This is a genomic window from Desulfomonile tiedjei DSM 6799 (assembly GCF_000266945.1).
GTDB classification, from domain to species: Bacteria; Desulfobacterota; Desulfomonilia; order Desulfomonilales; family Desulfomonilaceae; genus Desulfomonile; species Desulfomonile tiedjei.
On the sequence record NC_018025.1, the window covers coordinates 403,701 to 634,386 of the forward strand.

The window sequence follows — 230,686 nt, forward strand, 5'->3', positions numbered from 1 at the left end:
TCCTCGAATGGCCTGATGATGAAGATGACGACATGTGACGTGCTTCTCTCGTGCAGGTTCAGGGAATGTCTTTAAGATTTCCCCGGACCTGTTTTGAGCTGAGTAATTCTTCTCATCTCTCCAATTACAATAGTCGTTTCCGAATAGGGTGTTTTCGACACCCTATTTTCCGTTCTGTCCTTTCTCCATCTCTCCACGGGAAAAATACAACTAGTCGATTTGATGAAAATGTGCCGGCACGGAGACACGGCACCCACCAATTTTTCAAGAAGCGCTTTCCGCAATCGGATAAAGATTCTGACATTCCTGCCCGAGATTGACTGATACCAACTCCCATGGCGCAAAACGCCACAACAAACAATAAAAGACCTGATGCAGCATATGGTCTTTCATAGGATTTCGCTTTCAGGCGTGTAACATTGAAATGAAGGAGCACTGACCTGCGTTTCGCAGGTCAGTGGCACCCAGGACACAGAAACGTCAAAATCAAACGGGTGCCATTGACCTGGGAACCAGGTCAATGCGGAAAAGAAATTTCAATCCGGTATTTTATTTTGTGGGAAGCGAATTCGTAGGAGGCTGATTCTTCGAGCAGTTTTCTGGCCAGCTAACTACATATAATCAAGTATTAGATTAATGTTTAGAATGAACATCTGGAATTCATTTTACATTTTTTGCTTGCAATTGTACGATTCTGTGATATGACTCCCTTTCAATATGAGAGGCCCTCAGGTCTCGAACACTTGGAAAGGGAGTGAAACTATGAAGAAAATCTCAATGTTGATGATGCTTTCGATCTTTATCGCTGCACTTTGCGCGACTGCTTTTGCCCAGGATTTGTCGTCTCAGGTTACGGCGTTGGAGCAGAAAGCCGAGCGCATTCAGGCTCAGATCAACCTTGCGAAGCAGCAGGCGGAAGCTCAAGTCGATCAGCAGGTAAAGGCGATCACCGCTTCAGTGGATAGCTTGATGAAGCAGAGAGTGCAACTCGATGCTCACATCGCCAAATTCGAATCGCAGATGCAGGACATCAAAAAGAGCGCGCAATCCAATCTTTCTCGCCAGATCAACCAATATGACGAAGAGCTGAGCACAGTTAAGCAGCAGATCAGCAGTCTGGTGGCAAAACAGTCTGCCGCGCAGAAACAGGCTGAAACTCCTCAGCCCGCGGCTGTCGCCCCCGCCCCTGCTGCTCCTGCCGCGCAGTAATGTAAATATCTCCTGAAGAAGTGGGTCCTTGCATGAAGATGCTGAAAGCTCACTTCACAGGAGTAAAAATGCCGGAGTCACAGAGGCTCAGAATAGAATGTAATTTCACCTTGTTTGCCTCTGTGGCTCAGGCATCGACCAAAATACCATATTTAATAAAGTTTCGAGAAATTCAAGATAGTAATTGAAAATAATTGATTTTTAGATAGAACTTTGATATATTCACGCTGTGCAATCCGTAGCTGTTATGACCTGGAGTTGGTATGGATCTCAGATTCACATGGATCTCTTTCCTTCTACTGCCGCTCATTGTGTCCTGTTCGGCTCCGATCGGGATGACAAAAAAATGTGCGAATGTAGAATCGAAACTTGAGCCCCAAACTGAATCCAGGCTGGTCATTGCGGAACACAATTTTCCCGTAATTCCGCCTGAGCAAGACGGCGCGTTTCATATAGTCGGACCGAAAGAGAGCCTTCAGCACATCTGTAGTGTTTACGGGTTGAACCTGGAGAAAGTTGCTCGAATCAACCGGCTACTCCCCCCTTACAAGCTTGAGGAAGGGGAGACGCTTTTTCTGCCTGCCCAAGCTCTCCTTGCCGAGGAAAAGAACAGCACCTCTAACAATGGCAAAGCCATCATCTCACTCACCGAACATTCTGCGAAATCCACTGTGGCACGAGCTATGATTGGGAAGAAAGATCCGCTTGTTCCTGACCTCGGGTTTCCGGTGCCTGGAGGTGTTCTCACTTCGCCATTCGGATATCGATGGGGAAGATTGCACAAAGGATTGGATATCGCGGCTCCGATAGGCAAACCCGTGCTTGCCTGTGCGGACGGACGAGTCATTTTTGTGGGAACCAGGAAGAAGTTTCGCCGATACGGGAATACGGTGCTCGTCGATCATGGAAAAGGCGCATACACGTACTATGCTCATCTGAGTCAGATTTTCGTGAAAAAGAACCAGGCAGTGAAGAAAGGCCAAAAAATCGCTTCTGTCGGAAACACGGGCAGATCGACAGGGCCTCATCTCCATTTGGAAGTTCGTGTTGCCAATAGAATGTACAACCCCCTCGCATACTTTTCTCCCAAAGAGTTGTCCGGAACCCTCATGGCCAAACGGTTCATGGAAGCCCCCATGGGTCCGGTTCGAGCAGGATGGGAGATTCCCGATCTGTTGACCGCCAGTCGATAAACCTGCCATTCACAAAACAGTGGATCTGTTGCCCTAATTTTTGACTCTACCAAAGCCTGTTTACCAGTTTTCCGTAGAATGAACAGGTGTCGATTTTCTTTACATGTTGTAAAAATCTTCGACAGGGGGATAGGGCTTACGACCCAAATTCACCCTCATCCGCGTTATTCTCAAAACCCGGTTTTCTGTCTGGACGCGCTTCTGAAGAACTGGCACATCAATTGCCAGTATAGAATGGCAAAGGTTTTCCGCAGCAGAGAGGCGGGAAGATGTCCAGTAGCGTTCTCTTAAGCAAAACCCTTGAAAAGCCCAAATCCAGCCTCACTGCACACATGAAGAATAGATGTTAAACCATACGATATTGAAACCGCCCGGGGATTTCTTCCCCGGGAAAAAAAAGGAGGTCTAATAGGAAGTTACAAGGAAGAAACGGTGCGATTTCCCAAAGCCTGCGCAACGCGCGGCTTTTTTTTTTGCCGCTGCCCTGTTCTCTTGAAATGACCCCTCCGATACCATTTCGCAGTCATGCACATACGATGGAAACGGTAGGGCGGCGTCTCTGCCCGGTCAAACTGGCCGATTTGTCATAAAGAATGTGCCGGCACGGAGGCACGGCACCCACCGATTTTCGAGAAGCGCTTTTCGCAATCGGACATTTGCCATAAAAGTCTTTGGAGGGTTGGGAAACCTTTCTTACAGATCGATTGTGTCGTTAGTTCAGTTCCGTCATTGAAAGCATTGGCTTGTCGACTAGATGTGTGACTATCGCATTTGCAGCCGCTGTAGAGGTAGGTCTCGTGCTTGCCCTTCCTGTAAATGACGGGCACGCGTCGGAATATTCTATCCAAAGAATTCGGCCTGACCAAAAGGGCCGCAAGAGAGCCAAGATGCGGAAAACCGAGTCCCGGAAATAAACCGGAGACTCGGTACCTTTACATCGTGTTACCCGTGTGTGGAGATTACCTCTGGAAGCCGCTCAGTACTCCACCGAGCCGAGCGGGTTGTCTGCACTTCGTCTTCACTGCACTTCGTCCAGTACAGCTCCCTCATGGTTTAGTAATCGAATTTTCAAGGGCATGCGCCCGATTGCATGTGTCGAGCAGCTCAAGCATGGATCGAAAGCTCGAATGACGGCTTCCACACGATTGAGCGCACCATCGGAAATTTTCTCGCCGTTTACAAATCGTTTGGCGACCTGCAACACGCCTCGGTTCATTGCCAGGTTATTGTGGCCGGTTGCCACAATAAGATTCACCCAGGTTATGAGTCCTTGCTCATCCACTTTATAGTGGTGAATCAGCGTTCCTCGCGGTGCTTCAACAACTCCCACGCCGAAGAAATGGTTCGGCTGAGCGAAGGCTCGTATGTGGTGACTCAGGATATCGGGATCCTTGAGTATTTTCTCGGCGGTCTCTATGGAATAGAGGATTTCTACCAGCCGAGCCAAATGATTGTGAAACGCACTCATCACAGGTCCGCGGTCGAGTCTTATAAACTCGGCCCATTCCTGGTCGGCACGAGGTGTTCCGCATCCGGTACACACATTCAATCGGGCAGCGGGTCCCACTTTGTAGATTCCATCGGGATACCCGAGCGCCTTGTAGTAGGGTGATTTGAGGTAAGAATTGGGTTCTACGGCCTCGCCGATGTAATCCATATAGAGCGAGGGATCCACAGAATCCACGAGGAATTTTCCTTTAGAATCGATAAACCGAAGCCTACCGTCTACATGTTCAAGGTTTCCCTGGTCATTGACGAGCCCCAGGAAGCTACTGGGAAAATTGGCGAAAGTTCTGATCTCTTCCTGACATTTTTCCAGCAGGTTTTTGAACCAGACCAAGGTCCGATCCAGGATTTCATACGCTTCCGGCAGCATGGCAAGCATGCTATCACGATTTTCTTCCGATAAGGCTTCGTTCACCCCTCCGGGGACTACCCACGCCGGGTGAATCCGTTTTCCTGAAATTAACTGAATAATCTGCTGGCCGATTTGCCTGAGTCGAATGCCATCCAGAGCCACCTGTGGATACTTCTCCGCTATCCCGAGAATATTCCTCTGAGTCGACGGGGCATCCATTCCCAGCAAGAAGTCAGGCGACGAAAGATGAAAGAAACTCAATGCATGCGACTGGATGTATTCGCCACAGTTCAAGAGACGTCTGAGCATGTCGGCAGTCCGGGAAATGCGAACCCCCAGGATTGCATCGCATGCTTTTGCCGAAGCCAGGGAATGACTGATAGGACAGATCCCGCAGATTCTTTCCACCAGAGACGGCATTTCGTAAAATGGCCGGCCTTCGCAGAATTTTTCAAATCCGCGGAACTGAGTTACCTGAAAAGAGGCATCTGCAACATTCCCCTTATCGTCCAAGAAAATCGATATACTGCCATGGCCTTCGATTCTGGTTATCGGCTCGATTACGACTTTATGCTCCATCGGCATGCCTCCCGTTCAGGTTATGCTCCGAACCGGGTTTTTCCTTTTAAATTAGGGACCCGTCCTTCCAGGAGTTCACCTAACACGAAATGGATTGCATCAGTCGGAGGTGGACATCCGGGTAAGAACAAATCAACGTTCACGATTTCGTGTACCGGCCGTGCTTTTTTCAAGAGTCGCGGCAGCCCGACATGTGGAATCTGCGGATTCAATGTGGCATTTTCCAAGTAAGCACGTTTGAACACTTCTTCAACCTTGTACTGATTGCGCATCGCAGGGACATTGGCGGTCACTGCACAATCTCCGAAGGAAACGAGCAGCTTTGTGGCGAGTCTGATTGCATGGACTTTTTCCTCATCCTCATCACTACTCACTGCTCCTTCAATCAGAGTGAGGTCTACCGCTCCAGGAAACTTCTTGGCGTCAACGATGGGGCTGTAGACGATATCCACCAGTTCCGCAATCGCTACAATCTGTTGATCGATGTCCAGAAAAGACATGTGACATCCGGAGCATCCGTCCAGCCACACGGTGGCTACCCTTACTTTGCCCGATTCATTGGTCGCGGCTGTTTCCTGAGGCCTACCATTGTGGCCGTTTGTGAAATGACCGTTGGGCTTGATTTCTGTCATTTCTGTCCCTCCTTCCGCATGAGTTGCAGATAGGGCAGGAACTGTCTTCGTTTAATCATTTCCGCAACGGACTTGCCCTTTTCCGACAAAGCCCCCGTGGGGCACACCTGTATGCATTTTCCGCAACCAGTGCACGTTTCCGATTCACCCCAGGGCTGGTTGAGATCGGTGATTACTCGTGCGGTGATTCCGCGTCCCGTCAAATCCCAGGCATGAGCGCCTTCGACCTCATCGCAGACGCGAATGCAGCGTGCACACAGTACACATCGATTATGGTCGACGGAGAAACGTTCGTGAGTAGCGTCAATGTTGTGTCGAGGATAAAGATAGTTAAAGTGGACGTGAGTCATCCCTAATTCCACTGAAAGGTTTTGAAGCTCGCAATGGCCGTTGGAAACACATACGGAACACACATGGTTTCGCTCGGTGAACAGAAGTTCAAGAATTTTTCTGCGATACGAAACCACTCGATCGGAGTTTGTTACGATTTCCATATCCTGTCTCACGAGAGTGACACAGGACGGCATCAACCTGGGAGAGCCCTTTACTTCCACTATACAGAGTCTGCATGCGCCGCGTTCGGTAAGGCCGTCCAGGTGACACAATGTTGGAATATTGATTCCATTCTGCCGGGCGACGGACAATATGGTTTCATCCTCACGAGCCGTTACGTCTTTGTCATCGATCTTGAGCATCAACAAGCGCGTGGGGTTCACGTCCGTGCGCGAGGTCTTACCAGGCAAAAAAGGTTTCTCCGTCATCTTGCCGCCTCCTTGATATCCGCGATATGGCAAGCTCCAGCCGGGCATATCTTGTCGTGAATATGCGCCGTATACTCATCCCGGAAGTAACGCAGCGTGCTCATGACCGGGTTGGGGGCGGTTTGGCCCAGTCCGCACAAACTGGTACTCTTAACAAGATCGGCAAGTTCTTCTAATGCCGGGATATCGGCTGCGCAGCCTGCACCGCTTGAGATTTTGGTCAGAAGGTTATGGATTTGAGTGGTGCCGACCCTGCAAGGGATACACTTGCCACATGATTCACTCATACAGAATTCCATGAAGAATTTGGCGACGTCTACCATGCAGGAGGTCTCGTCCATAATGATGAGGCCGCCGGAACCCATGATTGAACCTGCTTGAGCTAAGGACTCATAATCGACTGGCATGTCGAGGAATTGTTCCGGAATACAGCCTCCGGATGGTCCACCTGTCTGAACTGCTTTGAATCGCCGGTTTTCAGGGATGCCACCGCCGATTTCAAATACAATGTCTCGCAGAGGAGTTCCCATAGGTATTTCGATCAGACCGGTATTATTGACCCTCCCGGCCAAAGCGAAAACCTTTGTTCCTTTGCTCTTTTCCGTACCGATATCGGAAAACCACTGTCCTCCGTTTCGAACGATTGGAGGAATGTTTGCAAATGTTTCGACGTTGTTAATGAGTGTAGGATAACCCCATAAACCCATTTCCGCGGGGAAGGGAGGTCGCGGACGAGGTGTCCCTCGCCGGCCTTCGATGGAGCTTATGAGTGCAGTTTCTTCTCCACACACGAATGCTCCTGCCCCCAGCCTGATTTTGATGTCAAATTCGAAAGTCGTGTTAAAGATGTTCTTTCCGATGACACCGAGTCTTTCCGCCTGGGCTATGGCTGTGCGCAATCTCTTGACTGCAAGCGGGTACTCGGCTCGTACATAGATAAAGCCATGACTCGCTCCGACAGCGCTGGCGGCAATTGCCATGCCTTCAATCACACGGTGAGGATCGCTTTCAAGAACGCTTCGATCCATGAACGCTCCCGGATCGCCTTCATCAGCGTTGCACACGATGAATTTCGTCCGGTTCATTGCTTTTGAAACGGCTGTCCACTTCAGTCCTGTGGGGAAGCCTGCACCACCACGACCGCGCAATCCGCTGGTGGTTATCTCCTGAATAACTTCCGAAGGGGTCATTGCTCTCAAAGCGGTATAAAGCGCTTCATATCCCCCTTCAGCAATGTAGTCTTCGATGCTTTCAGGGTCTACTTTTCCGCAGTTTTCCAGGACAATCTTCCGCTGTCGCTTGAAAAAGGGAAGTTGATCGGATAGGGCAAGACGACTGACCGGTGAACCTCCCAGTGAATCCAGAATGTCCGATACGTCAGATACGGAAACTGCCTGGTAATAGACCCCATCAGGCTCCAGATAGATGAGCGGACCTGCTGCGCATAATCCGAGGCATCCCACTCCCTTTACCTTGATCCAGTTTTCCAGACCCCTCCTGTTCACTTCTTTTTCGAGACTATCCTTGACCAGACCGGATTGGCAGGAGAGACATCCGGCAGCGACGCACACGTTTATCTTGTGCCTTATCCCCTCCTGCATATCCCTTTCAATTTTTGCGATTTGTTGGAGGTCTTCAAACGTCAGTGTCATGGTTCGTCCACCTCCGAATCCTGTCCAGTACTTCATGAGAGGCCATACGGCCTTTCACTTCACCATCGAACACCACCGCAGGCGCGAGACCGCACGATCCGAGACATCTTGCGGTGACGAGCGATATTTTTCCGTCAGGGGTAGTCTCTCCAGGTGCTATACCGTACTCATCTCCGATGCTGTTGAGTATGGCAGCAGCGCCGCCGATATAACATGCCGTCCCCTTACAAACCACGCAGGTATGTTCGCCGGGCGGTTTCATAGTAAAATAATGGTAGAACGTTGCGACTCCATACACTTGACTGAGGGGTACATGGAGCGCACCTGCCACGTACTTCAGAGCTTCGAGATCGAGGAATCCGAAATGCTCCTGAACTGCGTGGAGCGTCTCAATAAGCGCATGAGGAGCGTGTCCGTGAACACGCATTGTCCTGTTTACGAATCGCCATCTGCTGTCCTGAGCCTCTTTTGTTTTTGCTCCCTGTTTGGCCTCCATTGCGGCCTCCTGTTTCTGAGGTTGACACGGACGATTTTGGGCTTTCTTTCGTCTTCTTCGAAGAAACGTTACGACAAAAAAAGATGGAACCTGAGGGTCGCAGGTCCGCACTTGTGCGCATGCATCCCGCCAAAAAATAGAGCAATTCCTATGCCACCCGGCGGATTCCAAACCCCATTGTAAATATTTGATTATTAACTAGTTTCGGTTAGCGGTCTGCGAATTCCCGATTCAGGACCGACAGGAGGTGTTCGATCTGCTGACATGCCGTATTTATCGGCATCAGATGCGTCATTTTCCAAGAATGGCGGAACATATGGGGGCGATGAGGGAAGAAGCATCGCAGGTGAAACATTACGAGATCGCGGGAGAATCAAACCAGGACTTAGAGACGTCACTGCAACAATCACAACCAGCAGACTATGAACGCTGCCCTCCTTGGAATCAGACGCTCCAATCTAAATATTGCCTGCGTGATTTCACAAAGACTCGTTGCTTCATTCACCGCGAGGCCGAGAGCAATGCTGTTCGTATCATGTTCTCGGGAGGCACCCCCGACGCCTCATACCTGCGTCAAGTGAATCCAAATGCAGTGCTTTCACGGGCTGAAGGCTCAATGTCTAATCCATTGATTTGAACTGTGGGACTTCCTAAGAAACGCAGTTTCTCCGCTTGTTCCAGCGTAGTGACCAGAATCGTTTCGATCTTAATCGAAAGATTAAGAATTCTAGCAATATCTGTAACTAACTGGACCGTTGGACGGGTGTTCACACATCCTTCTGAACCGAGTATCCTGACATGAATGGATTCAGGACTGACTTCAGATCGCAGTAAGTCAGCCATTTTTGTTACCTTTCTGCTTTTCTGTCTGATTCCATGCAGGTTGGATGAATTCTGGCTCCTACCAGCATATCGGCGATATCCTTCATACATCTTGCCAAGAACCAGAGCGGATTATATCATAATTCAACCGTGTCCGTTCTCTCTTATCCATCCCCCTGAAGAAAAACGTCTATCAAAGATTATACTATCTTAATGACATGAGTCATATGACAGGCACACGGAGAGGAGTTATGAAATTGAACTCTCGCAATTTCCAAAGATTATGTAATTTGGTATAATTAACGAAAAACCGCCGGAACGGCCATTATGCTCCCGAGATTCAATACCCTGGGTTATACGAGGATATCGTTCAAATTCCTGGTGATCACTTCCGTAATTACTGCGATCACGTTCGGACTTCTCCTCTTCTGGTTTTCCTGTCGGCAGGAAGAGCACATTATGGAGCAGGTTCGGAAGCAAGCAGCGATACTCCATAAACAAATAGTGCTTACGAGACAGTGGGTTGCGGAGCACGGGTCCCTTTTGCTTCCCAAATCGGCGGAAATAAGGCCGAATCCGTTTCTTCCGGACCCTGAAGTGCTCGGTTCCGACGGGGTGACGTACGTCCGGATTAGTCCTTCAATTCTTACCAAAAGCCTATCCGAAAAAGCCATGAAGAACGACCTCTATTCTTTCAAGATCACAAACACGGACCAGATGAATCCTTCAAACAAGCCGGATGATTTTGAGACGGAAGCGCTCAACATCTTTCGGACCTCTGCAAATGAGGGCATCTTCAGAATAGAAGAAAACAAAGGGAAGACTGTCTTCCGCTATGTGGCCCCACTTAAAACAAACGAGCAATGTCTTCAGTGTCATATGGCCCAAGGATACAAAGCAGGCGATGTTGGTGGATGTCTGAGCATTTACATTCCCATGGACGAAGCCCGGGCTGTAATAGATCGGAACCGGTTGATTCTCTTGACAGGCGGCATGGGATTTGCCGGTTTTCTCGTAGTTCTTCTGTTTGTTCCCGCGAGAGCACTCTTCTTCAAGCCCATAGGACAAATCAGAACAGCCATGAGCAGACTTACCTCGGAGAAGGAATCCCTTGAAAACACGCTCAATCGGGGAGACGAGTTAAAAGAGATTACCGAATTCTGTTATCTGCTCGACAAGAAATTGAAAGATCATCATGAAGAATTGGAGCGGAACATAGCAGAAGCTACCCGGGATCTGTCGGAAACCAACCAAAACCTTGCAGACGCAAACAGAGAGCTGGAAAGACTGAACAGGGCTAAATCCGACTTCTTTTCCGATATTTCGCATGAGTTGCGAACACCGCTTACCAGCATAAAGGGAGCCACTGATATTCTCCTGAGAAAGTCCTCATGTGAAAGCCCCGAGTATCTGGATATCATCAAGAGAAACACCGATCATCTGATCAAAATTGTCGCTGATTTTCTGGAATATTCCAGAATAGAAGCAGGGGAACTGGAGCTCGAAATATCTGAAGCTTCGTTGAAAGAGGTTGCTGAAGATGCCATCATTTCACAGAAAGCTTCGGCTCAGAAACGTTCGGTAAATCTGGTGTTGATTTCTCCTGAAGATAGAATCTTTACATTCGATACAAAATCTCTATACCAGGTGATGAGCAATCTCCTTTCCAATGCAATCAAGTTCTCCCCACCGAACGGAACGGTCACCGTGGAAATCGTTTTTTCCTCTACGGGCACCGAAGTGTCGGTAAAGGATGAAGGACCTGGTATAGAACGCGCGTATCACGAGACTATTTTTAGGAAGTTCTATCAAATAAAAGATCAAAACCGAGTTCGTTTGAACCAGGGCTCTTCCGGCATAGGACTTGCTATCTGCAAAGGACTGGTGGAGGCTCATGATGGCAGGATTTGGGTACATAGCCGTCCCGGCCGTGGAAGTTGCTTTTCCTTTTTCATTCCCTATCGTGTGAAGGGTCGCGAGGAGCGGAAATGAGCACCATACTTCTCGTAGATGACGACCCGGACATTCTCAGGATATTAAAAGACAATCTGGAATTCGACAATTACAGAGTATTGCTGGCAACCAACGGCAAGGAAGCATTGGATTTATTCGATACAAGTCGAGTGAATCTGGTAATCCTGGATTTGTCACTGCCGGATATCGATGGTATTCAGGTCTGCAGGCGCATGCGAGACATGTCCTCGATTCCGATTATTATGCTTACAGCTCGGGACAGGGTCCCTGATAAGGTGCTCGGCCTGGACAGCGGTGCTGACGACTATGTTTCCAAACCTTTCGATTATCTGGAGCTTGCCGCCCGTATTAAAGCATGCTTGAGAAGATCGGGATTGATCGAAGACCCTCTCGTGATCGAAATTGCCGATTTAAAAATTGACACCGGGCAGAATGCGGTCTGGAAAAACGGCGCACGGGTTCCGCTCACGCAACGTGAATACGCACTGCTTGTGCTTCTCGTCAAGAATTCCGGCAGAGCCTTGAGCCGTTCGGTCATAAAAGAGAGTATCTGGGCAGATCGGGAGCTTTATCGAGACAGCCGAACCATTGACGTGCACGTCCAGCATCTCAGAGCCAAAATAGAAGACGATCCCACTGATCCAAAACATATCGTCACTATTCCCGGGACAGGGTATATTTTTTACGAGTGATACCGATTGGCTTTTCTTCTCATCATAATCCGGGAGGCTGAAGGTATCCTTCGCTCCGGACGACGCAAAGCCGTCTGGTCACTCCGCTCATACCGATTTGCTTTCAAAGTTAGACGAAAAATCCCCTCTTACCCCCCTTTATTAAAGGGGGGAATGGGGGGGATTTTGAACGCAAATTGGTATCAGGACGCCCCAGCCTTCGCTATGTTATGTGCATCCTCTTGAGGAGGAGCCGAGGAATCCCGCTGGAAGACGGGATTAGAGGAAGTTGTTCCCCGATCTTCCTTATCCTACGACATGGTCTCGTATCTCTATAATTTCGGATGCTGCGCGGACCTTGTCGGGTGCTCCAAAAATAGCAGAGCCCACGATTGCCGCAGATCTGGGCCCCACTATTTGAGCCCAGTTCCTGAATTGCTCTTCAAGGTTTCGCCCTTGCCGATCTTGACGTCCGAAACCGGGACACCATATAGGTTTGCGGGTTATTGTCCGATATCGCTGGAGATCGAGCGGCCTGGTAGCCGGCCCTATGTACCCGTCTGCCTGCAAAGCCTCCCCGAGAAGCAGGATTCCTTCCGTAACGTCAGTGCACTCCGATTCCTGCGGTATATACGTTTCTACGTCGACTTTTACTGCTGCATAGACAAGGTCCGACTTCTGAAGAGGTCTCGAGAAGAAAAGTGCAGCTCCCGCATGACTCATGAGAGGCAGAAGCAAGACGCGGATTCCCGCGTGGTGAGCAACATCAACCGCTTCAGCTATTGAAACCGGCCCGGGGAAACCGTGCACGGTTACGTGAGTGGCTCCCGTATCGCGGATGGACTCGATGATTTTGGCGTTTGTTCCTTGCCAGGAATCATTCCCCTTGAACCCGATATCGGCGATTTTGATATCGACAAGCAGAGGTCGGTCCTCGATAAGATCTTTCACTTTTTTCAGAATGTCGGTACCAGCTTGAAACAAAGTTGCTACGCCTATCTTCACCCCATCCACAATCCGCCCCACTTGTGCGGTGACAGAGAGCACCTCTTCCGGGGTGGGAAGATCTGCGGCAAGAATTACTGCATAATCCTTCATGGTGTTTCATTCCTTGCGAAAAGAAGATCGGGCAGCCAGCGTGGACTTATGCAATCAAAGAAGGAAAATTCGGGGAAACCCTTCTTGTAAGAAGTGTTTCCCCGAATCTTACTTCTTTGATTGCGAATCGGTCTTATTGAACCATTTCTTCCGATTCCATGCCGAGCTTGACCAATCTGTAACGAAGCGATCGGAAAGAAATCCCCAACAGTCTCGCCGCTCGGGATCGATTTCCGCCGGTTATTTCCAAAGCCCTGTTAATGAGCTTTCGTTCGAGATTCTCAAGGGTTCGGTCCAATTCGATACCATCAGACGGAATATCCAATTCTGCGATTTCGCATGGCACTCCTTCGCTTTGCGTCAATTTGGGAGGAAGATGTTGAGCAGTCAACTGATCGGATTGTTCCAGCGTGACGCATCGCTCGATAATATTCTCCAATTCCCTGACATTTCCGGGATATTGATAATTGCAGAGCACCCTGAGCGCGAGTGAGGATACCTTTGTGATATCCTTGCCTTGTTCGGTGCAGAATTTCCTGAGGAAATGGTTGATCAGTAACGGAATATCCTTTTCCCTTTCGCGAAGCGGCGGGACACGTATACGTATCACATTGAGCCGGTAATACAGGTCTTCACGAAAATTTCCTTTTTCCATTTCATATTCGAGCTTCTTATTGGTGGCTGCAATTATTCTCACGTCTATTTTCTTTTCATCCGTGCCACCCACCCGTCGGAATTCGTGCTCTTGAAGAAAGCGCAATAATTTCGCTTGTATCGAGATAGGAATTTCTCCCACTTCATCGAGGAAGAGAGTCCCTGTATGAGCGAGTTCGACGAGGCCGGGCTTGTTTGTGAGCGCACCGGTGAAAGATCCGCGCTGATGTCCGAACATTTCGGATTCGAGGAGATTTTCCGGAATTGCCGTGCAGTTGATTGCAACGAAAGGTTTGTCGCATCTCGGAGAATTTTTATGGATTGCTTTGGCAATGAGCTCTTTACCGGTACCGGATTCGCCGATAATGAGAACACTCGCCTTGGAGGGCGCCACTTTTTCTATGAATTGGAAAATCTCCTGCATTTGAGGGGATATACCAACCATATGGCTGAAATTGTCAAAACCCTGTATAGACTTTTTTAATTCCTGGTTTTCGATCCTGAGACGACGAGCTTCAAGCGCATTTCTGATGATTATTCTGAGATCTTCAATTTGGAACGGTTTGGAAAGATAGTCGTATGCACCTTCACGAACCGCTCTCAATGCGTCATCTGCGCTTGCATATGCAGTCACTGCGATGACAGGCATGGCAGGATCCTGTGAATGGATGTGCTTTATAAGATCCAGGCCGCTCATGCCGGGCATCTTGACATCGGTGAGGATGAGATCGGGTTCTTCCGACTTGTACAACTTCAGGCCTTCTTCTCCAGATGCTGCTGTTCGAACTTCGTACCCGTCCTGAGACAACATTATTTCGAGAAATTCCCGCATGCTCGGTTCGTCGTCTACGACGATAAGGCGTTCAGGCATTCTCCTCTTCTCCTTCTCGAACAGGCATATCTAAAGCGAGAGGCAACCTGATCGAGAATTTTGTCCCTCCTGATGGAGTGCTTTCACAATCGATCAGTCCGTCATGCGATTCAACCACACTCAATGCCAGAGAGAGCCCCAGGCCTGAACCCCTTTCTTTCGTCGTCGTAAAAGGCTCGAAAACCTGATCCCGGATTTCCAGGGGAATTCCACAGCCATCATCCTTCACGATCAATGTCGCACAGCCGGTTTCAGGGGAAGATTCAAGCACCACTTGAATAGTCCCGAATTCGTGAACCGCATCCAACGCATTGCCCAGGACATTCCAAATGGCCTGCTTCAGTCGCACCGGGTCACCTTCCACTTCAACGCCCTTATTTATGAGAGTTTCCAGAGAAACGCCACCTTGAATTTTCGGTTCACGGGAAAACAGGTCCAGAATTTCTTCCATGACAGTCGAAAGCATAACTCGTGTTTTTCCCAACTGCTGCGCCCTGACGGTCAGGAGAAAATCCCCCAGCAGCCGGTTCAATCGGTCCGATTCTCTCAGAACGATTTCCAGGAGCTTTCTTTCATTAGCCGCAACCGAACGGTTGTTCGACAGCAATTCCGTTGCTCCCCGGAGTGCGGCTAACGGATTCCTGATTTCGTGGGCCATCCCGGCGGCTATGCGCACAAATGCAGCTTGCTTTTCACTGAGACGTACGCGCTCCTCCATTCTTCTGAATTCCGTCACATCCTGAAATAACACCAATCGTCCCCTCGGCAGAGAGTCAACCCCCTTCAGATCGGAAACGGTTACTTCAAAATGCTTCTTGACGGCATTTACTTCCTTCACGGTAAAGAAGGTTTCTCGTCTGACGGACGAACTATCGACAAAATCGCGAATCATTGGAAATACATTCCGCAGACTCATACCCACAAGTTCCGAGGAAGGCGTCTCGACCAAAGCGGCACCCGCACTATTCACAAAGGTGATTTTGTCGAGATCGTCGGTGGTGATCATTCCGCTCGATATTGAGCGTACGATATTCGTATGGAGTTCAGAAAGCTTTTGGTAATCGATTTCTTTGAGGTCCAGAGATGCTATCGTCCGCTGCAACTGCTCGGCCAGAGCACTCGATAGAAATGCAACCAGAAAGAAAAACGTCAGGTGGACGACAAAAATCCACAAGAGATATCCCGGAGTGTTCTTACTCCATGTGCTTATCCACGGCCAGTTACTCGGCGGAATGATGTGATAGAATTGCAGTGTTATCAGAAGACCGAATAAGATACATGCCGTAGCGGCAGTCACAAATGCTCCCCGCCTCAGATGCAAAATGCCCGAAGTGATAATCGGAAAGATGTACAGGAGCGTAAAAACGCTTGATGCTCCACCTGTGAAATGAATCAGCACGGTTGCATAGAGCACGTCCACCATCACCTGAAAAAATGAAAACAGCCACAAATCGGGAATAAGCGGTAACGCAAATGCATAAATGAGGCTGAGCAGAAAAGTGGTGCCGATCAGAATGTACAGTGGGATGGCTGGATCGATGAAAAGAGTTCCGGCACCTCTGAACTGGAAAAAGATCGTCGCGGCCAGAAGGAGCGTCATCACCAAAAGCCTGAGCAGCATAAGCCACACGACTCTTCGTGTGAACTCCGGCCGATCGATGTACTCCTCCTGCCGGATCAGTTTGGTTATGTTCCTGAAAGGAAACACAATGCACTCTGATGTGTAATTTCTCTCGGCACTCGCGAAAGAGTGGCGGAAAACCCATCCAATGCGAAAAGGATTGAAAATCTGCGGCAGAGACCGACTTGTACCAGCATGCCGCATGGTTATTGCCGATTTGTATTCAAAAAAGAGAAATGGGGGCCGTTTCTGTAATCCTGCTTTGGCATTGCTTTGGCAGGACTCCCCAATCTTATCTTTGGTTACAACTCACCAAATGTCGGATCAACTCCATTCCGAGGGCTTGCCATGTACATCCCTGCGGATTTCTTTCACGATTATAACTTTGCGAGGGCACTTGTATCTGGATAAATATTCTTTGCAGAAACGTATTATGTCGCGCTCGTCAGGTTTTACTCCGGGTTCCGGAACTACAAGCGCTTCAATGACCTGACCTCTCATGAGGTCATCCACCCCAACCAGAGCAACGTCCGCAACATGGGGGTGACGAATGAGGATTTCTTCCACTTCCTGGCAGTACACATTGAATCCGGAAGTAATGATCAGGTCTTTCTTCAATCCCACAAGAGTCAAATAGCCGTCGCTATCGAGGCTTCCCAGATCGCCCGTGTACAACCAGCCGTTGCGTATGACGGTCTCAGTCTCTTTTGGTTTGCCGATATATCCAAGCATTACGTTGGGCCCATTAACCACAACCTCCCCGACAGTACCCACAGGAAGCGGGTTACCATTGTCATCGTGGATTTGTACAGTCACATCCGGAATAGGTGTTCCCACGGTGGAAGGCTTATTGGGAATATTCACGTTATTCCATGAGACAACAGGAGATGATTCGGTCAACCCGTATCCCTGATATATGTCAATCTTGTAACGCTCACAAAATCGCTCATAAATTTCCATGGAAAGCGGTGCACCGCCACTGATGCCAATTTGAAAGCTGGAGAGATCCAGGTCCTTGCAAGAGGGGTGGTACAAAAGACCGTAATAAACCATTGGAACTAAACCGGAATACGTAATCCGAGCCTTCTTCAACCAGGGTACCAGTCTCGGAAAATCAACCCGCTCGACCAAATACACGGTGCCTCCGACCTTTACTGTTCCAAGCAGGTTGACCGCTGCACCGAATGCATGAAACAAGGGGATCAAGGCGAGCCCGTGGTGTTCGGGACCTCCCCCGCACGTATCCCGAAGCATATTGGAATTGCTGTCCAGGTTCCTGTGGCTGAGGGTCGCACCCAGGGCTTTGCCCAGGAGACCTGCAGTAAAGATGATGACCCCCGGATGGTTCGGATCGACGTCTACAGCCTGAAAACGATCCGAATAGCTATCTTGTATCTGTTGAAACGAAATGGCTCCATCCGTTGGTTCGACGGTAATGATGAATTTCAAGTACTCGTCACGATTGGGAATGTTCTCTATTTTAGGAATCTGCTCGCTTTTGCAGAACAATCCCACAGGGCGGCTGTCGGCAAAATAATGGCTCAGTTCATATGCGGTAGAGAGAGGATTGAGCGTTACAGCAACGGCTCCTATTCTAAGGCAGGCGAAATATCCTATCACGAATTCCGGCCTGTTTCCCATAAGTATGACTATTCTATCACCTTTTTGCACACCGGCTTTGGTCAGCGCATGACAGAGTTTGTTAATGGAACTCATAAGTTCCGCGTATGAGATCGTGAGGTCCTCGAAGACCACTGCCGGATGATCGGGCATGTCCTGGGCAAAACGATCCACCATCTCGCTGAGATTCATATATGTCTCCATGATCAGTTGGTTGGATTTGATGCAACACTATCATGCACGGGTGCAGAATTCAAATCATTACTTTATAATGCCCCTCGGGGTTCAATTTCTCTCTATCTGCTTGACTGTCCAATCGTTATACCGATTCGCTTTTCTTATCATGATCCGGAAAGCTGGAGGTATCCTTCGCTCTGGACGACGCAAAGCCGTCTCATCACTCCGCTCAGGACACTCCAGCTTCGCTATCTTATGTGCATAACTGCGAAATGGTATTAGACTCATTGAACCGCAGATGAGTCCGGGCTTGATGAATGCTTCCGTTGCAATAACAGGTCATGCTGAAGACAAGACCTGGTGAGAACAATTCTTGCCAGGTGACGAAGAACAATAAAAAAGGCGGACATTTCTGCACCGCCTCTTTTCATGAAAAGCTTAAATTACTGCGATTTCTTTTCTGATTTTGCCTTTGCTTTGGCTTTTTTTGCTTTGGCCTTGTCTACTTGCTTCTTCTCTACTGCTGCAACAACCTCTTTCTCTTTTGCTGCTGCTGTTTTTTGCGCCGCTACCCGCTCTTTCCACATCTGTGCAAGAGTATCGCGACTTCCATCACGTGCGAAAGCACCCAACGGAAGTGTCAACAAGAAGGCTGCTGCCACTACCGAAAGAAGTATTTTTTTCATCCTGACTCCTCTTAGATTTGAAATGTTCGGTCTGGATACGGTGGGACAAGCACACCAATCCCCTACGCTTTCTTTTTGCTCTGGAAAAAGAAGACTACCCTGCCGCCCACAAAAGGTAATGATAATGTTAGGTTGCGATTCCCTCAAGAATGTTAATTGTGGCTCTACCAAATGTCAAGTGTTTTTTAGCGTTACTTATGCCAAGAAGTGTCTATTGTGCAGACTTGACCGAACAGGGATGCACCTGAAGCCGCAGGTCCGTATCAGTGGCCGTTTCACATTTTCTTCTCTGCAATCGAATCGCAATCGCACACAGAGCAATGTAACTCGAATACGACACGAGTTGAGCCACGCCGTAGCTCAGAGCCACAGAAAATGGAGAAAGCTCCAAGTAATAGGCACTTGCGAATGCGAATATGACAAGAGCCGGCAGTCCTGCATCCCAGGCAAGCTGCCAACTCTGGCGTTCGAGAGAAAGAAGCTTAATTACCGTAAAAATAGAAGCGAATAGATTTCAGAACACATATCGTTAGCACCACGGCCGACCCCATGTGGGGCATCACACCGTACATGGCAGTAGAAAATCTCTCGTGGCTCCCGCGACCGAGTTTATACATGATCATCAGACTCCATAGGAGCCCGAGCCATACGAGGAGTTGCTGGAAGAAATGCGTCAACCACGGAGGAACCGTTATGATGAGCGTTCGAAAAATCTCGAAATCAAAGTTCTTGCTCACCAGGATAGGCAATTGTACGCCGAGATTGATCAAATAATAAAGATGAAAAGCCATGAAACCGGTCAAGGCTATGGGAAGCAATGCAAGTCCATACCTGGAATAGTTTTCCTGAAAGTCTTCATCGAATACTCGATGAGAAAAGACCGTGGCAATCGCAAGCATCAAATTTGCCGTCAAGACTACAACGAAGAAAATTATCGTGAATTTCAACATGTCAGGAAGTGGAAGGTACGAGGTCAATTCTTTGTACAATGGCATTTTTATTGCCATTTCGCTCAGAAGACCGCCGATCATACCGATGATAAGGAAGGCGGTACCCGTATTGGTATGTCTCATTTCCCAGATTTCGTTCCCGGGTAAACGAAGGTTCAGGTTCACGGCTCCATGAGGACAATTCTTGACGCATATACCACACAATTTGCAGAATCGATTGCTGTGGAGCTTCGGAGCTACCTGTCCGAAGGGACAGCCTTCCCGTTGCGGAGTCCCCAGGTAACACTCGTTGGAGGAACACTGGGAAATGCACACGTTACGATCCGCGCGAAGTTCCAGGAACGATCCTTTGGAGAGAACGCTGATCATGCCGCCCAGACCACACAAGTAACGGCACCACGACTGCCGTTCGTAAATCACTGCAACAATGACTGCCGAGAACAACATGGTGAGTAAAAGTAATCCCACATTGAATGGTGAATTACGTATTCCCGTTGCCGTTTCAAACCAGATGATGCAAAGCACCGCGCCGGCAATCAGGAGATCGCTCCTGTTTTTCAAAGCAGTAGGAAAGGGCCTCTCCAGGGCAATGATTTTCTTGGCAAGTTTGCTCAACGTTCCAATAGGACACAGAGAACACCAGAATCGCGACCAGATGAACGCTCCCACAATCAGTACCGGCCAGCCTACTGCCCAACTGAACAGTGCAGCCGGGTTATTGAGCGGATCCTGAGGACCGAGAAAAAGGAGTACGAGTAAAATGAAGAAGAAGGGCGTGACCGCGCTTTGGAAAATTGCAGGGAAGAGAGGACTGAGCATAGCCTGCCGCACGGCCTGAAACCGCAGTAGATTGAATTTTCCTGTTCCCTCAACCCTTTTGAGGTCGAAATAGATGTCCTGGGGACGCAGCACCTCGCCCTCGGATACAAGGACGGCCCTTTTCAGCGTGGTGGAAAGCTCGATATCGTTTCCGGGCCAGGAATAGTTCACGAGCGTCTTCAACGTCTCTTTCGGCGTCTCGACGATCTGCTTTCTCAATTCCTGGCAATACTGGCTTATATAATGTGATACCAGGCCGGGTATTTCTCGGCGACGTCTTCTCAGTGGAGGTATTACGATAGACCGCTGGAGCAGTGAATGGAGCAGAGGATGATCCGCTCGGGTGATCTCGTCCGGATGCAATTCCGTCGTAGCCAGCAGTCGTAACCTTGCGGGATGAGGTTCCTCGCCATTCACTCTCATGTACGTGCCGCTGCCGCAGACTACTTCCAGAAGCTCTTCTTGAACGTCGGGTTCGAGTTGCTCCACTCCTCGAACGAGGAGCGTCCCGTCTTCCGTTAATTCTACATATCCCGGTTGTACCTTAGGGCGACCGTTGAGACCAGGCTCTTCTATCCCGAAGAAGAGTTGCATTTGCTCCTGGACGACGTCTCGTTCCTTACCAAGCTCTTCATTTCGCATAACCTGGAAAGTCTGCTCGTAGCGAGTCCTCAGTAGATCCAAAAGCAAAAACACTGACTTATAATGATGCCCTAACCTGAATATCGCGTGTGCGAGGACTTCTTTACCTACTCCTGTTTCTCCGATAATCAGCACCGGACCATCCGAGTGTGCCAATTCTTCAATTCTCGTCGCAAGTTGGCTCCTGACATAATCCCCGATGACGTAGTCCGGGAATATGTGCTCTTCACGGCTAATCAGCGATTGCAGAGCGCGTTTCTTTTGTCTGCTCCTCAGGACCATGCGATCGAGCCGCATAATTTTGCGGGCAAGATTCTTCACGAGAGAAATGGTAAATTCCGGATTCTGTTGTAGAATGATCTCGAATTCGGCGGCCGGGACTTCCAGAACACTGCAGGGTTCGTCCGCTACCAGTTCCGCATTCTCCGGAGAAGGACGACCGGTAAGAAAACTGATCTCTCCAAAAATATCACCGGATTTCATAATATCGACGGACAATGCCGGCTCATCGCCGTCCTTCAGCATGACACTGGCTTCTCCGGACATAATGAACCGGATGTACGCACCATCGTCACCTGAAGCCATGAGAACATCTCCCGGGCTGTACTCTTTCAGTCTTCCTTTCTCTCGGACCGTATGACGTACTGCTTCTGGTAGCCTTTCCAGGGGATCGAATCGGTACTCGCTGGGATGAGGAATTTTTAACATGAGGGAATTACACCGTTGCGTTACAGCTCGGGACGACCTTTGCGAAAACCGATCGATTTACGCAGCAACAGTGTTGAGCCGCTTCACAGACATGTCCATCCGATTGCAGCTCTATCCAGTCCCGCTTTACAGGGATGCTGTCATGAAACACACAAAAATATAAGGTCAAGGCAACGCCGTTCGCAAACTGATTGATTTTATTTTCTTATGATTGCAGGTCGCTTGTGCTGATACCAATTGCATTCAAAATCCTCCCATTCCCCCCTTTATAAAGAGGGGTTAGAGGGGTTAGGGGATTCTTGTCCACCTTTGAAAGCAAATTGGTATGACATGTTGAGCACAAAAGAAGCTTCCGAATCGAGGGACGACAAAAAGCTGGATAATGCTCAAAAGTGGGCTCTTTTTGTCGTCCTCGGTGGATAATTCGTGCCAACGCGTCCCACAATTCCCCAAGATAATAGCTCAATGGGATTGCTTTCGCAACGTAGGCGAGGGGTTCAGCTTGTCACGAACTAATCGTTATTGGAAATCTTACGCCTTTCTTGGTTGAGGATGTGCTTCAGACGATGGAGTTCGTCCCACAGCCCCTGAGGCATCCGAGTCCCAAATGTTTCGAAATGCTGCTTGATAAGAGGCACTTCGCTCACCCAATCCAAAATGTCAACTTTGAGTAATTCCTCCAGAGCAGCGGGATCGAGGTCTAGACCGGAAGTGTCCAGAGCCCCCGGGGCGGGAATCCTTCCGATGGGCGTGTCGATTGCTTCTGAGGAACCATTGCTTCTCTCGAAAATCCATTTCAACACGCGGCTGTTTTCACCATACCCCGGCCAAAGGAATTTTCCGGACGCATCTCTCCTGAACCAGTTTACGTAGTAGATTTTCGGTAGCTTTTCCGGATCGGCGTTTGCACCGGTTCTGAGCCAATGAGCAAAATAATCACCCATATGGTACCCGCAGAAGGGGAGCATTGCCATAGGATCTCTGCGGAGCTGTCCAACCCTGCCTGCTGCAGCGAAGGTCGTTTCACTGCTGGTAATGGATCCGAGAAAAGTTCCGTGCTGCCAGTTATAAGCTTCTGTTACCAGAGGAATTACCGTCCCGCGACGCCCGCCGAAGAGAATTGCATCAATGGGTACTCCGTTGGGGTCTTCCCATTCAGGCGCAATAACCGGGCATTGCTTTGCTGGGGTGGTAAATCGAGCATTAGGGTGAGCTGCAAGGCGTCCTGATTGTGGATTCCAGGGTCTGCGCAACCAGTCCATGAGTTCAGGCGGAGCCTCTTCCGTCATTCCTTCCCACCAGACGTCTCCATCAGGGGTTATCGCGCAATTGGTGAAGATGGAATTCGCTCGGGCTGTCAGCATTGCGTTTGCATTGGATTGCATGCTCGTTCCCGGCGCCACTCCAAAGAAACCCGCTTCGGGGTTAATTGCGTACAGTCGGCCGTCAGGTCCGAATTTCATCCATGCAATGTCATCGCCTATGGTCTCCACTTTCCAGCCGGGAATTGTCGGAATCAGCATAGCTAGATTCGTCTTTCCACATGCCGAGGGAAAAGCTCCTGTGAAGTATTTGGATTGACCTTCCGGGTTGGTCATCTTCAGGATGAGCATGTGTTCAGCGAGCCAGCCTTCATCGCGTGCCTGAACCGAGGCAATCCGCAAGGCGTGACATTTCTTGCCGAGTAGAGCATTGCCGCCATATCCTGAACCGAATGACCATATTTCGCGTGTTTCAGGGAAATGGCAAATATATTTGTGGTCGCGATTGCAGGGCCATGGAGAATCCGGATCTGCAGGGTCCACGAGTGGATCGCCCACAGAATGAAGTCCCACCACAAAATCATCATCAGACCCCAATGCTTCAAGGACCGCGGAACCGACTCTTGTCATGATATGCATGTTTGCAACAACGTACGGAGAGTCGGTTAATTCTATTCCAATCTTAGCAATACGTGAACCTGTCGGCCCCATGCTGTAGGGAATCACGTACATTGTTCTTCCGATCATGGAACCGGTAAACAATTTCGTAAGAGTAGCTTTTATCTCTCGAGGGTCTGCCCAGTTGTTTGTTGGACCGGCATCTTCTTGCTTATCCGAGCAAATAAAAGTACGATCCTCGACACGGGCTACGTCCGCAGGGCTGGATCTGACGAATATACTATTCGGGCGCTTGGCTTCGTTCATCTGAATAGCCGTTCCCGCATGGATCATCATACGGACCATGAGGTCGTATTCCTCCCGGGAGCCGTTGCACCAGTAAATGTCGTCAGGCCGACACATTTCGGCCATTTTTTCAACGATACTCAGTAGCTTTGCATTCCGTGTCATTCCAACTCCTTGATCTCCTATATTGTCGCGTCGTGAGATGAAGGCAGCGAGCCATACCAATTTGCATTCAAAATCCCCCCATGCCCCCCTTTATAAAGGGGGGCTAGAGGAGATTTCCGTCCAACTTTGAAAGCAAATTTGTATCACGCAGGGCTCTCGGTTCTTTGCTTTACCCCGTTGCTCTTGCTTCAAATCGGTGCTCATCTCTTCGGTCATCGAGCGAGCCGTAAAATTTTCATTGTAGCTGCAATCGTACTTCTTTGCAAAGATCTTTCGAGAATTTTTCGCGTACACCCTGTTTTTCAAAGACGTTTACCGTTCAATCTCCCGAATGCGGAACGCACGGAAGCAGCCCCGAAAATCTCTTATTTTGTACAGGAACTTCACAATAATGTTTTCTAGTACAACCCGAACGAAAAACAAACGATCAAGTTAAATGATTCTACCTCTAAAGCCACTCTTCCATATACATTTTTGTTGAACTGTGGTAAATAGAAGTGTCACAGAGAAAATGGTCCCGGATCGTCGTGCGCCGGTCTAATGCCGGTGGAGACTTCACGGGGGGGTTGGTTCAAAATCCGGGTGTCAATCCTCCATGTGGAGTGAACTTTATCATGCATTCCAAAACGGCAAATGTATGTTCACGTACTAATGAAAGCTGCGAAAAACACGAAATTGTCACTGTCGTGATGAGAGTCGGGGAGTATCGTAAACTCAAGCAACTCGGGGGGCCGCGGCCCGACCAGATACATATGGCATTGCATCACTATCTGGGAATTGTGAGAGAACTCGGCTGGCAATCCAACATCAAATCTATGGCCAGAATGTACGAAAATGTAACGTCATATCAGTGCAGGTTAAGAAAATCGATATGTGATGAAATCCGACATTTAAAAGGAAGATTTGACGATCACACTATCGAAGCACTCAGGTTATATCTCAGATAGCTTTCATGCTCCACTGACAGTCTGGTCTGAATACGGTTATTCGCCTGATCCCCCACGCGAGTTTATGGGATAATTTCCGGGTTTACCTCCGAACGGCAACCACAATATCCCGAGAAGAGTGAGACGGGACGGGTCTCGGAACTGATTGAGACCGATGGTCATGTCAATATGGCCGAGTCTCGGCTGGGGCTTGTACGTTCCCATGAGCCTATCCCACCAGGGAAGGTTGAATCCATAATTGCTATTGGTTTCCGTGGGGAAAACAGAATGATGTACTCGATGCATATCCGGGGTAACTACGAATAGCCGCAAAATTTTGTCCAATCCAAGGGGGACGGAGATATTGCTGTGATTGAACATTGCCGTTCCGTTCAAAAGCACTTCGAAAATGATAACTGCTAAAGCCGGCGCGCCTATGAGAGTCACCATGGAAATCTTGATTACCATGGACAGGACGATTTCGATCGGATGGAAACGCGTACCGGTGGTAACATCAAAATCCAGGTCTGCATGATGCATCATATGCAATCGCCAGAAAACAGGAACCGCGTGAAACATCACATGTTGCAGATAAATGACAAAATCGAGGAAAACTACCGAACTCGCCACTGCAATCCAGTAGGGAACATTTGCATTATTGAAAAAACCCCAACCCCGTTCGGATGCCAGAAGAGCCGATCCCACAGCGGCCGCCGGGAACAATAACCGCAAAACCAGGGCATCGATAATGACGATCCCCACGTTTGCAAACCACCGGTGTTTCTTGGATTGAGTGAGCTGACGTCGCGGTAAGATAATCTCTCCGATGGCAACTGCCCCAAAGATTCCCAAAAAAAAGGCGAGTCGTATAATGGGCTCGTGCTGTAAAATAAACGCTTCCATTTCCTTCCTGGCAAAACACAGGTTACCGACGAGATAATACGTACACGATATTGCACACCGAAATAGGCGTCAAGTTTTGAGTCCGCATGGGGACGATTCGGAATCTATCACTTCATGCTGCTCGTACTATTCGCGGCAAAGTTATGGAAGGCAGGTTCTGTTCGATCGATGATCGATGAGCTTCGAGATCTTCGGGAAGCATCAATCGCGTCCCCAGAGTTTTGCGGGATTCGTCAACTGCAAATCCAGGAGGATCGGTGGCCACTTCCATCAGGATTCCCCCTGGTTCTCGGAAATAAATCGATTTGAAATATTTCCTATCTATGATCGGGGTAATGGAAACGGAACCGGCAAGGTACTTGTGCCACGCTCGTTGTGACGCGTTGTCCGGAACCCTCACTGCGACGTGATGAACCGTCCCGACTGCTACCAGTCCTCTTTCTTGCGAATGATGGGCGACTACGTGAATTCGTTGTCCAAGGCCCACATCGAAACTCAAGTCGCTTCCCTGTGATTCGATTTCCGGAAACCCGAGGAGATCCGAGATAAAACATCCTGTCCTGTCGGGGTCCTTCTCGACAAACGTGACACTATGCAGTCCAAGAATTGCATTGTCATCGCGTTCCGAGTGATCGCTGCTTACAAGGTTTAAGATCAACCCGTCCGGATCGTGAAATCGCAATGTTTCGCGCCCGAAATGGTCAAACGGTCCTTCTACCGGAACATTCTTCTTTCTGAGGCGATCTATCCAGTACTCTGTTGCTGTGTAGTCGATCGAAAACGCAATCTCACCGATCTGTCCCGGTCCGATTCTTCCCCGGGTGCCCAATGGCCAGGGAAAGAACGTAAGAAGCGTCCCGGGTCGGCCCTCATCATCTCCAAAATAAAAGTGATACGTTCCGGGGTCGTCGAAGTTCACGGTGAGCTTTACAAGGCGCAATCCGAGGACTGTAGCATAAAAGTCCAAATTTCTTTGAGGATCCCCCGCTATTGCGGTGACATGATGCAGTCCCTTCAACGGAGTTTCCATGATTGTTCCTCCACACGCGGATCAAATTACGATCCGAGATTTTAAAACGACGGCTCGTATCGTCTTTCAAGTCGGAGGAGAAATCACTCTCAGGATCTCAGTGCTGCAAGAGCAGCGGTCTCCTCTTAAGCTACGATGCGAACCGTCGAAGGGGATACCGGATCTAATGTTATCCCTTTATGTTAGATGCGGAAGAGCACCGTTGGGTTCAGAAGAGAGTCGAAGAAATGCGACACGATCCAAAATGATTACCGATAGGTTACCATGATGTTAAATTTAGCTTGACAGAACCTTGACTCCCCGCTATCAGAATTGCTTATACTGCATATCAATTTACTACCGGAAAGGGGGGTATGAGATGACAAAGACAGAACTGGTTACACGCGTGGCAGGAGAAGCAGGGCTTCCCAAGAAGACGGCGGATTCTGTTCTCAAGGCGTTTGTGGCCGCGATTCACCAGTCACTCAAGGGCAAAGACGGACAGATCAGAATTCCGGATCTCGGTACATTCCTGGTCGCCCAAAGAAAGGCTCGAAAAGGCGTTAATCCTCAAACAAAAAAGAAGATAAAGATTCCCGCTTCTAAAGTCCCCCGGTTTAGAGCCGCGAAGGCCCTAAGAGAAGCGGCAAAACAGGCCGTATAGGGATACGTTTTCGATTCCTATCGAGTCTTTTCTTCTTTTTGCAGTGTTTCGGCATCAGGTGTAGGATTTTGTACGCTCGCCGCTCAGGAGAATTGCAGCCTCTGTCGGCGCAGACCAAAACCGGCCACGCCTTGATCTCCACGTCCACTTGCATTATTGATGTATGAGTAGGTTCACTCATATCGTCATAAGAATGCAATCGGACACAACTATGGCCGTACACGACAACAATACTCACCTCGTATTAGCTTCCGGTTCACCGAGAAGAAAAGATCTCCTCGCAGGTTTGAAGCTCCGTTTCAAAGTTGTTCCCTCGAAGATCGACGAGTCACTTATGAATGGAGAACAGCCTGTGGATCACGTTCGGAGGCTTGCTCTGGAGAAGGCGTCAGAAGTCTCCGCGCTTTTCCCTGACACGTGGACGCTTGGAGCGGACACGATTGTGGTGATCGATGGAGAAATCCTGGGAAAACCGGCGGATGAGGATGAAGCGCGGTGCATGCTGTCAAAATTGGCAGGACGAACGCACGAGGTTTATACCGGTTACGCACTGGTGCACAGCGGCCATCCTGAGTTGCGGAGGATCCGGAGTGTTGTCTCCCAGGTATATATTCGTGAACTTTCACCGACTGAGATAGCGGATTACGTAAAAACAGGCGAACCCATGGACAAGGCCGGAGCCTATGCGATACAGGGAATCGGCTCGGGCATTGTGCAACGCATACAGGGTTCCTATACAAATGTGGTGGGATTACCTCTCTGCGAAGTCGCCAAAGATCTGCAGGAGCTTGGCATATACGACTTCCTCCAGAACGGCTCGAAGAACGCATGATAGCGGATAACCTCAGATCGATCAACGAAAGAATAGTAAGAGCAGCGTGCCGCGTCGGTCGCGATCCGAACGAAATTCGTATTGTAGCCGCAGCCAAAGGTCAGAATCCGCAAGCAATACGAGAAGCTGTTCAGGCAGGGATTACGATTATCGGGCACAACTATTTACAGGAAGCTTTGCAGGTAAAAGACGCATTGGCAAACGAGACTGTGGAGCACCACATGATCGGGCACCTGCAACGGAACAAGGCGGGAAAAGCGGCGGATATCTTTGAAACGGTACAAACGGTGGATAATGAAAGGGTCGCTGCTGCTCTTAACACGAGATGTCAGGATAACGGCCGGCGCATGGGGGTTCTCATCCAGGTCAATTTAGCCCGGGAACCACAAAAATCAGGATTACCTGAAGAACAAGTTGCCCCACTTGCAGACTACATTCTTAAGCTCCCGCGTTTGGAGCTGAAGGGCCTCATGACCATGCCCCCTTTTTTCGACGACCCTGAACGTGCACGACCCTATTTCGCGGGATTGAGAGAATTGAGAGAACGATTGGAGCGGGACGGCGTGTTGTCTCCGGACATGAAAGAGCTTTCCATGGGGATGACTGGAGACTTCGAGACTGCAGTTGAAGAAGGCGCTACCCTGGTGCGAATCGGCACAGCCATCTTCGGCGAGAGGCAATAGGGTTTTTTTCACTCCTGTGCAGGAGGTAATTATGATCTGCGTTCTGACTGGTGAAAAGATAGCATCCCTGACGCAAGGCCTTATTTCAGCGAAAAAACAGAAGGGGGAATGCTCCCTTGATTTGACAGTACGCAGCATCAGCCAGATCGAAACTGCCGGTACCCTCGATTTTGGCGGAAGCGAATATACTGAAGCAAGCGTTCAGGAACTTATTCCCGAAAAACGCGATCCCCAGGAACCGTACGGTTGGTGGAAACTGAAACCGGGAAAATACTTGATCGCCTACAATGAATCGATAATACCGCCCTCAAACACCGTAATAATGATATTCCCCCATCAACGGCTTGTGGCCGCTGGTATCTCCCATGAGAGTACGGCCGTCGATAAGCTCGATACCAGCATACGCATATTGATGAACATAGGACCGGAAGGTGGAGCAATTAAGGAAAATGCCAGGATTTCCAGAGCACTGGTTGTGGTCTCAGAGCCCGAATAAACAAGCTCGTTAGCTGATTGCGATTCACGATCAAAGACATCAAGATCAGGGAACCTTTTTTGTAAAAAAGGTTCCCAAACCCTCCAAAAACTTTTAACACTCGTCTATCTTGCTGGTTTTTTGCCAAAAAACCAGCAAGATAGACGAATATTAGAAGTTCTTGGGAAGGGGTTCGGGGAAACACTTCTTACAAGAAGGGTTTCCCTGGTCTTGCTTGCTTTGATTGAGAAACTGCAATTAGCTAACAAGCTTGAGGTATAAGGCTGTACACGTGCACGCTAGACGTAATGTTTTTGAAGTTCATGATTCCCCGATCGAAGATCGTTGTTCTTCCTGATATTCGTTGTGCTGTTTCAGGTCCGATAAGGATGTCTCCTTCGGTTGCGGCTGCAGCTATGCGTGCGGCAAGGTTTGTGGCCGATCCTGATGCGGTATAGGTGGTTCTTGTCCAGGATCCTCCGGTAAATTTGCTCATTCCGAGTGAGACCACTCCCGAGTTTATCCCCATGTTGACAATGACCGGATAGAAGTGCCCCTCCAGCTCGGTGTTTATTTTTCGGGTCCGGCTGCGAATTTCCAGTGCTGCTTGTGACGCATTCCATGCGTTTTCTTCGGCGGTCCCCTGGAAAATCGCCATCAAGCCGTCGCCTGCAGTTTCGTTCACATCTCCCTGATAGGAGATGATTACATCCAGGAAGCTTGAAAAGTATTTCTCTATGATGAAGTTGACTTTGTCCTGAGTGAATGTCTCGCTAATCCTGGTGTAATCGGCAACATCCAGGAAGAGGACGGAAACATCCACGTCTCTTTTTTCAAGCAGCGGAGCGTCAGGGTTTTTTTCCACAATTCTCTGCACGGTTTCCGGGACAAAGGTTCTGATGTGCCCCAGGATGCGTTCGACTGTGAGCTTCTCTCTTGCTATTTTGGAGTATTTCTTTGCATTTACGAGAATGTTTCCTGCCAATTCTATCAGGTCGGAAAGAAGCAGTTTGTCCCGATCCGTGAGAAAGGCGCCGGGTCTGGTGACAATGGTCAGGACAGCCACCGGCTCCTGCTCGTCATAGATCGGTATTGCAGCTTCACAGCAGGCCGGCAAATCGCATGAAAATGCGAACTGTCCCGGAACCGGATTACGTGAACTGAGTGCTTTGCTCACCATTTCTTTGCCGCGTTGGCATGGTTGGCAATTCACCTGTTCCTTCCTCATCGTGCAGTGGAGCGGTCTGGTGTAGTCGATGGCATCTGTGTCGATCAATATAAGGCAGGCCTCCTGGGCATGTGGGATAGTAACTTTTACTTCATCCCGAATTATCTCCAGAATATCCGCGATATTCAGGCAGGAGGTAACCTTCTTTGCTACGCGGAAAAGATTTTCAAAACGGGCTTGATAAAGATCTGAAGGAATTGGTTCTATCGTGAGGCTGTTCTCTCTCATGGAATATCCTTTAGATGGTGGCCATCTCATCATCAATTGTGGTCAATAAGGAGTTTATAATTATGCGCCGCTTTTTCCGCAAGACCAGAATAGAACGTCTGCGAACAAAGTCTTTGACGTAAGTCAAAATCGAGTTGATTTCGTGGCCGGCAAATCCGTGGGAATCTTGTAGAGCGCTCGCCTTTACGAAAAGCAAACGAGCGCCCGATCAGGAGAAGAATACTATAATCTCTTAAAATACTTGGTAATTGAAGCTGCGGAACGTTTTGGCGCCGCAATGAGAGGTTCATCGATTCTCTTGCCGTCGAGAAACTCGCCCACATGGAACGGACGGCCGTCAAAATAGGTTATTTCCCCACCGGCTGCTTCAAGGATGATACTGCCTGCGGCAAGATCTCGGACATTCACGTTTTTTAGCAGGCAGGCATCGGCAGCACCCCTGGCAACATAAGCGAGATGGCCGGCAGAGGACCCGAAATTGCGAATCTTCCCCGGAAACGTGCTGGAAAAATCATTGTGAAACCTGGAATAGACGAGAACGAGACTTTCATTATCGATACTGTCATTTTCGCGCACTCTGATGGGGCGGTCGTTGAGCAATGCTTCTCGCGCTGCATACGCGGAATACAGCTCGCCAGTCACCGGCAAATAGAGAAATCCCAGTACAGGCCAGAATTTCTCGAATAATGCCGCACTAATCCCCCATACGGGCATGCCAGCCTGAAACGATGCTGCTCCATCAAGGCAATCGGCAATCCAGATGAATCGCGGACATTCCGGTTCCGCGATCTCTTCCTGAGAAAGTTCTCTCAGAAAAGCGTGGTCTTCAAAGCTTCCTTTAATTTTTGTAGATATCAGGTCCCAAGCAGTGTTTTCAGCTTCTGTCACCAGATCGTCATCGAACTTGAGCTGGTTGTTGCCCTTGCCGTACATTTCCATGAGGAGAGAGCCGCTTTTTCGCAAAGTATTTTCCACGAACTCCTTGAGAGTCCAGAGTTCCCGTTCTGATAAAGATCTGTCTTCTTTTTCCATGATGACTCCATTCCAGTTATACTTACCCTCCAGGCCATTGACAGGAACATGTTGCCGAGAGGGAGTGTGACCCCTGAATCAGTCACAAGAGGGCAGTCAGTTACGGCTGAATGCCGCTGTCGATCGGATTTCGCTGCGTATGGCGCAGCTCATATGCATGCTACCATGAATCTTGTTGATTGCAATGAAATACACCGGTCTCTGAGCAACACTTTGCCGCATATCTCGTGTCGTTCAAAATCAAAGGCAATATTACATTTTCGCGGACTTGTACAGACTCGAATCGTGTTTTCGCGGATCGTTGAATGGTTATCCGGTGAGTTAAATCTTCCTTGACAGATCGATCCACCTTCATTAATATTGTTCGATTATGACTTGAGGGTGCAAGCCCGTCGGAGGTTAATCCTTAGAATGGCAGTAAGAATACGCCTGGCACGGTTCGGTGCCAAGAAAAAACCGTTCTACAGAGTTGTGGTTGCTGAATCTTTCTTCCCGCGGGACGGAAGGTTTCTCGATGTCGTAGGAACGTACGATCCCAGAGATAAAGAGAAAGGTCTGAACCTCAATCTCGAGTCAATTCACCAGTGGGTCAACCGCGGGGCCGAACTAACCGATACGGTTCGCAGAATTGTCAAAAAGGCTGAGACTTCTGTTAGAGCGGAACAGTAAGGGGAGTAAAGCTCCTGTCCTCGATAAATCGCGTTGGATGGGAGAAAGCTTATGAAGGATCTCATCGAATATATAGCCAAAGCGCTCGTGGACAGTCCGGAAGAAGTGGCCGTCTCGGAAGTTGAAGGCGAAATGACGTCTGTTATTGAGCTGAAAGTGGCTAAAGGCGATCTTGGGAAAGTAATAGGAAAACAGGGCCGAACCGCACGTGCAATGCGGACAATTTTAAGCGCAGCCTCCACTAAAGGGAAAAAGCGTGCGGTCCTGGAGATCCTTGAATAATAGCAGTTCCTGATTGTTACGCTCCATGGCCCGAAGCAGACTCATTGTTATCGGCAAGGCTGTCAAAGTCTTTGGCATCAAAGGCGAAATCAAAGTCAGGCCGTATACGGAATCTTTGACATCTTTCGAGAATTCCGTTCGTCTCGTTTTCGACGAAACCGCGTATGAAGTGGCGGGCTTTCGCGTGCACAAAGGGGCAATACTGGTTCGCCTGCAAGGAATCGACACTCCTGAAAAAGCTCGGGAGCTTGTGGGGAAACTGGTTAAGACAAATGAGGAGAATCTGCCTGCAAAAGAAGAGGACGAGTATTACTGGTTCGAATTGCTCGGCATGCGGGTGGTGACCAAGGACGGACGGGAACTCGGAAAAATAAGCCAGATCACCCCGACCGGAGCAAACGACGTCCTCCATGTCGAAGGTGAATTCGGGGAAATCCTCCTGCCTATGATAGACGATGTGGTGCTGGAGGTGGACACCGAAACCGAGACAATGACTGTGGACCCTCTGGAGGGGCTGATCCCAGATGTTGAACATTAAGATCCTGACCATTTTTCCCGGGATCTTCGATTCGTTTTTGGCTTACGGCAATCCGGCTCGCGCTATCGAAGCAGAGCTGATGACGGTCGAAGCCGTCGATCTTAGAGAATTCACCGAAGATCGCCACCGCAGTACGGATGATTATCCCTATGGTGGCGGCACCGGGATGGTAATGAAGCCTGAACCGGTTGTCCGTGCGATACAGAGCGTTCGGAACAGTGTACCCGGGTCAAAGGTCATTCTCATGACGCCCCAGGGGAGACTTTTCGATCAATCGATCGCAGAGGAACTCGCCACCGGGACGAACTTGATTTTCGTCTGCGGTCGGTACGAAGGAATAGACGAGCGGATCAGGCACTTTGTCGATGATGAGATTTCCGTCGGAGACTACATTCTTTCAGGCGGCGAAACGGCCGCGATGGTGGTCATCGACGCCGTCATCAGGCTGGTTCCGGGCGTATTGGGACGGGACAGTCACATAGCAGGAGAATCCTTTTACGAAGGACTCCTGGAATATCCCCAGTACACGCGGCCTCGGGAATTCGAAGGTTTGAGTGTTCCCGATATTTTACTTGAAGGACACCACGAAAAAATACGCCGGTGGAGAAAAAAACAAGCCCTGGCCCGAACGCTTTTCAGGCGCCCTGACCTTCTGGACAGAGCTATTCGAGGAGCTGAAGAGGAAAAACTCCTGGAGGAGATCCGATCTGAACTTTGCACGGGCTTAATGGAGAAGAAAAATGGATATGCTGGAACAGATTCAGAAGGAACAGATGAGGTTGGACCTCCCGGAATTTCGGGCGGGGGACACAGTTAAGGTCCATGTTCGCATTGTCGAAGGAACTCGCGAGAGAATACAGATCTTCGAAGGCGTGGTAATCGGAACGAGCCACAAGGGAGCAGGCACGAGCTTTACCGTAAGAAAAGTCTCCTATGGGATCGGAGTGGAAAGAGTATTTCCCCTGCATTCCCCGATGTTGGACAAGATCGAAGTCGTGACGCGTGGGCGCGTGAGACGATCCAAGATCTATTACATCCGCAAACTCAGAGGCAAAGCCGCCCGTATCAAAGAACGCAGACTTTCTTAGCTCTTGTCAGAACTGCCAATCCAAGTTTTCTTCGCGGAGGAAGATACCTAGAGCGCTATTCCTCCGCGTAGCCCAGCCTCTTGTTTTCAGCATGAATAGGGTTGATCGTATATAGCGGTTATCGAAAATCTTGACGGAATCCAATGCCTGCAATGAGAAGAATCAGTAGCGCCGGCGTCCCTGCCGGCGAGAACTTATTGATTTGTTTGGTGAATTGTTCGCCGGCACGGAGGCCGGCGCTACCAATTGCTGGGAACTGCTCTTCACAATCCGTGATTACTTTCGAGAATCGGTATAATAAGTCGTGGGGCTGCTTCAGGTCACCTCAGTCTTGTCCTTGTCACCCAATGAAGATTTTGCACCCGGTGGCTAGAGACAGTCTTTCTCCTCAGAAGGGTTGGATTCTTCATTCGGGGCATTGAATCCGACATCAGAGATGACTCACCACTGAATTGCAGTCAATTTGCTTGCCGCGGAGTAAGGTGGTCCCATCCTTATCGGCTAAAAGAAAGACCGCGAGCGATGCGGTTCCCGCTGGTCACCGCATCCTACGGGAACTTGCATGCAGCGGAACATTTGGCGAAGTCCTTACGTGGAGAATGGCTTCCCAAACAGTTTTCAATTCCTGCGTTCGTCTCCTACAATTCTGCCGTCTCGAATCATGATGCGTCGGTCGGTGACTGCTCCGACTTCCGGATCGTGTGTTACCAGAATAAAAGTAATCTGCTTCTGCTGATTGAGCCTGGAAAATACGGCCATGATTTCATTGCTGGTTCGAGTATCCAGATTTCCTGTCGGTTCGTCCGCGAGGATAATGTCAGGATTGTTCACGAGTGCCCGCGCAATGGCTACCCGTTGCTGCTGGCCTCCGGACAATTGCGATGGCAGATGGTTGGCTCTTTCCGTGAGTCCTACCAACTCGAGAGCCTGCATCGCAGAGTCTTTGCGTTCAGCCATCTTTACGCGGCCGTATATGAGCGGGAGCTCCACATTGTGCAGCGCGTCCATTCTCGGCAAGAGATTGAACCCCTGAAAAACGAATCCGATCTTCCGATTTCGAAGATCGGCTCGTTCATCGAGGTTCAACGCGGATACATCGTCCCCGTCCAGGATGTATTGCCCGGACGTGGGAACATCGAGACATCCCAGAATATTCATGAGGGTGGACTTGCCCGATCCGGACGGCCCCATAATGGAAAGAAACTCGCCGGGTTCGATGGTCAGATCGATCTCAACGAGCGCAGGAACCTCCACAGTTCCGGCAACATAAATTTTCTCGAGATTTTCCATGCGAATCAGAGACACAGTATATCCTGGCGAAGAAATGCAATGCTCCCCTGTAGCATACTCTGGCGAATTGGTAGAAAAGCACTGATGCGGCGGTCATTTGTACTTGTATGTATGTGTTCCGATCTATCGAAAGGTTCCGAATGTTACTCCGCAGGAATCCGCGTTTCGAGAGCGACTTTGAGTTTTTCTTTCAGTTCCCGCAAATCCGAGCTCTTGACTACGTAATAATCTGCGGCAACGGCTTTTAGATCCACTTTGAAACTGGAATACGCCGAATTAAGGATTACCGGAAGATCATAGTGCTTCTTCCGGATTTGCTGGAGAAGATCCAATCCGTTGAAATCCTTCATTTTTATGTCGAGAATGATGCAGTCGGGGTTTTCCCGGTCAACGACAGACAACAGTTCCCGACCGTCAGGCAAGGTGATCACATCGTATCCCTCGTCCTGCAGCTCCATGGAATAGAGCATTCGAATTCCTTCTTCATCATCGACAATCAATATTTTCGCCATGACCGGTCCTTTTGCTCTGGTCTTTCTGCTCACGCAAACCAGCGTTCCAGGAGATAGGGCTTCGCCTTCTCGAATTGAAGACATTGGTCTTCAATATACTCTTCCACCTGTTGCGTATTCATCGCTTGCGATTCAAGAACGAACGATAAAATTCTTCCATGAAATAATGGCTTTAGCGTCGAAATGAGTTCTTCGGGACCAAGCACCCGGTTCTTGTACGCGACAGCGAAATCGAAGAGAATCTTTGCCCATAACCCGGTTGGAAACTCGAATCCTTCCGGAGACAGTTCAGTTACTTCCTCGAGTTTATGGATGTTTTCCGGGCTCAGGAGAATCTTATATTTGTCCCACTGTTCAAGGGTGCCGCTCTGGAATTTTTGTGAAAGAAGTCTCACATCCACATTCACTGGCGGCGGCACCTCCACATCACCCACGCCAAAGCCGAAAACAGCAGTAGGACGGCTCCATTTGACGTCACGCCAGAAGGTTTCATACTTGCACATGAGTTCGAAAATTGTCGAAATCACGTTGGAAAAAAGCGTGTCGGAATCCTCCAGGATATCCTTGATTTTGTGAACCTTGGGACGTCCCATGAATGCCTGAACCACTGCAACATGATTCCGGACGGATGTTGTGGTCATCCAGATGTCGATCCCGAAGGAGGAAATGGAATCACTCCAGGCATCCGTTTCCAGGAATATTTTCGCGAGCTCTCCCGAAAAACCGTAATCCCCTCCGATGGGCTGGCGGACGCGACGCCCGTATAGAGCCCTCGTCAAAGGATATGCAATACTGTTTGTTATAGGGCCGTCATACTTGTGGCGAACGTATAGCGGTGCAACAAACTGATACTGTTCGAAAAGCGGTTCCCCGAGATTGCGTATCCACAAAGGAGTTATGCTCCGCAGGTCCGCATCGATGAGGACAACCGCCTGCGCGGACAGTTCCACGGCTTTTGCCAGCAGATTCCGGACATTATTGCCTTTGCCGGTAACTCCCTCTTCCGTGGAAATGTAGATCTTGGGAGCGGTCGTCTCCGTGGTCATGAACGCTTGTCGAGTGTTATCCGGAGAGTGGTTATCGCAGTTTATGATGACTGCGGACTTATCTGAATAGTACTTTTTCAGTCCTTTGTCGGCCTGCTGTGTAGGGTAAGAGATGGAAGACGCTTCGTTGTAAGATGGTATTCCCACAACGATGTCTGCTCGAGTAATACCATCGGGATTGTCTTCAATAAACTTCATTGAGTTTTCTCTGAAACTGAAGATTGATTTGCCGCTAACCGAGAGCCCAACCTTAGCACAACCAATGGGAGTTTTCAATTCACACGCTAAGCGAGAAAACCTGAATCTAAAGGCTTTTGGGGAAGGATACTCTCCAGCAGTGTGAGTCTCGTGGACATGGCCGAAAACTTCCGGTAAATTGTGAGCAAGCCAGACTCGGCCCAAGCTTTGTTATATGTTTCTGCATTCTATCAAAGAAGAAGATCGGCCAGTCCCGCCAACGCGGGATTATCGGAAGGTCCCCAATCATTCTTCTGATTATAGAATATTAATCGGTGTGACGTGGACAAAGAACATCTGAAGTCCATAATAGAAGGATTGATTTTTGCCCATTCAGAGCCTCTTAATCCGGAGTCTCTGGTGCGCGTCCTCGGGAATGTATCCGCAGATGCGGTGCAGCAGGTTCTGGACGAATTAGAGGAATATTACCGGGAGCGAGCGAGGGGCTTCTTGCTTGTCCGAGTTGGAGGTGGATACCAGTTCCGTTCGTTGCCGACCGTTGCCCCGTGGATACTGGAAATGAAGCGCGTGAAACCCGCGAGGCTCAGCAAAGCCGCCCTGGAGACACTGTCGATCATCGCGTACAACCAACCGGTAACCAGGAGTCACATAGAGCAGATACGAGGGGTGGAAAGCTCTGCCATGGTCAGGAATCTCATGGAGCGAGAACTGGTAACGGTGGTGGGAAAGAAAGACGTTCCCGGCCGGCCGCTTCTTTATGGGACTTCCAAGCGATTTCTGGAGGTATTCGGGCTTCCGGACCTTGCTTCCCTACCTTCTTTGCCGCAACTGGAAGAGCTGACCCAGGAAGACCTCACCGAAGGGGACAGGAGCGAAGAACCAGCCCCTTAGGCAATCATGTACAAGTATCCGTCGTCGCATCCAAACAAGACATAGTTGTCGAAGACCGTCGGAGAAGAATTTACCGGGCCTTCAGTCTTGAATTTCCATTTTTCCGCGCCGGTGTTCACATCCAGGCCGTAAAGAAATCTATCGGCACTCCCGCAGTACACGGTGAAGTAGGCCAAAGCAGGTGATGAAGCAATCGGGCCGCCGGTTTGCACTTTCCATTTTTCCTGGCCCGTTCTCTCGTCAACTGCCACTATTTCTCCATTTGAGTTGCCGACAAACACGCGGCCGTAACCGACACATGGAGAACATGATATCTTGGATTTGGACGCATATTTCCATTTCTCTCTGCCGGATTTCATATCCACGGCACAGAGAGTGCCGTCCCAACTCGCTATGTGGGCCATGCCTTCATTCAGAGCAGGCGATCCGGAGACCGGCCCGCCAGTCTTGAATTCCCACTTCTTCTCACCAGTGGAAGCGTCCAAACAATAGACCTTTGTGTCGTAGCTGCCGAAGCAAACTTTTCCGTCAAGAATTGCAGGGGAAGAAGAAACGATTCCTCCTGTCTTGAATTTCCAGAAAATCTGCCCTGAAATGCGATCGACACAGTATAAATTTCCGTCCGAGCTTCCGAAATATGCTTTTCTCTCGATTATTGCCGGAGAGGATGTTACGGGTCCTTCGGCTCTTACTGTCCAGCTCGGCAGGCCGTTCACGGCATTCAGGCAGACTAGAGCGCCTTCGGACGTTCCGAAATAGAGTTTACCGCCTGCCACTGCTACCGATGCGGAAATGGGACCATTGGTGGAGAAACTCCAGTCTTTCTCGCCGGTATCTAAATGTACCGCGTACAGGGTCCCGTCCCAGCTTCCGAAAAATGCTAATTTCGTAGTGCAGACTGCCGAAGAAGAAACCCAGCCGCCTGTCTTGAATTTCCATTTCAGCTCGGAAAGTTGCCGGACTCCCTGGGATTCATACATTCCAGTTCTCTGGAGATTGCCCCGGAACAAATGCACTTCATCATCAACAATTTCTTCAACACGCGGCGTTGGACATTTCCGAGTGTCCAATTCACAAATCTCGGCCTCGATTGTTGCCACAAAAGCACCGCACTGGGAACATTGGTCGAAGGCCTCATGATAGGTCGCTCCACATTCCGGACATTCAAAATCGGCGTGTGGAAGAACCGGAGCTATAAGGCGCCTGATTTCGGACTCCTGAACAGCTCCCACCTGTAACAGTCTTCTGAAAAGGAGTTGCAGTTCTTCAGATGAAATACTGTACTTGGTCATGAGCCCTTGTCGGGACAAACCAGACCGAATTGCCTCGACGAGTTCTTTGGCATTAATGGTTCTCAGAGACATGTGAACACTCCAGCCGGAACTTACATCAATTTGCTTTCAAAGTTTGACGAAAATCCCTCTAACCCCCCTTTATAAAGGGGGGAATGGGGGGATTTTGAATGCAAATTGGTATTACTCCCAGCCTGATCAGCGTCCGATACTGTAATAATAAAAACCTCTGTCTATCATTCGTTTCGGATTATAAATGTTGCGGCCGTCGAAGATTACCGGTTGCACAAGCAAGCTCTTGATCTTGTCGAAATCCGGATGCCGGAATTCATTCCATTCGGTGACAATGATCAACGCGTCTGCTCCCTCCAGGCACTCGTAGTTGCCAGGGGCAAATTCAACACCATGCCCCAGAATTTTCCCTGCATTCTCCATTGCCACAGGATCGAATGCCCTGATTCGCGCTCCCTGGTCCAAAAGGAAATTTATCAGTTCCAGAGAAGGAGCTTCACGCAGGTCATCAGTTCTGGGTTTGAAACTCAAGCCCCAGATGGCGAAGAGTTTCCCGGACAAAGAATCTCCGTCATAGTGAGCGAGGATCCTATCCATGAAATGCTTTCGCTGCATCTTGTTGGCTTCTTGTGCAGCTTCCAGAATCTTGAGCGACACACCGTATTGAGCACCGGTTTGAACGAGCGCATCCACATCTTTGGGGAAACACGAGCCACCGTACCCGATACCTGCAAAAAGGAACTGGGGTCCTATTCTGGGGTCCGAACCAATGCCGATCCGTACCATTTCAATGTCCGCTCCGACCTTTTCGCACAATCTGGAGAGTTCGTTGACAAAGGATATCTTGGTTGCCAACAATCCGTTCGCGGCGTATTTGGTCATCTCCGAAGAAGCGACGTCCATGACGAGTATCGGTTTTCCTGTCCTTACAAAGGGACTGTACAGCTCTTTCAATATCTCCCCGACTCTCACGTCTTCCACGCCAATGACCACTCGATCGGGTTTCATGCAGTCATCGATGGCATTTCCCTCTTTAAGGAATTCCGGATTGGAGGCAACATCAAAAGGATGCTGCGTTTGGGCTGCAATGATCTCCTTGACCTTTGCCGTGGTCCCCACCGGAACTGTGCTCTTGGTGACAATAATCTTGTACGTGTTGATTGCTCGGCCGATGTTGCCGGCAACCTCGAAAACCTGGCTGAGATCGGCATTTCCATTGCCGTCCGGTGGAGTACCTACTGCTATAAAGTTTATAAGAGAACGTTCGATGGTCAATTCCAGGCTCGTGGTAAAGGAGAGACGTCGCTCCGCCACGTTGCGGGCAATCATTTGCTCCAAGCCCGGTTCATAGATGGGCACTTTCCCATCGATAAGATCTTGGATCTTGCCTTCATCTATATCCATCAAGGTGACATTGTTACCCATTTCCGCAAAACACACGCCTGTCACTAATCCCACGTAACCGGTTCCTATAACGCCAACATGCATACCGAGCACCTCTTCAAAATTCAAACTACTGGATAATACCAAAGTGCTTTCATAGAGGGAATATTGAGAGATCTGTTTTTGGCCGGTCCTGGCAAATCTCCTTCGCTACGAACGCCACGCCCTGGCGTGGCTGACTTCACTTCGGAGACATGCCGGGACCGGATTTACTCCCGCCGGTGGCGGGATTACTTCTTTGAACGCACATTGCTATAAGCGCTCTATTATTACATCAAACGGTGAAAGTCTCCAAGCATAATCTCAGCAATATCATGAAACAACATCGTAAGACCTTGGAATATCAAGCCGGAAGCCGGCACCCACAAGGTTCTTGATTTCAATCGGACATTAGTCTGTCAATTGCCATATTTCAAAGCCTTCACATGAAGGAAAAACCCGCATAAAATACAAGGTGATTCCAGGTGACAAGCATTGATTTCAAACTCGTGTCGAAGCTTTTATTGATAACATTGGAAGTAACGATGTCTTGAACCTTTGTAGAGGCTTCCTGCACGGTCGGCGGGGTTTCCTATTGTATTTTTTGGCGTTTTACGGTATATAGGATGGATACTTGGATGAATCCCATAAGGGATTTTATTTAAAACTTTGTGTATTTGAGGGTGGGCACATTGCCTAGAGTACTATTTCATCGATTCGTTCCGGTTGTAGTCTTGGGATGTCTCCTCTGGGTTTTCATGATTCCTACCGCTTGCGCGGAATCTCCACTGCCGGATTTTTCTGGTATTCAGCTCGCACAGGCAGGATCGTTGCCGGAAACCAATGCAAAACCCGAAGGGACGCAAGTTTCGCGTGATTCGCTCTCGACGATCAAGCTTGACAACATAAAACCGCTTTACACTTCTCCTGCTCTTCCTGGTGAAGGGGTCTGGGATACTTCGGGAGTTCCGAGGGATTCCAGTGGAAATCCGATTATCTACAAAACCTTTTACCGCCCGAGCGTGGATTTTCCGAATGCCGTCGTGTACATGATGGTCGTGGATATGAGTAAGACCTTCCTGCAGTACTACGTGGGATCTCAGGAACCCGGTGCTTCTGTAGCGTTGTCGGAAGTTGAAACCGAGCTTCGGCCCAGAATTCTCGCTATTACGAATGCCATGTGGATGCAGAGACATTCGCGGGGTGCAGGAGCCATATTCAGAGGCAAAGTGGTCTATCCCATGGTAGACGGCATGGCCACCATGATCGTGTACAGGGACGGATCTGCGGATATCCGGGAATGGAACGCAGATATCCCCATCCATCTGGTGCGTGACGCGCGCCAATTGCGACATCTTATTGTGAAAAACGGGATGGTTGTGCAATCGGTAATGCGTAACGGCAAGCTTGAGGATTCAGAAATCGGGCTGGGCTTTTTACTCGGAGGAGGCGGCAAGAACCTTGACGGCAAGCATTTCTGGTACGTTGCCGATCGCAGTGCATTCGGTATCAGAAAAGATGGAAATCTGGTGTTTGCCATAGGACATCATATCGGGACCAAGGATCTGGCCAAAGCGCTCGTGCTGGCAGGGTGCGAACGCGGTATGCACGCGGATGCAAATCCGCACAATATCGTAGGGAATCTTTACGTACGAGACGCTCAGGGTAATCTCGTTACAAAGCAGAAACTCTCTCCCGAGCAGTCCAAATACACACTGAAGCGTTATGAGGATGGGTACACGAAAGACTTTTTCGCCATGTTCGCGAGGGACAATGCCGGGCAATCATCCGGTCGTGCGGTCAGCCGGACTGAAAACCAGCCTAACTATAGAACCCGGTGATTGCTTCTTGCATTGCAGATAATTCGTCTCACCGTATCCGACTGAAATAACAGAAGGGGAGTCCAACAGGATTCCCCTTCTATACTCTCCCACGAGATTTACTTCATCGGTTTTCAAAGGATATTTACGAAATCGTACCAATCCATCGCTTCCATGAGTTTTCCGCAGCATGGCGGAAACTCTCAGGCAACCAGATGGAACTCGTCTTTCTTCGCACCACATACGGGGCATTTATCGGGAGCCGCATCGCCGATGGTGTACCCGCATTTATCACAGACATAGTATGCCGAAACGGTGATGTCTTTGCCGCTTTCCACTGCTTTTACGGCCTGGCTGTAAAGTTCGCCGTGAACCTTCTCCACTTCGTTGGCCCAGTGAAATGACTTCGTGGCTGCGCCTTGTTTCTCTTCTTTCGATGTGGCAAGAAATTCGGGGTACATGCTGGAAAATTCGTAGTGTTCGCCCTGAAAAGCTGCTTTGAGGTTGTCCAGAGTAGAGTTGATGCCTCCGAGCACTTCAAAATGGTTGTGAGCATGGATTGTTTCAGCATCGGCCGCAGCTCTGAAGAGTTTGGCTACTCCGGGAAAACCGTCTTTGTCGGCCTTCTTTGCAAATGCGAGATACTTGCGGTTAGCCTGAGATTCTCCTGCAAATGCTGCTGCCAAGTTGTCGTTCGTCTTTGTCATTCTTTCCTCCTCGGATTAAGTTTAGAGCCGCAAGGCTCCTGAAGATGAGCCAGCATAATGCTGGGCAGTTGTACACCGTGTGAACACGTATCAAAAAGTAAGAGCATCTCGTTCGAGATGTTCGCAATCAGGACAGATTCCTACCACTTCCACTCGATGGGTAAGGACGCGATGTTTGCAGTTTTTCCGAGCTGTCTCTTCAATCTGAGGAAATGGGTCTATTGGCAGATCCTCAACTCTTCCACAACGTGCACAACGCACATGGTAATGGGTGCTGGTGTCCCCGTCGAAACGCCTGCGTGTTCCTGCGACATCGATCTTCTGAGCGTTGCCTTCCTCGCACAGGATTTCGAGGTTTCGGTACACGGTGGCAATACTGATACCCGGCAGGCGATGCCGGACTATTTGATGCAGCTCTTCAGCCGTAGGGTGCGACGTGAGTTTTTTCAACTCTTCCAGCACAACCTGCCGCTGTTTGGTCATTCTGCGTGTGAACACTTGAGTGATGCCCCTTATCGCTAACGCTTCTTAATTAAAATAAGTGCCAGATCGCAAAAACTTTGTCAAGAAAAAATTGCATACACCTAAGAAATTCCTTCTTGGATAATAGTTCCTCAAAATCGCTCAGAAATCCGATAACCGGGTAAAAATAGCAGCTAACCTGATAAGAGTAGGGTGTTCAAGAGGTCAGAAATTGTGGCTGCCATAAAAGGTGGGTGACCCTGCTCGACCATTCAGTCTGTTTATTGAAGCGAAACAATACGGGCAAATGTTCAGCCGTATCAATTCGTCCCCTTGTAAACTTGTCCGGGATAGTAAATTTCGAATTTGAACCGGGGAAACTGTTTTGGAAGTCGCATGACGTTGAATACCATTACTCCGATGGATATGCGGTCCAACCAGGAGGACATGGGCCAACCGAAGTGCACCACCACGCTTCGACCGGTCAGTTCGTATTCCACCACTTTGAGCAAGTCCACCATATGCTGGTACACGCTTCGTCGCTCGGCAACAAACCTGAAGTGATTTGACGAAAGCCTATTCGGAGCGCCTCTTCGAGGATTAAAATAGGTCACATAGGCTTCATTTTGTCTTACCTGCTTGATAGCTTCCTCTCGGGGTCTTCGAAAATAGATGTGCACTTCCGGATCGACGGATTCACTCAGATGCAGGATCATGTCCATCTGGGAATCGCTTTGTTCCGCTGCTTTTATCTCAGGGGCCCTTCTTTTCGCTATCATAAGCCCGGCCAAGAGGACTATGCCGGTGATGGTTGCCCACAATTCCGTACCGTGCGGCTTCATCCACGCAAGGAAGAAGAAGCAACTCAGGAAGACCACAAGAAATACGACTGTCACAAAACGGTTTGTGGAAAACGGCTTTATCTCCTTCGTGCCCATGAAATAGCGATAAATGATCAAAGATCCCATGTTGATGCAGAAACTGGCGATCAAGCCCAAGGCATACATATCGGCCAGGATCATCTGACTGCCTCGGGTGATGAGGATGATGACGGAAAAAAAAGCGGCATTTATGAGATGAATGCGATAGAGCGAGTCATTCCGATTCGGTGTAATGAGCCAGGAAAATCCGTATCGTTCGGCAACACGCTCCAACAATTCGCTGGAAGCGACAAAAGCCGTGTTAATAGCCATAATAAGAGTGAGGCTGGCCAATATGGCAACCGCGACGCCGAATGGAACGCCGTTTATCATGGTGGCATAATGAGTTATGAGGTCGCCTTCATGAGCGCGAAAATCAATGGGAGCAGATAAAGCCAAAGCGGCAACCACGGGGGTTACAACGCCGACAGTAACGGCGAGAAAGATGTATGCTCGTCCTATCTCCCGCCAGGTACGGACCAATCCTGCTGTCTGAAGAACGGATTCCACGCCAGAGTACGCCAAAACGCAGCTTGCCACTGAAGCGATAAAGATGCCGTAGCCCGAAAAAATCGACCCGGTGTTCATTCTGTGACCGGCGTGCTCGACAGCTTGCTCCAGGCGGGTCAGAGATTCTCCGTCCATGGACAGAAAACCCGACACAATGAGATTAAGGAAGATGATTGTAGCGAAAATGAAGACAGAGAACGTGAACCGCGCATTCTCCTTTATCCCGATAATATTGAGTCCAGCGATAGCCCACACGATGGTTATCGCTGTCATCATCTTGAAAGAGTGCGAAAATGCGAAAAATGAAGTCGCATTCTCCACAGCGCTGACCGCTGAAATACACGCCGTCAAAATGTAATCGACCATAATGGAAGCAACGGCAACGAAAGAGACTACCGGTCCCAGGACCAGATAAGAAAACGAGTACACGCCCCCGCCGAATATCCCGTGAAATTCCAGTATTTCTGCTATTTCAACCAACCGTGTCGTCATGTAGTGAATAAACACGGCAGTAAACGCGATAAAGAAAATAGCACTGGGGCCGATGAAACGGTAGGCCTCGGCAGGAGCGTAGAACACCGAAGTCAGCTCGTCCATGAGGGTGATGACTGCCACAGCGAGCCACGTCAACCAGATACGTCCGCCCTGGGAGTAGTAGAGAAGATTCGTCTTGCGTAACAGAATGAAAAACGCACCGATCAGCGATACATTGAGTAGCACCAGGACGATGGTTTTCATGCATCACGCCTCGAACAGTACCACTTTGCTAAATCATAACCGAGCAAAATTGGTTAGAATTTTTAATCCTGTTTCCTGGCTTTTTTCAGGGTGAAATTGTACTGCAAAAACATTATCAGCAGCCACGGCACAGGTGAATGTGATGCCATATTCGCTCTCAGCAACTATATGGGAATCATTCTGAGGCACCACATAATATGAATGGACGAAGTACAGATAGGACCCATCAGATATACCCTTGAAAATAGGTACCTCTTTACGGAAAAAAACCTGGTTCCAACCCATGTGAGGGATTTTAAGGCCCATATTCCTATCGAAGGCTTTTACTGTTCCAGGTACGACCTTGAAACCTTCATGAATGCCAAATTCTTCCGATTCATCAAAAAGCAATTGCAGTCCCAGGCAAATGCCCAGAAAAGGTTTTTCTGATTGGATAAACTCCTGAATCGGCTCGACAAGATCCAGGTTCGACAAATTCTTCATGCATTCGGGAAATGCGCCCACTCCCGGAAGGACGAGTCGATCGGCTTTTCTTATTTCATCCGCATCCCTGGATATCCGGGCGGAAACGCCGACCTTTTCAAAACCCTTTTGCACGCTTCTCAGATTGCCCATTCCGTAATCGACAACAATCAGCATTATGACCTCAGTTTGCTTGTTCTGGTAATGACTATATCAGAAATACAAAAAACTTCTCTCATACCGATTCGCTTTTCTTTCGTATTCTGGAAGACTGGAGGCATCCTTCGCTCCGGACGACGCAAAGCCGTCTAATCACTCCGCTCAGGACACCCCGGCCTTCGCTACGTCATGTGCATAACAGCGAAATGGTATCAGCTCAATGTGGACAGTTCGTTTGCCCTGACGAACAAGTCTGTGCCGCGAGTTCCTCTTCATCTGTACACGACAAGCTTTGTATTCTGAATAGAAAGTGAACTGTGCTCCAACTTGCATGGGGAGTCAAGAGGAGTGTCGGCTTTGATGAAAACCAGCCGCTAGAGCACCCCTTTTGTCGAAGGGATTCCTTCCACTCTGGGATCGATTTCCACTGCAGCGCGAAGGGCTCTTCCCAATGCCTTGAAGATAGCTTCCGCAGCATGATGAGGATTTTCAGCAGTGTGCACTGTTGCATGCAATGTCATGCCTGCCTGATCCGCTAATCCCTGGAGAAAAACCGGCACGAGGTCCAGCGAAAAATCTCCGGCGCTCCGATGGTCGAGCGGATTTGAAAAGACCAGCATAGGACGTCCGGAAAAGTCAAGTGTCACGGACGCGAGCGCTTCATCCATGGGAACCTGAGCGAATCCGTACCGGCGCAATCCTTGCTTGTTTCCCACTGACCGTTTGAATGCTTCGCCGAGAGTCAATCCGATGTCTTCAACGGTATGGTGAAAATCCACATGAAGGTCTCCCTGAGCTGTAATCTCAAGATCGAACAGACCATGCTTCGATACATGATCCAACATGTGATCGAAAAAACCGATTCCTGTGGAAATCGTTCCTTTACCGGTTCCATCAAGGTTCAACGTGACCTGCACGTCTGTTTCGGATGTCTTTCTGGAAACTGTAGCGGTTCGCTCGATGGTGCTCAAAGCATTTCGTCCTTTTCTCTGCGAATATTCGCACCCAAATCGTCCAGTTTTGTCACTATGCCTTCATATCCACGATCCAGATGATAGACCCGGTGAATCTCTGTGATTCCCTTTGCGGCAAGACCGGCCAAAATGAGGGAAGCACTGGCCCGAAGATCCGTCGCCTGCACGTGGGCTCCGGACAATTCCTTGACGCCCTGAACGCCGGCAATTTTGCCGGAAACCCGAATACGCGCTCCCATACGGACCAGTTCCTGAACATGCATGAACCGATTTTCAAATACATTTTCCGTGATCATGCAGTTATCATCTCCGAGAGACATGAGAGCCATGTACTGGGCCTGAAAATCAGTTGCAAAACCGGGATACGGATCGGTCTGCACGTCTCGACTCTTTACACGACCATTGGATATGACTTTCACGGAGTCTTCCGAAATTTCGATACCCACGCCGGTGTCGACGAGCTTCTCCAACAATGAGGCCAAATGAGCCGGTTGGCAGCCGCTCACCGTAATATTGCCGCGTGTAATAGCTCCAGCCATAACGTACGTACCGGCTTCGATGCGGTCCGCCATGACCTCGTGCACAATACCCTGGAGACGGTCTTTTCCCTCAATTTCGATAATATCGGTTCCTGCACCCGAAACGCTTCCACCCATACGGTTGATCACCTGTGCCAGTTCGCACACTTCCGGTTCCAAAGCGCAGTTTCTGAGGATTGTCGTCCCTTTCGCAAGTGCAGCGGCCATAATGAGGTTTTCGGTGCCGGTCACGGTCTTCAGATCGAAGGTGAAGTCCGTGCCGCGCAGACGTTTTGCTCGAGCCTTCACATACCCGCTTTCCAGCTCGATGGTTGCACCCATTGCCTCAAGGCCCTTTAAGTGTTGATCGATAGGCCGCGCACCGATAGCGCATCCACCAGGCAGGCTCACGTCTGCCTGACCTTCGCGCGCCATAAGCGGCCCGAGCACCATGACGGATGCTCTCATGGTCTTCACCAGCTCGTATGGAGCCCTTCGGTCGGTTATCATGCGAGCTTTTATGCGGAGCGTTCCGGGCTCGAAATCGTCCAGTTGGACACCGAGTTGGAGGAGCAACTGCTTTGTCGTACGGATATCCATGAGCGCAGGAATTCTATGGAATGTCATCTCATCGCTGGTAAGCAGTGAAGCGCACATCAGCGGCAAGGCGGCATTCTTGGAACCGCTTGCTCTGACAGTTCCCTGGAGGGGTGTTCCGCCGTGGATGACAATTTTTTCCATGATCCGTTCCTTTCGCAGCTAACATGGAATGAGCGTCCTTGTGAAAACTCATTCCGCAGCGGATGGGGCTGTATATCATCTTTGGGCAATATGTGCAACAGATCCGGTTATATGGATGCGTGATATTAAGGTACATGAAAGAGCCGGTGTGTACATCATACTCTGGGGACCGAGGAATTAGCCGATTTCGAAAGAGAGTTAAATTACCGGCCCATAACCCATTTCACTATGGTGACCGTATCTCACAAACGGACACAACTGAGGTGTCCACTATGTTGACATGTGTGTAAAAGTCATAGACGCAAGCATCGTTACGCAAGAGTCATGCCAAGATGCTATGAGCTTATGGTATTGCCGCTATTCATACATTTTTTTGTCCCCTGAATGGTTCGGCTCTTGCATCCGAAAAAGTGAGCATAGCTGATTGGTGACGCGGCGTCAGGCAATTGAATACCGGAAAGAAAGAGTGATACCGGACAAAATTGCTTCGTTGGGTCGCTTTGTAAGTTCTGCAATTTTTGGATTTATGCATCAGGAGGGCCTATGACAAAGCCGGAGATAATAGCTCTTATTTCTGAAAGAGCTGAAATATCTAAGAAGACAGCAGGGGTAGTTCTTAGCACTCTCGTAAACGTCATTCATTCGTCACTCAAAGAGAATGGTGGAAAAATTCGGATTTCTTCTTTGGGCACGTTTAAAGTCCTTGAGCTGAACGCCCGACGCGGCGTAAATCCCCGGACAGGTAAGGAGATGACCATCCCTGCAATGCGTCTGCCACGGTTTTATCCTGCTAAAGCTCTGAAAGAAACTTTGCGCGGAAAAAAATAAATTATTTCCGTGACACGGCGCATGTGAGATAAATATCATTCGATCTTCCTGCGAGTTTCTTTCATCTTTTTTTACGAGAGGCGGGCTGGAGACAGGGTTCTCCGTCTATTTGAACTCAGGGTCGCGATTTAGGAAACGCTGAGGGGTGCGACGCGGCCCGAGTTATCTCTCGAGTTATGTGGAGGGAGGAATGTCCTCGTCTACCAAGGCGGTAGGGGTTTTTGTCCTTGTATTTTTGGTGCTTGCATGTTTTCAGACAGCGTCGGCACTGGGGCCGCGGCACGATCTTTTCGGGTCCGGCCGTGTGGTCGGTGTAGAAGCTCCCAATTTGCTAAAAATAAAGCTGCAGGACAAAGACAAAATCATAACAGTTCGGCTCATAGGGGTGGGATCGCCAAAGAACAGGGAAAGGCTGAAAGGGCTGGGCCGGGATGTCCAGAATTTCATCTTCAAATTTGACGTATGGGAGCAATCGCGAGATTACGTTAAATCGCTTCTCCACAACAAAACCGTCCAGGTCTGGGCCAGGAAATGGGATTCTTACGACGAAAAACACAGACTCCTGGCGTACATTCGTATTCCCGCACAAGAAGGTGACCCTGTGGATCTCAATGGTGAAATTATCCGGAAAGGCATGGGATTTGTGACCCGCGATTACGTGCACGTGACGTTCGCAGATTATCGTTCCTTCGAGCAGGATGCTAAAAAGCATTCCCGCGGTATGTGGAGAGGCATATCGACAAGCAAGATTTCATCGAACAGATGAGCAACGGGAAGAAATTATTCTTTATGATTACCAACAATTCGACGTTTTTCCCACGCTCCAATTCAACATATCGGTGGGAGCCGGCGTCCCTGCCGGTCCATTCTATCGATATCATTGATCATGTTGAAGATGTGTCGGCACGGAGGCACGGCACCCACCAATACTGCTATCTTTAACCGAACACTAATTTTGGCAATTGCTAAAGTAATGGAAAATACGTGAGGTTGGCCCTATAAGCGAAATACGCGAATTCTAATTTACCAACATGTGCCTGTACCTCCGGACGTAGTCAGCCACCATGCGATTCGCTGAAAACTTTTTTTCTGCCAGATCTCTGCAACATTTGCGATTAATCGTGTTCGTTCGCGCAATGGCCTGCGCCATTTCCGATACACTGTTTACAAGAAATCCGGTTTTCCCGTGTTCCACCAGGTCTGAAAGCGCACCGGAAGGAAACGCCACCACGGGAGTCCCACATGCGTACGCTTCCATTGTCACGAGAGAACTTGTCTCGGGAGCTAAACTCGGGGCAAGAAGACATTTCGCGGACCCGAGAAGAGCGTTTTTTTCTTCAAGACCGAGCGATCCCACATACTGATATCTATTTCCGTCCAAACGTGGAAGAACTTCCCGCAAATAGTACTCATGGTGAGTTTCGTAATCGAAAAGCTTTCCAGCGAGGATGAGAGAGGTTCCGGCCTGTCGCGCTGCATCCAAAGCCAGATGTATTCCTTTTTCAGGACATATCCTGCCGAGAACCACCACGTACTCTTCAGGTACCGGAAATGTGCAGTCTTGTATAGGGACGCCGTTTTCCACAAATGGCAAAAGATTCGGGATAAACTGTGCAGTTTCTTCCTGATGACGGGAGACACAGTTGAAGTACACTCGTTCCTGGATTTGCTTAAACGCATTCGCATCGTACCAGGACACCGGAAGATGCAGAGTGATTAATACGGGGATATCAGTGTCGGGCAGATACTCCATAAAATCTATTCCGTGCAGGTGAATCAGATCGAGGTTTCGTTCGCGGAGTACATCGCGTACCAGATCGCGTACAAGACGATACGTTTTGTTTCGCGTATCACATTCGATCAGATCGTTTGTTCTCGGAAAGTCGATAAGATTGCCCACGATTCGAGAACCGCTGCAGGCAAGGACAGTGCTTTCATGTCCGAGGCGGACGAGTCCTTCATCCAGAAGTCGGAGAACTTGTTCGGCTCCTCCTGCGGTGTCCGATCTCACAGGTGCAAAGGGATAGGCAATGCTCAGGACAGAGAGCTTTTTGTTAATTTGTTCTGAATCCGAATGCATAAACCCAATCGCAATACTCGCAGATTCTTCGATACGAAGACCAATTTCAGGATAACAACTTCTTTCTTGTGATGGACTACAAACGATGCGGCCCTCCGGAGAGTTCCGAGGGGCCGAATATAACCACGTTTCTATGCAACGATTGTTTCTTATGCAATTCAAGACAAGGAAAGCTGTCACTCCGCTATCGCCGACACCAGCCACCCCTGTCTCTGCATTTCCAGTGACTCATCCATTTGCATCGCCATCCGTGCCGGTACGATTGCCAGCAACAGTAACAACGATGGCGGTGATATTGAGCTAACTGCGCAGGAAGTTCGAGAGCGGTCGGTCCGTCAATTGACACAACGGTGTCCAAATGACTCGCTACGGCTAAGGGCCCGGCGTACGCGAGACCGGAAACGGCTACCCCCACCAGAATAACAGCAAGTAGCAAAATCTTTTTCATGATGACCTCCTGAAACCCAAATCTTTTGAAAAGCTTTGGCGCACAGCCTCGATAGAATCGATAGATCCAGTATAACAGGACCTCCGATCGAAAGACATTTTTTTAACAACGCCCTGCAACTGCAACGACTTTAAATCGCACGATACAAGGCTTCCATGCCATCTTCTCTCTTATGAATATTGCATGGAGCGAAGCGAAGCAATATGCGTTTACGTTGCAATCTTTCGTTCATAAATCTGTTTGGAATGGAGAAGATTGATCGCCTTTCGGTATCCGTCGAACGTCCCAACGTCAACGTAAGACTCTCCTGCACAAATACCCAGTGCCTGACCTCCGTCTCGAATGTAGCTGTTCACGAGTGTGCCGATATATTCGTCCTGTTGCGCTCTTTTGCACCAGAGATCGAACAGATCGTGGAAGATTCGGCCGGACATCTTGAATGCTCCCCAAATCCAATTTGTTCCGGGATTCGATTTTTTGACGAGAATTTTAACCACAGTTCCGTCCTGCTGTAGGAGAACTGCGTCGAAAAGATGGGGCCGATCCACTGGAAACAAGAGAAACGAGAGTATGTCATCAGGAAGAGTGCAGAGGCCGTTTTCCGGGAACCACACAGTATCCGGCAAACCTACTAGCACCTGTTCATCGGGATGAATCAACGGAAGCGAACAGAATATCGCATCGCATAATCCTCGAGGCTCCTGTTGAATCATATAGCAAAAATGAACCCCATCTATGCCTTCGCCGTAATATTCCATGATGTCGGATTTACCTGATGAGATGACGATACAAATCTTTGTAGCTCCGGCGCGTATCATGCGGTCGATGAGGTATTCGCTTACGGCACGAGGACGTTCGACAAATGAATCGCTTCTGCTTCCCACCGGAAGCAATTCTTTTGAAAAAGCCAACGGTTGCATTCTGCTCCCCGCTCCTGCAGCAGGAATTATTCCCCACATAGATTCCCCCCGGCATTTTATCTGGATTTACGTCCGCAGAAGATTCCCGAATATCCCTGCGGAAAACCTGAATATAATCGATGAACTGACGAGCCGGGTCGAAAAAGCTCCGGATGAAGACCGGTAAGGGTTTAAATTACTCCATGCACCACACATGCGGAATATCGTCTGTAGGTATAGTACAGTGAGACGAATGTGGCACCGGTGTCGCATGCGAACGATTGCTGTGAAAGAATTTGTATCGCCCCCTGAGATTTTGTCTTGTTTGAGAAAAGCGAGATGCTTCTCATCGAATTTCTCAGAAAATTCGTTCCCGGTAATCTCTTCCAGCCGCCTGTTCTTCATCATAATCCGGGAACGCAATTGTTAACAGACTCGGAGCTTTTTTCTTACCGATATCTTTTACCTTATACCAATGTGGAGGGAATACTGAGACACCTGTTACTTGCCGGTCCCGGCAAATCTCCTTCGCTACGAACGCCACCCCTTGGCGTGGCTGACTTCGCTTCGGAGGCATGCCGGGACCGGATTTGCTCCCGCCGGTGGCGGGATTGCTTCTTTGAACGCACATTGGTATCAGTAGGTCTTTCGTCGCGTTCTTCGGGCCATTTCCGGATTATTTCATGATCCGTAATTATGTCTGATTCTGCACGCATATCATTCATTCCAACAATTATTTGTGAGCTTTGTTTCTAACCAAGCGGACAACGATAGAGCCAAAAAAGTTTCGATATTACAAACGAGAAAGAACCGCCATTATAAGAACCAGATTTTGTTACTAGTTTCTTGCATTCCTGGGCGTTTTGCACACATCGTCATTTAACGCAACAATTTCGGCTGGTTTATTGCCGGAACGGGATGCAATCCAAACTGTCTATTATTACGCATAGATGAGACAACAACTTTTTTTGTGTGCAACATTGGCATTCGAGTTGCATAAATCGCAGTTTTGTATACATGTTCAGCGTTTTTTGCCTGGAAGTAGGGAAACAATTTCCTGTTAGCTTTCACTGGGAGCAAACATGCCTGACCTCGGACCGATTGTGCAACGAGTGCTGATGACCACAGACACTGCAGGCGGAGTATGGGATTATTCTTTAGAGCTTGCAGCAGGTCTTCGGAGGCGGGGGGTACGGACGATTCTGGCAATAATGGGCAATCCAATTCTTAAAGTGCGTTGTATTGAAGCCAAAGCCATACCCGACCTGCAACTGGAATTCGGTGAATTCAAGCTTGAATGGATGGCAAACCCTGAAGAAGATGTGGCGTGCGCTTCGGAATGGTTGTTGAAGTTGGCTCGTCAGTATGAACCGGATCTCGTGCACCTTAATTCGTATGCGTTTGCCTCTCTGCCGTGGCATAAACCGTGCGTACTGGTTGCACATTCCTGCATACTGTCGTGGTGGAACGCAGTAAAGAAAACCGATATTCCGGACGATTTCGATTGGTACAGAGGCATTGTCGCCTCCGGCCTGCAATTGGCAGACGGAGTTGTCTTTCCAACAAATTCTCTTCGAAACCAGATGGAGCGCATTTACGGACCGATTCAAAATTCGGAAGTGATATTGAACGGCAAGGATCCTTTCCGATACAAACCGGGCAGGAAAAAGAGGTTCATATTCAGCGCGGGAAGGCTTTGGGATGAAGCCAAGAACGTGGCTGCCCTGGAGCATGTGTCCACTCATCTGCGATGGCCTACTTTAATCGCCGGAGACTGTAAGAAACCGGACGGATCGGGAAATGCTCCCCAGCGTATCACGTACCTGGGGTTCCTGGCTCCGTCCCGGATGGCCGAATTTTATGCCGAGGCTTCCATCTTCGTTTCGCCTGCCAGTTATGAACCATTCGGATTGGCCGTGCTTGAAGCAGCTCTGTCAGGATGCGCCCTGGTGCTGGGAAATATCCCGACATTTCATGAACTGTGGGAGGACGCGGCTCTATTCGTCGATCCCGATGACCTGCAGGGTTTGAAGCATGCTCTCACCACACTTACCGAAGATCAGAGAAAACTGGAGTCCCTTGCTCGCAAAGCCCGGGAGCGGGCATTCAGGTATAGTGGTGAAGCCATGTCAGGGAAATATTACGATACATATTCCGAATTATGCATGGATTACACTCTTCTTTCGGAATCACAGGATAGATCTCGGCATGTAGGACCGGAGTTGCAGGTGGAGTTCTAAGGTGAACTTCGTCCTGTTCTACCATTCAATCGTTTCTGACTGGAATCATGGCAACGCGCACTTTTTGCGCGGGATCGTCCGGGAATTAAAGAACAGCGGCCACCATGTCGACGTTTGGGAACCGGTAGACGGGTGGAGCCGGAAGAACCTGCTCGAGCAAAGTGGTCACAGTGCTTTGGAATGCTTTCAACAGCAGTTCCCGTTTATCACGCCCCGTCTATATCACCAGCTTGATCCGTCGTACTTGGACAGGGTCCTGGACCAAGCGGATGTTGTGCTGGTTCACGAATGGAACGATCCGGAAGTAATCGCCGCGATCGGCCGCCACAAGCAGAGATGTGGCCGATATTTGCTGTTTTTTCACGATACGCATCATCGTTCGGTTACTGCTCCTCAAGAAATTGCCCGGTTTGATCTAAGCTCGTACGATGGGGTGCTCGCGTTCGGGCAGATCGTCAGCGAACTGTACTCTCAGAGGAACTGGGCATCACGAGTATGGACCTGGCATGAGGCAGCGGATACGGCTCTGTTCGTTCCGAGAAGAAAATCACCATCCTCCGGGGACCTGGTATGGATCGGAAACTGGGGAGATGACGAGCGGTCTGCAGAATTGAGAGAATTCCTCTTTGAACCCGTTCGTAATCTCGGTCTGCGAACAAGCATCTATGGAGTTCGTTATCCTGAAAATGCCCTGGAAGAAGTCTCAGCCTCCGGGGCCGAATTCTGCGGATGGGTCCCCAATCATCTGGTTCCTCAAGTGTTTTCAGATTTTGCCTGCACTGTTCACGTTCCGAGAAGACCGTACGTGCAAACCTTATCGGGCATACCGACAATTCGGGTGTTCGAGGCAATGGCTTGCGGCATTCCTCTCGTGTGCGCACCGTGGGATGACGCAGAAGGGTTATTCACTCCGGGCGAGGATTATCTTGTGGCGAAAAACGGAAAAGAAATGGAGAAAGCTGTTCGAGATATTCTCAACGATCGGGATCTGGCAGAACACTTATCGGAGCGCAGCGTGAAAACCATTCTTGAACGTCACACATGCAAACACCGGGTGAACGAATTACTGAGCATATGTAATGAACTCGGATTTCAAACAGACCGGGAAATTATACCGTTTCGCCAATAATTTGATAAAACCGAGAGGTCCGGCAGAGACGCCGGATCTCACCATCAGCCGGTAGTGGCCGGCCTCCGTGCCGGCCAAAATTGGGTTCATAGAAGCGAATTGGTGTTATACGAATGTGCGTTCAAAGAAGTAATCCCGCCACCGGCGGGAGCAAATCCGGTCCCGGCAAACAACAGATTTCTCAAAATTCTCTCTATGAAAGCACATTAGTATTAGCTTGAGGACAAGCATATGCAGTTAGCTTTTTTCGGTTCCAGCCTGGTTTCTGCATACTGGAACGGGGCTGCGACTTATTATCGCGGTATTATACGTGCCCTTGGCAAGAAAGGGCACGAAACAACTTTCTTCGAGCCTGATGCGTACGATCGTCAGAAGCACCGGGACATGGACGATCCTGAGTGGGCACGTATAGTGGTTTATCCGGCTACAGAGGATGGGGTTTTCAAGGCACTGGAACAGGCCCGGAGCGCGGACTTCATCGTGAAGGCCAGTGGAGTGGGAGTGTTTGACGAGCTTCTTGAATCGGAAGTGGTGAAACTGAAGAAACCCGGCGTTTCTGTCATCTACTGGGATGTGGATGCACCGGCGACTCTGGAGAGGTTAGAAAACAATCCCGCCGACCCACTCAAGTCTCTCGTTCCGCGGTTCGATCTCATACTCACGTACGGCGGAGGGTATTCCGTGGTCAGCGCATTTTGCGCACTCGGCGCCGCTGAATGCATTCCCGTGTACAATGCATTGGATCCGAGCACCCATTTCCCGGAAAATCCTGACCCGCGTTTTGCCGCTGACCTCACGTTTATCGGGAACAGGCTGCCGGACCGGGAAGCGCGTGTGGAAGAATTTTTCCTGGTTCCGGCATCGAAACTGCCCGAGCGAACCTTCAGCCTGGGTGGGAGTGGATGGGACGACAAATCCATGACCCCAAATATTCGATATCTCGGCCACGTGTACACGAGAGATCACAACGTGCTGAACAGCTCATGCCTGGCAGTGCTTAATATCAACCGTGAAAGCATGGCAAAATTCGGATTCTCTCCTCCAACACGGGTATTTGAGGCTGCAGGCGCAGGTGCATGTATTATTACAGATACATGGCCGGGAATCGAGGATTTTCTGGAGCCCGGGACCGAAGTGCTGCTTGCAAACGGCTCAGAAGGAGTAATCGCTCATCTTGAGACTCTCGCACCTGATACGGCAAAAGAAATCGGTCGAGCAGCCCGGGAGAGAATACTTGCACATCACACCTATCACCATCGTGCTTTACAGGTGGAATCGATATTGGGTCTGTGAAAGATCGAAGCTTCTGTCGAATATTAGAATGGTAATATATCGATTGCCAAAAATTTCGACGTTTATCTCATGCTTCAACGCAAGATACTGGTGGGGACCGGCGTTCCGAAACTGTCGCAAAAGTCCAAATTTATCTCAGGTCGTGGCACGAAATTCTCATGGTCCCTGCTGGCTTGATTGTAGGGGCGGGCCTCGTGTCCGCCCAAATTAAGGGTAGGCGCTAGGCCTACCCCTATCGAAGATGGCGAATCGTGGCACGATTTCTTGTCAATTTGTAAATTTTGAGACAGTCTCTCCCTGTCGGCCCATTCTATCGATATCATTGATCATATTGAAGATGTGCCGGCACGGAGGCACGGCACCCACCAATATTCTTATGTTCAATCGGTCACTAATTTTGGCAACTGCTATAATTTCAATTATTGCGCTGTTTGAGATCGGGAGAGAAATCTTCCTCTAAACTGTAGTTGCCTAGCAGGAAATTCTGAGCCAATTTCGTCACGCTTTCTTCATTCTGCATGAGCATGTCCATCTGTCGCGTGTACTGGAGCAATCTGCCTATACTGTCGAGTCTGTCGAGAATAATTTCCAACTCGTATTTGTAGAATCTCGCGTCCACCCGGTCTTCCCGCACTTCCACCATAAATCCGAGTTGATCGAAAATGGAAGCTATTGCTCGGACGCGTCGGTTTCTGCGCACGTCGTCCGCTGCCCCACCCTTGAAAGAAAAGGTGATGTAATTCTTGTTCACCGCATCGCACGCGTAAGCATCCAGAACACTATAGTGATAGCCGATACGGGAGCTAAAATTCAGGTAATTATCGGATATGATCGCGTAACTCCGGTCACCAAAACGTTCCACAGGATTTGTCGTAAGCATTTGTTCCCGAACCACGGAAAAGAATCCACCGAGATCGATGGGCCGCGGCCCCTGGAATCTGAGGTCTTCATGCAACATGCCCTTTAAAAGAGCGTTGAACGGTACGGAAGTGATTTCATCCACATTGACCCAGAAGGCATATTCGGAAATTTCGGCCAAACCCCCACCGAGATCTATCAAACGCAGATCGAGAGGAATCGGTGCCCTGAGTCTGAGAGCACCAGCGCCTTCCGTATCGGAAACAGCATCACTGATCTTGAACATCTCCTGATAAGAAAGTTCATGGACGAATCGCATTACATCGTGCAGTGTTCGGCAATATTCGGGTCTGAAATTCAGAGCGCGTGGATTGACCAGATCCAGGGGAACTATCCAATCGGCGACCCTTCGCAATGTCTCATATACCGGCGTTTCCTTCATTGCGGATTCTCTTGTGACACTCAGGTTTTTCAACTCTGACACTATTCCGGAATACACTCGTGCTGAATAAGCATCCACGGTCACTTCAGTTCCTATCTTCATGTTCTTGGTTGCATCCTTTGCGCCCAAAATGGTGGGAACGCCGAATTCTCGTGCGAGCGAGGCCATATGCCCCGTGATGCTCCCAGCATCGGTCACAATGGCGCGAGCTTTCCGCATGACAATAACGAACTGTGGCGATGAGTGCTTTGCAACGAGCACGCCGTCTTCAGGAAAGTGTATCAGATCGTCATCTGATTCCACCTGGAAAACCCGGCCGAATCCTATTCCCGGGAAAGCTGTTGCACCCCCTTCGATGATGATGGGATAGCCCTCGACAACAGGAATTCCGGTTGCCCCGTCACTTTGGACCGTTTCCAAATGTAGCGGACGTGTCTGCAATACGAAGAGATTCCGCTGGGAATCCACTGCCCATTCCACGTCTTGAGGATACTTGTAATGCTTCTCCAGGCGCAGTCCGTATTGTGCTAGAGCCTTGATCTGCTCGGAACTCAGGCATGGTTCATTTTGTTTTCCGACTTCGACCGCTATTTCCTTCAGCCCGGTGCCCTCATCGGAGACGAGCTGAACAGGTTTGTGAGAAATGTTCGATTCCTCGACAGAAAATCCGTTATTCTTTGCTACTCGGTAGGTATCAGGAGTTATGATCCCGTCTACTGCATACGGTCCGAGTCCCCACACCGCTTGAATGAGAATGTTGTCGTCAGTAGGGTTGCTCGGGTCCAACGTAAACATGACACCGCTGGCAACCGATTCCACCATTTCTATGCATGCTACACTCATAGCGATGTCTTCATCACGCATGCCTTTATTGAGACGGTAAGAGATGGCGCGAGGAGTGTACAGGCTTGCCAATATCAGCTTATAAGTGTCCAGAATTTTCTCCCGGGGAACGTTCAGGACCGAAAGATACTGGCCTGCATAGGATAGTTCGCTGTCTTCTCCGATGGCACTGCTTCTCAGAGCAACTTTCGGTTCTACGGGATACCCCCGGGATTTCGAAATTTGTTGCGCCATGTCAGCATATGCTGAAAGGATTGCATCCTTCAACTCCTCGGGAATGCCGGCGGTGATGATAAGTCGCTGGATCTGTTCGCTTACGACATTCACTGCCGCAGGGTCCTGAGGATCCAGATCCATGCGCATTCTGTTAATTTCGTCTATGAGGTCGTTTTGTTCGAGGAAAAATTGGTAAGCTCTGGTGGTTATCGCAAATCCTTCTGGTACGGAAAGGCCGACTTTATTCCGCAATTCTCCAAGATTCGCGTTTTTCCCGCCAACCCAGTCGACCATTTCCTTGGAAATGTGTGAATAAGGCAGAATCCAGGTGGATACGGGCAATTCTTTTCTTTTACCCAATTCTTCTTTAATCGCCACATTGATGCTTTCGACTCTGTCGAACAGCATCGGATAAATATGGCCCGAAAGGTCGTCAAGCGCCTTCACCATCTTCAATGTATGAAATACTGCCCGGCTTGCCTGAGAACGTATGTAGGACATGCCGAAGACTTCCTGCCCTCGGAGTTTCAGCTCGAAGTCGGTGATAATGGTCAGCATTTCAGTGTTTGAGGCCAGGAGATCCTTAAAGCAGGCATATCTGAACCGAAAGAGTCTGGCGACTTTTTCCCGAGAATCGGCCGAGTCTCCGAATCGCCACTCCTTCAGCTTTTTGAGAAAACTCTTGAGGATTCTGGTCATGTCTCCCCATATTGAACCGGCGTTCTTCTGCAGGTCGAATGAGAAGCAATAATTGTACCTTAAATCAGTGGAGTAATTACCACAAGATTTCTCTTTGCGAATGCTTGTGCTTCTTTCAGACCCACCTCATAATCGTGTTTCTTACTGTGCGGCCTCCGTTCGTTTTTCCCATCGATATTCTGCGCGTTTTTTACATCCTGTAAAGAAAATGGACACGAAGGAAGCCTGTTGATTCGGTCCAGAAATCCTCACTTTTTCAAAATGTAAATCGGCAAGACATCCTTCAGGCGCTTGCCAGGAGCGAGTTTTAGCCCCCATCATTCCGGCAAAGAGAGCGGATCAGTGTTACCGCCTCAATGAGAACTATCTTGACTGCAAGTCCGTGTCAGTTGACAAATCCAAAATTTCGGTTCGAATATCCAGCAATTGCACAATCCACTAGCCAAAAAGGTTCACAAAGTCGTACTGCTAGGAAAACGGCTCCTGGAAGTAGTTCTGTCGCCTACCAACAATCCCGGAATGAAAGAAACACTATTTAAATCAGTCTTTTTCGAAAGCTTTCGTTGACACGGTTCAGAGATCGAGACTATCATTGTGCTAAGAGTTGTGTGAAGGTTGAAAATGGACGAAGAGAGCGAACCTATATTCAGGACAGACGAAGAAGATACGCATCGAACGGATACCTCCTCCGGCCTGACCAACCTGTTCACGAAGGAGGTGACCGCTTCGGGCAGCTTCCGTATCAGGGAAGTTCATCGGACTTCCTTTGGTAAATTGCTGCAGGCTCTGCCTCTTCCCGCCATTTTAATAGACAGCGCAACTCGGATACTGTTCGCCAATGAAGGGTGTGCCCGTTTTACTCCCAATTACCACAGGATAATAGGACAATCCTATTCAGATCTGTTCCCTGATTCTCAAGAAGCCCAGCAGTGTTTTGAGAGGGTTTATCGTCACAGGAAAATGGAATCCTGGGTCGGCACTCTCCGTATAGCAAATGTCGACCGGTGGGTTCGTGCTCATCTTCGTTCGGTAAGACTGGGAGAAGGAAGGCTGCTTCTCCTGCTCGTGGAAGATTTGACCCTTGAACGGGAACGTCTCTTTCTCAATGAAAAATTCAGGAAACTCTTCAACATCTTCCCTGCCGGTATAGCCGAATTCGTGCTGAGCGAACCGGTCCCCAGGAAACTGCCTGAAGCCGAACTCCTTGCGTCCATCATGAATGCTGAAGTTTCCGGAGGAAACGACCAGTTCGGCAGACTTCACGGATTCAGTGGCATTGAAGAATTGAGAGGCGTTCGGCTCCGGAGATTCGTACCAGTGGAAAGCGATTTTGAACGGCTTTTCATGAGATGGGTACGAAACCACTGTTCTTTCTTATCCTCTGAAACAAGTGAGTTTTCGAAAGATCAGGGACTCCGGCGTTTTGAAATCGATCTGATTGCAGGATTCAGAAATACTATGCTGGAGTCGTTCTGGCTGATAAAGCGTGATTTGACTGCTCGTATCAGCGCGGAACATGCTCTGCGTGAAACGGAAGAACGTTTTCGGGCTCTCTTCGAAAATACCCCCGACATCATATTCATCAAAGACTCGGAGCTAAGATATACGCACGTGAATCCGGCCATGGAAAGAATTCTTGAATTGCCGGCTTCTCGCATCATAGGCCGAACCGCTACGGAACTTTTCGGCAGGGAAAATGATGACTTGATGAAGGACGTTGAGCTGCGGGTCTTGAACGGCGAGATTGTTGATGAAATCGTAACCTTTCCCATGAAAGGTATGAAGACCACATTCCACATGATCGAAGCGCCGATGAGGGATAACTACGGCAATATCATCGGTCTCTGCGGGATAACACGAGACATAACGGACCGCCAAATGGCGGAAGAAAAATTCCGAGGCGGTTCGGGGAGAAACAGGGTTGCAGCGCCGGATTATCCCTCCGCGAGCATGAGGTCGGCCTTGAGCTTGGCGCTTCAGGCGGCGGTAACGGACAGTACGGTCCTTCTCACAGGAGAAACGGGGACCGGCAAAGATTATATGGCCAAGTTCATCCATGATAATTCGCGGAGAGCCTTTGGTCCGTTTTTCTCCATTAACTGCGCTGCAGTCAGCTCTGAATTGGCAGAATCAGAGCTGTTCGGTCATGAAGCTGGAGCTTTTACCGGAGCTGTGCGAAAAAAGCGCGGCCTCCTGGAACTCGCGGACGGCGGAACACTGCTGCTGAACGAAATCGGAGAACTCTCGCTCCTGCTCCAGGCAAAACTCTTGACCTTTCTTGACACTCGCTCTTTTACCCGAGTCGGCGGCGAAAAAAACATCAGTATCAATGCAAGACTTCTTGCCGCAACCAACAGAGATCTCCGTCAAGAGGTGCAGGCAGGACGCTTCAGAGGCGACCTGTTTTTTCGGCTGAACGTGCTCTCTATTTGCCTTCCTCCTTTGAGAAAACGTATGGAGGATCTTTCCATCCTGGTGAAAGAAATCCTGGAAGACATAGCACGGGAGATCAGGCTACCGGAAATTCCCACTCTGGATGAACACACTATGGCCAGCCTGGCAAAGTACCACTGGCCGGGTAACGTCCGAGAATTGAGAAACGTCCTGGAGCGAGCCGCCATATTGTCCAAACACGAAAAAATAAGTCTTTCCACTGTTGGACTGTATTCCCAGGAAGAAGACTGGACGTATGCGGTCAGCTTCCCCAAGAAAAGATCACTCCAGGATCTGACGAACGACTTCCGAAAAGCCATGGTCCTTGAGGCACTTCGCAGATCCAAGGGGAAAAGGCAAGAAGCCGCTCGTCTTCTGGGGATTACCAGGTATTCGCTGAAACATTATATGAAAGTCTACGGCCTCGGTGACGAATAGTCCCAACCCCCGCCAAATCCTATACGCGTCACTTCGTGTTGCTCGCATGAAACCATCAATATCCATGAGCGATGTGGTTCGTTTCGTTCACCAGCACCTTACGTTGTCTCTATTGGAGATTGTCAAGAACTCCGACATTTATCCCGTGCTCTATAGTGTTTCTCAAAAGTTTTGAAGCAATCCGATACCAGCACTGAAGAGTATCAGTAGCGCCCGGCGTCCCTGCCGGGCAAAACTAGTTGATTTGTTTGCATATTGTCCACCGGCACGGAGGCCGGTGGCTAGTGCGCCTGTGAGCGTACTTGATCAGAGAGGTGCAAGTCCTCTCCAGGTATACCTTCTCCGGCCTGTAACCGACTGTAACTGCGTCGTCGTGAGGCGGGGTGGAGAGCAACAGGAGGTGAACGACCAGTCCGTAGGATAACGAACCTGTTTCGGCCGGGTGGTTTCGGCGAGCCTGCTAGCCTATGGCGAAGCCTAGACCCGTGGTTGGGAAGGCATTGAGTTGCCGAAGTACCAGTGCGGGAGATCTGTCGAGCTGATGGGTAAGGTGTAAAAGCGATGACAGAGGGCCACCAGGTGGTTGGGGACGGAATGGTCTGGACGGTTGAGTACGTGAAGCAGGGAGATCTGTGTGCGGGAGAGACACACACAGAAGTCAGAGCCTCCATAGTAGCGTTGAGACGCCGTAATGGGCGAGGAGCAAAGGGAGGCAGGAAGGTGGGTGCGCAACAGTCAGAAACGCGGAATATACACCGGTATCGAGTGGCCGTTTGGCCTAGACCGCCGGAGACATCCGCTGCTATCAGATGGACTAACCGTGTATTACGCTGACACCGCACGCTGGCTACCTCTGTAATGGAGGAGAAGGCTTCGAGTCTTTCGCCACATCTGGATGTTCTCTCGTCTGCATCCTCTGCGTGGTTAGTCAGTCCCCTCGGGGGTGAACCACCGACTGGAGAGCCGTATGCGGGAGATCCGCACGTACGGTTCGGAGGGGGGAGCGCCGGGTAACCGGTCGTTCCTACCCCTATCCAAATTCGAGGAATCGCTCTTCGCAATTCGCGATTACTTTTGAGAATCAGTATAAAACAAGGTACTAGTGGGGGCCGGCGTCCCTGCCGGCCCATTCTATCGATATCATTGATTATATTGAATGTGTGCCGGCACGGAGGCACGGCACCCACCAACAATCCCTAATCTTCAATCGGACACTAATTTTGGCAATCAGGAGAAGAACATGCACGATATTTCCGATAAAAATCTGAAAAACGCCGCCCGAATGATGCGCGAAGCAGAAAAAATAGTCGTCTTTACGGGCGCAGGAATTTCCACTGAATCGGGGATCCCTGATTTCCGGTCCCCTGGAGGGATATGGTCCAGGTACAATCCAGATGACCTGACGTATCAACGCTTTCTTTCCCATGAAAAATATCGAAAGCTGTACTGGGAATACGACCGGTCCAGGTACCCTGCCATGAGGGATGCCGTTCCCAACCCGGCTCACAAGGCTATCGTGGACCTCGAGAAGAGCGGTAAGCTTCTCGCGCTGATAACGCAAAATATAGACGGGCTTCACCACAAGGCGGGGAGTTCACCCGAAAAAATTTACGAACTGCATGGAACCGTGTTGGAAGTCACGTGCCTGGATTGCCATCGCCGTTGGCCCAGAGAGCACATTACTGACGAGATGGACCGTGAAGGTGTGGAGGTGCCGTACTGCAAACATTGCGGAGGGCCTCTGAAATGCGCGACCATCGCGTTCGGTCAGGCTCTCCCTTCAGATGTCCTGGAAGCTTCTTTCGATCATTCCCGAAATTGCGATCTGTTTTTAACCGTGGGATCGTCACTCGTGGTACAGCCCGCTGCAATGCTTCCCCTGGAGGCAAAACGACGAGGGGCCAAACTGATCCTGGTGAATCTTTCCGCCACCCCCTTCGATGACTATATGGACGAAATTCTGCTTGGAAATGCGGGACCGATACTGCAGGCTTTGATGGAAGAGTACAATAAGTAGAGTTTTTCGTACAGCAAGAAAGCCCGGAGACGAAACGTCTCCGGGGACATATCCATGTTTCGAAGTGCTGTACGATTAACGTTTGGAGAACTGGAAACTCGCTCTTGCAGCCCGTTTCCCGTATTTTTTGCGCTCTTTTACTCGTGAATCGCGGGTCAGAAATCCTGCGCTCTTGAGGATCGATCTGAAAGACGGGTCGACGCTGAGTAATGCTTTGCTCAAACCATGTTTGATGGCTCCCGCCTGCCCTGAAAGTCCTCCGCCATGCACACTTGCCACTAGGTCGAAACGACCCACAGTCTGCGTGAGTTCAAATGGCTGCAGTATGACCATGCGGGAGGTTTGGCGGCCGAAGTACGTGTCCAGGGGACGCTCGTTTACAACGATGCTTCCGTTACCCGGCTTGATCCATACTCTCGCTATGGCGTTTTTTCGTTTTCCTGTCGCGTAGAAGCGATCCTCACTCATGTTGATTCTCCAGGATTAAATCTCGTATGTTTCCGGTTGCTGGGCAATGTGTGGATGAGTCCCTTCCGCGTAGATCTTGAGCTTCGTGAGCTGGGCGCGTCCGATGGTATTTTTCGGGAGCATGCCGCGCACTGCGTGCCTCAAGACACGGTCCGGTTTTTCCTTGAGCATTTTTTCGGCCTTGGTGGCCTTTATGCCTCCGGGATATCCACTATGGGTATAATAGGTTTTCTGGCTCAGTTTTTTCCCGGTAAGGCGCACCTGTGCAGCATTCACGATGATGACGAAATCACCGGTATCCATATGAGGAGCAAACGTAGGCTTATGCTTTCCCCTGAGGATTCTGGCGGTTTCCGCTGCGACTCTTCCGAGCACTTTGTCCTTGGCGTCTATAACGAACCACTTTTTTTCTACTTCCCCTTTTTTGGGGGTCCAGGTCTTCATGTAGCACCTCTCCACACGTGTAAACACTAATTTTTAGCAGGCCCCTTGTCTTCTGTCAAGGGAAAACGAGCACATTTGGCAATCATTCAGAAACGAGCGGGAGCTAGGAATTTTGTTCCCTGGAAGGGCCTGAAGAAACCTTTTCCCCGCATACCTGAATGATTACCACGTTTGTGTAAGATTCAGCTATGCGGCTCCCGATACAAGATTCCACATTTTTGCGTATTTGGCTTGACAGGTTCGCAAAGCAATGGTTTAATGGCTTGTTATTGTTCAGGAGGGCTTCACATGTACGCCATTGTGCAAACCGGCGGAAAACAATACAAGGTTCAGTCGGGAGATCATCTTAAAGTCGAAAAGATCGCAGGCGATCCCGGGTCGGAAGTTACTCTGGATCAGGTGCTCGCAATCGGCAGCGCCGATACGATCAGTCTGGGAAAACCACTCGTGGCCGATGCCGCAGTCAAGGCTACCATAATGAGAACTGCAAGAGACCGCAAGATTTTGGTCTTCAAGAAGAAGCGGCGACATGCCTTCAAGAAGAAACAAGGTCACAGACAGTGGTACACTCTGCTCAAAATCGAATCCATAATGACCGGTACCGCTATGGAAGCTACCAGCTAATATTTTACATATTTGCTACTTTCGAGAACTCCGGGATTTCGGAAAACTCTCACTCATTAAGGACAGGAGGAATGTACTATGGCCCACAAAAAGGCAGGAGGAAGCTCTAGGAACGGTCGGGACAGTCCCGGTCAGCGCCTTGGAGTGAAACGCTTCGCCGGGCAGCTCGTCAGGGCCGGCAATATCCTGGTCCGACAAAAAGGGACAAGCATACATCCCGGAGAGAACGTCGGAATGGGACGGGACTATACTCTATTCGCCAAAATTGACGGGATCGTAAAATACGAACGAAAGGACCGCGACCGGAAACGAGTGACCATTTTACCGGTTTCCGTGGAAGCTTCAGCGGCAGAATAGCAATTGCTCGTGGTTCCGGATGTACTTGCTGCGCATGAACAGAAGTACTCCGGACGCGATATCAAGCCGAAATAGTCCGAAGCCTCACCTCTGAAATCACCACCGATTTTCCGCTCGCAGCAACTCCATTTTGAAATTTGTAGATCAAACGCGTATTACCGTCCTTGCGGGAACAGGCGGCCGGGGCTGTCTGAGTTTCCGAAGGGAGGCGTACGTTCCGAAGGGCGGTCCGGACGGCGGTGATGGAGGGAAGGGCGGGGACGTCCTGCTCGTGGCTGACGAGTCTCTCAATACCCTTCTGGACTGTCAATATCAACAACTGTACAGAGCGCGGAACGGCACGCATGGAAAAGGAAAAGATCAACACGGCCGGGCTGCTCCGGATCTCGTGATTCGGGTGCCGGTGGGCACTCTTGTCAAAGATGATACTACCGGCGAGCTTCTCGCAGATTTGGATCGACCCGGGAGTACGCTCCTGGCAGTCCGGGGAGGCCGAGGCGGACGCGGCAATGCGCGGTTTGCAACATCACGAAACAGAGCTCCAAGACGTTTTGAAGAAGGGCAGCCCGGGGAAGAACGGTCACTCCTTCTGGAATTAAAGCTCATCGCGGATATTGGACTCGTAGGATTGCCGAACAGCGGAAAATCCACGCTTCTCTCGCGAGTGAGCAACGCCACACCGAAGATCGCGGATTACCCGTTTACCACGAAAGTCCCCGGTTTAGGAGTGGTGCGCGGCCCCGGTGGCCGCGATTTTGTCATGGCCGATATACCCGGGCTGATTGAAGACGCGCACAAAGGCGCAGGAATGGGAGATCGGTTCCTCCGCCACATCGAGCGTACCCGGGTATTATTGCACCTGGTGGACCCTTCTCCGCTACTCACCCCCACGCCGTTGGAACGCTTTCACATTGTCATGAATGAGCTTGCTTCTTACCGGAAGGATTTGGTAAAGCTGCCCATGATCGCGGTGGTGACCAAAATGGATCTCCCTGAGAACGCCGGTCCGGCCGAAGACCTTAAGAATGAACTGGAACATCTGGGACTCTCGGTTCATTTGATTTCGGCAGCCACCGGAACTGGAGTAAAGGATCTGCTGCGACATGCCGGAAAGCTGCTAAAGAAGACTCGTGAGCAGGAATGAACGCAACCGTACGAAAAGAAGTTCTTTCATGTGTCCGTCGAGTAGTCCTGAAGCTCGGATCGAGTGTCGTCACCTCCAAGAAGGGCCTGGATCGAGGAATCATCCAGAGCATAGTGGACGACATTTGTGAGTTCAAAGCTCAGGGCAAGGAATTCATCGTCGTTTCTTCCGGTGCAGTCGCAGCGGGAGTGAAGCGCCTGGGACTCAAGGGTGGAGCGCGAACAATCCCTCAAAAGCAGGCTGCAGCATCCGTCGGCCAGAGCCGGTTGATGGCTGCTTACGAAGAAGCCTTTGACCGGCATGGGGTGAAGGTCGGGCAAATGCTGCTTACAAAGGATGACCTGACCCACAGACGGCGCTACTTGAATGCGAGAAATACGCTCACTACATTACTTTCGCTAGGGGTTGTCCCCATCGTGAACGAGAATGATACCGTGGTTGTGGATGAAATCAAATTCGGAGACAACGACAATCTCTCTGCTCTGGTAGCCACACTGGCCGACACGAATCTTCTTCTGACACTCACCGATATAGAAGGCTTCATGGATTGCGATCCACGGACCAATCCGGAAGCGTGCCTCATTTCTCTCGTAGAGGATCTCACCCCGGAGATCAAAAATCTGGCAGGAGACACTTCCTCGGGAGTAGGTCGAGGGGGAATGGCCTCAAAAATGGAGGCAGCCGCAAAGGTTCGTTTATCGGGTATTCCCATGATAATCGCATGCGGTAAGATCCCTCACATCGTGAAAAAAGCTATGGAAGCGGATCTGTGCGGGACGCTCATCATGCCCGCGAAGGAGACCATTTCCGCTCGCAAACACTGGATACGCTACAACCTGGAACCTGAAGGCGAATTGATCGTGGACCAGGGAGCTGCAGCGGCAATCACTCGGGCAGGCAAAAGTCTCCTTCCTATTGGAGTGATCGAAGTCCGCGGGGAATTCGAACACGGTGCATCCGTCCATGTTGTCGATACTATTGGACAAAAACTTGCCGTGGGACTGGTGAACTATTCCTCCGATGAAATGCATAAAATATTGGGCCGACAGACCGCCGAAATAGACTGGATCCTCGGATACCGGAGAAATGACGAGGCTATCCACGCAGACAATCTCGTCGTGCTGAATCAAAGCGAAGCCATTTCGGGGAAGCCCTTCTTGTCAAAGAAGATTCCAAATGGGTAACCTTCACTGAAGTACAGAATCCGATGAATGCCCCCTCCGGGGCTTGAGACCTTTTTCCCGGATCACTGTTTGGATGTCCGAATGGATTGCGCGAGGTTGAGTTTCTTGTAAAATGGGGTTATAATCATTAATATTTCTTGTGAGGTAATGCAGATATGGTTGAGTTTTTGGCGGTATATTTCACGTACATAATTGAGAAGTTAGGGTATTGGGGTGCGGGCTTTCTCATGGCTCTAGAGAGCATGGTTGCTCCGGTTCCCAGTGAGCTGGTCATGCCGTTCGTGGGATTTCTCGCTGCCGAGGGCAAGTTCACGCTTGAGGCTTCGATTCTCGCCACATCCATAGGTTCCATTGTCGGGTCGTTGCTGTCGTATTATATGGGATATCTGGGGGGCAGGCCTCTCGTGCTCAGTGTCGGCAAGTATTTGCTTCTCAACCGGGAGCATCTGGAATGGACCGAGCGTTGGTTCGCGAAGCACGGCTCATGGACGATTCTGGCAAGCCGGTTCATACCTGTGGTGAGGCATCTGATATCCATCCCTGCAGGCCTTGGCAAAATGCGGCTGCTTCCTTTCTGCCTGTACACTCTGATCGGTGCAACTATCTGGAACACGTTCCTCCTCTTGTGCGGTTACAAACTCCGTCAAAATTGGACTCTTGTTCAGCAATACTCCCACGAAGTGGACATTATCGCTGTAATAGTATTGGCTATAGCGGGAGTGTGCTTCGTGATCATGCACGTAAAGCGCTCCAGAGTCCCCGCCATCGCTAATCCCGAATGATTAATACCTATTCGCTTTTAAAGAAGTAATATTTGAGGAACCTTTTTTGTAAGAAAAGGTTCCTCAAGCTCCTCCAAAAAATTTTCAACACTTGCTTAAGTCATAGTTTTTCCTATGGAAAAACTATGACTTATACCGATTCTCGAAAGTAATCACGGATTGTGAAGAGCAGTTCCCAGCAATTGGTAGCGCCGGCCTCCGTGCCAGCGAACAATTCACCAAACAAATCAATAAGTTCTCACCGGCAGGGACGCCGGCGCTACTGATTCTTCTCATTGCAGGCATTGGATTCCGTCAAGACTTTCGATAACCGCTATAAGCCAAATGCTAAAAGTTCTTGGGAAGGGGTTTGGGGAAACACTTCTTACAAGAAGGGTTTCCCCAGATTTACTGCTTAAAAGCGAATAGGTATCAACCAGAGGAAGCTTGGCTTCCACGGGCTAATTTGCCGGGAAACCAGGCTCAGGGGAGGGTTTGAGGTATTATTCTGCTCTTCTGGGGATGAGCATGTTTTTCGGTCCCGAGCCGTAAACCGTTCCGATTCCACCTGCTCGCTTCGCAGCATCTGCGGTCCCGTACGGACCGTCAACTTTCACCCACTCGGGACCCGTGGTATAGTCGACCACTGCAACCTGGCCTGTAGCGTTCTTGACTACATAAAAGCTTCCAGCCATCGCTATGCCAGTCATCAAAGCGGTAATCACTGCCAGCATTATTATGAGAAATGCTTTTTTCATAACAGCTTCTCCTTGTTGGAATTTACCGCAGTAAAAGGCAAGCGCTGTGCCACAATTTCGTTTGAGATTGACAACTTTGTTAGCTATTGTTTTTATTGATTATTAAATCTACCAGGCGTGGAGTCGTAAGGAAGCGCTGCTGCAGAGGTGATGGCCGTATGTCAGCGTCTGCTGACACAGCCTCAAAAACAGCTATTTTGGCGTCAGAATCTCATGACACACGACCGCTCTGCGTCCGAGGATGCCGACGCACCATCATGAATTGATGTATCTGTAAATGGAATCTCTCGATATCCCCAGCGCGAGAGCCGCTTCTTTCTTGTTCCCCAGCCGCCTTATCATTTCGAGGCACAGCGATCTGCGGAAATCTTCGGTCAACTCGTGAAGAGTTTTTCCCGGGCAGGATTTCACGCAAAAAAACCAATCACCTGAGAGCGCTTCGCGTATAGGAACCGAGGGTTCCAGACCGCCGCTGTCCCAGAGCATCAAGGCACGTTCGAGCACGTTGCGCAGTTCTCTCACGTTTCCCGGCCAATCGTACCGACTCAAGTCCCGGATCATGGCAGCGTCTATTACCGGCGTTTCGGTCATATGCATTTCAGACGTGATTTTGGACACAATCGCTTCCACCAGAACCGGAATGTCCTCCAATCTCTCTCGAAGAGGGGGAATGGTGATGGAGAACACATTTAACCTGTAATACAGTGGCTGAAGAAACCTTCCTTCCGAGACCTCCTTTTCCAGGTTCCTGTGAGTGGCTGCTATGATTCGTGCATCAACGCGCACACTCTTCTCTCCGCCAACTCTAAGGAAGGACCGCGTGTCCAGAAAGCTCAGGAGCTTTGCTTGAAGTACGGGGGAGAGTTCCCCAATCTCGTTCAGAAGGAGGGTCCCCCCTTCCGCCAATTCCAGGAGTCCTCTTTTACGGTTTTTCGCACCGGTGAATGCCCCGGATTCGTGTCCGAACAGCTCGGACTCGGCAAGATCCTGGGGTAATGCCGCACAGTTCACCGAAAAGAACGGGTTTCCTGAACGTCTCGAACGATCGTGAATCCAACGGGCCAGGTGATCCTTGCCTGTTCCGCTCTCGCCTAAAAGGAGGATTATTCCTTCTCTTGCGGCAATGTGAGCCGCTTTCTCCATGACCGACTCCATGGCGGCTGATAGATACTTCCACGATCCGTCGGACAACGAAGGCGAAATCCTTCTTCGCTCGGTTATGTCTCTGGATATTCCGCATATACCGTAAAGTTCGCCTTTTGAATCCCGCAAAGGTACCAGAGTGTCCAGGAAAGTCATGGGTTCACCGTTGACGGGTCTCGTATGTTCTTCTTCGATTGATTCTCCGTTGAGGACTCTGGTCTCCACTGCGCGAATATGTCTCCCTGCGGATTGTCCGAAGATTTCTTCAGATCTGCGGCCGATGATGCTGGAAGCAGGAAGTCCCAAGAGACGAGCCATCGCAGGATTCACATGAAGGTACCGGAGATCCCGGTCCTTGATGAAAATGCAATCACGGGCGCTTTCGAAAATCGCCTGCAATCTCTGCTCGTTATCACGTAACGCCTGCTCGGCGCGTTTTCTTTCCGTTATGTCCAGGATCGCGGAGACCCTGGCTGACGAGCCTTTATAAGGGATCGTTTTGCCCCGAACTTCTATAGGGACCATGACGCCATCTTTCTTTACTGCCGTCAATTCGTAGCTTTTGCTTTCATCTGCCAAGATATTGTTGAGCGTTTCACTTGAATGCTCCTTCGCAATGAGTTCAGTCACGCGCATCCCAGTCACTTCGGCCAGCTCATATCCTGACATTGCCGTTAGATTCTCGTTGGCATCGATAATGATCCCGTCTCTCGTAATCACGATTCCCTCAAACGACGAATCGGACAGAGCGCGGTATCGTTCCTCACTCTCCTCCAACGCTTGCTGCGCAATTTTGAGTTCCGTTATATCCGCGTTTGCTATTGCGCATTCTTCCACTTTGTTGTCGGGCGAATAAATGGGGTACGCGCGGGACAAAGTGTGACGGATTTGGCCGTCCTTCCTTCGCACTTCAAGCTGAATCCTCGGGCACATTTCTCCTCTGAAAACTCTCGTCACCGCATCAGCCAGTCGTTTCGCCGAGTCGCCTTCCAGGAACCTCGAACCGAACCGTTTGCCCGACACTTCGCTCAGTTGATAGCCTATGAGATCTTCGCACGATTTGTTGCAGAACAAGATCCGACCATCTTTATCCAACGTAAAGAGAGGATTCGGTGAAAATACGACTGCCTGTCGATATCTTCCCTTTTCCATGAATTCACTCTTATCGAATTCGGGGTGAACTTCAGTTATTGTCTTCGCTTCCAGCAGCCGACGCATTTCCTCGATTTCTTTCGTCAGCTTCTCAATTTTTTTGTCCTTCTCTTCCAAGACCACTTCTCCACAAAGACGAATAGCGCGGTTGTCGTTGCCTGCTGCAGCACCGCTCTCTTCGTCGAATCAACAGGAATTGTTGCAGATACGTTGAAGTCGCAGATCTTAATCTTTGGAACGATCTCCTCGATCAATCGGCCGCATGGGAATCGATCCCTTTGAGGTCTTCTGAGACGTCCACATTACGGAGAATCAATTAAGAGTCATTGTGCCGCGACGGAACATGTGTTACCGACCATTCCGGCTTTTTCCGAGAACAGGAATTCTTCTCGAATTATCAACCGTCGATCTTTCAAAGCGCAGATTATCGGAACATCCGTTTCTTGCCTTCCGGCACTCTGCCGAGAAACGCGACGTCCTGGTTTTTGATCTTTACTCTACTTCTTGTACGCAAACAACCCCGTCTCGTCCCGACGTTCCTTTTCTGTCCGATGGCCGGGCTCCTGGCGCGGTGCAAAAAATCAAGGTGGGTCACATTTTTTCCGTTAAGAGAGGTCCAAGATCAGACTTCGCACCTGCAGGTAGCTCATTCGATTTCAACTTATATGATGGAATTACGCGTTTTGCGGTGGGAACACCGACGGTGAAGTCCTGCTAACACTGCTTGAACACTACAAAAATGTACGATCAAAAAACCCTTGACTCGGATTTTGATTAGCATATACTTTTTTTATTAATAAATAATTAACCCCTCTCATGAGTTTCGTATGCCTCTTGAAGTAGAAATCGGGGTCAAGATAAAGGCCCGGCGTCAGAGTAACAAGCAAACGCTCAAGCAGCTAGCGGAAAAAGTTGGGTGCACCAGTGCATACCTGTCACAGATCGAACACGGGAAAGTGTCCCCTTCAATTGCGAGTCTGAAAAAGATCGCCGATGCCCTTCAAGCAAAGATAAGCGATTTTTTTCTCGATTCAATTACGGATGATGTGGTCCTTCGGCCTGACCAGCGCACCTTGATTTCATTGAACATGTGGAACGCAAAAATCTGGTCGCTCGTTACCGATCCCAAGGACAAACGCATGCATCCTTTTTACACGGTGATCCAGCCCGGTGGCGGTTCCCACGGTTCGTACGCTCACGTGGGGGAAGAATTCGGGATTGTGCTTAAAGGGCAACTGGAAATCGAATTGGACGGCGCCATTCACCGGGTTAACGAAAACGAGAGTTTTTACCATACTTCGTCATTACCTCATAAATGGACAAATCCGGGAACGACAGAGACTGTTGTGGTCTGGGTAATAAGTCCGCCGACCTTTTAACGAGGATCGGCTCTTCAGCTAGCCGATCGACAACATGGGATGTCACGCCATCCTTTTGCAGCTTGCAACTACGTGACCGCGCTGGATTCAAGAAATTGGCTCCAGGCGGTAATGAAATTTTGTTTTGACGTTATGGAAGCGATCCGATATCGATCATAATCGACATGCATCAAAACCGCGGTCTGCTTAAATGTGCAGCCCCTGAACACAGGTTCATCTCAAAATCCCGCAGATGGACCTATCCCCAATGGAGGAACGGACATCATGAAGAGAACCATGTTGTTGGCGTGCGCTCTGGCAATTGCGAGCATATTGCTCATTGGAAGTGGTCCGGCCACAGCAGCGGAAGGTGGAACCATCCATCTCAAATTTAGCACCTGGCATCCGCCTGCAAGCCGTGAAGTGACGACGGTCTGGACTCCAATGCTGGAAGAGCTTAAGAAGAGAAGCAACGGACGCATCACATACACCCTATACGCAGGTGGAGCTCTGGGTAAGGGTCCCGAACATTTCGATATCGTGAAAAAAGGTCTTTCGGATATGGGCTACTTTACCGCGACATGGACGCCCGGCCGATTTCCAATGACCGACGTGCTCTCTTTGGCTGCATGGGTAGACGGCAAGGAGCTTGCCACAGATATCGGTAATGCTATGAATAAGGAAATCCTGAACAAAGAATTTCAGGATGTAAAAGTGCTCGAACTCAATGGGTGTATTCAAGCGTTCCTGTGGACAACCAAACCCGTGCGCAGCCTGGAAGATCTGAAGGGTATGAAAATCAGGTCCCCGGGTGGAATGCAGACTGCTTACATCAAAGCTCTTGGCGCTGAACCCGTATTCATGCCGTTGGGTGATGTTTATATGGCGATGGATACCGGAACCATAGACGGTCTGGTCACCTGCCCGCCGCTTATTCTTGCATTCAAACTTCATGAAGTAGCCAAACATGCGGTGAAAGCCACCTTCGGTTGTGTTTCGGAAGGCGTCGTAATGAACCAGAAAACCTGGGACAAAACCCCTCCGGACCTCCAGAAGATAATCATGGAAGTGGTCGGCAATCCGTTCGCCACTACCCATGGGTTGGGGAAGAAGACGTACGCCCAGATGATGGAAGAACTTAAGGCAAAAGGCGCAAACATTTACGATCTGCCGCCCGACCAGGAAGCGAAGTGGTTTAAGGAATTCCAGGAAGCTACGAAAAAATGGGCAGCCGATCTGGAAAAACAGGGGCACCCGGCAAAAGAAGCGGTAATCATGTACAACAAGATTGCAGAAGAACACGGTACCAAGTGCGTTGCCTTTCCCCCTGAATGGGCCCAGAAAAAGTAACTCTTACGTCAGAAAAGGTTTTACGTTTACCTGTCCGGTCATTCGGTTCACAAGAAAGAATGACCGGGCATCCACTTCGCTGATGAGGTCGATAGTCGGTAAAGGCTGCGGGCAAGAAATTACGAAGAACAACCGAGGCAACAATGTATACCAGAATACGTGATGTCATCCAGACTGCCACGAGAGTGCTTGGTTATGTGGGCATGGTGTTTATCTTTCCTATGATGCTGCTGACTTCTGCAGACGCAACCTATCGGGATCTTTTTTCACGAACGATTCCGGGAGCATTTGAACTCTCCAGTTTGATGCTGTCGATCCTGGTCCTCCTCGGATTAGCCTATGCTCAGCAAATGAGAGATCATGTGCGAGTTACGTTTCTTGTCGAACGTTTGCCGGAGAAACTGGGGACAATCGTTACTATCATCACGACGCTCATGAGCATGTCCATTGTAGCAATATTGTGCTGGCAAGGAGTGGTTCTTTCTCTGGAGAATACACAAGTTTCCGACATGTTGCGCATTCCCCAGTGGCCGTTTCGCATGTTGGTTGCTGTCGGAGCTTTTTTCTTGCTCCTTGAGTTCTTCTTCGATCTCGTAGATTCCGTGCGGAGGTTGGCTGAATGATCGTAGATCCTGTAATGATAGGCATATTGGGCTCTGTGAGTGTTTTCATACTCATATTCCTAGGCATGCACATAGCCTTCGCCATGATGTTTGTGGGATTCATAGGTCTTTACATCCTGTGCGCATTTGAACCCGCAGTTGCCGCCACCGCGAGTACCATGTGGGAAGTGGCCTCATTTTATCCTTATACCGTGATTCCGTTGTTTGTGATCATGGGATCTCTCGCTGGCAGTTCGGGAATGACTCGGGATCTCTATACGTCGTTTGATAAATGGACCCGTAAAGTGCCGGGCGGATTGGCTGTTGCAACCATCGGCGCGTGCGGTGCTTTTGCTGCAGTGTCGGGCTCGTCCGTCGCAACTGCCGCGGCAATGGGAACAGTCGCACTTCCTGAAATGGAACGCTTCAAATACGATCCGAAGCTCTCAACCGGTAGTGTGGCGGCTGGAGGAACACTCGGTTTCCTCATACCGCCCGGTATCGGTTTTGTCGTGTACGGGATGCTCACGGAGCAATCAATAGGTAAGCTATTGATTTCCGGTGTTTTGCCCGGACTTCTCCTCGCTGGAGCATATGCGTCGATTTGTGTCTTGTGGGCCGTGCTTTATCCCCAAGCCGCTCCGAGAGATGTGGAACCCGTGACCTGGAAAGAGAAGCTCATTGCATTAAACGGAGTTAAAGAACCTCTTTTCATATTCCTGTTTGTTATCGGAGGCATTTACACCGGCTTCTTCACTCCTGACGAAGCAGGAGCCATCGGTGCAACGATTTTGCTCATCGTAGCCGCAGTAAAAAGGAAGCTCACCTGGCCCGCCCTGTTCGGTTCCCTGACCGGCTCAATCCGCATTTCGGTGATGGTCTTGATGCTGGTCGCCGGCGCGAACGTGTTCAGCACCTTCATGGCACTCTCCACAATTCCCGTGCAAGCTGCCAACTGGGTCACGAGCTTTGATGTCTCACGTTATGTGATTCTTGCAATGATAATCCTCATATATGTAATACTTGGATGCTTTCTGGACGCGATTTCCATGATGGTTCTCACTCTGCCGGTGGTGTTTCCAATAGTTTTGGCACTGCATTTCGATCCCATCTGGTTCGGTGTCGTCGCGGTCCTCATGATGGAAGCAGGATTGATCACTCCTCCAATGGGACTCAATCTCTTCACGGTTGCAGGAGTTGCAAAAGGCGTGAGGTTGGAAACCATAATCAAAGGGACTGCGCCGTTCCTTGGTGCAATAATCGTTGTTGCCGTCATCTTGACCATATACCCCAACATTGCGCTGGTGCTACCGAAAATGATGGGAAAATAGGAGCATTGGAGCGTATCACTGCTAGAGATTCCCTGATAGGAACGGGAATCCATTCACTATAGAAGAGATGTGAAAAATTCCCTGAAATCGCTTGACAAGAAGAGACATTAAGAGATACTTAACAAATAAAAATATACTTAACATGGTCCTGAGGTTGCCCTCTCAGGAATGAGAAAAGGAGAGAGAAGCTTATGGCTCTATTACCTGAGGTGAAGAGGCATTACGGAAAGCTGAAATTGCTCATTGACGGGGAATGGGTGGAATCCAAATCGACCCTGGTTCATGAGACCGTCAATCCTGCCACTGGCGAAGTCATCGCTGAATTTCCCACTGCCACCACGGAAGAGGCCCGGGCGGCTGTCGAAGCAGCGCAACGCGGGTTCGAGGCCATGAAAAAAATCCCCTTGCGTGAACGGGCAAAGATGCTGTTCGACATGCGCCAGCGATTTGAAGAGCGATTTGATGAGTTGACACGCGTTCTCACTCAGGATCACGGCAGAACCATAAAGGAATCCATCGGGTCGGTGCGGAGAGTCATCGAGAACATCGAATCTGCCTGCTCCGCAGCGTACGGTCTTGCTTCACGCAATGAGCACATGGACGCTCTCGCGAACGGGATCGACATGTGGCTGACCTGGGAGCCTATGGGCGCGTTTCTCATCGTCACTCCGGGAAATATTCCCATGCACGCATGGTCTTCGTTTGTCCCGTATGCTCTCGCCGCAGGGTGTTCCGTCGTGGTTAGCCCCAGCAGGCAGGATCCCGTAGCAGCAGAATATGTTGCGAGAGCCGCATTGGAAGCAGGATGGCCGAACGGGGCAATCAACCTGATCCACGGTGGCAGAGAGATCAACAAGTACATACTCCGACAGCCGGAAATCCAGGGTCTCGGGTTCATTGGCTCGACACACGCAGGCTGGGAGCTTTTCAAATTGTGCGGAGAGCTTGGCAAAAACTCATCCATTAACGGCAACGGCAAGAATACGGTTGTGATTATGCCGGACGCAAATGTCAATGCGATCGCTCCTTATCTGAGGCAGGGCTGTTTCGGGATGACCGGTCAGCGTTGTCTGGGATCGGACAACGTGGTTGTCGTCGGCGACATCTATGATGAGTTAAAGAAGCAATTCACAGCAGAGGCAAGGGCCATGAAACTGGGATACGGCCTTGATGAATCAACGGCCATGGGACCTTACTGCACTGCCGGCGGAAGAGACAAAGTGGATGCATGGGTACAACGCGCTTTAGCCGAAGGAGCCACGATGGTTCAGGATGGCCGGATTCTTCCCGGTGAATTGAAAAAGGGTTTCTTCATGGCTCCGACCATTATCGAGAATGTGCACCCGGATATGGAAGTTGCCAAGGAAGAAGCATTCGGTGCCGTCGCAGCCCTTATCCGTGCAGAAAGCCTGGATCAGGTGATCGAATGGATAAACACCAAGACCGATCTGGGCCATTCCGCATGCATCATGACGGAGAGCGGTCGAAATGCCCGGAAATTCGCCAGAGAAGTGAATGTTGGAAACGTGGGGATCAATGTGGGAGTTCCCCAACCCTTTGCCTTTTTCCCTCTGGGATCCAAACGGAAATCCTTTTTCGGAGGCGCAAAGAGCAGAATGGCTTCCATGAGGCTTTTCCTGGACGAGAAAACCGTAACGGCACGGTGGGTGTAAGTCCTAGGCATTGACCTAAGCTTATTTGACCTTGTAGCCAGTGTAGGTGCGGTGAACCCGCGATCCGCGCGGGTGAACCGCACCAATCGAGGTCTTTCGCGACCGATGCGATTCGATTCGCTCATCACATCCTACGTGAGCTGTTCCCGCTCCGGCGGATCAGGTAGGGGCATCCCTTGTGGATGCCCGGTAGCGACCGGCCTCCGTGCCGGTCATCCGGGACGGGCAGGCATCCCGCAGACAGCGAGACGCGTGGCTACGAGAACGGTTTCTCCCAATTTTCGTTAACACCCCTTTTCTGAAGGGGCAAGGTTCAGCTTTTGACTATCACAAGCTACCTCAAGGTAGCAGCTTCGATATAACGCGCAAGACGGAATGTACAAAACGGACGGCAGTATGCTGAAGATTAGTTTTCAACTCAATGGAAAAGAAGTTTCAATCGAGGTTAATCCGGAGGATTCCGCGCTTATGGTGCTGCGGGACCGGTTCCATTTGAAAGGTGCCAAAGAAGGCTGCGGCATTGGTGAATGCGGTGCTTGCACGATCCTGGTGGATGGGCTTGCGGTCAACTCGTGCCTCATGTTGGCAGCACAGCTTGATGGTAGAAATGTTAAGACTGTCGAAGGTCTCATGCACCAGGAAAAGATGGATATTCTCCAGAAAGAGTTCATAGAGCACGGTGCTATTCAGTGCGGATTTTGTACACCGGGGATGTTGCTGTCGGCACGAGCGCTCCTGGACGAGAATCCCAACCCGGATCGCGATAGTGTTGTCGAAGCGCTCTCAGGCAATCTGTGTCGTTGCACCGGGTACGTGCAAGTTGTTGAAGCAGTGGAAGCCGCCGCTGAAAAACGAGAATCCCGATGAGATCGAGTTTCCGCTATATTCGGCCGAATTCTCTTAATGAGGCGCTTTCCTGTCTCGCGGAACAGGGCGAACGGGCTGCCGTAATTGCGGGTGGAACGGATTTGTCGATTACAATCCGTAAAGGAGAGTTGAACAAGGATTGTGTGGTGGATATCTCGCGGCTTCCTGAAGCCAAAGCTGTGGAATTGGCCGATGGTGCGCTCTTATTGGGAGCAGCGCTGACATTCACGGAACTGATCCGAAATCCACTTATAGCAAAACACGCTCCTGTTTTAGGAGCGGCATGTCGTTGTATAGGAAGCGTTCAAATTCGAAACGCGGGAACCCTTGGCGGTAATGTTGCGAACGCTTCACCGGCTGCGGACAGTGTTCCGGCACTCATGGTGCATAATGCCAGAGTCCTGGTACAAAGCCTTGCATCACAAAGAGTGCTCACACTGGCCCAAGTTGTAACCGGTCCGTATACGACCACCCTGGAGCCTGGAGAAATCATTTTAGGATTTCTCGTCGACCTGATGCCTTCGACGTATCGTTTCAGTTTTCAGCGAATAGCGCGACGAAAAGCTCTATCCATAGCGCGGGCCAATGCAGCGGTGCTTTCATGTCAAAGCTCTGAAGGTAAAGTGATCGACTTCCGTTTGTCAGTGGGATCGATAACGCCACGCCCTTGTCGCTTGAGTGAAGCGGAGGCGCATCTCGTCGGGCAAATCCCTTCGATTCGGCTCATCAAGGAAGCCGCGGAACTAGTGACACGCGAGATGATTCGCAAGAGTGGTGTTCGATCGTCCACGGAATACAAGAAACCGGCCGTTGAGGGTCTGGTCCTGAAGACCATCACTGACGTTTTTCGGCCCTACCTGTAATAAAGGGCTAGTACTTTTGACCGCCATACTGTAAACTCGGTATGGACGTGACTGAAGCCCCTGCTCAGTCGCTGTCCGCAGTAATCTCGAGGTCTACAATAAGTATCATGCTAGAACCTTCCTTCCGTCACATAGGAACAAACATTCCTCGGACCGGCTCTGCGGAGCGGGCATTAGGAACTGCCGCCTTTTCCGCGGATCTGGAAATGCCCTCGGCGCTGACACTCCTCGTGCTGAGGAGCAATCGACATCATGCTCAGATTCTCGAGATCGACACAAGTCGCGCAGAAAAGGTGCCCGGTTGCGTGCGAGTATTCACCGCTCGTGATATTCCGGGACGAAATCGTCTGGGAATAATTAACAAGGACCAGCGTCTGCTTGCCGACGATAAGGTGCGATGCGTAGGCGATCCTGTGGCTCTGATAGCAGCGGAGACGCCTGACGCTGCCGAACGGGCTTTGGCGGAGATCCGAGTGGAATATAAGGATCTCCCGTCCGTTTTCGATCCTGAAGAAGCCCTGAGACCCGGGGCTCCGGAGATCCACGAAGACGGTAATCTGCTGGGATCGCGATTCGTGCTCCGTGGAAATCCCGACGAAGCATTCAAGCACTGCGAAGTAGTTGTGGAACAGGTCTATACCACCGGATTCGTAGAGCACACCTACCTGGAGCCGGATTCGGGAATCGCATACGTGGACGAAGACGGCGTGCTGGTGATCCACGCTTCCACCCAGAATCCTCATTACGATCAGAAGGACGTTGCAGATCTTCTCGGGATAGAGGAGGACAAGGTTCGAATCATCCAGTCTGCCACGGGAGGGGGATTCGGTTCCAAGCTGGATATGAATGTCCAGGGATTTGTGGGGCTCGCGGCATTCCTCCTTCAACGACCCGCTCGCATGGTATACACGCGGGAAGAAGCTTTTCTGGCAACTGCGAAACGCCATCCATTGAAGATCTGGTTTAAATCCGGAGCAACGCGGGACGGCAGACTGCTTGCAGTGGATGTGTCCATCATCGGAGACACCGGGGCATATGCTTCCTATGGACTGGCCGTTGTGAGCAGGGCCGCTGTGCACGCGACGGGACCGTACGAAGTGCCGAATGTCCGAATTGAGTCTCGATTCTCGTACACCAACAATCCCATGGCTGGGGCGATGAGAGGATTCGGCGTACCCCAGGTAGCCCTGGCTCATGAATCCCAGATGGACATGTTGGCCGAGCGCTTGGGTCTGAGTCCCTTCGAGATCAGGCTCCGAAATTGTTATCGAATAGGATCCACGACAGCTACAGGTCAAGAATTGCAGGCCAGTGTGGGAATCGGCGCAGCCCTCGAGGCTATCGGTCCTCATTATCATGAAGCGATTGCTGCAAAGGAAGAAGTAAAGCATAAACCTTATGTACGCCGGGGCGTAGGCATCGGCGCCATGATGTACGGAATCGGCAATACAGGAATGCGGAATCCCTCGAGCGCTCAGATGAAGCTCGATCTCAATGGAAATGTTTCATTGTTCACCGGTGCTGCCGATATAGGGCAAGGCTCTTCCACGGTCCTGCTGCAGATAGCCGCTGAGGAGCTGAACATCGATCCTGATGACATAAGCCTCATTGTGGCAGATACGATGCTTACCACGTCGGCAGGCGCAACCTCTGCGAGTCGCCAGACGTATATTTCGGGAAATGCGGTATTGGACGCAGCCAAGAAACTGAAAGATGTGATTCTGACCCAGGCTGCAACGATTCTGAAGACAGACAAGGCCCAACTGGTCCTGGAAAACGGGTGGGTTCATTCAAAGACCAACGTCGTTGACGGCGTTTCTTTCAAACGCATCGCCGAACGAGCTCACAAAGCGGGGTTGCCGCTCAATTGGCAGGGCTATTTCGATCCTGACACTACTCCCCTCGATCCGGAAACCGGTCATGGACGTCCGTACTCCACCTATGCGTTCGCCACTCACCTGGTTGAAGTCGAGGTAGATACGCTCACGGGGGAAGTGCGGGTGCTCAAGGTTGTTGCCGCGCACGATGTCGGAAAGGCAATCAACCCTCGGAATGTCCACGGTCAGATCTATAGCGGCGTGGTGATGGGCATCGGATTTGCTCTCATGGAGGAGTTCTTCCCGGGACGGACAGAGTCCATGAAAGATTACCACATTCCTTGTGCCGCAGACGTGCCGCAAATCATGTCGATAATCATCGAAGATCCGGAACCCACAGGCCCGTTCGGGGCCAAAGGGGTCGGGGAACCCGCTCTTATTCCCACTGCACCCGCAATACTGAACGCCATCAAGGATGCGCTTGGGGTAAGAATCTACAGTCTGCCCGCGAACCTGGAACGAGTGATGAAAGCTTGCCTTGTGGCACAAACCTGAGATGAATCGTCCAATCCACGATGGGGAAATCCGGAGGCAGACGAGATTTCCCGTCGTGTCGATCCGAGAGCGGAATCTCCCCGTTCCCGGTTATATCACGATACAAGAAGACAGGGGGCGCTCGCAATGTCCACAACGTTGATTAAGAATATTGGAACACTGATTAGTGGCGACATACAGAATCCGATTCTCCAGGCTGATGCCATTCTTATCTCTGACGGTAAAATTCAGAAAATCGGGAACACCGCGGAACTTGAATCCTTCGGAGCAAATCAGGTGGTTGACGCTCTCGGCAGTACTATAATCCCAGGGCTTATCGACTCCCATTGCCATGTAGTTTTGGGAGACTTTACTCCTCGTAAGAATCAAATTGGTTTCATAGATAGTGAAGTGCATGGAGGCGTAACGACCGTGATATCCGCCGGAGAAGTGCATCTTCCCGGAAGACCGAAAGATCCGGCCGGGACCAAAGCTCTTGCGATTCTTGCTGCCAAATCGTTTGCGTCGTTCAGGCCCGGCGGAGCAAAGGTAGTCGGCGGCGCAGTTATCCTGGAAAAAGGACTCACTGAGAAGGACTTCGAAGAAATGTCCAAAGAAGGCGTCAAGATTGTAGGGGAAATAGGACTGGGTTCAGTGAAGTCTCCGGAAGACGCAGCTCCCATGGTTCAGTGGGCTAAGAAATATGGAATGACTGTGCTCATGCACACAGGCGGGACGTCAATTCCGGGAAGCGACACAGTGACGGCCGACCAGGTCATAGCCGCAGATCCGCATGTCGCCTGCCATGTGAACGGCGGTCCCACATCGGTATCAGTAGCTGAAATTGAAAAGCTGGTAAAAAATACTGCGTATACTCTCGAAATCGTGCACTGCGGAAACCCAAAAGCCACAGTGGACGCGCTCAATCTGGGAATGCAGCAGGGATGCCTCGATCGATTTATCATCGGCAACGATGCACCATCGGGTACCGGGGTCGTGCCTCTGGGCATACTGAGAGTGGTCTGCATGGCCGCATCTCTTACCGATGTGCAACCCGAGCAGGCTCTGTGCATGGCAACCGGCAATACAGCCAAAGTCTTCAAACTGGATAGGGGCTTTGTCCGGGAAGGTCTGGCTGCAGATCTCGTGTCCATTGACGCTCCCATGGGTTCAGTCGGAAAGAATGCTCTGGACGCGATTAGAGCCGGAGACGTTCCCGGCGTTTCCATGGTGATGATAGACGGTAAAATACAGGTCAGCGTGAGCAGGAATACTCCGCCTGCAGTACGCAAAGCAAAACTGCTGTAATCTCGTTTCGGTATCGGCGTCTTAGCGAATCGAGAAGAATATACGGGTCACATGCGTGTAAATATCGAAAAATGCAAAGGATGCGGCGCATGCGTGGCAGATTGCCCGCAAAACGCCATTCGTCTGTCCAAGAAGAAAGCGGTAATCGGCGATTCCTGCTCGGAATGCGGCGCATGCCTCAAGGTGTGCCCGGACGGTGCGCTTTTTCCTGAGGATGCTCCTGTAGCCGGTGCGGTTCGGTGTGAGTCCTGTCCTATCCGGTGTCAGGTCAAGGAAGGCTTTTACGGGGCATGCCAGCGATTCCTAAACCGCAATGGCACTCTGGAACGCACGATTTCGCTACAAACCTATGAAGATGTCCGTCACCTTGTCGGCCCGGACTGGAATCCCGTTATTCGGACCCCTCTCATCACGGCAATCGGTGCCGGAACCACGTACCCGGACTGCAAGCCTGCGCCGCATATTGTTCAATCCAAGGTTGAAGGTGTGGACGTCGTAACGGTAGTAACTGAAGCGCCACTCAGCTATTCCGGGATAAAAGTCAAAATCGACACGGATACCACTATAGGCACGGAAGGTGCGCCGATAATCCACCGCAGGAAGAAGGTGGGGCATCTCACTACTGAAGAGTATGGTTCGAAAATTCTTTCTATAGGAGGAGTGAACCTTCTTACCGGACCGGATGGATTGACGGTCGCACGACTGGTGTCGGACATAGCGAATCGCAGGAAAGTAAAGCTCCGTATCGAGGACGGCAGCAGCCTTGAACTGCAGGTAGGCAACCGTCCGCTCATTGACGGCAAGCAGGATGACTTCATGAGAGTCGGTTGCGGAAGCGCCACTCTGGGACTGTTCGCTAATATATTCAGAGAAGTGGCTGACGAAGTGATCGTACTGGATTCCCACCTTACGGGTCTCATGAGCGAACACGCTGCTGGAGTGTTCGTCGGGGCGAAGCCCAGCGGAGTTCGCCTACGGTTCAAACGCAGCACTCCAGGCAGATACTTCGGAGACCACGGTCCTGGATGGGGTGGCACGTCAATTACCGATCCTGCTGCCATTGTGGAATCTATCGATATGAGCGTCGCCAAGCCGGGAATGAAGATTCTCATAACCGAGACAACCGGCCGGAATGCTGCGTATTTCGAAGTCAATTCCAATGGAAAATTGTCCGAGCTGTCCATGCCTCCGCAGGCTGCATCGGCTATTGCGGAACTCGCTGCGACATGCCAGGAATCCAGGGTGTCAGCAGTCTATTGCGGTGGTTCCGGCGGAAGTGCCCGTGCGGGAATCACTCGATATCCCATAAAACTGACTCAGGCGGTGCACGGAATGAAGGCGCGTCTTACAATCGGAGGCGCTCCCGCGTTCGTGCTTCCCGGAGGAGGAATAAACTTCATGGTGGATGTGGAAAAGGTCATGCCCGGAGCATTCACCTGGGTACCCACTCCCGCTACTGTCTGTCCGGTCGAATACACCATGACGCTGGACGATTTCCGTGACATGGGCGGTCATGTGGAAGCAATGAAGCCGTTTGCTGCAAAGGAGTAAAACGTAGCCTGGGAATGCACCATTGTTGCACTCGACGACGGCAAGGTCCTGGTGGAATGCGGCCCTCTGCGCATGTTCATCGAAGGACTGAAATCCGGACTGCCGCAATCTGACATCTGCATGCAAGCCGCTGAATCCGCGGTCGGTTTTCTCGAAGAAATCGCCCGAGAGTGGGAGACTTTGAAAAAACCGTTTGGACAAATTCCGGAACCGTCCTCCGGAAGTCTGGCGCATGAAATGTGGCGGGCAGTATCCCTTGTGGGTCATGACGACCTTACCCCTATGGCTGCAGTGGCTGGGACTATAGCGGATGCCACCGCGGATGTTCTGGAAAAAAGAGGTCTGACCAGGGTTGTGGTGAACAACGGTGGAGATATTGCCGTGAGATTGAAAGATCCCGAGTCGCTCCGAATAGGCATTCGACCGGATATTTCTTCTCATGAGATCAGTCATACGATCCGCGTTGATTCTTCTCTCCATGTCGGAGGAATCTGCACAAGCGGGCTCGGTGGGAGAAGCTTGAGCCGCGGGATTGCCTCTGCAGCAACCGTCTTCGCTGCCAGAGCGTCGGTAGCTGATGCGGCTGCTACCGCAGTAGCCAACGCGACCTATATTCCCCATCCTTCGGTGAAACGAGTCCTCGCTGAAAAGCTCGACCCGGATACAGACCTGAAAGGAATCGAAGTCACCGTCTCAGTCGGAACTTTATCTGCATCCGATATCGATCGAGCCCTCATCCAGGGTATCAACTGCGCCGAACAACTGGTGAAGAAACGAACTATTCATGGAGCATGCGTGGCCGTACAGGGTAAAATGGCTTGCACCACAACCTTTTCCCCACTGATTCACGTATTGTGATACCATTTCGCAGTTTAAGAAGTGAAATCGGGGAGGAACTTCTTGTAAGAAGTTCCTCCCCGAACCCCACCTCAAGAACTTTTTACACTCGCCGGAACCAAATTTCCTTACAGGAAATTGTGTTTCCGGCGGATGATAAAAGTTTCTTGGAGGGGGTTTGGGGAGACATTCTTTACAAAGAAGGCCCCCGAATTTCACCTTCTTCAATGCGACATGGTTTAGAAGACACTGAAAGGAGTTATGGAATGGAGATACGGAAGATCGTCAAGATTGTAGAAGAGACCCGGATGGAAGCGGGCAAACCTGTCCAACCCGCTGCCAGGCGAGCCGCTGCTGTGGCCGTTATTAAGAATCCCTTTGCGGGCCGATATGAAGAAAATATTGATGAATTGATCGCTGTAGGTGAAGAGCTCGGGGGAATGTTGGCAAAGATGGCTGTGGAAGCGCTTGGGATAGCTCCCGATCAGGTCGAGAGCTATGGGAAGGCAGCCATTGTCGGGAACCGTGGCGAGCTCGAGCATGCAGCCGCAATTCTTCATCCTAAGCTTGGCGGACCTTTCCGCGATGCTGTGGGTGGAGGAAAGGCGCTGATTCCTTCATCCAAGAAAATGGGTTGTTCAGGGACGGAAATAGATGTGCCCTTGCATTATAAAGATGCAGCTTTTGTACGATCCCATTTCGACGCCATGGCCGTGAGAGTTCAGGATGCACCAAGGGGTGATGAAATCGTAGTAGCCATTGTGGTTACTGCATCGGGTCGTCCGCTGCCGAGAGTAGGTGGATTGAAGAAAGAGGATGCGAAGAAAGAAGACGGTTTGAGATAATCGAACGTTTTGTTTTGAACCCGCAATCACCTGTGAGCCTCGTACTTCGTACGCTGGCTCACACGTCTTTCGAACACGAAACTATGGTCTACTCGAACCGGGCATCCTTGAATCCCCACTGCTGAACATCTATCCTATATTGCGATGGAGCCACAAGAGTTCCCCTGCATAAGCCGCTGTCATGGTTGAGAGCCGATTCGGATGCAAACCTGTCCATGAGTGTTCGAATTACCCGATCGGGGACAAGGCTGATTTTTGAAGGGTACACAAACCTGAAGAGAACCAGGTGCATAAGAAGCATCTGCCAGTTAGGTCCGAAACGTTCGATAAGATAATCCCAGTCGATCTCGTCCGAGCATTTCAGCAAGAGATGCGATATGTCGGCTCCGTCAAATCGATCTCTTTCCAGAACAAATGCTTTGGACCATATCATTTCTTCTACAGGACATATATCTACCACGTGGCCGAGTATCGTGCGCCTGTTCGATCGCTCGAACCATCGGTCGTCCACCTTTGTAACCTCACTCATGGAACCGTATATGACATCGACGAAGAGATCGCCTTTTCTTGCTTTGGCCAGCCATTGGGGTTCCGCAATTTCTACCAAAAAGCCATTGGCAAGGAACTGCTGTAAAAAACGGTCCAAATCCGTGTTTCGAATGAAGAAATCCAGATCTTTCGTATTGCGGACTATACCGGTATAACATCTGAAAGCATAAGCTCCTCCTATCAGGAACTGGACCTCCGATTGTTTGGCAGTGTGAATTGCCTGCCGGTAAAACTCGATTGTTTCCGCGGCGACAGTGTCGTCATCGGAAGCACAGATCTGGGGCATTGTTTCTTCAATGTGCATATAATCAGCACTTTCGTTATTCATCCTTTTTGCCCCTTTACTCCAAAGATATCCTTACAAGTCGATAGAACGGATTTTCCGGAAAATTTCGCGCGAGCACCCCTAACGCCACGTTGTATACCGGAGTGCCGTTCGCGGTTTTTCCTTCGTGAGTTCCGTGATGAGAATGACCGTGAAATACCGCAGTAATCGAATATCGATTCAGCGGATCTTCGAGCCTGCTGGAGCCCAGGTATGGGAAGATCTCCTGGTCCTCACCCCGCACTGTCTCCCGTATCGGCGAATAGTGCAGCAACACGATTTTCCTCTTGGTCCGCAATTTGGCGAGAGCCGATTCGAGCGATGTCGCTTCCTTTATCGCAGCGTTTACGAACTGCTTGATAATCTGTTCACCCCAGGGCTGCAAAGCACGGTTTCCGAATCCTCCGCCGAAACCTTTTACTCCAGCAAAACCCACCCCATAGAATTCGCAGGTTTCTCCATCCAGAACCATCATTCCCGACCTACGGAAAAGCTTACGAATTTCGGTTTCTTTACCCTGTTCAAAATCGTGATTTCCGAGAACGGCTATAACCGGAAAATTGCTCAGTGCTTTCAGCTCATCTACAAGAGCCCGAGCTTCCTCGATATATCCGGCCTCCGTGATATCTCCACAGAGCAACAGCACATCCGCTTCGCGGGAGATTTCCAGGAAGACCTGTTTTAACGATCCTTGGGAATTCCTTTTGAAATGCAAATCTGCCATTCCCGCCAAAACTATTTCTCTTTTTAACTCGTTCATATCAATGCACCAGAAAATCGCTATCCGTGTAAAAGTACCATTATTCTCATGACAACCGGGGGCGGGAAAAGTTGGGAGGACCCACACAGGAACGCCTGACGTACGAGAAATCGCGTTTGCGGTGGATTGGTTTTCAGGTGGCCAAATATCCGGATAAGGCAACCATTCAGTAAAGAGCAGGCACACTCTGGAAGGGCGGCCCGAGAGTAGCCACGGGTGTCAGAGACTGTCTCAGAAGTCTCGAATGCACAATAAGTCGTGCCACGATACCCCATCCTTGTAGGGGCAGGTCTCGTGCCTGCCCTCCTGCAATGACCGGCACGGAGGCCGGTCACTACCGGGCACCTACGAGGGGCGCCTCTACAATCAGGACGTGAAGATCATGAGAGATTCGTGCCACGATCTGGGGTAAATTTCGATTTCTGAGACAGTCTCTTGCACCCACGGCTACTTTTGGGAAGATCGCTTCGGGGCTGAAGAAACTTCTCTCATGCGTAACTAAATGGTTACCCGCATAAGCCTATTTTTCATCGCCGCTACGGACAATTTCTGCTATAATTGAGCCGCTTGGAAAGCGACTTAATTGCAGTTGTCGGATGTTTCCTTCAACCGGCAATCGCTGTAGAAAAATATTGGAAACTCAAAAGGATTTCCGATCCGTCCATGCATGACGGTATCTAAATCAAGGTAGATGTTTTCGATGGCTATGAGCATACTTGACGAGAAATTCGCTGCCATCCTGGATTCCCCGGAGAGCATTCAGTGCTTTCGTTGCAAGCACCTTGTGAAATGGCCCTACTGCCTTGCTTTCCTCTCTGGCTCGGGAATTCCTGAAGAAATTCGGGAGAATACCTTTGATCATGTCCTGCCGTTTCCCGGTGATCATGGAATACGCTTCCTGGAGAAGGACTCTCCTTATGAGTTGTCGGAAAGCTCTCTGAGAGAAGTCATTGCCCAATATCAGGGTACTGTGATCATGCCGGAATTGGGAAACCGGAAACTAGAGGTGGCAGAGAATAGGTACCAGACCGAATCACTCGCTCCGGATCTGATTCACGCATGCAAAATCGGTGATGTAGAAACAGTTAAGCAGCTTCTCGCCGAAAGAGTCAACGTCAATCAACGAGACGAGCAGGGTAACACTCCTCTCATGCACGCATGCAGGAACTGCCACCCGGAGATCGTGAAATTGCTCCTGAAAAGCGGCTGCGATGTGCACGTTACAGATAAATACTCAAAGAAAGCAATCCACATAGCCTTGGACTGGGGCTATCCTACCATCGTGAAACTGCTGGAGGTTTACGAAGAACCGGGACATCTCGATTTCAGATAAAATCCCCAACCATTCACCAGAATCTGCACGCGCAAGGTTCAGGTCAGATCGATCACAAGTTTCCCATCGATTTCCCGGGAAGGATAGACTTTCACCGGACCTTTTGCAGGTCCTGTAAGCTTATTTCCTCGATCGTCAAATATCGAGTGACTGACGCTGCAGCAGCGCAACGTTTTTCCGCCGGGCTCAGGGTCAAGTTTGCGGCCCATGTGCGTGCAACGGTTTTCAACGCACAAATAACTATTATCCGGTCTTCTGACCACGAGAACAGGTACACTCAAGGTTTGGCCTTTCAGGTAGACCGCTCCATCTTTCTTCTGGAGCTCCGGAATGTCTTCCAGGTCAATGGTGATCTCCGAACCTCGGACTTTCCAGAAACTTTGATCCAGAGGTTGAGTTTTACAAATACCTGCGAACGCCTTGAGAAGATCGAGAATCCTGGACATAGCATCTCCTTACTCGTGAGAACAACGATTGATACCGATTCGCTTCCCTTTTCATAATCTGGGAGGCTGGAGGTATCCTTCGCTCCGGACGACACAAAGCCGTCTAATCACTCCGCTCAGAATACCTCAACCTCACCATCTTATATGCATAGTTGCAAAATGGTATGAACACTTCTCCCCTCAGGTTACACGAGGCGGCTGGAGAAGTAAAACCGGTGCATGCCATCTGCTTCCAAAGCCCTGAAGTGGTTCTCTGTGGCAACCCCCATGAAGGAAGAGCTGCCTGGTGGAGGTTCAGAGTATCAGGAGCATCTTGATTCCCACGTAGAACATTACGAGAATCAGAAGAAATCGCAGCTTTCGGGCGGGAAGTGCATGCGCTACTCTGGCGCCGACCACTGCCATAGGGACCCCGGAAGCCAGCAACAAGCACTGAAGCCAATTCAAGTACCCCGTGGAGTACGGAGGCAAGTCCACCACTCCGAGCCCGTTGATCAGGTATGATAATGCACCGCCGATAGCCGTGAATATCATCATTGCAGAGGAAGTACCCACCGCTTCATGTACGGTAAAGCCGAGGAACAGGACCATGACAACCGTCATGATTCCGCCTCCACCCACGCCGATCAATCCTGCCAGGAATCCGAACGGTAGTCCCCACAAGACGTAAAGCCCAACACTCTCGACCCGCTGCTTTCCGGTTTCCACGAGTTCAGCCGTGCTCATGCGGATTCCCAGCAGAATCACTACTATTCCGAAGCATACCGTCAAATGTTTTGCCGAAAGTTGTGACGCGGTAAATGCCCCGATGAATGCCCCGGCTCCTCCGATAATCCCGAGAATCACAGCAGCTTTCCAGACAACTTCTCCCAGGCGGTGATGAGCATATGCACCGGAAAGTGCCGTGGGAACGAGCACGAGAAGGCCCGTGCCGAAACTTGTCCTGATGGCGACTTCCGGTGCAAATCCCATCGAAGTCAAAACCCAGAATTGAACCGGTACCATGAGAAACGCACCGCCAACTCCGAGAAGTCCTGATAAAAAGCCAACTGTTACTCCAGTAACGCACAATATCGCGGAATAGAAACCAAATGAATCCATGAATGCCGATCACCAGTCTTGTATTTAACGATCGTACGCTTTCAGGTTCCTCACTTTCAAGAGACTTTAACACTCGTTCCATTCCGGGTTTTGTCGAAAAGACCGGTTAGACGAATACAAAAGTCCTCAGAAAGCTTTCGGGCGCAAAAACTCGGGAAAATATCTCCTACAGGAGAAGATTTTTCCGGTTTTGCTTCTCTAAGCGCGAATCGATCATAGTACCAATGTGCGTTCAAATAAGTAATCCCGCCACCGGCGTGAGCAAATCCGGTCCCGGCAAATAACAGGTGCCGCGATATTCCCTCTATGAAAGCACATTGATATAAATCTGCCACAAAGGGCAAGACTACACGATCAAGAATACAACGAATTCGGACGTGGAGCTAGCTCTGCGAGAAGAAGAATGCTGACCAAAAATCAATGAATCGAAATAAATGTCTCACTGTTCAAATGTACAGTGTCTTGAGAAATTAGCAGGGACGTTTCTCGACAAGCTGCAGGCAAGAAACTTGCGACATATGAATAATAAACCTTTTGAAAGGAACTAATTATGGCACGCATCGCAATTAATGGAATGGGTAGAATAGGCCGGGCTTCATTTAAAATTATCATGGATGAGCCACAACTGGAACTCGTGGCGGTGAACGACCTGATCCCCGCGGACGATCTCGCATATCTATTGGTTTATGATTCGGTGTATCGCAAGTTTTCCAAACAAGTCAAAAGCCGGCAGGAGGGCCTAGTTGTCGGTGAAAAGACCTTCAAAGTGTTTAATGAGAGGAATCCCGAAAAATTGCCCTGGGGAAAACTCAATGTAGATATCGTTCTTGAGTGCACGGGTTTGTTCACGAAGCGCGACGACATGGAAAAGCATATTAGAGCCGGTGCCAAACGAGTCATACTTTCGGCTCCCTCAAAAAGCGATGACATTACAACAGTTGTGTACGGGGTGAATGCACCCGATCCCGCAAACGTGACTCTGATTTCCACTGCAAGCTGCACGACAAACTGCATTACACCGATTATGGAAATTATCGGCAGGAGAATCGGAATCAAAAAAGCGATGATGAGCACAGTGCACGCGTACACCGGATCTCAAGCTCTCGTCGACGGACCCCACAAAAAACCGAGGCGCGGCCGCGCGGCAGCCGTGAATCTGGTGCCCACATCGACGGGAGCGGCGGAAGCAACCACAAAGGTTTTGACACAACTTTCCGAGAAATTCGATGGCGTAGCGATTCGCGGGCCGGTTCCTGCGGGCTCCATAGCAGATATCGTTGTCCTCACGGAACGGCCGACCTCCGTAGACGAAATCATAAGTATCTTCAAAGAAGAGGTTCAGACTCCCAGATACAAAAATGTTGTCGGCGTAACTGAAGATCCTATAGTCTCTTCGGATATCATACAGGATCCGCGTGCATCCGTTATCGATCTTTCCATGACTCGCGTAGTTGACGGAGATCTGGTGAACATTATGAGCTGGTACGACAACGAATGGGGTTATGCAAATCAAATGGTGCGAGAAGCAGCGCGGATAGCCGGTCAGCCACAATAATCATGAGCGATAATCGGAACGAAGTGAAAGGACCAAAAATGTGGATGTAACAGAGAAGATCGTCCGCCTGGAGGATTACGAGCAGTATATAGGCTCGAAAACGGTAGATCGTATTTTCGAGAAAGCTTGGAAACTGCAGCATAAGCATGTGGCTCATATAAATTCCACCTACTACGGCGGAGGAGTGGCCGAACTGCTGAGCTCTTTGACTCTGTTAATGAACAGTGTAGGGATAAAGACCGGCTGGAGGATAATTCAGGGGTCGCCGGATTTCTTCACGCTTACCAAAAAAATACACAATGCCCTTCAAGGCGATCCGATCAACCTATCAAAAAGGAAAAAGGATCTCCTTGAATTTGTCATAAAACAAAATGCTATTCGGAATCATCTGGACCACGATATGGTGATCGTTCACGATCCTCAGCCTCTGTTCATGATCAACGAGTATCAAAAACACGGCCCGTGGATCTGGCGATGTCATGTTGACATGTCACACCCGAACCAAGAGCTTTGGGATTATTTTCGACCCACAGTAGAAAAATACGATGCAGTAATTCTCAGCACTAAGGATTACAAGCAAAATCTCAAGACACCGCAAGTGTTTATGATGCCTGCAATCAATCCGTTTTCTATTACGAATCGGAATTTTTCCGATGAAGAAGTCGAAGCCAGGCTAAAGCGTCATAATATCCCGACGGATCTGCCCTTGGTGGTACAGATATCCAGGTTCGATCGATGGAAAGACCCCAAAGGAGTCATAGAAGCATTCAAAATTGCCAGAAAAGAAGTGGACGCAACCCTCGTGCTTCTGGGCAACGTGGCAACAGACGATCCGGAGGGACCGGAGGTATATCACTCGCTTCTCGACAATCGTGACGATCGAATAATCATAATGAGTGTCCAGGACAGCTCTCTGGTGAACGCATTACAACGCCGCGCGACAGTGGTTTTACAAAAATCCGTACGCGAAGGATTCGGGCTCACAGTTGCAGAGGCCATGTGGAAAGGGAATCCGGTGATCGGTGGGAATGCTGGAGGCATCAAGTATCAAATACAAGACGGAGTAAACGGATTTCTGGTGAATTCCGTCCACGAAGCAGCCGATAGAATTGTTCAGCTCATCAAGAATCCGAAATTACGCGAGCGAATGGGGCAAGCGGCCCACGAGAGCGTCAGGGAAAAATTCTTGCTGAGCCGCTATTTGGAGCAATATCTCGATCTCTTTAATGCCTTTGAGACAGTGTACCTCCTCCATCGGTAAACTCAGCCTGCTCAGGCGGGGTTTATAGCCGGTCTTATCTATCCGCCATAACTCTCTCTCAAGATAATACTGTAAAGGGTTTGATCTATCTTTTGTATTTCCCCATGAGTTGACCCTCAGCAATGACGTGACCTTTCATTGCCTGCTGGACTTGATCTACTGTTGCCCCTGGCTTCAGATCGAGCTTTGTGTCTAACGCATAGATCTTGAAAAAGTACCTGTGAGTCCCGCTGGGTGGGCATGGTCCTCCGTATCCGATCTTCTTGCTGCCCCAGCTATTGTTCCCGTGTCTCGCTCCATCGGGGAGAGACGGGACGCGAGGTACGTTTTCTGCCAGGCTTTTTGTGTCGGCAGGAATGTCGAATAACAGCCAATGAACCCATGTACCCCGTGGCGCGTCCGGATCGTCCATGATCAGCACGATGCTTTTCGCTTCGGCAGGCACGCCGCTCCAGGACAGTGCAGGAGAAATGTCTTTACCGTCGCATGTGTACAGCTTGGGTATCATTGCTCCCTCTTCAAAGGCCGTACTCCTAATTTCGATGTTCATAGTTTGGCCTCCCTTGGTTTCTGAGTAACATTGGCTTGGATCTCCGCATAACGCCAACATCAACAGTGCGCCGAGCAAATAAGATATCCTGTGAATCATCACAAATTCCCCCCTATTGTAGTAGTGTATTCAGGGTATCCATTCAGTTCCATGGGGTAGACAAGATCTTCTCCTGCGATCCCGGGCCTTCCGACTTTATAAATCCCCCTTAACCCCCCTTTACTAAAGGGGGGAATTGTACGTGCCCTTTTTAACCCCTTTTATAAAGGGGGTAAGGGGGGATTTTCCCCACAAATAACTGAGTAGATACGTCGGGAATTCATCTATGCCGGCGTAATCGGATGTCTCTGCTCCTTCTTCTTGCTTCCGAAAATCCGGAAAATCACGACATAAAAAAGCGGAATGAAGAAAATCGCAAGGAATGTTGCGGTCATCATTCCTCCCAGGACGCTGGTCCCAATAGCTTTTTGGGCTCCAGCACCCGCACCGGTTGCCAGAGCCAGGGGAAGAACACCGAAGCCGAAAGCCAAAGAGGTCATGACAATGGGTCGAAGCCGCAATTTAGCACCTTCCAGGGTCGCCTCAATCAGTCCCATACCTTCTTCCAATCGCGTTTTCGCGAATTGTACGATCAGGATGGCATTTTTTGTGGTCAAACCCAGAGTCGTGAGAAGCCCTATCTGGAAATAAACGTCATTGGGCAGTGCCCGAAACGACGAGGCCAGCACCCCGCCGATGGCTCCCAAAGGCAATGCCAGCATAATCGAAAAAGGAACGGTCCAGCTTTCGTAAAGAGCTGCCAAAAACAGAAAAATGGCAAGAATGGAAAACGCATACAGCATGGAAGCCTGGGAACTTGCCATCCGCTCCTGGTAGGAGAGGCCGGTCCAGTCGAATCCAACTCCCTTGGGCAACTTCGTTACAATATCCTCCATCGCTTGCATCGCTTCACCAGAACTTCTCCCCGGCGCGGCTTCGCCCCAGATGTTCATGGAAGGGAATGCATTATAGCGTTCCAACCTGGGGGAACCGGAAATCCACTTGCCGGAGGCAAAAGAAGAGAAGGGGACCATCTTTCCGGCAGTGTTCCTCACGTACAACTTTTCCAGGTCCTTTGGCAGCATGCGATAGCATGCATCAGCCTGGACGTACACTCTCTTGACGCGGCCGCCCTGGATGAAGTCGTTTACATAAGAGCTGCCGAATGCGGCTGAAATGGTGTTATGTATGGTCGTAATGGGCACTCCCAGGGTGCCCGCCTTTTCCCAATCGACGTTTATCCGATATTGGGGCACATCGTTCAGACCGTTGGGCCGGACAGCCGTCAACCTGGGATCTTGTGCAGCCATCCCGAGGAGCTGGTTGCGGACAGTCATGAGTTCTGCGTGATCGATCCCGCCACGGTCCTGCAATTGAAAATCAAATCCTTTGGCGTTCCCCAGTTCAATGACAGCGGGTGGGGGAAAAGCGAACACCATTGCGTTTCGAATCGTCGAAAACCTTCCCATAGCTCTTGCAGCCAGGGCGGTGACCTTCAAATCCGGTCGATTGCGAAGCTTCCAATCTTTAAGCATGACAAATGCCATGCCCAAATTTTGGCCCGTTCCGGAAAAGCTCGTGCCGGTAATGGTCGTAAGGGAATGCACTGATTCTTTTTCAGTGATCAGAAAATGATCCCTGATCTCATCCATGACTTCCTGGGTCTGTTCCAGTGTCGAACCCGCAGGAAGCATTGTCTGAATAAGCATCAATCCCTGGTCCTCATCAGGAAGGTATGCGGTAGGCATCCGCTGAAATAAGAACCCCAACGCAACCACTATCAGGAAGAAGACAAAGAGGTAGCGCCGTTTCCCTGAAAGAACGCTACTGACCATTGTCATGTACTTGTCTCTGAACCAGAAGAATGTCCGGTCGAACCACAGCAAGAAGGGACGAAAAAGGAAGAATCCTGTCTCAGCGCCTTCATGTCCTTTTTCAACCGGTCTGAGAAGTGACGCGCAGAGAACCGGTGTCAGGATAAGGGCAACAAGAACCGAGAGAAGCATGGAAGCGATGATGGTGACAGAAAACTGCCGATAGATGACACCGGTGGATCCGGCAAAGAAGGCCATGGGGCCGAACACCGCAGAGAGCACCAGCCCGACTCCGATCAGCGCGCTGGTGATCTCTTTCATTGACCTGCTCGTGGCTTCCTTCGGGGGGAGTCCTTCCTCGGTCATGATTCGTTCCACGTTTTCGACGACAACGATGGCATCATCTACTAGAAGACCGATGGCCAGGACCATAGCGAACATAGTCAACATGTTGATGGAGAACCCGAACAAACCCAGGATAGCGAAAGTCCCCAAAATCACTACCGGCACTGCAATGGTCGGAATCAGAGTGGCCCGGATGTTGCCCAGGAAAAGATACATGACCAAAAACACGAGTACAATTGCCTCTAAGAGCGTCTTGACGACTTCATCGATGGCCACTCTTACAAAGGGAGTTGTATCGTACGGGTATGTAACCTTCATTGCGGCAGGAAAATACTTGCTCAATTCATCCATCTTGGCTCTGACAGCATCAGCTGTGTCCAGAGCGTTGGCTCCTGCAGTCTGCCGAATGGCGAGAGCGGCAGTTGGTTTGCCGTTGTATCGTGCTTGGATATTGTATTGTTCGGTCCCTAGTTCTGTCCGACCTACGTTTCGTATTCGGACGATGGAACCATCGGTATTGATGCGAAGCGGTATGGCCCCAAACTCGTCAGGAGTGCGCAGAAGGTTCTGCACGATAATGGAGGCATTCAACCGCTGGCCTTGCACCGCGGGTGTGCCGCCGAACTGACCGGCGGATACTTCCACATTGTGCGACTTGAGTTCCGTGATGATGTCATCGACCGTAAGTTGATAGTCGGTCAATTTGTCGGGATCCAACCAGATCCGCATTGAATACTGTGTTCCAAAGCTCTCGACCTCTCCCACACCAGGAACCCGGGCCAACACTTTTTCGATGTTGGATTGCGCATAGTCCCTGAGATCGTTCTCGTCCATGCTGCCGTCTTCGGAGATCAATCCAACGAGCATCAGGTAATTCTTGGTGGATTTCATGACCTTGAGGCCCTGACGTTGCACCACCTCCGGCAAACTCGGCAAAGCGAGTTGGAGTTTATTCTGCACCTGAGCCCACGCAAGGTCCGGATCGGTCCCTGGGGAGAATGTAAGCTCGATTCTGGCGGCACCCGAGGAATCGCTGCTTGCGGACATATACAGCATCCTGTCGAAGCCGGTCATCTTCTGTTCTATAATTTGAGTAACGCTATCCTCAACCGTTTCTGCAGACGCGCCGGGATAATAGCCGGTAATCGCGATTGAGGGAGGAGCAATAGGGGGATACTGCGATATGGGTAAATTGTAGATTGCCAGCCCACCGGCAAGCATCATGATGATCGCTATTACCCACGCGAACACCGGACGTTCCAGAAAGAAATTGGATAACATCAGGTGCCCCCTTAGTTCGATTCTTTAGATGCGGTGTGAGTGTCCTCAGGAGTCTTGACTGCCTTTTGGCCGTCGAGAAAAGGAACACTTTTTACCGTAGCTCCGGGCCGAACTTTCAGCGAGCCTTCCACAATCAAATTATCACCCGGTGCAAGACCTGAAGAGACAAGCCACTTATCCCCAATCGGACGATCAAGCTTTAGTTTCTTCTGCTGTACCTTTCCATCAGCATCCACAATCAACGCGATAGGATTGCCTTTGGGGTCTCGACTCACTCCTTGCTGAGGCACGAGTATGGCCTGGTCGGCCGTTCCTTCCACGACGGTAGCCCTCACAAACATTCCAGGGAGCAGGACATGCTTCGGATTTGAGAACACAATTCGCAAGATGACCGATCCCGTGGTCGGATCGACAGTAACATCCCGGAACTGAAGTGTGCCCTCCAACGGGTACGGTCTTCCATCGTCCAGAAGCAGCTTCACTGTTCGTTGATTTTCGCCGTTATTTTTCAGTAAGCCTCTTTGGAAATTCCGCTTCAATCGCAGGAGTTCGGTGGTGGATTGAGCAACATCCACATAAATGGGATCTATCTCCTGAATGGTGGCCATCGGTACAGCCTGATGCGCGGTCACAAGAGCGCCGGTCGTGACGTTCGATTTGCCGATACGCCCGGAGATGGGCGCGCAAATATGCGTGTAATCCAGGTTAATACGGGCAGTCTCGACGGCTGCCTTCCAGTAGGCTACATCAGCTTCTGCCTGCTTCAAGGCTGCGTCTTTGTCATCGAAGTCCTGTTGACTGACAGCTTTGGCCTCAAGCAATTGTTTGGATCGCTCGGCTTTCAACCTGACTGCAGGCAGATTTGCCTCTGATTTGAGAAGCGAAGCTCGCGCGCTGTCCAGTGCCGCCTGGAAGGGAGCCGGATCGATTTGATAAAGTATTTGTCCGGCCTTCACATCGGAACCTTCCGTGAATAAACGGTCCTTTATGATGCCGTTCACCTGTGGCCGGATTTCCGCAACGAGGTACGCGCAGGTGCGTCCAGGTAATTCGGTTGTCAGTACAAGCTCTTGCGGCTGAACTGTCACTGTGGCGACTTCTGGAACGGCTGGCTGCTGGGATTGTTGCCGGCGGTCGCAACCGCCCAAAAAGAGGCCACCTAATAGGGCCGTAAAAACCACGATCCATTTGAGTGGTTCGTAAACCGTTTCATTTGATTGCATTAGAGATATCTCCAAATTGATGATGAGCGAATAAAGTTCTCAAAATTTTGCACGAAATTACTGTTCGCGCAGCAGATTAAATTTTCAAGACTGAGGTCTCATTTTTCGTGACATGGTTGTCATTGAGAGTCTTCAAGCCGGACAATAGAACGAGGTCGGTACGAGGCTCAAGGATAACGGCCACACGCTCTGCATTATTCGTTATCCTTAATTTCCATCCTATTCCGATTTTCGTCTAAGTTCCAGAAGTCTTCCAATCCGGGATGGTGAAGAAAAAAGTCGAGCCTTCGCCCGGTTTGGATTCCACCCAAATTCGTCCGCCATGACGTTCAACGATCTTTTTGCAGTTGGCCAATCCAATGCCCGTTCCAGGGCGATCCAGACTGGACTCAAGTCGCTGAAAAATGCGAAAAATTCGGTCGAAATAGGGTGGTTCGATTCCGATGCCGTTATCCTTGACAAAAAAGGTCCATTCAGTTCCTTCACGTAATGCACCGATATGAATCTGAAGGAGTTCATCGCCGGCAAACCTGATAGCGTTGCTAATCAGGTTTTGAAATACCTGGACGAGCAATCCTGGGTTGGCTTTCACTGTCGGAAGTGAGCCATTTATAACTTTGGCTCCGCTTGCCTCTATTGCCGATCTAAGATTTGCCAGAGCCTGAGTCAGAGCGAGATTGCAGTCGGTAGGCTCCAGGTTTCGTGCGTCACCTTCCAGACGAGAATATGACAAGAGGCTTTGAATAAGACAGTCCATGCGCGTAATCGTATCGAGTGTTCGTGAGATAAATCGATGTGCCTGAGCGTCAAGGTTTTCTTTGTAACGCTTTTGCAGGACCTTTGCGTATGCCGCAATTCCAATAAGCGGTTCTCTTAGGTCGTGGGCTGCTAAGTACGCAAATTCCTCCAGATCCTTGTTGCTGCGTTTCAGTCCTTCCATCTGAGCATGAAGCATCTCTTCCGTACGCTTGAGATTGCTCAAGTCCTTGGTTATGATTGCTATGCCCACCGGCTCGGCTTTTTCGTTCGTCAAGACGGAGAGGCTGAGCAAAATCGGGATAGTGACGCCAGATTTTGTTACGTGAACGACATCGACATTTTCGACTCTTTCTCCTCGCTTGCTGCGCTCATGGAACATCTCAGCCCGTTCGCGAAATTCCGGGGGCACAATTGTCAATATGCTTTTACCTATCAGATTTTCCCGATTCCAGCCATAGGTATGTTCAGCCGAACGATTCAAATCGATGACAGTATCTTTCAAATCCACGATGAAAATCGGATCTATAGCATCAGTAAACACTCGTGCAACCTGAAGCAGTTTTTCTTCAGCACATTTGCGATCCGTGACATCAATTACCACCCCTGAAATCCTCAACGGTTTGTCTTGATCGTCGCGTTGCACTACTTTCCCGCGGGCCATCAACCATTTCCATTCACCCGATTTGGTTCTGATGCGGTGCTCGGCCTTGAAACGCTCTGCATATCCTCCGAGATGCTCATTCCAGGCATTAAGGAGTCTTTGGCTGTCGTCGGGATGAACATGATCGAGCCAGAAACTTGCGCTCGGCTCAATCTCATCGGGAGGATAACCGACGATTTCGGTCCAAGTATTATCAACAAATACTCTGTGCTCCAGAAGATCGACATCCCACAATCCCAAATCCGACCCTCGCAAGGCAAGCGCGAGCCTTTGATGATTATCAAACGGAAATTTCTGCGTATTTCCGCATACCGCGATTCGGTTGCGGAATTCGTCGTGGTATGGCTGAATCGGGGGGGCCTGAGTCTGTTCACCGGCAAGATCTTCGACGAAGAGCACCATCCATTTATTTTCTCCAAGCCCCATGGCCTGCAGGTAAAGACGACTCTTCACCCTCTGTCCCATAATCTCAAGTGTGGAGTCAATAACTTGACTTTTGCCAGTGGAGAAGACTTGCTCGGTCAGACGTTGGATTTCGGGGACCACAGATTGCTCAGGAAAGAGCGTCAAGAGAGACAATCCTCGGAGTTTCTCAGGATTCCGGCTGATTCTGCTGCAAGAATGATTGGCAAAGACTATGCGTGACAATGGATCGATCAATAATGCAGGCGCAGGTATACTATCCAAAAGTTTTGCCAATGCCGGCGGTTGAAACTCTCTCATGTCAAAGTTTTGGGGTGATTTCGAGTCTTCTGTTGACACGGGCGCACTTTGGAGTGCACGACTGTCCTCAAAAGCTTTGCCACCGATCGCTATGTCCTTTTCCACCATAGCGGTTCACCTCTCTAATCAGTCAGAGCCTTTTTGAAATCAGGTTACGCGGGCTTGCATTGACAAACCCTTCGTTATTTAACTAACACCCCTCTGAAAAAAATATCCGTGGCAGTCGACAGGCCATCCTCTTCACGAGATCGAACGGGATCCGTGATGATCTGGTAAAGAAAAGCATTGATCATACCGTCAAGTGTCAGAGCCATGTGACGAGGCTCAAGAGCCCGGAAAACACCTTCTTTGATGCCTCTCTCGAACACGGAAACCAGTTTTGCCAATCCTTCATCGTAAAGCTTGATCAACTCCCGGTCCAAGCCGGCTCTGACATTAAAACTCGCTCCTCTGGTTTCAGCAAAATACAAGCGCATGACAGGAAGATTTTCTGAAAACAGTTCCTGACGCTTGGCGATGAACCTTTTGATGACCTGAAAAGGATCCTGTTCCTGTTCAAGAACTTGCATGAAAGCGAAATGAAATTTTTCCCCAACTTCCATGATGAGAGCTTTGTATAGCTCCTCTTTGTTTGCAAAAAATTTGTACAAAGTTCCTATACCGAATTCCGCTTCTTTTGCAATTTCGTGGACGGAGACGTTGTGGTACCCCTTTTCCGAGAAGAGCTTTAGGGCTGCGTCAAGTATTTCTCTGCGTTGCAAGAGCCTTTCTCGTTCTTTGCGGGGCAGGTTTTTCATCTCTGTCTTAGTCTCGCCGAGGAGGAAAGCTGCCATTCGTTTATCTTCCTGAATGCATATTCTGAATCTGACGTCATCTTCTATAAAATGGAGGGTGTAGTCAATAGATAATCGAGACACAATAGGATTTTGTGTTCAACGTGAGCTTTATCAGTTTTGATGTGATCCCAACGGCTTGGGGAATTGTGACAGAAATCGTTTTTCTGGAATGACCGAACGTTAACGAGGCGGACAATATTGTCTTGACTGACACATTGGTAGCAAGATATTGTTAAAAATTCCCTATGATAGGCTTTTTTCAACAGTTTGACGGTTTGACTGTTACGGGCTTTTGGGGCAAGTATGTGAGGGCTTTCGGGTTGAAAGTTGTCATCGTCCCTTCGCGCATCAGAAGAACGCGGAATAGTAGGACCGTCGAATAATTCAGAAGAAGGAGATATTTTCTCATGTCTCATCGTTCGACACGCTGGAGCTTTTGGCTGACATGTTCGATCGTTCTCTGTCTCGTGGTGGGTTTCGGTCCCGGAGCTGGATCGGCATTAGCTAGCGAAAAGGTAATAAAGATCGGTACCCTCTTCCCCCTCACGGGTCCTGTTGCAACAGCCGGCCAGCGCTGCCAGGCTGCTGTGCAGACCGCGGTTGAAATCATCAACAACAAGCACCCTGAAATCAAGGTTCCATTGGCCGATCAGGAAGGTATTCTGGGTGGCCACAAGATCGTGCTTGTCCATGCCGACAGCCAGGGCAAACCGGATGTGGGCAAGGCGGAGGCCGAGCGACTCTTCAACCAGGAAGGAGTCTGGGCCATCATCGGATCGTATAACAGTGCCGTCAGCAAGCCTGCAAGCCTGGTTGCAGAACGTATGAAAAAGATATTCATGTGTGGAGCATCCAGTTCGGCGGCCTTGACACAGCGCAATATGAATTTCTTCTTCCGACTGGCCCCCACGGACGAGACCGAGTCTATCGAGTTCGTGGAAGTCTTGAAGTGGTTGAATGACAAGAAGAAAGCCGATATCAAGACACTCGGAGTGATTTACGAGAATAGCGAGTTCGGCAAACATGCGGCCGAAGAAGCGAAAAAGTCCGCCGCGGCCGGCGGTTTCCGTGTCGTAGCAGATGTACCCTTCAGTCCTGGCGCCACCAATCTGAACAGTGAAGTGCAAACTCTGAAAAAAGAAAACCCGGATGCCGTATTCGGGGCCTGTTTGGGCGCCGATTACTCGCTGTGGGTCCGTACTATGAAGCAGGTTGCATGGCTACCTAAAATTTCCATTAGCTACTGTTCCGGGTACCAGGACCCTGTTATCTCGAAGCAGCTTGCCGGTGACGCAGACTTCTTCATGGGGTCCACCGCCTACTCGCCCCAGTTCGCCTCATTAATGCCGGCTGTGGGAGTAGTTGAGGAGATCTTCAAGTCCAAGACCGGTGGAGTCCCCTTCGATGGTGACAGCATCCAGGAAGCTGTGGCTATGCTGGTGCTTGCCCAGGCCATTGAAAAGACCGGAAATCTGGATCCTGAAAAAGTCGCTGAAAGCCTCCAGAAAAACACATGGGATTCTCCCTTGTCTCTCGGAGGGAAAGTGGCCTTTGCAAAAGGCGGCCAGAACATTAAGGCCCACAGTGTCGTCACCCAGCTTCAGGGAGGAGATTACAAAAGGATCTTTCCGGAAGAAATGGCTGACACTTCTATCGTCTTCCCCATGAAAGCGTGGAACCAGCGATAGGTAAACACTCGCGGAATTTCCCCTTTGCGCTGGAGGCCGATGTCGCATTCGGCTGTCGGTCCCCGGCGCAATCGGAAATTTCGGGAAAAAGAATGGGGCTTCACTTTAATGCGAACAATCGACTGTATTTCGTTCGTCTGCTGAAGGCTGCGGGAATCTATGGAGACATTTATTCAGGTTCTCATCGACGGTATGCTTAGCGGCATGGTCTATGCCCTTGTGGCTGCGGGGCTTTGTCTTATCTGGGGCGTCATGGATGTCATCAATTTCGCGCACGGCGAATACTTGATGGTCGCCATGTACGTAAGTTACTGGCTGGGGTTTCTTGCGAATGTAGATCCGCTCGTGTCCACCGTGGCTGCAGGTGCTTTTGTCTTTGCGCTTGGGGTGCTGACGTACAAGCTGATTATCCGCTTCACCATCGGTAAACCGGGGCTCGTGGCTTTGTTGGCTACCTTCGGGCTTGCCATGTTCCTCAAGAATGTCTGCATGAATCTCTTTTCACCGAATTTCCGCATCCTTTCCGGTACCTTCCTGTCGGACAAGACATTCCACCTGGGAGGGTTGATCTTTCCTGTGCCCCAGTTGACGGCAGCAATTTTGGCAGTCATTGTGGTCGGGCTTGTCTACGCGCTCGTCAGTGGAACCCGATTTGGATGGGCCGTTCAGGCTACAGCCATGGACCGGGATGCCGCGGAGCTTATGGGTATCGACACGGAAAGAATTTACGTTCTGGTCTTTGGAATCGGTGGAGCATGCGTAGGTATCGCCGGGGGCATCATGCCTTCTTATCTGGCTGTCCACCCGGAAGTCGGTTCCATGTTCGGGCTGATTGCATTTATTTGCGTTGCCATGGGAGGCTTTGGAAGCATCCCGGGCGCATTTCTCGCCGGTATCCTCGTGGGCGTCGTTGAATCTCTCGCAGGTTTCTACATTGCGCCGGTCTTCAAGTACATAGCAGTTTTCGGCCTTTATCTCGCTGTGGTGTTTCTGCGACCGAAAGGCATACTCGGATGGTGAATTCTTTGCAGCGGAAAGCATTCACGCGAAAAGATGCGGCCTGGCTTGTGTTCCTGGCAATATTGGCGTTGTTACCTCTGTTTCCTGTAGTGACTGCGAATTCATTTCGCATGCATGTGATGATCCTCATTTTGCTCTTCGCGAGTATGGCTCAAGCCTGGAACATCATCGGCGGCTATTGCGGCCAGGTATCCTTCGGCCACTCGGTATTTTTCGGAATCGGCGCATACGGTGCGGGAATGGCTGTTGTCACCTACGGTGGACTGCCGTGGCCGGGTATATTAATCGGGATGATCGTGGCCGCTATTGTCGCAGTAATTATCAGTTATCCTTGCTTTAAACTGAGCGGTCACTACTTTGCCATCGCCACCTTTGCCATCGTCGAGATCTTCAACCGTGCTTTCCTTGTTTGGGATTGGATCGGGGGAGCTCTGGGATTAGACTATCCCCTGGTGGACGAAGGCCTGAAGAATCTGATGTGGCATAATTCCAAAATCGGTTACTACTACTGCGCACTTGTTATCTTCATCTTGATATTCGGCGTAGTTCGGTGGCTCGAAAGCAATCGCTTCGGGTATTACATGCGAGCAGTGAGGGAAGGGCAGGAGACTGCAGAATCCCTTGGGGTCAACAGTACCGCGGTAAAATTGGCGGCTATGGCTCTTTCCGCTGCAATGGCCGCGATCTGCGGGGCTTTTTTTGTGCAGTACAATCTCAGGGTGGACCCACCAATGGTCATGTCGCTCGACATGTCGATGAAATTCGTATTGATCACCATCCTCGGCGGGTCGGGCACACTTATCGGTCCTTTGCTGGGTGCTGCGGTTTTGATCCCCATGCAGGAGTATACCCGGGCCTTCTGGGGCGGTTTGGGCGGTGGAGTTGACCTGATCGTCTTCGGGCTGCTCATTATCCTTATGGTAATAAAGCAACCCGCGGGGATGATCGGAATTGTCCGCGATATGCGTAGTTGGTTCTCGAAGAAAACAGATGCAGCAAAAGGAGATGGGCCCTATGACACTCCTTGATGTGCAAAATGTGACAATGAAATTTGGGGAGTTGGTAGCCAACGACCGGGTGAGTTTCACTGTGGAAGCCGGATCGATTGTCGGTCTGATCGGCCCAAATGGTGCCGGAAAAACGACGCTCTTCAACTGCATCTCCGGCCTGTACAAACCGACCAGCGGCCGCATCGTCTTCGACGGCGAAGACATCACGGGTCTCAAACCCTATCGGATTGCCCGTAAAGGTGCGGTGCGTACGTTCCAGGTAGTACGTCCCCTGAAAGATATGTCGGTCTTCGATAACGTACTGGTCGGCGCTTTTCTCAGGGGTTCGGAAAAACGGGAGGCGTTCGATCGGGCCGCGGAATGTATCCGACTGTGCAGCCTGGAGTCGCTTCAGGAAAAGCCGGCAGGCGATCTGCCCATCGGCGGTAAGAAGCGGCTCGAGATGGCCAGAGCGCTTGCAACGCGACCCAAATTGCTCATGCTTGATGAGGTCATGGCAGGGTTAACTTCTACTGAAGTCAAAGCGTCCGTTGAGGTTATCCGGCGACTCCAGCAGAGCGGCATCACCATGATGATTGTTGAGCACGTCATGGAAGGGATCATGCCCATAGCTGACAAAATCGTAGTGCTGGACGGTGGCGTGAAAATTGCCGAGGACGCTCCAAAGAATATCGTTCACGACGCACGCGTGATCGAGGCTTATCTGGGTTCCAAATACAGTAAGCGTTACAGGGCGTTAAGGGGGGATGGACCTCTTGGCTGATGCAATTTTGAGAGTCAACGATCTGTACACCGGATACGATGGAATACCGGTAATTTTCGGTGTTTCTCTGGAAGTAATGCCAGGAGAGCTGGTTGCTATTGTGGGAGCGAACGGCGCGGGCAAGACCACAACCATGCGAACCATCAGCGGTCTCAATCATCCTCTGAAGGGAAACATCCTCTTTGAAGGGACCGACATCTCCAAATTTGCAGCACACGAAATCTTGAAACTCGGCATCAGCTACGTTCCCGAAGGACGACGGATTTTCTCCAAGCTATCGGTGGAGAAAAACCTGTCCCTGGGGGCCTACACTGAACATTCAAAGACGGAGATCCGTCGCAGGCTTGAAGAGCTTCTGGAGATCTTCCCTGTCCTGGGAGATCGGTCCAAACAGATTGCCGAGACCCTGAGCGGGGGAGAGCAGCAGATGCTGGCAATAGCTCGCGGCTTGATGTCTCGGCCGAAACTGCTCATGCTCGATGAAATGTCCCTCGGACTCATGCCAAGCATGGTGGAAAAGATGATGGACACCATTACTGCCATCAATCGTACAGGCACTACCGTTCTTCTCGTGGAACAGATGGTTCAAGAAGCCCTGGAAATTGCACATCGCGGGTACGTGATCCAGAGCGGAAAAATTGTCCAGGCCGGAACAGCGCGTGAACTCCTGGATTCCGAAGAGGTCCGTAAAGCCTACCTTGGAATGTAACCTCTTCATACCAGTTCATTTCGGGAGGTAAAATCGGGGAGAGCCTTCTCGCTGAAAGTGCTTCCCCGATCCTCTTTCCAAGAAGTCCCAGCAACGCCTTGGCTTAGCACTTCTGAACCTGAAAAAACGCCATATGGAACGGCGGCAAAGGTATGCGGGTTGGCGCCGTCCAGTGAGTTCATCACTTATGCATATCGACCAGCCGCTTTCCGAGCTGCCGAGCGAGAGTCAGATAAAACTGCCTGCCACTACGTTCGTGGTTTTCGAACACCTTCTCAAGATCTGTCTTGGAGATTCTCAGTAATTTGGTCGGAACCATACAGATCGCATCGGCAGTATAGACTTCGTTGCCTACGACACTGGACCATCCGAATGCTTCTCCGACGTTTTGTACGACGTATTCCTTGTGATTGGACTTTCCGATGCTGATTCGTACGCTCCCCTCCACAAGGAGAAAGAAGTCGTTGGCAGGATCTCCAGGGGCAAAGAGCCTGACGCCGGCATCGTGAGACTCTTCCACGGCAATCTCGGAAATCTCGTGAATGGCCCCCTCCTTCATGTCCTTAAAGAAATCGGTTTTTGTTAGAAACATGACGATCTCCTTTCTGTTGAGAGAAATCAGGAAGTTCTTTGATACGGCCCTTGCATCCATCCATTAGAAATAACGGGATCTATTAAACAAGTATTGTTGTTATGTCGGGGCCTTTCGGTGGGTGCCAAATGGTCTAGCGGTTTGGCTTGGAGTCGACGGCCATGAAACCGTCCGCGGCAGCGCTCAATTAGGCTAGACCGGTCGTCACGTTTCTGAATCTTTTGTACTGTTTTTTATTGTACATTACCCTGTTCTGCCTGGCAAGCAATCAAGTAAAACCGTCCAGAAATCGGTTTTTTGCTGAGCGTAGCGACAGGTGGTAGATTTCGCCAGGCAAGCTGATGCCATCTTTGCAGATCGACTTTCACGATCAAGCATCGTCCATTCGATAGAAAACCTCTGCAACTGCTGTTGCCTCACCTCAACCTTCAAATTGATAATGGGGAGGTTTGTAGTACAATTGTCAGCAAAAGCATAAACCGTTACGAGAAAGGTACTCCAAATCTTACTATCTCGAGTGAATCGGCATAAGGAATCAGGCGATGCGTCAGAAAGATGTGCAGGTGCACAAGATACAGGGAGCCGTTCTGAGAAGAAAAAGAGTGCCCTTGAGGATCGAATCCCTGGAACTGGAAGGTCCGCGGGACGATGAGGTTCTCGTGCGCATCGTGGCCTCGGGTATCTGTCATACAGACATAGATTTCTGTGATACCTGGGATTCTGCAGATGTGCCTGTGGTGTTGGGTCATGAGGGCGCGGGAGTCGTAGAGCAGGTCGGAAGAACAGTCAAGGGAGTTGCACCCGGTGATCATGTCGTGCTGTCTTACCAGTCTTGCGGCCGATGCTCTCAATGTCGAAGCGGGCACCCTACGGATTGTGAATTCTTCTGGGAAGCGAATTTCGGGTTCCAGCGCCTGGACGGCAGCAATGCTCTGCAACGAAGCGGTGTCCGCGGTCACTTCTTTGGCCAGTCCTCGTTTGCCACGCACGTGCTCGCGACAAAACGAAACCTCGTGAAGGTTCCCGAGGATCTGCCTCTGGAGATTTTGGCTCCACTCGGGTGCGGCATCCAAACGGGCGCAGGAACGGTGATGAATTCCCTGAAGATTGTGAAAGGGGCTAGTCTGGCTATCTTTGGAACCGGGTCAGTAGGTCTTGCGGCGATCATGGCTGCCCGTATCGTGGGGGCAAATCCGATCCTTGGAGTAGACATCAAACCTGCGCGCCTCCAGATCGCTTTAGAATTAGGTGCGACTCATGTTATCGACAATCGTCATGAAGATGTGGCTGCTCAAGTCACCGACATTACAGGCAGTGGCCTGGATTACGTGATCGAAACCACCGGGAATTTCAAAATGAACCAACTTGCCATTGAAGTGTTGAATCCAGGTGGAACGGTGGCACTTCTTACTGGAGAGAGCGGGACTTCTCTCCCTGAGGGAAGAAAAACCCTTGGGATTATCCAGGGAGAAGCCATTCCCCAGCGTTTCATCCCTAAACTCATTCGATTGTACCGAAAGGGGCAATTTCCCTTCGATCGACTCATAAAATTCTACGATTTCAGCAAAATCAACAAAGCGATTGCAGACGCGAAACGCGGTGATACCATCAAGCCGATCCTACGAATTAGTGAGACAGAGAGAACTGTTTTGACTGCAAATCCCTATGAATCGTGAAAGGTGTGGAACCTTTTTGTGCAAAAGGTTCCACTGGTTCTTACACTTTCAGTTTGCCGTTATTGTATGCCCCTATGTAGTTCATGCAAAAACGGTCCTTATTGACCAACGCTTCAGAAGCGTACATAAGGGCGATGAGTTGAGCATCTAGGGGATCGGCGATGACTGCATCGAGCCCGCAAGCAATGCTCATTACTACAAAAGCCCGATTGAGATGGCGCCGCTCAGGAAGACCGTACGAGACATTACTTAAACCGCTTACAAAGTGAAGGCCCGGGAACCTGCGGGATAATTCCCGCATGACTTCGAGCGAATCGACCACTGTTTCCGGACTTGTGGCGAGAGTGCGAACAAGTGGGTCCAGGTAAATGTCATCGACCGGAACCCCATCTTTCACCAAACGATTTACCAGCGAGTCGCCGACTTCCAACGCCATTTCTTTGGTTGTAGGCAACCCGCGATCGTCATTGCACAAGGCGACGACTCCGGCATTGTACTGTTTTACCAGCGGCAGCACACTATTGTACCGGGCCGTTTCTCCGCTGATGGAGTTGATCAAGGGCTTTCCCCGGTGTTCGTCAAGTCCTGCGGCCAAAGCTTCCGAATTGGCGCTATCTATGCACAACGGAAGCTGGGTCACTTCCTGGACAATCTTAACCAGCCACCTCATGGCCTCCGGTTCTTCGGAGGCATGAACCGTACCACAGTTGACGTCCAGGGAATGAGCACCCTCTTGCTCCTGTGCCTTCGCCACCTCTTGGATATGAGAGACATCTTTCGCTTTTATGGCAGCATCTATGCCCTTGCGAGTGGCGTTTATCTTCTCACCTATGATGAACATTTCTTCCTCACTGGTTCAGGCATAGACTTCTTTACATATGCGAACACCTGCTACCGCATCCACCGCATAGTAGTCAGCGCCGGAGTATTCTCGAACCTGTTCGTTAACAGGGGTTCCCCCGACGATTATCTTGACCCGATCGCGAAGTCCTGCCGCGCTCACAGCGTCCACCACGTCTTTCATGACCGGGTACGTGAAATTTAAGAGCGCACTTAACCCTAAAACCTTCGCTCCCGATTCCTTCACTGCTTCCACGAATTTTTCAGTCGGCACATCCACTCCAAGATCGATGACGTCAAATCCGGAACCTTTCAACAAGGTGATAACGATATTCTTCCCTATGTCGTGAATGTCTCCTTTCACTGTTCCGATAATGACCTTTCCGCTGCCACCGCCAGTGGTTTGAACACCTGCAAGCAAGGGATCGAGTTTCTTCATCACCTGTTTGAGGATCTCTGCCGAATAAATGAGCTGGCTTATGAAGTACTTCTGCTCGGAAAAGAGCTCTCCGACTCTGATCATCCCGTCATTGCATTCTTGAACGATGTCCAAGGGGTTGATACCTTCAGCTATTTGCTTGTCAATAAGCTCATATACCTTTTTTTCTTCCAGATTGGCCAATGCCTGAGCTAGATCTCCCATCATAATTGTCTCCTGTATTAGAGTGACCATTGCCACATGAATGTGTGGGCCAGGCCTTCGAGTTGTTCCCAATGTTTCTTGATAAGGTTTTCGTCTCCCATAATGGGCTCTATTTCTGCTTTCTTGACCTCCCAGGGGGTAAGAACTCTTCGAGGTTTCAGAGCTTCAACTCTGCCGACGGCCGGAGCGGCTTTCGGTTTTGCCTTGATGGTTTTGTCATGCCAACCATACTCCATGACTGCATCGACCATGGCCCTGAAATTCTCCGGTTTTGCATCGTAAGGGAAGGAGCATCCTGCGCTTATGATGTATCCTCCACCTCTTCCTACTGTCTGGCAAAGCTCTCGAACGTGTTCCCGCACTTGATCGGGTGTTCCCAGGATCAGCATGGAATCCTGAACGCCGCCTGCAATGCACTGATACCCTTCCAGATCCTTCTTCGCCTGATAAATGTCACCTTGGGAGTCAATGTCACACAACACTCTGCCTTTCGGCATCTCCCGCATGTGGTGCCAGTGCTTTGCCCAGTCGCCTTCCAGGTACGCCCGAATGTTGTAACCGGAGTCGATAAGGATCTCCATCAGCTTCTTGAATGAAGGCCAATAGAAGGTGTCAAACTGCTCGGGAGACATGAAGATAGCCTTGTGAGTGGGCACGAAAATGGGATAGCGCTTCAGCGGATCGGCCATTGAGAGGGCCATATGAGCCATTTCCTGTACAAGCACGTCACATGCTGCCTGCACCTTGTCAGGCTGACGGAACATGTCGAGGAACGTTCCGGTGAGACCACGGAAGGCGTCGGCCAAAACATCGAAAGGAGCGAGAAAGAAACCGGCCATGGGTTGGGGCATGCCGCACTGTTGTTCCAGAACCATGCCGCGGTTTCTCATGATTGCCGCGAATTGCGCCATGGCTACTCCGGCCTTCCACATTGCGATGTACGAACGGCCGCTCCCTCTATTTCCCAGCTCTCCCAGAATCCTCGGCAAGAGTATGTCGATCATGAATCCTGTAGGATCGTTAATCAAATCATCATATTCATCTTCCTTCATATATTCTTGTTCAACGAACTGGAACTGAGTATCGGGAGGAAGATCTCTTCCGGGAAGCTTGTAGGTTTTGACATCCAATGCATCATAGAGGGGTCCGTATACGCGGTTGTCTCTGAGAACATCGATTTCCGGGAAATCCTGGCAGAATTTGACCTCCGCCTGCAGCCATTTGTCCGGATCATAAAGTGTTTCCTGCTTGGTGTTTCCCGAATAGACTTCAGCGAAATAGTTACTTCCGGTCGCAATGGGAATGCGATCGTGAGGTTCCAGAGCTACTGCCGCGTGATATCGGCCCAGCCTTTCTTCAAATACCGTTTTCATATCTTCAGACACGATTCTTTCTCCTATTGAATTTTGCTTAAAACCAACGATGCAAGCTCGTCTCGGGCATGGGACTCATTGACCCGGAGCATCAACAGGATTCCTACCAAAGGTCCTGCTGCCAAAATCCACCACGCGGCGGAAAAGGTTCCGGTGAGATCGATGGACCATCCGATGACAAAGGGAGCAATCATTGATGCAAGCTGGAAAATAAAGTTCGAGGTTCCATTTGCAGTTGCCGCCCATTTTGTACCCGCAAACTGGGAGATCAAAATGGTAAGCTGCGGGTTTGCGATGTACGAACAGAAGGCGAACGCAAACGCTGTAATGGAAAGCTCTAATCGTCCGGTCTGATGCCCGAACACTATGCACAGAGGGATGATGAGAATGTAAGAGAAAACGATCAACCCTTTTCTCTGACCTATCCGGTCAGATATCACACCGGAAACGAGCGGCGCAATCATGCCTCCCAGTCCGTACCACATCATCACGAAACCCGCATCGACAACGGAATATCCGAGTCTTTTGATATGGGCATTGGCCCACGTCGCTGTGCCGAGTTCAAGCCAAAGAAGCCCGAACCCCGCGAGTGACGTGTAGATCAAACTTTTATGCGAAAAAATGACCTTGAATCCTTCGGCAATCGTCTTTTCCTGAGAGGCTGTGACCGCACGCGATCTCATGAAAAAGAGAACCATCAGGCCTGCGAATATGGTCAATGACCCTACTGTCTGAAAAGCCCCCTGCCATCCAATGAGTTGATTCAATGGGGGGACAATGATATTTGTCACCAAAATCCCGCCGGACGGCCCTGCCAGGAGTGCTCCAAATGCTTTGCCTCGCTCGTGGGGAGGGAACCATTCCATTAAAGCCAGCGAACAGGAAGAGTACACTGCGCCTGCACCTAATCCGGAGAGTACCCGCAGGGCAAAACCTGTTTCATAGCTGTCAATAAATGACAGTGCAGAAGTGGAGACTCCTTCAATGATAAGGCTCAATCCCAAAATCAACCGAACACCAAACTTGTCAGCCATGATGCCGGCAGGAATTTGTGTGATGATGTATCCCAAGTAGAAGGCACTCATATAGGCGCCTGCCTGGCTCATCTTCATACCCAGAATGGGTACCATGACCGGAATCAACGGAGGCCAGGCAAATCGGGTGATGAACGTGAAAAGAAAGCAGCCCACACAGAGTCCGAGGATTACCCAGCGATAGCGAAGGATGTTGGAAGGAACAGGCTGATTCATTTTCGTTTCTTCCTCTCGCCCTATTCGGCTTTATTCTCAGGATTGACCGGCAACATGAGGATTATGCCCAGAAGAGGCCCCGCAGCCATGATCCACCAGACCCAATCGTACGTTCCGGTCCAATCTATGGACAAACCCACGATCCACGGACAAATCATAGAAGCAAGCTGGAAAAAGAAGTTGGACGCCCCGTTAGCGGTTGCCGCCCACGCTCGACCGGCAAATTCCGAAATCATGATCGTCAAGTGTGGATTTGCTGCATAGGAAAAGACGCCGAACAAAAAGCCAACGAAACTCAACATGGGGAGGGTCTGCTGAGACCCGAAATAAAGTGTCAGGGGAGCGATAACCACGAGACAGGCAATGTAGATCCACTTTCGATGCCCGATCTTGTCGGACAACCAACCGGAAATCATCGGTGCTATCAATCCTCCCAGACCGTACCACATCAATATGAAACCTGCTTCTTTCAGACCGAACCCCAGCTTCTTCACATGAGCTACGGTCCACGTTGCTGTTCCCAACTCCACCCAAAGGAGACAGAAGCCGGATAGGGATGTGAGGATGAGGTCTTTATTTCCGAAAACTATCTTGAACCCCTGGAACATGTTTCCACCGACAACGGTCGTCGAGGATTTGACCAGAAAGTATATCAATATGCCCATCACGACGGTAAAGCTCCCAACCGCCTGAAATGCTCCGGTCCATCCAAACCACGTATTGAGAGGTGGTACCACGAATCCGGAAAGCACAATGCCTCCGCTTACAGCCGCTAACATGATACCGAAAGCCGTGCCTCTCTCTTGTGGCGGAAACCACTCCATGAGCGATCGAGCACAAGCGGAATAAACCGCACCGGCTCCCAGGCCGGTAACCACTCGCAACCAGAAACCTTGCTCAAAGTTGGTAATGTAAGCCATAGCGAAAGTAGCTATACCTTCTACGATCAGGCTTAAAGCCAATAGCAGACGCACTCCGAACCGGTCCGCCAGGAGACCTGCAGGAATCTGCGTAATAATGTATCCGAAATAGAAAGCGCTCATGAAAGCTCCGGCCTGAGCCATTTTCATGTTCAGAGCCGGGACGACCACCGGGATGAGGGGAGGCCACGTGAACCTGACGATAAACGTGAACAGAAAACAGGCAACCATCATCGTGAGGATTACCCACCTGTATGGAACCACTTCAATTGCAGGAGCAGCCGATTTTTGCACGTTTTCCTCCTTATAGAGTTTTCAGGATCGATCGTACGGATCCCGATTTTGGGCAAACCTGTCCCTTCGGTTTGAACCATGGACTCAAAGGACCCATGGGGCTCAAACGACGACGTTGCAGTTAATCAGTCGAGTTCCAGTGAGCTGATATTAATGGAGAAAATCCCGTCACCGAATGGGAAGAATTTCTCTTGGGGGCTGTTGCGGGGATAGAAGCAAAACGCGTGCCAGTTTTGGGTGGCAAGTCAAGTGGTTGGAATGCAAGGGGAATATGGTCGCTCAGTGAAGAAATGGATAGAGCAGCGCAAGTGAGTCAAACAGACACACATCTGGTGAAAAAAATGTAACCCTTCATAACATTGAGAGATTTCTGTGTGTCAAAGTGACTCACATTAAAACAGTATGCGTCACTTTGACACATCAATCATCAGCCTCTCGAGCTGCCGCCTCAATACGTGCCGGGTTATACCCAAGAGACGAGAGGCCTCCTGTTTATTTCCTCCTGCAGTATTCAACGCTTCTACGAGGAGATTTCTCTTGAATTCCGCCACTGCGTGAACGTATGACGGCTTTGGAGGAAAATGGAACGTCCATGACTTGTTGGTCGGAACCGGAGCGTCGGTCTGGAAAGACTCGAATTCCAATTGCGGTCCGGGTGAGACGATGAGCGCCCGTTCGAGAACATTTCTCAGCTCCCTTACATTGCCCGGCCACCTGTAGGCGCAGAGCATTGCCATATCTTTATCGGAAATGAATGCTTTCTTATGGAGTTGAAGCTCTTGATCCAATTCGGCGATGATGATTTGGGCGAGCACGGGCAAGTCGTCGATCCTCTCTCGTAAAGGAGGAACCCTTATGGATAGAACGTTAAGGCGATAAAAGAGATCCACTCTGAAACGGTTTTTGGCAACTTCCTCCTCCAGGTTCCTGTTTGTAGCAGCAATCAACCGAGCACTGACCGTTACCGGTTTTTCTCCACCGACTCGAGTGAAGGATCGGCTGTCCAGAAACGTCAACAGCTTCGCCTGGAGATGGAGGGGTAACTCTCCAATCTCGTTCAGCAGCAGGGTGCCACCTTCCGCCAATTCCAGTAGGCCTCTTTTTCTTCGGTTTGCACCGGTGAAAGCACCTTGTTCGTGACCGAAGAGTTCAGACTCTGCCAGTTCAGGAGGAATAGCAGCACAATTGATGGCATAAAAAGGTCCGCTCGATCGCCGAGAATTATCGTGAATGAAGGAAGCCAGGTGATCTTTTCCCGCTCCACTTTCGCCGGTAAGCAAAATGATGATATCCGTTTTCGCTGCCATGCGAGCTTCAGCCAGAGTAGAACGCATGACGGTGGAACTCACTTGATCGGCAGATATCTCTTTAAAGACTCCTTTCGTTCGCTCGGTGATATTGCGGGAAATACCGCAGATACCGATTATTTCAGCATCTTGATCTCTCATAGGAGCCCGAATCTCCAAGAAGGTCATGGGAACGCCTTTAACGGGCCGCGTGTGCTCTGTCTCGATTATCTCTCCTGCCAAAACTCGTCTGTCCAGTTGACGCAGATACTCACCGGCGCCTTGCCCGAACAGCTCTTCATCGCTCAGTTGCATGATTTCAGAGGCGGGTAACTCTAACATCCTCTCCATTGCAGGATTTACGAGGAGATATTTCAAGTTTTGATCCTTGATGAAGATACAATCCCTGGCAGTCTCAAAGATTGCTCTGAAACGCTCTTCACTGGATTTGAGCGCTTCTTGGACCCTGGTACGCTCCGCTATTTGATCTAACAGCTCTCTGTTTGCGGCCGCCAGCTCCTCCGTACGTTCCGCCACACGAAGTTCGAGTTTATCGCGTGCCTTTTGCAGTTCCCCCTGAATCATCTTTTGTTCGCTTATATCGACAATTACAGCTACTGCGGCAGCAACGCTTCTATCGAGACTCACCACAGGTGTACAGGTGAGATCGCCCCAGAAAACAGACCCGTCCTTCCGAACGTAACGTTTTTCCAGTCGGTAGAAATCCAACTCACCGCTGACCACGGCTTGCAGTCTTTCTCGGGACAGCTCGACATCATCCGGGTGAGTGACATCCAGGTGCGTAAGATTTCTTGCTTCTTCGGGAGTGTACCCGAACATTGGTTCAAAGGCTTCATTCACGTGCGTGAATCGACCGGTGTCATCGGTGAGGGTGACGGACTGAGCCAAGTTGTCCAATGTTGCGCGAAATCGCGCCTCGTTTTCTCTTAGTGACTCCTCCATCCTTTTGCGATCCGTTATATCGGCTATCACTCCCACGGTTGCCCCTAAATGGCGATCAAGGCCATGGACCGGAGTAACGCCAAGATCTCCCCAAAACGTAGACCCATCCTTCCGAACATATTGCTTCTCCATCCGGTAGAAGTCCAGATCACCTCTTACCAAAGCTGACAGCTTCTCCTTTGAGACTTCAATGGAGTCAGGGTGAGTTACGTCGAGGTTGGTCAGGCTAAGGGCCTCTTCTGCAGTGTACCCGAACATTTTCTCCCAGGCTGCATTCACTTGCGTAAAATGCCCTTTGTCGTCCGTCAGTACTATTGCGTACGCTGCATTATCGAGAGTCGCCCTGAAGCGAGCCTCACTTTCAATGAATGCCTTTTCCATTCGGTTCATGTCCGAAAGATCTCGGACGATTTTCAAGCGAGCTTTTTTGCCGTCCAGCCAATCAACATCAAACTCTTGCACAGCCACTCTCATGCCTGCCAGCAGAAGTTGATATTCTCTCTCGTCCAGGTTTCTTTTGTCCAAAAACTCCGTCAAATCAGTCCGGGCTGATGTTTCGAGTGGCAGGCTTGCAGAACTGTCACTGCTAATCTTTTCGCTTTCGTAGTACATCGTTTCCGCATCATGATTAGCGAACAGTATCCGGCCGTCATCCTGATCGATGACCCACACGGCAGCATTTAAGTGTTCCAGGACAGTCAACAAGGACTGGCAGGTTAAATTAGCATTTCGAGTATCGATATTTGGAATTTCCATTTTCTGTTTTTCTCGTTCACATCTCATTGTTTCGGCCATGAGGATAATCCGGCCGCTTGTCTCTTTGATCGCATAATGTCGAGCTTTTGATCTGCCCTTTAGATCGACTACCCGATCCGACGGATTTGGCACGGCCTCAAGAGAATTGCCCCAGTCTATCAAACAATGATCGTCTATTGAATGGTTCTCGCCCAATTGTGAAGAATCATACTCTCATAGCCGTTTTGGTCGTATTCCACCGGTTGTCTCATGCTCAATTTTCAAATGCAACATGAGATGAATCTTCCCAAAAAGGTAATCGTTCAGTTACGTGTGGACACTAGGGATTCTGCGCCCTGGAAGGGCGAACCAACAGTAGCCACGGGTATAACCCGTGGACAGGGCCATGTCCGTAAACATGGTTCAACGACCCTGAAAGGGTCGACCAAACAGGCAATGATTCCCAAATGTCATTGGTGGACCCCTTTTAGGGTCCTGAAGACAAAGGTTTTGCAGTAACGCTTCCGTGGTTTGCACCCACGGCTACTGTTGGGTAGCCCTTCCAGGGCTGAAGCAACCTCTCTCCTGCGTAACTGAATGGTTACCAAAAAAGGTTTTTGGAATATTCCCCGGATCTTGAGAATTATTTTTCTTAATGAAATGCCATGACTATATTAATGGAGATAAACGCCGAATGTGTGGAGCACAATGATAAGACAAATCGATCGTGCGCAGATCCACAGATTCTCTGAACATTGAGTGCGAGCACGTGGAGGAATGAACCATGAAAGGTCACATTTGCCACATAGAAATTCCGGCAGATAACCTCGGAACACTGCAGAAATTTTATAGCGGTGTTTTTGAATGGGATTTCGAGAAAATGCCGGGAGACATGGAGTATTACGGGATCGACCACGGAGACGAAAAACCCATGGCCGGCATGATGTCACGCCAGGATCCCGGACATACACCCACTTTCTACATTTGCGTGGAATCGGTTGAAGCCTCTCTCGACAGAGCCAAAGAGGAAGGAGCAACCATAATTGTTCCCAGGACGGCAGTCAAAGGCATGGGTTGGTATGCCGTTGCTCTTGATCCTCAGAAAAACCTCTTCGGGTTATGGCAGGCAGACGAAAGCGCAGCTTAGCGGCTCGACAGACGCAGATCGTCTGATACCTACTCGCTTTCAAGCAGCAAATACTGGGGAAACCCTTCTTGTAAGAAGTGTTTCCCCAAGTATTACTTCTTTGAAAGCGAGTAGGTATGAGTAGATTGTCGGCGCCGGTCCTCAACAAAGCGTCTACCCAATGGTGTTCATCTACGCCGTCAAATCGTTTCGCATGCGTCGAGATAGCCGCCACGGCACATGCAACTGGATCCGATAGGGCAACAGCCAAATACCTCATCCTTTGCGCATCTCTCACAGCGATAATAATTTACTGGGCAACTCATATTAAATGATTTCAAGGGCTTTCTTGATTTTTCATGCGGGCTTGATTCCTGATTCACGGTAATTCTCCTTGTGTCGCTTTACCAATAGGATGCCGATCCGTCCGGGAAAGTTTCGTACCAAAATGTATCGGATCGGGAGATGGTTTCAGGCATCCTTAATACTATTTTTGCATTCAAGATGTTTACTGCACTGATCTGGCTCCGCAGGTCAGTGGCACCCCCGTACCGAGACCGACAGCGGCTTTGGGTGCCGCGGACCTGCCCTGCAGATCCGTGCTTCCGCCTCAGTAAGAACTATCTTGATTGCAAATCCGTATAAGTTTAAAAAAACTAGTGATACCGGCTCAGTTCTCCAGCAATTCCTGTACTGCTTCGAGTAACTCCGAAGTGCTTACCGGTTTGGTAAATGTCCGGCATGCTCCGAGGCGATCCGCGATCTGCAGACACACGGAACCCGAAGTTGCAAGTCCTCCGCCTGAAATGGCTATAATTTTGGCATCAGCAAAATCTCGTCTCAGCTCTCTTATTACCTCTATGCCTTCTTTCTCAGGCATTACCACATCTGTGATGATCAGGTCCGTAGGATTCTCGCGATACAGCCTCATTCCAATTTTGCCATCTCTGGCTTCAACAGTATCGTAACCGTGCTTCTTGAGAAGTCGGCTGTAAAGTTCGAGGATATTGGGATCATCGTCAATTATCAATATTCTTGGTTGCACCATCCCATGCCCCTGTTCAAAAAAGTTGCATATACATAGCATGTTCTTCTTGCGATGTGGGTGATGTTCTTCATCTGTTCAAATAGTTTCGAGCATCATGGATTGGCGTCCCCCTTTTTCTTCAAGGGAATACAGCCATGATCGGCCAAATGTCTCTTGACGAGTTTCACCACGTCAGCTTTTCCATAAGCTGAAGCTTCCACAAGAGCTCTATAAAGTGATGGAAGATCCTCTTTCAGGTCTGCAGCACTGTACCTGGACAGCAGAATTTGGGCGACATCTGCATGTCCTGCGCGAATGGCTTCAATGAGCGCCGAATCACCCGCATTATTATGACGCGTCACATCAGCTCCTTCGTCCACTAAGAGTTGAACCACTTCGGGGTATTTGAAAAATGCAGCTTCCATGAGCGCCGTATTGCCTTTGTTGTCGCTCCCATCCAGTCGTGCTCCAGAGTTTATCAATCCTTTGACACGTTTCAGATCTCCGGATCGAGAGGCCACAATTAACTCTTTGTCCAATCGCGATGGGGCAGGTGAAGGCTCGGCTTCATGCCTGTTTACTCCGTAAGTATGTGAATCCATGCGCAAAAGTACGAGATTGTTCCGACCTCCGCCTTGAGCCTGTTTGATGGCCTTTTCGGTGATCGAAATCACATGTTCCACGTGTACAAGGCTGGACGGAAATCCCCAGGTTATACCGAGGCACGCGGTGACAGGAAGCATTGTGTCATCTGCAGAGACAACTGCCGATTCGAGACGCGACTGAACCTTTCTTGCCAGTTCCAGTACCTGCGATTCCTGATATCCGGGAAGGACCAGCAAGAGTTTATCACTGTCGTAGCGCCCGAAAGCATCATTGGGTTTCACATACGACTGAACGATGCTTGCCACTTCTTTTCCAGCCAGGTCGGCAATGAGCTGTCCGAAATCGTCTCTCAAGGCTGCATAAGAGTCCAACTGAATCATCATTGCGCTTAATGGGGTTCTATTCTGTATGGATTGCAGCAATTCTTTCTTCAGAGATACAAGAATCCCTTCTCGTCCCAGGAGGTCTGAGGGAATGTCGTCCTGCTCGGACGCTGCCGCATGAGCGCCTGCAAGACGATCCAACGTGCGAAAACCTTCTCGAATCCGAATTCTCAGCTCGTTGGGCTGGAACGGTTTTAGCATGTAGTCGTCAGCGCCTGCATCCAAACCTTCTATGATATCGTCAGTCTTTTCCCTTCCCGTCAGGAGGATCACGTAAATGTAGTCGCTTTTTATTCTTTTGCGCAGCTCACGACAGACCTCAACTCCTTGAAGCCCGGGCATCATCCAATCGAGAATTGCCAATCTCGGTGGATCGGCGCTTGATAAAATTCTCAAAGCAGACTTCCCGTCAGGAGTGACGATGGGATCGTGTCCCCATTTCATGAGTGTTGCTTGTAGCATTCTCAGTGAAACGGGATCATCGTCGGAGATCAAAATTTTCCATGACTGCAATTTGCCCGATACAGAGGTAAGAACTCCGCAAACAGTCTTGATCCCCGATTCCAGGCGCTGGAAGGCTTCTTCGGCTCCAGAGAGATTCTGCGTCTGCCCCATGGTTTCCAATTCACGCACGACTCTCAGTAATTTCTCCGCACCGAGATTAGCCACGGAACTTTTCAATGCCTGCGCTGCAGAAGCCAGTTGCACAGGATTCTTGTGCTGCAAGGCATTGCGGACGGCAGCCACCAGTTCGGAAACATAACTGAGGAAAAGCCCGGCGACCTCCCTCGCGAGGTCGTAATCGCCGAACATCTTTGCGATTAATGCCTGCTTGTCAAATTCAGCCACAGGACCTGACGCACTTGTTTCAATGCCAGAAGTATCCGTATCAGGAACAAGCCTCTCAATGGCAGTCAGAACGTGCTCGGATCGTGATGATTGGAATGAACCCATAGGAACTCCTAAGAATCCACGAAGAGTGTTGCGACCATATGGTCGGGTCGGAAAAAATCAACCCTTTCTGCCCAAAAGGACTTGCACGACACTGTATTTTCAATGGCATGATTTGCCGAGTTGACGATAACAAAACTGTTTCTCAAATGCATAGCTCCACTCGATTGCGCCCGCAATTCTTGGCGTGGTAAAGAGCTTCGTCAGCCTTTTTCAACATCTGATCCATGTTCTTCACTGATGTTCCAGGAGCCGAGGTCACGCCCAAGCTTAAGGTACAGGAAATTTCCCCCGCGGATGTTACTATCGGTTTATCTGCTATACAAGACCGTATTCGTTCCGCGGCATTCCGTGCTTCTTGTTCGTCGCAACCCGGTAAGATAATGACAAACTCTTCGCCTCCATAACGGCCCACAGAATCGTACATGCGCAGCGAAGAAGCAATCCTTTTAGCCAACTCTTTAAGCACGGCGTCTCCCGCCAAATGCCCATATCCATCGTTTATATGCTTAAAATGATCTATGTCAGCCAATATTACGGACAACTTAGTGGATTCACGACGAGATCTCTCCAGTTCACTATGAAGGGCCTGGAAGATCGCCGTGCGGTTGAAAAGACTTGTGAGGCTGTCGTGTGACGCTTGAAAACGTGATTTTTCGAGTGCGAGAGTAAGCTCCTCGTGGAGTTGCACAATGCGTGCACCTGTTCTGATCCGGACCTTCAGTTCGTTAGGGTTGAAGGGTTTGGTTATGTAATCGTCCGCTCCTGCTTCAAGGCCTTCGATAACTTCGTCTTGTCTACTTTTCGAAGTCAGGAGAATGAGGTACTTGTACGGTTGCTGCTCGAGTTTCCTGATCTCGCGACAAATGTTGACTCCATCTATTCCCGGCATCATCCAATCGAGAATGATGAGTCTGGGAGCATTTTCTGCGGAAAGTAACCGCCAGGCGCACGAGCCGTCGGCGCAGACTATCACCTCGTGACCCCATTTTTGCAGTTGAGCTTCCAGGAGTCGTCTTGTAACGGGATCGTCGTCTGCAACAAGTACTCTCATTGCGGATCATCCTTAACGAAAATTCTCAGTGCGTCCTGCACACTCATGATTTCCTTCTCGAGCGCAAGAAGCCTATCCCGCGCTTCTTCCATGCTCCGGCTTTTTCCCAGGTTTTCAAGCTTGAGAGCTTCTTCAACAGCTAAGTTAGCGGCGAAATTTCCGATCATACCCTTCATGGTGTGCGCTGCCATTTGCAGCATCTCAGGGTCTTGATGCTCGATAGCTTCTCTCATTTTACCCAACAGCTTCGGTGATTCTTCTGCAAACAGATCGATCAGTTGTCTCAGGAGATCTTTGTCGCCACCCACTTGTTCCAGTAATCTGGCCTCGTCAATGTGATCGCGATCCGGAATCACCGGATCACACGCGCTCCGATCTTGAGTAAACTTATCAATCGTGAAGAAAAGCTCTCGACTGTCGACCGGTTTTGAGACATACCCGTCCATTCCCGCATCCAGACATCGTTCTCGATCACCGGTCATGGCATGCGCGGTCATTGCTATTATCGGGATATGCTCGCCTGAAGATTGTTCGGCATTCCTGATAGCCTGGGTTGTTTCAAAACCGTTCATTTCAGGCATTTCTATATCCATGAGAATCAAATCGAAACTCTCTGCTTCCAGAGACTTGAGGGCTTCCTTTCCGTTTGAGGCGATGGAGACGGTGCAGCCTCTCTTTTCCAGGAGCCGAAGAGCGAGAGTCTGATTTACCGGATTGTCTTCTACCAGGAGAATCTTGAGCAGGCGTCTTCTCTCTCCTGCTATACACTCTGCAACCGGTTGATTAGATTCATCCGGTTTGTGTGCGATGCCCAGAGTCATTTGAATTGCATTGAACAGCTCGGCCTGCTTAATGGGCTTCTTCAAGTAAATTGATATTCCGCACTGCTTGCAGCGCTCTGAATCTCCTCGATTCCGTGATGAGGTCAACATCATGATGACAGGTCCACGGGATCCCGTCGTCTCAACGATTGTTCTGGAAAGCTCGAATCCATCCATCTCAGGCATGTTGGCATCAAGAATGGTAAGGAGAAATGGAGACTCGGTTTTCTGAGCTTCTTTTACGGCAGTTAACGCCGCGGATGCTTCGTTCACACACGTGGGATTCATGCCGAATCCTGTGAGAATCTCTTTCAAGATTCTAAGATTAGTCGCATTATCATCGACCACCAAGACCGGCAATCCCATGAGGTTGAAGCGTGTGTCGGATTCTTGAAGACGGTCGGTAGAATTCTCCTGTATTTCAAATTTTGCCATGAGATGGAACGTGCTTCCGTTTCCGATCTTGCTTTCCACCCACAATTTACCGTCCATCATTGCCGCAAGTCTTGAGCCTATTGCGAGTCCGAGACCGGTTCCTCCATATCTTCGGCTCATTCCGGTATCCACTTGGGTGAATGAAGAAAATATCTCTTGCTGCTTGTCCTCAGGAATACCGATTCCCGTGTCGGACACTGAGAAATGGAGGGTTGTTTCATTGGGGGTCGACGCCGACTCGACTATCACATCCATGAACACTTCGCCGGCACTGGTGAATTTAATGGCGTTTCCGACGAGATTCACTATGATCTGTCTTAGACGTACGGGATCTCCCTTGAGGACGTCCGGGACTTCAGGCGATACCCGGAAAGCCAGTTCAAGACCCTTTTGATGGGCCTGAATGGCAAGAGACTCCATGGTTTCACCCAACATAGCCCGCAGACCGAATCCAATGTGCTCCAATTCGAACTTTCCCGCCTCGATTTTCGAGAAATCCAAAATATCGTTGATTAACCTGAGTAGAGAGTCTCCCGATGCTTTGATTATTTCGAGGTATTCGGTCTGTTCCCTGCTGAGTTGCGTCTGCATGAGGAGTTCGGTCATGCCAATGATGCCGTGCATCGGAGTCCGGATTTCATGGCTCATGGTCGCGAGAAAGTCGCTTTTTGCTTTACTTGCCGATTCTGCTGCCAATTTGGCCTCAACGAGATCGCTCACATCGGTGACATTGAGTATAACCCCCATATAATGGTTGCCACTGAATATGGGTTGCACCCGGAGAGCCACTTTCATCCCCGCAAGTTCGCGGTTCTCAGACATGCCGGTTCTAAGGCTTCCATGACGATAGTCATCTAAAAGCCTTCTCAATCTGTGCCCTGAAGCCGGATTTTGATGGCAATCAAAGATGTTCTTACCGACAACCTCTTCGCGCTTTAACCCGGTTTTTTCCAGAAACCAGGTGTTCACTTCAGTAATTACATCGTCCGCATCCGCGACAACGATCCCGGCATCCATTCCCTGAATCATTGTTCGCAACTTGTTGGCTTCAGCGGCAGCTTCTTCACGTGCGGAAATAAGGTCCCTCACTGCCTGTTTTCTTTCGGTGATATCCTCGGATATGCCGAGAAGATACCGCGGAGTCCCATCCTTATCGAGAATGGGTAACTTTTTGGTGTGGATGAGCCGGAGCCCGACGTGTTTTGTTTTCACCGATTCCTCGGCGATATCCATCAAACTTCTTCTGCGAAGGGTCTCTGTGTCCTGAGCATTAAATGAATCAGCTTGTTCCCGCGGAAAAATGTCATTGCTGCTCTTGGACAACACCTCTGCCTTTGAATACCCGTACAAGCGTTCGCTGGCTTTATTCCAGAGAACGAATTTCAAGTGTTCGGCGTCTTTGAGAAAAATGGCGGTCGGTAAATTTTGAATAATTGAATCGAGCAGAGCTTTTGTTCTTCTGGTTTCATCTTCTGCCCTTTTGCGCTCGGTAATATTGCGAATCGTCGAAAGACTTATTTTCCCCCAGGAACTGTCGTCCATGACATCCGAATCGAGCAGTACGTCCATCAGAGTGCCGTCTCTTCTCACGTACTGATATGGAATAGCTTTAGCACTGCCATCGCGCCAGAATGCCGGCAAGACGGTTGAAAACGCTTTTTGGGCCGATTCAGGGGTCATGATGAACGAGATTTTTTTGCCGATTGCTTCCTCTCTCGTGTACCCGGTCTCCTCCGTCCACTTCTTGTTAACATTGCGGATTATCCCTTGAGGATCGATAGAATGCATCATTACCGGAGAGTTTTCGTACATGTGTCGCGATCTCTCCTCACTTTCGGCGAGTTGTTCCTGTACACGCATCCTGTCTGTCACATCGCGTTGCATGATCCAAAAGGATCGCAGAATATCTCCTTTGATGTCGCCTATTATGGTATTCTCAAGGTATCTGATCCGGCCGTCTTCATCTTCTTCTCTGATTTCTTGACTTGCGACCTGGCAATTGCCGTCTCTCCAGAGGCCGAGGAGATCTTCCGTGCATTCCTCCTGAAAAAAGAGCTTCGATAACGAAGAACCGACGAGAGTATCGATGGACGTGTGTCGATGCAATTTTGCGAATTCGCTGTTCCCGTCGATCAGAGAGGCTTGCAATATTCTAGGGATCATCTGTGACTTGGGAAGAGTAACGGGTATTTGGGATTTAAGGGAAAATTCGGCCATTCCTACCGGCACTATATCCACGAGCTTCTTGTATTTTTCATTCAGGAGAATCTGCTTCTTCTCACTTGTCAAATCTTCTATGAGAACAAGCACAGAGCGTTCCGTTCCCAACCGTACAGATCTTAAGTAGATTCGTGCCCAGATCCTGTGCTTCTCGAACTGCATCAACGCTGTCTTCACTTGAGGTTTTCTTTCCGAGAAAACTCTCTCTATAACAGCTTGAGCAGCTTGGCACGTCTTGGGCTCTGCGAATAGAGAGCTGAAACGGATTCCAAGGAGTGAGGCGCAATTCGTGCTGATTTTCTCACAGGCATCATTGAAAAATGTTATGCAAAAGGACTTATCTACGAGAAAGACCGGTATTGGGAGAGCCTTTAACAGTTTGCCAAAGGAGGTTTTCGGCACTTCCTGCAAATCAAAGCTACCGGAAGAAGTGAGACTCGGGGCAAAGAAATTGTTCAGATCAATGGTTTCCGTCGCGACATTGGAGTTTCGAAGCAGCTTGATTGCAGCATCGTCTTCAACCGGTTCGTCAAAACTTGGCAGGTCCTTTTGACTCATGAGTTTCCTTTTCTGTTCAGCACGGTAAATCAATGGAACGTCCGATGCCAACCTTACCAGATTTGAGAGGAACATCAGAAAGAATTTCCCTCCTGTAAATTCTCCCCACGATTGCAGCCAGTTTTCTATTGCCATGGGAACCACTCCTTCTTCTGTTCTTCATGCTTCTCATTTTCTCGCAGTGGGATGGCTCAACAAACGGCAAAGACTTTGTTGATTATTCTCACGAGCTGCATAATCAATGCAGGATCTTGAGATCAGGTACCGCCCTTCTTAGCGCGGGGAAATTGCCCAGATGGCGATTGCTGTGGATTTAGTTCATCCGACAAGACTCTTGGCTGTACCATTGTGCAAGAAAGGGGCCACTATAGAATTGTCGATGATCGGCGCAATTCTGTCGTCTATTCCGCGTGTGAATACAGGATATGGTAGGGACCGGCGTCTCGAAACTGTCTCAAAAGTCAAAATTTATCCTGGATCATGGCACGAATTTCTCATCATATCCCGCCCCTATTGTAGGGGCGGACCTGCGAGTCCGCCCGAATAAGGGTAGGCACTAGGCCTACCCCTACGAAGATGGCGAATCGTGGCACGATATGTTGTGTATTCAAGAATTTTGAGACAGTTCCTCTGCCGGTCCATTTTAACGATATCATTGATTATATTGAAGACGTGCCGGCCACGAAGGCACGGCACCTACCAATACCCCTGTCGTCAGGCGGACATTAGTTTTGGCATCCCATAATTGTTGATCTGAAAGCACAAGATAATGGGATGCGAAGGGGCGTATCGAACGAGAACTCTGGATGCGTTTGTTCGCGAACATACGGCCGGCGAGAATCAGTGCGCAAAAGGATAGCTGTACATTGACTTTTTCCACTATGGAACCGATACCATAGTTTATTGGATTATTCCCATAAATGCGCTAGAAGTTTGAAGAGCGAGAGAGGCGATTCGGCACAAATTCATCCGTTCGAGATCTGAGCTCTTGGGAGTTGGCCCCCTACAGTGACTACGCCCGCAATGCCAAGACCATGTAATTACGATTGACAAACCGATACCTTCAATTCAAAACTTGAGCTAACGGCATAATCCATTTACAAAAAAGGTTCCCCAAGTCTTGCTACCGATTTCCCATCAGGAAGCGAATTGGACGGACACGACGCGGGATACTCCGGATTCTTCCATGGTCACGCCATACAATGAATCCGCCTCTTCCATGCTTCTCTTATTATGCGTGATAATCAAGAATTGAGTCTTGTCACCCAGTTTCCTGAGCATTTCATTGAACCGGGAAAGGTTCGAATCGTCCAGAGGCGCATCCACTTCATCCAAAAGGCAAAACGGCGAGGGTTTTGTCAAGAAAATCGAAAAGATCAGGGCAACCGCGGTCAATGCTTTTTCACCGCCGGATAACAGGTCCATATTCTGAATTCGTTTTCCCGGAGGTCGTGCCAGGATTTCAACCCCGGTCTCGAGGAGATCGTCCTTGTCGGTGAGTTCCAGGCGGGCTTCTCCTCCTCGGAAGAGAAACGGGAATATTTGTTGAAACTGTTCATTGATGTTTTCGAATGCCGTACGGAATCGTTCCTGTGTCGTCTTGTTGATGGCATTGATGGTTGCGTAGAGAGATTCCACAGCTTTCTTGAGGTCCGTTTCCTGTTCGAGCAGAAAGACAAGCCTCTCCTGTATGGTTCTGCTCTCTGCAATGGCCGCGGGATTGACTTCGCCCATTGCCTCTATTTTGGTTCTCAGTTCGTCGAGACCCGAATCGTCAGGGAGCGCATCAGGGCAGGGGACTGTCCGGGGATCTGTACGGTATCGTTCGAGAATCTTCTCCACAATCCCTTCCAGGATTTGCGTTAATCTGACAGATTCCATTTCCAGGCCGTGAACCTTTTCCCGAAGTTCCCGCATGCTTTTTTCAGACCGAGCTGCCTGTTCCTCGGTGTTTCTAACTGATAGGGACAGTTCCTCGGATTCTTTTTGCAGAAATTGAATCTTCTCGGATAGATCCATTTTAGCTGCAAGCAATTCCTGCTCTCCCGCCAGGCAGGACTCCAATTCGAGAGTCAATCGCTTCTCTTCTTCCGCTGAAGATTCTATGTCACGGGTAAGCGCGGCGATACGGGATTCGTACTGAACGACGGTTTCCGAGAGAGCCTGAAACTCGCGATCGATGGAGCGATTGCGCTCTTCAAGTTGAGCCAATTTCACACGCAGCTCACCTGTAGTACGGGAATTCTCGCGGGCTGTAGCATGGAGCTCCTCGACTTTTCGCGATGACTCCTCTTTTTGCTTTTCAAGCGCCTGACGTTTTGTTTCCAGGACGGTAATTTTTGATTCGGATTTCAGAGTCTCATCGTCTAAACCGAGTTTTTCTTTCTGAAGGTTTCCGGATTCGAGCTGCAGGATATCCGTTCTTCTCCGATACCCTGATAACTGCGAATCCAGTCTCTCCAGATCCTTCTTCAGGCCGGCTTCCTTTACATTAAGGTCGCCCATGCTTGCACGGCAGGATTCGAGATCTTTCGAACACGCGTTTTCTTTCAACTCATTCGCTTTGAGTTCGCTTTTTAGAATGGTCAACCTTTTGCCAAGATCTTGAAGCTTTTTGTCGAGATCTGCCATTTCGTGTCGATCCCGGAAGATCTCTTCACGGCTGGAGTCTTCCATGCCTCCAATGATTTCGCCATGTTTCGTGAGGACTTCTCCGGTCTTGGTTACCAGATCCACAGAATATCCGTTATTCTCCCAGAGACGAACCGCGGTAGCCAAATCGTCCACTACGAAACAATCGCTGAGGAGAAACGATCCCAGTTCCTCACATCCAGCCCGGAACGAGACAATCTCACTCAACCGGATTGCGTCTTCAGGGCCGGGAGAACCCTCCTTGTTCGACTCAAATCTCGGCTTACGCGGCAAAAAGCCCGATCTGCCGGCGGCCTGTTCCTTCAACAGGTTCGCGGATTCTGCACCATGTTGCGGCGATTCCACCACGAGATGTCCCAGTCTATTCCCGAGCGCTGCTGTAAGAGCTTTACGATGCTCCGGGGCCACTTCCACCATTTCAGCAAGGGGTCCGAGCAGCGAGTCCGAGCCACATGTATCTTTGTTGACCATGAGAAACCGCACGCCTTCGTCGTATGCCCGGAATTCGTGCTGCATTGCCGAAAGAGAATCGAATCTAGCTTTAGAAACGGCAAATTCTTTCTCGTCCAAGGAAAGGGATTCCCTCATGGAAACGATCTGTTTTCTCAGATTTTCGCGGTCCTCGGAGAGACGATCCTTGCGCTCTGATTGTTCTGCGAGAGCTCTTGTCGTCATCTCCAATTCGCCGGCAAGAGCTTCACGCTGCAGGGCATCGGCTTTTTGGGCATCGGAAATGGACTGCAGTTCGCCAGTCATTTTCTCGAGACTGAGATCGATTTCTCTGGCTCTCTTTTTCAGGAAGGTAATGCGATTGCGCTCCTGGGCCGACTCCTGAAGCGTTCTGAACACGTTTTCTTTGAACTGTTCGACTGCCCGCCGTTCTGCAACAAGGCTCTGATCTGCTGCCCGCATGCTTGATTGTGCTTGTTTCAGATCCTCTGAAGCGGCTGCAATGGATTCTGAGATGGTGTTCCGATTCTTCTGCAGAGTATCTTTTAGTGAGGAAGCCTCTCCGAGCTTCTTGACGATCACGATACGTTCGTCGGTCGATCTTTTTTGCCGTTCGGTTGATTGCGCAATACCTGATCTGTGTTTTTCGATGCGGCCTCTCAGGGCAGTGAGTTCCACATCCGCTTTGTGGCGGGATTCCACGAGATCTTTGAGCTTCTTATCTAGTTCCAAAGCCTTGAGCTTCTCTGCTTCAAGTGCCGCGGACAATCCGGAATAATCGGCTTCGCATTGTGCGAGCTTCGCGTGTTCTTCCTGGAGCACTCCATCTACACGGACCTTTTCAGTTTCCACTTCGCGGTATTTCCAGGAATGGATGCTGAGATCCAGGCTGCGAAGCTCTTCGGTCAGCTTTCGATAACGCTCTGCTCTGGCTGCTTGTCTCTTGAGCGCTGTGCTTTGGCGTTTCACTTCACTAACGATATCGCTGATACGGACGAGGTTCTGTTTGGTCTGCTCCAGCTTTTTTATTGCAGCTTCTTTTCTCGATTTGTACCGGTTTATTCCTGCGGCTTCCTCGATGAGGACCCTGCGATCCTCCGGTTTGGAGGCCACAATCATGTCAACTCGTCCCTGCTCGATGATGGCGTACGAATTCTTACCAACGCCCGTATCAAGGAAGAAATCAACCACATCGGAAAGACGGCAGGGAATCCCGTTGATTTCATACTGAGAATCGCCGTCCCTGAATAAGCGGCGTGCTATCATGATTTCGTCGTAGTCAGCCATGGAAGCAGGGCTCAGGCCGTCCGTGTTTGAAAGCACAAGCTGGACCTCAGCCATGCCGACTGCTTTCCGGCTATCGGAACCATTGAAGATCACGTCTTCCATTTTCTTCCCGCGCAGAGTTCGAGCACGCTGCTCGCCCATTGCCCAGCGGATGGCTTCCAGAACATTGCTCTTGCCGCAGCCGTTCGGCCCCACCACTGCGGTAATGCCCGGCTTGAACTCGACTACTGTTTTATCCGGGAAGCTCTTGAAGCCTTTTATCTCTAATCGCTTGATCTTCATCGGTTTGGGAAACGCTTTTTCTGCCTACGACGCTTCGATTCACCAACCACAGTTGGCTAATTGTCTCGAAGTTGGCCGTGAAAGCGGCTTTTCTATTTTATGCCTCTGCTTTTGATCTCGGCGGATACTATCGTCACCGTCCTTCAATGTAAAGCGAGAAAAACAGCTGAATTCGATCCAGGTCAGGCAGGATTAGGTGAATGCATCTGAGAAAGCAAGTCACGCAATAAGAGCACCTGATACGGACTTGCAGTCAACATATTTCTCATTGAGGCGATACACGGACCTACAGGGCAGGTCCGTGCGGTATGCAAAATAGTATAAGCTCGTCCGGGACCTTTTCAAGATTGGCTTCAGCATTCATTTCCCGGAGGGAAAAGAATGCTAAAGCCAAATGTTAAAAGTCTCTTGGAGGGGTTTGGGGAACCTTCTCTACAGAGAAGGTTCCCCAAATCTTCCTTCTCTTCCTTCTCTTCTTGACCTGACTACAGCTTCACAGTGGAGGATAGGGTCTGGAGGCGATGCTCTCCATATTCCACAAATATTGAGGTAGACAAACCATGACTGATTTTCGAGCCAGGCGAGTAACCCAGGAATTCACGCATACAATTTCGGCCGCGCCGTCGAAAGTCTTTCCGCTTTTGTGTCCGGTGAGAGAATATGAATGGATCGAGGGTTGGACGTGCAAGATGATCTATTCGGAAAGCGGATACGCAGAGAACAATTGCGTGTTCACCACCAATTTTCCACGGGGATTTGAAGAGATCTGGTCCGTCAGCGCATACGATCCGGAACGGTACATCATTCAGTTCGTTGTGACCAGTCCGGAAGCGTACATCATGAAACTCGACATTTCTTTGAGCGAGTCCGGGACAAATTCGACTAACATCTCGTGGATCATGACATTTACCGGGTTGACTCCCAAAGGGAATACGGTTATTGAAAATCATACCGGGGAGCCTCAAGTGACGAGAATGGGGCTTGTATTCAAAGCACTGGAGCATTATTGCCTCACCGGTGAAATGCTCAAAAAGAGTTCATTGCCTCCGGCACTTCATGGGTGAGAAGAGGTATTCTTCAATTCTTTGTTCTTTGAGGCGGAAGATTTTGGTTTTTTTGGGCAGAAACGACAATCTCGTGTCATTGCGAGGAGCGGAGCGACGAAGCAATCTCCCGAATAGAAGCAGAGACTTGTTATGCTCTCCGATGACACGTTTCCGTAGTTGCCTATGCATAGAGCCATTGCCAAAGCTAATGTCTGATTGAGGACAGGAGTATTGGTGGGTGCCGGCCTCCGTGCCGGCACATCTCAAATATAATCCATGACATCAACATAAGACCGGCAGAGAAGCAGAGAGAAACTGTCTCAAAAATCGTAACTTATCTCAGGTCGTGGCACGTATTTTCTCACCATTTTGGGCCTGATTGTAGGGGCGGACCTGCGAGTCCGCCCAAATGAGGGCAGACGCACAGGTCTGCCCCTACTCGGATGTAGACTCGTGGCACGATTTGTTGTGCATTCGAGAGTCTTAAGACAGTCTCGAAACGCCGGTCCCGAGCACATATCTTGTATTGAAGCTTGGTGTAAACATCAGAATTTTTGGCTATCTGTCTAGACAACCGAATAGACGCTGAAAGCTCTTAGGCTCAAGCAGGAGGGCGATCCATGTACACGATCGGGCGATTGGCAAAGAGATTTCATCTGTCGCGGAGTGCTCTCCTTTACTATGACTCTATCGGTTTGCTGAATCCCTCAGGAAGGACAGAGGGAGATTACCGAGTATATTCCGAGAAAGATGCGAAGCGCCTGGAACAGATCTGCACGTATCGTCAGGCGGGTTTGCGGCTGGAAGACATCAAGCAAGTGCTGGATTCTCCGGAAAACAGCTTGGTATCAGTCCTGGAGCGCAGGCTTGACGAACTGAACGAAGATGTCCGACGACTACGGGAGCAGCAGCATTTCATTATAGGCTTGCTCAAGAACAACAGCTTGTTGGAACGTATTACCGTGATGAACAAGCAGACTTGGGTGTCTCTTCTGAAAGCTTCAGGGTTCACCGAAGAGGAGATGGTCCGGTGGCACGTGGAATTCGAAAGGCTCTCGCCTGAAAAGCACGAACGATTCCTGAGATTCCTCTGTATCCCTGAAGACGAGATCCAGGCAATTAGGTCCTTGAGTATGTCGGCGGAGGGGTAAGATAAGGAAATTGGGGAGGAACTTCTTGTAAGAAGTTCCTCCCCAAACCCCACCTCAAGAACTTTTATTATTTGCCGGAATATTGGAATTTCTGAAAAGAAATTCCAATATTCCGGCAATGACAAAAGTGTCATGAAGCGGAATGTTAGTGCCAGACCTTATTGCGTCATGTTAATTATCCAAGGCAGATTGATGATCCATGCTGAGCAGAAGCTTACCACATTGGCTGCAATGACCATTATCAACGCTTGTCGTGCGAAGACAGGCTTGTCGATTGTTCTACGGCCATACATTCGTCCGAATACCCGCACGAGGATTTTGTACTCAACCAATATGGTCACACCTTCGATTAAGACCAATATTCCGGATGCGAATAGAGCTGCTATAAGCGCCACGATATCGAATTCTCTAATTGCAGTCAGCAATAAATATGCCGTAAATCCTTGATCCAAGGATAATATCAGTACCTGTGCGACCGGGTTCGTGATCGCGTTAACACAGAAAACCCAGATGGCAAGACCTGCCAGCGCCTTTGTTGATGCCCTTAAGAACAGCAAGATAACCACATATTCAACCAATATTGTGGCACAAAAATTCATGATAAATAGTTTTGTCAAAAGGTGAGGCTCGCCCCAACGATTTCCCAACCACTCCTTATAGAAGGGCAAAGACACGTCATTTGCTAGGCCTAATCCGTTTGCACATATGAAGCTCACAAAAAGACCAATAATAATTTGAAACACATGTATGTATCGCAACCCGATACCTCGCTGGACCCAGTCTCACTGCGCCCGAGTAGAACAAACGAGGGGCTTCCGCATGGCGGAAGAATAGAGGAGCCTCTCGAATAAGTTTCTGGCAAAGCAATTCGTCTTTTGCTGGCAACTAGACGATGAGAGTGAGTCTAAACGCGACGATTGGAACATGTCAAATGAAAAATCATTTTGTATACTTTTGATAAGGACTCAGTTTTCGGTGATTTTGCAGAGCATTTTTGTTTTGTAAAAGATCTTTTTTCGAATAAGAATGGAAAATGGAACCGGCTCTACCTGGCAAATACAATCAAGAGGGGCTTACAATGTTTGGATGGAATGTGCGCCGAGTGGCGGAAGATTTTATCGCCGATCGAATGTCAAAGGAAAACTTGCCTAATGTCATTGCCTCTTGGCTAGTAGTAATTTGCCCCATCTTCTTGTTTGTGGGGCCGCGCGATCCATGGAGTCCTGCTTCAGGATCGATAGTGCAATGGCTCGTCAGCATGATAATTTTATATGTGGGCTTGAAACTCTGCTTCAAAGCTAACGAAAAGGGAGATGCCCGGGATTTCATTGAGAGATTCATTGTTCTCGGCGCACGGGTAGGCATGAACATTGCCTGTTTTTTGGCCTTTCCAATATTGATGATCAGGTCGATTGTCGAAATTCACTGGGGCTATTCTTTCGGTATGTATTCCACACCAATTATCCAAATCATCTTTTTTTGGCAACTGCATCATTGGATCGGCTTGGTGTCACAAGGAAAATTGGCCAGCCGTACTACTTCTTCTGATATGGAAGTAAACGAGCAAAACCCATAATCGCGCAGGATACATCAATGAGATGAAACCCCATCGATTGCAGAGCATGCGATTGACTCGACTACACGAGACTCAATCGATCTATGTGACTGAGGCTCATAAAGCGAATTTTCGAATTTCTTGGCTGTTGTGTGTGTAGTAGCTTACCTTTCCGTCAGGAGTTATCCTGAATACATGTCCTGCTCGTTGTTGTTTATTTTTGAATTGTTGTCGGCTAAAAAGCGCTTTCAACAGAGGAGAAAGAACCGGCGCGGGTGCTGTGGTAATGCAGACAACACAGAATCTCCAATCAATCGCTATTTTTGACCAGAAGTCTATTACGTTGATTGTAACGAAGGAAGTGTCCGTTTCTTGCAGAGGAGTGATGGAATTGCATCGTCACGAATTACAGTGCCAGAGCAAAGATCTTTTATGCTGATGACAGCTTCTCTATACCATGAATGAACACTATCTACCATTCTCCGGTTCGAGCATAATCACCAGGCTGCCGCACTTTTTGGTGCTTTTTGTTTTTTAGATAATTCGATAGAACTTTAAAGAAATGCTATAGATATGACGTTGGGGGATGTGCTCTCCACCACAAGGCTAGGTCTTCGACGTCAGTGCCTTGATGGGGTCCATGCCGGCTGCTTTCCAGGATGGGTAAACACCGAAAACGAGCCCTGTAACGACTGAAAAAACAAGAGAAAGAGCGACGTGTTCGGCAGCTAAAACCACTGGCATCCCAGAGAGCGCTCTAACAGAGAGCGAAGTGACGATCCCCAAGAGTATTCCCGCAATGCCTCCAGCTACCCCCAGAAAAGATGATTCCACTAAAAATTGAACTAGTATATCGCTTCGCTTGGCGCCGACAGCTCGCCGAATTCCGACTTCTCCGACTCTCTCCCTTATTGAAAGGAGCATTACACCGAGTATTCCTACTCCTCCCACCACAAGAGAAATTAACGCAATGCTCCCGACGAGGAGACTGAATGTCCTGGCAGTGGCACTTTGAGCCTCTATAACGTCAGCTTGATTCTGTATGGTGAAATCATCGTCCTTCCCATCATGAAGTCTGTGACGCTCTCGCAGGATGGTCCGTATCTCGACTTCGGCATCCCGTACGTTCTCAAATCCTGTGGCTTCCACGAATATGGTGCTCAGGTACGTGACATTCATGAGCTTATTCATAGCGGTACGTAAAGGGACAAATATCTGGTCGTCCTCGTCATCTCCTGAGACAACCCCTTTTGGAGCCGTCACGCCAATGACCTGGAAAAGCACTTTCCCTATTCTGATCGACTCTCCCAGGGGATCTCGATCCGGAAAAAGCTTTTCCTTTACAGTGGGACCAATCACAGCCACCGGCGCCATCAGCCTGTTCTCGTCGTCATCAAAAAAAGTGCCGGATTCGGCTGATGTATTCTTTACTTCCTGAATAGCTGGCACCGTGCCGACTATACGCGTGCTGTAGCTAATATTTTCATATTTCGCGGCAATCTTTTTCCAGTGAGCCGGTGCAACGCATTTGATCGACGGACACTCTTCCGATATCACTTCAGCGTCCTTGAGGACCAATGTAGTCATGATTCCCAGTTTGCCGACCTGACCCTTTACCGCTCGCGATTGGGCAGCATTTACTACCAGAAGATTGGTGCCCATGGCTTCGATCTTGCGGCGAATATCGACTTCAGCGCCTCTCCCGATTCCGATCATGACAATGACCGAGGCAACTCCGATCATAATGGCTAAAATTGCCAGACCCACTCGTAACGGATGTGCCGTAAGGGATTTCAGAGCAATCTTGGTGCCTCGAAAGTGCTTCACCGGCGTTGGCCACTACTTGAGTGTCTCAATGGGGTTTAGGCCTGCGGCTTTTCGGGCCGGCTGGATGCCTGCGAAAAGACCCACAATGACAGCGCTCACCAGAGCCAATGCAATCGGTTGCCACATAATCGCGTAGGGCAGCTTAATAAAGGTTGATACGGCTTTCAGTGCAACGAGGCCCGCGAGTGTGCCCGCAATGCCACCCACAAATGCAATACATATGCTTTCCAAAAGGAATTGCGTCAGAATGTCCTTTTTCGCTGCCCCGACAGCTCTACGAATGCCAATCTCGGATCGTCTTTCGTCTACTGCTATGAACATTATATTTGCTATGACTATCGCTCCCACTATGAGCGATATCCCTGAAACCAGCACAAGAAACAGCGTAAACGTCCCCGAGATCTTTGAGACGTAATCCCTGGTCTGTATTGGAGTCACTAGAGTAAAGTCGTCTTCGACGCCACTCTGCAAGTGGTGTCTTTCTCTCAGTAATGCTCGAATATCATCGACCGACTCGGAAGTGCGCAATGGGTCGTGCAAGACGATCTTGATCATGACAAGATATTCCTGATTGAAGACACGCTTCTGGCCGGTGGATAGGGGTATGATCATTCTGCTGTCCAGGTCCAATCCTGTGGCTGAGGTGCCTCGTTCCTCTATCACGCCGATAACTTCAAAGGGGTTATTGTTGGCTATGACTGTTCTTCCAATCGGGTCTTCGTCGTCGAAGAGGGCCCTCGCGATCTTTGGCCCAAGCACCACCACCCGGGCGACCTTTTCGATATCTTCGTCAGAGAAGAATCTTCCGGCCACTACTGGTGTGCTCCAGATTGACGGCCAGTTAGGATTGGTTGCGCCAAGGATGCCGAAAGCGCTTTTGTTCCCGTGCTTCACCGGGAAATCCCTGCGAAAGATGGTGGGGATCCATTCCTTTATGTTGGAAATCTCGGACTCCATGGCTTGACCGTCTTCAACTCTCAGTGTAGTCGGAATAGTCTGGGGCACGCCTGGCTTTCTTCCCGCTCCAGCTACGACATAGATCCCCTCTGGTCCCCACTTTTGAACCTTTTCCATCACGTCTGCCCTGGCTCCCAGGACCGCCGAGGCAATCACGACGAGAGTGGCAACTCCAATTATTACTCCCAACATCATAAGAAACGTCCGACTCTTGTTGTCGGTCATTGCTCCCAGCGCTTGTTTTGCCATGCATGACAGTCTCATCTCAAGACCTCCGGCGCTGCACCCTTTGCCACGCTATCCCCGGAGATCTTGCCGTCTTTCATCTGAATCAGCCGGTCTGCCTGCAGAGCCACGTCCATGTCGTGGGTCACGACGACCAGAGTCACCCCTTCAGAGTGCAGCTTTCTGAATATATTCATCACTTCTTCTCCGGAACTTGAGTCCAGATTTCCGGTGGGTTCATCCGCCAGAATGATGCTAGGGTCGTTTATTAAGGCTCTGGCGACAGCTACCCGTTGTTGCTGACCACCGGACAATTCTTTGGGCAGGTGATCGACACGGTCGGCGAGCCCCACAGAAGTCAACACTTCAACAGCCTTTTCTTTCATGTTTGAATCGTCATCGCCGTAAAGGAGCGGCAGAATCACGTTTTCCCAGGCTGTCATTCTTGGGAGCAAGTGAAACGACTGGAAGACAAAACCGATTTTCTTGTTGCGTATTGCAGAGAGTTCGTCGTCGTTCATATCGTGGATTGGAACGCCATCAAGTTGATACGAGCCTGAAGTCGGTTGGTCCAGGCATCCCAAAACGTTGAGCAGAGTGCTCTTGCCCATGCCCGATGGAGCCATAATCGAAACGAATTCTCCCTTGTCGATCGTCAAGGAAACATCCTTCAGCACATGGACATCAGCCCTATCTTTGTTAAACGTCTTGTAAAGGCCCCTCACTTCTATCATCACTTGCCTCCACACGAGTCATTTGCGGCCGGGATCGCCTATGGTCACTGTTTCTCCATCTTTCAATCCGTCGAGTATCTCCGTGTATGAAGAATCTTTCCATCCGGTGCTCACATAGCGCTTTTCCGAAGTTTCATTGTGCAGGACATAAACGTATTTCTTGCTTCCCTCTCGCTGAACGGTCTGATTGGGAACAGTCAACACCCCTTTGCGCCGATCAAGAAAGATCGACACATTTGCTGTCATATCAGGCATGAGCTTGCCTTCGCGGTTGTCAACGCTCACGGAAGTCAAATAGTAAACCACGTTATCCTGAATGGTTGCGGACGGATATATTGACGTTATCCGACCCTTGAAGTCCGTTGAGGGATGAGCAGCTACAGTAAAGGAGGCTTCCTGTCCCACTTTCACATTACCGACATCGTTCTCGTCAACGTAAGCAAGCACCTCCAGGCGATCCAAGTCGATGATCTTGATGAACGTGGGAGCAGTCAGCCCTGTGGTGACTGTCTCACCCTGAACTGTATTCACTGAGGCAACTGTTCCCTTGATGGGAGCAACTACAGTGGCATACGAAAGCTGAGCCTTTGCGACATCCAGCTCTGCTTGAGCTTTGAGCACTCTTGCCCTTGCTATCTCGTGAAGAGCCTCGGTCAAGTCATATCTCTGAACGGATATGGATTTCGTTTCATGAAGCTGCTTATCTCGCTCAAAATCTTTGGCCAGTCTCGAATGTTCGGCCTTGACCTCTGCGAGGATGGCTTCTTGAAGCCGGACCCGTGCGATTAGATCGTCTTGTTCGATGGTCGCTATCACTTGACCTTGCTCGACACGGTCTCCCACGTTAATAGGTAAGTTGACCACTTTGCCCGGAGTTCTCGCCCCAACTTTTACCTCAGCACCCACCATTGCCTTGACTATGCCTGTGGCTTGTACAGAGGCACCGAGATCGCGCCGCACAACCTTTGCGATGCGAAACTTCTCTTCTTGCTTTGGCGATTGGATTCCGCTGTTCGCATAGAAGGCTACAAGTGTGAGCGCTACTGCAACAGCCGCTACAAGAACTATTATTGTCTTGCGTTTCATCTCAGCTACTTCGGGTAATACGCGCCTCCGATGTACATCTGTTCCCCCGGCACCCTCATGATGAATGCTTTCTTCAGCGCCCCCTCGGTTCCGGCGATGACAGAGGTATATTCGACCCAGCCTGAGCCACTTGTCTCGGCAACCTGTTTGAATTTGACGAAAAACGGATTACCCTTGGGATCTTTAAGGGCGGTCAGATCTACTCCCAGAAGCTGCGGAGCGAATGGATGTGCGAGCATGGTAACGTTATCCAAGGAACCGGCAAAAAGGTAAACGTCGCCTTTGACAAATTGGCTCTTAGGATTATTTATTACTTTGATTGCAGCGTCCCGCCCATTTTCTTTCACAAGGACCACACCTTTTTCCACCAATGCCTTGACGTCTGCCGCATCGTCAGCAGTCACAACGCCAATGCACACAACACACAAGACGAACGTGATTCCAAAGGTAAAGAACTTCATCAATCCCTCCTTAAATTGTTCCAAAGAACATTCTTCCCAGACTGTGTCTAACTTATCAGGCCTTGTTTGCGTCTTAACAAAATGATAGATCGAGCCAATAATCGATGCTATTCGTAGCGGGATTTTCTTTGTCCCCATCCGGATCTTACTGTAAAATAATGTGTGTAATTGAATTGCTGTGGGGGGATTGCTCATATCCATCGATTTTCTTGAGTACATCGCTAAGACTTACTGCTTGAAAGCTCGCGCTAATCGCCGCGCTATGCATATCGCAGCCAGGAGGTCGGGATAATGGGTTTGAACAGCCGAAGCTTGCGATTCAAGATGTCTTTCCTCGATCTGATCGAATTCAGCCAAGAAGCTGGGTGGGTAGATCCACAAGAAATGGGAGCATTGGGGAGATACCGCGCCTCGATACAGCATGAGCAAATGTGGGGAATTTCGGACGGATATATCCTCAGACCAGGTTTAACGATTTCTTATGTCGACCTGTACCTCGCTAAGGATACAGAATTATCACTGCAATTGAGTGAACCGGCCGTCGCGTTCGGCAGCCTTATCGAAGCTTCAGGAACCAGGGGCATAATAGACGGCAAAGGGATTACTGCAGAAGCGAGGATTAGCTCGCGGATTAATATGGTCAGTGTGGTCCAAGGCAAAGAATGGATTCTCAGGCTGGCCGGTGGTCAGAGACATCGGATGTTCAGGATTCAAATTACAAAACAGATCATACGGGAACTGATCGGAGAATATGACGAGATGATAGCTGGACCGCTTCGCCATATTCTGTCATCGTCCAGCTCTGCTCACGACTGCCTTCAAGAGAATCTTACAGCAACTGGAGAATATCTTGCCTATCAGATCCTCCAATGTCCGCTGGAAGGAGTGGCAAGACGACTCTTCATGGAAAGTAAAGCGTTGGAGATGATTGCTTACGAGTTGGAAGAGTTTTCCGGCAACGTTTCGGGTGCAAAAGTGATTCGCAATCTCCAGGAAACCGAGAGGCTCTATCGAGCCAAAAGCATACTCGAAGCTGAGTTCGTCAATCCCCCCGCTCTTTTCCAGCTTTCACGTCGGATAGGGCTGAACGATTTCAAGCTCAAGGCCGGATTTCGAGAAGTATTTGGTAACACTGTTTTCGGATATGTTCGTCAACTGCGTATGGAAAAGGCACGAGCACTCCTCGAAGGCAGCGATTTGAGCGTCACACAGATTGCGCTTGAAGTTGGCTACAATTCTTTTGGCCACTTTGCCGCCGCGTTTAGGAAATCGTTCGGAATTCCCCCCAGTCAGTACCGTCGAACCCGTAACTGCCGTGAAATGCCGTTGCCTTGGCTCCCGCCAAGAGCATGACAACTCTGTTAATTCAAGCAACTGTCGCGCTTTTCGCCTTTCTCAGCAGGAATTTCCCGTCCATTGTTCCGCTCTTGGCACTCAGCCAGGAACTAATCTCCCTGTACCATCGCTCCGATGTGTGTCAGCTCGCGTAAGATGCGGTGAATTCATGAACCGCATCGTCTGCGAAGCTGTCGAACGACTGGATCGATGCGGTTCCAGTTGGTCACGGTATCCTACGTCGGTGCTTACCCGAACACGTACTCCCCATCCGCTGGTCGTCAAGCTCTACTAAGCCGCCCCTTGACCTGCCAGGCCGAATTGTCTTGCAAGCAAAACCCGGGAAACATAAAATGGTGATAAGAACTGGATAAGGAACACGATCGTGGACGACCAAACCATATTGGCCACTTCAGAACACGGCTCCGTGACGGTATGCCCGGGAGGCATCGTGCACGTGCATTTGCCTCATTGCTCGATCAAGCTTACTCCCGCGGATTTTGTCAAATTCTCCGAACTCGTGGCAAAGGCCAGGGCGAATTTCGATTCCAAACAGCGGTCCGGTGCAAAACCTCGTCTCCAGCTTGTAAGTACCGACACGGAACGCGAATCTCCATCGGAATCGAAAGATCCGGAATAACCTCATTTCACCAGCCGATTCTCTTACCGGAAGTCTCGTCTATTCAGGCCGCAGTCTTGCTTTTCCTCAGATCCTCGCATATAGTCTCACTGCTTTCGATGGACCCGAACGGGGTAAAATACAGTCCGCCCGGCATGTGGTCGGGAAAGCGCAATAATCGTTTTGGACTTCTGAATGAGGTAAGAATGAAACGTATCGGATTTCTGTTGCTGTTTATCACACTCATAAGCGTTCCAGGTTACGCCCAAGAAAAACAACCGACAGACGTCCTGGCAACTGTGGGGAATCATACGATTACACGGCAAATGCTCGACAATATTATCGCAACCATTCCGGAGGAAAACCGGGTTCCGTTTTTGACTCCTGACGGCCGTAAGAAGATACTCGATGAGGTCGTGTCCTTTATGCTGCTTGCAGAGGCGGCAAAAACAACAGAAATGGACAAAGAGCCTGCCATAAAGACTCGACTGGATTACACGCAAACCGAATATCTCGCCAGAGAATATTTCCGGCGGCACATGGCAAAGCTGCCTCAAATTTCCGAACAGGAGCTGGAAAGCTATTACAAAGAACACCTGTCGGAATTCAAGCCACCGGAAGAGGTTCAGGCACGCCATATTCTCGTGAAGACCGAAGCAGAGGCGAACAAAGTTCTGGAGCAGGCAAAATCCGGTAAGGACTTCGCTGAATTAGCGAAGAAATTCTCCATAGATCCCGCTGCTGCGCGAGGTGGAAAACTTGAGCTTCAGGACGGGAGAGACTGGCTTCCGAAAGGTACGTTCGAGAAGTCCTTCGAATATGCCCTGTTCAAGATCTCCAAGGGTGGAGTTGGCGGACCGGTCAAGACCCAGTTCGGCTGGCACATCCTGAAAGTGGACGACCGGCGGACACCGGAGACACCCTCTTTCGTGCAGGTCCGTGCCATGATTAAGAACCGGCTTCAAGATCAGAAGAATGCTGAAATTCATAAGCAACTCACCGAGCAGGTCAAACAGAGTGTTCCTGTGGTGATAAAGTGAGACTCATTTCCGGGGGAATTCATGCCGATACCGGGCCTCAGCAAAATGCTCGTGCGCACGTTAGTACTATTTGCGCTTCTTGTTTTCTGCACACCAATGATAGTAGCCGGCGAACCGAAGCCGAAGGCAGACGGTAGCCAAGACGATACTCCGGTTAGTCCTTCAAAATTGTATGAAGCAGTGTCGGCATACCTGGACGGCTATCATAAAGGAACAGCTTCTTCCAGAAAGCGTAATTCCGGAGTTCAGAAACGGGGGACACCGACCGGTCCTGCAGAGGACACGTCCCATCGCGACAAATTCGAGACAGAGCAGAGGCTCGCCGAACTGCGGCTCCAAAGACATGAATGGGATTTTGCCGCTCTCTCCCTGGAACGAGCTCTGAAGAATTTTGTCGTTTCCGCTACTGCGGATGAAAAAGATCAGCTCCAAAAACTCTTGCAAGATACAAAACGTACCTCAGTCAACAGTGCCGAACAAACCACCGCACCGGGTGAAATCATAAACTCTCTGGGAATGCGAATGGTGGCGATCCGTCCCGGCACATTCATGATGGGAAGCACACCCGCGGAAATCCGCAGAATACAGAACGATTGGGCTGTGGAGGAAAGTGTCATTCAGTCGGAAAGCCCTGCTCATAAGGTTCGGATTACGAGACCGTTTCTCATGGGAAAGTACGAGGTCACGGTCGGTCAGTTCAAGAAATTCGTGAGCGAAACCGGGTATAGGACCGTTGCCGAAAAGCAGGGCTGGGGCTGGGTATACGACGATTCAAAAAAGCATTGGACGAAAAAACCCGGAGCCTCCTGGCGCACTACCGGATCTCAGGAATGGGACGATCTTCCGGTGACTCTCGTCTCGCATGCGGATGCTGAAGCATTTTGCGAATGGCTCAGCAAGCGGGAAGGGCGTCCCTATACTCTGCCTACTGAAGCTCAATGGGAATATGCCGCCAGAGGCGGGAAGCAAGGGGACCGTTTCCCCTGGGGAAACGATTACCCTGATGGCAGAAAACTTAATGTCGCAGATCGGAATGCTCGGGTACCCTGGGCCGATCGGACAGTAGACGACGGATATGGTGAAATTGCCCCTGTCGGGAGTTACGAACCCAATGGATTCTGGCTGTATGACATGATGGGGAACGTCTGGGAAGCATGCTCGGATTATTACGATCCAAAACTCTACGAAAGCCGCTCCAGCCAGAGCGTCTTCGATCCGACAGGTCCGGCGACAGGTAAAACGAAAGTTGTCCGGGGTGGAAACTGGGCTTTTGATGCAGGCATTGCACGAAACGCATTCCGGTTCGGAGCGGACCGGGAACTTTGTACCGATATGTCAGGCTTTCGAGTGAGCGCCTTAGCTTCTGCAGCAGAGCTGTCCCAGGCCAAAAAGACAGATGAAAACCTTTTGAGCAACGAGAATTTTAAGCTTTTGCTTGAAAAAGTGAAAGACATGGTGGCGGGTGGAAAACGATTGGAAGCCCGGCGATTCGTAGAAGACATGACCGGCTACAAGAATGCGAAATCCAACCCGGACGATCCGATGTTTTTTGTTAAGAATGCTCTTACCTCTCTCATCGACCTCGCTTCGGACAAGGGCACTCAGTCATTCAAGAATTCCCTGAACATGAATATGGTCAGGATACCTGCTGGAAGCTTTGTCATGGGAAGCTCCGAGACCGATATTGCTTGGGCAATGACTACTCTGGCACAAGGACAGCCTATTTCTCTGGAAAACGAGTTCCCCTTTCATAAGGTGCGAATGTCCAGGCCTTTCTACATATCTGCGACAGAAGTGACCGTTGCTCAATTCAAGGCATTTGTGGACGAAACCGGGTACGTCACCGACGCGGAGGATGAAAAAGGCGGGCAGATCTTTAATTCCAGAACCAGGAGGTTCGAAAAGAAGGAAGGATCGTCCTGGAAAGACCCTGGTTGGACGATTACGCGGGATCAACCGGTGGTGATGATCTCGTATAATGATGCTCAGGCGTTCGTGGAATGGCTCGCAGCAAAGGAAAAGCTCCCCTACAAGCTGCCTACGGAAGCACAATGGGAATATGCAGCCAGAGGCGGGCTCCCCATGTCGGTGTTTCCCTGGGGCGACCAGTTGCCCGACGGCCAGCGAGCCAATTATGCCGACAAGAGCACGGATTATGAATGGCGAGACCGTACGGCAGATGACGGGCACAAGTTTGTTTCTCCTGTGGGGAGCTATGAACCGAACGGATACGGCCTGTACGACATGGCGGGTAACGCCCTGGAGTGGGTCAGAGACTATTACGGTGAAGACTATTACCGGTTCAGTCCTGAAATCGATCCTGAAGGCCCCGGGCACGGTGAATTCCGCACGATGAAGGGTGGTGAATGGACCTTTGGCGCCGTGAATCTCAGATGCGCATTCCGGGGTTGGGCAAGACCTGAATCTTCTTTTCAAAACAGCGGGTTCAGAGTTGCCATTGAATTGGCCAACCCGGTGCGGCCATTCCATTTTTCCAGTGACTTCTTGACCAAGGAATGGGTTCCGGGTCAGGACCAGAGAGCGGCAGCAACAGCAGTAGCCAAAGAAAAAGAACGAAGCAAACAACCTGCTCGGATTACTGTAACGGAGAAGCCGAAACCTTCTCCGGAACCGGGAGTTAAGGGACTCCTGGTGCTTAACTTCTCACCAAAGTCTGATGCCAGGAAATCCGGGCTCTCCAAAGGGGACGTGATCATAGAATACGACGGGGCACGAGACCTTACTGTAGACAGATTTCTGGCTATGACAGCGATAACAAAAAGAGAGAGAACCAGACCTCTGCTTGTTTTCGTGCGAGACGGATACGAGTACTCAATCCGTGCAAATCCGGGATTCTTGGGGATTTCCGTTATGGATACCGTGATAAGAGGACCTTTTAAACAGCCCGAATCTCGACCCGAACCCTCGACTGAGCCCGATAGGGACAAGAAATCGAAACCTGCGGATTGGACCTGATCCTGCCGGTCCTTCATCCGGGGATATAATATCACCGCAATCATGCGGCGCTTCTCTTTGTTCACGTACAGGACGTAGCGCGACGTGATCGGGATTGCGGCTGGTATAGTGATTGCCAATAATTCTGACGTTTATTCTCATGCTCCAATACAAGATACTGGTGGGGATCGGCGTCCCTGCCGGTCCATTCTATCGATATCATTGGTCATATTGAAGATGTGTCGGCACGGAGGCACGGCACCCACCAATATTTCTATCTTCAGTCGGACACTAACTCTGTAGTTGATATAAGCCACATAATTCCAGCGTAACCAAATCGAGCGTTTCGAGGAATTCGCATTCCGATCACGACTCTATAAGGAATCCATCGATCCGAATCCTTCCCCGTTATCCCGCATCAAAAACAACTATAGGCGTTCCATCGGGTGGCACAACGACGCAGCCTGAAGTGAAACGCCGATTATATAACGAGGGAGGAATGCCCATGTCCAATCACTTTACCGGTCTGAACCTCGGACCCCCGGAGGGAGACACTCGACTCGATCTTACCGATCTCTATGCCTTTCAAGTACCCACGGACCCGTCCAGAACGGTCCTCATTCTTAACTGCAACTCGTTCGCTAAGGGTGCCGAGTTCCACCCTGACGCGGTATATCGGATTAACATCGATAATGACAGTGACGCGGAGAACGATATCTCGTTCGTGCTGGTGTTTTCCGAGCGGCGAGACAACCGGCAGCTTGCGAACGTGTATCTGGCTAAAGGCGCTGATGCCCGCCAAGCCGAACCTGCCGGAGAACTGATTTTCAAGGATATCGAAGTGTCGTTCGGTTCCAACCCGCGCGTCTTCACGTCAGGGCCCTACAAGTGTTTCCTCGGACTGCGGAGTGATGCGTTCTTCATCGACTTCGCGGGAATCCTCAACATGTTCGACCACGAAGGAGGCAAGAACTTCACCGGCCTCGAAGGGTCTCCAGACCCGAATCGCTGGACCGGCAAAGACCTGTTCGCGAACTACAACGTGTTCAGCATGGCGTTTGAAGTGCCCACCAGCCTTTTGGGCGCCAACCCGAGAGTGCGCATTTGGGGACGGGTGAGCATACGACGTGATGGCGAGCTCATTCCCGTGGATCGGGCAGGACACCCGACTTTCGCCAACTTTTTCTTCACCGACGAAGTCAAACCGGAATTCGACCGCAGCGAGCCTGTTCACGACCGGGAGCGGTTCCTCGACGAGGCCGTGCACTCGTTGGAGCACGTGGGAGACTACTCCGATGAAGAAGCCAGAGCCGCGATCGATGCTGAAGGACTGCTGCCCGATATGCTCAGCTTCGATCCCTCCAAGCCTGGCGGGTATCCCAACGGCCGCCTGCTCACCGATCACGTCGTCGCACGCCGCCTCTCCATACTCTCTCATGGCAAGATCCCAACCGACGGGCTCAAGCCGCACTCCGACCTGCTTTTTGAGTTTCCCTACCTCGGCACGCCGCACGAGCATCCTGACCCACCCCCCGCATAGGTGGATCTTCGACGTGCAAGCCCTGATGTGGCACAATTTGCAGCAACAAACAACTGCCACATCAGTGATCCCCTCGGTCTTTCCTAACCGATCGGCTTTCCGATATTACTCGTATGATAGCGCTTTGTACTATACCGATTTGCTTTCAAAGTTAGACGAAAATCCCCTCTGCCCCCCCTTTATTAAAGGGGGGAATGGGGGGATTTTGAACGCAAATGGGTATTAGTGATCTCTTCTGGATGCCATAGGGTTAAGCAGTCCCCTGCTCGAACAGAAACTCACAAACCGCTTTGAATTGTCGCCGTAGTTGGAACTGTTGAAATAGAGAGTCATAGGGGCCGCGAGTGGATACGCTTGACTTTGGATCGTTTCGGGAGTCGGCATGACGGCGGGAGAATTCTCATCATTCTTAATCGCAATGATCTTCACAAATCCATTGATGCGACCGCGAATAGCTTCAGTATAACGGGAGTCTGCAACGGAGCCGGGCTGTTTCCAGATCTTCCGTACGATATCATGATCGAAAACTCTCACGGTTTTTTGCGCAAAGGGAAAACCCCTGAGTACGGATTGGCTGAAAAACAATTCAGTACCCGAGACACTCTCGTCACGGGTCATAGTGGTAATGAGTTCATCGTCCCCGCCGACTTGATTCCAGTTATTGTATTCTCCTGAGAAAATTCTCCGCACCTGTTCTAAGGTCAATTCTGTTACGGGATTTTTCGGATGGGTCACGAGCGTGACCGCACCCCACCCAACTATTTGTTCGACCAATCGCAGTCCGAGGTCCTCAGCTTCCTCCTGTGCGTCTTCATCCAGTTTCCCGAGCATGGCAATGGCATCATATTTTTTATCAGAGAGATCCTTCAGCGCCTCATGATCGCTTTCATCAACCACCACGCTTTTGTCAGGATTACGCTGCATATAGGCCCTTGCGAGATCCGTCATAGCGAAAAACATGTACTTTGAACCTCTAATCTGCAGCGGAGCGTTGTCATTACCCCACGATAAAATCGGAGCTGTCAGAAACGTAATCAAAAATAGACAACGAATGGTAAGTCCACGTGCTTTCAACATGAAATTCTCCTTTATAAAAACGACGCAGTTATTATTCAGAGTAAAAAATGGTTCGACATCCGATGGAATCCGCAATTTTGCTATCTGAGCGTAGGGTGACCAGGTTAGTACATTATGAGTTGTTCACTAAAAGTATGTTGACGAACCTTTTGCCCGGAATGCCAAGCTTATGCACAAGCGGTTATGTGCTCATATGGGGAAAGTCGAAATCGAATTACCCCCTATTACTTTATGGCAACGTAAAATGACGTATTACCGGTATATTATGGCGCTGTTCAAGTGAAAGCGTAAAAAAGCGCTTTTCAAACCGGTCAAACTGTGCTATAGAATAGCCTATTAAGTAATGGAAATGCTTAACAAAAAATAACCACTGGAATCAGATAGGAGAAGCAAGCTTATGCGGATATCCTCGCGGATTTTAAGGAAAAGCCGCACCTTCTTTATGGGATTTCTTACGGTTTTGTTTTTTTTGTCGCTCCAAGCACCTGGCATTGTTAACGGAGCGCAAACAAAAAAGTCTTCAGTGGTAAAGAAACATGTCACCCAACCCAAGAAGGCGAAATATAGTGTCAAAAAGAAATTGCGACCCCAGCCCCGCGGCATTCAGGCCAAGGCGTCGTATTGCGTAAATTTGCGGAGCAATGAAACCCTGCACTCCAAAAACGCCGATCAGCAGTTACCGGTAGCAAGCTTAAGTAAGCTCGTGACCGCCATGGTGGCTCTCGATCATTTTCCCATGAATAAAAAGCTGGAAGTGCCGGAAAATATAAAGAAGGTTCCGAAATCTGTGGTGGGACTCAGACCGGGAGACGAACTGACCGTGAAAGATCTTCTGCACGGTCTTCTCATAGGCTCGGGTAACGATTGCGCTGAAACTCTGGCCTGCGCGTACCCCGGCGGGAAGAAGAATTTTGTTGCGGCAATGAACAAGAAAGCGCGTTCCCTCGGAATGCGTAAGACGCTTTTCTACACTCCCAGCGGTTTGGATCAGATAAGCGTCAATGGTTCCGAAGAACCGGATGTGGACTCCAATGTATCGACAGCTCGAGAAATAGCCTCCATTGCTCGTGCAGCATTCTCAAATCCGACGATCCGCGAGGTGTCCCTGAAAAAATCACACATACTCGCGAGTGAAAAAGAGAAGAACGGATATCCTGTACGAACCACGAACAAACTCTTGCGCGACAATTTACCGCTCATGGGCGGAAAAACCGGCTACACTTCGCGTGCAGGGCATTGCCTGGCAACTGAATTCACTCCCGGCCGGAATGCATTCCTGATCGTGGTACTGGGGAGCCCAGATCATTTTCGCGATACTCGACTCTTGTACCATAAGGTCCTAAAAGAAACTTCCGGAGCGAAAGCTCCTGTCAGTTCCAAAACTGCCCGGGTTGCTTCACAGGATTAATGAAGCTTTTGGATTGACGAGCACGTGAGAGACTCCTTTGGAGTCTCTTTTTTTATTCTTTGGGAAGCACAAAGAGAAAATTGACCCATTCTCCCGGTCTCGTCTCACACCAGATTCGGCCTCCGTGCGCCTCAATTATCCTGCGGATATTATAGAGACCGAGTCCGGTTCCCCGCTTATCTCGCGTCGTTTCGTCATGAACCCGGTAGAATTTTTCAAAAATCTTTTCCACTTGATCGTGCGGCACACCCGGCCCGCCGTTCCACACGTTAAAAAGATAATGATCCGGATACTCTTCGACTCCGTATGCCACTTTTTTCTCCGGGTCCCTGTACTTCAGAGCGTTACCGAAAAGATTCCTGTACACAATTTCCAGGAGAGCCGGATCTCCCATAAGGGCTATTGCCCCAACTCCTCCCATACTTGCATCGTAACTTTGGAACGAATCGGGATAGCGCTCCTTAAGGCCGATCATTGCGGGATAGATTACTTCTTTGTAGAAATTATGAATAAGTCTTTTTCTCACCTGAAATTCGCCGTGCTCCAGTTCTGCCATCACGAGAAAGTCCCGGCTCATTGCTTCGAGGAATTTGGAATGATGGTAGACGATTTGCATCTGATCGCGACGAGCCGGATCGGTCTCGGTTTTCAGGAGCCTGCTGAGAAATCCTCCCATGACGATAAGAGAATTCTTTGTCTCGTGATTTATAAAATGGATGGCTTCGCGGTAATTCTGGGTGAGACGTTCCTGCTCTTTACGCAATGCAGTTTCTTTGTTGACATCCTTAATCACTCCCACCGTGCCGAGAATACTGCCTTGCTCGTCCTTCAGAAGGGATAGACTCAACGAGCTTTCAACAGTCTCGCCCAACTTGGTCTTGAGCTGAGTTTGATAGTTTCTGATGCCGCCTGTGAGCACGACTTCGGCCATAAGTCGATCTCTTTCCGTCGGATCGACCCATAATTCAGTGACCTTTCGGCCCTGCACTTCCTCAGCGGAATAGCCGAGTATCTTCTCAGCGCTGGGATTGAACTCCACGATACGCTGGTCAAGATCGGTGGTAATTATCATATCTTCCGAGCATCTGAGAATGCCTTCCAGATACCCGGTCTCCTTTGCAAGCGCCTCGGTTCTCGTCCACATTTCTTTGGCCAAGTTTCCGGCCAGTTTGCGGTATCGCTCCTCGGATTGTCTCAATCGAGCCCAGAGATCCGAGACTTCCACTTGTCTGCCGATGAGGCCTGCGGACTCCTCGAGGAAATATGTCTCCTCCGGGATCTGTTTTCGAGTCTCGGGATATGAAGCAACCAGTCTTCCTCTTACCTTGCCCTCGACCATTATTTCCTGGACAAACTCGGTTCCTGTTTCCTCGGGTTTGTCTCCGTAGACCTTGTCGTCAAGTTCGAGCCATACGTGTGTAGAGCCCTCCAATCCGGAAATGACGTGTACCAGGGCACTATCCATTTTTTCTGCAAAAGGGGCGTTGCTCATAAGCTTGCGGCTCACGAGCAGCAACGAAGAAAGCTTGTGGAGGAGTGGGGGACGCATCGATAGGTTATTTTTCTCAATCATTTCCGGAGTTCCATCGTTGACCGTACGGATAATTTCGAGAACCAGCCCCTCTTGCTCGTCATGAAGGTGTTTAACGTCTATCAGGTACGAGCAACCGCATCGAGATTGCACCTGCCCTATTACGGGATCCCCGTAACCTCTGGATAAATCCTGAAAAGAACAAAACGGACAAATATCATCCAGCCCGGCCAGTGCTTTGTAACATTTCCGCCCCACCGCATTGCCGAACCGATTTACTGAACGACTGTTCATGCATACTATTCTGGCGTCAGCACCAATGAGACACGCACAATCAGATATACTCTCAATAAGTGTCTCTGCTAAAACCCTCACACTGTATCCTCAACGAATTGTTAAGTAAATCTACATTCTGGCCAAAGGGCCGCAAGGTCGTTCACTCGGGAAGAAAGGAGATCCCGCCCGCGAACATCGTTGAGAAGGCGCGCACGCTTGGAAGAGTTCCGATTCAACACTTCAGTAGCTATCGCAAGTTGGCACGGAAGTCAACGGTTTCCACCCCTTGCTGCTGGAGGTGGAAGCAGCAATGACATTTGCTTGCGACACCAAGGTATGTTCCATTGCTGAGATCCGATTTGTATTCACGCGAAATTTTTTGTTGCGGTTTGACTATCCCGTCTCCCCAATGCTAGATTACAGCTAATTGTTCTTCTGACCGGAGGGGCTGATGAAAGGCGTTGTTCTAGCCGGAGGACTCGGGACGCGGTTATATCCGCTGACAAAAATAACAAATAAGCACTTACTCCCTGTTTATAACAGGCCTATGATAACGTATCCCATCGAATGCCTTGTCAAGGCCGGTATAAAGGATATTCTGGTGGTGACAGGCGGTAATAATCCGGGTGATTTTCTTCGACTCCTTGGAAATGGTAAGCAGTATGGCGTGGAGCAGATCAACTATGCATACCAGGAAGGAGAAGGCGGAATAGCAGAAGCTTTGGCGCTTGCCCAGGCGCATGCCGCTCGATCCAAGATCTGTGTAGTACTGGGTGACAATCTCATAGAGAAGAATATCATCCATGCAGTCCGGGATTTTGAGCAGCAGGAACAGGGGGCTAGAATACTTCTCAAAGAAGTGGATGACCCCCAGAGGTTTGGCGTACCCATATTTCAGGACGGCAGGCTGATAAAAATCGAGGAAAAACCGAAAAATCCGTCTTCCTCGTATGCTGTCACCGGTATCTATATGTACGATGGACAAGTTTTTGATTACATCGATACCTTAACTCCCTCTCAAAGAGGTGAATTGGAAATAACCGACGTAAATAACATCTACATAGACCGAAATGCCATGAGCTGGTCCATTCTGGACGGATGGTGGACAGATGCCGGAACCTTCGATTCTCTTTTGAGAGCATCCAACCTCGTAGCTCAGGGAGGCGCAAACAAGATTTGACAGAGGAAATCACTCGAACGAAATTTCTGCAGCCGGAGAAGAAGCCCATCGATGGCGTGATAATTCACCCTCTACGGGTTATACCCGACGAACGTGGCCGTCTCATGGAAATAATGCGGAGGGACGATCCTTTCTTTAACGGTTTCGGCCAGGTATATATGACAACCGTATACCCCGGAGTCGTCAAGGCGTGGCATTATCATGCAGTTCAAGTTGACCGGTTCACCTGTATAAAAGGTATGATAAAGGCTGTCCTGTACGACGACCGCGAGAATTCTCCTACCCGCGGGGCTCTTAATGAAATTTTCATGGGTGAGCACAATCCATGCCTCGTGGTGATTCCGGCGGGAGTGTACCATGGGTGGAAATGTGTAGGCGAATCCGAAGCATATGTTGTTAATGTGCCTTCCGAACCGTACAATCGTACAGATCCTGACGAGTACCGTCTTGACCCGCATGTTGGGGGAATTCCGTACGATTGGTCCAGAGTTGACGGATAGGTCAGATTAGTCGGAAATAGATTATGTCCTGAGTTCATCTGAGAGTCAGTTAGAAATTCTGGTAATGGCTGTCCCTGGTCCTGCGGATCAGAGCAAGTGCAGATCGGGTAGTGTGGGTGCCCAGTAGCGACCGCCTCTGTGCCGGCCATCCGGGACGGGCAGGCACGAGACCTGCCTCTACAAATTCGGAACCTAGCTAAGGGCATAATCTGTTCAGAAATAGAAGTGTGTCAAAGATTCTTGAGTCAGGATTCGGGGCAGAACTCGTGCAAGAAGTCCTGTCCTGATTTTCATTCCTTGAGGATACTGACTTCGCTGAGGTGTTGATGAAACTCTTGGTCACAGGCGGGTGCGGATTCATTGGTTCAAATTTTGTCTTTCATATGCTCGAGTCCTACCCTGACGTGAGCATAGTCAATTTGGACCTGCTCACCTACGCAGGAAACCTGGAAAATTTACAGGACGTTACTTCGTATGGGGAACGCCATCGTTTCGTTCGAGGCGATATTTCCGATCCGGATATGGTGTGTAGCCTTATCTCGGAAAAGCCGGATGTGGTGGTGAACTTTGCCGCGGAATCGCATGTGGATCGTTCCATTATGGATTGTTGCGCCTTCATTCACACAAACATTCGAGGCACCCAGGTTTTGCTCGACGCATGTCGCCAGTACAAGATTCCCCGGTTCGTTCAGATTTCCACAGATGAAGTGTATGGTTCGCTGGCGCTCGACGATCCTCCGTTCTGCGAAACAAACCAGATTTGCCCGAACAGTCCTTATGCAGCAAGCAAGGCATCTGCAGACCTTCTGGTGCGCTCGTACCATAAAACGTACGGGATGGATTGTGTTATCACGCGATGTTCGAACAACTACGGACCTTATCAGTTTCCTGAGAAACTCATCCCTCTGATGATCACCAATGCACTTCACGATTTTCAGCTTCCCGTTTATGGAGACGGACTGAATGTCCGGGATTGGATCCATGTGCAGGATCACTGCAGGGCCATCGATCTGGCGATCCGAAAAGGTCGGACCGGTGAGGTATACAATATAGGAGCGGATTCAGAGTTTCCGAACATCGAAATCGTGAAACATATTCTGGATCGCTTGTCAAAGTCACATTCGCTTATTACCTTTGTGAAGGATAGGCCCGGGCACGATCGCAGATACGCGATGAATGCAGCCAAAATGAGAAATGAGTTAGGCTGGCAACCTCTTGTGGACTTCAGAGAAGGTCTGAACCAGACCATTTCATGGTATATCGAACATGAAATGTGGTGGCAGCGAATCAAGAGCGGCCAATACCTCAATTACTATGAGGAATGGTACGGCAGTTCTTTGGGCGGTGCCGCAACAAAGACATCGTCCTGAACCTCTGGAATAGTACAGCCGGCAAGATCGGCCGTGAACAATCCCTATGATCCTACCGAGACGTAAAACCAGAAGAATTTCCATTGGAAATGTGCCCATAGGAGATTTCGCTCCTATCGCGGTCCAATCTATGACCAACACCGACACCCGGGATGCCAAAACCACGTTGAGGCAAATCCGAAGGCTGGAAAAGGCCGGATGCGAGATCGTGCGGCTCGGCGTTCCCGATATGGATGCCGCCCGGAACCTGGGCACGATAAAGAAAGGCTCCAGCATTCCGATTATTGCTGATATTCATTTCGATTATCGGCTCGCACTGGAGGCACTCAAGCAAGGAGTCGACGGGCTCAGGCTGAATCCCGGCAACATTCGAGACGGGAAAAAAGTTCGTGAAGTCACGAAGGCAGCCCTTGAACGAAACGTGCCGATCCGCATCGGTGTCAATGCAGGTTCTTTGGATAAAGATCTGATTGTCAAATATGGAGGCTCAACTCCCGAGGCAATGGTGGAAAGCGCTCTGAGCCACGTCGATATTTTGGAAAAAGCCGGTTTTTCTCTGATCAAAATATCTTTGAAAGCTTCCGATGTGCTGAGAACGGTTGCCGCATATAGCCTTCTGGCACAGAAGGTCGATTATCCGCTTCATGTAGGAATAACCGAAGCCGGAACTCTCTTGCCGGGTGCAATCAAATCCGGGGTGGGGATAGGGCTGATTCTCTCCGATGGAATAGGCGACACTATCCGCGTGTCTTTAACTGCTGCACCGGAATACGAAATACAAGCTGCGTTTTCGCTGTTGAACGCTCTGGGATTGAGACGACGAGGGGTTGAGATAATTTCCTGTCCCACCTGCTCCAGGACGGAAATCGACCTCATCGGGTTGGCTCGGAAAGTGGAAAAGGCTCTGGCCGGAGTTCGCACGCCATTGAAAGTTGCGGTCATGGGGTGCACGGTCAATGGACCGGGTGAAGCGAAAGAAGCCGATATCGGCATTGCAGGCGGAAAAGGTCGAGGAATCATCTTCAAGGATGGAAAGATCCTCGGCACCTTTGATGAGAAAGATCTTTTCAGAGCACTTCTCGATGAAATACGGCATATGACCGGCGAACCGTAGGACATTCCGCGTCAGGAGACGGTTTTCTTTAAGAAAGAATAGAAGTTTGCTCCACAATCATTTTGTTATATAGCAGTTGACACAATTTCTGACGTTTTGAACACCCTACCCCTTTATAAAGAACGGTAGGGCCCGGCGTCTCTGCCGGGCCGAACTGGTTGATTTGTTATGAAAAATGTGCCGGCACGGAGGCACGGCACCCACCGATTTTCGAGAAGCGCTTTTCGCAATCAGACAAAAATTTTGACATTCGTTATAAGTGTTCTGCCATTCGGAAATCCAGATACTCCAGGATATCGTAAAAGAGGACGGAAGCGATTCTACGCTTAACGCGGAATTCTCCTGATCATGTGATTACTTTCATGGGTAATGAGATGGAGTCCGTTATCCTCTAGTAACTCAAAGGATTTCAGAACGATTGAGAACAAAAGTGACATTCGACCGCGGGCTGTGATATAGTCCCTTGCCAATTCTCGGGAGATTGGGGTTAAATGGTTAGAGTAATTGCAGCAATTTTCTTTTGCGGGGTAATGGTGTGTACGGTCGTTCCGGTTTTCGGTCAGGATTTTCCGTACAGTGTTCCTCAGGCACCGGAGTTCGACGGCAGTTCACGATCGTCTGAAGCGGTTCCCAGAGCTCGTTCACGGCAGCAGCCCGAACACGATCAGGTTGATTACAGGAGCGTACGGCCGTATGCTCCGCAGGAGCCGGCGTCAATGCAACAACAACCGTACCGGGAAAATGGAAGCCGCGCGCCTCAAATCAGTCCCGCACCAGTGAATCCGTACGAAGCATCCCAGCAAGTCAGGCATGTTCCGCAGCAACCGGCGCCAATGAGACCGCCGGCAAATGTCAGACAACCTCAACCGCAACAGGAGCAGCGACCCGACTGTTCCATGTACCCCATGATGATTGCACAGTCAAAATCGGAACCAGAAATGCAGATGGTTGCACGCCAGTATCTTACGTGTCTCATGAAAAGCGGGTGGAATCAGGATCAGGCTAAACAGCACGTCATAGCCACCATTGAGAGCACCTTCAGGTTGACCCGGTAGGCGTGTTTCTGTCGAGTCTCAAGCCCCGCAGCAACGTTTGTATTTTTTCCCGGAACCGCACGGACAAGGTGCATTGAGAGCCGGTAAAACTGTTTTCGCAGGAGCTTGCGTTTTTTCAGTGACCCAGTTCCATCCGTGAACCTTCACGTATCGATAAATAACATACACTGTGGTGCCGATGAGAACTGCCCACACAGCGATCAGCCCGATGCTTTCACGCTGGTCGAACGATCCGGATGACAAAAACCACCCGAGTGCAACAGTCCAAACCGCTATCCATCCAATACCGTACCAGGGGCTTTTGATCTTTTTCATCCCATAGGAAATAACAGGTGAGGACTCCTGAGGTCAAGCTGATAGAGAATTCTTGACGCAGTCCGGAAATACGAGGTAATCTCGGCTATTGTGAATTTCGGGTTGAACCTCTTCTTCATTGGAGCGGATTTTCATGGCAAATAAAGCCGCTGGAACAATTGTCTTTTTCATTGTAATGGCATGTCTTACGGGCTGCGATCCGGAAGCTCTCGTCAAGAGAAAGGTTCCTGAACCAATCCAGGATCTTCTCACCCTCGGTTCCGCTGCAAGCCTCAAAACGCCTTTGACACCTGAGGCAATTCAAATCGTTTCCCCAAAAAAGGATACCGTGTATCCGTCTCACCAACCGACGACATTTCAAGTAAACCTCAAAGCGCCTGGAGACAAGCCTTTTGAGGACCCGATTATAACGTGGACGCTTTTTCCGGAAGGAAAAGGTCAACAGCCTCTTGGTAACGGGTTGTCGCTCAAGAAGAAACTGGAACCCGGTAAATACAGAGTAGAAGTCACTCTGGCCGTGAAAGACCAAAAAGTCAGCCAGACCATAAATTTCCGACAAGCAATGATGATGAGAGGAAAGACGGTCCTTGCTAACGGGAAACCGGTTGCAGGCGTTGAACTGGAACTGAAAGATCTGGATGAGAATTTGATCTCAAAGACTCAGTCTGGAGACAACGGCACGTTTATCGTTGAAATCCCTTCAGATAATCCTTTCAGATTGTCTCCCTCGAAGAAAAAATTTTCCTTCAATCCACTGAGCAAAGTCATAAAATATAATCCTGAAGAACAAATAGATTTTACCGGATTTGAGGTGGAGATCTCCGACGTTCTCCTGGTAGCGTCCGTGGATGCGACAGAACCCGCATTAAGCATTTGCCCGTATCAGGAACTCTATCTGAAATACAAGCTTCAATCCGACACTCCGCCCAAAAAGATTGAAGCACAGCTTATTCAGCGGGAAAAAGAAAGCGAACGGCTTCATTCTTTTGAGGATATCAGCACCACGGAAAAAATAGGCGAGCCCCTGAAGCTCAAAGCTCCCCTGCTTCACGGTCCTCTTGCTCCGCATTACAGACTTCGGCTAGTCGTGACGGACGAACACGGTCAGAAATTCTCAATGGAAAGCCGTGATCTGTATTCAATGGACATGGCCGCCTGCATCAAGAGCAAGATGGCTCAAGCCGTAGCATTGCAGACCAAAGGAGAATTGGAGCCGGCGATAAAAGAGTACAATCAGGTAGAAGAACTCTACAGAAACGTGCACGAACCAGCCTTATACACATCGCTTATGGAGAAATTGTACTTCAATCGCGGCCTCGCGAGGCTTGCTCTTGCTCTGAATGCCGACTCCGGAAATAGACAGAGGTTCCTGAGCACGTCTTCCCAGGACTTCAATGCGGTCCTGAAACTTCACAAGAACGATATAGAAGCTTTATTCTACAGGGGGCTCATAAGCCATCTGGCGAAAGGATACGATCCGGCCATTCAGGACTATACGGATGTTCTGCAATCAGACCCGAATTATCCCCTGATTACGCAACTCCGCGGAATGGCATTTGTCGGTACCGGAGTGAAGAGGAATCTCTTATCCGCAATATATGATTTTGGCGACGCTCTGCGGGCGAACTCGTCCAATAAAGACTTAAGAAAGATCCGAGCCGAAACCCTAAAGCTCTATGCTGAAAATCAAAATGAAAAAGACGATTCGGTGCTGGATTCGTCCCGCATTCGGCTTCCGAAACCTGAAGAGGGACTGGATCTACAGAAGATTCGCAAATAGAAGATTCATTGGTAAAATGGAAATAGCTGCAAATTCATGAGCAGGATGCCGCGATCATTCGTGTACAGATTGACTATAATCTCGTGGATTGTCGTAATCGCTTCTCTCTCAGGCTGTTTCTCGACTCGGGGTTTGATTGAACTAGAGGCACCGCCGTATCCGCTCTCGTACGAAGACGATTCCACCGCGCGATATGGGAATCCGGACGATACCGTGTTCATAGAGGTGAGAAGGACGGAAGTACCGCGTCCTTTGGAAAACCTGGCAATTCGCTATGCCGCGCTTTTTCCCGGTGGCGAGATAATCAGGCCGGGAGATACGGAAGAATACTCCACCGTAGAAGGGCGAAAAGCTTATAAGGTCATTTTTCAACCGTCATATGTTCGGTACAGAAAACGTATCGATCCCAAGAAGAAGGAAGAACCGCCACCGCCAGGCTGGACGAGGGCTACCCTGGAAGACCCGGAAACCGGAAAGCCTTCAGAGGTGCTTTACGGTCCAACCGTACGGAGATATCGAGTCCTCTACCTTGTGGAAGGCAACTCCTACGTATATTATGTATTCATGCGTGCTGATGGAGAAATCATAGATTCTGCAAAAACGAAGTTCGAAGAATTCGTTCGCAGGATCAAGTACAAGTAGAAATTCTCCTGATATTCAACAAAATTGCCAGAGGAAATCTCGTGAAATACATCGGTGCTGTTTATCGACCCCCAAGTGAAGCGCAAAGCCTTATTATTCAGGCTACCCTCGGATGTAATCATAATCAATGTACATTCTGCGGAAGCTATAGAGATAAACGATTTACCATCAGAAGTCTTCAGGAAATCAAAGAGGATTTGGCAGATGCCCGTCATATGGGCCCGGTGGACAGAGTATTTTTGGCGGATGGAGATGCTCTGTGTATTCCACAGAAACGTCTGCTGGAGATAATCGAAGCGGTAAATGAAACGTTTCCGACATTGGAACGGATCGGAATTTATGCCAATGCGAAAAACATATTGCGCAAGTCACTCGACGATCTTCGGGAACTTCGCAAGCGAAAGCTCGGTATCATATATCTCGGCGTTGAAACAGGAGATGCTCCGCTCCTGGAGAAAATCTGCAAAGGCGCAACATACGACGATCTCGTGGTTTCGGCACGGAGAGTCAAAGACGCAGGAATAACGCTTTCCGTTACCGTGTTGCTCGGAATCGGCGGGATTGAGGGCAGCCGCCAACATGCTCGAGAAACCGCTCGAATCCTGACCGATATGGACCCCGATTATGTTGGGGCTCTCAGCGTGATCGTGGTTCCCGGGACACCTCTTCATCAGGAGTATGTGGAAGGCAGATTTCACATACCCGATCCTTTCGATCTCATTGAAGAATTGAGAACCATGATTTCGGAATCCTCCTTTACGCATTGTGTCTTCAGGTCTAACCACGCATCCAACTATCTACCCGTAAAGGCGACTCTTCCGAAAGACAAAGAACAGATATTACGCGCTATAGACCGGGTGCTGCAGACCCGAGACAAAAATATGTTGAGGCCGGAATTTCTCAGAGCACTGTAACGAAATTAATGCACTGACAATACGACTGAATGAAACAGTCGTTATAGAGAAAGCAATAAAAGCATGAGACACGCTGACATAGGTCAAATGTCTTGTACGTGATGTACGGGGGAATTGACGTGAATAATTTTCTTGGAATTGACTGTGGTTCGGTCAGCCTTAATCTCGTTCTCCTTCGGGACAATTACGAGCCGGAATGTGTGTACTTGCGAACTCGCGGCCGCCCTCTCCAGGCATTCACGAGCGGTCTTAAGGAGCTCATGACCCGGTGCGATAACGATCCCGGAGCGGTTTGCGCGATTGTCACCGGCAGCGGCAGAGAACTCCTCTCCCAGGCGCTTGGAATCCCTGCAGTAAACGAAATCACGGCTCATGCCACAGGCACTCATCGGATCGATCCCAGGGTGAGAACAATTGTGGAAATCGGGGGACAAGACGCCAAGTTCATGCGGATAGAGCCAATATCCGGAAGAATTACTCCCCGCATGCTCGTTTTCAGAATGAATGAAATCTGCGCTGCAGGTACGGGCGCATTTCTGGACGAACAGGCACAAAGATTGGGGATCGAAATCGAATCTTTCGGCAGCATCGGGCTTAAGAGCACCCATCCCGCCCATATAGCCGGCAGATGTGCAGTCTTTGCGAAAACCGATATGATTCATCATGCTCAGGAAGGTACTCCTCTTCCGGACATTCTCATGGGCCTGGCCTATGCGTTGGCACGAAATTACATGGCCAGCCTGATAAAAGGGGAGCATCTGGAACCGCCGGTGTCGTTGCAGGGCGGCGTCATGAGCAATGAAGCGGTTGTCCGAGCTCTTCGCGAATCGTTGGGTTTGCAGCCGGAGGAGATCATAGTGCCTCCCATGCACACGGTTTTGGGAGCGCTCGGTTGTGCCGTACTTGCAGCCCGCGATCACGGGAGTCTGTCCACCTCGCTTTCGGGACTGTGCAAACGAGCCGACGCATATATCGTCAATTCATCTGTGCGGCGTTTGCCGCAATTGGGAAGAAGCAAACCCTTCAAAGCGGAATACGCCGATTGTTCAGCGTCGGATATTCCGGAATTGCCCCTCATCTTGGGACTGGACATCGGGTCCGTGTCTGTCAAAGGCGTTGTCATCGACGCTCAAGGTCGCATCCTGAAACAGGATTATCGTTTATCGCATTCAGAATCAGTGCAGGCGGTTAGGGAAGTAGTGCAGGTTCTCACGGAAGAGGCCCCGTACCCGACCTATATTGCAGTGACCGGAAGCGGCAGAGAGCTTGTAGGGAAACTCCTGGACGCCGATCTGATCGTGAATGAAATTTCCGCCCAAGCCGCTGCTGCTCTGTTTTTCGATCCGAATGCCGATGCTGTGGTGGAAATAGGCGGCCAGGACTCCAAATGGATATCCCTTGCCGATGGCCATATTCAAGATTTCGAGATGAATCGGGTTTGCGCCGCGGGAACGGGAAGCTTCCTCATGGCCCAGGCGGAGCGGCTTGGTTTGACCATGGGGGATCCTTTTTCCGATGCGGCATTCAAGTCTGAAAATCCGGCAGATCTGGGAAACCGTTGCACAGTGTTCATGGAATCCGATCTCATTCATCATCAGAACACAGGTGCATCTATCGACGATCTCGCTGCAGGCGTTTGTGTCAGCATTGTACGGAACTATCTGGAGAGAGTGGCCGGCCACAAGACCCTGGGAAAACGAATCCTGTTCTTTGGCGGTGTTGCTGCGACGTCCGCGGTGAAGGCTGCTTTTGAACAATCGACAGGTAGAGAATTTCAAGTCCCTCCATTTCACAGAGTGTCGGGGGCGTACGGCTCCGCTTTGAAGCTGCTGGAACAGGTCAAGCAACAAGCACTCGTCCCGAATCGCGATCGAGTTTTCAAGTGGGACGACTCTGAAATCAGCGCTTCGTCGTTTTCCTGTAATAGATGCTCCAACACCTGCCGTATCGGAAAATACCTTTTTCGCAATAAGGTGGTTTTTCATGGAGGCATTTGTGAGCGATGGGAATCCGCTGGATTAGATTCCCGTAGACAATCGGCTGACGATTTCTTCACTTTTCGCGTACAAATGCTCGAGAATCTCTGCGCAACCGACGACTCCAATGCTGCTAATGACAATACTTGGTTCATGCTGAGGCATCCGCAGTTCTATGAATGGTTTCCTTTCTGGCACAGCTTCTGCCGGGAATTGGGAATCACCCTGATTCCCGCGCCGAGAATCGATAGGGTCCAGTTTGAAGCAGGTGCAAAGAAGCTTTCCGTAGAAACGTGCATGCCCATAAAAGTCATGGCAGGCCAGCTCAAGAATCTGACTGAATCGGGTGCTCGAACGATTTTTCATCCAGCGGTTCTCGTGGAGCGATTTCAAGAAGAAGAACTACGGCCGGTTGATTTTTGCCCGTATATTCAAGCTTCCTCCCAGTTTTTCAAAGGAAGCTTCGACGTGGATTGGAAAGAGCTTTTTATCCACGGGCGAATAGATCCTGACTCGTTTTTCCATGAGCATACGAAATTCGCCAAGGAATTGGGGTTTTCCGGACGAAAGGCACGAACGGCATTTGAATCGGCAATGGATGTTCAGAGATCTTTTTCCGATAGCTTATTTGATGGAGGCAAGAGATTCCTGGAATCTCTCGGGCCAGATGAAAAAGCCATCGTCCTCTTGGGAAAACCGTACCATGTTTCAGACCCCTTCCTGAACATGAATATCGGGAACATTTTCCATCGTTTGAATATCAGGGCATTGCCGGGCGATCTCTTTCCGCTCGGTCCTGAATTCGGAGAGAGAAGCGTTTCCTGGAAGCATCATTGGCAAACGGTCCGGGTGGCACAGGCAATCGCAACGGACCCGAGGCTTTTTCCGGTATTGCTGACTTTTTTCGGGTGCGGACCGGATGCATTCACGTATCGTCATATTCATCAGGCATTGAAGGGAAAACCGCTGTTAATGCTTGAAATGGACGAACATACGTCCAAGGCGGGAATCATAACTCGGGTTGAAGCATTTCTCGATCGCATTCGGAATGTAAGCCGCAAGACCGCAAAGGACCAAGACGCGACAGCAGTAAAACGAAGACCGCCTGACCCGGGAATCGAATGCCTGTCCGGACGGCTGGATGAAAAGAGAACTTCGCCGATAAAAAAAGTGTACGTGCCGTACATGAGCGACCATTCCTTCGCATTTTCTGCTGCAGCTCAATCCATCGGCATAGAGGCCGAAGTGCTTCCTCCTCCTGATGAAGATTCCGAACAGCTCGGAAGGCCCCATACTATGGGAGGTGAATGTCATCCGTTCGTCCTGATTCTCGGAGATTACTTGAAGATGGCCGCTCGATGCCCATCGCACGAAGCCAGAAAATCGATGTTCTACATTATCGGCCCTGATGCATGCAGGGTGGGCCAATATCCGGTATATATCGGTAAGATCGGACGGCAGCTCGGTTTTGAGATAGAAGTGATCGAAAATGTCGGTCAGGTGCTCACGCGATTAGGGCTCAGTAGATGGGCTGAACAACGAATCCTCCTAAGACTCTGGGAAGGTCTGAATGCATACGATGTTCTGTTACAGGCATTCCTGGCTATTCGGCCTTTTGCACAAGATCACCAAGCGTTGAACGCGAATTATTTCGCTGCAAGAGACATCCTTTTCCGTGCCCTATGTGACGGACACGTTCGTCAGGGAGTGGAAGACGCTTTCAATACGCTTTATCAGTCAGCAGTAAGAGAATCGGAATCGAAACCGGTAATCGCCGTTACGGGTGATTACTATACAAGAATTGTCTCGTATGCGAATAATGGAGTGTACAAAGAGATAGAATCTTTGGGCGGAATTCTCTGGTCTCCGCCGATGTTTTCCGATTCGTTGAAGCTGGGATATTTGAGAAATTTGGTTTGGAGCCTACTAAGCGGCAGATCGAAATCGGCGGCAGGGAACGGTCTTTTATTTGCGCTCCTGAGTCTGCTCGAGTTCCGGATCAAGAGCCCGGACATCGTAAAACGATCCTTATCAGTGCCCTCAGATCTTGCGGGACTCGACCTCTGGCGCAAAGTGTCGCCCCATGCCAGCACAAAACTCCCCACCGGAATAATTGCGCCTCTTGGAACCGCCCTGCAGCAAGTGGATTCCGGTGCTCATGGCATTCTCAATCTTATGGCTCTGAATTGTGCTTACGGGACGGTTATTACCACTGCGCTGCTCCGAACGCTCAGAAACCATGTCAATACGCCAATGCTTACTCTCGTCTATGACGGTCTGAAAAAGACAAATGAGAAAACCAGACTGGAAGCTTTTATGGACCAGGTATGGCAACATTTTAGAGCAAAAACAGGGTAGACGGCGCGGGTCTGTTCGTTTTCGACAGAGTGTTCCGGAAACCCACTCGTTTGCAATATATGCGGGTATCGGCCGACCTCCGTGCCGACTATACCGATTCTCGAAAGTAATCACGGATTGTGAAGAGGAGTTCCCAGCACTTGGTAGCGCCGGCCTCCGTGCCGGCGAACAATTCACCAAACAAATCAATAAGTTCTCGCCGGCAGGGACGCCGGCGCTACTGATTCTTCCCATTGCAGGCATTGGATTCCGTCAAGACTTTCGATAACCGCTATAATAGACTTTGCATTCAAGACGCTAACGACACTGACCTGACTGCGCAGGTCAGTGGCACCCCTTGTATCCGGGATTGATGCGGTTTTGGGTGCCACGGACCTGCCCTGCAGGTCCGTGCTGTCGCCTCAATGAGAACTATCTTGATGGCTTGTCCGTATAGAGCGAATCAGCGTTGTCCATCCGGATCTTATTGTATCGCTTGAGCCGAAATGTGAAGACTAAATATAGCCCTACTTCTTCTAATCTTCTGCAAGCATCTGGTCGCAGACACGTCTCAACTTCGCTTGCCATCGTTTCTGTTTTACGATAAGCTCTATGATCGGATTTTTCCCTGTCCGTAAGCTGAACCCGAAATCCTCGATCCGGATATAATCAGCTACCACTCGAAACGCTCACATTTGTGGAGCTTCCGATGAAAGGAGTTCAATTGATGCGAGTGATTACCGTCTGCGTGGGGAGCGCTTGCCATCTGAAAGGTTCCCACGAGATAATCGATTATTTCAAGAAAGCAATCAAGGATGCTCGTCTTGATAGCGAAGTGGAACTCAAGGGCACTTTCTGCATGGACAAATGCACCGAGGGTGTGAACATTCTGATAGACGAGGATCCGTTTCACGCGAGTTCAGTTGATGACGCGCATCAAATATTTCAGACGGAAATACTCCAAAAGCGCAAATAAGAAGGTGACCTCATGGATCCCGTTACCTCAAAACGCGTACCCTGGAAGAGCTGGAACGATTTTACCGGATGGGCCCAAGATTTTTCTCTGAAGAAGAAAGTCCTGGGAGGATTCCTCGGAGTGGTGATCCTGGTAGGGCTGGTCACCAGTCTCATCGGAACGAGACTTGCCAGAGAAACCATTCTGGAACGTGCCAGAATAAGGCTTTTCAGCGATTTGGCAACCGCAGGTTTCATCTTGAGGAGTTCACAGGAAACCCTGGAGCTCAAGATTCGCCTCGTCACGGGATCGGACAAACTACGGGACCTGATCGAAAAGAAAGATCTGAAGGGGCTTCGAGAACGGCTCTCCATAATTGCAGTGGAAAACGATTTGGATTTTCTTTCGGTGATCGACGCGAACGGAAAGCTGCTCGCCAGAGCTTTTGTAGAGGAGGGAACGCCTGCAAAGATTGCCGATGATGCACTCTTGACTGCGGCAATGGGGGGAAAAGAAGCGTCAGGTCTCATGCTTGTTTCCACCCAGAGACTCGCTCTCGAGAATCCAACCCTTCTACAAAAACTCGATTCCAAAAACGGAATGATCATGGAGGCGGCGCATCCTCTGGTCATCGATTCCAAGACGAACGCCGTGTTGTACGGAGGGACACTACTCAATAATAACAATCTCATTGTAGATCGTATTTCTCATAGACTGTTCAGAGGTGAAGTCTACAACAGAAGAGAATTAGGCTATGTAGCAATCTATCAGCACGATCGTGCAATCAGCTCCACGCTTAAGACCAGAGAAGGGCTTCCGGTGATCGGGTTCATCGCCGATCCCCGGATTCGGGAAGAAGTATTACAAAAAGGACAGTCTGAGATTACCTGGGAATCTCAGATGGGAGCCAAGTATCTTTCTGCAACGGAACCTGTAAAGGATTGGGAAAACAAGATAATCGGTGCCATTCAGGTGGCTACTCTGGAACAACCCATAACTCTGGTTATAGATCAGCTTGTTGCGACGTTTCTCATTGTGGGGTTTTTGGGCGTTCTATTGATGGCTGCAATTTCCTATTATCTCGTTCAATGGATCAATAGACCTCTCGAACAAATGCTTTATGCTGCACGAGGCGCTGCGGAAGGGGATTTAAGCCGCGAAGTGCCGGTCGTGGCACGGGATGAAATCGGAGAATTAGCTGCAACGTTTAATCTCATGATCCGAAATCTCGCGGAATCAAGGAACAAATTGGAAGACTGGGGCAAGCAGCTTGCTTCCAAAGTGGCCGAGCAAACGGGAGAACTCAATCAGGCAAGGGAACAGGTTGCACGCGTCAAGAAGCTTGCCTCACTGGAAAAAATGGCTGACGGCATGGCGCATATAATGCAACACATTTCGGATCCCCTCCTGATTTTTCCCAGCTCCGAGGACGAATCAGGTGCAACCAGCCGTATTCTGGTGCTGGACACCGATGAAAAGGTCTTGGAAATATGTCAACGAATCCTGGAGAGTGAAGGATTCGACGTGAAGACCACAAGATCGGTGAATGAGGCATTGAATGCCCTGGAACAACAGTTCTTCGACATTGTGGTCGCGGACATTGACATGCCTGAAATGGGAGGCCAGGAACTCCTCAAGGAAATCAAATACCGGCAGCCGGAAGTGCTCGTCATCATGACCGCTTCGTTCAAAGCCACTGAAGAAGCCGTCGAGACCGTAAAACTCGGAGCCTTCGACTACATACCTAAACCATTCGGTCCGCATCAAATACTCTTGATGATCTATACCGCTCTGCAAACCAGGGAGATGCTCAAAAAAACTCGTAAACAGCATGCGGAACGAAGAGCCGAGACCATATTCCAGCGATTGCCCGTAGCAATAGCACTGGCGGATGAAGCTCACCGTGTTGTGTATCACAACAATGCTTTCATTGAACTTGCTGCTCCTGACGGACACGAACCGATTCAGGGAAAGACTTTTCGGCAGCTCTTCGGGGTGGATCCTCTTGATAAGGATGAAGAAGATTCCAGCTCAAGATGGCTGCAATTGGAGAAAGTGGGGAGGACGGCGAAGTTGTACAATTTCGAGTTGCCCGAAGAGGATCTCCGGGTATTGATGCTTCTCGACATCACGGAAACTGTCATGAAAGACCAGCAGGCAGACGTCTTCAAAGCCGAAACTATTTCCAAAGCACAACAGGTGATACATCAACAGATGCGGGTTGCCCAGGAAATCGCCGGGCTCCTCGGTGAAACCACTGCTGAAACCAAAGCTGCACTCTTCGAATTGATCAAGCTCGCCGGAGAGGGAGAGTCGAGATGAACGAAGCTCTCTTCATTGAATCCGGGGGTGCCCACGTCTGCAAACACGGCGAAATTCTCTGTGGCGATTCCCTCGGTGTGGCTCCCATCGATCACGGAAAGCTCATGGTCTTGTCTGACGGACTCGGAAGCGGTGTGAAGGCCAATATTTTGGCCACACTTACCACCAAGATAGCCATGCGGCTCATGGAAAGAGGTCTGCCTCTGGAAGAGGTTGTGGAAACGCTCACGGATACCCTTCCTGAATGTAAGGTGAGAAAAATCGCGTACAGTACGTTCACCCTGGTTAAGGTCATGGAAGACGGCAGCGTGTATCTCGCCGAATTCGATAACCCACCTACTTTTTTTCTCAAACGCGGTTATGTGAGCGAACTTAAATACCGGGACCGTGTAATTGGGACACGAAAGATTCGTGAAGCCCGAGTCCGCGTTGAAGCAGGCGACTGGCTAGTAACCGTGAGCGATGGCGAGATTCACGCAGGAATCGGGGGCTTGCTTAATCTTGGCTGGGATTGGGAAAAGATAGCCAAATTTCTCGAAACTCAGGTCTACGATGAGGTGTCGGCTCAAAAAGTAGCCCAGATCCTGGTGGATCAGGCGAAACAACTGTACGAGGGACGTCCGGGCGACGATACGACCGTCGGGGTGCTCAAGATTCGTCCGAAGCGTTTCGCCTCCTTCATGATCGGTCCGCCGGTAAAGCGAGAAGAAGACGAGACAGTGGTGAATCTGTTCCTTTCGTTGCCGGGCAGAAAGATCGTGAGTGGCGGAACGACGGCTGGTATTGTTGGCAAGTTGCTCGGCAAGGACGTGGTAGTCGACTTATCCACCATGACAAACAAAATCCCGCCCACAGGAAAACTCGAAGGAATAGAGCTGGTAACCGAAGGAGTGCATACGGTAAATCATGCTCTGGAAATACTGGAGAATATCACCGACATTGAGGAATTGGTCGGCAAGCGGGATGGAGCCAGCAAACTTGCCTGGGAATTCCTCTATGCCGATTCCATAAGCATATTTCTCGGTCAGGCCATCAACCCTGCACACCTGAATCCCAACTTGCCCCAGGAAATGGGATTCAAGAGCCGCAGTATTCAGGCAATTACCAATCTATTGCGCGAGAGGGGCAAGGAAGTAAAACTCGAGATCCATTGAACCTCAAAAGCAATATTCTCCCGATTCCCAGGTATGCCGAACCACATGATGTTACAAATTGTCCAGTTTCGGCTTCAAATATCGGCTATATTCCTGGTCCATTCCTCGAATGTGTCCGCGAGTCCAATCACCTAACTTGTTCAACACGGAAATAATCAGCGAAGAGTTAACTTCCTGCGTTTTGTACGTCTGAATAAATGTTTGGACTTCATTCACCAGATCTTCGTGGGCTTTTTTGTGAGCTGCGAGTGCTGGATATTTATAGGTAGCCATCAATGCTTCTTCGTCTCCAAAATGTCTAATCGTATAATTTGCCAGAAAATCCAAAAGTTCCCCGACCGCTTCTTTGCCTTTGCCGTCCCAGACTGCATCTCCTAAGACATTAAAACGTCGAAACAACTCTCTATGCTGTTCATCTATCATAGCGATGTTGCAGTTAAGATCGTCTGACCACGGTATCCAATCCGCCATTGTCTCTCACCTTTCATAATGCATTCAGAACTACGTCGTCCGATACATTTCGGAAGCAGTTCTAAAGCTATCTAACAAATTACATACTATACACAAGATGAAAAACATAATGAACGGTAGAGAGCAAGTCAAGAGGCAACAGTTCGTTTTCTCATCCTAGCCGTCAATGCTTTCGGTACATTTGACTACGGATTGACACCAATCCTGGGCTTTGTTACATAGGAGACGTCAACACGTTGTACCGATGCGCGTCCAAAGAAGTGACATTGGATGAAGCCGGCCCTGGCAAATCTCCTCCGCTACGAACGGCGCAGCCTGACTTCGCTTCGGAGACCTGTCAGGGCCGGCAATGAACAAGCCTCTTGATGTTACTTGCATGAAAGCGCATTGGTGTTACTCTCGACTGTATCGAAAGAGTATCATCCAATTCGGCAGCAAGACCACACTGCCTGATATTGGGAAATCTCCCGTCACACGTCCGAGATCATCATCGTGGAACATCATTCATTTCGCAAACGAGGTAAACCAGCATGGCTGATATGGAAGGATTCAAGGAAGCACGCAATATAGCGCTCGCGGGAAATCGAAGAGCAGCAGATTTTCATCTGAAGGGAAGTTCACATCTGGACTGGGGAATGAAGAACCGGATGTCCAGAATCATAAAGGCCGATACAGGCCGTACTGTCATGCTGGCTGTCGATCACGGCTATTTTCAGGGACCCACCTCCGGCCTGGAAAATATGGAAGACACTCTGGCTCCACTTCTGGACTATGCAGATTGTCTCATGCTCACTCGAGGAATATTGAGAACCTCCGTTCCGCCGGGATGCGAAGTTCCCATCGTACTGCGAGTGTCCGGAGGTCAGAGCGTACTCACGGAATTGTCAAACGAGACCCTCACGGTTTCCGCTGAAGATTGCATGCGCCTCAATGCCTGCGGTATGGCTTTCTCCATCTACATCGGGGCACCTCACGAGCATCAGACTTTGGCGGCTTTTGCAGATCTCATTGATGCAGGTTATGCCGCAGGAATTCCCGTGCTTGCAGTTACCGCAGTGGGTCGCGATATGGCCAGAGACGCTCGTTACCTTTCGCTTTCGTCCCGCATGGCTGCCGAGATGGGTGCCAATATCGTTAAAACGTATTATTGCGAAAACTTCGAGCGCGTGACAGGCACATGCCCGGTTCCGATTGTTATGGCAGGTGGAAAGAAGATTGCTGAATTGGATGCTCTCACCATGGCGTACAATGCTGTGACCGAAGGGGCAGTGGGCGTGGATATGGGCCGCAACATTTTTCAGTCTGACTGCCCGGTTGGAATGATAAAAGCGGTACGGGCCGTGGTCCATTATAACGAAAAACCCGAGTCCGCTCTGAAAATCTATGAAGACGAAAAGAAAGCCGCTCGAAAAGCCTCTTAAACCGCTGAGTTTTCAAAGCAGAAAACCGGGGAAACCCTTCTTGTAAGACGGATTGCTCCTTTAGCTGAACTGTCGTGTGGCTGAGACGTGCCGGCCGGAGCCCCAGCGGGGCGATCCAAATGGTAGCCATGGGTGTAACCCATGGAAAAGAAAGATAACAAAACCAAGCGGTGAAGACCCTGGCGGGGTCTAACATCGTTCAACTTGAACTTAGATGGACCCAATGCTGGACCCCTTTCAGGGTCCAATCCTTTATGATATGGCGCGCTGCCCACGGGATGCACCCGTGGCTACTCAGGGTTCGTCCCTCCGGGACTCTAGAGCGTTGGGTCGAGTGGCGCCCAAGGGGTGGATGCCCGGGATTCATGTTTCGGACATCCTTTTGCACGGAGATGTTATGCGAGTAGCAATGTATTACAACAACAATGACGTCAGAGTCGAAGACATGCCTGTGCCTGTCATCGGCCCGAACGAATTGTTGGTAAAAGTATGGTCCAGCGGGATTTGTGGAAGCGATGTCCTTGAATGGTACAGATTACCCAAGGCTCCTTTGGTTCTCGGTCACGAAATAGCAGGCGAAATTGTGGAAACCGGCGACACGGTCAATGGCTGGAAGAAGGGCGATCGTGTTTTCGTATCTCATCACGTTCCCTGTAACATGTGTCGTTACTGCATTTCCGGTCATCATTCCACGTGCGACACCCTTGCCGCTACTACATTCGATCCCGGTGGATTTGCGGAATTTCTGAGGGTCCCGGCAATAAACGTTACAAACGGAACATACCGTCTCCCGGATACTATGCTGTACGATGAGGGAGTGTTCATCGAGCCGCTTGCTTGTGTAATTCGCGGTCAGGAGCATGCTGGTTGGCAGCCGGGAAGAAGAGTCCTGGTCATTGGAGCTGGCATAGCTGGTCTCATGCACATCCAGATGGCAAGGATTTCAGGGGCGAGTCGCATCATAGCCGTCGACATTGCGGAATCCAGGTTGAATACGGCCATAAAATTGGGAGCTGACATAGCCATCACAGCGAGCGAGAATTTGCCGCAACAGGTCATGGAGCACAATGAAGGCCGTCTCGCTGAACTGGTCATTATTTCGACCGGAGCGCCGTCTGCAATTGCCCAGGGAATGCGTTCCGTGGATCGAGGTGGAACAATCCTGTTTTTTGCCCCTTCAGACCCGGGAGCAAAGGTGGAAATACCGTTTAACGAACTCTGGCGCAAAGAAATCACCACGACTTCTTCGTATGCAGGTTCTCCCCGCGATATTCTGGCTGCAATCGAGTTGATAGCGTCAGGCAGGGTGAACGTGAAGGATATGATCACCCATATACTGCCCCTGTCGAGAACCGCTGACGGATTCAGGCTTGTTGCGGAAGCCCGGGAATCCATGAAGGTAATTGTTCGCCCTCAGGAATAACGCGCACAATAGTACGCTCAACAAGAGAATAACGAGCGGGTCAATATGTATTCTACTCCGAAAGAAGAAATAGAATCTCGCATTTCAGCGCTCCAGAGCCTAATGAGGCAAAACGGCTTCGAGGGAGCCATCATTCTCCAGCGCGCGGATTTGTTCTATTACTCCGGAACAGGCCAGGATGCGCATTTGTTTGTTCCGGTAGAAGGCGATCCTCTCCTCCTCGTGAGAAAAAGTTTTGAAAGAGCAGTGGCGGATTCGCCCCTTCAGCACATTTCGGAAGTGAAGAGTTTCTCGCAGTTGAAGCAGTCTATCAACGGAACCGGTCACGGAATCAAGAAATTAGGAATGGAACTGGACGTGCTTCCGGTGAACAATTTCCGAATCTACGAAGACCTTTTCCCCGGAACCGAGATCGCAGACGTGTCGCCGCTCGTCAAGATCAACAGAATGGTCAAATCTCCGTACGAGCTTGCAATTATGAAGCGGGCTGCGGAGTTGAACACCCGTATGTTTTCGTTCGTCCTGGAAGTTCTCAAGGAAGGCATGACCGAGATGGAGCTTTCTGCTCACCTGGAGGCATTCTATAGACAAAACGGCCATCAGGGGTTCGTTCGAGTCAGAAGCTTTAATCAGGAAGTTTTCTACGGGCATGTCATGTCCGGCAGCAATTTGGCTGTGCCGAGCTGTTCCGTGGGACCGACCGGCGGACCGGGCACTAATGCTTCCATGCCTCAAGGCGCGGGACTAAAGCCGATCGGAAGACACGAGCCGGTATCTATCGATTACGTCGGCAGTGTTGACGGTTACATAGTGGATCAAGCGAGAACCTTCTATGTGGGCGAGCCACCTGAAAAATTCGTTCGCGCTCACAACGTTGCGATCGCCATTCAGGAAGCTGTCGTTAAAAGAGGCCTTCCGGGTACCGCTGCTGAGGAATTGTACGACATTTCATTGGAAATGGCGAAAGAAGCGGAACTCCTGGAAGGATTTCAGGGATATCCGCCTGTCCCCTTTCTCGGCCATGGAGTGGGCCTTGAACTGGATGAGTTTCCCGTCATCGGCAGGAAATCCCCACACATTCTTCAGGAAAATATGGTGGTGGCCATTGAACCGAAGTTTATTTTCCCCGGCGAAGGAATGGCAGGGATCGAAAATACTTTTGTAGTGACAGCCTCAGGTTTGAAGAGAATTACGCATTTTGACGATTCCATTCAAGTCGTGCCGTGTTGAGGTCACAATGGGCCTTGTCCTCTTATAAGTCAGTGCCAAAAATTGTGTCATTTATCCCTCGTGTGAATTACCAGGATATTGGTAGGGACCGGCGTCCCTGCCGGTCCATTCTATCGATATCATTGATCATGTTGAAGATGTGCCGGCACGGAGGCACGGCACCCACCAATATTCCTAAATCTTCAATCGGTCACTAATTTTGGCAACTGGTTATAATCTTAGAGTTGAGTTATTGCTCTCGACACACTAACAGCATATGAATTGTTGCATTCCAGGATATTTTTTCCCTGGCGAGGTGAGAGCAGTGCTATACTTCAGCAAATGGCACAAGGAGTCCTCATGCGCGATTATACATTATTGGCCCGGCAGATTCTTGAGGATCTTCGTGAGGAAGTGGATGAAGAGACTCTCAGGAATAAATACAATCTTGCTCCGGAAAGTTTATTAAATATTCTCCTAACCTTGGAAGAGCAAGGACTCATTTTTAAAATTGATGGACGTTTCATTGCGCCGGATATGCGAAGTATCTCTGCAATCGATATGGTTCGCGATATTCAAAACGGTATGGATGAAGCAAAGCTACAGGAAAAATATGGACTCAGTTTACAGGGTCTCGCGAGTTCCATAAGACTGCTGGTCGAAGGAAACCATTTGACGCGTTCCGATCTGGCCGAGCGAGACCTATTGTTTCAGGAAGTCATGGACCCGGGCCTTGCGAGGGAGTCTCGCAGGTACTATCTGGATTTCGATCTTCCCATTTTCGATATGGGAACGCCCATGTTGAGGGGGAGGGTGAACGATCTTACGGAAAAAGGCCTGGGGACTATAGGGATTCCTTCGCGCCCTGATGAAATCAAGCACTTCATGATTAATCACGAGAAGTTCGTCTTGCTAAAACCCTTCGCTTTCCAGGCACGCTGCCGATGGTCTCGTCAGAACGCGGCTTCAGGTGATTTCATTGCGGGCTTTGAGATTTCGGAGATTTCGCCTGAGGATTTTGCCGAATTGCGCAAACTGTGCAAGATGGTCACTTTTTACGTGTCCCCCGAAACACCGGTGAAATTTGGTTCATAAAATTGTCGATGTTTGCACGTGATCCGTTGTCCAAGTACTCGAGAGATCGCTACGAGGACACAACACGCTGTCCACGGCAACTGACATAATATCAATTTGCATTCAAAACTCCCCCATTCCCCCTTTAATAAAGGGGGGTAAGAGGGGATTTTTCGTCTCACTTTGAAAGCAAATTGGCATAAGGTACTAGTACATGGATCCGGGTACAATCGGCAAATGGATAATCATTTCAGGCCTTGTTCTTGCCGCGGTGGGAGGAATCATCTGGATTGCGGGAAAGATGGGTATTCCTTTCGGCAGCCTTCCAGGGGATATTTCAATTGACCGTCCAGGATTCTCGTTCAGGTTTCCTTTAGGAACGAGCATCCTGGTGAGTATTATTCTCACCATACTGCTGAATGTGATCATTTGGATATTTCGGAAATGATTACGTCCTCGTCGGAGGAATTTGACACGAGGGCTCGTTCCACGGCCTCATGGAGAAAGAGTTCGCAGTAATCACAGAGATAATTGAGCTTCTCGTCCACCTCGTTTAGATTATGCGACGCCCGCATTACGCATCGTCCTGTATGACAATGGGAAAGACCGAATGTGTGGCCGATCTCGTGGAGCGCGACTTTGACCACGCGGTCCAGGAATTGTTCTCTGGAAACCGGATCTCCGCCGGGTCCCTGATGCAGCCGATGATACGACATGACTGCGCTTGCACCGTCCATGTATGCTTCACCGAAGACATACGTCAATATGGGATTACAAAGGTCTTTCCCGGTGATGCCGATCGTTTTCATGCTCTTCGTATGGTTTTCCTTTATGAATCGTATGATTGTCATGGCATTGTACTGATTCCTGGATTCCATGTATGCATCATCCGGCATGGGAATGGCTGCGAGCAGGTCCACCGGCAGCCTGAGCGATCCCTGGAGGCTGTCCGCTACAACACGAAGAATGTCCTGTCCGACATTCCCTAACGGTAATACCGCGATTATTCCTCCACGTTGCGGTTCAGGCTGGGATTTCTTTTTTTTCACCGTGATCCGCCTGCCCCGTCTTTGGAGTTTTGCTGTTGAATTCCGTATTTGCGGATTTTCTTGTGGAGCGTGGTTCGATCTACCTCGAGAATCTTGGCAGCTCGAGTGATATTCCAACCGGTATCCGCCAGGACATGTGCGATGTGGTCCGATTCCGCCGATTGAAGAGACCTGGAAAATCCCTTGACCGGAATGCATATCTCTTCGGGTGCGAGATACGCGAATGACTCCGCAGTGATCATGCGTTTACGAGCAGTCACCACCGCGCGTTCAATCACGTTTTCCAATTCCCGTACGTTTCCCGGCCATGTATAGTCCTGGAGAATTTTTACGGCACCCTCGTCTATGGAATCGACGCTCCTATTGGTTTCCATGGCAAACCGTTTCACAAAGTGCTTGGCAAGAAGCGCAATGTCTTCTTTTCTCTCTCTCAGAGGAGGGACGCGGAGCGTGATCACGTTGATCCGATAGAAGAAGTCCTGTCGAAAACTTCCATTGGCGATCATTTTGTTGAGATCCTGGTGCGTTGCGCTTATCAGCCGAAAATCCGCCTTGATCGGTTCCACCGAGCCCACTCTATAGAATTTCCTGTCTTGAATGACTCGAAGCAAGTCCACTTGCATTTTCGGCGTTATCTCACCTACTTCATCGAGGAACAAGGTGCCGGTTTCCGCAACCTCAATGAGGCCTCTTTTCGGTCGAATCGCTCCGGTAAAAGAGCCTTTTTCATATCCGAAGATTTCACTTTCAATGAGTGATTCCGGAATTGCTCCGCAATTTATGGGAACAAAAGGGCCGCCCATCCTCTTGCTCAGGGCATGAATTGCCCGGGCAATCAGCTCCTTTCCTGTGCCGGTCTCACCCAGGATGAGGATAGACGACTCACTTCCTGCAACCTCGCTCACTGTTTCAAAAAGTTCGCTCATGGCCGGCGATGTTCCGATGATCTCATCCAATCCGCCCTTGCATCGATTCACTTCAGCCCGTAAATACTCTGTTTCTTCTACCAATCTCCGATGTTCGAGCAGCTTTGCTACGAGCAGCCCCAAGCCCTCAGGATCGAAAGGTTTGATGAGAAAATCGTTTGCACCGAGTCTGAGTGCCTGCACAGCGTGATCGACAGTACCGTACGCAGTAATTATCACCACAAGCGTGGTTGGAAAGAGTTCCTTGACTTTCTCGAGCAGACCGAAGCCTCCCATTCCCGGCATCTTTATGTCCACAAACAGAATGTCATAGAAGCTCTGTTCCATAAGCTTCAGAGCATCTTCTGCCGATTCCGCCTTGTGTACCACCGAGCCCTCTTGTTCCAACCACGCCGAGAGCGACTCTCTGACGATCAGTTCGTCATCAACCACCATGAATCTGTGTCTTCGGCTCATGGAACATCGCCTCCCTTATTCAGAGCATTGCGGAAGTTTGTTCTTCGGAATCGATCTTCTGAAAACGGGGAGAGTTATCACGAAAGTAGCGCCCTCATCCGCATCCTTCTGGAGCTCGATAGTGCCTTCGTGCTGGATAACGATCCCGTATACCACGCTCAATCCCAAACCCGTTCCTTTTCCGAATTCTTTTGTCGTGACAAAAGGTTCGAAAAGATTTTCCTGCAAGCTTTTCGGAATACCCGATCCCGTGTCGCTGATTCTAATCTGTACGCCGTCCGCATCCGGTTTATAGTAAGCTTGAACGGTAATAGAACCTCCCCTCGGCATCGCTTCCACGGAATTCAGCACCAGATTGAGAATTGCCTGCTTCACTTGATTACGATCTCCCCGCAAAGGTGGAAGGTCTTCGCTCAGATCCTTATGAAATGATATGCCCTGAAGCTCCATACGATTGCCCACCAAAAGCTCGACCTCATCCAGCACTGAATTTAAGTGCACCGGTGTTTTCTCCAGAGTTCCAAGACGGGCAAAAGACAGGAGACTTCGCATGATATCTCCGCATCGCGCGGATTCCCCTGCTATGAGATCCAGGTACATACGAAACTTGTCAATCTGTTTTGCATCCAGGTTGCCGGAATCCAGGGACGATTTCATCAGCTTGGAAAAGGTGAGAATTCCCTGAATGGGGTTATTGATATCATGCACAGCCGCAGCAGCGAGTTTGCCGAGAGCCGCCATTTTATCATGGTGCAGGATTTGGGAGAAATCATGCTTCATGGACCGCGCCTGGCGGTCGAGAACCGGAGCAAAACCTCTGGTCACATCTTTCCAGACCATCAGAACACATTTCTTGCCTGATTCATCCAAACCCAGAGGATAGGCACTGATTGTAAAATAACGGTTGCGATGTTCTCTTCGTTCTTCTCTGACCAAATGAGTGGAGTGGCCGGTAAGGAAAACTTGTGAAGCAGGACAGCCGGCAATCTCGCATGGTTCCATTCGACGGTGAATTACCCAGTGGCACGGACGGCCCAAACACCCTTTCTTCGACATTTTCGTCCGACTTAGAATGGCATTGTTGATATCAAGCACGCGAAAATCTTCATCAATAACCAGGATACTCACGCCGGAACCTGCCATGAGCACCTCTTTGATCAATTCCACATTGCGCAGCTTGGTCTGGGTGGTTCCAAGTTGTCCCGAAACTCTCTTGAGGGCTCGCAGAGCTTCCACATCAAACGGTCCCATGATCTGTACTTCTTCTGGTACTGTATTCAGTAATTCCCGGTGAAATCTTCTGTTGTCGGACGTGAGAACGATGATTTCCGGACTGCATTCTTCCATGGCAATCCGGTAATCCGTATAAAGAGGGACTCTGCACGCCTTTTTCGTGAGCCTGGCAGTGGTCTCGTCGTAGGCAAGTATGATAATCCCCGCAAGTTTCAGTTTGTAGCCGAGAGTTTTCAGGGAATCGATTGTTTCACTGATAAGAGACGGAAGGGGAGTATCCACCACGACCAGGGCTCTAAGGTGTCTTTTCCGCGAAGCCTCTGCATTACGCTTCTGGGATCGGCCGTCTTGATTCATGTGTGCACCATCCGCGATGCTGATTAATTCTAGCAAAAAAAGGTTTTCTTACAAAGAAGGTTAATGAGTAAGTGAGAAGAAGCGACCGCAAAGAATACTACTAAACAGGTTCGACGGATTGCTTACTCTCCTTTCTCGAACCATAACGCATTGCGTACACTTTCGTAAGCTCTGCCCCGAAAAAAAACACTTGAGCGGAATAGTACACCCAAAGAATAAGAACCACGAGCGATCCTGCCGCCCCGTACACGGAGAGAATCACGCTCATTCGCGGTACATCCCAAAAGCGAATTTGCCCACAAGAAAGAGCAGCGTGGCCACAGCCGAACCAAGCCATACGTCTTTCCACGCGATGGGTGTTTCGGGGACCAGCTTATAGGTAAGTGCAAGAAGTGCCGGAATCACGGCAAATGTGACCAGCACGTTAAGACCTTCGATCAGGTACGCGGGAATATGAACTAATCCTTCGAGAATAGCATTCGCCCCGGCAAGTACCGCCGATGCCGTTATCGAAAAGATCAGAAGAACGCCAAAACTTACCACGAAAATAAAGGAAACCGCTCGTTCGTAAAGGATGCGAAACCCTCCCTTGCTGTGCACCCCCCAAATGTTGTTGAGCGAACTCTGTAGTTCCACAAAAACCGCTGTCGCAGATAATAATGCGGCTCCGAAGCCGATTATCGGGAGCCGATTTCCTTTTAATTCTCCCCAGAAACTGTCCAGCACAGCAAACAGGTAATCTGCAGAATCCGGGCTGATCATTCGTTGGATTTGATGCGTTAGCTCCGATTTCGCCGTTGCGGCGCCTACGAATAACCCTGCGATCCAGAGGCCGAACAAGAGCACGGGACCTACGGAAAAGGTCGTATAAAACGCAAGTGCCGCAGCCATTCTCATTGCATTATCGTGGCTCCAATGCTCAAACGTTTCGACAAGGACAGCCCATATTTCACTCAGCACAAAACGGAATTTAGACACCGCACGCTCACTTCGGTCGACTCGGACAACCGGCAGGAATTTGCCGCTCAGTTCCAACTCAGTGTAGCAGGGCTGTAAGTTTTGTGAAAGTCAGGACTTCCATCCGCTTGATAGATGCGAAGCAACGTTCCTGGTTCATTACTAATATATGGAAGAGCGCCGACTGCCGATGAAGTGGACGAAAGAGTCAATTTCTGGAGCACATCATGATCTTCAAAGATAGAATAGATGCCGGTAAGCAACTTGCTAAAGCTTTGGTCCAGTATGCGAACCAAGCGGATCTGGTGGTGTTGGCACTGCCGCGAGGCGGTGTTCCCGTAGCTTATGAAATTGCCGAGGCTCTAAACGCGTCGCTTGACGTATTTGTTGTAAGGAAGCTGGGGGTTCCAACTCATGAAGAATTAGCCATGGGTGCCATTGCTTCCAGGGGAACTCTCATCGTCAATCGCAACGTCGTGGAGGCATTTGGCATTGACGAGTCACGCCTGGAACAGGTGGCGCAACGCGAGTTAATGGAACTCACCCGGAGAGAGAAAGCATATCGGGGGGAACGAGAACCACTCGCTGTCAAGGGCAAGAAAGTAATACTCGTGGATGACGGCTTGGCAACAGGTGCAAGCATGCGAGCTGCAATTGCGGCGCTGAAAACCCTAAGCCCTGCCTCGTTGATCGTAGCGGTTCCGACAGGGCCACGGGATGTGTGCCGGAAAATCGAGGGTGAGGTCGATGAACTTGTATGCTTGACTCAGCCTGAACCGTACGAATCAGTGGGCACGTGGTACGTCGATTTTTCTCAAACCGACGATGACGAGGTCCGAGAACTTCTCTCCCGGGCAGAGATGCGATTTATGCGGTCTCGTCATGCGGAAACGGAAAAAGGAACAAGCTATGAGCACGTTTTCTGAGAAAACCATTCGTGTCCCGGCCGGACCTCACGTACTTGAAGCAAATTTGAACATTCCGGATGAAGCTCAAGGCGTGGTGGTTTTTGCACATGGAAGCGGAAGCGGAAGGCTGAGTACCCGGAATAGATCGGTTGCCCGAACACTCTTCGACCAGGGCATGGGAACACTTCTTATCGATCTTCTTACGGAATCTGAAGAAAAAATTGACTTTCTTACAAGACAATATCGATTCGATATCGATTTACTGGCAAAGCGCCTGATCAAGATTATTGACTGGCTCGTCTCTTACTCGGAAACCGACAAACTCCGCATAGGATGCTTCGGATCGAGCACGGGCGCAGCGGCCGCTCTCATTGCTGCGGCAGAACGCCCCAGGAATGTCTGTGCCGTGGTTTCACGTGGTGGACGGCCTGATATGGCACTGCATGTGCTGTCTGAAGTGAGAGCGCCTACGCTGTTCGTTGTGGGAGGCAACGATCGTACAGTTTTGCAACTGAACGAAACCGCGTATAACCAGCTTCAAACGAAAAAGCGCCTGGAAATTGTTCCGGGAGCATCGCACCTGTTCGAAGAACCCGGAGCCCTCGAAACAGTTGCTTCACTGGCTGCAGAATGGTTTTCCATTCACCTGAATCGTGATGAATCATATCCTGCGAATGAACGCTCGTGCGACTTTCATTCGGAGCAACAGTCTCTTTGATACTCTGAGATGAACAAGAAGCAAAATCAGTTATCGTGCCTGTTGTGGAAATACCAAGACAGGGACATGCAATCTGCTGTGCCGTCAACTTAGCCGTGAGAATCAGATTGCAGGCTCCGATTCAATGTGCTAACGTTTGACGGATTGTTGTGTTTTCCGGTTCCGAGTGTCAAATCGTCAGGGATTTCTGGTTATTCTCAAGGAGGCGTTCTTCATGGGCGGCGAATTCAAAGTGAAATGCACAGCTTGCGGCTTCCCCAACCGACTGAAAATAGGTCGAGTATATCAACGATTATTGTGCGAACAGTGCAATGCGGAAATAGATATGGACGCTTCAGGCACGCTGGAACTTATCATGGACCCCAAACCGGTGACTCTTCGCAGAGACACTGTTGTAGTAGGATTTCGCTCTCGGGAAGACGAGGATCACACGAAGTGCCCTTTCTGTGGTTCCGAGGCAGACCTGGAATTCGAAGACGTTTTGGGAAGCAAACAGCGATTTCGCTGCAAGAAATGCCAGAAAACATATGAAGCAAACCCGAAAGATTGACCCGCAGTCTGTAATGATTCGGTGACAGATCACCCCCACTGCTATTGTTAGAGCACCGGAAAAGCGATCTCGTATAGTACCTAATTCCGGACTGTCATATTATTCCTCAACAACTTTCCCAGTACTATAACTGTTATCGAAAGTCTTGACGGAATCCCAATGCCTGCAATGGGAAGAATCAGTAGCGCCGGCGTCCCTGCCGGCGATAACTTATTGCTTTGTTTGGTGAATTGTTTGCCGGCACGGAGGCCGGCGCAATGCTGTTGAATTAAGGAAAGGGTTCTTGATTTTTCACGTTTAACCTCCGAGAATTCAGAAGGAATTGTGTTGACATGCGGGTAGTTACGCGCGATAAATTCTTTCAAAACAAGCTGCTGAAAGGATTTTATTATGGCACGCATTATGCTTTGAAGAACCATGCCAACTTAGCGCGTACGCTGAAAAATTTCTTCACATTATTCCCGGACAAATCGACCCTTCCAAGAAACGCTCGCCTCAGGACTTTACTCGAAACAGAAAACTCGCCTTTGGAAAGCTTATCACCTTCATCTTGTCCATTGCCGCCAGTGGAAAGGGTAAAGGAGTGGACATGAAATCCGGTGAATTCTTTCGACATGCCAGAATTCTTGGCCTTTGGCCTGACGCCGAGGCGATCCATCGAAGCGCGCTCACCAAGGCGCGCAAAAAGGTGGATTGGAGGATCTTTCGGCAAATACTCGATGATGCGGTTGGTCTGGCTTATGAGTGTTGGCCTAAGAGCCCGAAGGACGAGTGGCATGGTATGTCCACTCATGCGATAGATGGCTCCGACTATACGCTTCCAGCCGCCGATGAGCTCAGGGCCGAGTTTGATCCTGAGAGCGGACTTGGGCAAGCGGGCAAAGGACATTATCCTCAGTGTCTTGTATGCACGCTCTATGACGTCTTCAGACGTCTGCCCATCGCAAGAACTGTGGTCCCGGTGAATTCTTCGGAGCGGGACCAAGCCAAACATCTCCTGCCCCTCGTGCCTGAGGGAAGTGTCTTGCTCCTGGATCGAGGTTACCCAGGATATGAATTTCTCAGCTACCTTTTGGACAAGTTCAAAGGCTATTTCGTGATACGTTGCCCCGCAACGTCCACCTTCGCCACAGTAAAGGAATTCATTCGGAGCGGGAAGAGCGAAGCCGAAATCGTGATTCCTCCGACATCGAACTATCTCAGCCAGGTGACGGCTGAACAACGAAAGGCCGCCAAGCCCATCAGAGTGAGAGTCATCAGACTGTCCAATCCTGACGGAACCCTCTCGGTTCTCCTGACGAATCTTTACGACAAGGTGGAGTTTCCGAGACAGGAGATCACTGACCTCTATTTCAGGCGATGGGAAATCGAGAGCTATTTCCGGGATGAAAAGATTGGGCTCGAAATCGAAAAATTTCATGGCAAAACCTGCAACAGCGTCCTGCAAGAACTCTTTGCAGCTGCGATCATGGCTGTGATCTCAAGAACTCTCATGGCCATTTCCACCCAGTTACTCGGTGGAGAGCTCGGAGAACCTCAGTTCAAGAATGCGGTCATGACGCTCGCGTCTGAAGCCGCCGTGCTCGCCGCAGACGATCCTGAAAGAGCCATCGAAATCTTTCAGGATATTCTCAAAGAAATCTATCGTGTCAAATACTATCGACCAAACAGTCAGCGACCACCCCAACCAAGGGTGAACAAGCAAAGCAAAAACAAATGGCTTTACCGCAGGTACAAAAATGTCCCCGCAGCTTAAGTCAACAGCATTGGGAGGCCGGCGCTACCAATTGCTGGGAACTGCTTTTCACAATCCGTGATTACTTTCGAGAATCGGTATAACAACTTCGTTTTTTTCCTGCCACGCGTATGTCTGATTTCCAACAAACCGATCCTTTACAGACTGTAAAAAAAGTGACATCACGCGATTGCAGGCGATCAATTCGTGTGCCGAAGTGTACCGGGGGAATCTCTCTTCCTGGGCGATAACCAAGATTCTGACCCATGGCATAGACATTGCAAATTTGGCTGCGAGTCGTAAGCAAAAAGTCGAAGGACTTTGTAACACGATAAGGAGGTTGTGTGGAATGAAACGGATCTATGCCATTTGGCCTGCGGTACTAGCATTCCTATTGCTGTTGGTGCCTGAATTGGTCATGGCCGCAGGCGGTAAGGCGGAGATGCTCATAGTCGTGGCCGACAATCGTGTTGTCGACTGGAGTGTGAGCAAATGGTGGGTGAATCTGTACAACACCGATCCATTCATGTTCGGCCTATGGTGCACGGTTTTCACCGCTTTCCTGGGTGTCTCATTGGGATTCATTACTGACCGGATCATGTCACATACCGGTCTGGATCTCACATCCAGAAAGATCGTAGAGCATTAAGCCAGGATAGCAAGTAAGGAGGACTGACTCATGGATTTTTGGTACATGTATATGCCCATAGCCGGACTTGACATATTCTGGCCGGGTCTGCTGTTGATCGGATTCTCCGTCGGCGTAATCGGAGGATTCTTCGGAATGGGCGGGGCATGGATGGTCACCCCCGGTTTGAACATACTTGGCTTCCCCATGGCCTTCGCAATTGGAACGGATATCGCACATATCGCCGGAAAATCGATGGTGTCCACATTCAGGCACTCAAAATTCGGCAATGTCGATTACAAACTTGGGATCGTCATGGTTGTCGGCACCGTTATAGGTATTGAATGCGGTGCCCAGATCGTCATGTGGCTGGAGCGGATCGGCAAAGTCGGACCGGTAGTCCGCTGGGTCTATGTGATTGTGCTCGCCCTTATAGCCCTCATGGTTTTCGCCGATTATCGGAAAGCAATTCAGAAGAAGAAATCCGGCATCGTAGACGAGCATGGGGCAGTGGGGTACACGTGGTACAAAACTCTCCATAAAATAAAGATCCCTCCGATGATGCACTTCCATGCAGCAGGGATTTATTGCTCTGCATGGCTTCCCATCATGGTGAGCTTTCTCACAGGCGTGCTTGCCGGTTTTCTCGGAATCGGCGGTGGATTGCTCCGCATGCCCGCACTGGTATATCTCATCGGATGTCCCACGCATATTGCTGTTGGCACGGACTTGTTTGAGGTCATGATCTCCGGACTCTACGGAACGTTCACCTACGGTGTCAAAGGCCGTATCGAAGTCTGGGCAGTGTTCGTGATGCTCTCCGGAGCAGCCATCGGTGCACAGATCGGAACCGTTGCAACCAAGTACGCAAAAGGATACGGAATCCGTGTTGCTTTCGGTCTCGCAGTTGTCGCCTGTATGATCTCGATCATCCTGAAGCAGTTCAAAATCGACGCGGCTGCTACAGTGGTCATCCTAGGCGCGGTCGGTTCTATCTGCGTTTACATCTGCGGCATCATGTTCAAAGGTGCTGCCAATGAACTCCGAGAAAAGAAAGCCGAAGCGGGTCGCGCGGCCGCATAAGTCGACGGATCAAAAGAGAGGAGAGATGTGCATGAAGACCAGGATTTTTTGTTGCATTGCCGTGTTTCTGCTGGTCGTCGCTCTCGCCCCGTCTACTATGGCGGCGAGCGTGAGCCACGGGAAAACCGTCAATTACGACGAAGGAAAAAAACAGATAACCATAGAAGAATACGACACCAAATATACCAAAGAGAACAAGTATGGTAACTCCACAGGGAAGCAGTCAACATTCGATCTATCGAATGCTCTTGTAGGAATTACCCCCAAGCCGGGTGACGTGGTCAGGATCGCTTACGAAGAGAAGGACGGCAAGAAACAAGCGATTCGCATGATGAACATGACAAGACAGGACCTCATGAAACGATAAATCGCAAACCGGGCAGTTCCTTCATGCCCCGGTTGCGGTCCCCAACAATCCGACTACCGAGGCCGGTTATGAAATGCGTAGCCGGCTTTTCCTTTGGTCTGGACGAACTTCCCCATTTATTCCGAGATTCCACCGCGTTATATAAGTTGCCAAAATTAATGTTCGATTAAGGACAGGAGTAGGTGCCGGCCTCCGTGTCGGCACATCTTCAATATAATAAATGATATCAATATAATGGGCCGGCAGGGAAAGGCTGTCTCAAAAGTCGAAATCTATCCTGGATCGTGGCACGAAATTCTCATCATCTTCACGGCCTGATTGTAGGGGCGCCCCTCGTGGGTGCCCGGTAGTGACCGGCCTCCGTGCCGGTCATTGCGGGATGGCAGGCACAAGACCTGCCCCCACAGGGATGATGAATCGTGGCACGATGTTTGTGCATTCGAGAATTTTGAGACAGCCTCGGGACGTGGGGCGCCGGTCCCCAGTGATATCTTGAATTTGAGCGTAAGATAAAATGTCAGAATTTTTGACAATCAGTCTAAGCAAAACCAATCGCATTCAAAATCCCCTCATTTTCCATGAATCTCTGCATTGCAGGCGATTCACGGATCTGGTATCAAGAAGATCGCCCATAAAGGTACAAGTAAGAGAAAGGAGCCGCCATGCTTCAGGACTATCCCAAAGCTGTAGTTACCAGCGACGGAACGTCATTACTGTTGCGGCCGGTCCAGGTGTGGGATGAAAATGGTTTGAGAGAATTCTTCGCCAAGATACCTGAACCCGAGCAGTGGTTCCTGAGAGAAAAGCTTACAGATCCCGAACAGCTCCACAAATGGCTCATGAAGATAGATCAAAGGTTTATCCTTCCCATTGTAGCTGTAAAAGAAGACGATGGATCGATTGTGGCGAATCTGAGGCTCTACCGGCCCGCAGCAGAATCCCTACGTCACATCGCACATTTGAGGGTTATGGTGCTTCCGGATTATCGTCATCTGAAAGTCGGAAGCTGGATGATTCTTGACTCCATGAAATTGGCAATGGACCTCGGGATCGAGCAGCTCATCGCCGAATTCATTGACGGCCTGGAACAGGCTGCGATACAAGCGGCACTCAAGCTCGATTTCGTCCGACAAGCCGTATTACCCAATTATGTGAAGGATAGACAGGGGAAATACCGCGATCTCATTATCATGGTCAGAAATCTTCAGAGAGAATGGAGTGATTTTTGACGGCAAACTCGGGGAACAGCCGTGAATTGGAATTCCAACGGTAAGACCATACAGCGCGAGACCGATAGGGGAACGGTAACCGTGAGGACCAAGTGTCCACCGGGATTTTTCGGTAATCTGAAACTTGAAGAAGGTTTGGGCAGCTTTGCCCACTATTCGTCCATAATCAAGAATGTGGGTGCATTTGAGACTATTGCCAATAAGAAGCACGGTATAGTCACACTGAGTCTCAAAGAACCGGATGAAATCGTGGGGTATTGTGTCGGTTGGTATCCCGGTACGGATGAACGATGGAGTTCCCTGGGTGAGTTGATGTACGAAATAGCCGCTATAGAGGTTAGTCGCAACTACCGGGGGGCAAACCTTGCCGGACTTATGCTCGGAAGCATGCTGGACGACGATTTCTTCGAAGATAAGATAGCCTATATGGTAGGATTCTCGTGGCATTGGGACCTGGAAGGTGCAGGGCTTACCGCCAGCCAATATAGGAACAAGATGATGGCACTCTACAGTCGGTTCGGCTTTCGGGAAGTGTACACGAATGAACCGAATGTGGCACTGAGAGTCGAAAACTTGATGATGATTCGTGTAGGCTCCAGAGTTGCGCCGGAAGATCAAAAACGATTCCGATACCTCCGTTTTGGGATAAAATCACCAAAATAAAAATTTTCGCGTTCCCCGTCGGATCTCGTGCAGGCGAAGGAATCGGGTTGAGAAGAAAAGTGAATCAGTAGGTTGGCACAAAAAAACATGGAGGCGTTTATGAAAAAGATTGCAGTGCTATTCTCGGTTATATGTATGTTGGGATCGGTTTTTTCCTGGGCAGCAGATCCGGCTGCAACCGTATCTCCGGAAGAAGCCGTCAAGCTTCTCAAAGAGGGGAACGGCAGGTTCATCGCGGGTACATCTCAACATCCAAACAACGACTTGCAGCGTCGCAACACTACTGCTGCCCAAGGACAACACCCCTTCGTGACCGTTCTGTCCTGCTCGGATTCCAGGGTTCCTGTAGAAGTGCTTTTCGACAGAGGCGTCGGCGATATATTCGTGATTCGCGTGGCAGGAAATGTCGCCAACGGTGATGAAGTCGGTTCCATCGAGTACGCTGTCGATCATTTGGGAACGCCGTTGCTTGTGATTTTGGGTCATACGAAATGTGGGGCTGTCACAGCAGTTGTGCAATCTGCGGAATTGCTCGGAAACATAATACCTATTGGGAAAAGCATATTTCCGGCTGTAGTCGCTGCAAAGAAATCGAATCCCAAGGCATCCGGAGATGCGCTTATTAACGATGCGATTAAAGCAAATGTGTGGCAAGCCATTGAAGATATCTACAGAACGAGCCCGATAACCGCAGCGAGAGTGAAATCGGGAAAGCTCAAAGTAGTCGGCGCTCTCTATGACATTGAAAGCGGAAATGTCTCTTGGCTCGGATCCCACCCGAAAGAAGGAGGACTGCTGTCCGATAAAGGGCACTAGCACGCAACCTCAACTTTTTGGAGTAGAGCGGGGCTGGTGTGGCCGTAAATCTGCATCCATTGCATTAGAAGACTGCTCCACCCCGCTGACTTTACGACATCGCTATAAAGGAACGAACCGCGGAACTCCTTAGTTGCAGGAAGTGTCTTCCGAAACTCCTCAATAGTCTTTCAAAACGCTCGCCGAGCCAATGATGGACTTATCAAACCGAAGCAGGCGCAGTGGGGCAAGCAGTGTCTCCGCAGGTGTCACAGGACGAGCACAGCGCTCGTTTCAGCACTGTTCCATCATCGACAAAAGCCGGACCCAATTCCTTTATATCGTTCTTCCCGCACACAGGGCATTTGCTAGGAGCGTGCAAAGGACTTACAAGAAGTTTGGCAAACTCTTTTCCACATACTCCGCATTTGTAGTTCATTACGGCCATAGGACCCCTCCTCAGCTTTCGGAAGTCTCTTCATTGTGGGAAGCGCCACTCAGTTCTAACTCGGCCATTCGCTCCTTATGAAGCTCGTTCACCGCGAGTTCATGACGCGCCGCTATTTTGAGACGTTTCTTCCATTTGGGATCTTCGTCGAAAATCTCAAGATCCGCAGCAGATGCAATCAGGTCATGTCGGGTTGGTTTCCCGAGTTTTTCCCAAACAGCCAAGTTGATGAATTCCCACAGCTTCATGCCATTTTTGAGCGATTCCTCCCCGGCCATGGCCAGGATGTAGGGGCTCATCGTGAGTTTGGCAGATATCAGGCCTTCCGGCCAATTTTCAGCTTCACGGGAAATAGTTATCTGACATTCGGACATAGCTTCCTCCTATTACGGTATATAGATGCGCGCACCGATCAAAAAATTCAAGGTCGTCGGCAGGACTCCACCGTATACGATTGAGCTCGGATTACCAGCCTGAAATTCTGATGTTTCCCCTTCATGGGCGGCGGCCAAAGCGTATGAAAGATTGAAAAGGAGAAAGTATCCAGTCATAAGGCTTTCGTTTCGGCTCAGAGAGGAAAGAAAGATGCAGCGCGACGCGCTAAGTAACTCAGATTGCGACCAGGATAGACCGCGATCAGAGAGACTCGTACAGGGACTTTCTCACTGTATTGGACGTTACTTCTGAGTTATTACTGCAATCATCGGAAAAGTTAAATAACGGGATCTCTCAAGCGGAAAGCGAATGCTAACTCCAAGGAGTAAGGGCATCGCTTTCCGCTTGATGAAAGAGCGGACCGCACTTGGCAGTATGTGGCTAGACTGGTATCTATTTGACCGATTCTTTGAGCGCCTTGGCTGCTGAAAACTTGGGAGCATTTGTGGCTTTGATCTTGATTTTCTTCTTGGTCCGCGGGTTGATGCCGGTTCGAGCGGCTCTTTTCACCACCGAGAACTTCCCGAATCCGGGAACGGAGATCTGTTCGCCCTTTTTCAGCTCCTCTGATATCGTGCTGAACACCAAATCTAGTGCTTCAGCCGCCTGCCTCTTGGTGGTTTCGCCCTTGAGCGCCAGTTTTTCGATGAATTCGGCCTTTGTCATGATGCCTCCTTGATTTTCTGCAGGTTAATTGTTCAGAGGTGATGTTGTAGTTCTATAAACATCTCAATGCAAAGCTAGTCAAGAAAAATTCGCAGTACTTTTTTCTGTATTTTCAGAGCTTAAGACCATTCTGGTGAGTAGACGAGACTATGAATGATAAGAATATCAATGAGTTATGGTAAAGTTGTTTATCTGAGCCGTTCCCGTGACCCTTTAATATTTTCTTGTTCAAGTTGCTATTGTACGCGAAATCCGACGTAAAATTACGCGCAGTAAACGTTTCTGGGTAATATAAAATTGCTTAAATCGGCCGTACAGGGGGGATTGAACATCGGGTGACCCCTGCCGTTTTAGCAGATAGGCGAAAAATTTCCATCGGGGAACTCGCCGCATTTCGATATTCCCCAAGGAGTCGCGAGAAATATAGGTGTTGACTCGGAAAAGAGGACGTTGTAAATCAAACAATCAACGTGCGAAAAATTTCCTCAACAGAAGAGATTAAGGAAAGGAGAGACAATGGCCAGAAAACCTGTCATCGATGAAGAAGCTTGCACCGGTTGCGGTACTTGCGCTGCAATAGCAGAAGATTGTTTCGCTCTTAATGAAGAGACGGAAAAGGCACAAGTAACAGACCCGACCGCGTGTTCCGAAGATGACATCCAGGAAGCAATTGACACATGCCCGGAAGAGGCGATTTCCTGGCAGGACTGATCGAACAGCTGTCAGGATGCCGTACAGCTTTCCAAATTCCTATTGCCCGGTTCAGTGGCCGGGAATAGCTTACATACGTGCGCGGATGCTGTGGAAACATCCTGGAATCAGTTCATGCTAACCGGGGAACAATTGATACCCCGTCTTGCAGAGCTTTACGATACTATAGACTCCACGTATAAAGCCGCTATCGATCAGGCCGGGTTTTCTTGTGCCGGCTGTGATGGAGTAAAATGCTGTACAGTGGATCTTGTACTGCACACTTCTATCGAAATGCTCTATCTGAGACGGGGTTTCAACACCCTGGAACCTCACATTCGTACGCAAATAGCGCAACGATCCGATCGAATCGTCAGGTACAAACGCCAGAACCCTCTGGGAGAGGAATACCGATCTGCCGTTTGTGCAGCCAATTTCGACGGCCTGTGTTCACTCTACCGGCATAGACCCATGATATGCCGACTGGCGGGAATACCCCATATCATATTTCGACCGGACGGAAGAGCCGTAGAAAGCGGAGGGTGTACCAGGTACGAACAGGATATTCGCCCTGGTTGTCCGGGTTTACAGTTGGACAGGACTCCCTTCTACCGGGAACTGGCCCGGATGGAAATGGAGATGATTGAAGCGCGAGGTAGCCGCACGCCTGCTCGTACCATTGCAGAAGTATTGGCAGGCAATTCCGAACATTTTCTCTTCTGATCGAACCTCATTCTGCAGCCGGATCACCTGTCCTCGGTTGGTATTCATGGACGAAAACAATTCCGGCGTCGAAATAACTCCTACATCAAAACAATCGTATACTATTGCAGAAATCCGGTATGATCTTCTGCTCATTCTGGTGTGGTGCGCAGCAATTGTTCTGGTGAATCCTCTCGGGGATTTCATGATAAACGATGACTGGGCGTTCACTCGAGCAATGGAGCGTTTCGTTTCGGAGGGGTCAATCGGCTCGACCGGCTGGGGACCGAGTTGGGCTCCAGGCGGACCTTCGCTCCTGGCCCACTTGCTCTGGGCTCGTTTGTTTACGTTTCTTCTGGGACTCTCGCCGACTGTTCTCAGAATTTCGGTTCTCGTTGCCGGAATTCTCGGATCTCTCGCGTTTTACAGGTTGGCACTTGTTGCCGGAGTTTCAAGAAGCACTTCTCTTTTTGCCACATTTACGCTCATCTTCAATCCGCTCTTCTTTTCACAGTGTTTCACGTTCATGACCGACGTCACTTTTATCTTATTCGCGACCGCGTCAATGCTGTTCTTGTACCTCGGTCATAAGAAGAATACTCGGACGTTCACTGTACTAGGATTTGCATTTGCTTTGAGTTCCGTACTTACTCGTCAGATAGGTTTGGTCGTCCCGATAGCGTTCCTTCTTGTGTCAGGTCTGCAGAACTCATTTCGCGACCGTAGATGGAGAGAGAATTTTTTCTATTGCCTTGCATTCGTTGTGCTTCCTTGGATTTTGTATGAAATATTTCTCTTTCGAGCTGGCGGCACACCGTTTACCGAACACCAGGTTATCCATGAAATCTTTCGCCGTCCTCTCACAAAAGGATTATTCGATTACTCCATGAAGGTTGTCGCCGAATTGGGCATCGGGATTCTGTATGTAGGGATTTTGACATCTCCGATCATTGTGATCCTTAAAGGGCATTTCCTGAGCTTGAAGACTTACAGAATCTTCGCCCTTACAATGGCCGCGATATTTGTTGCATTGTACGCAGGTCGACTTACCGGGTGGATCTATTTTCCAGAGATTTTCCACAGAAATGTCATCTACAACTTGGGCATAGGGCCTGTTCTACTAAAGGACGTATATATCCTCGGGATGCACAGCAATTGTACCTTGCCGCTTTTTCTTTATCTCATCCTGCTGTATTGGGCGACATTGTCCGGAGGAGGTTTGCTGTGCCTTGCATGGATCTCGTGCGGGAGGCTATTTTCACGGCATAAAGTGCAGGGCCGTCAGTCGGATTTTCTTCCGGCATTCGCGGCTGTCGCTGCACTCTTGTACACAGCGATCATACTCCTCACGGGATTTCACGATCGATATTTGATATCGGTGTGCGTGCTCGTTCTTATCTGGTTAATTTCCGATCCCTCGCTGCAGTTCAAGAACAATATGCGATTGAAGAGCATAGTACCAGGTCTTACTATTCTCGTCTTGATGACAGGCTTCTCAATCGCAGGAACGCACGATTTTCTCGCATTGAAACGCAGCTTGAAACAGGCACAAGATTACGTCATGCTCGGCCTGGGAAGCACACCGTGCACGTTTGACGGAGGATTGGAGTTTAACGGATATCATTGCTATAAATCCGATGCAAAATCAGGTGAGGGGTTGAGCTGGTGGTGGGTCGAACGAGAGGATTACCTCCTGACCCTGAATCCGTTAGCAGGATACGAGAGCATAAAACAGTTTCCATTCAAACGGTACCTTGGTGTTGACGGTCAGATCCACGTTCTTGTACGAAAAGACAGCTCTCTTCCGGACCCCAAAGGCAGTCCGTGATGGAACGGGTAGGGGTCTTTCCAATAAAAGTATGGAAGACTACATTCAATCTTAAAGGATTCGATCTCGTTTCGATTCCCGGAATAAAGGCAAAGCATGCAAAGCAAGACAGTACGTGAAACCAGCATAACTATGGCAGTGCAGATGAATCCCGAGGACACCAATCCTGTCGGCCACGTACATGGAGGAGTGATCATGAAGTACGTGGACACTGCCGCGGGAGTGGTTGCCATTCGCCATGCACGGAATAATGCCGTCACCGCGTCCATTGACCGGCTGGACTTCCATTATCCGGTTTTCGTCGGAGATTTACTCATCCTGAAGGCCTCGCTGAATTATGTGGGTAAATCCTCGATGGAAGTCGGAGTAAGAGTTGAGGCAGAGAATCTGCTGACCGGAGAGGTCCGTCATACTGCTTCTGCCTATCTTACGTTTGTGGCACTGGACAAAAACGGCAAGCCCATTCCTGTGCCCGCTCTGCAGCCGGAAACCGAAGAAGAACGTCGCCGTAATTGCGAGGCTGTTGTCCGCAGGAAGCATCGGATGGAGCAGAAGCTACGGGAAGAAAAAAACTGCCTCGCGTAATGAGCAGCTCGACATGCCGCCTGCGGTCGATGAGCGATAGGCAGAGAGAAATAAGACTGGAGACCGCCCACAGGCGCTAACAGAAATAAATAAGCCCCCGGCTTTGCCGGGGGTCATTTAACTTAGGCTTCATCTGGCTGTTTGTTCCAGAGGAACAGCAGATAATAGGCCGGCGATTCATCGCCGGTAAATGGGTCAAATTTAGGATTTTTGAGTTCCGGAGGAACGGCTGATCCGCAAATGGGACAATCTGATCTGTCAATTGTCCCTCTGGGACGACGAAGTCTGTTTGATGAGCTTTCCCGGCGATGAATCGTCGGGCTATTTTCTTTTCGTCCCGTCGGGACGAAGGAGACTGGACAGCAAGGTTAGTGCATATGCGGAGACCCCCCCTTCTCCAAAGAAAAGGTTCCCCGACTCTTATTGCTTTGAAAGCGCATGATGATGTGACCATCGATCCGGAATGTGAACGTCACTCGTGGAGTTCCCGATGAGCATGCGGCATATTCTCTTTACCTCCACGATCGTTTTTTTCGCAGCAGCGTTTGCTGTAATTGCCTCTGCTTACGCCTCTGCCACGGATGACGAGCGCAATCTGCAGGAAATACAACAATACCAAGAACGTGTTGCTTCCGCGGAGATCGATCTTAACCAGAGATTTCTCGATCGGGCACGCCAAGAGTGGCTTTCCGTTTACAGAACCGTTTGGCAGTCAAGGCGTATGGATGAAGTCCTGAAGAGACAGGTGCGTGAAGCAGTGACCGAAAATATCCATAAGACGCCTTATCTCGAGCGAATCCGCGGTATCTGGGACGAAGAAGTAATCGGCAAGATTCTCAAAGAGTCGGTCACGGATGCCCAAGAGAAGTTCGGGCCCGAATACCGAGCATTTCTCGACGATCTTGACAAGCCCTATTCCGAACAGTTGAGCCTGCTGCTCTCCAATCTTGCAAAAGACCTCGGAGAAGTGCGTAAAGAGGCTGCTAAATCGCTCCCCGGATATCAATCCCTGGTCACGATTTCTTTGGAACCCCTCATAAACGAAATTCAAACGAGATTTCAGATCCCCGAAGCTCAGGCTCCGGTTCGCATCGAGAGTAGTTCCGGTCTTGCTGCAGGAGTCGGTGTGCTCGCCGTTCGGAAGCTGCTCCAGAAGAAAGTTATTGACAGTCTGGCAAAACGAGTGTTGGGGGCAGCGGGGAGAAAGGTATTTTTTGTATTCGAGGGGCCTCTTGGTTGGGCGATCGGGGTGGGACTCATTGCCCATGACGTGTACACCATCGGTCGAGAAATCAAAGATGTTCCGGAAAAGATAGAGACTTCGGTTTACGACAGTGCGCGAACGCTTTTCTACTCCCAGGCACCGGATGCTGCGTGGTCTGAAGATTTAAAGCAACAAGTTCAAGCTCAGATGAAAGATGTTCGGGATTTAGTGGGCGGATCATTCGATGCCGTGTTCGCAGAATTTCGATCGTGCGGCTCGTACGGGACTATTGCGTCCGGACTTAGCGAAAAAGAGCAAAACGAACTCCTGATGAAACTGTACGTGCTCCGCTCCGGCACATCGCTCAATCTTTGCCGTCTTTCCGATAGTCTCGCACCAATGATACTTCAAGTGGGAACCGAGCAACTCACGTGCATCCAGAAGGCTATCAAACAGCTCGGTCTTGCATGGGCTACAGAGTGGCTTAATCTCAGCCGCTCGAAAATGTGCGATCTCATGCAAATTCCTCCGGAGTATTTGGCCAGGTATGAAGCCAATGGGCAGAACCTTACGTTTCTCTCCTGGTTGGCATATTTGCCGGATCGACAGAGAAGTATTGTCATGCGATTGGACCGAGACGCCGCGGAATGGATTCAAGGTCTGACCAGGGAAAAGCAGGTTCAGCTTCTCCGGAATAGCACGAAGGAACAGGTCCTCGAGGAGATGAATCGCATGCGGTTCGGCACGCAGTCGGCACGCAGCCAGGATTCAGAAGGATACCTGACCCGAGTGACGGAAACTCTGGACAAGATCTCGGAATCATTTATTCCGAAGGAACTGAAACTCATCGGTCTGCTGATCGTTCTCGTTCTCGGCGCGGTAATTGTAATCCTGTTTATTCTTTTGGCAGTGCGAGTGTTCAGGTTCTTCTTGCGGGTAGGAGGGACTTCGCGGAAGTGATGTCATTTGCATTTAAGATGCTATAACTGCACTGACCTGGCTCCGCAGGTGTGGCACCCTTGTGTCCGGATCGAATGTGATCGTGGGTGCCACGGACCTGCCCTGTAGGTCCGTGTTATTGCCTCAATAAGAATCGTCTGACTGCAAGTCCTTTATGAACAACTCATGAGAGTCTTACTCCCTCAAATGCAAACCACGGGATGTAATTTCAAGGAACGTCTCGTACGCCTGCGATTTCCTTACACCGTATCGCTGGTGCGCTTCGTTCGCCAGGCGTTTCCCGGAAAATCCTTCGCTCATAAGAGTCTCGACGATCTGTTGCAGGTCCGGGACTTCGACAGTCGGTGTGCCGCCTTCCACCACGAGTACGATTTCCCCTTTCACGGTTTCTCGTTGCTGCAAGGTAGCGAGAATTTCCGCTGCCGTTCCGGTCAGAGTCTCTTCGTGGATTTTGGTCAGTTCCCGCATCAAGCTGATTCTGCGGGTTCCCAGAATATCTGCGGCAATCTTGAGCGTCTGCCCGATGCGATGAGGAGTCTCGAAGAAGACTGACGTGTATCCCGATTTAGCCACGGTTTCAAAGAAAGCGCGGCGTTCCTCGTCTTTTCTGGGGACAAAACCCAGGTAATGAAAGGTAGAACAGTCAACTCCGGAAACGGAAAGCGCTGCAGCCACGGCTGACGGTCCCGGAATAGGGACTACTTTGTAGCCTGCATCGAGTGCCGCCCGGACCACCCGAGCTCCAGGGTCGGCTATACCGGGAGTGCCCGCGTCGGAAACGATCGCAACATTCTGACCCTGTTCCAATCGATCTAAAACGAGCTGCATTTTTCGAGCTTCGCTGAATTTGTGGAAACTCAGCAATCGCTGCCGAATTCCCCACCGTTGCAGCAGAATTCTACTTTTGCGGGTATCCTCGCACGCAATGACGTGCACATTGCGAAGCACTTCCAACGCGCGCATGGTAATATCTTCAAGATTGCCGATGGGCGTTGCTACGACAAAAAGTGTTCCTGCCACGCAACATTCCTCATTCGCTTACATGGTCGGTGTACAACTGAGAATTGCGATAAGCCTGCACCGCCGCGACAAGCAGCACTTTGAGGATTGCGGTAACGGGAATCGCCACCAGCATGCCTACCAGGCCGAAAAGATTTCCCCCCACGATCAAAGCCAGTATGTACACCACAGGGTTTAGCCCGATAGCACTACCCACAACCCTCGGAGTGATCAGATTGCCCTCGGCAAGCTGAACGACTGCAATCCATCCAAGCACGTAAAGCACGTGCTTTAAGTCTCCGAACTTTGCCAGTGCCATGAGCGATCCGCCGATAATTCCTATCAATGTCCCGAAATAGGGAATGATGAAGAGAAGCCCCGAAGTCACCCCCAGCACAATGGCAAGATCGATTCCTATGAAAACAAAGCCTATGCTGTACAACACTGCCAAGATGAGACTGACCGTTACCTGGCCTCGTACGAATGCCGACAGCGCGATATCGATTTCATTCAGTCGACTCAGCACCACAGGCCGCGAGTATGGAGGAATCAGCTCTTTTACCCCCGCCCTGATATTCTCGAAAGAGACCATCAAATAATAGGTCAATATGGGAACCAGGAGAGCGTAGAAGACGAAGGATATAATGCCCATCGTAGAAGAGAATATCGTAGAGGCAATTTTAGCTGCAGGATTAGCGATTTTGGGGAGCACCTGTTGCCACTGCTCAAGAATCAGTTGTTTAATCTCGTCCGGAGTTGAAGGAATAGTAATACCGAAATATTTGATCGCTTCTTCAAGGGAATTTTCCAAAGACTTCAAATAAGAAGGGGCATACTTCCCGAAGGATGCAATTTCCCGAAAGACGGCAGGCACAAAGAATACAAGAAACAAAACAAAGAACATGATCACCGAAAAGACAATAATGACTGCTGCGAGAGACCTGCTCAATCCCCAGGATTCCAACTTATTCACTACGGGATTAACCATGTAGGCCAGAATCAAGGAGATCATCAGCACCGTGGTGACCGTCTCCATGACGCTCATGAGCCACAGCAGCACATAAGCCAGAATCAAACCGGCAGCTATTCTTACCAGTGCTCGTTTCGTCACCGGTTTCATGGATACCTCCCCAGGACACTGTGAGATAACTATTGCAGACAGTTATACTTGAAAACCAGTGTTCAATGCACAGAAATGAAGAATTTGCTCAAATCCGACACGGCAAATCCGAGAATCCCAATAAATCCAAGGCATCCCATCGCGAAGACATCCCCGAATTTCGTGTAGAAGCTTCCTGTATTATTGGTTGGCTGAAGGAAGACCACTGCAGTTCCTTCCTTTCCAAGGGGAATTTCTGTAATCGTCCGACCTGCAGGGTCGAAAACCGCGCTTATGCCTGTGTTTGCACAGCGCACCACCCATGTCCTGGTTTCGATGCTGCGAATTTTGGCCATGGCCAAATGCTGATACGGAGCCGCTGTCTCGCCGAACCAGCCATCGTTGGTGATATTGATCAACAGGCGGGCGCCGTTTGCCACAGCTATTCTGGAGAGTTCCGGAAAAATCGCTTCATAGCAGATTAAAACGCTGAAAGGAGGGCCGTTCGGCGGTTGCATTACCCGCATGACAGTGCCGGGAGTGTAATCGGCTTCCCTTGCTGCAATTCCTGGTCCCAGCGGCAGAAGCCACGACAGAGGCATGTATTCACCGAAAGGCACGAGATGCATCTTGTCATAGCGCTCCTGCAAGATCCCGTCATGAACGAGAAAGGCGCTATTATAGAAATGGACTTCATTCGCAATCATCTCCGCAGACGGTGCTCCGATGAGCATGGGAGTTCCAAGGGTTTGAGAAATCCTGCCGGGACGCTTCCAATCTTCATTCTTTTCGCCGAAAACGACCGGCACGCTCGTCTCTGGCCACACGAGCAACTGTGCTCCTTTCGCTACAGCTTCCGCTCCAAGGCGCTCGTATGTCGCGAAAGTATACTCCCTTGCTCGTTCGTCCCATTTGATTTCTTGCGGGATATTGCCCTGAAGAATGCCAATCCCGAATCCCTGTTCGGTATGACGACGATCCGGAATTGCGGCCAGAACAAAGTAACCGTAACCTAATGCGAGCCCCAACAGAACGAGAGAAGAAGCGGCAAAACGGAAAGGAACAGGCTTCCGCTGAGCAAAGGAATGTACCACTTCCCATACCGTCGCATTCAGGAGCACGATCAGGAAGGAAACGCCATAAACCCCGGTGATATCGACTATCTGCATGAGCGCAGTCCAGTTTGCCTGCGAATATCCCGCAAGATCCCAAGGAAATCCGGTGAGGGAAATCGCTCGCAAATATTCGATGCCAATCCAGAGAAACGGCGCACACAAGGTGAAACGATGGATTTTCTTGCCGGCGAGGGAAAGCAGGAAACCGAATAGTGCAGTGAAAAGGGAAAGTACTGCGATCAGTCCGACAAAGGTGAAGAAAGCAAGAACAGGATGAAAATGTCCATGGACCACCAGGGTCCTGTAGATCCAGGATACGTCAACCGCAAAGAACACCGCGCCGAAACAAGCGCCGTTCAATGCAGCGATCGCAGGACGCTCGTCACGATGAATAGCTGCAAAGAGAGGAACAAATGCTATCCAGGCCAGGATCGATAAGTTATAAGGAGGAAATGCAAGAGCCAGAAACAGGCCGCCGGACGCAGACAGCGCAATGCTTCCAATCATGGACCGGTCCCGCGTTGAACCGTAGGGACCTCCGGCTGTTCGGATTCATCAAGACGCGTTACCTTCACTCGAGTGATTCTTTTCTCGTCTCCGCCCTGTATCTTCATATGCAGACTCCCAAGGGTAATTTCCTCGTCTTTCTTCGGGACCCTGCCCATGAGTTGAATGATGAGCCCACCCAGAGTGTCGTATCCGCCCCTCGGGAAGGATACTCCGAAGTATTCCTCGCAATCATCCAAATTCGCCAGGGCTTTCACCATGACAGAACCGTCTTCCTGCGGGACGAATTCTTCTTCCTCGATATCGTGCTCGTCTCTAATTTCGCCAATGATCTCTTCGATAATATCTTCTATTGTTACGATACCCGCAGTTCCGCCGTATTCGTCCACAACAACTGCCAGATGACACTTTTTCGAGCGCAGTTCCTGGAGCAGATCTTTAATGCGTTTTGTTTCGGGGACAAAAAAAGGCTCCCTCATGATTCGTTCAAATTGCAGCTCTTTTGCTCCATCCAGCCACAACGGCAACAGATCTTTGGCATTCAGTATTCCGATCACATGATCGATATTTCCATTGTAAACGGGGATTCGGGAGTGGCCCGATTGAATGACGGTCTGCAAGACTTCTTCTAATTTGCTGTCTTTTGATACAGAAACAATGTGTGTTCGAGGGATCATAATTTCCCGGGCAACTGTCATCTTCAGATCGAAGATTCCTTCGATCATGTCGCCCTCGTCTTCGTCTATGAGGCCCTGTTCCTCACTTTCATCAATAGCTTCTTGAATGACATCATGAATTTGCTTGGGCTTTCGCTCAAGGCCTACTTTTAACTTCAACCACCGCACTAGACTTGGCTGCGATTCTTCCAAGAAGAATGATGCTCCCTTCGTTTTTATACTCATAATGTAATCACTGATACGGCTCTACCCTGCTGATCACATAGCAATAGACCGGACGACTGTCAAGAATTTGCAGGACCGGAGGTAGGTCAAGACACTGTTGAATGGGCTTTCTTGCGGGTTCATTCGACTTTGTGCAAACTCGTGCTGCTGATGAAGAAAAGCAACTGGTATCCTCGAATCTTAGAGAAGCCATTTCACCAGCAGGCTCACTCCAATTATCGCAGCAGCGGCGAACACAAGATACGGGCCTGCCTTTATCTCTTCCATGGTTTGCTCGTGGGTATGTCGTCCTGTGCACCCGCTGCACTGTTCACATGAACGGATTTCAGGTTCCATGATCTTCCTCCTTGCCATCAATATAATTATACCACATTCATGAATTGGCAAGTAAAGGAATGTAACTGATCAATTAGCCTGCAAGGCCGCCGTCTATAGATTCGGACAGCGCCTTGTTCTTTTTTCTGCTCAGGCGTAGTCCCAGATAACAGATTCCCACAGCTATAGCCGGTACGATCATAAAATGGAGCATAAAGGAGAGTACGCCTTGACCGCTGAGTCCCACGAATCCCAGCATCAACAGGTACACGCATACGGCAATGCCGGCCGGCACTTCCCATTGAATGTAGGAAGGGGCGAGCTTGCCAATGATCATTCCTGTAAAAAAATAACCGGTAAACGTGGTTGGAATCCCAAAATATGCCGGAACCTGTAGGCCCATATATCCGAGAAGAGCAGCAATAAGTAAAGTATCTACGAAGCCCAGAAAAAAACCGAGCACCACACTACCCCCTATCCATTGCAGCCGGCTCATCCGGCTTATTACGGGGGTGACCAATTCTTCTGTTAAGCTCATGTTCCGTTATTTAACCATAGTTTCGGATGTTTGCGGGGTCAAAATAAGACCCTGAATCGCTGAAATTCTTCTCGATCTCATTGCGTCAGCGCATTGGCATCGATTCTGTAACGATGTTTCCGGGAAGGATATCCGCTCGGATCGCTCCAAGCAAGACTAACGTAATCCTCCTCGAATCCCACGATCACATAATCGCCATCAGGCAGAGTACACGAGGAGAATCGATCCTTTCCAAAGAGACTGTACTCAGCTTTTATCCCGTCTAAATGAACAACGTCTCCGATCTGCATGACATCCTCCTTACCGTCAACCAGAGCATTCATAAGAAATGGAACCGATTTTTTGAAATTCCGATTGTTCTTAGATGAACGGGGCACCGTTCACCGCAGAATTTCCTTGACTCAAGTGTTGTTTATAAGGAATAAAGAAAAGTTTGTCTAGAAATATTCTTCCCCGCGAATTCTTCATACGCGGTAGCCGTACTGTTCGTAAATTTCTGACCAATTGGCTCGAACCTTGTCTCGCACTGCGTCACTTATCTGAAATTTGTTCTTCCGATAGTCTCGTATTGATTCAAGATAGGCCGTAATCCTCGGTGTCAATTTTTCAAAATCGGGAAGCTGCAATTTGTCGTACATGGTTCCAAGGGTTTCCAACGGAGCAGCCTCGAGATCCTCGTAGGTCAGCTCATGGAGTTGCCCCGCAGGAATTTTGTCGCGGTCCCTGAAATAGAGAGCAAACAGCTCCTTGTACCAAGACAGGATCAAATCGTCCACGAGTTCGGGCGAAGGCACCTGAAGATGGGCATGGGCGAGAGAATCCCTCCACAACTTGTGGGTTGACAGGTACACCATGCAGGGATCTCTCATAATGTGGACGAACTGTGCCTTGGGAAAAAGCTCCAGAAGTGTCGCCACTCGTCCGAGATGCGGAGGAGATTTCAGGGTGATTCTCCCTCCCTCCGAGAGAGTCAATTTTTTGATAAACAGGATCAGCGACGCCTTCCATCGTTCAAGATTCCTGGAGGTTAGCCGTCTGCAGTCCAATTCCGTGAATCCTCTGTCTCCTGTTACGGGAAAGAGAATTCTCATGTACGGGGATACGGTTGAATCCGCTGCAAGAGCGAATTCATCTTCATGAGGCGTACTCGAAGAGAAAGCCATGTTATCCATGGGGCGTTTCTTCGGAGCAATGAGGTCGAAGATGGGACTGCCTGCCTGTGAGAAAATGAAGTGACCGGGAAAAGACGCCTGATACGCAGTAGGACAGGTGAGATTCTCATCAAGGCTCAGGAGATTGTGCAGATGCGTCGTACCGCTTCGCCAGTGACCGATGACGAATAAAGGAGGCTCCTGAATTTCAAGAGATTCGATTTCTCGTGAATTAAAGAATTCTTCGCACGTCGCATACATGGAGTTCAAAACACCCAAAACCGCGAGATGTGCGAGCCTTCCGAGACAGGGCGTATCGACCCGAAATCCGTTCCGCGCCAATACTCGCAACAACGTTGGCAACGTCATGCCCGGAATAATTTGAGGGCGTTTTCTCATGCGCTCCAACAGACCCATCTAGTGCTCTCCACAATTCCGACCGCAAAAAAATTTCCAGCCGGGACATTCTTGCAGGAACGGGCACCAAAGCTGGCAATCCGTGTAGCCATCTTGAACCCAAGGACCTTGCAATAAGTTTCGGATAATGTCACAAATTTCATCGAACGAAAAGTGCCGGCAGACAGGCACGCATGTTGATACCGATTCGCTTTTATGAGCCTAATTCGGCTCGCACGGAGGCCGGTCGCCACCAGCTTTTGGTAGGGGCCGGCCGTGACTCCGGACCGATTATAACTTATTAGCGAAATGGTGTGATGTGCAGCTTGAGCCGGAAAAACAGATTACCTGGAGGCATGATGGTTTTCAAAGGCCGGACATGGAAGTTTGGTGACGACGTGAACACGGATGAGATTATTCCGGCGCGATATTTGAGTCTTTCGCATCCGACAGAACTGGCCGAACACGTGATGGAGGATGCTGACCCGGAATTCCCTTCCAAAGTGAAGCCGGGGGATATCATTGTAGCGGGGAAGAATTTCGGATGCGGTTCATCGAGAGAACACGCGCCGGTTGCCATAAAGGGAGCAAAGGTGTCTTGTGTCATAGCAAAGAGTTTTGCGCGGATTTTCTTCCGGAATGCGTTCAACACCGGATTGTTGATCTTTGAGGCTCCTGGAGCTGCGGACGCCATTCAGGAAGGGCATGAGGTTGAAGTGGACCCGGATCAGGGGATAATTCGCAACCTCAGCACGGGCGAAGTATTCAAGGTTGCAGCTATTCCGCCTTTTATGAAAGAGCTCCTCGATGACGGTGGACTCATTGCTCATATCAAGAAAAGAACTGATGTGACAGAAAACGCATCCGAATAAACTTTGCTCGAAGAAAGCTGCACGTTAGAATTGGTTGAAGGGCATAGGTACACATAGGTTTTCACCTGAAGCATGCATCGGATACAGTGTACCTATGTATAAAGCGGGTAAATTCCGGAGGATATAACAAGTGCATGTCTTAATGGTAACACCTGAGGCTACGCCGTTTGCCCAGACCGGGGGGTTGGGCGAAGTCATGTCCGCTCTGCCGGCTGAACTGATCAGTCTGGGGGCGGATGTAGAAGTTTTCATGCCCAAATACCGCAATATCACTCCTGAAAAGTTCCCCAACCTCAAGAAAACCGATTTCACGGTGGAAATCTCCCTGAATGCAAAACCAGTAAAGGGACGCATTTGGGAACTCATCGACGAACGCAAGACGCGGTATTTGTTTCTCGAATGTGACGAGTTCTTCGATAGAGATTATCTATACGGGACTCCGGATGGCGATTACGAAGATAATGCAGAGCGCTTTGTATTTCTTACCCGAGCGGCATTGGAGATGGCACTGCTGAGACGCAAGCATTTCGACATTTACCATGTGCACGATTGGCAAGCTGCTTTGACGCCTGTTTATCTTCGGACTCTGTACGCAGGAGAAAAGCTTTTCGAAGACAGCGCAGCAATCATGACCATACACAATCTGGGGTACCAGGGGATCTTCTGGCATCTGGATATGCCTCTGGTTGGTGTAGGCTGGGAATTCTTCACTCCCAAGCACATGGAATTTTATGGGAAACTGAATTTCCTCAAGAGCGGTATAGTATTTTCTGATGAAGTGAACACCGTCTCACCAGGGTATCGCAACGAAATACTAACTCCTGAATTTGGATTCGGCCTGGAAGGCGTACTTCAGGAGAAGGGAGCTCGACTCTCGGGCATTCTCAATGGTGTTGATTATTCCATCTGGAATCCGGAAACGGACCAGTTCATTGCAGCTCGGTACGGGGCTGACGACCTCTCCGGTAAAGCCCTCTGCAAGGCGGATCTTCAGAACATTGCAGGATTGCCCGAGTTGCCGGATGTGCCGGTAATCAGCATGGTTACCAGGCTATCGAGCCAAAAGGGAGTGGACATTCTTGCCGCAGCATTACCGACCCTGATTGAGAGAGATCTGCAATTCGTGCTCCTCGGCTCGGGAGATGCACGCTATCAGCAATCGTTTCAAGAGTTTGCACGAGATTACCCCGACAAGATCGCCGCTTTTCTCGCGTATGATTACAGGTTGTCTCACAAGATTTTTGCAGGATCGGACATCCTCCTTGTGCCATCTCGCTATGAGCCCTGCGGTCTCAACCAACTGTACGGCTTAAAATATGGCACCGTGCCTATAGTTAGAGTCACAGGAGGGCTCACTGATACGGTGGAACAGTTCAATCCGGAAATGGACACAGGTACGGGGTTCAGGTTTGTTCCCCCTGACTCGGATGCTCTCATCGACGCCATTTCCAAAGCTGTCAACGTGTACACGGATATGCCGGACGCATGGACAAAGCTCATGCGCCGCGGCATGGCCCGCGATTTTTCCTGGAAACGCTCCGCGCATGAGTATCTCAAATTGTATGAACGTGCCAGGACCGCGAGAATGGACTATCTCAACCAATTTGCTTAGCAATCTGAGCGATAACATCAGGACCCATACCAAAGAAGTAAGTTGAAACAATCGAGCTTCGAGGATGCTTTTTCCTACATTCAAAGCATCCTACATGCGTGATACGGACTTGCAATCAAGATAGTTCTTGCTGAGGGAAGCACGGACCTGCAGGGCAGGTCCGTGGCACCCAAAACCGCTGTCGGTATCGGTACGGGGGTGCCACTGACGAGCACAGGTCAGTGTAGTTCGCATCTTGAATGCAAAATGGTATGAGCCAATATGTGTGGCACTGACGACAATATTGTGCTTTGACTCTGACTGCCGCGAAGGAGCTTAGCGGACGGAAAAGCCTGTGGAGCTATATCGCTTGGATCCGACTGCGCAGGGATGGAGAAAATTGTGACAGAGCCCGATACCACAGTGCTGTATTCCGTGCAATCCGTGAGTAAAGTTTACAAAATGGGGGAAGTGGATGTATGGGCTCTCCGGGAGGCGTCCTTGGAGGTGCTGGATAGTGAATTTCTGATCATTGTGGGTCCCAGCGGATCGGGCAAGAGTACGTTGCTGAACCTCATTGGTGGTATGGATCGCCCGACGTCCGGAAGGCTCCTGTACCTGGGACGAGATCTGTCACAGGCGACTGATGCCGAGCTGACCGAGTTTCGGAGAGATGAGGTGGGGTTCGTGTTTCAGTTCTACAATCTGGTGCCGACATTGACCGCCCTGGAGAATGTCCAGGTTTCCGTGGAACTGTCAGCGGATCCAATGGACGCGGCCGAAGCGCTGCGTATGGTGAATCTCGCAGATAAGGCGGACAATTTTCCGTCCCAACTGAGTGGTGGCGAGCAGCAGCGTGTTGCCATCGCGAGAGCTTTGGCAGGCAACCCTCGATTGCTCCTGTGCGACGAACCCACGGGGGCGCTTGACCTGGAAACGAGCAGACAGGTGCTCGGTTTACTCGCCGGTCTCAGGCGGGATTTTAAAAAGACCGTCATTCTGATAACCCATAACGGTGCCGTAGCGGGTATAGGCCAAAGAGTAGCGATCATCCGGGATGGTACCATCGATTCCATTCGAGTCAACGAAAGGCCGGTTCCGGCTGAAGAGGTTCGGTGGTGAGCCGAGTTCTTACACGAAAACTCCTGAGGGACCTTTGGCAGCGCAGGAGGTCCCTGATAGCCCTCATAGCGATTGTCACCGTTGGCGTGGGCGTGTACGTAACCCTGGCGTCGGTGCACCTGGATCTTGATGGAGCGAGAATCCGCTATTACGACCGCTATCGCTTGTCCGATTTCACGGTGGATGTCAAGCGTGCTCCGGAATGGACCATAGAAGTCGTACGTACACTGCCCAACGTCAAAGAGGCTCGAGGCAGAGTGTACTTGCAGGTGCTGCTGGATCTGAAATCTGCACAGCGGCCGATCCCGGGCGTGGCGCTGTCGATGCCCGGACACAGGGCGGACGTAATTGACGGAATTATGATGCGCTCCGGAGCGTGGTTCTCTTCGGACAATTCGGCAGAGGCCATCCTCGAGCATCAATTTGCCGAAGCAAACCACATCGGCCCCGGCGATCGGATAAAGGTGACATTGCTGGATAAACAGCACAATCTCCTGGTGGTGGGCACTGCTATGTCGCCGGAGTTTGTCTACTTGATTCCTCCAGGCGGAGGCCTGTCACCCGACCCTGCGGGTTACGGAGTTATGTTCCTGCCTCAGAGATTCCTTCAAGACGCCGCGGACCTGAGCGGCGCGTACAATCAGGTGGTGGGACTGGCGGCAGATAATTCCCGTAACGCTCTGGAAGATACACTAAAAGTTATCAAGAGTGAGCTCGATGAATACGGAGTCACCAACACAACTCCAATCCAGGATCAGCCCTCGGCAAGCATTATCAGGGATGAGCTGCAAAACCTTAAAACCACCGCTGCCATATATCCCACCATATTTCTCGGATTTGCAGCATTAATACTGAACATTTTAGTCTCCCGGATGGTGATTCAACAAAGGGTTGTGGTAGGCACTCTGAGAGCTCTGGGGTTTTCCGCCGGAGCTGTCACCAGACATTTCCTGGGCTACGGTCTGATAATCGGGATACTGGGCGGGATCGGTGGATTGGTGTTTGGCTGGTGGCTCCAGAACGCTATGCTCGGGATGTATCGGCAGTTCTTTGCCATGCCCGGGATCGTCGGTCGTTTCCATTGGCACATCCATTTGCAGGGATTGGCCATAGCCGTTGTCTTTGCCTTGTTGGGAGCTTGGAGAGGAAGTCGCAGGGCAGCCGGACTTGAGCCCGCTGAAGCCATGCGTCCTCCGCCCCCTGAAAAGGGAGGCCGGATTCTGCTCGAAAGGATATCGGTTCTCTGGGGCCCTCTTTCATTCCACTGGAAGATGATCTTGAGAGCTGTGTTTCGGAACCCGTTTCGCAGCTCGGTATCTATTCTCGCTGCCGCAGTCGCAACCGCGATCATGCTAACCTCCTTCAGCACGTACGATTCCACGTACTTCTTGATGAACTACCATTTCAAGAAGCTTTCTCACTACGATCTCATCATATCGCTACGCGATCCGAAGGGGATGTCAGCGCGATCCGAGGCTCAGAATTTACCTGGAGTCTCCTTTGCCGAGCCGCAACTGGATGTCTTATGCGATCTGAAGAACGGTCCGTACGAGAAGCGTACTGCCGTGACGGGATTGCCGCCGAAGCATATGCTTTTCACGCCGCTGGATCGGTCGGGCAGGGATCTGGTCGTTCCGGATGAAGGGATAATCCTTACAGAAAAATTGGCCGAGATTCTCCATGTCCACGTTGGGGACAAGATTCGGCTGCGACCGCTCATTGCACGGCGGACCGAGGTTGAGGCTCCTGTGATGGGCGTCGTACATACGTTTCTCGGACTCTCGGCTTACTGCAATCTCCATTATCTGAGCGGGCTTCTCGGCGAGTACCAGGTGACCGGCTCGTTCCTCGTCAAAGAGTACCCCGGAGCGCCGGAGAGGCCTTTGATGAAGCAGATCGGGATCCGACCAGCAGTCACGAGCGTGACCGAGCGGCTTAGGGCGCTCCACCAGATGGAGGCGACCATGGCCCAGTTCATTGGCGCCATGTTCGGCATCACGGTCCTATTCGCGGGTGTCATAGCGTTCGGAAGCCTGCTAAACACTGCTCTGGTTTCGCTGAGCGAACGTGAGCGCGAGGTAGGCACGCTCCGGGTGCTCGGCTACACGTCTGCGCAGGTCGCGAAAATCTTCGCTTGGGAAAGCATCCTTCTCAATGCGGTGGGAACGATCTTGGGGCTGGGCCTTGGAGTGGGACTGGCTCATCTGATCTCGCTGGCGTTTGACACCGAGCTTTATCGTTTTCCCGCTGTCATCCTTCCGTCCAAGGTGTTGATCTCAGTTGCGGCCATGGCCCTGTTCGTCGCAGTGGGCCAACTCATCGTGTACCGAATGATCCGAAGCCTCCCCTGGCTGGATGTGCTCAAAGTGAAGGAGTGAGGCATGTCGTTTTGGCTCACATTATCGTTCAAGTCGTATCGCACGCGACTCATGTGCATTCCGTTGTTGTTGGCATTTCTGATTACGGGCTGCGCCTCACAACCTGTTGTTACTGTCTCGGCTCATCGCGGCAAGATTCAGGAAACGTTCACCGAGCCGGCTCGCACCAGGTTGTCAAGAACGTATCCCATCAGCACCCCTGTGGAAGGCCGCGTCATGAGAATCGCTCTGGAGCCTAAGGACAAGGTTGAACGAGGACAATTGCTGGTGCAGTACGACCTGGTACCTTTCGAGGAAGCGGTAAAAGAGGCTCGAGCGAGGGTTTTGGAGCTCAAGGCGAATCTTGTGGTGCATGACGACAACAGATTAGAGAATACTGCACTGGTGGAAGCCAAATCTGCTATTCAAGCGGCGGAAGAAGCACTCAAAGCGTCTCAGGCTCAGGTGGCTGCGGAGAAAGCACGCTGGGAGCGAGCGGACAAGGAGCTCAAGCGCATGACCCAACTGCTAGCTCAACAGGCTATCCCGCAGACAAAAATGGACGACGTGAGCCTTGCGGCCGAAACAGCGCTGATCGAGCTCAAGCAGCAAGAATTCTATCTCGCTGCCATGAAAGCCATTGTTTTCGCTGTCCACCTAGGGCCTTTGTACGTGACCCGATACCTTGAGAGAAAGGAGCTCGAGCGATCGGCAATCGAGCATCAATTGGCTCAGGCAGCGGCACGCCTTGCCCTGGCAGAGCATAATTTCAAGCTGACGAACGTGCGCTCACCGGTCACTGGGCTTGTGTTGGAGAAGCACGAAGAGGGGGACAGCACTCTGCAGGCAGGGAAGCAGTTGCTCCTGCTGGGTGATCTCAAGGACCTGGAAGTCGTGGCGGATGTGCTCACTCAAGATGCTCTCAGGCTTTCTGCAGGCACTCAGGTTCAGCTCCAGCCCGCCATAGCCGCTGCTTCGATCCCCGGCAAGGTAAAGCGTATAGACCCTTCCGGATTCACCAAACTGTCTTCCCTGGGAGTGGAGCAGCAGCGTGTCAATGTCATAGTCTCATTTGCCGGCGATCATCAGGACCTCGGCGTGGGATACCGGGTGCAGGCACGATTCATAACGGGCTCCAAACCTGACGCGCTGATCGTTTCTCGATTCAGTGTAATGCAGGAGCCGGATGGCTCATACTATGTCCTTAAGGTTGAGGACGGCCGGCTGCAAAAGCAGAAAGTCCAGCTCGGGCTGCGCAATGACCTGGAGCTGGAGATCGTCAGCGGTCTCACGGAGAAAGATGTTATCGTGGCCCGTCCCGATACGACCATGGAAGTAGGCTCGAAGGTGAGCAGCCGAGAACGATAGAATGTCGGTGCGGAGGCCGTCAACACCGACAGTCCTATCCTGAACTCGTACATTATAGCAGATGACAAAATTCCTGACCTTTTGAACACATTGTGCCTTAAATGAATGGTAGGGGCCGGCGTCCCTGCCGGCCCGAACTGGTTGATTTGTACTTGAAAAATGTGCCGGTACGGAGGCACGGCACCTACCAATTGCTGAGAAGTGCTTTTCGCAATTGGACACTGTTTCATACACTTGCTCTAATTCTGGCATTACCCCTAGATCTTCGCCGCAAGATGCGTGAACCGCGGTTCGACGATACGGTTCTCTACAGCCATTTGAAGCGCCTTAAGGCTCCCTATCACCACCACAAGCGATTTTCCTCTCGTAAGAGCGGTGTACAACAAGTTTCTACGCAAAAGCACATAGTGTTGAGTGGTCATAGGAATTATTACACACGGATATTCGCTGCCCTGGGCTTTGTGGATCGTAACTGCATAAGCCAGCGCTATCTCATCCAATTCAGAAATGTGATAGATCACGGATCGGCCGTCGAATTCGATGAGAGCTTCTTCCTCTTCCGTATTGTAGTTTTCGATTCGGCCTATATCTCCGTTGAAGACTTCTTTATCGTAATTATTCCGAGTCTGCATCACCCGGTCGCCGACACGAAACCGATCTCCACGTATTTTGGTCCCGTACGGGTTGAGAACTTCGCGTAATTCACGATTAAGGTTTTCCGTTCCCAAGCTTCCTTTGTGCATCGGGCTGAGAATCTGCAGATCGTTCACCGGATCGAACCCGAAACGTCCGGGGATTCGGTTGCTCACCATTTCTTTTATTAATCGGACACATTCGTCCGGATCGTCTTTCTCGATGAAATAGAAATCCGAAAGCGCATTGGCGTCTCCTGTAGGAGCTGGAAGCAATCCCTGATTGATACGATGCGCATTCATGACGATCATGCTTTCGCTGGCTTGTCTGAACACCGTTTGCAGTCTTACGACGTGAATCTTCCCGGATTCGATGAGATCGCCAAGTACGTTTCCCGGTCCTACCGAGGGTAGTTGATCTGCGTCGCCCACCAGGATCAGCGTTGTCTGCGGATGTATGGCTCCCAGAAGATAGTACATGAGGGAAATGTCTACCATGGACGTCTCGTCCACAACGACTGCCTCTGCTTCAAGAGGCCGTGACGGTCCTCGCTGAAATCCACCCTCAGAAGGCGAATATTCCAGAAGACGATGAACTGTACGCGCTTCCCGACCTGTAGCTTCCGCGAGCCTCTTTGCAGCCCTCCCGGTGGGAGCGCAGAGGAGCACTCGCAACTTCTTGCGCTCCAAAATTTCAATGAGCGATTTGAGCAGTGTTGTCTTTCCTGTTCCAGGACCCCCTGTAACGATCAACACCTTGTATTCGACCACCGCATGCAATGCTTCGCACTGGGCTTCCGAAAGCGTTAACCCCTGCTGCTGCTGAACCCATTGAATTGCAGCGTCGATTTTGATTCCCGGCAGAAACCGGGCTGCAATCATGAGTTCGCGCATATTCCTGGCTACCGCATTTTCTCGTGCAGCCATTGCGGCCAGATACACTCGATCATCGCCTTCGATAACAACGGTCCCTGAAACCGCGAGATTCTCTACGCATTTTTCGAGAGTATGATTATCGATTCCCAGAAGCTCCCGGGATTTTTGCAGAAGCGTGGGCAGCGGATAATAGACGTGACCCTCGGCTTGAGCGGTATCCAACACGTGCAGAATTCCGGCATTCGCCCTTAGAGGGGAACGCATGTCTATTCCGATGCTGCCCGCAATCTTGTCCGCAGATCTGAATCCGATGCCGCGTATATCAGTTGCGAGCACGTACGGATTTTCACTCACTACCCGAGCAGACTTGTTCCCGTATCGCTTGAAAATCTTGTACGCGTACGTGGTGGAAACACCATGGGTCTGGAGAAAGAGCATCACGTCCCTGATGCTTTTCTGCTCGACAAAAGCTTCCGAAATCTTCTCCGCGCGTACGGGACCGATTCCGGGAACATTTCTGAGCTTTTCCGGTTTTTTTTCGATAATGTCGAGCGTCTTTTCCCCAAATACGGCGGTTATGCGTTTCGCCATCTCAGGGCCGATTCCCTTGATGAGATCTGATGAGAGATATTTTTCTATGCCTTGAATCGTGGAAGGCACCCGGGCTTCTGCAGTTTCGAATCTGAACTGTTCGCCGAATTTCTTGTCGAACTCCCATTGTCCCTGAAGCAGGAGAGTCTCACCGGGCCGAGGTTTCGGGAGCAATCCGACAATAGTGACCGGATCTCTCCGACCGCGTACAGTTAATCGTCCTACAATGAACTCACTGGAGTCAGAAGCAAAGACGAGCCTGTCCAGCACCCCTTCAAGAGCAATCGCACGTTCCGCATGTTTTTTCTCATTGCCGGCCATGCATATACCAGTCGATCGTCATGGACTCAGAACCTGCGAAATCAAGCGGAGGTCTTTTTAGCCGTATATCCGATTACTTGCTGGAAAAATTCTCATCCTGCAATTTCCATGATGGGCAGTTTGCCGTGCTTTGGCGTGGTCGGATAAGCTGCTTTGATTTCCGGAACACCGAGTTTTCACCGAACACGTCAACTATACCATCTTTAAGGCATTCTTCAGAATCGTGGTTGATAAAAGCGTGTTGGCATGAATCCAGGGAAAGAACGGAGCTTCAGGCCCAATAAGTACAAAAAAAACGGGGACCGAAGTCCCCGAACTGCAAGGATTGGGGTTAGGGTAGCATTAGTAAAAAATTCCGGTTCCCGAGCCAAAACCCAAAAGGCTCGCGCACAGCTCGAAACAGGGGAGCCCGCCCAGAATTCCACCACTACCGGCCGCTGCGCCATAGCCAGGGCCGCATGCAGGGGGATAAGCCGGTGGATAAGGCTTAGGATAGGCCGGGGGGCAAGGGACAGGGGCAGGAGCAGCATACTTCGGAGGGTACGCAGCCGGAGCATATCTGGGGCCATACGTCGGAGCATACGGCACCGCGGAATTCCCGCCGAGAAGACTGCCGCAAACGAGAAACGGAAGAGCGATAATCCCGCCACATATGCCAGGAATCGGCGCATCGCCCCAGTACGCTGAAGACGGGCCGGCCGCCGGTCCGCACGGTTGGGCAGGATAGCAGGCAGGCGGTGCCATGGGGGCCGGAGGTCCTCCGGCCAAACTCAGGGATGCGGATGTCAGCATCAGAACACAAAGAAACACACTCACAACTCTTTTTACCATTATACCCTCCTTTTATTGAGTCAGCTCTGTAAACAGTAGCGGTCTGCCGTAGGGAAGCACCATCGGGGCAATTCCTATTCGGTTCTGGGGCCCCGAGGTATCATGCCCCTTGAAGTGTGTCAAGCAAAATATTCAAATGTTGGTATGTTAGAGAATAGTTGCCATAACGACAATCAATTAAAAACAACAACATACTGATAGCACAGAATAAAACTACAACCAAATTTGAGAGTGGCACGGTTTTGTCTTGACTCAAAAGGGTTAAGCAGGAATCATAAAGAAGCGCTTGTCCTCCGTGCCGGAACCCGCGCGCTATAGTTGGAAAATCGCTTTTCAGGATTTTTATGCTAGACTTATCAGCTCAGGAATTTGGTGGAGGATTTATGAAGAGGTATTTCAAAGATCTTTTTTTTAAGCTGGAAAATCGCTTAATGCCGATATACGAGCTTGACCGATCTCCTTCTGTAGTCATCGGATCCCCTGTTCCGGCTTCCGGCATGCGATCCGGCAGGTCATGGATTGTGCCTTTTGCACGAATTATGATCGTGGCGATGCTGTTGTGGGCAGTCCCCGGCAGCTCCATGGGGAATGGAATCACTCCGGAGCAGATTTATCAGCCCGAGATAAAATTGAACCATCTCATTGGGACATGGGAAATTTTGCCTGAGAATAACCCCCTGGCAGAAGCAACGAAGACTAATCCCCAGGCTTCTCAGCGCACACTTATGACTCTCAGGGTAGACGGAACCTGCAGAATATTCGATAAAGCGCACCCGGAAGGTTCGGACGGTTTGTGGACTCTCGAAGATCACGCAATGTTTATTACCTTCAAGAGTGCACCGGGAATCGAATTCTACGTGTACGGTGTGAAAGCTGATTTCATGGTCACTCGTAGTCCGATCAAACAAGGCAAAGATCAACTCTGGTCAAAAATAAAATAACGGCACTGCACTATTGCTCGTAGAACAATCGCTATTGACCGAATTTGTCGTGCGTTCGGACGGTCGCATTGCGACCGAATTTTGCCTCGGATTCTTCTGGGATTGCCAAAAACTCTGATGTTTATCCCGTGCTCGAATACACATAGTAATGGGGACCGGCGTCCCAGCCGGTCCATTTGATTGATATGATTGATTATATTGAATATGTGCCGGCACGGAGGCACGGCACCCACCAACATCTATTTTTTAATCGCACACTAATTTTGTCCAATTGCCATAAATTTTTGCAGTGAACTCGCCGCTCCTATAGAATGCCACACAAATCGAACTGAAATCTCTGTCGAGAAGTGAAATGCGGAAAAACGTGCTCTTTTTCTTTGTTGCGGAGAAAGAACAATAATATTGGCTTAAACTCCAAATAGCGAGTCAGGAAAGGAGATTGACATTTCAGTATCGATTGGATATACTTCAGCCAGCCCTAGGGCTGAGTGAAAGTGCTATTTAATAATAGTTCTGTTTCGTTGAATCGAGCCCCATAGAACGATTCTGGAAAGTGGGCTTAGGGTATGGAAATCACGTGGCAAGGTTAATGGCGAGGGCTGTGAAGCAATCCCTTCGTTTTTCAGAAAGGGCTGCCGCTCTCTCTGCGCGAGCGTCATTTCGGCTTGCATGGACAGTCGTTGCAGTCATTTTGTGTACTCTTCTGGCCCCCCAACCCGGATTAACGTCGCCGGGAGGGGAACCCGAGTCGTACGGCCATTTCGATTTTCCCACCTGTGTCCGCTATGCCCTTGTTCATTCAGAGGAATTCCTTAAGAACCGAATAGACATTCAGATGAGATCCATAGACCTGAAGGACTCTCATTCGGAAATCTTTCCCACTATTCAGTTAATTACCCGTTATTATATCGATCGTGCTCAATCCAAGAATGATAACGACACGTCTCACGGCGCCTTGAGCGTGTCGATGTTTATGTTGAACTGGGATATTTACTTGGCTCTTCTGAAAATCAAGTCCCAGTCCATTCTGGTAGATATCGGCCAACTGAGCCATCTGGACAAGATCGGCGAAAATATTACCAATATGGCCAAAATCTTCTACCGCATTTACATTCTAGAGCGCATGATCAAGGCAAAGAAGCAATCCACTGCCTTCCATAAGAGTCGCGTGGATTTCTTCAAAACGCGGTTGGACCAGGGGGCTATCGATACCGTAGATTACAAATATTGGGCGGCTTCCTATCGTGGAGAGGTCCTGAAAGTGAAATCCATGGAAAGGGAGCTTGAAGAGCGCATAGCGAGCCTTAAAACAATCATGGGGTACCACCCGGACTATTATTTGCCGCTGGACACGCGCGACGCCGCAAGTCAGGTCCTGGGCGGATTTAACGGCCAGATGGTGACGTTTGCAGATATTCAATCTGCAAATTTGAGTCTGCAGATATCCGCGAAATACGAGCAACTGCAGTCCAACCGAGTGACCGCGTCATACGTTGCGCTCGTCCCTAAACCGATCATAATTCTGGAGCAAATAGAGAATCAGGTTGACCGCGCATCAGGCTTCAACTTTGCTTTGGGATTCGACTATACGGTGTGGGACGGTTTTCGCAGAGTGCGCGACATCAAGAGACAGAAGCTGAGGGCCATGCAGCTCAAGATAGACCGTGATCAGCTCTCTAAGAAATTGTACGAAAATTTCCGACGCTTCAGAGGTGAAATCGACCTGAGCGGAGAGAGGGTTTCAGTCAACAGGGAGTACGTGAAAACCGCGGAGCTGGTTGAAGAAAGAACACTTATGCAGTACAAAGCAGCTCAGGTCCCATACGATGTTTACATGCAAAAGCGTATAGATAAAATCGAGACGTACTCCAATTCGCTTCTCAGTCTGCAGGAAAGGGTGCAAGCTCTCATCGACCTGGCATCTATTGCGGGAGGTTTAAGCAGGTACAATGCCAGAATCAAATACTGAAAGATCGGGAAGGCGCACCAAGGCGACCGGCGTGCTTTTGGCTATTGCAGTGGCAGTGGGGTCACTGGCACTCGTTGCCCTGACACATGAACCCAAGCGCGCGGATTCGAGTCCCGCGCCGGCCAAGGCGGCCATTGTGCCGCAGCTTGCCGATGCGAAATCCGAAGCGGAAATTATCTTTCGCGGAAAAAGTTTTCCGTCCGTGAGACGAAACGGACTGTTGCACTACAGGAGCATCGTACTGGACGTTAACAGCAACGTAGGAGATCCGGTAACGGAAAATCAGATCCTGGGAAGCTATAAGCTCGAAAAAGACGCTGTCAACCATATTCAAAGAATATTATACCCCGAGGCCATTCTTAATCTGAAGAAAAGCATCGCTGAAAGTAAGCTCAATTTGCAAAAGGTTCGTGAGATCTATTTGCCTTTGAAGAAGGCAGAACTCGAAAGGGTGGAAAAAGAACTTTCCGATGCAAAAGAAATGTTACAAAAGGGAATGGGTTCCAGCAATGCCGTTCAGTTCAAAGAACAACAAGTAAATTCGGCAAAGGGCGGAGTGCAGGAACAGGAAGATGCCATCAAGAATCTTGAGCTGACCTTAACCAGACTCAACGAAGATCTTCGCTTCCAGGAAGGCCGTCAGAAAAGAGACATTGAATACCTGGAATGGCAGAATCAGAGATCCTATGCGGACAAAAGCATTCCTGTGGATGTCGGTTATATCAGGGCCTTGATACCGGGTCGAGTTCTGTGGATTCACCCGGATTTTGAAAAGAATGCAGAACTTCCTGCCGGCGCACATGTGGTAACAGTCGCGCCCACAGACAGTATGGTTGTGAGATGCAGGGTTCACGAATTGGATCTGGTGAAGCTCAGGGCGGGAGACAAGGGCACCGTAACATTCGATGCTATCCCGGAGAAGAAGTATGCCTGCAGAATTAGCAGACTCTCGTGGGTGAGCAGAAATCCTGCATTGGAGGTCCCGGCGGACTACGATATAGAATGCGTGCTGGAAAATCCTGATGACAGTCTCAAGGATGGATTGACCTGCAATGTTAAAGTCACTGTAAAACAATAGCAAACCTGATTCGGAATCCAACCCCTACGATTACGATTGATGTAGACCGACGTTGTCGAATATGGTGTGGCCGTTTTTCTAGCGTTGGCACTTGAAACGGCTCGAATCCCGTGACTTCCATATGATTCTCTGGTTCATCATAACTGCAGTCCCACTGACTTTCCTAGCTCTCTACGGCCTCATAAAATCCAGTTTTGTCAAGCCCGTGTACGATTTGAAATCCGGACCTTTTCCGTTCGTGGAAATTCTCATTCCCATCAAAGGCATATTTCCGGATCAGAAGACTGTCTTGGAAGGTTTTCTGAACCAGGATTATCCTGACTATCGTGTTGCTTTTCTCATTGAAGACGATCGAGATCCCGCTGCCGGACTTCTCCAGGAATTGGCAATGCAGTACGATAATTGTACGATCGTGGTGAGCGGCATTGCTACCGACTGCGCTCAGAAGAATTTCAATCTGGTCGCAGGATTGAAACAACTCCAACGAAAAACGGAAATCGTGATCTTCTGCGACAGCACTAATGAACCTGACACAAACTGGCTGGCCCGCTTCACCTATCACTTGCGCCACGGCAAGGCGCAGGCCGTGACGACATTCAGGCAGTTCAGGCCGAACCCTGAAACAATAGGCGGAGTATCTCAGGCAATCTATGGCTCTTTTGTGCTGACACTTGTGTTGCTTAATCCCAAGCCCTGGGGAGGCGGTACTGCAATTCGGCGGGAAATCCTGGACCGGTTGAATGTTGCTGAAGTGTGGTCGCAAACGGTTGTCGACGACCTGGTCCTCGGGAATCTCCTGGAACGCAACAAAATCGGCATTTATATGGATTCAGCGAGCATGCTTGTTTCCCCGCTGAGAAATCAGACAGTGGGTGGATTTCTCGCGTATTTGGATCGTCAGATTCTATTTCCCAAGTTCACCAATCCGGGCATCTGGTGCGCTACACTGCTGATTCACCTTAATCTGACGGTCGCTATCGTGGTGAGTACTGCAGTTCTCCTGCTGTCTTTTGCCGGCTTATGTTCGTTTACGTCCGGTTTGGCATCGGCGATCTTTATGATGGGCGTCAGTCTCATCGGGTTCCTTCTTTGGAGGTTCAGTTCTTCGTCAATTTCGCTCAAAGCCTGGATGGTAGCTTTCTTGCCATGTATCTTTCTGAGCGCGGGGGTCTTTCTTCGTTCTATTTTCAGGAACTACATTGATTGGCACGGCCGGAGATATTACCCGGGAAAGGGCGGTCGAGTGCTGAGGATCAGCGTGATCGATCCTTCATGATAAGTTTTGTTGATGGTTTATGCTATTTCGCAGTTATGCACATAAGATAGCCAAGGCTGGGGTGTCCTGGATTCTCCGGACGCGTACGCCGGATCGTACCCACTTGTCAGGTAATTCACAGATATCTCCGCACTTGCAATGGGTTATAATCAGGATGGAAACCTGCTACTGAAGTAATACCTGGGATGCGAGCACGGTAAGAGTGATGGTCGTAACGCCCAAAGCAGCTATAGCAGACACTAATATGGCGCACAGCACGAGATTTCTATTCACGATCATACCCTCAAATAAAAAGTCGATATTTGAATTATACCACAGGAATGACTTTTTGGGCCAGAAAATAATAATTTTATAATGTAGTCCTTGAGATCACAGCCATTTTAGGCTGCAACCGACCCGTAAAGACCGGATGGATCGCTTCACCAATGTGCTTTCATACAGGGGATATTAAGAGGTATGTTTTGGGCCGGTCCCGCCTAATCTCCTCCGCTACGAACGGCACGGCCTGACTTCGCTTTGGAGACATGGCGAGACCGGATTTGCTCCCGTCGGTGGCGGGATTACTTCATTGAACGCTCATTGGTATCATGCTTGGGAACTTACGCTTGCACTCTCAAGATTCGGCGATCTTCACAATTTCCATGCGGTGGTTTGCCTCGGGATGTTTTGTTGAAGGACCTTCAGTGAAGACGACCAGATCGCCTTCTATCCCGTTTTTCTGGAGCCAATCGCGAGCGAATGTGTTCCAATCTTCAGGGTGATCTGGCTCATGTATGGGATATACCCCATAAGAGAAGAGAAGCTGCTGGCATGTTATATCCTGAGTGCTTACTGCGGTGATCCACATGGGATATCTGAAACGCGTAATGCTGCGGGCCGATGCGCCGCTTCTGGTCGGGATTATGACTGCGGCCGGGCACACCGCCTCCACTGCTGTTGTGACAGTGAGTGCGAGAAGATCGCGCGGACTGATTCCCCCGCGCCTTTCATAGTTTCGTAGTTTGTCCCGAACAGCTTTCGAAGGCCTTTGAGGTTCAATTGCGGCTGCGATTTTTGCCAGCATGCGAACCGATTCCACCGGATATTTTCCCAGAGCCGATTCTCCTGAGAGCATGACGCAATCTGTTCCATCAAGAATGGCATTGGCTACGTCCGTTGCTTCTGCACGGGAAGGACGAGGATTGAACGTCATGGATTCGAGCATCTGTGTTGCTGTGATAACAGGTTTGGCTCGTAGATTGGCTTTGCCGGTCAGATTCTTCTGCACGAGAGCGATTTCCTCGATAGGGATTTCCACTCCAAGATCGCCGCGGGCAATCATTATTCCGTCCGCAGATTCCAGTATTTCATCGATATTGTTAAGTGCTCGTGCTCGCTCGATCTTGGCGATAATGAAAGGAACGCGACCCAGCTCTTCGGCGGCTTTTCGAACTGCATCGAGGTCTGCTCGATTTTCGACAAATGATTGACTGACTGCGTCCACTCCGTTTTCCAGGGAGAATTTGAGAATCTCGTAATCCACATCAGTGAACGCGCTAATACCCAGATGAATGCCAGGCAAGTTCAGGCCTTTCTTTGAGCGCAATTCTCCACCGACAACCACCTGACAAACGATATCGGTTCCGCGTATCTCCACGACTTCCAGTTGGATGATTCCATCGTTCAGGAATATCGTGTCCCCGGGAGTCACCACAATATTCAGCGTAGGCATGTTCACGGAGATCAGCTTCTCGTTTCCCAGCACATTTCGCACGGTCAACGTGAATGAATTACCCGATTTTAACTCTATAGGCTCATGCTCGAGGACTCCCACGCGAATTTTGGGTCCGGGGAGATCCGCCATGATGGCAACTCGAATGCCGGTCGCCTTGCTTGCTTCGCGTATTTTGCGGATATTGTCGCCATGATACCGGAAATCTCCATGTGAGAAGTTCAATCGCGCTATGTTCATTCCGGCAATGATCATTTTTTCCAGCATTTCAGGAGAATCGCAGGCAGGTCCTATCGTACATACAATTTTCGTCTTATTCCGCGGAAGCAACATCGGTTCACCTTTTCACGTGCAGATTAGACGTTCCGACTGGTGGAACGGCTTTCCAGCACGACGATACTATGCGGTTGTACAATATAGTACTCTGATTTTACGGAATGCTGATCGTTCGGCTCCGCAACCTCTTCAGGAGAGCGTCTCCACGTATCTACAGCTCTGTACCATGTCAACCCGGAAAGGGGAAGAATACCCATTCGGAGAGGTTCATCCGACATGTTGAGCATCACATGAAGGTCTTCTTCTCCATCTTTAAGTCCGGCAAGCGTAAAGCCGAGTGCCCGTGAGTCAAAATTTCCCCATTCTGGTTCATTGAGTCCGGTCCCGTGCCAGACGATATCAGGGATCCGAGCACTGGCACATTTGGTTCCCGTAAGAAAACGGACACGTTTCAGACTTGGATGCCTGTTTCTGAACGCTATCATCATTGTAACAAAGCGAAGCATATCCTTGTTTTTCTCGACCAGAGACCAATCAAACCAGCTCGTGGGATTGTCCTGACAATACGCATTATTATTTCCGTGCTGCGATCTCAGCACCTCGTCTCCTGATAGGAGCATAGGAATGCCCTGGCTCAGCATGAGTACTGTAATAAAATTCTTCACTTGGCGTAATCGTAATAATTGTATTTGTGGATCGTCGGTGGGGCCTTCGTGCCCGCAATTCCAACTCAGGTTGTGGTCCGTTCCGTCCCGATTGTCTTCACAATTCTCAATATTATGTTTCCGGTTGTAACTGACCAGATCTGCGAGTGTGAATCCGTCATGACAGGTCACGAAATTCGTGCTGTTAATCGGCAGTCTTCCTGAAGCTGCGTAGAGGTCGCTACTTCCGCTCAATCTGGTTGCCACGTCACCAATGATCCCTTTATCGCCTTTGATAAATCTCCGAATTACATCTCGATACTTTCCGTTCCACTCGGCCCACCGAAAACCGGGAAACGCTCCAACCTGATAAAGGCCTCCGGCGTCCCATGCTTCGGCAATTATGGGGATTTCAGCCAGGATCTCGGAAAATTCGATGCTCCACACCACCGGAGCATGTTCCATGGGCGTCCCATCCACCCCCCGGGTAAGGACACTTGCCAGGTCGAAACGGAACCCGTCCACATGCATTTTCCTCACCCAATATTCCAGACACTGAAGAATGAAAATTGACACGAGCGGGTGATTGCAATTCAGGGTATTGCCGCATCCGGTGAAGTCCAGGTAAACGCTCCGGTCTCGCGGGTCCAGGTGATAGAAAGATTCGTTACTGAATCCCTTGAAATTGATAGTCGGCCCGTCTGCACCTCCTTCAGCAGTGTGATTCAGCACAACGTCAAGGATTATGCCAATATCGGCTTTGTGGAGAGCCTTGACCATATCTCTGAATTCTGTCACCCCGTTTTCGGGGGAAACACAGTATCCAGGATGTGGGCTGAAGAAACTGTGGGTGGAGTATCCCCAAAAATTGCGAAGCCCCAGTTCGAATGCACAATCGGGCAGATCCTGGGGATCGAACGCCATCACAGGCATAAGCTCTACGTGAGTTATGCCAAGGTCTTTCAGATACGGAATTTTTTCGATAATTCCCAAAAAAGTCCCCGGATACTTTACGTTGGATGACGGGTGCCGGGTAAAACCGCCCACGTGCATTTCATAGATGATGGTATCTTCAACCGGCTTTACGAGAGGCGAATCATCTTCCCAGTCGTAACTGTTCGAAACAACCGCGGCCCGAATCGGTCTCGCAGTCGGGTCCTTAGCTTTGGCTTTCCGACGATCCCAAAGACAATCGGAAACAGCTACAGCCCAGGGGTCCACCAACTCCACACTCCCATCGAATCTGCATCCGGATTGTGCGGTATCCGAAGGGCCATCCATGCGCCAGGTGTAATAGGTGTTTTCCGGAAGTTTTTCCACGAACACATGCCAGAAGAAATACGTTCTATTTGTTCCGGGATCGAGTTTTATTATCTGAAACGGCTTCGATCCATCTGGCGAATCATAGAGCAGCAGCTCTGCCGATTCCGCTCTGCGACTGAACACGGAAAAATTCGTGCCCTCAATGCTGAAAGTAGCCCCGGTGGGATACCGCGAGCCCGGCTTTGTTCTGTACACCCTGTTTTCCTTATCTGAGACGTTCATGAGATGATTGTGCAAGTTTTGCAAGAAAATACGCATTCGGCAGAGGCAAAACGAACAGATTCTTTTCACCTCATTTCATGTGCGTTCAATTCGCCCGAATATTACGGGAACAACACGTAAAAGTGTCTGGTGTTGTCCACGCGAACCCAGCCTTCATCGCTGAGATCCGCATATTCGGAACCCTGCCCGATGACGGCATTGATTCCTGCGGTTTTCATGGCATCGATTGCCCGGGATCGTTCATCCCGTGTAGCGGACAGGAATTGCGCGCGGTCAAGAGCTTCGGCCGTGATCTTGATCTCCGCCAACCTTCCCCAGTACCAGAGGGGCAAGCCGATTATTCCCAGTTGTGAATTTTTGGCAATACCTTTCTCCGAGAGGAATGTGCTTACAGCGACCATATCGGAATAGACTTCCTGAAACGAGGGCTTTTTTGCTCCAAAAGACATGCCGCGAATCGTTTGGTCTACAACAGTATTGCCGATGAACCCGAGAACGGTCAGAGTCAATACAATGGACGGGATGAACGCGTACCGTGAAGCTGCAGTATTCGCCGGATTCCAGCGAGCAGACATGAACAGAGCAGCAAATCCAAGGAACAGAAACGCTGCGAGATATCTCATTTCGACGTGAACCAGGCAATAAAGGCCTATTCCAGCAACCGAAACGGCCAAGAGGATAAACGGCGTGGAAGGAGGAAAGATCTTTCCGAATCTCAGACCTCCGAGTCTCCAATGCGCCACAAGCCATAAGCCTGTCAACAAAAACAGCCAGGGACTATCCCATACTATGTCTCGGACATGTCCAGGTACGACACCCAACAAAGCAGAAACCGTTACTGCCGGTTTTATTCCGAGATTCCAATAGCACAAATCGAAACCTGCGGGACGCGTGCACGAAACAAAAGGATCGGTGGCGTAAAACAGCACGTGCGGAATCGTGCTCAATTCCTGTGGGGGATGCTCGAGAAACCCGGTTCCGGCAATCAACGTTGCATAACAGAAGCTCCCCACTTCTCCATAGGTGAACCGCCCGATACTCATGGACAGTGGAACAATCAATACCGAACTGACGATCAGCATCGTAAGGGCAGCTACTATAGTGCGAGGAGCAGCTTTCTTGAATGATCCTGAAACTGCAGCGGCAAGCACGAAAAAGACCGCGGAAAACGGAAAGAAGAAAGATTTGAAAAGGTATGCTATCCCGGAAAACAGCCCCAGGAGAAAGAAATTGCCGTACGGTTCCGGATTGTCCCGGATCCGGAGGATCAAGCTTACGATGGCCGTCACAAGGGCCAAGACCATCATTTCAGGGGCAACGAGTCTCAGCTTTACCCAATTGAGCGCCGCAAACAAAAAGATGCTGTAGCATAAGGCGGAGATGACGAAGAAGGGCAGGGGTTGCTCACGCTCGAAACCGACGCGTTTCCAGTTCTTTCCCAGTCGAGCGAGAAACGCATCGCATGAGATCATTGCAACCAACAAAGAAGCAAAATTCACTATCTTGAGCAACGGGAGTTCATTGGAACGGTTCGTATCCAAGAGAATCTGGCCCAATCCCAGAAGAAAGGCATAACCAGGACTCTCGGTCAGGTTAACGAGACCTGCCCAGTTTCCGTTCCTGAGGGCTTCTCCCATTTCGATATAGTTGATCCCGTCTCCATTCAGGTAGAAACGGGTAGTGTAGGTGAGAAAACTGCCTGCACAAATACCGATCAGCCAAAAGGCGATTCTGATCCGGGTCTGCCATGCGCTGGAAAAGGAGAGATCTTGAAGTGCCACTATTCCTGAATTATCCGTGTCGTTTTTTCCGGTAGAAACGGTGGCAGTCTTTTAGCATGCAACCACCCTTTGTGAAAAGGGCATTCTAGCAGCTATGCGTATCTATTCAGTCATTCGTGGGTAAAATGGAATTGCGAGCTCCGGAGGAGCGAACCAACAGTAGCCACGGGTGAAGCCCGTGGAACAGAGCGTCCATAATGTCTGATAGACGACCCTGGCGGGGTCGCCTCTCCGGGGCATTCATCGTATGCCGCACAGAAGTGAATGCTTACCACTGCTATGCCTCACCATCGATCACTTTACTCAGAGTTTCGCTGATTTCTTTGATAGTGTACGGTTTACCTACGACTCCTTTAAAACCGTACGTAAGATAATCGGCCATTATGGGATCGTTTGAGTACCCGCTGGAAACAATCGACTTCACATTCGGATCGATTTCCAGCAGTTTTTCCAGGGTGCGACGTCCCCCCATTCCTCCCGGCACCGTAAGATCGAGAATGACCGCCTCGAACGGATTGCCGGATTCCATGGCCGCCTTGTACAATTCCATTGCTCTCAGGCCGTCCTCTGCTACTTCAATCTCATATCCCAGATAAGTTAGTAGCTCCGTTGCAAGTTCCCGGATTATGGCTTCGTCGTCCATAAGCAATACCCGGCCCTTACCTGCGGGAATATGCTCTGTTTGATTCTCGAGGGGAGCCGCGGCAGGTTGAGTCGAAGCAGGGAGGAATACGTGGAAAGCGGTTCCTGATTCGGGATGAGATTCCACCGTAATCAGGCCGTCATGATTGCGCACGATGGAATAAGATGTGGCCAATCCTAGGCCGCTTCCCATTTTTTTCGTGGTGAAATAGGGGTCGAATATTCTCGGCAGGATCTGCTCCGGAATGCCCACACCACTGTCACGGATGCATACTTTCACGTAACAGCCGGAGGTCAGAGGAAGCCCGGAATTTTGAATCACATGGGCATTTTCCGCCGAAATGCACACAATTCCGCCCTGCGGCATAGCGTGATCTGCATTGATAATGAGATTATTCGTCACCTGACTGATTTGCGCCTCGTCAGCCTCTACAGTCCACAGATCGTTCGGTATTGAGAATTCCGGCCGTACGTTAGAGCCACGGAGTGAGAACAGAGCCGCTTCTTTCAGAATACCTGCAATTTGAACCACTTTCTTGACGGGAACGCCGCCTTTCGCAAATGTGAGTAATTGGATCGTAAGACCCTGGGCCTGAATACAAGCCCTCTCAGCTTCCTGTAGTCTCTTTGCAGTCTTGTCTTCAGGTCCGCAATAGAGTTTTGCCAGAGAAATGTTCCCGAGAATCGCGGTTAAGATATTGTTGAAATCGTGTGCAATTCCTCCCGCCAGGATTCCGAGGGATTCCAGTTTGTCCATCTTGATAAGTTCGTCTTCCATTTGCCGACGGGCGGAAATGTCATTTGCAAAAATGAGAACTGCGGGCCTCCCTTCCCACGTGATCGTCACCGCGTTGATCTCCAGCCATTTTGAAATACCATGCTTATCAATCATACGGAAATTGTGGTGAGTGGAAGATTCCGGCGACTCCAGTCCGCGGCGGTACAATTCAGCCATTCTGGCACGATCCGCGGCATGAATAAGGTACAGAAAAGGTTTGGTGAGGAGTTCCGCTTCCGAATACTTGGACATTCTCATCGCTTTGGGATTCACGAAACGCAAATGCCCGTCCTGCGCAACGAGAATCGCTTCGTTGGCATTCTCCACCACACGCCTGTATTTTTCTTCGGATTCCCGCAAGGCCTGCACTGCACGTTTTCTGTCTGTAACATCGGCTACATTGCCTAATTCCTCTTTACCGTTGCGAGCATCGGTAACGGTGGAATGAATCTCCAGCCATTTTATTCGACCGTCGGCACACCGTACCCGTACCTGCGCGCTGCGCGTGGAACGATCGTCTGCAATCAAACATTTGTCGTCAGGATAGACGAAATCGAGAAAACGTCTGCCGATCAGTTGATCTACGGAATATCCCAGAATGCGTGCGAGCGTGTTGTTGACGTATGTGAGAACTCCGGAGCGACTGAGATATATTCCCGTGAGCGAATTTTCCACGAGCTGTCTGTATCGCTTTTCTTTCTTTCTCAGAGCGCGTTCGGCTTTCTTTCTGTGCGAGATCTCAAGCGCAAGCTGTTTATTGATTGTCTCCAATCGAGAGGTTCGTTCATAAACTCTCTTTTCAAGCTCATCCTGCACTGATAGCAAATTGTCTTTTTTGTCCACGCGGGGTTTCGATTCATCGAACATGATATTGAGGTCACCCATCGGTACATAGATTTACAGTCGACAGTGCTCACAACAAACGGTTCACAGCAATCCGGCGCAACACCCGTCAAACCTGACTCAAAACCCTGATCCGACCACCAATTTAC

191 protein-coding genes (1 of these 191 running past the window's edge) are annotated in these 230,686 nt (G+C 50.0%); 102 read left to right on the forward strand and 89 right to left on the reverse strand.

What is annotated here, in order from left to right:
* The 3 genes from DESTI_RS01700 to DESTI_RS28270 form a co-directional block, all read left to right on the forward strand.
* A protein-coding gene (locus tag DESTI_RS01700) for a (Fe-S)-binding protein (protein WP_014808236.1) crosses the window boundary here: on the forward strand, positions 1-38 show its 3' end. 1,576 nt of this gene lie to the left of the window's left edge; the window shows 38 of its 1,614 coding nt (coding positions 1,577-1,614); its start codon lies beyond the left edge, outside the window; its stop codon occupies positions 36-38.
* Between the two features lie 724 nt (positions 39-762).
* Positions 763-1,209 carry a hypothetical protein gene (locus DESTI_RS01710; protein ID WP_041285882.1) on the forward strand — a complete coding sequence of 149 codons (447 nt, stop codon included), beginning with the start codon at positions 763-765 and terminating at the stop codon, positions 1,207-1,209.
* A 263-nt stretch (positions 1,210-1,472) separates the two neighbouring features.
* Positions 1,473-2,402, forward strand: a complete 930-nt coding sequence (locus tag DESTI_RS28270; RefSeq protein ID WP_014808237.1) for a M23 family metallopeptidase — start codon at positions 1,473-1,475, stop codon at positions 2,400-2,402.
* A gap of 1,018 nt (positions 2,403-3,420) precedes the next feature.
* Here DESTI_RS28270 and DESTI_RS01720 read toward each other — a convergent pair.
* The 6 genes from DESTI_RS01720 to DESTI_RS29665 form a co-directional block, all read right to left on the reverse strand.
* Positions 3,421-4,839 carry a Ni/Fe hydrogenase subunit alpha gene (locus DESTI_RS01720; RefSeq protein WP_014808238.1) on the reverse strand — a complete coding sequence of 473 codons (1,419 nt, stop codon included), beginning with the start codon at positions 4,837-4,839 and terminating at the stop codon, positions 3,421-3,423.
* Between the two features lie 20 nt (positions 4,840-4,859).
* Positions 4,860-5,471: an NADH-quinone oxidoreductase subunit B family protein gene (locus tag DESTI_RS01725; protein WP_014808239.1), complete on the reverse strand. Its 612-nt coding sequence runs from the start codon at positions 5,469-5,471 to the stop codon at positions 4,860-4,862.
* Complete coding sequence (hoxU, locus tag DESTI_RS01730; RefSeq protein WP_014808240.1) at positions 5,468-6,232, reverse strand: bidirectional hydrogenase complex protein HoxU; 765 nt, start codon at positions 6,230-6,232, stop codon at positions 5,468-5,470. Before hoxU ends, DESTI_RS01725 begins: the two co-directional genes overlap by 4 nt.
* Positions 6,229-7,884: a NuoF family protein gene (locus DESTI_RS01735; RefSeq protein ID WP_014808241.1), complete on the reverse strand. Its 1,656-nt coding sequence runs from the start codon at positions 7,882-7,884 to the stop codon at positions 6,229-6,231. The genes hoxU and DESTI_RS01735 overlap by 4 nt, the downstream gene beginning before the upstream one ends.
* Positions 7,868-8,380, reverse strand: coding sequence for a bidirectional hydrogenase complex protein HoxE (hoxE, locus tag DESTI_RS01740; protein ID WP_014808242.1), 513 nt, complete (start codon positions 8,378-8,380; stop codon positions 7,868-7,870). Before hoxE ends, DESTI_RS01735 begins: the two co-directional genes overlap by 17 nt.
* Positions 8,381-8,881: 501 nt before the next feature.
* A complete protein-coding gene (locus tag DESTI_RS29665) occupies positions 8,882-9,223 on the reverse strand; it encodes a DF family (seleno)protein (protein WP_419722479.1) in 342 nt (113 codons plus the stop codon).
* A 306-nt stretch (positions 9,224-9,529) separates the two neighbouring features.
* On the opposite strand from DESTI_RS29665, the gene DESTI_RS01750 reads away from it, so the two are divergent.
* Both DESTI_RS01750 and DESTI_RS01755 read left to right on the forward strand, forming a co-directional pair.
* On the forward strand, positions 9,530-11,194 hold the full coding sequence (locus DESTI_RS01750; RefSeq protein WP_014808244.1) for an ATP-binding protein: 1,665 nt from the start codon (positions 9,530-9,532) through the stop codon (positions 11,192-11,194).
* Positions 11,191-11,868 carry a response regulator transcription factor gene (locus DESTI_RS01755; RefSeq protein WP_014808245.1) on the forward strand — a complete coding sequence of 226 codons (678 nt, stop codon included), beginning with the start codon at positions 11,191-11,193 and terminating at the stop codon, positions 11,866-11,868. The genes DESTI_RS01750 and DESTI_RS01755 overlap by 4 nt, the downstream gene beginning before the upstream one ends.
* Positions 11,869-12,153: 285 nt before the next feature.
* Here the strand turns inward: DESTI_RS01755 and DESTI_RS01760 are convergent, their stop codons facing one another.
* From DESTI_RS01760 to DESTI_RS01790, 7 genes are all read right to left on the reverse strand, one after another.
* On the reverse strand, positions 12,154-12,945 hold the full coding sequence (locus DESTI_RS01760; protein WP_014808246.1) for an orotidine 5'-phosphate decarboxylase / HUMPS family protein: 792 nt from the start codon (positions 12,943-12,945) through the stop codon (positions 12,154-12,156).
* Between the two features lie 133 nt (positions 12,946-13,078).
* On the reverse strand, positions 13,079-14,470 hold the full coding sequence (locus DESTI_RS01765) for a sigma-54-dependent transcriptional regulator (protein WP_014808247.1): 1,392 nt from the start codon (positions 14,468-14,470) through the stop codon (positions 13,079-13,081).
* Positions 14,463-16,178 (reverse strand): two-component system sensor histidine kinase NtrB, encoded by a 1,716-nt coding sequence (locus tag DESTI_RS01770; protein ID WP_014808248.1) that lies wholly within the window; start codon positions 16,176-16,178, stop codon positions 14,463-14,465. The genes DESTI_RS01765 and DESTI_RS01770 overlap by 8 nt, the downstream gene beginning before the upstream one ends.
* Before the next feature lie 237 nt (positions 16,179-16,415).
* Positions 16,416-17,903 carry a class I adenylate-forming enzyme family protein gene (locus DESTI_RS01775; RefSeq protein WP_014808249.1) on the reverse strand — a complete coding sequence of 496 codons (1,488 nt, stop codon included), beginning with the start codon at positions 17,901-17,903 and terminating at the stop codon, positions 16,416-16,418.
* 428 nt (positions 17,904-18,331) lie between these two features.
* On the reverse strand, positions 18,332-18,574 hold the full coding sequence (locus tag DESTI_RS01780; RefSeq protein ID WP_014808250.1) for a hypothetical protein: 243 nt from the start codon (positions 18,572-18,574) through the stop codon (positions 18,332-18,334).
* Between the two features lie 482 nt (positions 18,575-19,056).
* The gene (locus DESTI_RS01785) at positions 19,057-21,693 is read right to left on the reverse strand and encodes a sigma 54-interacting transcriptional regulator (protein WP_041285884.1); all 2,637 of its coding nucleotides are present in this window, start codon (positions 21,691-21,693) and stop codon (positions 19,057-19,059) included.
* A 512-nt stretch (positions 21,694-22,205) separates the two neighbouring features.
* Positions 22,206-24,023 (reverse strand): phosphoenolpyruvate carboxykinase (GTP), encoded by a 1,818-nt coding sequence (locus DESTI_RS01790; RefSeq protein ID WP_014808253.1) that lies wholly within the window; start codon positions 24,021-24,023, stop codon positions 22,206-22,208.
* 614 nt (positions 24,024-24,637) lie between these two features.
* Between DESTI_RS01790 and DESTI_RS01800 the strand changes: the two genes are divergently transcribed.
* Positions 24,638-24,970, forward strand: coding sequence for a hypothetical protein (locus tag DESTI_RS01800; RefSeq protein WP_014808254.1), 333 nt, complete (start codon positions 24,638-24,640; stop codon positions 24,968-24,970).
* 36 nt (positions 24,971-25,006) lie between these two features.
* On the opposite strand, the gene DESTI_RS01805 is transcribed toward DESTI_RS01800, so the two are convergent.
* Together DESTI_RS01805 and DESTI_RS01810 are read right to left on the reverse strand one after the other, a co-directional pair.
* Positions 25,007-25,852, reverse strand: coding sequence for a sterol desaturase family protein (locus tag DESTI_RS01805; protein ID WP_014808255.1), 846 nt, complete (start codon positions 25,850-25,852; stop codon positions 25,007-25,009).
* Between the two features lie 112 nt (positions 25,853-25,964).
* Positions 25,965-26,882, reverse strand: coding sequence for a ring-cleaving dioxygenase (locus DESTI_RS01810; protein WP_014808256.1), 918 nt, complete (start codon positions 26,880-26,882; stop codon positions 25,965-25,967).
* 358 nt (positions 26,883-27,240) lie between these two features.
* Here DESTI_RS01810 and DESTI_RS01815 point away from each other — a divergent pair, with 358 nt between their 5' ends.
* The 4 genes from DESTI_RS01815 (at position 27,241) to DESTI_RS01830 (ending at position 29,536) form a co-directional block, all read left to right on the forward strand.
* Entirely contained in the window at positions 27,241-27,525 is a 285-nt protein-coding gene (locus DESTI_RS01815; protein WP_014808257.1) for an HU family DNA-binding protein, read from the forward strand.
* Positions 27,526-27,736: 211 nt separating this feature from the next.
* Complete coding sequence (locus tag DESTI_RS01820) at positions 27,737-28,357, forward strand: Maf family protein (protein ID WP_014808258.1); 621 nt, start codon at positions 27,737-27,739, stop codon at positions 28,355-28,357.
* A complete protein-coding gene (locus tag DESTI_RS01825) occupies positions 28,354-29,040 on the forward strand; it encodes a YggS family pyridoxal phosphate-dependent enzyme (protein WP_014808259.1) in 687 nt (228 codons plus the stop codon). Before DESTI_RS01820 ends, DESTI_RS01825 begins: the two co-directional genes overlap by 4 nt.
* A 31-nt stretch (positions 29,041-29,071) precedes the next feature.
* A complete protein-coding gene (locus tag DESTI_RS01830) occupies positions 29,072-29,536 on the forward strand; it encodes a dCTP deaminase/dUTPase family protein (protein WP_014808260.1) in 465 nt (154 codons plus the stop codon).
* Between the two features lie 241 nt (positions 29,537-29,777).
* Here DESTI_RS01830 and DESTI_RS01835 read toward each other — a convergent pair whose 3' ends face one another.
* Positions 29,778-30,971, reverse strand: coding sequence for an adenylate/guanylate cyclase domain-containing protein (locus DESTI_RS01835; RefSeq protein ID WP_014808261.1), 1,194 nt, complete (start codon positions 30,969-30,971; stop codon positions 29,778-29,780).
* A gap of 222 nt (positions 30,972-31,193) precedes the next feature.
* Positions 31,194-32,003 carry an inositol monophosphatase family protein gene (locus DESTI_RS01840; RefSeq protein ID WP_014808262.1) on the reverse strand — a complete coding sequence of 270 codons (810 nt, stop codon included), beginning with the start codon at positions 32,001-32,003 and terminating at the stop codon, positions 31,194-31,196.
* Between the two features lie 411 nt (positions 32,004-32,414).
* Between DESTI_RS01840 and rpsP the strand changes: the two genes are divergently transcribed.
* The 5 genes from rpsP to rplS are packed head-to-tail and all read left to right on the forward strand — an operon-like array spanning position 32,415 to position 34,580.
* Positions 32,415-32,672: a 30S ribosomal protein S16 gene (rpsP, locus tag DESTI_RS01845; RefSeq protein WP_014808263.1), complete on the forward strand. Its 258-nt coding sequence runs from the start codon at positions 32,415-32,417 to the stop codon at positions 32,670-32,672.
* Positions 32,673-32,723: 51 nt separating this feature from the next.
* On the forward strand, positions 32,724-32,954 hold the full coding sequence (locus tag DESTI_RS01850; protein ID WP_014808264.1) for a KH domain-containing protein: 231 nt from the start codon (positions 32,724-32,726) through the stop codon (positions 32,952-32,954).
* 25 nt (positions 32,955-32,979) lie between these two features.
* Complete coding sequence (gene rimM, locus DESTI_RS01855; RefSeq protein WP_014808265.1) at positions 32,980-33,492, forward strand: ribosome maturation factor RimM; 513 nt, start codon at positions 32,980-32,982, stop codon at positions 33,490-33,492.
* A complete protein-coding gene (trmD, locus tag DESTI_RS01860) occupies positions 33,479-34,309 on the forward strand; it encodes a tRNA (guanosine(37)-N1)-methyltransferase TrmD (protein ID WP_014808266.1) in 831 nt (276 codons plus the stop codon). Before rimM ends, trmD begins: the two co-directional genes overlap by 14 nt.
* Positions 34,233-34,580 (forward strand): 50S ribosomal protein L19, encoded by a 348-nt coding sequence (gene rplS, locus DESTI_RS01865; RefSeq protein WP_041285886.1) that lies wholly within the window; start codon positions 34,233-34,235, stop codon positions 34,578-34,580. The genes trmD and rplS overlap by 77 nt, the downstream gene beginning before the upstream one ends.
* A 618-nt stretch (positions 34,581-35,198) precedes the next feature.
* Here rplS and DESTI_RS01870 read toward each other — a convergent pair.
* The 3 genes from DESTI_RS01870 to DESTI_RS01880 all read right to left on the reverse strand — a co-directional run bounded on the left by DESTI_RS01870 (position 35,199) and on the right by DESTI_RS01880 (position 37,626).
* Positions 35,199-35,885, reverse strand: a complete 687-nt coding sequence (locus DESTI_RS01870) for an ABC transporter ATP-binding protein (RefSeq protein ID WP_014808268.1) — start codon at positions 35,883-35,885, stop codon at positions 35,199-35,201.
* 128 nt (positions 35,886-36,013) lie between these two features.
* Positions 36,014-36,382 carry a response regulator gene (locus DESTI_RS01875; protein ID WP_014808269.1) on the reverse strand — a complete coding sequence of 123 codons (369 nt, stop codon included), beginning with the start codon at positions 36,380-36,382 and terminating at the stop codon, positions 36,014-36,016.
* A 29-nt stretch (positions 36,383-36,411) separates the two neighbouring features.
* On the reverse strand, positions 36,412-37,626 hold the full coding sequence (locus DESTI_RS01880; RefSeq protein ID WP_014808270.1) for a glycosyltransferase family protein: 1,215 nt from the start codon (positions 37,624-37,626) through the stop codon (positions 36,412-36,414).
* Between the two features lie 321 nt (positions 37,627-37,947).
* Here DESTI_RS01880 and scpB point away from each other — a divergent pair, with 321 nt between their 5' ends.
* Positions 37,948-38,517 carry an SMC-Scp complex subunit ScpB gene (gene scpB, locus DESTI_RS01885; RefSeq protein WP_014808271.1) on the forward strand — a complete coding sequence of 190 codons (570 nt, stop codon included), beginning with the start codon at positions 37,948-37,950 and terminating at the stop codon, positions 38,515-38,517.
* On the opposite strand, the gene DESTI_RS28280 is transcribed toward scpB, so the two are convergent.
* Positions 38,514-39,881, reverse strand: coding sequence for a beta-alanine-activating enzyme beta-propeller domain-containing protein (locus tag DESTI_RS28280; protein ID WP_014808272.1), 1,368 nt, complete (start codon positions 39,879-39,881; stop codon positions 38,514-38,516). The genes scpB and DESTI_RS28280 overlap by 4 nt on opposite strands.
* Positions 39,882-40,007: 126 nt before the next feature.
* Positions 40,008-41,309 carry a UDP-glucose dehydrogenase family protein gene (locus DESTI_RS01895; protein ID WP_014808273.1) on the reverse strand — a complete coding sequence of 434 codons (1,302 nt, stop codon included), beginning with the start codon at positions 41,307-41,309 and terminating at the stop codon, positions 40,008-40,010.
* 617 nt (positions 41,310-41,926) lie between these two features.
* Here DESTI_RS01895 and DESTI_RS01900 point away from each other — a divergent pair.
* Positions 41,927-43,084: a hypothetical protein gene (locus tag DESTI_RS01900; protein ID WP_435051213.1), complete on the forward strand. Its 1,158-nt coding sequence runs from the start codon at positions 41,927-41,929 to the stop codon at positions 43,082-43,084.
* A gap of 182 nt (positions 43,085-43,266) precedes the next feature.
* On the opposite strand, the gene DESTI_RS01905 is transcribed toward DESTI_RS01900, so the two are convergent.
* From DESTI_RS01905 to murA, 6 genes are all read right to left on the reverse strand, one after another.
* Positions 43,267-43,770 carry a rubrerythrin family protein gene (locus DESTI_RS01905; protein ID WP_014808276.1) on the reverse strand — a complete coding sequence of 168 codons (504 nt, stop codon included), beginning with the start codon at positions 43,768-43,770 and terminating at the stop codon, positions 43,267-43,269.
* Between the two features lie 90 nt (positions 43,771-43,860).
* A complete protein-coding gene (locus tag DESTI_RS01910) occupies positions 43,861-44,268 on the reverse strand; it encodes a Fur family transcriptional regulator (protein WP_014808277.1) in 408 nt (135 codons plus the stop codon).
* Between the two features lie 284 nt (positions 44,269-44,552).
* A complete protein-coding gene (locus tag DESTI_RS01915; protein WP_014808278.1) occupies positions 44,553-46,400 on the reverse strand; it encodes an APC family permease in 1,848 nt (615 codons plus the stop codon).
* A gap of 33 nt (positions 46,401-46,433) precedes the next feature.
* A complete protein-coding gene (gene hisH, locus DESTI_RS01920) occupies positions 46,434-47,039 on the reverse strand; it encodes an imidazole glycerol phosphate synthase subunit HisH (RefSeq protein WP_014808279.1) in 606 nt (201 codons plus the stop codon).
* Between the two features lie 356 nt (positions 47,040-47,395).
* Positions 47,396-47,983, reverse strand: coding sequence for an imidazoleglycerol-phosphate dehydratase HisB (gene hisB / locus DESTI_RS01925; RefSeq protein ID WP_041286670.1), 588 nt, complete (start codon positions 47,981-47,983; stop codon positions 47,396-47,398).
* Between the two features lie 5 nt (positions 47,984-47,988).
* Positions 47,989-49,254, reverse strand: a complete 1,266-nt coding sequence (gene murA / locus DESTI_RS01930) for a UDP-N-acetylglucosamine 1-carboxyvinyltransferase (RefSeq protein ID WP_014808281.1) — start codon at positions 49,252-49,254, stop codon at positions 47,989-47,991.
* 543 nt (positions 49,255-49,797) lie between these two features.
* Here murA and DESTI_RS01935 point away from each other — a divergent pair.
* Both DESTI_RS01935 and DESTI_RS01940 read left to right on the forward strand, forming a co-directional pair.
* The gene (locus DESTI_RS01935) at positions 49,798-50,082 is read left to right on the forward strand and encodes an HU family DNA-binding protein (RefSeq protein WP_014808282.1); all 285 of its coding nucleotides are present in this window, start codon (positions 49,798-49,800) and stop codon (positions 50,080-50,082) included.
* 190 nt (positions 50,083-50,272) lie between these two features.
* Positions 50,273-50,848 carry a thermonuclease family protein gene (locus DESTI_RS01940; protein WP_014808283.1) on the forward strand — a complete coding sequence of 192 codons (576 nt, stop codon included), beginning with the start codon at positions 50,273-50,275 and terminating at the stop codon, positions 50,846-50,848.
* A 252-nt stretch (positions 50,849-51,100) separates the two neighbouring features.
* Here the strand turns inward: DESTI_RS01940 and DESTI_RS01945 are convergent, their stop codons facing one another.
* From DESTI_RS01945 to DESTI_RS01950, 3 genes are all read right to left on the reverse strand, one after another.
* Positions 51,101-52,162, reverse strand: coding sequence for a glycosyltransferase family 4 protein (locus DESTI_RS01945; protein ID WP_041286671.1), 1,062 nt, complete (start codon positions 52,160-52,162; stop codon positions 51,101-51,103).
* Positions 52,163-52,346: 184 nt separating this feature from the next.
* The gene (locus DESTI_RS30530) at positions 52,347-52,610 is read right to left on the reverse strand and encodes a hypothetical protein (RefSeq protein WP_014808285.1); all 264 of its coding nucleotides are present in this window, start codon (positions 52,608-52,610) and stop codon (positions 52,347-52,349) included.
* A gap of 209 nt (positions 52,611-52,819) precedes the next feature.
* Positions 52,820-53,569, reverse strand: a complete 750-nt coding sequence (locus tag DESTI_RS01950) for a sugar phosphate nucleotidyltransferase (protein WP_014808286.1) — start codon at positions 53,567-53,569, stop codon at positions 52,820-52,822.
* Between the two features lie 1,022 nt (positions 53,570-54,591).
* Here DESTI_RS01950 and DESTI_RS01960 point away from each other — a divergent pair.
* The 3 genes from DESTI_RS01960 (at position 54,592) to DESTI_RS01970 (ending at position 58,171) form a co-directional block, all read left to right on the forward strand.
* A complete protein-coding gene (locus DESTI_RS01960) occupies positions 54,592-55,749 on the forward strand; it encodes a glycosyltransferase family 4 protein (RefSeq protein WP_014808287.1) in 1,158 nt (385 codons plus the stop codon).
* Position 55,750: 1 nt separating this feature from the next.
* Positions 55,751-56,878: a CgeB family protein gene (locus DESTI_RS01965; protein WP_014808288.1), complete on the forward strand. Its 1,128-nt coding sequence runs from the start codon at positions 55,751-55,753 to the stop codon at positions 56,876-56,878.
* Between the two features lie 231 nt (positions 56,879-57,109).
* Complete coding sequence (locus DESTI_RS01970; RefSeq protein WP_014808289.1) at positions 57,110-58,171, forward strand: CgeB family protein; 1,062 nt, start codon at positions 57,110-57,112, stop codon at positions 58,169-58,171.
* Between the two features lie 415 nt (positions 58,172-58,586).
* Here DESTI_RS01970 and DESTI_RS01975 read toward each other — a convergent pair whose 3' ends face one another.
* The gene (locus DESTI_RS01975; RefSeq protein WP_014808290.1) at positions 58,587-61,229 is read right to left on the reverse strand and encodes a PEP/pyruvate-binding domain-containing protein; all 2,643 of its coding nucleotides are present in this window, start codon (positions 61,227-61,229) and stop codon (positions 58,587-58,589) included.
* Positions 61,230-61,850: 621 nt separating this feature from the next.
* Between DESTI_RS01975 and DESTI_RS28285 the strand changes: the two genes are divergently transcribed.
* Together DESTI_RS28285 and DESTI_RS01995 are read left to right on the forward strand one after the other, a co-directional pair.
* A complete protein-coding gene (locus tag DESTI_RS28285; RefSeq protein WP_014808291.1) occupies positions 61,851-64,100 on the forward strand; it encodes a sigma 54-interacting transcriptional regulator in 2,250 nt (749 codons plus the stop codon).
* Positions 64,101-65,340: 1,240 nt separating this feature from the next.
* The gene (locus DESTI_RS01995) at positions 65,341-66,117 is read left to right on the forward strand and encodes an SIR2 family NAD-dependent protein deacylase (protein WP_014808293.1); all 777 of its coding nucleotides are present in this window, start codon (positions 65,341-65,343) and stop codon (positions 66,115-66,117) included.
* Positions 66,118-66,192: 75 nt separating this feature from the next.
* Here DESTI_RS01995 and rpsI read toward each other — a convergent pair whose 3' ends face one another.
* A complete protein-coding gene (gene rpsI, locus DESTI_RS02000; protein WP_014808294.1) occupies positions 66,193-66,585 on the reverse strand; it encodes a 30S ribosomal protein S9 in 393 nt (130 codons plus the stop codon).
* Positions 66,586-66,600: 15 nt separating this feature from the next.
* Entirely contained in the window at positions 66,601-67,029 is a 429-nt protein-coding gene (rplM, locus tag DESTI_RS02005; RefSeq protein WP_014808295.1) for a 50S ribosomal protein L13, read from the reverse strand.
* A 288-nt stretch (positions 67,030-67,317) separates the two neighbouring features.
* Between rplM and rplU the strand changes: the two genes are divergently transcribed.
* From rplU to DESTI_RS02030, 5 genes are all read left to right on the forward strand, one after another.
* A complete protein-coding gene (rplU, locus tag DESTI_RS02010; RefSeq protein WP_014808296.1) occupies positions 67,318-67,653 on the forward strand; it encodes a 50S ribosomal protein L21 in 336 nt (111 codons plus the stop codon).
* 78 nt (positions 67,654-67,731) lie between these two features.
* A complete protein-coding gene (rpmA, locus tag DESTI_RS02015) occupies positions 67,732-68,010 on the forward strand; it encodes a 50S ribosomal protein L27 (RefSeq protein ID WP_014808297.1) in 279 nt (92 codons plus the stop codon).
* A gap of 130 nt (positions 68,011-68,140) precedes the next feature.
* A complete protein-coding gene (gene obgE / locus DESTI_RS02020; RefSeq protein WP_014808298.1) occupies positions 68,141-69,154 on the forward strand; it encodes a GTPase ObgE in 1,014 nt (337 codons plus the stop codon).
* Positions 69,151-70,338 carry a glutamate 5-kinase gene (gene proB / locus DESTI_RS02025; RefSeq protein ID WP_014808299.1) on the forward strand — a complete coding sequence of 396 codons (1,188 nt, stop codon included), beginning with the start codon at positions 69,151-69,153 and terminating at the stop codon, positions 70,336-70,338. The genes obgE and proB overlap by 4 nt, the downstream gene beginning before the upstream one ends.
* Before the next feature lie 155 nt (positions 70,339-70,493).
* Positions 70,494-71,120, forward strand: coding sequence for a DedA family protein (locus DESTI_RS02030; protein ID WP_014808300.1), 627 nt, complete (start codon positions 70,494-70,496; stop codon positions 71,118-71,120).
* Between the two features lie 482 nt (positions 71,121-71,602).
* On the opposite strand, the gene DESTI_RS02035 is transcribed toward DESTI_RS02030, so the two are convergent.
* Together DESTI_RS02035 and DESTI_RS28290 are read right to left on the reverse strand one after the other, a co-directional pair.
* Positions 71,603-71,857, reverse strand: coding sequence for a hypothetical protein (locus tag DESTI_RS02035; protein WP_014808301.1), 255 nt, complete (start codon positions 71,855-71,857; stop codon positions 71,603-71,605).
* Between the two features lie 255 nt (positions 71,858-72,112).
* Entirely contained in the window at positions 72,113-74,269 is a 2,157-nt protein-coding gene (locus DESTI_RS28290) for a sigma 54-interacting transcriptional regulator (protein WP_014808302.1), read from the reverse strand.
* Positions 74,270-74,979: 710 nt separating this feature from the next.
* On the opposite strand from DESTI_RS28290, the gene DESTI_RS02050 reads away from it, so the two are divergent.
* The 12 genes from DESTI_RS02050 to DESTI_RS02105 all read left to right on the forward strand — a co-directional run bounded on the left by DESTI_RS02050 (position 74,980) and on the right by DESTI_RS02105 (position 89,088).
* The gene (locus tag DESTI_RS02050) at positions 74,980-75,531 is read left to right on the forward strand and encodes a helix-turn-helix domain-containing protein (protein ID WP_014808303.1); all 552 of its coding nucleotides are present in this window, start codon (positions 74,980-74,982) and stop codon (positions 75,529-75,531) included.
* Positions 75,532-75,795: 264 nt separating this feature from the next.
* Positions 75,796-76,860, forward strand: a complete 1,065-nt coding sequence (locus DESTI_RS02055; protein ID WP_014808304.1) for a TRAP transporter substrate-binding protein — start codon at positions 75,796-75,798, stop codon at positions 76,858-76,860.
* A 143-nt stretch (positions 76,861-77,003) separates the two neighbouring features.
* Entirely contained in the window at positions 77,004-77,483 is a 480-nt protein-coding gene (locus tag DESTI_RS02060) for a TRAP transporter small permease subunit (protein ID WP_014808305.1), read from the forward strand.
* On the forward strand, positions 77,480-78,793 hold the full coding sequence (locus DESTI_RS02065) for a TRAP transporter large permease (protein ID WP_014808306.1): 1,314 nt from the start codon (positions 77,480-77,482) through the stop codon (positions 78,791-78,793). Before DESTI_RS02060 ends, DESTI_RS02065 begins: the two co-directional genes overlap by 4 nt.
* Before the next feature lie 191 nt (positions 78,794-78,984).
* The gene (locus DESTI_RS02070) at positions 78,985-80,466 is read left to right on the forward strand and encodes an aldehyde dehydrogenase family protein (protein WP_014808307.1); all 1,482 of its coding nucleotides are present in this window, start codon (positions 78,985-78,987) and stop codon (positions 80,464-80,466) included.
* A 396-nt stretch (positions 80,467-80,862) separates the two neighbouring features.
* Entirely contained in the window at positions 80,863-81,333 is a 471-nt protein-coding gene (locus DESTI_RS02075; RefSeq protein WP_014808308.1) for a (2Fe-2S)-binding protein, read from the forward strand.
* A complete protein-coding gene (locus DESTI_RS02080; protein WP_014808309.1) occupies positions 81,330-82,196 on the forward strand; it encodes an FAD binding domain-containing protein in 867 nt (288 codons plus the stop codon). Before DESTI_RS02075 ends, DESTI_RS02080 begins: the two co-directional genes overlap by 4 nt.
* Positions 82,197-82,303: 107 nt before the next feature.
* On the forward strand, positions 82,304-84,568 hold the full coding sequence (locus DESTI_RS02085) for a xanthine dehydrogenase family protein molybdopterin-binding subunit (protein WP_157212076.1): 2,265 nt from the start codon (positions 82,304-82,306) through the stop codon (positions 84,566-84,568).
* Between the two features lie 126 nt (positions 84,569-84,694).
* Positions 84,695-85,855 (forward strand): amidohydrolase family protein, encoded by a 1,161-nt coding sequence (locus DESTI_RS02090; RefSeq protein WP_014808311.1) that lies wholly within the window; start codon positions 84,695-84,697, stop codon positions 85,853-85,855.
* Between the two features lie 51 nt (positions 85,856-85,906).
* The gene (locus DESTI_RS02095; protein ID WP_014808312.1) at positions 85,907-87,406 is read left to right on the forward strand and encodes a 4Fe-4S dicluster domain-containing protein; all 1,500 of its coding nucleotides are present in this window, start codon (positions 85,907-85,909) and stop codon (positions 87,404-87,406) included.
* 51 nt (positions 87,407-87,457) lie between these two features.
* Positions 87,458-88,264, forward strand: a complete 807-nt coding sequence (locus DESTI_RS02100) for an FAD:protein FMN transferase (RefSeq protein ID WP_014808313.1) — start codon at positions 87,458-87,460, stop codon at positions 88,262-88,264.
* A 245-nt stretch (positions 88,265-88,509) separates the two neighbouring features.
* Positions 88,510-89,088: an amino acid synthesis family protein gene (locus tag DESTI_RS02105; RefSeq protein ID WP_014808314.1), complete on the forward strand. Its 579-nt coding sequence runs from the start codon at positions 88,510-88,512 to the stop codon at positions 89,086-89,088.
* Between the two features lie 88 nt (positions 89,089-89,176).
* Here the strand turns inward: DESTI_RS02105 and DESTI_RS02110 are convergent, their stop codons facing one another.
* Together DESTI_RS02110 and DESTI_RS02115 are read right to left on the reverse strand one after the other, a co-directional pair.
* Entirely contained in the window at positions 89,177-89,965 is a 789-nt protein-coding gene (locus DESTI_RS02110; protein ID WP_014808315.1) for a nucleotidyltransferase family protein, read from the reverse strand.
* A gap of 13 nt (positions 89,966-89,978) precedes the next feature.
* Positions 89,979-90,722, reverse strand: a complete 744-nt coding sequence (locus tag DESTI_RS02115) for a metallophosphoesterase family protein (RefSeq protein ID WP_041285892.1) — start codon at positions 90,720-90,722, stop codon at positions 89,979-89,981.
* A 700-nt stretch (positions 90,723-91,422) separates the two neighbouring features.
* Here DESTI_RS02115 and DESTI_RS28295 point away from each other — a divergent pair.
* Complete coding sequence (locus tag DESTI_RS28295; protein ID WP_014808317.1) at positions 91,423-92,055, forward strand: ankyrin repeat domain-containing protein; 633 nt, start codon at positions 91,423-91,425, stop codon at positions 92,053-92,055.
* 38 nt (positions 92,056-92,093) lie between these two features.
* Here the strand turns inward: DESTI_RS28295 and DESTI_RS02125 are convergent, their stop codons facing one another.
* Together DESTI_RS02125 and DESTI_RS02130 are read right to left on the reverse strand one after the other, a co-directional pair.
* Entirely contained in the window at positions 92,094-92,501 is a 408-nt protein-coding gene (locus tag DESTI_RS02125) for a QcrA and Rieske domain-containing protein (RefSeq protein WP_014808318.1), read from the reverse strand.
* 294 nt (positions 92,502-92,795) lie between these two features.
* Positions 92,796-93,602: a sulfite exporter TauE/SafE family protein gene (locus DESTI_RS02130; RefSeq protein ID WP_041285893.1), complete on the reverse strand. Its 807-nt coding sequence runs from the start codon at positions 93,600-93,602 to the stop codon at positions 92,796-92,798.
* A 550-nt stretch (positions 93,603-94,152) separates the two neighbouring features.
* Here DESTI_RS02130 and gap point away from each other — a divergent pair.
* Together gap and DESTI_RS02140 are read left to right on the forward strand one after the other, a co-directional pair.
* Positions 94,153-95,157, forward strand: a complete 1,005-nt coding sequence (gene gap, locus DESTI_RS02135; protein ID WP_014808320.1) for a type I glyceraldehyde-3-phosphate dehydrogenase — start codon at positions 94,153-94,155, stop codon at positions 95,155-95,157.
* A 40-nt stretch (positions 95,158-95,197) separates the two neighbouring features.
* Positions 95,198-96,418 (forward strand): glycosyltransferase, encoded by a 1,221-nt coding sequence (locus DESTI_RS02140; protein ID WP_014808321.1) that lies wholly within the window; start codon positions 95,198-95,200, stop codon positions 96,416-96,418.
* Positions 96,419-96,503: 85 nt separating this feature from the next.
* Here the strand turns inward: DESTI_RS02140 and DESTI_RS02145 are convergent, their stop codons facing one another.
* From DESTI_RS02145 to DESTI_RS02165, 5 genes are all read right to left on the reverse strand, one after another.
* The gene (locus DESTI_RS02145; RefSeq protein WP_014808322.1) at positions 96,504-97,067 is read right to left on the reverse strand and encodes a YbhB/YbcL family Raf kinase inhibitor-like protein; all 564 of its coding nucleotides are present in this window, start codon (positions 97,065-97,067) and stop codon (positions 96,504-96,506) included.
* Positions 97,068-97,291: 224 nt separating this feature from the next.
* Positions 97,292-100,447, reverse strand: a complete 3,156-nt coding sequence (locus DESTI_RS02150; RefSeq protein ID WP_014808323.1) for an efflux RND transporter permease subunit — start codon at positions 100,445-100,447, stop codon at positions 97,292-97,294.
* Between the two features lie 11 nt (positions 100,448-100,458).
* Positions 100,459-101,670 carry an efflux RND transporter periplasmic adaptor subunit gene (locus tag DESTI_RS02155; protein WP_014808324.1) on the reverse strand — a complete coding sequence of 404 codons (1,212 nt, stop codon included), beginning with the start codon at positions 101,668-101,670 and terminating at the stop codon, positions 100,459-100,461.
* Positions 101,671-101,905: 235 nt separating this feature from the next.
* Positions 101,906-103,921, reverse strand: a complete 2,016-nt coding sequence (locus DESTI_RS28300; RefSeq protein ID WP_014808325.1) for a PAS domain S-box protein — start codon at positions 103,919-103,921, stop codon at positions 101,906-101,908.
* A 74-nt stretch (positions 103,922-103,995) separates the two neighbouring features.
* The gene (locus tag DESTI_RS02165; protein ID WP_014808326.1) at positions 103,996-104,646 is read right to left on the reverse strand and encodes a TetR/AcrR family transcriptional regulator; all 651 of its coding nucleotides are present in this window, start codon (positions 104,644-104,646) and stop codon (positions 103,996-103,998) included.
* A gap of 410 nt (positions 104,647-105,056) precedes the next feature.
* Between DESTI_RS02165 and DESTI_RS02170 the strand changes: the two genes are divergently transcribed.
* The 5 genes from DESTI_RS02170 to DESTI_RS02190 all read left to right on the forward strand — a co-directional run bounded on the left by DESTI_RS02170 (position 105,057) and on the right by DESTI_RS02190 (position 109,839).
* Positions 105,057-106,337 carry an ABC transporter substrate-binding protein gene (locus DESTI_RS02170; protein ID WP_014808327.1) on the forward strand — a complete coding sequence of 427 codons (1,281 nt, stop codon included), beginning with the start codon at positions 105,057-105,059 and terminating at the stop codon, positions 106,335-106,337.
* Between the two features lie 159 nt (positions 106,338-106,496).
* The gene (locus tag DESTI_RS02175; RefSeq protein WP_014808328.1) at positions 106,497-107,357 is read left to right on the forward strand and encodes a branched-chain amino acid ABC transporter permease; all 861 of its coding nucleotides are present in this window, start codon (positions 106,497-106,499) and stop codon (positions 107,355-107,357) included.
* The gene (locus DESTI_RS02180; RefSeq protein ID WP_435051215.1) at positions 107,354-108,385 is read left to right on the forward strand and encodes a branched-chain amino acid ABC transporter permease; all 1,032 of its coding nucleotides are present in this window, start codon (positions 107,354-107,356) and stop codon (positions 108,383-108,385) included. The genes DESTI_RS02175 and DESTI_RS02180 overlap by 4 nt, the downstream gene beginning before the upstream one ends.
* Positions 108,372-109,130 carry an ABC transporter ATP-binding protein gene (locus DESTI_RS02185; protein WP_014808330.1) on the forward strand — a complete coding sequence of 253 codons (759 nt, stop codon included), beginning with the start codon at positions 108,372-108,374 and terminating at the stop codon, positions 109,128-109,130. Before DESTI_RS02180 ends, DESTI_RS02185 begins: the two co-directional genes overlap by 14 nt.
* Entirely contained in the window at positions 109,123-109,839 is a 717-nt protein-coding gene (locus tag DESTI_RS02190) for an ABC transporter ATP-binding protein (protein WP_014808331.1), read from the forward strand. Before DESTI_RS02185 ends, DESTI_RS02190 begins: the two co-directional genes overlap by 8 nt.
* 181 nt (positions 109,840-110,020) lie before the next feature.
* Here DESTI_RS02190 and DESTI_RS02195 read toward each other — a convergent pair whose 3' ends face one another.
* A complete protein-coding gene (locus DESTI_RS02195; RefSeq protein WP_014808333.1) occupies positions 110,021-110,431 on the reverse strand; it encodes a Crp/Fnr family transcriptional regulator in 411 nt (136 codons plus the stop codon).
* A gap of 542 nt (positions 110,432-110,973) precedes the next feature.
* On the opposite strand from DESTI_RS02195, the gene DESTI_RS02200 reads away from it, so the two are divergent.
* Complete coding sequence (locus DESTI_RS02200) at positions 110,974-112,107, forward strand: NAD(P)-dependent alcohol dehydrogenase (RefSeq protein ID WP_014808334.1); 1,134 nt, start codon at positions 110,974-110,976, stop codon at positions 112,105-112,107.
* Positions 112,108-112,147: 40 nt separating this feature from the next.
* Here DESTI_RS02200 and DESTI_RS02205 read toward each other — a convergent pair whose 3' ends face one another.
* From DESTI_RS02205 to DESTI_RS28305, 6 genes are all read right to left on the reverse strand, one after another.
* Positions 112,148-112,948, reverse strand: a complete 801-nt coding sequence (locus DESTI_RS02205) for a methyltetrahydrofolate--corrinoid methyltransferase (RefSeq protein WP_014808335.1) — start codon at positions 112,946-112,948, stop codon at positions 112,148-112,150.
* Positions 112,949-112,963: 15 nt separating this feature from the next.
* The gene (locus DESTI_RS02210) at positions 112,964-113,593 is read right to left on the reverse strand and encodes a cobalamin B12-binding domain-containing protein (RefSeq protein WP_014808336.1); all 630 of its coding nucleotides are present in this window, start codon (positions 113,591-113,593) and stop codon (positions 112,964-112,966) included.
* Between the two features lie 14 nt (positions 113,594-113,607).
* Positions 113,608-114,975, reverse strand: a complete 1,368-nt coding sequence (locus tag DESTI_RS02215; protein ID WP_014808337.1) for a uroporphyrinogen decarboxylase family protein — start codon at positions 114,973-114,975, stop codon at positions 113,608-113,610.
* Positions 114,976-114,986: 11 nt separating this feature from the next.
* Complete coding sequence (locus DESTI_RS02220) at positions 114,987-116,213, reverse strand: MFS transporter (RefSeq protein WP_014808338.1); 1,227 nt, start codon at positions 116,211-116,213, stop codon at positions 114,987-114,989.
* Between the two features lie 20 nt (positions 116,214-116,233).
* Complete coding sequence (locus DESTI_RS02225) at positions 116,234-117,427, reverse strand: MFS transporter (RefSeq protein ID WP_014808339.1); 1,194 nt, start codon at positions 117,425-117,427, stop codon at positions 116,234-116,236.
* Between the two features lie 407 nt (positions 117,428-117,834).
* Positions 117,835-120,471, reverse strand: a complete 2,637-nt coding sequence (locus tag DESTI_RS28305; RefSeq protein ID WP_014808340.1) for a PAS domain S-box protein — start codon at positions 120,469-120,471, stop codon at positions 117,835-117,837.
* Positions 120,472-121,195: 724 nt separating this feature from the next.
* Here DESTI_RS28305 and DESTI_RS02235 point away from each other — a divergent pair.
* The gene (locus DESTI_RS02235; protein WP_014808341.1) at positions 121,196-121,558 is read left to right on the forward strand and encodes a VOC family protein; all 363 of its coding nucleotides are present in this window, start codon (positions 121,196-121,198) and stop codon (positions 121,556-121,558) included.
* A gap of 649 nt (positions 121,559-122,207) precedes the next feature.
* Here DESTI_RS02235 and DESTI_RS02240 read toward each other — a convergent pair.
* From DESTI_RS02240 to smc, 5 genes are all read right to left on the reverse strand, one after another.
* On the reverse strand, positions 122,208-122,585 hold the full coding sequence (locus DESTI_RS02240; protein ID WP_014808342.1) for a response regulator: 378 nt from the start codon (positions 122,583-122,585) through the stop codon (positions 122,208-122,210).
* 92 nt (positions 122,586-122,677) lie between these two features.
* Complete coding sequence (locus tag DESTI_RS02245) at positions 122,678-124,507, reverse strand: response regulator (protein ID WP_014808343.1); 1,830 nt, start codon at positions 124,505-124,507, stop codon at positions 122,678-122,680.
* 142 nt (positions 124,508-124,649) lie between these two features.
* Positions 124,650-125,558 (reverse strand): diguanylate cyclase, encoded by a 909-nt coding sequence (locus DESTI_RS02250; protein WP_014808344.1) that lies wholly within the window; start codon positions 125,556-125,558, stop codon positions 124,650-124,652.
* Complete coding sequence (locus tag DESTI_RS28310; protein WP_014808345.1) at positions 125,555-129,727, reverse strand: PAS domain S-box protein; 4,173 nt, start codon at positions 129,725-129,727, stop codon at positions 125,555-125,557. Before DESTI_RS28310 ends, DESTI_RS02250 begins: the two co-directional genes overlap by 4 nt.
* 1,002 nt (positions 129,728-130,729) lie before the next feature.
* Positions 130,730-134,263, reverse strand: coding sequence for a chromosome segregation protein SMC (gene smc / locus DESTI_RS02260; protein ID WP_014808347.1), 3,534 nt, complete (start codon positions 134,261-134,263; stop codon positions 130,730-130,732).
* 560 nt (positions 134,264-134,823) lie between these two features.
* On the opposite strand from smc, the gene DESTI_RS02265 reads away from it, so the two are divergent.
* Positions 134,824-135,327, forward strand: a complete 504-nt coding sequence (locus DESTI_RS02265; RefSeq protein ID WP_014808348.1) for a hypothetical protein — start codon at positions 134,824-134,826, stop codon at positions 135,325-135,327.
* A gap of 602 nt (positions 135,328-135,929) precedes the next feature.
* Complete coding sequence (locus DESTI_RS02270) at positions 135,930-136,460, forward strand: MerR family transcriptional regulator (protein WP_014808349.1); 531 nt, start codon at positions 135,930-135,932, stop codon at positions 136,458-136,460.
* A 158-nt stretch (positions 136,461-136,618) separates the two neighbouring features.
* Here DESTI_RS02270 and DESTI_RS02275 read toward each other — a convergent pair whose 3' ends face one another.
* Complete coding sequence (locus tag DESTI_RS02275; RefSeq protein ID WP_157212077.1) at positions 136,619-137,077, reverse strand: hypothetical protein; 459 nt, start codon at positions 137,075-137,077, stop codon at positions 136,619-136,621.
* Between the two features lie 416 nt (positions 137,078-137,493).
* Between DESTI_RS02275 and DESTI_RS02280 the strand changes: the two genes are divergently transcribed.
* On the forward strand, positions 137,494-138,036 hold the full coding sequence (locus DESTI_RS02280) for a hypothetical protein (protein ID WP_157212078.1): 543 nt from the start codon (positions 137,494-137,496) through the stop codon (positions 138,034-138,036).
* A 585-nt stretch (positions 138,037-138,621) separates the two neighbouring features.
* Here DESTI_RS02280 and DESTI_RS02285 read toward each other — a convergent pair.
* From DESTI_RS02285 to DESTI_RS02305, 5 genes are read right to left on the reverse strand one after another with little or no spacing between them, the layout of a single operon-like run.
* Positions 138,622-139,842, reverse strand: coding sequence for an ABC transporter permease (locus DESTI_RS02285; RefSeq protein ID WP_014808352.1), 1,221 nt, complete (start codon positions 139,840-139,842; stop codon positions 138,622-138,624).
* 12 nt (positions 139,843-139,854) lie between these two features.
* A complete protein-coding gene (locus DESTI_RS02290; protein ID WP_237671463.1) occupies positions 139,855-141,048 on the reverse strand; it encodes an ABC transporter permease in 1,194 nt (397 codons plus the stop codon).
* Positions 141,049-141,059: 11 nt separating this feature from the next.
* A complete protein-coding gene (locus tag DESTI_RS02295; RefSeq protein ID WP_014808354.1) occupies positions 141,060-141,758 on the reverse strand; it encodes an ABC transporter ATP-binding protein in 699 nt (232 codons plus the stop codon).
* A gap of 18 nt (positions 141,759-141,776) precedes the next feature.
* Entirely contained in the window at positions 141,777-142,844 is a 1,068-nt protein-coding gene (locus tag DESTI_RS02300) for an efflux RND transporter periplasmic adaptor subunit (protein WP_014808355.1), read from the reverse strand.
* A gap of 5 nt (positions 142,845-142,849) precedes the next feature.
* On the reverse strand, positions 142,850-143,305 hold the full coding sequence (locus DESTI_RS02305; protein ID WP_014808356.1) for a cache domain-containing protein: 456 nt from the start codon (positions 143,303-143,305) through the stop codon (positions 142,850-142,852).
* Positions 143,306-143,596: 291 nt separating this feature from the next.
* Between DESTI_RS02305 and DESTI_RS28315 the strand changes: the two genes are divergently transcribed.
* From DESTI_RS28315 to DESTI_RS02330, 6 genes are all read left to right on the forward strand, one after another.
* Entirely contained in the window at positions 143,597-144,658 is a 1,062-nt protein-coding gene (locus DESTI_RS28315) for a helix-turn-helix transcriptional regulator (RefSeq protein WP_014808357.1), read from the forward strand.
* 151 nt (positions 144,659-144,809) lie between these two features.
* On the forward strand, positions 144,810-144,935 hold the full coding sequence (locus DESTI_RS31550; RefSeq protein WP_272913391.1) for a hypothetical protein: 126 nt from the start codon (positions 144,810-144,812) through the stop codon (positions 144,933-144,935).
* Between the two features lie 90 nt (positions 144,936-145,025).
* On the forward strand, positions 145,026-145,280 hold the full coding sequence (locus tag DESTI_RS30535; protein WP_014808358.1) for a hypothetical protein: 255 nt from the start codon (positions 145,026-145,028) through the stop codon (positions 145,278-145,280).
* A 185-nt stretch (positions 145,281-145,465) separates the two neighbouring features.
* On the forward strand, positions 145,466-146,299 hold the full coding sequence (locus DESTI_RS31350) for a peptidyl-prolyl cis-trans isomerase (protein ID WP_014808359.1): 834 nt from the start codon (positions 145,466-145,468) through the stop codon (positions 146,297-146,299).
* Between the two features lie 21 nt (positions 146,300-146,320).
* Positions 146,321-149,275 carry an SUMF1/EgtB/PvdO family nonheme iron enzyme gene (locus DESTI_RS28320; RefSeq protein WP_014808360.1) on the forward strand — a complete coding sequence of 985 codons (2,955 nt, stop codon included), beginning with the start codon at positions 146,321-146,323 and terminating at the stop codon, positions 149,273-149,275.
* A gap of 484 nt (positions 149,276-149,759) precedes the next feature.
* Positions 149,760-150,794 (forward strand): DUF4331 family protein, encoded by a 1,035-nt coding sequence (locus DESTI_RS02330; RefSeq protein WP_014808361.1) that lies wholly within the window; start codon positions 149,760-149,762, stop codon positions 150,792-150,794.
* A gap of 222 nt (positions 150,795-151,016) precedes the next feature.
* Here the strand turns inward: DESTI_RS02330 and DESTI_RS02335 are convergent, their stop codons facing one another.
* Complete coding sequence (locus DESTI_RS02335; RefSeq protein WP_014808362.1) at positions 151,017-151,871, reverse strand: PstS family phosphate ABC transporter substrate-binding protein; 855 nt, start codon at positions 151,869-151,871, stop codon at positions 151,017-151,019.
* 523 nt (positions 151,872-152,394) lie between these two features.
* Between DESTI_RS02335 and DESTI_RS02340 the strand changes: the two genes are divergently transcribed.
* Positions 152,395-153,279 carry a D-alanyl-D-alanine carboxypeptidase family protein gene (locus tag DESTI_RS02340; protein ID WP_157212079.1) on the forward strand — a complete coding sequence of 295 codons (885 nt, stop codon included), beginning with the start codon at positions 152,395-152,397 and terminating at the stop codon, positions 153,277-153,279.
* Positions 153,280-153,331: 52 nt separating this feature from the next.
* Here DESTI_RS02340 and DESTI_RS02345 read toward each other — a convergent pair whose 3' ends face one another.
* Entirely contained in the window at positions 153,332-155,104 is a 1,773-nt protein-coding gene (locus DESTI_RS02345; RefSeq protein WP_041285894.1) for a PAS domain-containing sensor histidine kinase, read from the reverse strand.
* Positions 155,105-155,537: 433 nt separating this feature from the next.
* On the opposite strand from DESTI_RS02345, the gene DESTI_RS02350 reads away from it, so the two are divergent.
* The 5 genes from DESTI_RS02350 to DESTI_RS02370 all read left to right on the forward strand — a co-directional run bounded on the left by DESTI_RS02350 (position 155,538) and on the right by DESTI_RS02370 (position 160,305).
* A complete protein-coding gene (locus DESTI_RS02350; protein ID WP_014808365.1) occupies positions 155,538-156,266 on the forward strand; it encodes a sugar phosphate nucleotidyltransferase in 729 nt (242 codons plus the stop codon).
* Positions 156,263-156,766, forward strand: coding sequence for a dTDP-4-dehydrorhamnose 3,5-epimerase family protein (locus tag DESTI_RS02355; protein WP_014808366.1), 504 nt, complete (start codon positions 156,263-156,265; stop codon positions 156,764-156,766). The genes DESTI_RS02350 and DESTI_RS02355 overlap by 4 nt, the downstream gene beginning before the upstream one ends.
* Positions 156,767-157,092: 326 nt before the next feature.
* Positions 157,093-158,136, forward strand: coding sequence for a dTDP-glucose 4,6-dehydratase (gene rfbB, locus DESTI_RS02360; protein WP_014808367.1), 1,044 nt, complete (start codon positions 157,093-157,095; stop codon positions 158,134-158,136).
* A gap of 46 nt (positions 158,137-158,182) precedes the next feature.
* Positions 158,183-159,250, forward strand: coding sequence for a flavodoxin-dependent (E)-4-hydroxy-3-methylbut-2-enyl-diphosphate synthase (gene ispG / locus DESTI_RS02365; protein ID WP_014808368.1), 1,068 nt, complete (start codon positions 158,183-158,185; stop codon positions 159,248-159,250).
* 491 nt (positions 159,251-159,741) lie between these two features.
* Positions 159,742-160,305, forward strand: coding sequence for a hypothetical protein (locus DESTI_RS02370; protein WP_014808369.1), 564 nt, complete (start codon positions 159,742-159,744; stop codon positions 160,303-160,305).
* Positions 160,306-160,323: 18 nt separating this feature from the next.
* Here DESTI_RS02370 and DESTI_RS02375 read toward each other — a convergent pair whose 3' ends face one another.
* Complete coding sequence (locus DESTI_RS02375; RefSeq protein ID WP_041285895.1) at positions 160,324-160,620, reverse strand: SEC-C metal-binding domain-containing protein; 297 nt, start codon at positions 160,618-160,620, stop codon at positions 160,324-160,326.
* Positions 160,621-160,753: 133 nt separating this feature from the next.
* On the opposite strand from DESTI_RS02375, the gene DESTI_RS02380 reads away from it, so the two are divergent.
* From DESTI_RS02380 to DESTI_RS02410, 7 genes are all read left to right on the forward strand, one after another.
* Entirely contained in the window at positions 160,754-162,400 is a 1,647-nt protein-coding gene (locus tag DESTI_RS02380; RefSeq protein ID WP_014808370.1) for a tetratricopeptide repeat protein, read from the forward strand.
* Between the two features lie 60 nt (positions 162,401-162,460).
* Positions 162,461-163,042, forward strand: coding sequence for a hypothetical protein (locus DESTI_RS02385; RefSeq protein WP_157212081.1), 582 nt, complete (start codon positions 162,461-162,463; stop codon positions 163,040-163,042).
* Positions 163,043-163,083: 41 nt separating this feature from the next.
* On the forward strand, positions 163,084-163,956 hold the full coding sequence (locus DESTI_RS02390; protein WP_014808372.1) for a radical SAM protein: 873 nt from the start codon (positions 163,084-163,086) through the stop codon (positions 163,954-163,956).
* Between the two features lie 119 nt (positions 163,957-164,075).
* The gene (locus DESTI_RS02395) at positions 164,076-168,290 is read left to right on the forward strand and encodes an acyl-CoA dehydratase activase (RefSeq protein WP_169316365.1); all 4,215 of its coding nucleotides are present in this window, start codon (positions 164,076-164,078) and stop codon (positions 168,288-168,290) included.
* A 688-nt stretch (positions 168,291-168,978) separates the two neighbouring features.
* Positions 168,979-169,245, forward strand: coding sequence for a (2Fe-2S) ferredoxin domain-containing protein (locus DESTI_RS02400; protein ID WP_083846595.1), 267 nt, complete (start codon positions 168,979-168,981; stop codon positions 169,243-169,245).
* Positions 169,246-169,257: 12 nt separating this feature from the next.
* Positions 169,258-171,546, forward strand: coding sequence for a response regulator (locus DESTI_RS02405; RefSeq protein WP_014808375.1), 2,289 nt, complete (start codon positions 169,258-169,260; stop codon positions 171,544-171,546).
* A complete protein-coding gene (locus DESTI_RS02410; RefSeq protein WP_014808376.1) occupies positions 171,543-172,700 on the forward strand; it encodes a SpoIIE family protein phosphatase in 1,158 nt (385 codons plus the stop codon). Before DESTI_RS02405 ends, DESTI_RS02410 begins: the two co-directional genes overlap by 4 nt.
* A gap of 51 nt (positions 172,701-172,751) precedes the next feature.
* Here DESTI_RS02410 and DESTI_RS02415 read toward each other — a convergent pair whose 3' ends face one another.
* The gene (locus DESTI_RS02415; protein WP_014808377.1) at positions 172,752-173,171 is read right to left on the reverse strand and encodes a bacteriohemerythrin; all 420 of its coding nucleotides are present in this window, start codon (positions 173,169-173,171) and stop codon (positions 172,752-172,754) included.
* A 530-nt stretch (positions 173,172-173,701) separates the two neighbouring features.
* Between DESTI_RS02415 and lsrF the strand changes: the two genes are divergently transcribed.
* The 5 genes from lsrF to DESTI_RS02440 all read left to right on the forward strand — a co-directional run bounded on the left by lsrF (position 173,702) and on the right by DESTI_RS02440 (position 178,746).
* Complete coding sequence (gene lsrF, locus DESTI_RS02420; protein WP_014808378.1) at positions 173,702-174,592, forward strand: 3-hydroxy-5-phosphonooxypentane-2,4-dione thiolase; 891 nt, start codon at positions 173,702-173,704, stop codon at positions 174,590-174,592.
* 397 nt (positions 174,593-174,989) lie between these two features.
* On the forward strand, positions 174,990-176,015 hold the full coding sequence (locus DESTI_RS02425; RefSeq protein ID WP_041285896.1) for a zinc-dependent dehydrogenase: 1,026 nt from the start codon (positions 174,990-174,992) through the stop codon (positions 176,013-176,015).
* Positions 176,016-176,060: 45 nt separating this feature from the next.
* Positions 176,061-177,245, forward strand: a complete 1,185-nt coding sequence (locus DESTI_RS02430) for a M24 family metallopeptidase (RefSeq protein WP_014808380.1) — start codon at positions 176,061-176,063, stop codon at positions 177,243-177,245.
* Positions 177,246-177,584: 339 nt separating this feature from the next.
* A complete protein-coding gene (locus tag DESTI_RS02435) occupies positions 177,585-178,319 on the forward strand; it encodes a PilZ domain-containing protein (RefSeq protein WP_014808381.1) in 735 nt (244 codons plus the stop codon).
* Between the two features lie 193 nt (positions 178,320-178,512).
* The gene (locus DESTI_RS02440) at positions 178,513-178,746 is read left to right on the forward strand and encodes a DUF2905 domain-containing protein (protein WP_014808382.1); all 234 of its coding nucleotides are present in this window, start codon (positions 178,513-178,515) and stop codon (positions 178,744-178,746) included.
* Here the strand turns inward: DESTI_RS02440 and DESTI_RS02445 are convergent.
* The 5 genes from DESTI_RS02445 to DESTI_RS02460 all read right to left on the reverse strand — a co-directional run bounded on the left by DESTI_RS02445 (position 178,724) and on the right by DESTI_RS02460 (position 183,297).
* Positions 178,724-179,347 (reverse strand): archaemetzincin family Zn-dependent metalloprotease, encoded by a 624-nt coding sequence (locus DESTI_RS02445; protein WP_014808383.1) that lies wholly within the window; start codon positions 179,345-179,347, stop codon positions 178,724-178,726. The genes DESTI_RS02440 and DESTI_RS02445 overlap by 23 nt on opposite strands.
* Positions 179,344-180,729, reverse strand: a complete 1,386-nt coding sequence (locus DESTI_RS02450) for a sigma-54-dependent transcriptional regulator (protein WP_014808384.1) — start codon at positions 180,727-180,729, stop codon at positions 179,344-179,346. Before DESTI_RS02450 ends, DESTI_RS02445 begins: the two co-directional genes overlap by 4 nt.
* A 15-nt stretch (positions 180,730-180,744) precedes the next feature.
* Entirely contained in the window at positions 180,745-182,319 is a 1,575-nt protein-coding gene (locus DESTI_RS28325) for a two-component system sensor histidine kinase NtrB (protein ID WP_014808385.1), read from the reverse strand.
* A 100-nt stretch (positions 182,320-182,419) separates the two neighbouring features.
* On the reverse strand, positions 182,420-182,587 hold the full coding sequence (locus DESTI_RS31555) for a YhjD/YihY/BrkB family envelope integrity protein (protein WP_157212083.1): 168 nt from the start codon (positions 182,585-182,587) through the stop codon (positions 182,420-182,422).
* Complete coding sequence (locus DESTI_RS02460) at positions 182,584-183,297, reverse strand: YihY/virulence factor BrkB family protein (RefSeq protein WP_052315986.1); 714 nt, start codon at positions 183,295-183,297, stop codon at positions 182,584-182,586. Before DESTI_RS02460 ends, DESTI_RS31555 begins: the two co-directional genes overlap by 4 nt.
* 206 nt (positions 183,298-183,503) lie before the next feature.
* Here DESTI_RS02460 and DESTI_RS02465 point away from each other — a divergent pair, with 206 nt between their 5' ends.
* The 10 genes from DESTI_RS02465 to DESTI_RS02525 all read left to right on the forward strand — a co-directional run bounded on the left by DESTI_RS02465 (position 183,504) and on the right by DESTI_RS02525 (position 191,973).
* Positions 183,504-184,202, forward strand: coding sequence for a phosphoribosyltransferase (locus tag DESTI_RS02465; RefSeq protein WP_014808386.1), 699 nt, complete (start codon positions 183,504-183,506; stop codon positions 184,200-184,202).
* Complete coding sequence (locus tag DESTI_RS02470) at positions 184,186-184,902, forward strand: dienelactone hydrolase family protein (protein WP_014808387.1); 717 nt, start codon at positions 184,186-184,188, stop codon at positions 184,900-184,902. The genes DESTI_RS02465 and DESTI_RS02470 overlap by 17 nt, the downstream gene beginning before the upstream one ends.
* Before the next feature lie 214 nt (positions 184,903-185,116).
* Complete coding sequence (locus DESTI_RS02475) at positions 185,117-185,452, forward strand: hypothetical protein (RefSeq protein ID WP_014808388.1); 336 nt, start codon at positions 185,117-185,119, stop codon at positions 185,450-185,452.
* 538 nt (positions 185,453-185,990) lie between these two features.
* Positions 185,991-187,208, forward strand: coding sequence for an IS4 family transposase (locus tag DESTI_RS02490; protein ID WP_237671475.1), 1,218 nt, complete (start codon positions 185,991-185,993; stop codon positions 187,206-187,208).
* Positions 187,209-187,536: 328 nt separating this feature from the next.
* Complete coding sequence (locus DESTI_RS02495) at positions 187,537-187,836, forward strand: DVU0150 family protein (RefSeq protein ID WP_014808390.1); 300 nt, start codon at positions 187,537-187,539, stop codon at positions 187,834-187,836.
* Positions 187,837-187,866: 30 nt separating this feature from the next.
* On the forward strand, positions 187,867-188,898 hold the full coding sequence (locus DESTI_RS02500) for a sulfite exporter TauE/SafE family protein (protein ID WP_014808391.1): 1,032 nt from the start codon (positions 187,867-187,869) through the stop codon (positions 188,896-188,898).
* A gap of 31 nt (positions 188,899-188,929) precedes the next feature.
* Positions 188,930-189,265: a hypothetical protein gene (locus DESTI_RS02505; RefSeq protein ID WP_014808392.1), complete on the forward strand. Its 336-nt coding sequence runs from the start codon at positions 188,930-188,932 to the stop codon at positions 189,263-189,265.
* A 662-nt stretch (positions 189,266-189,927) separates the two neighbouring features.
* On the forward strand, positions 189,928-190,494 hold the full coding sequence (locus tag DESTI_RS02515) for a GNAT family N-acetyltransferase (protein WP_014808394.1): 567 nt from the start codon (positions 189,928-189,930) through the stop codon (positions 190,492-190,494).
* 21 nt (positions 190,495-190,515) lie between these two features.
* On the forward strand, positions 190,516-191,157 hold the full coding sequence (locus tag DESTI_RS02520; protein ID WP_014808395.1) for an N-acetyltransferase: 642 nt from the start codon (positions 190,516-190,518) through the stop codon (positions 191,155-191,157).
* A gap of 99 nt (positions 191,158-191,256) precedes the next feature.
* Entirely contained in the window at positions 191,257-191,973 is a 717-nt protein-coding gene (locus DESTI_RS02525; RefSeq protein WP_014808396.1) for a carbonic anhydrase, read from the forward strand.
* Between the two features lie 202 nt (positions 191,974-192,175).
* Here the strand turns inward: DESTI_RS02525 and DESTI_RS02530 are convergent, their stop codons facing one another.
* The 3 genes from DESTI_RS02530 to DESTI_RS02540 form a co-directional block, all read right to left on the reverse strand.
* Entirely contained in the window at positions 192,176-192,400 is a 225-nt protein-coding gene (locus tag DESTI_RS02530; RefSeq protein ID WP_014808397.1) for an FmdB family zinc ribbon protein, read from the reverse strand.
* Between the two features lie 11 nt (positions 192,401-192,411).
* Positions 192,412-192,774, reverse strand: a complete 363-nt coding sequence (locus DESTI_RS02535; protein WP_014808398.1) for a hypothetical protein — start codon at positions 192,772-192,774, stop codon at positions 192,412-192,414.
* Between the two features lie 454 nt (positions 192,775-193,228).
* Positions 193,229-193,501, reverse strand: a complete 273-nt coding sequence (locus tag DESTI_RS02540; RefSeq protein ID WP_014808399.1) for an HU family DNA-binding protein — start codon at positions 193,499-193,501, stop codon at positions 193,229-193,231.
* A 516-nt stretch (positions 193,502-194,017) separates the two neighbouring features.
* On the opposite strand from DESTI_RS02540, the gene DESTI_RS02545 reads away from it, so the two are divergent.
* From DESTI_RS02545 to DESTI_RS02565, 5 genes are all read left to right on the forward strand, one after another.
* Complete coding sequence (locus tag DESTI_RS02545; protein WP_014808400.1) at positions 194,018-194,212, forward strand: ferredoxin; 195 nt, start codon at positions 194,018-194,020, stop codon at positions 194,210-194,212.
* Between the two features lie 114 nt (positions 194,213-194,326).
* Positions 194,327-194,914: a hypothetical protein gene (locus DESTI_RS28330; RefSeq protein ID WP_014808401.1), complete on the forward strand. Its 588-nt coding sequence runs from the start codon at positions 194,327-194,329 to the stop codon at positions 194,912-194,914.
* A 46-nt stretch (positions 194,915-194,960) separates the two neighbouring features.
* Positions 194,961-196,721, forward strand: a complete 1,761-nt coding sequence (locus DESTI_RS02555) for an ArnT family glycosyltransferase (protein ID WP_014808402.1) — start codon at positions 194,961-194,963, stop codon at positions 196,719-196,721.
* Between the two features lie 96 nt (positions 196,722-196,817).
* Positions 196,818-197,306 (forward strand): acyl-CoA thioesterase, encoded by a 489-nt coding sequence (locus DESTI_RS02560; protein ID WP_014808404.1) that lies wholly within the window; start codon positions 196,818-196,820, stop codon positions 197,304-197,306.
* Between the two features lie 490 nt (positions 197,307-197,796).
* The gene (locus DESTI_RS02565) at positions 197,797-199,470 is read left to right on the forward strand and encodes a hypothetical protein (protein WP_014808405.1); all 1,674 of its coding nucleotides are present in this window, start codon (positions 197,797-197,799) and stop codon (positions 199,468-199,470) included.
* Positions 199,471-199,644: 174 nt separating this feature from the next.
* Here DESTI_RS02565 and rsmI read toward each other — a convergent pair whose 3' ends face one another.
* The 8 genes from rsmI to DESTI_RS02600 form a co-directional block, all read right to left on the reverse strand.
* Complete coding sequence (rsmI, locus tag DESTI_RS02570; protein WP_014808406.1) at positions 199,645-200,490, reverse strand: 16S rRNA (cytidine(1402)-2'-O)-methyltransferase; 846 nt, start codon at positions 200,488-200,490, stop codon at positions 199,645-199,647.
* A gap of 10 nt (positions 200,491-200,500) precedes the next feature.
* A complete protein-coding gene (locus DESTI_RS02575; RefSeq protein WP_014808407.1) occupies positions 200,501-201,589 on the reverse strand; it encodes an AI-2E family transporter in 1,089 nt (362 codons plus the stop codon).
* A 62-nt stretch (positions 201,590-201,651) separates the two neighbouring features.
* Positions 201,652-203,190 carry an apolipoprotein N-acyltransferase gene (lnt, locus tag DESTI_RS02580; RefSeq protein WP_014808408.1) on the reverse strand — a complete coding sequence of 513 codons (1,539 nt, stop codon included), beginning with the start codon at positions 203,188-203,190 and terminating at the stop codon, positions 201,652-201,654.
* Positions 203,187-204,092 carry a hemolysin family protein gene (locus tag DESTI_RS02585; protein ID WP_157212084.1) on the reverse strand — a complete coding sequence of 302 codons (906 nt, stop codon included), beginning with the start codon at positions 204,090-204,092 and terminating at the stop codon, positions 203,187-203,189. Before DESTI_RS02585 ends, lnt begins: the two co-directional genes overlap by 4 nt.
* Before the next feature lie 180 nt (positions 204,093-204,272).
* The gene (locus DESTI_RS30540; RefSeq protein WP_014808410.1) at positions 204,273-204,428 is read right to left on the reverse strand and encodes a hypothetical protein; all 156 of its coding nucleotides are present in this window, start codon (positions 204,426-204,428) and stop codon (positions 204,273-204,275) included.
* Positions 204,429-204,501: 73 nt separating this feature from the next.
* Positions 204,502-204,870, reverse strand: coding sequence for a hypothetical protein (locus DESTI_RS02590; protein ID WP_169316366.1), 369 nt, complete (start codon positions 204,868-204,870; stop codon positions 204,502-204,504).
* A 152-nt stretch (positions 204,871-205,022) separates the two neighbouring features.
* Complete coding sequence (locus DESTI_RS02595) at positions 205,023-205,235, reverse strand: hypothetical protein (protein WP_014808412.1); 213 nt, start codon at positions 205,233-205,235, stop codon at positions 205,023-205,025.
* Between the two features lie 174 nt (positions 205,236-205,409).
* On the reverse strand, positions 205,410-206,513 hold the full coding sequence (locus DESTI_RS02600) for a sulfotransferase family protein (protein WP_014808413.1): 1,104 nt from the start codon (positions 206,511-206,513) through the stop codon (positions 205,410-205,412).
* A gap of 338 nt (positions 206,514-206,851) precedes the next feature.
* Here DESTI_RS02600 and DESTI_RS02605 point away from each other — a divergent pair, with 338 nt between their 5' ends.
* The 5 genes from DESTI_RS02605 to DESTI_RS02625 all read left to right on the forward strand — a co-directional run bounded on the left by DESTI_RS02605 (position 206,852) and on the right by DESTI_RS02625 (position 213,802).
* Positions 206,852-207,364: a 3-isopropylmalate dehydratase small subunit gene (locus tag DESTI_RS02605; RefSeq protein ID WP_014808414.1), complete on the forward strand. Its 513-nt coding sequence runs from the start codon at positions 206,852-206,854 to the stop codon at positions 207,362-207,364.
* A 130-nt stretch (positions 207,365-207,494) separates the two neighbouring features.
* The gene (gene glgA, locus DESTI_RS02610) at positions 207,495-208,976 is read left to right on the forward strand and encodes a glycogen synthase GlgA (protein ID WP_014808415.1); all 1,482 of its coding nucleotides are present in this window, start codon (positions 207,495-207,497) and stop codon (positions 208,974-208,976) included.
* A 381-nt stretch (positions 208,977-209,357) separates the two neighbouring features.
* A complete protein-coding gene (locus tag DESTI_RS02615; protein ID WP_014808416.1) occupies positions 209,358-210,077 on the forward strand; it encodes an ABC transporter ATP-binding protein in 720 nt (239 codons plus the stop codon).
* Positions 210,074-212,455, forward strand: a complete 2,382-nt coding sequence (locus DESTI_RS02620; protein ID WP_014808417.1) for an ABC transporter permease — start codon at positions 210,074-210,076, stop codon at positions 212,453-212,455. Before DESTI_RS02615 ends, DESTI_RS02620 begins: the two co-directional genes overlap by 4 nt.
* A gap of 3 nt (positions 212,456-212,458) precedes the next feature.
* A complete protein-coding gene (locus DESTI_RS02625) occupies positions 212,459-213,802 on the forward strand; it encodes an efflux RND transporter periplasmic adaptor subunit (protein ID WP_014808418.1) in 1,344 nt (447 codons plus the stop codon).
* A gap of 257 nt (positions 213,803-214,059) precedes the next feature.
* Here the strand turns inward: DESTI_RS02625 and recD2 are convergent, their stop codons facing one another.
* Complete coding sequence (gene recD2, locus DESTI_RS02630; RefSeq protein WP_014808420.1) at positions 214,060-216,222, reverse strand: SF1B family DNA helicase RecD2; 2,163 nt, start codon at positions 216,220-216,222, stop codon at positions 214,060-214,062.
* A 342-nt stretch (positions 216,223-216,564) separates the two neighbouring features.
* Positions 216,565-217,053: a hypothetical protein gene (locus DESTI_RS02635; protein WP_014808421.1), complete on the reverse strand. Its 489-nt coding sequence runs from the start codon at positions 217,051-217,053 to the stop codon at positions 216,565-216,567.
* Positions 217,054-217,436: 383 nt separating this feature from the next.
* Here DESTI_RS02635 and DESTI_RS02640 point away from each other — a divergent pair, with 383 nt between their 5' ends.
* The 4 genes from DESTI_RS02640 (at position 217,437) to DESTI_RS02655 (ending at position 222,317) form a co-directional block, all read left to right on the forward strand.
* A complete protein-coding gene (locus DESTI_RS02640; RefSeq protein ID WP_014808422.1) occupies positions 217,437-217,994 on the forward strand; it encodes a hypothetical protein in 558 nt (185 codons plus the stop codon).
* Positions 217,995-218,571: 577 nt separating this feature from the next.
* A complete protein-coding gene (locus DESTI_RS02645; RefSeq protein WP_014808423.1) occupies positions 218,572-219,963 on the forward strand; it encodes a TolC family protein in 1,392 nt (463 codons plus the stop codon).
* The gene (locus DESTI_RS02650; RefSeq protein WP_014808424.1) at positions 219,944-221,041 is read left to right on the forward strand and encodes an HlyD family secretion protein; all 1,098 of its coding nucleotides are present in this window, start codon (positions 219,944-219,946) and stop codon (positions 221,039-221,041) included. Before DESTI_RS02645 ends, DESTI_RS02650 begins: the two co-directional genes overlap by 20 nt.
* Positions 221,042-221,162: 121 nt before the next feature.
* Positions 221,163-222,317 carry a glycosyltransferase family 2 protein gene (locus tag DESTI_RS02655; protein WP_014808425.1) on the forward strand — a complete coding sequence of 385 codons (1,155 nt, stop codon included), beginning with the start codon at positions 221,163-221,165 and terminating at the stop codon, positions 222,315-222,317.
* A gap of 613 nt (positions 222,318-222,930) precedes the next feature.
* Here the strand turns inward: DESTI_RS02655 and pyk are convergent.
* The 4 genes from pyk to DESTI_RS02675 all read right to left on the reverse strand — a co-directional run bounded on the left by pyk (position 222,931) and on the right by DESTI_RS02675 (position 230,561).
* Entirely contained in the window at positions 222,931-224,361 is a 1,431-nt protein-coding gene (gene pyk / locus DESTI_RS02660; protein ID WP_014808426.1) for a pyruvate kinase, read from the reverse strand.
* Between the two features lie 23 nt (positions 224,362-224,384).
* A complete protein-coding gene (gene glgX, locus DESTI_RS02665) occupies positions 224,385-226,493 on the reverse strand; it encodes a glycogen debranching protein GlgX (protein WP_041286695.1) in 2,109 nt (702 codons plus the stop codon).
* A 101-nt stretch (positions 226,494-226,594) separates the two neighbouring features.
* The gene (locus DESTI_RS02670) at positions 226,595-228,274 is read right to left on the reverse strand and encodes a hypothetical protein (RefSeq protein ID WP_014808428.1); all 1,680 of its coding nucleotides are present in this window, start codon (positions 228,272-228,274) and stop codon (positions 226,595-226,597) included.
* A 277-nt stretch (positions 228,275-228,551) separates the two neighbouring features.
* On the reverse strand, positions 228,552-230,561 hold the full coding sequence (locus DESTI_RS02675) for a PAS domain-containing hybrid sensor histidine kinase/response regulator (RefSeq protein WP_169316367.1): 2,010 nt from the start codon (positions 230,559-230,561) through the stop codon (positions 228,552-228,554).
* Positions 230,562-230,686 lie beyond the last annotated feature (125 nt).

Bases quoted from the DNA above. Each gene is read 5' to 3' on its own strand.
- DESTI_RS28310 (WP_014808345.1), bottom strand. From the start codon at position 129,727: ATGGCAATAGAAAACTGGCTGCAATCGTGGGGAGAATTTACAGGAGGG.
- DESTI_RS01905 (WP_014808276.1), bottom strand. From the start codon at position 43,770: ATGACAAAGACGAACGACAACTTGGCAGCAGCATTTGCAGGAGAATCT.
- rplU (WP_014808296.1), top strand. From the start codon at position 67,318: ATGTACGCCATTGTGCAAACCGGCGGAAAACAATACAAGGTTCAGTCG.
- DESTI_RS02150 (WP_014808323.1), bottom strand. From the start codon at position 100,447: ATGTTATCCAATTTCTTTCTGGAACGTCCGGTGTTCGCGTGGGTAATA.
- rpmA (WP_014808297.1), top strand. From the start codon at position 67,732: ATGGCCCACAAAAAGGCAGGAGGAAGCTCTAGGAACGGTCGGGACAGT.
- DESTI_RS28325 (WP_014808385.1), bottom strand. From the start codon at position 182,319: ATGAATCAAGACGGCCGATCCCAGAAGCGTAATGCAGAGGCTTCGCGG.
- hoxU (WP_014808240.1), bottom strand. From the start codon at position 6,232: ATGACGGAGAAACCTTTTTTGCCTGGTAAGACCTCGCGCACGGACGTG.
- DESTI_RS02205 (WP_014808335.1), bottom strand. From the start codon at position 112,948: ATGTTCATCATAGGTGAGAAGATAAACGCCACTCGCAAGGGCATAGAT.
- DESTI_RS02405 (WP_014808375.1), top strand. From the start codon at position 169,258: ATGGATCCCGTTACCTCAAAACGCGTACCCTGGAAGAGCTGGAACGAT.
- DESTI_RS01835 (WP_014808261.1), bottom strand. From the start codon at position 30,971: ATGAGAGAGAACAGCCTCACGATAGAACCAATTCCTTCAGATCTTTAT.
- DESTI_RS02080 (WP_014808309.1), top strand. From the start codon at position 81,330: ATGAGATCGAGTTTCCGCTATATTCGGCCGAATTCTCTTAATGAGGCG.
- rplS (WP_041285886.1), top strand. From the start codon at position 34,233: ATGGATATGCTGGAACAGATTCAGAAGGAACAGATGAGGTTGGACCTC.
- hisH (WP_014808279.1), bottom strand. From the start codon at position 47,039: ATGCTGATTGTTGTCGATTACGGAATGGGCAATCTGAGAAGCGTGCAA.
- DESTI_RS02165 (WP_014808326.1), bottom strand. From the start codon at position 104,646: ATGGCAGCTTTCCTCCTCGGCGAGACTAAGACAGAGATGAAAAACCTG.
- DESTI_RS01975 (WP_014808290.1), bottom strand. From the start codon at position 61,229: ATGACCAGAATCCTCAAGAGTTTTCTCAAAAAGCTGAAGGAGTGGCGA.
- hoxE (WP_014808242.1), bottom strand. From the start codon at position 8,380: ATGGAGGCCAAACAGGGAGCAAAAACAAAAGAGGCTCAGGACAGCAGA.
- DESTI_RS01940 (WP_014808283.1), top strand. From the start codon at position 50,273: ATGTCCTCGTCTACCAAGGCGGTAGGGGTTTTTGTCCTTGTATTTTTG.
- DESTI_RS02635 (WP_014808421.1), bottom strand. From the start codon at position 217,053: ATGGTAAAAAGAGTTGTGAGTGTGTTTCTTTGTGTTCTGATGCTGACA.
- DESTI_RS02495 (WP_014808390.1), top strand. From the start codon at position 187,537: ATGAAACGGATCTATGCCATTTGGCCTGCGGTACTAGCATTCCTATTG.
- rfbB (WP_014808367.1), top strand. From the start codon at position 157,093: ATGAAACTCTTGGTCACAGGCGGGTGCGGATTCATTGGTTCAAATTTT.
- DESTI_RS31550 (WP_272913391.1), top strand. From the start codon at position 144,810: ATGAACCGCATCGTCTGCGAAGCTGTCGAACGACTGGATCGATGCGGT.
- DESTI_RS02035 (WP_014808301.1), bottom strand. From the start codon at position 71,857: ATGAAAAAAGCATTTCTCATAATAATGCTGGCAGTGATTACCGCTTTG.
- DESTI_RS01800 (WP_014808254.1), top strand. From the start codon at position 24,638: ATGCATTCCAAAACGGCAAATGTATGTTCACGTACTAATGAAAGCTGC.
- DESTI_RS01880 (WP_014808270.1), bottom strand. From the start codon at position 37,626: ATGAAGTTTATTGAAGACAATCCCGATGGTATTACTCGAGCAGACATC.
- DESTI_RS02380 (WP_014808370.1), top strand. From the start codon at position 160,754: ATGGCAAATAAAGCCGCTGGAACAATTGTCTTTTTCATTGTAATGGCA.
- DESTI_RS28305 (WP_014808340.1), bottom strand. From the start codon at position 120,471: ATGGCCGAAACAATGAGATGTGAACGAGAAAAACAGAAAATGGAAATT.
- DESTI_RS02515 (WP_014808394.1), top strand. From the start codon at position 189,928: ATGCTTCAGGACTATCCCAAAGCTGTAGTTACCAGCGACGGAACGTCA.
- DESTI_RS02605 (WP_014808414.1), top strand. From the start codon at position 206,852: ATGGTTTTCAAAGGCCGGACATGGAAGTTTGGTGACGACGTGAACACG.
- DESTI_RS28280 (WP_014808272.1), bottom strand. From the start codon at position 39,881: ATGTCTCTGAGAACCATTAATGCCAAAGAACTCGTCGAGGCAATTCGG.
- DESTI_RS02375 (WP_041285895.1), bottom strand. From the start codon at position 160,620: ATGAAAAAGATCAAAAGCCCCTGGTACGGTATTGGATGGATAGCGGTT.
- DESTI_RS02555 (WP_014808402.1), top strand. From the start codon at position 194,961: ATGGACGAAAACAATTCCGGCGTCGAAATAACTCCTACATCAAAACAA.
- DESTI_RS01895 (WP_014808273.1), bottom strand. From the start codon at position 41,309: ATGCATGTTGGCGTTATAGGAACCGGTTACGTGGGATTAGTGACAGGC.
- DESTI_RS01785 (WP_041285884.1), bottom strand. From the start codon at position 21,693: ATGTTAAAAATTCCTCATCCCAGCGAGTACCGATTCGATCCCCTGGAA.
- DESTI_RS02475 (WP_014808388.1), top strand. From the start codon at position 185,117: ATGGGCGGCGAATTCAAAGTGAAATGCACAGCTTGCGGCTTCCCCAAC.
- DESTI_RS02440 (WP_014808382.1), top strand. From the start codon at position 178,513: ATGGATCCGGGTACAATCGGCAAATGGATAATCATTTCAGGCCTTGTT.
- DESTI_RS01945 (WP_041286671.1), bottom strand. From the start codon at position 52,162: ATGCATTCGGATTCAGAACAAATTAACAAAAAGCTCTCTGTCCTGAGC.
- DESTI_RS01830 (WP_014808260.1), top strand. From the start codon at position 29,072: ATGATCTGCGTTCTGACTGGTGAAAAGATAGCATCCCTGACGCAAGGC.
- DESTI_RS01765 (WP_014808247.1), bottom strand. From the start codon at position 14,470: ATGCCTGAACGCCTTATCGTCGTAGACGACGAACCGAGCATGCGGGAA.
- DESTI_RS01720 (WP_014808238.1), bottom strand. From the start codon at position 4,839: ATGGAGCATAAAGTCGTAATCGAGCCGATAACCAGAATCGAAGGCCAT.
- DESTI_RS01970 (WP_014808289.1), top strand. From the start codon at position 57,110: ATGCAGTTAGCTTTTTTCGGTTCCAGCCTGGTTTCTGCATACTGGAAC.
- DESTI_RS02305 (WP_014808356.1), bottom strand. From the start codon at position 143,305: ATGAAGTTCTTTACCTTTGGAATCACGTTCGTCTTGTGTGTTGTGTGC.
- DESTI_RS02650 (WP_014808424.1), top strand. From the start codon at position 219,944: ATGCCAGAATCAAATACTGAAAGATCGGGAAGGCGCACCAAGGCGACC.
- DESTI_RS02675 (WP_169316367.1), bottom strand. From the start codon at position 230,561: ATGTTCGATGAATCGAAACCCCGCGTGGACAAAAAAGACAATTTGCTA.
- DESTI_RS02300 (WP_014808355.1), bottom strand. From the start codon at position 142,844: ATGAAACGCAAGACAATAATAGTTCTTGTAGCGGCTGTTGCAGTAGCG.
- DESTI_RS28315 (WP_014808357.1), top strand. From the start codon at position 143,597: ATGGGTTTGAACAGCCGAAGCTTGCGATTCAAGATGTCTTTCCTCGAT.
- rpsP (WP_014808263.1), top strand. From the start codon at position 32,415: ATGGCAGTAAGAATACGCCTGGCACGGTTCGGTGCCAAGAAAAAACCG.
- DESTI_RS02240 (WP_014808342.1), bottom strand. From the start codon at position 122,585: ATGGTGCAACCAAGAATATTGATAATTGACGATGATCCCAATATCCTC.
- DESTI_RS02540 (WP_014808399.1), bottom strand. From the start codon at position 193,501: ATGACAAAGGCCGAATTCATCGAAAAACTGGCGCTCAAGGGCGAAACC.
- DESTI_RS02155 (WP_014808324.1), bottom strand. From the start codon at position 101,670: ATGCAATCAAATGAAACGGTTTACGAACCACTCAAATGGATCGTGGTT.
- DESTI_RS28295 (WP_014808317.1), top strand. From the start codon at position 91,423: ATGGCTATGAGCATACTTGACGAGAAATTCGCTGCCATCCTGGATTCC.
- DESTI_RS02170 (WP_014808327.1), top strand. From the start codon at position 105,057: ATGTCTCATCGTTCGACACGCTGGAGCTTTTGGCTGACATGTTCGATC.
- DESTI_RS02125 (WP_014808318.1), bottom strand. From the start codon at position 92,501: ATGTCCAGGATTCTCGATCTTCTCAAGGCGTTCGCAGGTATTTGTAAA.
- DESTI_RS01755 (WP_014808245.1), top strand. From the start codon at position 11,191: ATGAGCACCATACTTCTCGTAGATGACGACCCGGACATTCTCAGGATA.
- DESTI_RS01840 (WP_014808262.1), bottom strand. From the start codon at position 32,003: ATGGAAAAAGAAGACAGATCTTTATCAGAACGGGAACTCTGGACTCTC.
- DESTI_RS02640 (WP_014808422.1), top strand. From the start codon at position 217,437: ATGAAGAGGTATTTCAAAGATCTTTTTTTTAAGCTGGAAAATCGCTTA.
- DESTI_RS02185 (WP_014808330.1), top strand. From the start codon at position 108,372: ATGACACTCCTTGATGTGCAAAATGTGACAATGAAATTTGGGGAGTTG.
- smc (WP_014808347.1), bottom strand. From the start codon at position 134,263: ATGAAGATCAAGCGATTAGAGATAAAAGGCTTCAAGAGCTTCCCGGAT.
- DESTI_RS28270 (WP_014808237.1), top strand. From the start codon at position 1,473: ATGGATCTCAGATTCACATGGATCTCTTTCCTTCTACTGCCGCTCATT.
- DESTI_RS02075 (WP_014808308.1), top strand. From the start codon at position 80,863: ATGCTGAAGATTAGTTTTCAACTCAATGGAAAAGAAGTTTCAATCGAG.
- DESTI_RS01805 (WP_014808255.1), bottom strand. From the start codon at position 25,852: ATGGAAGCGTTTATTTTACAGCACGAGCCCATTATACGACTCGCCTTT.
- DESTI_RS02530 (WP_014808397.1), bottom strand. From the start codon at position 192,400: ATGGCCGTAATGAACTACAAATGCGGAGTATGTGGAAAAGAGTTTGCC.
- DESTI_RS02500 (WP_014808391.1), top strand. From the start codon at position 187,867: ATGGATTTTTGGTACATGTATATGCCCATAGCCGGACTTGACATATTC.
- DESTI_RS01735 (WP_014808241.1), bottom strand. From the start codon at position 7,884: ATGACACTGACGTTTGAAGACCTCCAACAAATCGCAAAAATTGAAAGG.
- DESTI_RS01915 (WP_014808278.1), bottom strand. From the start codon at position 46,400: ATGAAAACCATCGTCCTGGTGCTACTCAATGTATCGCTGATCGGTGCG.
- DESTI_RS01995 (WP_014808293.1), top strand. From the start codon at position 65,341: ATGCACGATATTTCCGATAAAAATCTGAAAAACGCCGCCCGAATGATG.
- DESTI_RS02560 (WP_014808404.1), top strand. From the start codon at position 196,818: ATGCAAAGCAAGACAGTACGTGAAACCAGCATAACTATGGCAGTGCAG.
- DESTI_RS01825 (WP_014808259.1), top strand. From the start codon at position 28,354: ATGATAGCGGATAACCTCAGATCGATCAACGAAAGAATAGTAAGAGCA.
- DESTI_RS02265 (WP_014808348.1), top strand. From the start codon at position 134,824: ATGACTGATTTTCGAGCCAGGCGAGTAACCCAGGAATTCACGCATACA.
- DESTI_RS01815 (WP_014808257.1), top strand. From the start codon at position 27,241: ATGACAAAGACAGAACTGGTTACACGCGTGGCAGGAGAAGCAGGGCTT.
- DESTI_RS02065 (WP_014808306.1), top strand. From the start codon at position 77,480: ATGATCGTAGATCCTGTAATGATAGGCATATTGGGCTCTGTGAGTGTT.
- DESTI_RS30530 (WP_014808285.1), bottom strand. From the start codon at position 52,610: ATGAAAAAGATTTTGCTACTTGCTGTTATTCTGGTGGGGGTAGCCGTT.
- DESTI_RS02115 (WP_041285892.1), bottom strand. From the start codon at position 90,722: ATGAACGAGTTAAAAAGAGAAATAGTTTTGGCGGGAATGGCAGATTTG.
- lsrF (WP_014808378.1), top strand. From the start codon at position 173,702: ATGGCTGATATGGAAGGATTCAAGGAAGCACGCAATATAGCGCTCGCG.
- DESTI_RS02110 (WP_014808315.1), bottom strand. From the start codon at position 89,965: ATGAATAACGAAAGTGCTGATTATATGCACATTGAAGAAACAATGCCC.
- DESTI_RS02250 (WP_014808344.1), bottom strand. From the start codon at position 125,558: ATGAGAGTACTTGTTGCAGACGACGATCCCGTTACAAGACGACTCCTG.
- DESTI_RS02060 (WP_014808305.1), top strand. From the start codon at position 77,004: ATGTATACCAGAATACGTGATGTCATCCAGACTGCCACGAGAGTGCTT.
- DESTI_RS02195 (WP_014808333.1), bottom strand. From the start codon at position 110,431: ATGTTTCTAACAAAAACCGATTTCTTTAAGGACATGAAGGAGGGGGCC.
- DESTI_RS02450 (WP_014808384.1), bottom strand. From the start codon at position 180,729: ATGAGCCGAAGACACAGATTCATGGTGGTTGATGACGAACTGATCGTC.
- DESTI_RS02435 (WP_014808381.1), top strand. From the start codon at position 177,585: ATGCGCGATTATACATTATTGGCCCGGCAGATTCTTGAGGATCTTCGT.
- DESTI_RS02350 (WP_014808365.1), top strand. From the start codon at position 155,538: ATGAAAGGCGTTGTTCTAGCCGGAGGACTCGGGACGCGGTTATATCCG.
- DESTI_RS28320 (WP_014808360.1), top strand. From the start codon at position 146,321: ATGCCGATACCGGGCCTCAGCAAAATGCTCGTGCGCACGTTAGTACTA.
- DESTI_RS02295 (WP_014808354.1), bottom strand. From the start codon at position 141,758: ATGATAGAAGTGAGGGGCCTTTACAAGACGTTTAACAAAGATAGGGCT.
- DESTI_RS31555 (WP_157212083.1), bottom strand. From the start codon at position 182,587: ATGAGCGTGATTCTCTCCGTGTACGGGGCGGCAGGATCGCTCGTGGTT.
- DESTI_RS01850 (WP_014808264.1), top strand. From the start codon at position 32,724: ATGAAGGATCTCATCGAATATATAGCCAAAGCGCTCGTGGACAGTCCG.
- rimM (WP_014808265.1), top strand. From the start codon at position 32,980: ATGGCCCGAAGCAGACTCATTGTTATCGGCAAGGCTGTCAAAGTCTTT.
- DESTI_RS01950 (WP_014808286.1), bottom strand. From the start codon at position 53,569: ATGTGGGGAATAATTCCTGCTGCAGGAGCGGGGAGCAGAATGCAACCG.
- DESTI_RS28330 (WP_014808401.1), top strand. From the start codon at position 194,327: ATGCTAACCGGGGAACAATTGATACCCCGTCTTGCAGAGCTTTACGAT.
- DESTI_RS30540 (WP_014808410.1), bottom strand. From the start codon at position 204,428: ATGGAACCTGAAATCCGTTCATGTGAACAGTGCAGCGGGTGCACAGGA.
- DESTI_RS01710 (WP_041285882.1), top strand. From the start codon at position 763: ATGAAGAAAATCTCAATGTTGATGATGCTTTCGATCTTTATCGCTGCA.
- DESTI_RS02280 (WP_157212078.1), top strand. From the start codon at position 137,494: ATGGAACCGGCTCTACCTGGCAAATACAATCAAGAGGGGCTTACAATG.
- DESTI_RS02465 (WP_014808386.1), top strand. From the start codon at position 183,504: ATGATCTTCAAAGATAGAATAGATGCCGGTAAGCAACTTGCTAAAGCT.
- DESTI_RS02330 (WP_014808361.1), top strand. From the start codon at position 149,760: ATGTCCAATCACTTTACCGGTCTGAACCTCGGACCCCCGGAGGGAGAC.
- DESTI_RS02415 (WP_014808377.1), bottom strand. From the start codon at position 173,171: ATGGCGGATTGGATACCGTGGTCAGACGATCTTAACTGCAACATCGCT.
- DESTI_RS01760 (WP_014808246.1), bottom strand. From the start codon at position 12,945: ATGAAGGATTATGCAGTAATTCTTGCCGCAGATCTTCCCACCCCGGAA.
- DESTI_RS01725 (WP_014808239.1), bottom strand. From the start codon at position 5,471: ATGACAGAAATCAAGCCCAACGGTCATTTCACAAACGGCCACAATGGT.
- DESTI_RS02410 (WP_014808376.1), top strand. From the start codon at position 171,543: ATGAACGAAGCTCTCTTCATTGAATCCGGGGGTGCCCACGTCTGCAAA.
- DESTI_RS01820 (WP_014808258.1), top strand. From the start codon at position 27,737: ATGGCCGTACACGACAACAATACTCACCTCGTATTAGCTTCCGGTTCA.
- DESTI_RS02430 (WP_014808380.1), top strand. From the start codon at position 176,061: ATGTATTCTACTCCGAAAGAAGAAATAGAATCTCGCATTTCAGCGCTC.
- DESTI_RS02030 (WP_014808300.1), top strand. From the start codon at position 70,494: ATGGTTGAGTTTTTGGCGGTATATTTCACGTACATAATTGAGAAGTTA.
- recD2 (WP_014808420.1), bottom strand. From the start codon at position 216,222: ATGGCCGGCAATGAGAAAAAACATGCGGAACGTGCGATTGCTCTTGAA.
- DESTI_RS02090 (WP_014808311.1), top strand. From the start codon at position 84,695: ATGTCCACAACGTTGATTAAGAATATTGGAACACTGATTAGTGGCGAC.
- DESTI_RS02655 (WP_014808425.1), top strand. From the start codon at position 221,163: ATGATTCTCTGGTTCATCATAACTGCAGTCCCACTGACTTTCCTAGCT.
- DESTI_RS02200 (WP_014808334.1), top strand. From the start codon at position 110,974: ATGCGTCAGAAAGATGTGCAGGTGCACAAGATACAGGGAGCCGTTCTG.
- DESTI_RS02055 (WP_014808304.1), top strand. From the start codon at position 75,796: ATGAAGAGAACCATGTTGTTGGCGTGCGCTCTGGCAATTGCGAGCATA.
- DESTI_RS02070 (WP_014808307.1), top strand. From the start codon at position 78,985: ATGGCTCTATTACCTGAGGTGAAGAGGCATTACGGAAAGCTGAAATTG.
- DESTI_RS02175 (WP_014808328.1), top strand. From the start codon at position 106,497: ATGGAGACATTTATTCAGGTTCTCATCGACGGTATGCTTAGCGGCATG.
- DESTI_RS01810 (WP_014808256.1), bottom strand. From the start codon at position 26,882: ATGGAAACTCCGTTGAAGGGACTGCATCATGTCACCGCAATAGCGGGG.
- DESTI_RS02625 (WP_014808418.1), top strand. From the start codon at position 212,459: ATGTCGTTTTGGCTCACATTATCGTTCAAGTCGTATCGCACGCGACTC.
- DESTI_RS01875 (WP_014808269.1), bottom strand. From the start codon at position 36,382: ATGGCGAAAATATTGATTGTCGATGATGAAGAAGGAATTCGAATGCTC.
- DESTI_RS02130 (WP_041285893.1), bottom strand. From the start codon at position 93,602: ATGGATTCATTTGGTTTCTATTCCGCGATATTGTGCGTTACTGGAGTA.
- DESTI_RS28285 (WP_014808291.1), top strand. From the start codon at position 61,851: ATGGACGAAGAGAGCGAACCTATATTCAGGACAGACGAAGAAGATACG.
- DESTI_RS02595 (WP_014808412.1), bottom strand. From the start codon at position 205,235: ATGCAGATCGGAGACGTTGTTCATTTAGACGGGATAAAAGCTGAGTAC.
- DESTI_RS02270 (WP_014808349.1), top strand. From the start codon at position 135,930: ATGTACACGATCGGGCGATTGGCAAAGAGATTTCATCTGTCGCGGAGT.
- DESTI_RS02400 (WP_083846595.1), top strand. From the start codon at position 168,979: ATGAAAGGAGTTCAATTGATGCGAGTGATTACCGTCTGCGTGGGGAGC.
- DESTI_RS01935 (WP_014808282.1), top strand. From the start codon at position 49,798: ATGACAAAGCCGGAGATAATAGCTCTTATTTCTGAAAGAGCTGAAATA.
- DESTI_RS02105 (WP_014808314.1), top strand. From the start codon at position 88,510: ATGGAGATACGGAAGATCGTCAAGATTGTAGAAGAGACCCGGATGGAA.
- DESTI_RS01750 (WP_014808244.1), top strand. From the start codon at position 9,530: ATGCTCCCGAGATTCAATACCCTGGGTTATACGAGGATATCGTTCAAA.
- DESTI_RS01960 (WP_014808287.1), top strand. From the start codon at position 54,592: ATGCCTGACCTCGGACCGATTGTGCAACGAGTGCTGATGACCACAGAC.
- DESTI_RS02145 (WP_014808322.1), bottom strand. From the start codon at position 97,067: ATGATTCACAGGATATCTTATTTGCTCGGCGCACTGTTGATGTTGGCG.
- DESTI_RS28300 (WP_014808325.1), bottom strand. From the start codon at position 103,921: ATGGTGGAAAAGGACATAGCGATCGGTGGCAAAGCTTTTGAGGACAGT.
- DESTI_RS02545 (WP_014808400.1), top strand. From the start codon at position 194,018: ATGGCCAGAAAACCTGTCATCGATGAAGAAGCTTGCACCGGTTGCGGT.
- lnt (WP_014808408.1), bottom strand. From the start codon at position 203,190: ATGATTGGAAGCATTGCGCTGTCTGCGTCCGGCGGCCTGTTTCTGGCT.
- DESTI_RS02050 (WP_014808303.1), top strand. From the start codon at position 74,980: ATGCCTCTTGAAGTAGAAATCGGGGTCAAGATAAAGGCCCGGCGTCAG.
- DESTI_RS02245 (WP_014808343.1), bottom strand. From the start codon at position 124,507: ATGGGTTCATTCCAATCATCACGATCCGAGCACGTTCTGACTGCCATT.
- DESTI_RS02235 (WP_014808341.1), top strand. From the start codon at position 121,196: ATGAAAGGTCACATTTGCCACATAGAAATTCCGGCAGATAACCTCGGA.
- DESTI_RS02535 (WP_014808398.1), bottom strand. From the start codon at position 192,774: ATGTCCGAATGTCAGATAACTATTTCCCGTGAAGCTGAAAATTGGCCG.
- DESTI_RS01790 (WP_014808253.1), bottom strand. From the start codon at position 24,023: ATGACACGGAATGCAAAGCTACTGAGTATCGTTGAAAAAATGGCCGAA.
- DESTI_RS02085 (WP_157212076.1), top strand. From the start codon at position 82,304: ATGCTAGAACCTTCCTTCCGTCACATAGGAACAAACATTCCTCGGACC.
- DESTI_RS02565 (WP_014808405.1), top strand. From the start codon at position 197,797: ATGAGCATGCGGCATATTCTCTTTACCTCCACGATCGTTTTTTTCGCA.
- DESTI_RS02290 (WP_237671463.1), bottom strand. From the start codon at position 141,048: ATGGCAAAACAAGCGCTGGGAGCAATGACCGACAACAAGAGTCGGACG.
- DESTI_RS02470 (WP_014808387.1), top strand. From the start codon at position 184,186: ATGAGCACGTTTTCTGAGAAAACCATTCGTGTCCCGGCCGGACCTCAC.
- DESTI_RS02210 (WP_014808336.1), bottom strand. From the start codon at position 113,593: ATGATGGGAGATCTAGCTCAGGCATTGGCCAATCTGGAAGAAAAAAAG.
- DESTI_RS02095 (WP_014808312.1), top strand. From the start codon at position 85,907: ATGCGTGTAAATATCGAAAAATGCAAAGGATGCGGCGCATGCGTGGCA.
- DESTI_RS02505 (WP_014808392.1), top strand. From the start codon at position 188,930: ATGAAGACCAGGATTTTTTGTTGCATTGCCGTGTTTCTGCTGGTCGTC.
- DESTI_RS02600 (WP_014808413.1), bottom strand. From the start codon at position 206,513: ATGGGTCTGTTGGAGCGCATGAGAAAACGCCCTCAAATTATTCCGGGC.
- DESTI_RS01775 (WP_014808249.1), bottom strand. From the start codon at position 17,903: ATGAATCTCAGCGAGATGGTGGATCGTTTTGCCCAGGACATGCCCGAT.
- DESTI_RS31350 (WP_014808359.1), top strand. From the start codon at position 145,466: ATGAAACGTATCGGATTTCTGTTGCTGTTTATCACACTCATAAGCGTT.
- proB (WP_014808299.1), top strand. From the start codon at position 69,151: ATGAACGCAACCGTACGAAAAGAAGTTCTTTCATGTGTCCGTCGAGTA.
- ispG (WP_014808368.1), top strand. From the start codon at position 158,183: ATGATCCTACCGAGACGTAAAACCAGAAGAATTTCCATTGGAAATGTG.
- DESTI_RS02585 (WP_157212084.1), bottom strand. From the start codon at position 204,092: ATGAGTATAAAAACGAAGGGAGCATCATTCTTCTTGGAAGAATCGCAG.
- DESTI_RS02335 (WP_014808362.1), bottom strand. From the start codon at position 151,871: ATGTTGAAAGCACGTGGACTTACCATTCGTTGTCTATTTTTGATTACG.
- rpsI (WP_014808294.1), bottom strand. From the start codon at position 66,585: ATGAGTGAGGATCGCTTCTACGCGACAGGAAAACGAAAAAACGCCATA.
- DESTI_RS02525 (WP_014808396.1), top strand. From the start codon at position 191,257: ATGAAAAAGATTGCAGTGCTATTCTCGGTTATATGTATGTTGGGATCG.
- DESTI_RS01780 (WP_014808250.1), bottom strand. From the start codon at position 18,574: ATGAAAAAAATACTTCTTTCGGTAGTGGCAGCAGCCTTCTTGTTGACA.
- glgX (WP_041286695.1), bottom strand. From the start codon at position 226,493: ATGAACGTCTCAGATAAGGAAAACAGGGTGTACAGAACAAAGCCGGGC.
- DESTI_RS02345 (WP_041285894.1), bottom strand. From the start codon at position 155,104: ATGAACAGTCGTTCAGTAAATCGGTTCGGCAATGCGGTGGGGCGGAAA.
- gap (WP_014808320.1), top strand. From the start codon at position 94,153: ATGGCACGCATCGCAATTAATGGAATGGGTAGAATAGGCCGGGCTTCA.
- pyk (WP_014808426.1), bottom strand. From the start codon at position 224,361: ATGTTGCTTCCGCGGAATAAGACGAAAATTGTATGTACGATAGGACCT.
- murA (WP_014808281.1), bottom strand. From the start codon at position 49,254: ATGGAAAAAATTGTCATCCACGGCGGAACACCCCTCCAGGGAACTGTC.
- DESTI_RS02370 (WP_014808369.1), top strand. From the start codon at position 159,742: ATGGTTAGAGTAATTGCAGCAATTTTCTTTTGCGGGGTAATGGTGTGT.
- DESTI_RS02220 (WP_014808338.1), bottom strand. From the start codon at position 116,213: ATGAATCAGCCTGTTCCTTCCAACATCCTTCGCTATCGCTGGGTAATC.
- DESTI_RS02575 (WP_014808407.1), bottom strand. From the start codon at position 201,589: ATGAAACCGGTGACGAAACGAGCACTGGTAAGAATAGCTGCCGGTTTG.
- rplM (WP_014808295.1), bottom strand. From the start codon at position 67,029: ATGAAGACCTGGACCCCCAAAAAAGGGGAAGTAGAAAAAAAGTGGTTC.
- trmD (WP_014808266.1), top strand. From the start codon at position 33,479: ATGTTGAACATTAAGATCCTGACCATTTTTCCCGGGATCTTCGATTCG.
- DESTI_RS02425 (WP_041285896.1), top strand. From the start codon at position 174,990: ATGCGAGTAGCAATGTATTACAACAACAATGACGTCAGAGTCGAAGAC.